The sequence below is a fragment of the Pseudomonas sp. BC42 genome (genome assembly GCF_021560055.1).
Lineage (GTDB): Bacteria > Pseudomonadota > Gammaproteobacteria > Pseudomonadales > Pseudomonadaceae > Aquipseudomonas.
Map to the genome: position 1 here is coordinate 6554620 of NZ_CP091067.1, position 230686 is coordinate 6785305.

At 63.7% G+C, this 230686-nt stretch carries 197 protein-coding genes, 3 tRNA genes, 4 rRNA genes and 1 pseudogene (2 of these 205 running past the window's edge); 83 read left to right on the forward strand and 122 right to left on the reverse strand.

Annotated elements, in window-relative coordinates:
• Window positions 1-1047 carry the start of a TonB-dependent receptor gene (locus tag L1O02_RS29615; protein WP_235759242.1) on the reverse strand. It extends 1212 nt beyond the left edge of the window, so only the first 1047 of its 2259 coding nucleotides appear in the window; the start codon lies at window positions 1045-1047; the stop codon falls past the left edge of the window.
• Window positions 1048-1252: 205 nt separating this feature from the next.
• Between L1O02_RS29615 and L1O02_RS29620 the strand changes: the two genes are divergently transcribed.
• A complete protein-coding gene (locus L1O02_RS29620) occupies window positions 1253-2299 on the forward strand; it encodes a LacI family DNA-binding transcriptional regulator (RefSeq protein ID WP_060837022.1) in 1047 nt (348 codons plus the stop codon).
• A gap of 2 nt (window positions 2300-2301) precedes the next feature.
• Here the strand turns inward: L1O02_RS29620 and L1O02_RS29625 are convergent, their stop codons facing one another.
• Together L1O02_RS29625 and L1O02_RS29630 are read right to left on the reverse strand one after the other, a co-directional pair.
• Window positions 2302-2703 (reverse strand): type II toxin-antitoxin system HicB family antitoxin, encoded by a 402-nt coding sequence (locus tag L1O02_RS29625; RefSeq protein WP_060841863.1) that lies wholly within the window; start codon window positions 2701-2703, stop codon window positions 2302-2304.
• A gap of 29 nt (window positions 2704-2732) precedes the next feature.
• Entirely contained in the window at window positions 2733-2915 is a 183-nt protein-coding gene (locus L1O02_RS29630) for a type II toxin-antitoxin system HicA family toxin (protein ID WP_060837021.1), read from the reverse strand.
• A gap of 261 nt (window positions 2916-3176) precedes the next feature.
• Here L1O02_RS29630 and L1O02_RS29635 point away from each other — a divergent pair, with 261 nt between their 5' ends.
• Window positions 3177-3434 carry a hypothetical protein gene (locus L1O02_RS29635; RefSeq protein ID WP_060837020.1) on the forward strand — a complete coding sequence of 86 codons (258 nt, stop codon included), beginning with the start codon at window positions 3177-3179 and terminating at the stop codon, window positions 3432-3434.
• A gap of 9 nt (window positions 3435-3443) precedes the next feature.
• Here L1O02_RS29635 and betT read toward each other — a convergent pair whose 3' ends face one another.
• Complete coding sequence (betT, locus tag L1O02_RS29640; protein WP_162492852.1) at window positions 3444-5405, reverse strand: choline transporter BetT; 1962 nt, start codon at window positions 5403-5405, stop codon at window positions 3444-3446.
• Between the two features lie 498 nt (window positions 5406-5903).
• Window positions 5904-6830, reverse strand: a complete 927-nt coding sequence (gene epsC / locus L1O02_RS29645; protein WP_041115170.1) for a serine O-acetyltransferase EpsC — start codon at window positions 6828-6830, stop codon at window positions 5904-5906.
• A gap of 189 nt (window positions 6831-7019) precedes the next feature.
• Between epsC and L1O02_RS29650 the strand changes: the two genes are divergently transcribed.
• The 12 genes from L1O02_RS29650 to L1O02_RS29705 all read left to right on the forward strand — a co-directional run bounded on the left by L1O02_RS29650 (window position 7020) and on the right by L1O02_RS29705 (window position 19103).
• A complete protein-coding gene (locus tag L1O02_RS29650) occupies window positions 7020-8015 on the forward strand; it encodes a D-cysteine desulfhydrase (RefSeq protein WP_108545830.1) in 996 nt (331 codons plus the stop codon).
• A gap of 635 nt (window positions 8016-8650) precedes the next feature.
• Complete coding sequence (tcyJ, locus tag L1O02_RS29655) at window positions 8651-9448, forward strand: cystine ABC transporter substrate-binding protein (RefSeq protein ID WP_060837017.1); 798 nt, start codon at window positions 8651-8653, stop codon at window positions 9446-9448.
• Complete coding sequence (tcyL, locus tag L1O02_RS29660) at window positions 9448-10113, forward strand: cystine ABC transporter permease (RefSeq protein ID WP_060837016.1); 666 nt, start codon at window positions 9448-9450, stop codon at window positions 10111-10113. Before tcyJ ends, tcyL begins: the two co-directional genes overlap by 1 nt.
• 4 nt (window positions 10114-10117) lie before the next feature.
• Window positions 10118-10870: an L-cystine ABC transporter ATP-binding protein TcyN gene (gene tcyN, locus L1O02_RS29665; protein ID WP_060837015.1), complete on the forward strand. Its 753-nt coding sequence runs from the start codon at window positions 10118-10120 to the stop codon at window positions 10868-10870.
• A 55-nt stretch (window positions 10871-10925) separates the two neighbouring features.
• Entirely contained in the window at window positions 10926-11312 is a 387-nt protein-coding gene (locus tag L1O02_RS29670) for a DUF2750 domain-containing protein (RefSeq protein ID WP_060842165.1), read from the forward strand.
• Between the two features lie 373 nt (window positions 11313-11685).
• Window positions 11686-12927: an SfnB family sulfur acquisition oxidoreductase gene (locus L1O02_RS29675; RefSeq protein WP_060837013.1), complete on the forward strand. Its 1242-nt coding sequence runs from the start codon at window positions 11686-11688 to the stop codon at window positions 12925-12927.
• Window positions 12928-12966: 39 nt separating this feature from the next.
• Window positions 12967-14166: an SfnB family sulfur acquisition oxidoreductase gene (locus L1O02_RS29680; protein WP_060837012.1), complete on the forward strand. Its 1200-nt coding sequence runs from the start codon at window positions 12967-12969 to the stop codon at window positions 14164-14166.
• The gene (locus L1O02_RS29685) at window positions 14166-15533 is read left to right on the forward strand and encodes an LLM class flavin-dependent oxidoreductase (protein ID WP_060837011.1); all 1368 of its coding nucleotides are present in this window, start codon (window positions 14166-14168) and stop codon (window positions 15531-15533) included. Before L1O02_RS29680 ends, L1O02_RS29685 begins: the two co-directional genes overlap by 1 nt.
• A 209-nt stretch (window positions 15534-15742) precedes the next feature.
• On the forward strand, window positions 15743-16552 hold the full coding sequence (locus L1O02_RS29690; protein WP_060837010.1) for a MetQ/NlpA family ABC transporter substrate-binding protein: 810 nt from the start codon (window positions 15743-15745) through the stop codon (window positions 16550-16552).
• A gap of 1 nt (window position 16553) precedes the next feature.
• Window positions 16554-17678, forward strand: a complete 1125-nt coding sequence (locus L1O02_RS29695) for an ATP-binding cassette domain-containing protein (protein ID WP_060837009.1) — start codon at window positions 16554-16556, stop codon at window positions 17676-17678.
• The gene (locus L1O02_RS29700; protein WP_047300926.1) at window positions 17668-18312 is read left to right on the forward strand and encodes a methionine ABC transporter permease; all 645 of its coding nucleotides are present in this window, start codon (window positions 17668-17670) and stop codon (window positions 18310-18312) included. The genes L1O02_RS29695 and L1O02_RS29700 overlap by 11 nt, the downstream gene beginning before the upstream one ends.
• Window positions 18313-18476: 164 nt before the next feature.
• Entirely contained in the window at window positions 18477-19103 is a 627-nt protein-coding gene (locus tag L1O02_RS29705; RefSeq protein WP_108545827.1) for a class I SAM-dependent methyltransferase, read from the forward strand.
• An 848-nt stretch (window positions 19104-19951) separates the two neighbouring features.
• On the opposite strand, the gene L1O02_RS29710 is transcribed toward L1O02_RS29705, so the two are convergent.
• From L1O02_RS29710 to L1O02_RS29720, 3 genes are read right to left on the reverse strand one after another with little or no spacing between them, the layout of a single operon-like run.
• Window positions 19952-23032, reverse strand: a complete 3081-nt coding sequence (locus tag L1O02_RS29710; RefSeq protein WP_235759244.1) for an efflux RND transporter permease subunit — start codon at window positions 23030-23032, stop codon at window positions 19952-19954.
• Window positions 23029-24099 carry an efflux RND transporter periplasmic adaptor subunit gene (locus L1O02_RS29715; protein WP_108545825.1) on the reverse strand — a complete coding sequence of 357 codons (1071 nt, stop codon included), beginning with the start codon at window positions 24097-24099 and terminating at the stop codon, window positions 23029-23031. The genes L1O02_RS29710 and L1O02_RS29715 overlap by 4 nt, the downstream gene beginning before the upstream one ends.
• On the reverse strand, window positions 24096-25190 hold the full coding sequence (locus tag L1O02_RS29720) for an efflux RND transporter periplasmic adaptor subunit (RefSeq protein WP_060837004.1): 1095 nt from the start codon (window positions 25188-25190) through the stop codon (window positions 24096-24098). The genes L1O02_RS29715 and L1O02_RS29720 overlap by 4 nt, the downstream gene beginning before the upstream one ends.
• A 179-nt stretch (window positions 25191-25369) precedes the next feature.
• Between L1O02_RS29720 and L1O02_RS29725 the strand changes: the two genes are divergently transcribed.
• The gene (locus L1O02_RS29725) at window positions 25370-26530 is read left to right on the forward strand and encodes an AAA family ATPase (protein ID WP_108545824.1); all 1161 of its coding nucleotides are present in this window, start codon (window positions 25370-25372) and stop codon (window positions 26528-26530) included.
• Between the two features lie 345 nt (window positions 26531-26875).
• On the opposite strand, the gene L1O02_RS29730 is transcribed toward L1O02_RS29725, so the two are convergent.
• The 12 genes from L1O02_RS29730 to L1O02_RS29785 form a co-directional block, all read right to left on the reverse strand.
• Entirely contained in the window at window positions 26876-27760 is an 885-nt protein-coding gene (locus tag L1O02_RS29730; RefSeq protein WP_108545823.1) for a transporter substrate-binding domain-containing protein, read from the reverse strand.
• Window positions 27757-28539 (reverse strand): amino acid ABC transporter ATP-binding protein, encoded by a 783-nt coding sequence (locus L1O02_RS29735; protein ID WP_108545822.1) that lies wholly within the window; start codon window positions 28537-28539, stop codon window positions 27757-27759. Before L1O02_RS29735 ends, L1O02_RS29730 begins: the two co-directional genes overlap by 4 nt.
• Window positions 28536-29195: an amino acid ABC transporter permease gene (locus L1O02_RS29740; protein ID WP_011058612.1), complete on the reverse strand. Its 660-nt coding sequence runs from the start codon at window positions 29193-29195 to the stop codon at window positions 28536-28538. Before L1O02_RS29740 ends, L1O02_RS29735 begins: the two co-directional genes overlap by 4 nt.
• Window positions 29176-29841, reverse strand: a complete 666-nt coding sequence (locus tag L1O02_RS29745) for an amino acid ABC transporter permease (RefSeq protein ID WP_060837000.1) — start codon at window positions 29839-29841, stop codon at window positions 29176-29178. Before L1O02_RS29745 ends, L1O02_RS29740 begins: the two co-directional genes overlap by 20 nt.
• Window positions 29842-30365: 524 nt before the next feature.
• Complete coding sequence (locus tag L1O02_RS29750; protein WP_060836999.1) at window positions 30366-31148, reverse strand: MetQ/NlpA family ABC transporter substrate-binding protein; 783 nt, start codon at window positions 31146-31148, stop codon at window positions 30366-30368.
• A 304-nt stretch (window positions 31149-31452) separates the two neighbouring features.
• Window positions 31453-32373: a sigma 54-interacting transcriptional regulator gene (locus L1O02_RS29755; protein ID WP_060836998.1), complete on the reverse strand. Its 921-nt coding sequence runs from the start codon at window positions 32371-32373 to the stop codon at window positions 31453-31455.
• A gap of 58 nt (window positions 32374-32431) precedes the next feature.
• Window positions 32432-33013 carry an alpha/beta hydrolase gene (locus L1O02_RS29760; protein ID WP_060836997.1) on the reverse strand — a complete coding sequence of 194 codons (582 nt, stop codon included), beginning with the start codon at window positions 33011-33013 and terminating at the stop codon, window positions 32432-32434.
• A 466-nt stretch (window positions 33014-33479) separates the two neighbouring features.
• Window positions 33480-33881, reverse strand: a complete 402-nt coding sequence (locus L1O02_RS29765; RefSeq protein WP_011058607.1) for a biopolymer transporter ExbD — start codon at window positions 33879-33881, stop codon at window positions 33480-33482.
• Window position 33882: 1 nt separating this feature from the next.
• Window positions 33883-34608, reverse strand: a complete 726-nt coding sequence (locus L1O02_RS29770) for a MotA/TolQ/ExbB proton channel family protein (protein WP_235759246.1) — start codon at window positions 34606-34608, stop codon at window positions 33883-33885.
• Between the two features lie 55 nt (window positions 34609-34663).
• On the reverse strand, window positions 34664-35479 hold the full coding sequence (locus L1O02_RS29775) for an energy transducer TonB (protein ID WP_060836995.1): 816 nt from the start codon (window positions 35477-35479) through the stop codon (window positions 34664-34666).
• 417 nt (window positions 35480-35896) lie between these two features.
• Window positions 35897-36220 (reverse strand): hypothetical protein, encoded by a 324-nt coding sequence (locus tag L1O02_RS29780; protein WP_016963092.1) that lies wholly within the window; start codon window positions 36218-36220, stop codon window positions 35897-35899.
• 179 nt (window positions 36221-36399) lie between these two features.
• Window positions 36400-37272, reverse strand: a complete 873-nt coding sequence (locus L1O02_RS29785) for a LysR substrate-binding domain-containing protein (RefSeq protein WP_108545820.1) — start codon at window positions 37270-37272, stop codon at window positions 36400-36402.
• Between the two features lie 108 nt (window positions 37273-37380).
• Between L1O02_RS29785 and L1O02_RS29790 the strand changes: the two genes are divergently transcribed.
• Genes L1O02_RS29790 through L1O02_RS29800 form a run of 3 tightly spaced genes read left to right on the forward strand, consistent with a single transcriptional unit; the run spans window position 37381 to window position 39721 of the window.
• A complete protein-coding gene (locus L1O02_RS29790; protein ID WP_235759248.1) occupies window positions 37381-38043 on the forward strand; it encodes an ankyrin repeat domain-containing protein in 663 nt (220 codons plus the stop codon).
• A 24-nt stretch (window positions 38044-38067) separates the two neighbouring features.
• Window positions 38068-38529: a nucleoside deaminase gene (locus tag L1O02_RS29795; RefSeq protein ID WP_235759250.1), complete on the forward strand. Its 462-nt coding sequence runs from the start codon at window positions 38068-38070 to the stop codon at window positions 38527-38529.
• Window positions 38516-39721: a CynX/NimT family MFS transporter gene (locus tag L1O02_RS29800; RefSeq protein ID WP_235759252.1), complete on the forward strand. Its 1206-nt coding sequence runs from the start codon at window positions 38516-38518 to the stop codon at window positions 39719-39721. The genes L1O02_RS29795 and L1O02_RS29800 overlap by 14 nt, the downstream gene beginning before the upstream one ends.
• Window positions 39722-39770: 49 nt before the next feature.
• Here L1O02_RS29800 and L1O02_RS29805 read toward each other — a convergent pair whose 3' ends face one another.
• Window positions 39771-40031, reverse strand: coding sequence for a hypothetical protein (locus L1O02_RS29805; protein WP_060836990.1), 261 nt, complete (start codon window positions 40029-40031; stop codon window positions 39771-39773).
• A 260-nt stretch (window positions 40032-40291) separates the two neighbouring features.
• Here L1O02_RS29805 and L1O02_RS29810 point away from each other — a divergent pair, with 260 nt between their 5' ends.
• The gene (locus L1O02_RS29810) at window positions 40292-40768 is read left to right on the forward strand and encodes a DUF6392 family protein (protein WP_235759254.1); all 477 of its coding nucleotides are present in this window, start codon (window positions 40292-40294) and stop codon (window positions 40766-40768) included.
• Window positions 40769-40947: 179 nt separating this feature from the next.
• Here L1O02_RS29810 and L1O02_RS29815 read toward each other — a convergent pair.
• Together L1O02_RS29815 and L1O02_RS29820 are read right to left on the reverse strand one after the other, a co-directional pair.
• Window positions 40948-42143, reverse strand: a pseudogene (locus L1O02_RS29815) (type II toxin-antitoxin system HipA family toxin).
• Window positions 42143-42394: a helix-turn-helix domain-containing protein gene (locus L1O02_RS29820; RefSeq protein WP_016963101.1), complete on the reverse strand. Its 252-nt coding sequence runs from the start codon at window positions 42392-42394 to the stop codon at window positions 42143-42145. The pseudogene L1O02_RS29815 and the gene L1O02_RS29820 overlap by 1 nt, the downstream one beginning before the upstream one ends.
• Before the next feature lie 304 nt (window positions 42395-42698).
• Between L1O02_RS29820 and L1O02_RS29825 the strand changes: the two genes are divergently transcribed.
• From L1O02_RS29825 to L1O02_RS29845, 5 genes are all read left to right on the forward strand, one after another.
• The gene (locus tag L1O02_RS29825) at window positions 42699-43277 is read left to right on the forward strand and encodes a hypothetical protein (protein ID WP_060836987.1); all 579 of its coding nucleotides are present in this window, start codon (window positions 42699-42701) and stop codon (window positions 43275-43277) included.
• 9 nt (window positions 43278-43286) lie between these two features.
• Window positions 43287-43502: a helix-turn-helix transcriptional regulator gene (locus L1O02_RS29830; RefSeq protein ID WP_016963103.1), complete on the forward strand. Its 216-nt coding sequence runs from the start codon at window positions 43287-43289 to the stop codon at window positions 43500-43502.
• Window positions 43503-43577: 75 nt separating this feature from the next.
• On the forward strand, window positions 43578-44243 hold the full coding sequence (locus L1O02_RS29835; RefSeq protein WP_060836986.1) for a hypothetical protein: 666 nt from the start codon (window positions 43578-43580) through the stop codon (window positions 44241-44243).
• Between the two features lie 105 nt (window positions 44244-44348).
• Window positions 44349-44777: an SMI1/KNR4 family protein gene (locus tag L1O02_RS29840; RefSeq protein ID WP_235759256.1), complete on the forward strand. Its 429-nt coding sequence runs from the start codon at window positions 44349-44351 to the stop codon at window positions 44775-44777.
• Window positions 44774-45115, forward strand: coding sequence for a hypothetical protein (locus L1O02_RS29845; RefSeq protein WP_235759258.1), 342 nt, complete (start codon window positions 44774-44776; stop codon window positions 45113-45115). Before L1O02_RS29840 ends, L1O02_RS29845 begins: the two co-directional genes overlap by 4 nt.
• A gap of 104 nt (window positions 45116-45219) precedes the next feature.
• Here L1O02_RS29845 and L1O02_RS29850 read toward each other — a convergent pair whose 3' ends face one another.
• The gene (locus L1O02_RS29850) at window positions 45220-46569 is read right to left on the reverse strand and encodes an aryl-sulfate sulfotransferase (RefSeq protein ID WP_235759260.1); all 1350 of its coding nucleotides are present in this window, start codon (window positions 46567-46569) and stop codon (window positions 45220-45222) included.
• A 66-nt stretch (window positions 46570-46635) separates the two neighbouring features.
• Window positions 46636-49008, reverse strand: coding sequence for a TonB-dependent receptor (locus L1O02_RS29855; RefSeq protein WP_235759262.1), 2373 nt, complete (start codon window positions 49006-49008; stop codon window positions 46636-46638).
• A gap of 154 nt (window positions 49009-49162) precedes the next feature.
• Here L1O02_RS29855 and L1O02_RS29860 point away from each other — a divergent pair, with 154 nt between their 5' ends.
• The gene (locus L1O02_RS29860; RefSeq protein WP_060836983.1) at window positions 49163-50107 is read left to right on the forward strand and encodes a LysR family transcriptional regulator; all 945 of its coding nucleotides are present in this window, start codon (window positions 49163-49165) and stop codon (window positions 50105-50107) included.
• A 274-nt stretch (window positions 50108-50381) separates the two neighbouring features.
• Window positions 50382-51998: an alkaline phosphatase family protein gene (locus tag L1O02_RS29865; protein ID WP_235759264.1), complete on the forward strand. Its 1617-nt coding sequence runs from the start codon at window positions 50382-50384 to the stop codon at window positions 51996-51998.
• Between the two features lie 592 nt (window positions 51999-52590).
• On the opposite strand, the gene L1O02_RS29870 is transcribed toward L1O02_RS29865, so the two are convergent.
• Window positions 52591-53496 (reverse strand): TauD/TfdA family dioxygenase, encoded by a 906-nt coding sequence (locus tag L1O02_RS29870; protein WP_235759266.1) that lies wholly within the window; start codon window positions 53494-53496, stop codon window positions 52591-52593.
• A gap of 182 nt (window positions 53497-53678) precedes the next feature.
• Here L1O02_RS29870 and L1O02_RS29875 point away from each other — a divergent pair, with 182 nt between their 5' ends.
• The gene (locus L1O02_RS29875; RefSeq protein ID WP_060842142.1) at window positions 53679-54599 is read left to right on the forward strand and encodes a LysR family transcriptional regulator; all 921 of its coding nucleotides are present in this window, start codon (window positions 53679-53681) and stop codon (window positions 54597-54599) included.
• A gap of 268 nt (window positions 54600-54867) precedes the next feature.
• On the opposite strand, the gene L1O02_RS29880 is transcribed toward L1O02_RS29875, so the two are convergent.
• Entirely contained in the window at window positions 54868-55890 is a 1023-nt protein-coding gene (locus L1O02_RS29880; RefSeq protein WP_060836980.1) for an ABC transporter substrate-binding protein, read from the reverse strand.
• Window positions 55891-56277: 387 nt separating this feature from the next.
• Here L1O02_RS29880 and L1O02_RS29885 point away from each other — a divergent pair, with 387 nt between their 5' ends.
• The 3 genes from L1O02_RS29885 to L1O02_RS29895 are packed head-to-tail and all read left to right on the forward strand — an operon-like array spanning window position 56278 to window position 60310.
• Window positions 56278-57873, forward strand: a complete 1596-nt coding sequence (locus tag L1O02_RS29885; RefSeq protein ID WP_060836979.1) for an ABC transporter permease subunit — start codon at window positions 56278-56280, stop codon at window positions 57871-57873.
• Complete coding sequence (locus L1O02_RS29890) at window positions 57870-58685, forward strand: ABC transporter ATP-binding protein (protein WP_235759268.1); 816 nt, start codon at window positions 57870-57872, stop codon at window positions 58683-58685. Before L1O02_RS29885 ends, L1O02_RS29890 begins: the two co-directional genes overlap by 4 nt.
• A gap of 14 nt (window positions 58686-58699) precedes the next feature.
• A complete protein-coding gene (locus L1O02_RS29895; protein ID WP_235759270.1) occupies window positions 58700-60310 on the forward strand; it encodes an arylsulfatase in 1611 nt (536 codons plus the stop codon).
• Between the two features lie 274 nt (window positions 60311-60584).
• On the opposite strand, the gene L1O02_RS29900 is transcribed toward L1O02_RS29895, so the two are convergent.
• Together L1O02_RS29900 and L1O02_RS29905 are read right to left on the reverse strand one after the other, a co-directional pair.
• Window positions 60585-61031, reverse strand: a complete 447-nt coding sequence (locus L1O02_RS29900) for a hypothetical protein (RefSeq protein WP_235759272.1) — start codon at window positions 61029-61031, stop codon at window positions 60585-60587.
• A 113-nt stretch (window positions 61032-61144) separates the two neighbouring features.
• Window positions 61145-62218, reverse strand: a complete 1074-nt coding sequence (locus L1O02_RS29905; RefSeq protein ID WP_235759274.1) for a fatty acid desaturase — start codon at window positions 62216-62218, stop codon at window positions 61145-61147.
• Window positions 62219-62317: 99 nt separating this feature from the next.
• Between L1O02_RS29905 and L1O02_RS29910 the strand changes: the two genes are divergently transcribed.
• Entirely contained in the window at window positions 62318-63322 is a 1005-nt protein-coding gene (locus tag L1O02_RS29910; protein WP_060836975.1) for an AraC family transcriptional regulator, read from the forward strand.
• 124 nt (window positions 63323-63446) lie between these two features.
• On the opposite strand, the gene L1O02_RS29915 is transcribed toward L1O02_RS29910, so the two are convergent.
• Window positions 63447-64835, reverse strand: a complete 1389-nt coding sequence (locus L1O02_RS29915; protein ID WP_235759276.1) for a heavy metal sensor histidine kinase — start codon at window positions 64833-64835, stop codon at window positions 63447-63449.
• Window positions 64822-65502 carry a heavy metal response regulator transcription factor gene (locus L1O02_RS29920; RefSeq protein ID WP_060836973.1) on the reverse strand — a complete coding sequence of 227 codons (681 nt, stop codon included), beginning with the start codon at window positions 65500-65502 and terminating at the stop codon, window positions 64822-64824. Before L1O02_RS29920 ends, L1O02_RS29915 begins: the two co-directional genes overlap by 14 nt.
• 136 nt (window positions 65503-65638) lie before the next feature.
• Between L1O02_RS29920 and L1O02_RS29925 the strand changes: the two genes are divergently transcribed.
• Both L1O02_RS29925 and uraH read left to right on the forward strand, forming a co-directional pair.
• Window positions 65639-66127 carry a heme-binding protein gene (locus tag L1O02_RS29925; protein WP_041115124.1) on the forward strand — a complete coding sequence of 163 codons (489 nt, stop codon included), beginning with the start codon at window positions 65639-65641 and terminating at the stop codon, window positions 66125-66127.
• 98 nt (window positions 66128-66225) lie between these two features.
• On the forward strand, window positions 66226-66636 hold the full coding sequence (uraH, locus tag L1O02_RS29930; RefSeq protein WP_235759277.1) for a hydroxyisourate hydrolase: 411 nt from the start codon (window positions 66226-66228) through the stop codon (window positions 66634-66636).
• A 495-nt stretch (window positions 66637-67131) separates the two neighbouring features.
• On the opposite strand, the gene L1O02_RS29935 is transcribed toward uraH, so the two are convergent.
• The gene (locus L1O02_RS29935; protein WP_060836970.1) at window positions 67132-67821 is read right to left on the reverse strand and encodes a Crp/Fnr family transcriptional regulator; all 690 of its coding nucleotides are present in this window, start codon (window positions 67819-67821) and stop codon (window positions 67132-67134) included.
• A 102-nt stretch (window positions 67822-67923) separates the two neighbouring features.
• On the opposite strand from L1O02_RS29935, the gene L1O02_RS29940 reads away from it, so the two are divergent.
• Window positions 67924-68448, forward strand: coding sequence for an Mpo1-like protein (locus L1O02_RS29940; protein WP_235759279.1), 525 nt, complete (start codon window positions 67924-67926; stop codon window positions 68446-68448).
• A 44-nt stretch (window positions 68449-68492) separates the two neighbouring features.
• On the opposite strand, the gene L1O02_RS29945 is transcribed toward L1O02_RS29940, so the two are convergent.
• The 9 genes from L1O02_RS29945 to dibA form a co-directional block, all read right to left on the reverse strand.
• Window positions 68493-70730 carry a GMC family oxidoreductase gene (locus L1O02_RS29945; protein ID WP_235759281.1) on the reverse strand — a complete coding sequence of 746 codons (2238 nt, stop codon included), beginning with the start codon at window positions 70728-70730 and terminating at the stop codon, window positions 68493-68495.
• Window positions 70727-71239: a sorbitol dehydrogenase gene (locus tag L1O02_RS29950; RefSeq protein ID WP_060836967.1), complete on the reverse strand. Its 513-nt coding sequence runs from the start codon at window positions 71237-71239 to the stop codon at window positions 70727-70729. The genes L1O02_RS29945 and L1O02_RS29950 overlap by 4 nt, the downstream gene beginning before the upstream one ends.
• Complete coding sequence (locus L1O02_RS29955; RefSeq protein ID WP_181321632.1) at window positions 71236-72543, reverse strand: cytochrome C; 1308 nt, start codon at window positions 72541-72543, stop codon at window positions 71236-71238. The genes L1O02_RS29950 and L1O02_RS29955 overlap by 4 nt, the downstream gene beginning before the upstream one ends.
• 624 nt (window positions 72544-73167) lie before the next feature.
• Complete coding sequence (locus tag L1O02_RS29960) at window positions 73168-74157, reverse strand: sulfate ABC transporter ATP-binding protein (protein WP_060836965.1); 990 nt, start codon at window positions 74155-74157, stop codon at window positions 73168-73170.
• Between the two features lie 3 nt (window positions 74158-74160).
• Window positions 74161-75030 (reverse strand): sulfate ABC transporter permease subunit CysW, encoded by an 870-nt coding sequence (cysW, locus tag L1O02_RS29965; RefSeq protein WP_060836964.1) that lies wholly within the window; start codon window positions 75028-75030, stop codon window positions 74161-74163.
• 13 nt (window positions 75031-75043) lie between these two features.
• A complete protein-coding gene (gene cysT, locus L1O02_RS29970; protein ID WP_060836963.1) occupies window positions 75044-75862 on the reverse strand; it encodes a sulfate ABC transporter permease subunit CysT in 819 nt (272 codons plus the stop codon).
• A gap of 149 nt (window positions 75863-76011) precedes the next feature.
• Window positions 76012-77022 carry a sulfate ABC transporter substrate-binding protein gene (locus tag L1O02_RS29975; protein WP_060836962.1) on the reverse strand — a complete coding sequence of 337 codons (1011 nt, stop codon included), beginning with the start codon at window positions 77020-77022 and terminating at the stop codon, window positions 76012-76014.
• A 171-nt stretch (window positions 77023-77193) separates the two neighbouring features.
• Window positions 77194-77376 carry a sulfur starvation response protein OscA gene (gene oscA / locus L1O02_RS29980; RefSeq protein ID WP_016965985.1) on the reverse strand — a complete coding sequence of 61 codons (183 nt, stop codon included), beginning with the start codon at window positions 77374-77376 and terminating at the stop codon, window positions 77194-77196.
• Between the two features lie 504 nt (window positions 77377-77880).
• Window positions 77881-79800: a phosphodiesterase DibA gene (dibA, locus tag L1O02_RS29985; protein ID WP_060836961.1), complete on the reverse strand. Its 1920-nt coding sequence runs from the start codon at window positions 79798-79800 to the stop codon at window positions 77881-77883.
• A gap of 146 nt (window positions 79801-79946) precedes the next feature.
• Between dibA and desA the strand changes: the two genes are divergently transcribed.
• Together desA and L1O02_RS29995 are read left to right on the forward strand one after the other, a co-directional pair.
• Entirely contained in the window at window positions 79947-81131 is a 1185-nt protein-coding gene (desA, locus tag L1O02_RS29990) for a delta-9 fatty acid desaturase DesA (RefSeq protein WP_060836960.1), read from the forward strand.
• A 187-nt stretch (window positions 81132-81318) separates the two neighbouring features.
• On the forward strand, window positions 81319-82311 hold the full coding sequence (locus L1O02_RS29995) for a sensor domain-containing diguanylate cyclase (RefSeq protein WP_060836959.1): 993 nt from the start codon (window positions 81319-81321) through the stop codon (window positions 82309-82311).
• A gap of 105 nt (window positions 82312-82416) precedes the next feature.
• Here the strand turns inward: L1O02_RS29995 and L1O02_RS30000 are convergent, their stop codons facing one another.
• The 9 genes from L1O02_RS30000 to L1O02_RS30040 form a co-directional block, all read right to left on the reverse strand.
• The gene (locus tag L1O02_RS30000; protein WP_060836958.1) at window positions 82417-83631 is read right to left on the reverse strand and encodes an HDOD domain-containing protein; all 1215 of its coding nucleotides are present in this window, start codon (window positions 83629-83631) and stop codon (window positions 82417-82419) included.
• Window positions 83632-83771: 140 nt separating this feature from the next.
• Window positions 83772-85049, reverse strand: coding sequence for a 4-aminobutyrate--2-oxoglutarate transaminase (gabT, locus tag L1O02_RS30005; RefSeq protein WP_047283408.1), 1278 nt, complete (start codon window positions 85047-85049; stop codon window positions 83772-83774).
• Between the two features lie 177 nt (window positions 85050-85226).
• Entirely contained in the window at window positions 85227-86669 is a 1443-nt protein-coding gene (gene gabD / locus L1O02_RS30010; RefSeq protein WP_060836957.1) for an NADP-dependent succinate-semialdehyde dehydrogenase, read from the reverse strand.
• Between the two features lie 377 nt (window positions 86670-87046).
• A complete protein-coding gene (locus L1O02_RS30015) occupies window positions 87047-87361 on the reverse strand; it encodes a RebB family R body protein (RefSeq protein WP_060836956.1) in 315 nt (104 codons plus the stop codon).
• Window positions 87362-87416: 55 nt separating this feature from the next.
• On the reverse strand, window positions 87417-87731 hold the full coding sequence (locus L1O02_RS30020) for a RebB family R body protein (protein WP_025128569.1): 315 nt from the start codon (window positions 87729-87731) through the stop codon (window positions 87417-87419).
• Window positions 87732-87844: 113 nt separating this feature from the next.
• Window positions 87845-88366, reverse strand: coding sequence for a hypothetical protein (locus L1O02_RS30025; protein WP_231978995.1), 522 nt, complete (start codon window positions 88364-88366; stop codon window positions 87845-87847).
• A 170-nt stretch (window positions 88367-88536) separates the two neighbouring features.
• Window positions 88537-89178, reverse strand: a complete 642-nt coding sequence (locus L1O02_RS30030; RefSeq protein WP_235759283.1) for a hypothetical protein — start codon at window positions 89176-89178, stop codon at window positions 88537-88539.
• A gap of 24 nt (window positions 89179-89202) precedes the next feature.
• A complete protein-coding gene (locus tag L1O02_RS30035; protein WP_011058560.1) occupies window positions 89203-89430 on the reverse strand; it encodes a RebB family R body protein in 228 nt (75 codons plus the stop codon).
• Window positions 89431-89549: 119 nt separating this feature from the next.
• Entirely contained in the window at window positions 89550-90092 is a 543-nt protein-coding gene (locus L1O02_RS30040) for a sigma-70 family RNA polymerase sigma factor (protein WP_082729158.1), read from the reverse strand.
• Between the two features lie 188 nt (window positions 90093-90280).
• On the opposite strand from L1O02_RS30040, the gene L1O02_RS30045 reads away from it, so the two are divergent.
• The 3 genes from L1O02_RS30045 (at window position 90281) to L1O02_RS30055 (ending at window position 91824) form a co-directional block, all read left to right on the forward strand.
• Window positions 90281-90357 (forward strand) — tRNA-Arg (locus L1O02_RS30045).
• 167 nt (window positions 90358-90524) lie between these two features.
• Window positions 90525-91376: a hypothetical protein gene (locus L1O02_RS30050; protein WP_235759285.1), complete on the forward strand. Its 852-nt coding sequence runs from the start codon at window positions 90525-90527 to the stop codon at window positions 91374-91376.
• Window positions 91360-91824, forward strand: a complete 465-nt coding sequence (locus L1O02_RS30055) for a hypothetical protein (RefSeq protein WP_235759287.1) — start codon at window positions 91360-91362, stop codon at window positions 91822-91824. Before L1O02_RS30050 ends, L1O02_RS30055 begins: the two co-directional genes overlap by 17 nt.
• 18 nt (window positions 91825-91842) lie before the next feature.
• Here L1O02_RS30055 and L1O02_RS30060 read toward each other — a convergent pair whose 3' ends face one another.
• The 7 genes from L1O02_RS30060 to L1O02_RS30090 all read right to left on the reverse strand — a co-directional run bounded on the left by L1O02_RS30060 (window position 91843) and on the right by L1O02_RS30090 (window position 96564).
• Window positions 91843-92031, reverse strand: a complete 189-nt coding sequence (locus tag L1O02_RS30060) for a hypothetical protein (RefSeq protein WP_060836951.1) — start codon at window positions 92029-92031, stop codon at window positions 91843-91845.
• A gap of 72 nt (window positions 92032-92103) precedes the next feature.
• Window positions 92104-92772, reverse strand: a complete 669-nt coding sequence (locus tag L1O02_RS30065; RefSeq protein WP_060836950.1) for a hypothetical protein — start codon at window positions 92770-92772, stop codon at window positions 92104-92106.
• Window positions 92769-93350, reverse strand: a complete 582-nt coding sequence (locus tag L1O02_RS30070; protein WP_235759290.1) for an RNA polymerase sigma factor — start codon at window positions 93348-93350, stop codon at window positions 92769-92771. Before L1O02_RS30070 ends, L1O02_RS30065 begins: the two co-directional genes overlap by 4 nt.
• A 37-nt stretch (window positions 93351-93387) precedes the next feature.
• Window positions 93388-95157 carry a VWA domain-containing protein gene (locus tag L1O02_RS30075; RefSeq protein ID WP_235759292.1) on the reverse strand — a complete coding sequence of 590 codons (1770 nt, stop codon included), beginning with the start codon at window positions 95155-95157 and terminating at the stop codon, window positions 93388-93390.
• 89 nt (window positions 95158-95246) lie between these two features.
• On the reverse strand, window positions 95247-95807 hold the full coding sequence (locus tag L1O02_RS30080) for a YbhB/YbcL family Raf kinase inhibitor-like protein (protein WP_060836947.1): 561 nt from the start codon (window positions 95805-95807) through the stop codon (window positions 95247-95249).
• Window positions 95808-96029: 222 nt separating this feature from the next.
• Complete coding sequence (locus L1O02_RS30085) at window positions 96030-96308, reverse strand: BrnA antitoxin family protein (RefSeq protein ID WP_235759294.1); 279 nt, start codon at window positions 96306-96308, stop codon at window positions 96030-96032.
• The gene (locus L1O02_RS30090) at window positions 96286-96564 is read right to left on the reverse strand and encodes a BrnT family toxin (RefSeq protein ID WP_102882683.1); all 279 of its coding nucleotides are present in this window, start codon (window positions 96562-96564) and stop codon (window positions 96286-96288) included. Before L1O02_RS30090 ends, L1O02_RS30085 begins: the two co-directional genes overlap by 23 nt.
• A gap of 420 nt (window positions 96565-96984) precedes the next feature.
• Here L1O02_RS30090 and L1O02_RS30095 point away from each other — a divergent pair, with 420 nt between their 5' ends.
• Window positions 96985-97254, forward strand: a complete 270-nt coding sequence (locus tag L1O02_RS30095; RefSeq protein WP_235759296.1) for a hypothetical protein — start codon at window positions 96985-96987, stop codon at window positions 97252-97254.
• Between the two features lie 48 nt (window positions 97255-97302).
• Window positions 97303-97896 (forward strand): DUF4291 domain-containing protein, encoded by a 594-nt coding sequence (locus tag L1O02_RS30100; protein ID WP_235759298.1) that lies wholly within the window; start codon window positions 97303-97305, stop codon window positions 97894-97896.
• An 88-nt stretch (window positions 97897-97984) separates the two neighbouring features.
• On the opposite strand, the gene pgaD is transcribed toward L1O02_RS30100, so the two are convergent.
• The 11 genes from pgaD to L1O02_RS30155 all read right to left on the reverse strand — a co-directional run bounded on the left by pgaD (window position 97985) and on the right by L1O02_RS30155 (window position 112188).
• A complete protein-coding gene (gene pgaD / locus L1O02_RS30105; protein ID WP_060836943.1) occupies window positions 97985-98491 on the reverse strand; it encodes a poly-beta-1,6-N-acetyl-D-glucosamine biosynthesis protein PgaD in 507 nt (168 codons plus the stop codon).
• Window positions 98491-99840, reverse strand: a complete 1350-nt coding sequence (pgaC, locus tag L1O02_RS30110; RefSeq protein WP_060836942.1) for a poly-beta-1,6-N-acetyl-D-glucosamine synthase — start codon at window positions 99838-99840, stop codon at window positions 98491-98493. Before pgaC ends, pgaD begins: the two co-directional genes overlap by 1 nt.
• A 3-nt stretch (window positions 99841-99843) precedes the next feature.
• Complete coding sequence (gene pgaB / locus L1O02_RS30115; protein WP_060841857.1) at window positions 99844-101841, reverse strand: poly-beta-1,6-N-acetyl-D-glucosamine N-deacetylase PgaB; 1998 nt, start codon at window positions 101839-101841, stop codon at window positions 99844-99846.
• 14 nt (window positions 101842-101855) lie between these two features.
• Window positions 101856-104342: a poly-beta-1,6 N-acetyl-D-glucosamine export porin PgaA gene (gene pgaA, locus L1O02_RS30120; RefSeq protein ID WP_108545795.1), complete on the reverse strand. Its 2487-nt coding sequence runs from the start codon at window positions 104340-104342 to the stop codon at window positions 101856-101858.
• Window positions 104343-104646: 304 nt separating this feature from the next.
• On the reverse strand, window positions 104647-106149 hold the full coding sequence (locus L1O02_RS30125; protein WP_108545794.1) for a YdgA family protein: 1503 nt from the start codon (window positions 106147-106149) through the stop codon (window positions 104647-104649).
• A gap of 260 nt (window positions 106150-106409) precedes the next feature.
• Window positions 106410-107045 (reverse strand): hypothetical protein, encoded by a 636-nt coding sequence (locus L1O02_RS30130; protein ID WP_060836939.1) that lies wholly within the window; start codon window positions 107043-107045, stop codon window positions 106410-106412.
• 92 nt (window positions 107046-107137) lie between these two features.
• Window positions 107138-108586 (reverse strand): TolC family protein, encoded by a 1449-nt coding sequence (locus L1O02_RS30135; RefSeq protein ID WP_108545793.1) that lies wholly within the window; start codon window positions 108584-108586, stop codon window positions 107138-107140.
• Window positions 108583-109473: an HlyD family secretion protein gene (locus L1O02_RS30140; RefSeq protein ID WP_060836937.1), complete on the reverse strand. Its 891-nt coding sequence runs from the start codon at window positions 109471-109473 to the stop codon at window positions 108583-108585. Before L1O02_RS30140 ends, L1O02_RS30135 begins: the two co-directional genes overlap by 4 nt.
• Complete coding sequence (locus L1O02_RS30145; protein ID WP_011058538.1) at window positions 109470-109679, reverse strand: DUF1656 domain-containing protein; 210 nt, start codon at window positions 109677-109679, stop codon at window positions 109470-109472. The genes L1O02_RS30140 and L1O02_RS30145 overlap by 4 nt, the downstream gene beginning before the upstream one ends.
• Entirely contained in the window at window positions 109676-111763 is a 2088-nt protein-coding gene (locus L1O02_RS30150; protein ID WP_060842110.1) for an FUSC family protein, read from the reverse strand. Before L1O02_RS30150 ends, L1O02_RS30145 begins: the two co-directional genes overlap by 4 nt.
• The gene (locus L1O02_RS30155; protein WP_060836935.1) at window positions 111760-112188 is read right to left on the reverse strand and encodes a MarR family transcriptional regulator; all 429 of its coding nucleotides are present in this window, start codon (window positions 112186-112188) and stop codon (window positions 111760-111762) included. Before L1O02_RS30155 ends, L1O02_RS30150 begins: the two co-directional genes overlap by 4 nt.
• A 197-nt stretch (window positions 112189-112385) precedes the next feature.
• Between L1O02_RS30155 and L1O02_RS30160 the strand changes: the two genes are divergently transcribed.
• Entirely contained in the window at window positions 112386-112664 is a 279-nt protein-coding gene (locus L1O02_RS30160; RefSeq protein ID WP_108545791.1) for an antitoxin of toxin-antitoxin stability system, read from the forward strand.
• The gene (locus tag L1O02_RS30165) at window positions 112661-112942 is read left to right on the forward strand and encodes a type II toxin-antitoxin system RelE/ParE family toxin (RefSeq protein ID WP_108545790.1); all 282 of its coding nucleotides are present in this window, start codon (window positions 112661-112663) and stop codon (window positions 112940-112942) included. Before L1O02_RS30160 ends, L1O02_RS30165 begins: the two co-directional genes overlap by 4 nt.
• Here the strand turns inward: L1O02_RS30165 and L1O02_RS30170 are convergent.
• The 3 genes from L1O02_RS30170 to L1O02_RS30180 all read right to left on the reverse strand — a co-directional run bounded on the left by L1O02_RS30170 (window position 112939) and on the right by L1O02_RS30180 (window position 115380).
• The gene (locus L1O02_RS30170) at window positions 112939-113184 is read right to left on the reverse strand and encodes a DUF2789 domain-containing protein (RefSeq protein ID WP_108545789.1); all 246 of its coding nucleotides are present in this window, start codon (window positions 113182-113184) and stop codon (window positions 112939-112941) included. The two genes, L1O02_RS30165 and L1O02_RS30170, sit on opposite strands and share 4 nt — an antisense overlap.
• 14 nt (window positions 113185-113198) lie before the next feature.
• Window positions 113199-113660, reverse strand: a complete 462-nt coding sequence (locus tag L1O02_RS30175) for a YbaK/EbsC family protein (RefSeq protein WP_108545788.1) — start codon at window positions 113658-113660, stop codon at window positions 113199-113201.
• A gap of 109 nt (window positions 113661-113769) precedes the next feature.
• Entirely contained in the window at window positions 113770-115380 is a 1611-nt protein-coding gene (locus L1O02_RS30180) for a glycosyltransferase family 39 protein (protein WP_060836933.1), read from the reverse strand.
• Window positions 115381-115711: 331 nt separating this feature from the next.
• Between L1O02_RS30180 and L1O02_RS30185 the strand changes: the two genes are divergently transcribed.
• From L1O02_RS30185 to L1O02_RS30195, 3 genes are all read left to right on the forward strand, one after another.
• The gene (locus L1O02_RS30185; protein ID WP_108545787.1) at window positions 115712-117910 is read left to right on the forward strand and encodes an outer membrane assembly lipoprotein YfiO; all 2199 of its coding nucleotides are present in this window, start codon (window positions 115712-115714) and stop codon (window positions 117908-117910) included.
• On the forward strand, window positions 117880-118647 hold the full coding sequence (locus L1O02_RS30190; protein WP_108545786.1) for a DUF3142 domain-containing protein: 768 nt from the start codon (window positions 117880-117882) through the stop codon (window positions 118645-118647). The genes L1O02_RS30185 and L1O02_RS30190 overlap by 31 nt, the downstream gene beginning before the upstream one ends.
• A gap of 262 nt (window positions 118648-118909) precedes the next feature.
• Complete coding sequence (locus tag L1O02_RS30195; protein WP_060842105.1) at window positions 118910-119599, forward strand: NYN domain-containing protein; 690 nt, start codon at window positions 118910-118912, stop codon at window positions 119597-119599.
• An 18-nt stretch (window positions 119600-119617) separates the two neighbouring features.
• Here the strand turns inward: L1O02_RS30195 and L1O02_RS30200 are convergent, their stop codons facing one another.
• The 14 genes from L1O02_RS30200 to L1O02_RS30265 form a co-directional block, all read right to left on the reverse strand.
• Window positions 119618-122083: a TonB-dependent siderophore receptor gene (locus L1O02_RS30200; protein ID WP_108545785.1), complete on the reverse strand. Its 2466-nt coding sequence runs from the start codon at window positions 122081-122083 to the stop codon at window positions 119618-119620.
• A 93-nt stretch (window positions 122084-122176) separates the two neighbouring features.
• Window positions 122177-123130, reverse strand: a complete 954-nt coding sequence (locus L1O02_RS30205; protein WP_108545784.1) for a FecR domain-containing protein — start codon at window positions 123128-123130, stop codon at window positions 122177-122179.
• Window positions 123127-123636, reverse strand: a complete 510-nt coding sequence (locus tag L1O02_RS30210) for a sigma-70 family RNA polymerase sigma factor (protein ID WP_060836927.1) — start codon at window positions 123634-123636, stop codon at window positions 123127-123129. The genes L1O02_RS30205 and L1O02_RS30210 overlap by 4 nt, the downstream gene beginning before the upstream one ends.
• Before the next feature lie 70 nt (window positions 123637-123706).
• The gene (locus L1O02_RS30215; protein ID WP_235759300.1) at window positions 123707-125317 is read right to left on the reverse strand and encodes an efflux transporter outer membrane subunit; all 1611 of its coding nucleotides are present in this window, start codon (window positions 125315-125317) and stop codon (window positions 123707-123709) included.
• Window positions 125314-126384, reverse strand: coding sequence for an HlyD family secretion protein (locus L1O02_RS30220; protein WP_060836925.1), 1071 nt, complete (start codon window positions 126382-126384; stop codon window positions 125314-125316). The genes L1O02_RS30215 and L1O02_RS30220 overlap by 4 nt, the downstream gene beginning before the upstream one ends.
• A 14-nt stretch (window positions 126385-126398) precedes the next feature.
• Window positions 126399-127943 (reverse strand): MFS transporter, encoded by a 1545-nt coding sequence (locus tag L1O02_RS30225; protein ID WP_235759302.1) that lies wholly within the window; start codon window positions 127941-127943, stop codon window positions 126399-126401.
• A 175-nt stretch (window positions 127944-128118) separates the two neighbouring features.
• Window positions 128119-129045, reverse strand: coding sequence for a LysR family transcriptional regulator (locus tag L1O02_RS30230; RefSeq protein WP_060836923.1), 927 nt, complete (start codon window positions 129043-129045; stop codon window positions 128119-128121).
• A 216-nt stretch (window positions 129046-129261) separates the two neighbouring features.
• Window positions 129262-130128: an ABC transporter permease gene (locus L1O02_RS30235; protein WP_060836922.1), complete on the reverse strand. Its 867-nt coding sequence runs from the start codon at window positions 130126-130128 to the stop codon at window positions 129262-129264.
• 33 nt (window positions 130129-130161) lie between these two features.
• Entirely contained in the window at window positions 130162-131022 is an 861-nt protein-coding gene (locus L1O02_RS30240; protein ID WP_060836921.1) for an ABC transporter ATP-binding protein, read from the reverse strand.
• A 5-nt stretch (window positions 131023-131027) separates the two neighbouring features.
• The gene (locus L1O02_RS30245; RefSeq protein ID WP_235760275.1) at window positions 131028-132053 is read right to left on the reverse strand and encodes an ABC transporter substrate-binding protein; all 1026 of its coding nucleotides are present in this window, start codon (window positions 132051-132053) and stop codon (window positions 131028-131030) included.
• A 38-nt stretch (window positions 132054-132091) separates the two neighbouring features.
• Window positions 132092-132979, reverse strand: a complete 888-nt coding sequence (locus L1O02_RS30250) for a TauD/TfdA family dioxygenase (RefSeq protein ID WP_060836919.1) — start codon at window positions 132977-132979, stop codon at window positions 132092-132094.
• Between the two features lie 327 nt (window positions 132980-133306).
• The gene (locus L1O02_RS30255) at window positions 133307-134674 is read right to left on the reverse strand and encodes an HlyD family type I secretion periplasmic adaptor subunit (RefSeq protein ID WP_060836918.1); all 1368 of its coding nucleotides are present in this window, start codon (window positions 134672-134674) and stop codon (window positions 133307-133309) included.
• Window positions 134664-136820 (reverse strand): type I secretion system permease/ATPase, encoded by a 2157-nt coding sequence (locus L1O02_RS30260; RefSeq protein WP_060836917.1) that lies wholly within the window; start codon window positions 136818-136820, stop codon window positions 134664-134666. Before L1O02_RS30260 ends, L1O02_RS30255 begins: the two co-directional genes overlap by 11 nt.
• A 37-nt stretch (window positions 136821-136857) precedes the next feature.
• Entirely contained in the window at window positions 136858-138210 is a 1353-nt protein-coding gene (locus tag L1O02_RS30265) for a TolC family outer membrane protein (RefSeq protein ID WP_060836916.1), read from the reverse strand.
• A gap of 363 nt (window positions 138211-138573) precedes the next feature.
• On the opposite strand from L1O02_RS30265, the gene L1O02_RS30270 reads away from it, so the two are divergent.
• Together L1O02_RS30270 and L1O02_RS30275 are read left to right on the forward strand one after the other, a co-directional pair.
• Window positions 138574-153333 carry a retention module-containing protein gene (locus tag L1O02_RS30270; RefSeq protein WP_235759304.1) on the forward strand — a complete coding sequence of 4920 codons (14760 nt, stop codon included), beginning with the start codon at window positions 138574-138576 and terminating at the stop codon, window positions 153331-153333.
• A 161-nt stretch (window positions 153334-153494) separates the two neighbouring features.
• Window positions 153495-153833, forward strand: coding sequence for a hypothetical protein (locus tag L1O02_RS30275; RefSeq protein ID WP_016962584.1), 339 nt, complete (start codon window positions 153495-153497; stop codon window positions 153831-153833).
• A 58-nt stretch (window positions 153834-153891) separates the two neighbouring features.
• Here the strand turns inward: L1O02_RS30275 and lapD are convergent, their stop codons facing one another.
• Together lapD and lapG are read right to left on the reverse strand one after the other, a co-directional pair.
• Window positions 153892-155838, reverse strand: a complete 1947-nt coding sequence (gene lapD, locus L1O02_RS30280) for a cyclic di-GMP receptor LapD (RefSeq protein ID WP_060842095.1) — start codon at window positions 155836-155838, stop codon at window positions 153892-153894.
• A 14-nt stretch (window positions 155839-155852) separates the two neighbouring features.
• Window positions 155853-156545, reverse strand: a complete 693-nt coding sequence (gene lapG / locus L1O02_RS30285) for a cysteine protease LapG (protein ID WP_060836914.1) — start codon at window positions 156543-156545, stop codon at window positions 155853-155855.
• A 299-nt stretch (window positions 156546-156844) separates the two neighbouring features.
• Between lapG and L1O02_RS30290 the strand changes: the two genes are divergently transcribed.
• The gene (locus tag L1O02_RS30290) at window positions 156845-157609 is read left to right on the forward strand and encodes an alpha/beta fold hydrolase (RefSeq protein WP_060836913.1); all 765 of its coding nucleotides are present in this window, start codon (window positions 156845-156847) and stop codon (window positions 157607-157609) included.
• Window positions 157610-157678: 69 nt separating this feature from the next.
• On the opposite strand, the gene L1O02_RS30295 is transcribed toward L1O02_RS30290, so the two are convergent.
• The 9 genes from L1O02_RS30295 to L1O02_RS30335 all read right to left on the reverse strand — a co-directional run bounded on the left by L1O02_RS30295 (window position 157679) and on the right by L1O02_RS30335 (window position 168400).
• Window positions 157679-159559 (reverse strand): methyl-accepting chemotaxis protein, encoded by a 1881-nt coding sequence (locus L1O02_RS30295; protein WP_016962588.1) that lies wholly within the window; start codon window positions 159557-159559, stop codon window positions 157679-157681.
• Window positions 159560-159920: 361 nt separating this feature from the next.
• Window positions 159921-160036, reverse strand: a 5S ribosomal RNA gene (rrf, locus tag L1O02_RS30300).
• A gap of 112 nt (window positions 160037-160148) precedes the next feature.
• Window positions 160149-160264, reverse strand: a 5S ribosomal RNA gene (rrf, locus tag L1O02_RS30305).
• Between the two features lie 138 nt (window positions 160265-160402).
• Window positions 160403-163294 (reverse strand): 23S ribosomal RNA (locus L1O02_RS30310).
• 221 nt (window positions 163295-163515) lie between these two features.
• A tRNA-Ala gene (locus tag L1O02_RS30315) sits at window positions 163516-163591 on the reverse strand.
• 10 nt (window positions 163592-163601) lie between these two features.
• Window positions 163602-163678: transfer RNA gene (locus L1O02_RS30320), tRNA-Ile, on the reverse strand.
• A 123-nt stretch (window positions 163679-163801) separates the two neighbouring features.
• Window positions 163802-165340: ribosomal RNA gene (locus L1O02_RS30325) — 16S ribosomal RNA — on the reverse strand.
• The 16S, 23S and 5S rRNA genes sit together here with 2 tRNA genes alongside, the layout of an rRNA operon.
• A gap of 644 nt (window positions 165341-165984) precedes the next feature.
• Window positions 165985-167205, reverse strand: coding sequence for a CaiB/BaiF CoA-transferase family protein (locus L1O02_RS30330; RefSeq protein ID WP_108544913.1), 1221 nt, complete (start codon window positions 167203-167205; stop codon window positions 165985-165987).
• A 13-nt stretch (window positions 167206-167218) separates the two neighbouring features.
• Entirely contained in the window at window positions 167219-168400 is a 1182-nt protein-coding gene (locus tag L1O02_RS30335) for an acyl-CoA dehydrogenase (protein ID WP_016963707.1), read from the reverse strand.
• 158 nt (window positions 168401-168558) lie between these two features.
• On the opposite strand from L1O02_RS30335, the gene L1O02_RS30340 reads away from it, so the two are divergent.
• The 11 genes from L1O02_RS30340 to L1O02_RS30390 all read left to right on the forward strand — a co-directional run bounded on the left by L1O02_RS30340 (window position 168559) and on the right by L1O02_RS30390 (window position 178706).
• Window positions 168559-169458 (forward strand): LysR family transcriptional regulator, encoded by a 900-nt coding sequence (locus L1O02_RS30340; protein WP_060836910.1) that lies wholly within the window; start codon window positions 168559-168561, stop codon window positions 169456-169458.
• Window positions 169459-169909: 451 nt separating this feature from the next.
• Window positions 169910-171031 carry a Re/Si-specific NAD(P)(+) transhydrogenase subunit alpha gene (locus tag L1O02_RS30345; protein WP_108544914.1) on the forward strand — a complete coding sequence of 374 codons (1122 nt, stop codon included), beginning with the start codon at window positions 169910-169912 and terminating at the stop codon, window positions 171029-171031.
• A gap of 15 nt (window positions 171032-171046) precedes the next feature.
• Window positions 171047-171370 carry an NAD(P) transhydrogenase subunit alpha gene (locus L1O02_RS30350; RefSeq protein WP_005783507.1) on the forward strand — a complete coding sequence of 108 codons (324 nt, stop codon included), beginning with the start codon at window positions 171047-171049 and terminating at the stop codon, window positions 171368-171370.
• Window positions 171370-172806: an NAD(P)(+) transhydrogenase (Re/Si-specific) subunit beta gene (locus L1O02_RS30355; protein WP_016963710.1), complete on the forward strand. Its 1437-nt coding sequence runs from the start codon at window positions 171370-171372 to the stop codon at window positions 172804-172806. Before L1O02_RS30350 ends, L1O02_RS30355 begins: the two co-directional genes overlap by 1 nt.
• 179 nt (window positions 172807-172985) lie before the next feature.
• Window positions 172986-174479, forward strand: a complete 1494-nt coding sequence (locus tag L1O02_RS30360) for an acetyl-CoA hydrolase/transferase family protein (RefSeq protein WP_060836908.1) — start codon at window positions 172986-172988, stop codon at window positions 174477-174479.
• A gap of 319 nt (window positions 174480-174798) precedes the next feature.
• A complete protein-coding gene (locus L1O02_RS30365; protein WP_003220409.1) occupies window positions 174799-175014 on the forward strand; it encodes a DUF1127 domain-containing protein in 216 nt (71 codons plus the stop codon).
• Window positions 175015-175296: 282 nt separating this feature from the next.
• Complete coding sequence (locus L1O02_RS30370) at window positions 175297-175506, forward strand: DUF1127 domain-containing protein (protein ID WP_060836907.1); 210 nt, start codon at window positions 175297-175299, stop codon at window positions 175504-175506.
• A gap of 167 nt (window positions 175507-175673) precedes the next feature.
• Window positions 175674-175991, forward strand: a complete 318-nt coding sequence (locus L1O02_RS30375; RefSeq protein ID WP_060842091.1) for a DUF2388 domain-containing protein — start codon at window positions 175674-175676, stop codon at window positions 175989-175991.
• 100 nt (window positions 175992-176091) lie between these two features.
• The gene (locus tag L1O02_RS30380) at window positions 176092-176400 is read left to right on the forward strand and encodes a DUF2388 domain-containing protein (RefSeq protein ID WP_060836905.1); all 309 of its coding nucleotides are present in this window, start codon (window positions 176092-176094) and stop codon (window positions 176398-176400) included.
• A 27-nt stretch (window positions 176401-176427) separates the two neighbouring features.
• Complete coding sequence (locus L1O02_RS30385) at window positions 176428-176748, forward strand: DUF2388 domain-containing protein (protein ID WP_016963715.1); 321 nt, start codon at window positions 176428-176430, stop codon at window positions 176746-176748.
• Window positions 176745-178706: a DUF4105 domain-containing protein gene (locus L1O02_RS30390; protein ID WP_108544916.1), complete on the forward strand. Its 1962-nt coding sequence runs from the start codon at window positions 176745-176747 to the stop codon at window positions 178704-178706. The genes L1O02_RS30385 and L1O02_RS30390 overlap by 4 nt, the downstream gene beginning before the upstream one ends.
• A 101-nt stretch (window positions 178707-178807) precedes the next feature.
• Here the strand turns inward: L1O02_RS30390 and L1O02_RS30395 are convergent, their stop codons facing one another.
• Entirely contained in the window at window positions 178808-179209 is a 402-nt protein-coding gene (locus L1O02_RS30395; protein WP_108544917.1) for a GFA family protein, read from the reverse strand.
• Between the two features lie 319 nt (window positions 179210-179528).
• Here L1O02_RS30395 and L1O02_RS30400 point away from each other — a divergent pair, with 319 nt between their 5' ends.
• The 9 genes from L1O02_RS30400 (at window position 179529) to L1O02_RS30440 (ending at window position 189760) form a co-directional block, all read left to right on the forward strand.
• The gene (locus tag L1O02_RS30400; protein ID WP_060836902.1) at window positions 179529-180836 is read left to right on the forward strand and encodes a CitMHS family transporter; all 1308 of its coding nucleotides are present in this window, start codon (window positions 179529-179531) and stop codon (window positions 180834-180836) included.
• Window positions 180837-180903: 67 nt separating this feature from the next.
• Window positions 180904-181671: a TerC family protein gene (locus tag L1O02_RS30405; RefSeq protein ID WP_060836901.1), complete on the forward strand. Its 768-nt coding sequence runs from the start codon at window positions 180904-180906 to the stop codon at window positions 181669-181671.
• A gap of 216 nt (window positions 181672-181887) precedes the next feature.
• The gene (locus L1O02_RS30410) at window positions 181888-183546 is read left to right on the forward strand and encodes a Na/Pi cotransporter family protein (RefSeq protein WP_108544918.1); all 1659 of its coding nucleotides are present in this window, start codon (window positions 181888-181890) and stop codon (window positions 183544-183546) included.
• Between the two features lie 56 nt (window positions 183547-183602).
• Window positions 183603-184997: an insulinase family protein gene (locus tag L1O02_RS30415; RefSeq protein ID WP_108544919.1), complete on the forward strand. Its 1395-nt coding sequence runs from the start codon at window positions 183603-183605 to the stop codon at window positions 184995-184997.
• A 150-nt stretch (window positions 184998-185147) separates the two neighbouring features.
• Window positions 185148-186191, forward strand: coding sequence for a DUF5924 family protein (locus L1O02_RS30420; RefSeq protein ID WP_060842087.1), 1044 nt, complete (start codon window positions 185148-185150; stop codon window positions 186189-186191).
• A gap of 54 nt (window positions 186192-186245) precedes the next feature.
• The gene (locus L1O02_RS30425; protein ID WP_060842086.1) at window positions 186246-187394 is read left to right on the forward strand and encodes an ABC transporter permease; all 1149 of its coding nucleotides are present in this window, start codon (window positions 186246-186248) and stop codon (window positions 187392-187394) included.
• A complete protein-coding gene (locus L1O02_RS30430) occupies window positions 187391-188194 on the forward strand; it encodes an ATP-binding cassette domain-containing protein (protein ID WP_060836896.1) in 804 nt (267 codons plus the stop codon). The genes L1O02_RS30425 and L1O02_RS30430 overlap by 4 nt, the downstream gene beginning before the upstream one ends.
• Window position 188195: 1 nt before the next feature.
• Entirely contained in the window at window positions 188196-189134 is a 939-nt protein-coding gene (locus L1O02_RS30435; RefSeq protein ID WP_060836895.1) for an MlaD family protein, read from the forward strand.
• Entirely contained in the window at window positions 189131-189760 is a 630-nt protein-coding gene (locus L1O02_RS30440) for an ABC-type transport auxiliary lipoprotein family protein (protein ID WP_060842084.1), read from the forward strand. The genes L1O02_RS30435 and L1O02_RS30440 overlap by 4 nt, the downstream gene beginning before the upstream one ends.
• 72 nt (window positions 189761-189832) lie before the next feature.
• On the opposite strand, the gene L1O02_RS30445 is transcribed toward L1O02_RS30440, so the two are convergent.
• The 5 genes from L1O02_RS30445 to L1O02_RS30465 form a co-directional block, all read right to left on the reverse strand.
• Window positions 189833-191062, reverse strand: a complete 1230-nt coding sequence (locus tag L1O02_RS30445) for a spore maturation protein (protein WP_060842083.1) — start codon at window positions 191060-191062, stop codon at window positions 189833-189835.
• A gap of 176 nt (window positions 191063-191238) precedes the next feature.
• Window positions 191239-192570 (reverse strand): glutamate/aspartate:proton symporter GltP, encoded by a 1332-nt coding sequence (gene gltP / locus L1O02_RS30450; RefSeq protein ID WP_060836892.1) that lies wholly within the window; start codon window positions 192568-192570, stop codon window positions 191239-191241.
• A gap of 744 nt (window positions 192571-193314) precedes the next feature.
• Window positions 193315-193782, reverse strand: coding sequence for an inhibitor of vertebrate lysozyme family protein (locus tag L1O02_RS30455; RefSeq protein ID WP_108544921.1), 468 nt, complete (start codon window positions 193780-193782; stop codon window positions 193315-193317).
• Between the two features lie 2 nt (window positions 193783-193784).
• The gene (locus L1O02_RS30460; protein WP_003170804.1) at window positions 193785-193949 is read right to left on the reverse strand and encodes a DUF1328 domain-containing protein; all 165 of its coding nucleotides are present in this window, start codon (window positions 193947-193949) and stop codon (window positions 193785-193787) included.
• 81 nt (window positions 193950-194030) lie between these two features.
• Complete coding sequence (locus L1O02_RS30465; protein WP_060836890.1) at window positions 194031-194315, reverse strand: hypothetical protein; 285 nt, start codon at window positions 194313-194315, stop codon at window positions 194031-194033.
• Window positions 194316-194755: 440 nt separating this feature from the next.
• Between L1O02_RS30465 and algB the strand changes: the two genes are divergently transcribed.
• Both algB and L1O02_RS30475 read left to right on the forward strand, forming a co-directional pair.
• Window positions 194756-196102: a sigma-54-dependent response regulator transcription factor AlgB gene (gene algB, locus L1O02_RS30470; RefSeq protein WP_016963951.1), complete on the forward strand. Its 1347-nt coding sequence runs from the start codon at window positions 194756-194758 to the stop codon at window positions 196100-196102.
• A 10-nt stretch (window positions 196103-196112) separates the two neighbouring features.
• Window positions 196113-197897 carry an ATP-binding protein gene (locus tag L1O02_RS30475; protein WP_060836889.1) on the forward strand — a complete coding sequence of 595 codons (1785 nt, stop codon included), beginning with the start codon at window positions 196113-196115 and terminating at the stop codon, window positions 197895-197897.
• Between the two features lie 4 nt (window positions 197898-197901).
• Here L1O02_RS30475 and L1O02_RS30480 read toward each other — a convergent pair whose 3' ends face one another.
• The 7 genes from L1O02_RS30480 to L1O02_RS30510 all read right to left on the reverse strand — a co-directional run bounded on the left by L1O02_RS30480 (window position 197902) and on the right by L1O02_RS30510 (window position 205337).
• Window positions 197902-199521, reverse strand: coding sequence for an EAL domain-containing protein (locus L1O02_RS30480; RefSeq protein ID WP_060836888.1), 1620 nt, complete (start codon window positions 199519-199521; stop codon window positions 197902-197904).
• 75 nt (window positions 199522-199596) lie between these two features.
• Window positions 199597-200376 (reverse strand): N-acetylmuramoyl-L-alanine amidase, encoded by a 780-nt coding sequence (locus L1O02_RS30485; RefSeq protein ID WP_060836887.1) that lies wholly within the window; start codon window positions 200374-200376, stop codon window positions 199597-199599.
• A gap of 103 nt (window positions 200377-200479) precedes the next feature.
• Window positions 200480-202687 (reverse strand): GGDEF domain-containing protein, encoded by a 2208-nt coding sequence (locus L1O02_RS30490; protein WP_060836886.1) that lies wholly within the window; start codon window positions 202685-202687, stop codon window positions 200480-200482.
• Window positions 202684-203562 (reverse strand): endonuclease/exonuclease/phosphatase family protein, encoded by an 879-nt coding sequence (locus tag L1O02_RS30495; protein WP_060836885.1) that lies wholly within the window; start codon window positions 203560-203562, stop codon window positions 202684-202686. Before L1O02_RS30495 ends, L1O02_RS30490 begins: the two co-directional genes overlap by 4 nt.
• A gap of 8 nt (window positions 203563-203570) precedes the next feature.
• Window positions 203571-204200 (reverse strand): thiol:disulfide interchange protein DsbA/DsbL, encoded by a 630-nt coding sequence (locus L1O02_RS30500; RefSeq protein ID WP_016963942.1) that lies wholly within the window; start codon window positions 204198-204200, stop codon window positions 203571-203573.
• 195 nt (window positions 204201-204395) lie between these two features.
• A complete protein-coding gene (locus tag L1O02_RS30505) occupies window positions 204396-205001 on the reverse strand; it encodes a c-type cytochrome (protein WP_016963940.1) in 606 nt (201 codons plus the stop codon).
• Between the two features lie 45 nt (window positions 205002-205046).
• The gene (locus tag L1O02_RS30510) at window positions 205047-205337 is read right to left on the reverse strand and encodes a c-type cytochrome (protein ID WP_016963939.1); all 291 of its coding nucleotides are present in this window, start codon (window positions 205335-205337) and stop codon (window positions 205047-205049) included.
• 193 nt (window positions 205338-205530) lie between these two features.
• Between L1O02_RS30510 and yihA the strand changes: the two genes are divergently transcribed.
• Window positions 205531-206172 (forward strand): ribosome biogenesis GTP-binding protein YihA/YsxC, encoded by a 642-nt coding sequence (gene yihA / locus L1O02_RS30515; RefSeq protein WP_060836883.1) that lies wholly within the window; start codon window positions 205531-205533, stop codon window positions 206170-206172.
• A gap of 411 nt (window positions 206173-206583) precedes the next feature.
• Here yihA and polA read toward each other — a convergent pair whose 3' ends face one another.
• Entirely contained in the window at window positions 206584-209376 is a 2793-nt protein-coding gene (gene polA, locus L1O02_RS30520) for a DNA polymerase I (protein WP_108544923.1), read from the reverse strand.
• A gap of 74 nt (window positions 209377-209450) precedes the next feature.
• Between polA and L1O02_RS30525 the strand changes: the two genes are divergently transcribed.
• Both L1O02_RS30525 and L1O02_RS30530 read left to right on the forward strand, forming a co-directional pair.
• Window positions 209451-209738 (forward strand): DUF2782 domain-containing protein, encoded by a 288-nt coding sequence (locus L1O02_RS30525; protein WP_047306771.1) that lies wholly within the window; start codon window positions 209451-209453, stop codon window positions 209736-209738.
• A gap of 65 nt (window positions 209739-209803) precedes the next feature.
• Entirely contained in the window at window positions 209804-210754 is a 951-nt protein-coding gene (locus tag L1O02_RS30530; protein ID WP_060842080.1) for a homoserine kinase, read from the forward strand.
• 85 nt (window positions 210755-210839) lie between these two features.
• Here the strand turns inward: L1O02_RS30530 and L1O02_RS30535 are convergent, their stop codons facing one another.
• Complete coding sequence (locus L1O02_RS30535) at window positions 210840-211760, reverse strand: zinc ABC transporter substrate-binding protein (RefSeq protein ID WP_235759306.1); 921 nt, start codon at window positions 211758-211760, stop codon at window positions 210840-210842.
• Between the two features lie 66 nt (window positions 211761-211826).
• Here L1O02_RS30535 and zur point away from each other — a divergent pair, with 66 nt between their 5' ends.
• From zur to L1O02_RS30555, 4 genes are read left to right on the forward strand one after another with little or no spacing between them, the layout of a single operon-like run.
• The gene (gene zur, locus L1O02_RS30540) at window positions 211827-212309 is read left to right on the forward strand and encodes a zinc uptake transcriptional repressor Zur (protein WP_060836879.1); all 483 of its coding nucleotides are present in this window, start codon (window positions 211827-211829) and stop codon (window positions 212307-212309) included.
• Window positions 212309-213094 carry a zinc ABC transporter ATP-binding protein ZnuC gene (znuC, locus tag L1O02_RS30545; protein ID WP_060836878.1) on the forward strand — a complete coding sequence of 262 codons (786 nt, stop codon included), beginning with the start codon at window positions 212309-212311 and terminating at the stop codon, window positions 213092-213094. Before zur ends, znuC begins: the two co-directional genes overlap by 1 nt.
• Window positions 213087-213875: a zinc ABC transporter permease subunit ZnuB gene (znuB, locus tag L1O02_RS30550; protein WP_060836877.1), complete on the forward strand. Its 789-nt coding sequence runs from the start codon at window positions 213087-213089 to the stop codon at window positions 213873-213875. Before znuC ends, znuB begins: the two co-directional genes overlap by 8 nt.
• A gap of 37 nt (window positions 213876-213912) precedes the next feature.
• On the forward strand, window positions 213913-214632 hold the full coding sequence (locus L1O02_RS30555; protein WP_235759308.1) for a PA5502 family lipoprotein: 720 nt from the start codon (window positions 213913-213915) through the stop codon (window positions 214630-214632).
• A 56-nt stretch (window positions 214633-214688) separates the two neighbouring features.
• Here L1O02_RS30555 and katE read toward each other — a convergent pair whose 3' ends face one another.
• Window positions 214689-216827, reverse strand: coding sequence for a catalase HPII (katE, locus tag L1O02_RS30560; protein ID WP_235759310.1), 2139 nt, complete (start codon window positions 216825-216827; stop codon window positions 214689-214691).
• A gap of 269 nt (window positions 216828-217096) precedes the next feature.
• Here katE and L1O02_RS30565 point away from each other — a divergent pair, with 269 nt between their 5' ends.
• From L1O02_RS30565 to L1O02_RS30575, 3 genes are all read left to right on the forward strand, one after another.
• Window positions 217097-218104, forward strand: coding sequence for a methionine ABC transporter ATP-binding protein (locus tag L1O02_RS30565; protein ID WP_060842075.1), 1008 nt, complete (start codon window positions 217097-217099; stop codon window positions 218102-218104).
• Window positions 218104-218778, forward strand: coding sequence for a methionine ABC transporter permease (locus tag L1O02_RS30570; protein WP_060836873.1), 675 nt, complete (start codon window positions 218104-218106; stop codon window positions 218776-218778). The genes L1O02_RS30565 and L1O02_RS30570 overlap by 1 nt, the downstream gene beginning before the upstream one ends.
• 63 nt (window positions 218779-218841) lie before the next feature.
• The gene (locus tag L1O02_RS30575) at window positions 218842-219615 is read left to right on the forward strand and encodes a MetQ/NlpA family ABC transporter substrate-binding protein (RefSeq protein WP_060836872.1); all 774 of its coding nucleotides are present in this window, start codon (window positions 218842-218844) and stop codon (window positions 219613-219615) included.
• Window positions 219616-219834: 219 nt separating this feature from the next.
• Here L1O02_RS30575 and L1O02_RS30580 read toward each other — a convergent pair whose 3' ends face one another.
• The 5 genes from L1O02_RS30580 to L1O02_RS30600 are packed head-to-tail and all read right to left on the reverse strand — an operon-like array spanning window position 219835 to window position 223743.
• Window positions 219835-220470 (reverse strand): SCO family protein, encoded by a 636-nt coding sequence (locus tag L1O02_RS30580; protein ID WP_060836871.1) that lies wholly within the window; start codon window positions 220468-220470, stop codon window positions 219835-219837.
• Entirely contained in the window at window positions 220467-221369 is a 903-nt protein-coding gene (cyoE, locus tag L1O02_RS30585; protein WP_060836870.1) for a heme o synthase, read from the reverse strand. The genes L1O02_RS30580 and cyoE overlap by 4 nt, the downstream gene beginning before the upstream one ends.
• The gene (locus L1O02_RS30590; RefSeq protein WP_060842074.1) at window positions 221357-222436 is read right to left on the reverse strand and encodes a COX15/CtaA family protein; all 1080 of its coding nucleotides are present in this window, start codon (window positions 222434-222436) and stop codon (window positions 221357-221359) included. Before L1O02_RS30590 ends, cyoE begins: the two co-directional genes overlap by 13 nt.
• 10 nt (window positions 222437-222446) lie before the next feature.
• On the reverse strand, window positions 222447-223037 hold the full coding sequence (locus tag L1O02_RS30595; protein ID WP_060836868.1) for a hypothetical protein: 591 nt from the start codon (window positions 223035-223037) through the stop codon (window positions 222447-222449).
• Window positions 223003-223743, reverse strand: coding sequence for an SURF1 family protein (locus L1O02_RS30600; protein ID WP_108544928.1), 741 nt, complete (start codon window positions 223741-223743; stop codon window positions 223003-223005). The genes L1O02_RS30595 and L1O02_RS30600 overlap by 35 nt, the downstream gene beginning before the upstream one ends.
• A gap of 70 nt (window positions 223744-223813) precedes the next feature.
• Between L1O02_RS30600 and L1O02_RS30605 the strand changes: the two genes are divergently transcribed.
• On the forward strand, window positions 223814-224017 hold the full coding sequence (locus L1O02_RS30605) for a twin transmembrane helix small protein (protein ID WP_060836867.1): 204 nt from the start codon (window positions 223814-223816) through the stop codon (window positions 224015-224017).
• 25 nt (window positions 224018-224042) lie between these two features.
• Here the strand turns inward: L1O02_RS30605 and L1O02_RS30610 are convergent, their stop codons facing one another.
• The 4 genes from L1O02_RS30610 to coxB form a co-directional block, all read right to left on the reverse strand.
• Window positions 224043-224930, reverse strand: coding sequence for a cytochrome c oxidase subunit 3 (locus L1O02_RS30610; RefSeq protein WP_060836866.1), 888 nt, complete (start codon window positions 224928-224930; stop codon window positions 224043-224045).
• 33 nt (window positions 224931-224963) lie between these two features.
• On the reverse strand, window positions 224964-225521 hold the full coding sequence (locus tag L1O02_RS30615; protein ID WP_060836865.1) for a cytochrome c oxidase assembly protein: 558 nt from the start codon (window positions 225519-225521) through the stop codon (window positions 224964-224966).
• A gap of 111 nt (window positions 225522-225632) precedes the next feature.
• Window positions 225633-227228 (reverse strand): cytochrome c oxidase subunit I, encoded by a 1596-nt coding sequence (ctaD, locus tag L1O02_RS30620; RefSeq protein WP_060836864.1) that lies wholly within the window; start codon window positions 227226-227228, stop codon window positions 225633-225635.
• A gap of 82 nt (window positions 227229-227310) precedes the next feature.
• A complete protein-coding gene (gene coxB, locus L1O02_RS30625) occupies window positions 227311-228438 on the reverse strand; it encodes a cytochrome c oxidase subunit II (protein WP_060836863.1) in 1128 nt (375 codons plus the stop codon).
• A gap of 370 nt (window positions 228439-228808) precedes the next feature.
• Between coxB and L1O02_RS30630 the strand changes: the two genes are divergently transcribed.
• A complete protein-coding gene (locus tag L1O02_RS30630) occupies window positions 228809-229459 on the forward strand; it encodes a hypothetical protein (protein WP_103740832.1) in 651 nt (216 codons plus the stop codon).
• A gap of 65 nt (window positions 229460-229524) precedes the next feature.
• Here the strand turns inward: L1O02_RS30630 and L1O02_RS30635 are convergent, their stop codons facing one another.
• On the reverse strand, window positions 229525-230686 hold the 3' portion of the coding sequence (locus L1O02_RS30635) for a SulP family inorganic anion transporter (RefSeq protein WP_235759312.1). 374 nt of this gene lie beyond the right edge of the window; 1162 of the gene's 1536 nt are visible here — the last part of the coding sequence; the start codon falls outside the window, past its right edge; its stop codon occupies window positions 229525-229527.

Here is a 230686-nt window from a genome sequence, read left to right on the forward strand (position 1 = left end):
GTACTGGGTGTTGTTCCAGCCGCGCCAGGCGGTGATCGAGGTCAGGGTGTAGTCGCCGAGGTTCCAGTCCAGCTGGCCGGACAGGCCCTTGTTGATGTCCTGCACATGGGTGCGGGTATCGGTGTTGATATCGCGGTTGTCGCTGCTGGCCCGGACCGGGCCCAGGGCATTGGCGAAGGCCGGGGTCAGGGCCTTGCTGACCACGCCATTGGGCGCGTCGTCATGGGACTGCATGTAGTCCGCCGCCAGGGTGAACTTGAGGTCGGCGCTGGGGGTGAATTCCAGCTTGCCGCGCACGCCCTTGCGGTTGTAGCCGTTGACCTCCTGGCCGTTGTGGCGGTTGTCCACATTGCCGTCGTAACTGCCGAACAAGGTGGTGACAGACCCCTTGAGGACATCGGGAACCAGACTGCCGCCAATGCCGAAGCGGGTACGACTTTCATTGCCGCTGTAATAGGACTGGTCGATGTAGCCGTGGGTCTCGGCGGAAGGCGCCTTGGTCACGATATTCAGCACCCCGGCCGAAGCGTTCTTGCCGAACAGCGTGCCCTGGGGCCCGCGCAGCACCTCGATGCGCTCCAGGTCCAGCAGGTCCAGGGTGGCCTGGCCGGGACGCCCGTAGACCACACCGTCGATCACCGTCGCGACCGTCGGCTCCACCCCCGGCGAAGTGGAAATGGTGCCCACGCCGCGGATGAACAGTGAGGTGTCCTTGTTCGAGGCCCCGGTGCGGAAGTTCAGCGACGGCACCTGCTGCACGATGCTCGCCACGCCGTTGCGGTTGTCGCGCTCCAACTGCTCGCCATCCACCACCGACACCGCCACCGGGACCTTCTGCAGCGACTCTTCGCGGCGGGTGGCGGTGACCGTCACCGACTTCAGGGTCGGCTCCTGATCCTGCGCCGTGGCCGCGCTTTCACTGGCCAGGGCCGCTGGCAACGGCAATGCCGCCAGGCCCGCCAACAGCCAGCCCAGATGCGGGCGCGAGGCCGTGGTGCCACGGATCGAATGCGCGAGTCGGTGTTGCTCCCCATGAAATATCTGCATGCTGCACCTGCTGAAAAATGCCCCGAACCGCTGCCGATCTGCGCCGGCAGCGCCTGAAATCTGTCTTGGGCATTCGCTCGAGCGAGTAGCAGACATGACGCTTTGTTAGCGCTAACATCGCCAGTATCGACACGCTCCGCATAGAGCGTCCAATACTGAAAAATTACTTTTATATGCCTTTTGGTTCAGTCCAAGGAGCGCGCTCATGACCACTGACCCAGCACCTGGCCGCAAGCGCCGCGGCGCCGGCCGCGTGACCCTGAACACCGTAGCGCGCCAGGCCGGGGTCTCGGCGATCACCGTGTCGCGCTACTTCAACCAGCCCGAGAGCGTCTCCGCCGAACGTCGGGAACGCATCGCCGCCGTGGTGGCCGAACTCGGCTACGTGCCCAATCTGGTGGCCGGCGGCTTGGCCTCGGCCCGGGGCAGAATCGTCGCCATGGTCATCCCGAACATTTCCGGACCGATCTTCGCCCAGACCATCCAGGGCTTCAGCGACACCCTCAGCCGCCACGGCTATCAGCTGCTGCTGGCCTCCAGCTACTTCGACGAGAAACAGGAAGAGAGCGCGGTACGGGCCTTTCTCGGCTGGTCACCGGCAGCCCTGGTGCTGACCAGCCACTTCCACAGCCCGGGCACGGAAAAGATGCTCGCCGAAGCCGAGATCCCGCTGATCGAAACCTGGGATTACCAGCCCCAGCGCCAGCCCATGCAGATCGGCTTCAGCCACTTTCAAGTGGGGGTCAGCGCGGTTCGCCACCTGCACGCCAAGGGCTACCGGCGCATCGCCTTCGTGCAGAACAGCGCCCCCGGCGACTACAGCGCGCTGGAGCGCCGCGATGGCTATCTCGCCACCCTGAAAGAGCTGGAGTTGCCACCCCGGGTGTTTGCCCCGGATCCCGACCGTCCTCCCTTCGAAGCCGGCAAGCAGGCCATGGAGGCCCTGATGAGCGCCTCACCGCGCCCCGACGCCATCATCTTCGCCAACGACAACCTGGCCGCCGGCGGCCTGCTGGCGGGGCAACGCGCCGGGCTGAAGATTCCAGAGGACTGCGCAGTGCTGGGCTTTGGCGACTACCCCTTTGCCCAGATGCTGCTGCCGAGCCTGAGCACTATCCAGCCACCGGCGCTGGAGATCGGCGTACTGGCCGCGACCCGGGTCCTGGAAAGCCTTGGGGTGCTGCCGACCCGCACGCCGGTGCAGCGCCTGAACCTGCTGCAATGCCGAGTGATCGAGCGCGAAAGCACCTAGCCTCAGGCCGACAGTTCGCGCAGCGCCGCGGCGGCCAGGAACCCGGAACGCGAGTTGTAGCGCTGGTCACGCTTGACCGTCTGATCGATGCGCTCCAGCAGGTGTTCCGGCAGGGTGGCATTGAAGCGCACCGACTTGCCGAAATACGGCGTCACGTCGAACTCCACCACGCCCCATACACCCCCGGCGTAGTCGGGGTTGTCCAGGTGCTCATCGATCTCGTGCACCTGCGGCAGAGGCTCGCCATCGGCCACCAGCCCTGCGTAATGCAGGGACAACGCCTCCTTCACGTTCTCGAACGCCAGGGACACCGTGTGACCAGCGGAGTAACAGCCCGGCACATCCGGAACGATCACCCCGTATTCAGAGTCGGCATCCTTGTGCAGAACCACCGGGAATTTCATGTCGTTGGACTCCTCATGCAGTAACGGGCTCATTTCAAGCCCGCCTGTTTCAAGATGCTGTTGAGCGTGCCCCTGGGCAGTTCCGCATCCGGATGCTTGAAAGTGACGCGCCCTGGTTTCCAGGGATGCTTGTACTGATGGTGACTGCCCTTCACGGCAATCAGGTACCAACCATCCGCCTCAATCTTGCCGATCATCTCCCGACTGCGCATAACCCTGCCCTGTGGATACCGAACCATCAGGCACCTTATCCAATCCAGCACGCAGCGATACACACTATACACACTTGGTTAATCAATACGCTGATAGCCCAATGCCTGCTCATGAGCACGGGAGACGGCTGGCCGACCAAGAACCCCGTCTCCTTGCATCAGATGGTCTGGTTTGCCGCCTATGCTCCATGGACAGGTCGACAAACACCCCGTGCCGGCCAGCGCGACATCGTCCGACCGCTCCTGCAGGAGACGCTTTCCATGCACACCACCATCATCATCACCTTCGGCCTGATTCTGCTGGCGCTGCTGCTGTTCATCGGCGAGCGGCTGGGCTTTTCCCGATCGATATTGGGCTTTGGATTTACCGGGTTGTGGCTGGCGTTGACGGTGATCAACGGCGCGGTGGGGATGGTTACCGCCCATCAGCCCCTGAGGTCGGAACTGATGGTCGGCAGCCTGGTGTTTGCCGTGCCGGTGCTGGCCCTGGTGCTCTACCTGCTGTTCACCAGGGCCTGAGCGCCTGGCTCAGCGCACCAGATGCAGGAACTGCATGTGGCGTTCGTACTGGTCGAGGATGTCGTTGATGATCTGCTCCTTGCTGTAGCCCATCAGATCGTAATCCTGACTGCCCTCGGCCAGATGCACCTCGGCCCGGTAGTAGCGGCGGTTGCGCAGCTCTTTGGGGCCCATGCCGCCACGGGCGAAGGACGGGGTGAAGTAGCCGCGCATCTGCACCTGGTAGATGAACGGGTGCTGGTCGCCATGACCGATTTCCAGGCTCACGCTGTCGTTGGCCGGGTCGGGCTGGGTCACCACGTTCAGGCCCTTCTCGGCGAACACCGCGGTCACCTCTTCGATGGCCGGGCGCACCGTCTGGTCGAGGAAGCGATACACCTCATCCCGGGACGGGAAGTGCACCGCCTGGCTCAGGCGCTGGCGCCAGCCACCCTTGCCGCGCCGCGAAGGCGCCACCGGGGCCAGGGAGTGCAGTTGGGCAATGCGCCGCTGCGACTCCAGGTAGAACGCCTTGTGCAGCCCCCACATCATCAGCAGCAGGATCAGCGAGAACGGCAGCGAGGTCAGCACCACCGCCGACTTCAGCGAGTCGATGCTGCCAGCGAACAACAGCGCGCTGGTGACCAGCGCGGTCATCGCGCCCCAGAACACCCGCAGCCATTTCGGCCCGTCCTCGTCGGCGTTGCCGCCCTTGGCCGACAGGGTCGAGAGCACCACGGTGCCGGAGTCCGCCGAGGTGACGAAGAACACGAAGCTGATGAACACCGTGACCGCGATCACGGTCTTGCTCCAGGGGTAGGTTTCCAGCAGCAGGTAGAGGGTCATCGACGGGTTGTCGATGGCCGACAGGCCCAGGGCGCTCATGCCGTGGTTGAGCACCTGGTCGATGGCGCTGTTACCGAAGATCGACATCCACGCCAGGGTGAAGCCCAGGGGAATCAGCAGCACGCCGAAGACGAATTCGCGAATGGTCCGGCCGCGGGAGATCCGCGCAATGAACAGCCCCACGAACGGCGACCAGGCAATCCACCAGGCCCAGTAGAACACCGTCCAGCCGCCCAGCCAGTCGCTGGGCTTGTTGTAGGCGTAGACGTCGAAACTCTTGGTCGGCAACGCGCCCAAATAGTCCCCGAGGTTCTGGATCAGGGTGTTGAGCAGGTGCTGGGTCGGACCGGCGAACAGCACGAACAGCAGCAGCGCCACCGCCAGCAGCATGTTGATGTCGGACATCACCCGCACGCCCTTGTCGACTCCCGACACCGCGACAATGATCGCCGCGCCCATCATCAGGGTGATCAGGCCAACCTGAATCCACTGGGTGTGAGCGATGCCGAACAGGTAGTCGAGGCCGGAGTTCAGGTGCAGCACGCCAAAGCCCATGTCGGCGCCCAGGCCGAACACCGTGGCGATGATGCCGAAGCCGTCCACCGCATAGCCGATGGGGCCGTTGATGCGCTTGCCGATCAGCGGGTACAGCGCCGAACGCAGGGCCAGCGGCAGGTTATGCCGGTAGGCGAAGTAGGCCAGGGCCATGCCGACGAAGGCGAACACCCCCCAGCCGTGCAGGCCCCAGTGCAGGAACAGCAACTGCATGCCCTGGCGCGCCGCCTCGGCGGTGCCGGCCTCGCCCTGGGGCGGTTGCAGCATGTGGGTCAGGGGTTCGGAAACGCAGAAGAAGAACAGGGTGATGCTGATCCCGGCGGCGAACAGCATGCCGGCCCAGGACAGGTAACTGAACTCGGGTTCGTCGTGGTCGGCACCGAGCTTGATCTTGCCGTAGCCGGACAAGGCGGTGACCACCACGAAGACCAGGTACAGGGTCATCGCCAGCATGTAGTACCAGCCGACCGTATTGGCCGCCCAGTTTTGCGCCGCCAGGAGCCAGGCGCCGGCCTGTTCCGGCATGGAAATCACCACCACGCCGAAGATCAGGATAAAGCTCGCGGCGAAGTAGAACACCGGAGGGTTCATGCGAATCAGAGTATTCGCGGAGCTGGATGGCGCACTCATGAACGGTGCACCTCGAAGGGATGAAACACGGCTGAAATGTACGGACTCAGCAAAGGCAAGCCTCCTGTTGTGAGCGGGCAGCGAACCACCGGTTTAACTTGAACGAGCGTTCAAGTTAAACATGGATAGGCGGTCGAGGACTAATCGCAGGGCTCAGCGGTACTGTTCAGTACGCTAGCTCAGGGAAGGGTATGACGGATGGCGAACGGAATCGTTCAGCAGAAAAAACGCTGCCAGCTGTGTGTGGCGGTTGATCGTCAAGCAAGGTCCTGCGGACCTTTTCCCAGCCTCGCAGGCTCGGCAGCGGCTACAAGAAGCCGGTGCGGCGGGAGGCATGAACGCCTCTGTAGCCGCTGCCGCAGGCTGCGAACGAGCCGCAGGCTCACCGGCGATCGCACCACCGCCGAGGCCCCTGCGGTGCCTAGCGCAGCCTGCGGCAGCGGCTACAGAAGGCCAGTCCTACTTTTGCGAGCCGTCGTCGTGCTGCAGGTTGGCCTGGGTCAGGTTGCAACCGGCCGGCACGCTGCGGGTCAGCCAGACGTTGCCGCCAATGGTCGAACCCTTGCCGATGGTGATGCGCCCGAGAATGGTCGCGCCGGCGTAGATCACCACGTCGTCCTCGACGATCGGGTGGCGCGGGTGGCCCTTCTGCAACTGGCCGTCTTCGTCCGCCGGGAAGCGCTTGGCCCCCAGGGTCACCGCCTGGTAGATGCGCACCCGCTCACCGATGATCGCAGTCTCGCCGATCACCACACCCGTGCCGTGGTCGATGAAGAAGCTGCGGCCGATCTGCGCCCCGGGGTGAATGTCGATGCCGGTGGCCGAGTGGGCGATTTCCGAGCTGATCCGCGCCAGCAACGGCAGGCCGGCACGGTACAGATGGTGCGCCAGGCGGTGGTGAATCACCGCCAGGATGCCCGGGTAGCACAGCAGCACTTCATCGACGCTGCGGGCCGCCGGGTCACCGTGGTAGGCGGCCAGCACGTCGGTGTCCAGCAACACCCGCAGGCCCGGCAGGGCCAGGGCGAAATCCTGGATCAGGCGAATCGCCCGGGCGTTGACTTCGGCGTCCGCCTCGCCGTTCTGCCGGGCCACGTAACGCAGCTCCAGGCGCGCCTGGGCCAGCAACGCATTGAGCGCCGCGTCCAGGGTGTGGCCGACGTAAAAGTCCTCACTCTCTTCGCGCAGGTCCACCGGCCCCAGTCGCATGGGGAACAGGGCGCCGCACAGGGCCTCGAGGATCTCCGCCATGGCCGCTCGCGACGGCAGTTCACGCCCGCCCTGCTCGCCGCTGACCCGACCGTTGCGGGTACGCCACTGATCACGGGCATCGCGCAGTTGGCCAACGATGGTCTGCAATTGCCAATGGCTGGAACGCTCGCTCACGATAAGACTCCTTACTCGGGCGGCCGGACAATCGGGCCGCGCAAACGGCGATCACTTTACGCCCCGCCAGGGCGAGGTTTAAGAACTAATTGTTCGGTTTACAGCACTTTTTCGCATAAGCGATTGGCGGTTGCCCGGGCAAATAACGCTGCCTATAGTCCTTGCACCTTCCCTGTTCCGTGCGGCCTCATGATCAAACAACAGCTTGCCCGCTTTCCCCGTCTCGACCTGCTCGGGCACACCACCGCCCTGGAAAAACTCGAACGCCTGTCGGCCTGGATCGGGCGCGATATCTACGTCAAGCGCGACGACACCACGCCCCTGGCCATGGGCGGCAACAAGCTGCGCAAGCTCGAATACCTGGCCGCCGATGCCCTGGCCCAGGGCGCCGATACCCTGATCACCGCCGGGGCCATCCAGTCCAACCATGTGCGCCAGACCGCGGCCCTGGCCGCCAAGCTGGGGCTGGGTTGCGTGGCCCTGCTGGAAAACCCCATCGGCACCGAAGACCCCAGCTACCTGGGCAACGGCAACCGCCTGCTGCTGGAGCTGTTCGACGCCAAGGTCGAGTTGGTGGAAAACCTCGACCAGGCCGACGAACAATTGCAAGCCCTGGCCGCGCGCCTGCGCAGCAACGGCAAGAAACCCTACCTGGTGCCCATTGGCGGCTCCAACGCCCTGGGCGCCCTGGGTTACGTGCGCGCCGGCCTGGAGCTGGCGCAGCAGATCGAAGACAGCGGCCTGGACTTCGCCGCGGTGGTCCTGGCCTCCGGCAGCGCCGGTACCCACAGTGGCCTGGCCCTGGCCTTGAGCGAAGTGCTGCCGCAGTTGCCGGTGATCGGCGTGACCGTCTCGCGCAGCGACGAGGATCAGCGGCCCAAGGTCCAGGGCCTGGCCGAACGCACCGCCGAGCTGCTGGGGGTGAATCTGCCGGCGGCGTTCAACGTGCAACTGTGGGACGAATACTTCGCCCCCCGTTACGGCGAACCCAATGCCGGCACCCTGGCCGCGGTCAAGTTGCTGGCCAGCCAGGAAGGCCTGTTGCTGGACCCGGTGTACACCGGTAAAGCCATGGCAGGCCTGCTGGACGGCGTCGGTCGCCAGCGTTTCAACGAGGGCCCGATCATCTTCCTGCACACCGGTGGCGCCCCGGCGCTGTTCGCCTACCCCGGCGCCTTCGCGTAGAAGGTGAAGTTTTGTGTAGGAGCCAGCTTGCCGGCGAAGAGGCCCGCAAGCCTTGCGCCGACCTCGACGGCGCCTTCGCTGGCAAGCCAGCACCTGCTGGATGAATGCCGTGAAGTTGTGCGTAAGAGCCGGCTTGCCGGCGAAGAGGCCCGCAAGCCTTGCACCGCCCTTGACGGCGCCTTCGCTGGCAAGCCAGCACCTGCGGGGTGAATGCCGTGAAGTTTTGTGTAGGAGCCGGCTTGCCGGCGAAGAGGCCCTTAAGCCTTGCGCCGCCCTCGACGGCGCCTTCGCTGGCAAGCCAGCACCTGCGGGGTGAATGCCGTGAAGTTGTGCGTAGGAGCCGGCTTGCCGGCGAAGAGGCCCGTAAGCCTTGCGCCGCCCTCGACGGCGCCTTCGCTGGCAAGCCAGCTCCTACGAGGAAGGAGACTGCTCGCGGACAACCAAACCAAAAAGAATAACAAGATGAATTTATATTATTTTTAAACCTATAAAAGTCACCTTATAGTCGCGCCGCAGGCCGATTTGCCAAAAGACGCATACGCTGCATTAAGGCAGGATAAGGCGTCACTCTCGGCTCACCGATTGGCCTGCATCTCCCACCCGCATCGTGCATAAGAAAATCACAGGGGCTTGTCATGAATCTTTCCGTACTGCGTCGCAATCTGCTGATTGGCACACTGGGCCTGGCCCTCGGTGCCGGACTGATGGGGCAAGCGGTTGCCGGCGAGCAACTGCAGAAGATCAAGGATGCAGGCGTGATCAACGTCGGCCTGGAAGGCACCTACCCACCGTTCAGCTTCGTCGATGAAAACGGCAAGCTGGCCGGCTTCGAAGTGGAATTCTCCGAAGCCCTGGCGAACAAGCTCGGGGTCAAGGTCAAGCTGCAGCCGACCAAGTGGGACGGCATTCTCGCGGCCCTGGAATCCAAGCGCCTGGACGCGGTGATCAACCAGGTGACCATCTCCGAGGAGCGCAAGAAAAAGTACGACTTCTCCACCCCCTACACCGTCTCCGGGATCCAGGCCCTGACCCAGAAAAAGGATGAAGGCAAGTTCAAGACGGCCGCCGACCTGGGTGGCCACAAGGTCGGCGTGGGCCTGGGCACCAACTACGAGCAATGGCTCAAGGACAACGTCCCCAACGCCATCATCAAGACCTACGACGATGATCCGACCAAGTACCAGGACCTGCGCGTAGGCCGTATCGACGCCATTCTGGTGGACCGCCTGGCGGCCTTCGAGCTGATCAAGAAAACCAAGGACACCCTGGTGGTTTCCGGCGAACCCTTCTCCCGCCAGGAAGCCGGTGTGGCCCTGCGCAAGGGCGAACCCGAACTGCTGGCCGCGGTGAACAAGGCGATCGAGGAACTGCGGGCCGACGGCACGCTGAAAAAGCTCTCGGAAAAATACTTCAACGCTGACGTCACCCAATAATGGAAGCAGGCCTGCAACTGGCGCTGGATTCAGCGCCATTTCTCCTCAAGGGCGCGTATTACACGGTCATCCTCAGCCTCGGCGGCATGTTCTTCGGGCTGCTGCTGGGCTTTGGCCTGGCCTTGATGCGCCTGTCGCGCCTGACCCTGGTGAGCTGGATTGCCCGGGTCTACGTGTCGTTCTTTCGCGGCACGCCGCTGCTGGTGCAGCTGTTCGTGATCTATTACGGCCTGCCGCAACTGGGGCTGGAACTGGACCCGTTGCCCGCCGCGCTGATCGGCTTCTCCCTGAACATGGCGGCCTACGCCTGTGAAATCCTCCGGGCCGCCATCGGTTCCATCGAGCGCGGTCAATGGGAAGCCGCCGCCAGCATCGGCATGACCCGGGCCCAGACCCTGCGCCGGGCGATCCTGCCGCAAGCCATGCGCACGGCCCTGCCGCCGCTGGGCAACAGCTTCATTTCCCTGGTCAAGGACACCGCCCTGGCTGCCACCATCCAGGTGCCGGAACTGTTCCGCCAGGCGCAGCTGATCACCGCCCGTACCTTCGAAATCTTCACCATGTATCTTGCCGCCGCGCTGATCTACTGGGTTCTGGCCAGCGTGCTCGCGCACCTGCAGAACCGCCTGGAGCAGCGGGTCAATCGGCACGACCAGGAGTCCTGAAGCCATGATCGTGGTGGAAAAACTGACCAAGCAGTTCAAGGGCCAGACGGTGCTCGATGGCATCGACCTGCAGGTCAAGGAAGGCGAAGTGATTGCCATCATCGGCCCCAGTGGCTCGGGCAAGACCACCTTCCTGCGCTGCCTGAACTTTCTTGAAGAACCGACCAGCGGACGCATCCGCATCGGCGACATCGCCATCGACAGCAACATCCCCCTGAACCAGCAACAAAGCCGGATCCGCCAGTTGCGCCAGCAAGTGGGTTTCGTGTTCCAGAACTTCAACCTGTTCCCCCACCGCACCGCCCTGGAGAACGTCATCGAAGGCCCGCTGGTGGTGAAGAAGACCCCACGGGAACAGGCCGTTGCCCTGGGTCGTGCGCTGCTGGCCAAGGTCGGCCTGGCGGGCAAGGAAGACAGCTACCCGAGGCGCCTGTCCGGTGGCCAGCAGCAACGGGTGGCGATCGCCCGGGCCCTGGCCATGGAACCGCGAGTGATCCTGTTCGACGAGCCGACTTCGGCCCTGGACCCGGAACTGGTGGGCGAAGTCCTGGCCACCATCCGCAGCCTGGCCGAAGAGAAACGCACCATGATCATCGTCACCCACGAAATGGGCTTCGCCCGGGACGTGGCCAATCGGGTGATCTTCTTCGACAAGGGGGTGATCGTCGAACAGGGCGAAGCCAAGGCGCTGTTCGCCAACCCCCAGCACGAGCGCACCCGCCAGTTCCTCAGCAAGTTTCTCCACCCCGGCACATGAAGCTTGAAACTCCCCTAGCCGGCTGCCCGCTCCCCTTCCAGGCCATGGAGGCCTGATGCTGGCGCCGCAGAAAATCCATAACCTGCTCCGGCTCTCGCCCCAGGCGCGGTGTGACTACTTGATTCGCAAGGTGGCGGATTTCCAGGTCATCTGGGGGCTGTTCGCTGACGGCTGGGCCACCGCCGGCTCCGCCCAGGCCAGCGCCATCGCCATCGCCTTCTGGCCAGAGGCGGAGTTCGCCGCCTGGTGCGCCCACGGCCCATGGCACGGCTTTGAACCCAAGCCCATTGAGCTGGGCCATTTCCTCTCCCACTGGCTGCCTGGCATGCAGCGCGACGCCAGGCTCTGCCTGGTGTTTGCGGATGCGGACGGACAAGGCCTGTTGCTGCCCCCCGAGTCACTGCTGCAATCGCTCACCCACGAGCTGGATCAGTACCAGTAACGCCTGCGGCGGCGCCTGAACGCTCAGCGCCGATCGCCTCACTTCGCGTGCTTGCATCCCCCTGCCCGTGTTCTTTTGCACCGACGAAAAATGCTCGCCGGCGTCTGCCGCACACCGCGCCAGCCCGCAGCCACTGGGCCGCAACCGGCCATCCTGCCGTATACGTAAAGCCCTTCTATTCATATTCCTAAAAGTTAGTTTATTTAATTTTTATACGCGCTTAGGGTATATGCACCGGACCACCGGACATTCTTGATTCTGATTTCGCCGCATGACGCGGCCTATCCAAAAGATGTGAGGTAGGTATGGTCCGGAACACAATCACCCCAGTGCAGATCGCCAGGGCATTGCGTGCAGCCAAGGAGTGGCGCTGATGTCCAGTCTGATCGAAGCCCAGGTCCAGAGTGACCTGGATATTGCTCCCCTTTTGCTGCCCGCTCGGGTACTGCGCAACGACGCCGAAGCCCTGCAAGCCGCCCATGAACTGGCCGACGCGGCCCGCCAGCAGGCAGCCCAACGCGACCGCCAGCGCAAGCTGCCCTGGGCGCAGATCGAACAATTCACCCGCAGCGGCCTGGGCAGCATTGCCGTGCCCCGCGCCTACGGCGGGCCACAGGTGTCGTTCGTCACCCTGGCCGAGGTCTTCGCGATCATTTCCGCGGCCGACCCGGCCCTGGGGCAGATCCCGCAGAACCAGTTCGGCCTCCTCGGCCTGATCCTCGGCTGCGGCAGCGAGCGGCAGAAGAAACAGCTGCTGCAAAGCGTCCTGGAAGGCTGGCGCATCGGCAATGCCGGCCCGGAACGCGGCACCAAGAACACCCTGGAACTCAAGGCGCGGATCACCAGGGATGGCGACGGCCATGTGATCAACGGCCAGAAGTTCTACTCCACCGGCGCCCTGTTCGCCCACTGGGTGGCGGTCAAGGCGCTGAACGAGGAAGGTCGTCAGGTGCTGGCCTTCGTCCGCCGTGGCACCCCAGGCTTGCGCATCGTCGACGACTGGTCGGGCTTCGGCCAGCGCACCACCGCCAGCGGCACCATCCTGCTCAACGATGTGCGGGTCGAGTCCGAGCTGGTGCTGGACAACTGGCGGATCAACGAGTCGCCGAATATCCAGGGCGCGGTGTCGCAACTGATCCAGGCCGCCATCGATGCCGGCATCGCCCGGGAAGCCGTGGCCGACGCTATCCGCTTCGTGCGTGAACGGGCCCGCCCGTGGATCGACGCCAACGTCGAGCGCGCCAGCGACGACCTGTATGTGATCGCCGACATCGGCAAGCTGCAGATCGAACTCCACGCCGCCGAGGCCCTGCTGCGCAAGGCCGGGCAAGTGCTGGACCAGGTCAGCGCGGCGCCGATCACCGCCGAGTCCGCCGCCCGCGCCTCCATCGCCGTGGCCGAAGCCAAGGTACTGACCACCGAGATCTCGCTGCTGGCCAGCGAAAAGCTTTTCGAGCTGGCCGGCAGCCGCGCCACCCTCGCCGAATTCAACCTCGACCGCCACTGGCGCAATGCCCGGGTGCACACCCTGCACGACCCGGTGCGCTGGAAGTACCACGCCGTCGGCGCCTACCACCTGAACGGCACGCTGCCGGCCCGGCATTCCTGGATTTAACCGCCCAGAACGCTTTTGACCAGATCTCTGGAGAAACACATGTCTCTTGCTCAACACGTCGCGGTCATCACCAGCGACGAACAAGCCCTGATTGTCGCCAGCGACCTGGCGGAAGACTTCAAGCGCGACAGTGCCCTGCGCGACCGTGAACGGCGCCTGCCCCATCCCGAGCTGGAAGCCTTCAGCCGCTCCGGCCTGTGGGGCATCAGCGTGCCCAAGGAATACGGCGGCGCCGGAGTGTCCAACGTCACCCTGGCCAAGGTCATCGCCCTGATCGCCGAGGCCGACGCCTCCCTGGGGCAGATCCCGCAGAACCATTTTTACGCCCTGGAAGTGCTGCGGGTGAACGGCAGCGAGCCGCAGAAACAACGGCTGTACGCCGAGGTCCTGGCCGGCCGCCGCTTCGGCAACGCCCTGGCCGAGCTGGGCACCAAGACCGCCCATGACCGCACCACCCGCCTGAGCCGCGACAGCAGCGGCCAGGGCTACCGCATCGACGGGCGCAAGTTCTACGCCACTGGCGCCATCTACGCCCAGCGCATTCCCACCTCGGTGGTGGATGAGCAAGGCGTGCAACAACTGGCCTTCGTCCCCGCCGACGCCCAGGGCCTGAGCGTGATCGACGACTGGAGCGGCTTCGGCCAGCGCACCACCGGCAGCGGCTCGGTGCTGTTTGAAAACGTTGCGGTGGACGAGGCCGACGTGGTGCCGTTCCAGAGCGCCTTCGAACGCCCGACCCCGGTCGGTCCCCTGGCACAGATCCTCCACGCCGCCATCGACACCGGCATCGCCCGCGCCGCCTACGAAGACGCCCTGCGCTTCGTGCGCACCAAGACCCGGCCGTGGATCGACTCCGGCACCGACAAGGCCACCGACGACCCGCTGACCCTCAAGAGCTTCGGCCAGCTGAGCATCCGCCTGCACGCCACCGAAGCCCTGCTGGAGCGCGCCGGGGAATTCCTCGACCGGGCCCAGGCCGAGACCAACGCCGACACCGTGGCCGCCGCCTCCATCGCCGTGGCCGAGGTCCGCGCCCTGAGCACGGAAATCTCCCTGGCCGCCGGCAGCACCCTGTTCGAACTGGCGGGCAGCCAGGCGACCCTGGCCGAGCACGGCCTGGACCGCCACTGGCGCAACGCCCGGGTGCACACCCTGCACGACCCGGTGCGCTGGAAGTACCACGCGGTGGGCAACTACTACCTCAACCAGCAGAACCCGCCACTGCGGGGGACCATCTGATGGCCGCTGCCGAAACCGCCAAGAAGAAGATCCTGCTCAACGCCTTCAACATGAACTGCGTCGGGCACATCAACCACGGCCTGTGGACCCACCCGCGGGACAACTCGACCCAGTACAAGACCCTCGAGTACTGGACCGAACTGGCCCAGCTGCTGGAGCGCGGGCTGTTCGACGGGCTGTTCATCGCCGACATCGTCGGGGTCTACGACGTCTACCAGAACTCGGTGGACGTGACCCTCAAGGAGTCGATCCAGCTGCCGGTCAACGACCCGCTGCTGCTGGTTTCGGCCATGGCGGCAGTGACCAAGAACCTGGGCTTCGGCCTCACCGCCAACCTCACCTACGAGGCGCCCTACCTGTTCGCCCGGCGCCTTTCCACCCTCGACCACCTGAGCCGTGGCCGGGTCGGCTGGAACATCGTCACCGGCTACCTGGACAGCGCCGCCCAGGCCATGGGCCTGAAGCAGCAGATCGAGCACGACCGTCGCTACGACCAGGCCGATGAGTACCTGGAGGTGCTGTACAAGCTCTGGGAAGGCAGCTGGGAAGACGACGCGGTGCTTGATGACCGCGAGCAGCGCGTCTATGCCCAGCCGGACAAGGTGCACAAGGTCGAGCACCAGGGCGAGTTCTATCAGGTCAGCGGTTATCACCTGTGCGAGCCGTCACCGCAGCGCACCCCGGTGCTGTTCCAGGCCGGCAGCTCGGATCGCGGCCTGCTGTTCGCCGGGCGCCACGCCGAGTGCGTGTTCATCAGTGGGCAGAACAAGGCGGCGACCAGGGCCCAGGTGGACAAGGTCCGCGCCAGCGCCGTGGCCGCCGGGCGCAATCCCGAGGACATCAAGGTGTTCATGGGCCTCAACGTGATCGTTGGCCAGACCGAGGAACTGGCCTGGCAGAAGCACGCCGAGTACCGCCGCTACGCCAGCGCCGAGGCCGGGGTGGCGCATTTTTCCGCGTCCACCGCGATCGACTTTTCCCAATACGAGATCGACGAACCTATCCAGTACGTGAAGAGCAACGCCATCCAGTCGGCCACCAAGCACCTGCAGAACAACGACTGGACCCGGCGCAAGCTGCTGGAGCAGCACGCCCTGGGCGGCCGCTACTTCACCGTGGTCGGCTCGCCGCAGCAGGTGGCCGACGAACTGGAATCCTGGATCGCCGAAACCGGCCTGGACGGCTTCAACCTGACCCGCATCGTCACCCCGGAAAGCTACGTCGACTTCATCGATCTGGTGATCCCCGAACTGCAACGACGCGGCTCCTACAAGACCGCCTACGACGAGGGCACCCTGCGGGAAAAACTGTTTCACGAAGGCCGCAAACTACCCGAACGACACACCGGCGCGGCCTACCGCCGCTGACCACCCTGTGGCGAGGGAGCTTGCTCCCGCTGGCTTGCGCAGCAAGCCCAAACCCGGACGGCGCGGTATGCCTGCAACACCGCGCCGCCTGGATCTGGGGCCGCTTTGCGGCCCAACGGGAGCAAGCGCCCTCACCACAGACAGCGGTCTCGCCATACACCCACGCAATGGCTCAACCCACACATTCGGATTGACTGGAAGTAACCACCATGAAAACCAAGCTCCTGCGCCACCCGGTCAAAGCCCTGGCCCTCGCCCTCGGCCTATTCAGCAGCGCCGTGTTCGCCGCCGACGCACCGCTCAAGGTCGGCACCACCGCCGCCTTCGCCATTCCCCTGGAGGCCGCCGTGGAAGAGGCCGGCAAGCAGGGCCTGAAGGTGCAGCTGGTGGAGTTCACCGACTGGATCGCGCCCAACGTCAGCCTGGCCGCCGGCGACATCGACGTGAACTACTTCCAGCACATCCCCTTCCTGGAAAACGCCAAGGCCGCCGCCGGTTTCGATCTGGTGCCCTTCGCCCCGGGGATCATCAACAACGTCGGCCTGTACTCGAAGAAATACACAAGCTTCGCCGAGCTGCCCGAAGGCGCCAGCGTGGCCATCGCCAACGACCCGATCAACAGCGGACGCGGCCTGCAACTGCTGGCCAAGGCCGGGCTGATCACCCTCAAGCCGGGCGTGGGCTACAAGGCCACCGAAGACGACATCGTCAGCAACCCGAAGAAGATCAAGATCCTCCAGGTCGAAGCCGTGCAACTGGTGCGCGCCTATGACGACGCCGACCTGGTCCAGGGCTACCCGGCCTACATCCGTCTGGCCAAGACCTTCGACGCCGGCTCGGCGCTGCTGTTCGACGGCCTGGACCACAAGGAATACGTGATCCAGTTCGTGATCCAGCCCAAGAGCAAGAACGACCCGCGGCTGATCAAGTTCGTCGATATCTACCAGCACTCGCCTGCCGTTCGCGCCGCCCTGGATAAAGCCCACGGCAAGCTCTACCAAGCCGGCTGGGAAGGTTGAGATGAGTGTCGCGACGCTGCAGCGCAAGCTGCCGGAACCTGCGCCAAAGAGCGCCGAGCAGACCGAGCTGCACCCCGAGCTGAACCGCGCCCAGGTGCGCTTCATCGGCCTGGGCAAGACCTACCAGGGCCAGCAGGGCCCGGTGCAGGCCCTGCACGGCATCGACCTTTCGATCCAGCGCGGCGAGGTGTTCGGCATCATCGGCCGCAGCGGCGCCGGCAAATCGTCGCTGATCCGCACCATCAACCGCCTGGAGCAACCCAGCAGCGGCCGGGTGCTGATCGATCAGGTGGACATCGGCGATTTCGACGAAGACCGGCTGGTGGCCCTGCGCCGACGCATCGGCATGATCTTCCAGCACTTCAACCTGATGTCGGCCAAGACCGTGTGGCACAACGTCGAGCTGCCGCTGAAGGTGGCCGGGGTGCCCAAGGCCGAGCGCCAGCGCAAGGTCCGCGAACTGCTGGAACTGGTGGGCCTCAAGGACAAGCACCAGGCCTACCCGGCGCAACTGTCCGGCGGCCAGAAGCAGCGGGTGGGCATCGCCCGGGCCCTGGTCCACGATCCCGAGATCCTGCTGTGCGACGAAGCCACCTCGGCCCTGGACCCGGAAACCACCCAGTCGATCCTCGCCCTGCTCAAAGAGATCAACCAGCGCCTGGGCCTGACCATCATCCTCATCACCCACGAGATGGCGGTGATCCGCGAGATCTGCGACCGGGTGGTGGTGCTGGAGCACGGGCGCATCGTCGAGCAGGGGCCGGTCTGGGAAGTCTTCGGCCACCCGCAACACGAGGTCAGCAAGACCCTGCTGGCGCCCCTGCAGCACGGCCTGCCGCCCGAGCTGCAAAGCCGTTTGCGCAGTCATGCGCAATCGTCCGAGGCCGCCGTGGTGCTGAGCCTGCGCTTTACCGGCAGCCAGACTGAGGAGCCGGACCTGGCGGCGCTGTTCGGCGCCCTGGGTGGCCGCGTGCGCCTGCTGCAAGGTGGCGTCGAACGCATCCAGGGCCACGCCCTGGGGCACCTGCTGCTGGCCGTCCAGGGCTCGTCCCTGGGGGCGGCGGAACTGCGTCAACGTGCCGGGCAATGGGCACAGCAAGTGGAGGTACTGGGCTATGTGGTTTGATCGCTTGTTGCAGGGCGTCCTCGACACCCTGCTGATGGTCGGCGTGTCCTCGCTGATCGCCCTGCTGGCGGGGATTCCCCTGGCGGTGATCCTGGTCACCAGCGGCAAGGGCGGGATCTACGAGGCGCCAAACCTGAACCGGGCCCTCGGGGCTTTCGTGAACCTGTTCCGCTCGATCCCGTTCCTGATCCTGATGGTGGCGCTGATCCCCTTTACCCGGCTGATCGTCGGCACCACCTACGGCGTGTGGGCGGCGGTGGTGCCGCTGACCATCGCCGCCACGCCGTTCTTTGCGCGCATCGCCGAAGTGAGCCTGCGGGAAGTCGATCACGGCCTGATCGAAGCGGCCCAGGCCATGGGCTGCCGACGCTGGCACATCGTCTGGCACGTGCTGCTGCCGGAAGCGCTGCCGGGCATCGTCGGCGGCTTCACCATCACCCTGGTGACCATGATCAACTCCTCGGCCATGGCCGGGGCGATTGGCGCGGGCGGGCTGGGAGACATTGCCTACCGCTACGGTTACCAGCGTTTCGACAGCCAGATCATGCTCACGGTGATCGTGCTGCTGGTGATCCTGGTGGCGGCGATCCAGCTGGGCGGCGACCGACTGGCGCGAGTGCTGAACAAGCGCTAGTGGCACCCCGTGTAGCCGCTGCCGCAGGCTGCGACAAGGTCCGCAGGACCTTTCGAGGCCCTCAAGAGCGGCGTCTCCTGCGGAGCCGTTCGCAGCCTGCGGCAGCGGCTACAGGGTGCATGGGGTATATTCGGGCCATTCCTCTTCACGCCATGCAGCCCGCCATGAAACTTGCTCCAGACGACCTAGACACCATCACCGCCACCACCCTCGGCCACTACCAGCAGGTGGCCGAAGACTTTCGTGAAGGCACCCGCCACCACGACGTCAGCCAGAACATCGACGCGCTGCTGCGGCATATCCAGGGCCCGGCGCCCTTCACCGTGCTGGATTTTGGCTGCGGTCCGGGGCGCGATCTGCAGACCTTCACCCGCCTGGGCCATGTCGCCATCGGCCTCGACGGTTGCGAGCGTTTCGCCCAGATGGCCCGGGACGACAGCGGCTGCGAGGTCTGGCAGCAGGACTTTCTCAAGCTTGACCTGCCCGCGGAGCACTTCGACGGCATCTTCGCCAACGCGGTGCTGTTTCACATTCCCCGCCAGGAACTGCCGCGGGTGCTCAAGCAACTGCATGCCAGCCTCAAGGACGGTGGCGTGCTGTTCAGCTCCAACCCGCGCGGCGACAACCAGGAAGGCTGGAACGGCCCGCGCTATGGCGCCTACCACGACCTCGCGGCCTGGCAGGCGCTGCTGACCGAGGCAGGCTTTGTCGAGCTGGAGCATTACTACCGCCCCGCCGGCCTGCCCCGGGAACAGCAACCCTGGCTGGCCAGCGTCTGGCGCAAGGCCTGAGCCCTCCGCCCCACTCCCCCCGTAGGCGCCGGCTTGCCGGCGAAGGCGGTTCCGGATCAGCCGCCCGCCTCCCGGGCCTCTTCGCTGGCAAGCCAGCTCCTACATGGCCGTGGGCTGCCTACGTCATTCGCACTACCGCCAACCTCGTAGGAGCCGGCTTGCCGGCGAAAGCAATTCCGGATCAGCCGCCCGCCTCCCGGGCCCCTACGCTGGCAAGCCAGCTCCTACATGGCCGTGGGCTGCCGACGTCATTCACACTACCGCCAACCTCGTAGGAGCCGGCTTGCCGGCGAAGGCGGTTCCGGATCAGCCACCCCCTCCCGGGCCCCTACGCTGGCAAGCCAGCTCCTACATGGCCGTGGGCTGCCGACGTCATTCACACTACCGCCAACCTCGTAGGAGCCGGCTTGCCGGCGAAAGCGATTCCGGATCAGCCGCCCGTCTCCCGGGCCCCTTCGCTGGCAAGCCAGCTCCTACATGGCCGTGGGCTGCCGACGTCATTCGCACTACCGCCAACCTCGCAGGAGCCGGCTTGCCGGCGAAGGCGATCCCGGATCAGGCTCCCGCCTCCCGGGCCCCTTCGCTGGCAAGCCAGCTCCTACATGGCCGTGGGCTGCCGACGCCATTCGCACTACCGCCAACCTCGTAGGAGCCGGCTTGCCGGCGAAAGCGCTTGCGGATCAAGCGCCCGCCTCCCGGGCCTCTTCGCTGGCAAGCCAGCTCCTACATGGCAGTGGCCTGCCGACACCATTTGTACTACCGCCAACCTCGTAGGAGCCGGCTTGCCGGCGAAAGCGGTTCCGGATCAGGCGCCCGCCTCCCGGGCCCCTTCGCTGGCAAGCCAGCGCCTACATGGCTGTGGGGCGGGGGGTGTCTTGGCTCGGTTCCTTGATCTTGTACCAGGCCACGTACAGCGCCGGGAGGAACAGCAGGGTCAGCAAGGTGGCGACGATGATGCCGCCGATCATGGCGTAGGCCATCGGCCCCCAGAACACTTCCCGGGCAATCGGGATCATCCCCAGGCTGGCCGCCGCGGCGGTCAGCAGGATCGGCCGGCGCCGGTGGTGGGTGGCTTCCAGCACCGCGTCCCAGGGGTGATAGCCCTCGCGCTCGTAATCATCGATCTGGGTCACCAGGATCACCGAGTTGCGGATGATGATGCCGATCAGCGCGAGGATACCGAGGATCGCCACAAAGCCCATGGGCGTGCCGGTGGGCACCAGGGCCAGGACCACGCCGATCAGTCCCAGGGGCGCCACGCTGGCCACCAGGAACAGCTTCTGCACGCTGTGCAGCTGGATCATCAGGAAGGTCGCCATGAGGAACAGCATCAGCGGCACCACCTTGGCGATCGGGCCCTGGGCCTTGCCGCTTTCCTCCACGGTGCCGCCGGTGGCCACCGAGTAGCCGGCCGGCAGGCTGGCGGCGAAGCGGTCGATCGTCGGTTTCAGCTGCTTGACCAGGTCGGTGGGCTGGATCGCGTCGCGCACCGCGGCCTTGATGGTGATGGTCGGCTTGCGGTCGCGACGCCATACCAGCGGCTGCTCCAGCTCGTAGCCCACGGTGGCGAAGGCCAGCAACGGAATCGACGTGCCGCTGGGGGTGACGATCTGCAGGTTCTGCAGGGTTTCCGGGGAGCCGCGTTCATTGTCGTCGGCGCGGCCGACCACGTTGATCAGGTAGATGTCGTCATGCACCTGGGTCACGGTGGAGCCGCTGACGATGCTGTTCATCAGCCGCGCCACATCCTCCGAGGACAGCCCAAGCTGGCGCGCCTTGTCCTGGGCGATGTCGATGCGCAGCACTTTGCCGGGCTCCTTCCAGTCGTAGATGATCTCGCCGATGTGCGGGTTCTGGTCCAGTTCGGTGGCCAGGTCTATGGCGTGCTTGCGCACCTGATCGATGTCCTTGCCGCTGACCCGGTACTGGATCGGCCGCCCCACCGGCGGGCCCATTTCCAGGGCTTGTACGTAACTGCCGATGCCGACGAAGTCTTCGCGCAGGCGCTTGCGCAAACGCTCGGTCAGGGCCGTGCGCTGCTCCAGGCCCTTGCTGACGATCACCAGCTGGGCGTAGTAGGGGTTCTGCAGTTGCTGGTCCAGGGGCAGGTAGAAACGGATCGCGCCTTCACCGATGTAGGTGCTCCAGCGCTCGATGTCCGGGTCGTCCTTGAGGGTCGCTTCCAGGCGGTCCACGGCCATGCGGGTCTCGTTGATCGAGGCGTTCTGCGGCAGGTTGAGGTCCACCAGGATTTCCGGCCGGTCGGAAGACGGGAAGAACTGGTTCTGCACGAAGCGCATGCCGAACACCGAGGCGGCGAACAACAGCACGGTGATGCCGATCGCCCACCAGCGGTTGCGCATGGCCCACAGCAGGCCGCCATTGAAGGCCCGGCCGACGCGGCCCGGCTCCTCGGAGTGGGGTTTGACGTTGCTGCTGAGGATATGCAGGCCGATCACCGGGGCGAACAGCACCGCGACGATCCACGACACCAGCATGGCCACGGCGATCACCGCGAACAGGGTGAAGGTGTACTCACCGGCGGAGCTGGCGTTGAGGCCGATGGGCACGAAGCCGGCCACGGTGACCAGGGTCCCGGTGAGCATCGGGAAGGCGGTGGAGGTGTAGGCGAAGGTCGCCGCCTGCTCCTTGCTCTCGCCCTTTTCCAGGCGCGTGACCATCATTTCCACGGTGATCATGGCGTCGTCCACCAACAGCCCCAGGGCGATGATCAAGGCCCCCAGGGAGATCCGCTGCATGGTGATGCCGCTGTACTCCATGAACACGAAGACCATGGCCAGCACCAGCGGGATCGAGCAGGCCACCACCAGCCCGGCGCGCACCCCGAGGCTGATGAAGCTCACCACCAGGACGATGATCACCGCCTCGAACAGGGCACTGGTGAAGCCGCCCACCGCCTCCTGCACCACCTCGGCCTGGTCGGACACCTTGTGCACGCCGATGCCGATCGGCAGGTCGGCGGTCAGCTCATCCATGCGCGCATGCAGGGCCTTGCCGAAGTCCTGGATGTTGCCGCCCTTCTTCATGGCAATCGCCAGGCCGATGGCCGGCTGGCCGTTGAAGCGGAACAGCGGCGTGGAAGGGTCGACGTAGCCGCGGCTGATGTCGGCGATGTCGGCCAGGCGATAGAAGCGGTCATTGAGCCGCAGGTTGACCGTGGCCAGGTCCTTCTCCGAGGCGAACTGCCCGGAAGTGCGCACCGAGATCCGCTCCGGCCCGGCCTCGATCACCCCGGCCGGGGTCACCGCGTTCTGCGCTTGCAGGCTTTGCAGGACCTGGCGCTGGTCGATGCCCAGGGCCGCCAGCTTGCGCGTGGAAAAGTTCAGGTAGATGACTTCGTCCTGCTCGCCGACCATCTCCACCTTGCCCAGGTTCGGCACTTCGCGGATCTCGGCGCGTACCTGCTCCACGTAGTCACGCAACTGGCGCATGCTCAGGCCGTCGGCAGTAAAGGCATAGATCGAGCCGAACACATCGCCGAATTCATCGTTGAAGCCCGGGCCCTGCAGCCCCTGGGGAAAGTCGCCGCGGATGTCGTTGATCTTCTTGCGCACCTGGTACCAGATCTCGGGAATGTCCTTGGCACTGGTGGTGTCGCGCAGGTAGACGAACACCGTCGACTCGCCGGGGCGGGTGTAGCTTTTCACATAGTCCAGCGAATCCAGTTCTTCGAGTTTTTTCTCGATGCGGTCGGTGACCTGCTTCAGGGTTTCTTCCTGGGTCGCGCCGGGCCAGCGGGTCTGGATGACCATGGTCTTGATGGTGAAGGACGGGTCTTCCTCGCGCCCCAGGTTCAGGTAGGAAAACACCCCCATCAGCAACGCGACGAACATCAGGTACCAGACGAAGGACTGATGCCTGATCGCCCATTCGGAGAGGTTGAAGCTTCCTTTGCTGGCAGGGGTCATTGCGCGCGATCCTCGTCGATTTTGACTTTCTGCCCCGGCTTGAGGCTGTTGACCCCGGCACTGACCACCCGCTCGCCGGGCTTGACGCCCTGGCCGATCAGCGCCGAATCGCTGTCGCGGCTGAGCACCCTGACCTCACGCGGGGCGACGGTCTGGCTTTGCGGATCGATGACCCAGATCCGGGTCTGGCCCGCCACCTCTTGCAGGGCGCTCAGGGGCAGCTCGGTACGCGGTTCGATGGCCGAGCTCAGGGTCACGCTGATGGCGGTGCCCAGGCGGAAGGCCTCGGGGGTGTCCTTGAGGGTCAGGCGTGCGCGACGGGTGCGGGTCGCGCTCTGGGCCTGGGGCTCGATCTCGCGCACCGTGGCGGTGGTGCTGATGCTCGGATCCAGTTGCGCCGCGACCTTGAATTCCACGTCCGCCGGCAGCTGGTCCACCAGGGTCGCCGGCAGGTCGATCACCGCTTCCTTGATCTCCGGCCGGGCCAGGGTCACCACCTGCTGGCCGGCCGTCACCACCTGCCCGGCCTCGGCGTTCCAGGCCGTGACCACGCCGCCGTGATCGCTGCGCAGCTGGCTGTAGTTGAGCTGATCCTGGGCCTGGCGCAGCGCGGCCTTGGCCTGATCCAGGGCGGCGCCGGTGGTCTTCAGGTCGGTCTGGGCGATATCCAGTTGCGCCTGGGCGCCGACGCCGCGATCGAACAGCTCCTGCTGGCGTCGGGCATTGGCCTGGGCGTTGATCCACTGCGCCTCGACCTTGGCCAGGTCGCCCTGGGCGGCCCGCAGCTGGTTCTGCTGGTCGGTGGGATCGAGGGTCGCCAGCAGGTCACCGGGGCCGACTTCGGCGCCGACATCGACAGCACGGTTGGCGATGCGCCCCGGCACCCGGAAGCCCAGGTTGGTTTCATAACGGGCCTGGATGTTGCCGGCAAAGCGCCCCAGGCTTTCCTCGGACTGCGACACCACCCGGATCGACAGCACCGGACGCACCGGCTCCGGCGCCGGTTCTTCCCTGGAGCAGCCCGGCAGCAGGGCGGCGGCGCACAACAGTGGCAGCAGGCGCTTCATGGCTGCGCTCCCTGATCGTTGTGGCTGGCGGCAATCTCCACCTTCATCCCCGGATGCAACAACTGCCCGCCCGCCACCACCACTTTTTCGCCGCCCTTGAGGCCATCACTGATGATCACCTTGCCGGTCAGGTAACGCCCGACCTTGACGCTGTGCAGCGAGGTCTTGCCGTCTTCGCCCACCAGCCACACCGCCGGTTCGCTGAGGTTCTTGGTCAACGCCGACCAGGGCAGCACCACGCTGGCCTTGCCGTTGGCCCGGGCCGTGGCACTGACCACCGACCCCAGGTCCATGCCCGCCGGCAATGCATCGAGTACCACCTTGACCTGCACCGTGCCGCTCTGGGCCGAAACCACCGGGGTCACTTCGCGGACCTTGCCGGTGGTGGTGACCTTGGGGTTGTCCAGCAGGCTGATGTGGATGGTTTCCTGGCCCGGCGGCTCCATCAACAGCGACTCGTAGACGTTGAACACCGCGTCGCGCTCGCCATCCCGGGCCAGGCTGAAGATCGGCATGGTGGCCTGCACCACCTGGCCGACCTCGGCCTGGCGCGCGGTGATCACCCCCGGGGCCTCGGCCACCAGCTCGGTGTAGCCCAACTGTTCGCGGGCATTGGCCAGTTGCGCCTGGGCCGCGCTCAAGGCGCTCTGGCTGCTGCGCAGGGCGGCCTGGGCCGAGTCGTATTCGCTCTGGCTGGTGTAGCCCTTGGGCAAGAGTTTCTGCTGGCGGACAAAGGCCGCACCGGCCTGCTTGACCCGGGCCTGCTCGGCGAACACCGAGGCGGCGGCGGAGTCGACCTGGGTCTGCAGGTCCTTGGGGTCGAGCCGGGCCAGCACCTGCCGGGCAGACACCCGGTCGCCGACATCCACCAGGCGCTGGATGATCTTGCCGCCCACACGGAACGACAACTCGGTCTGCACCCGGGCCTGAATGTCGCCGGTGAGGGTCACCGAAGGCGCAAAATCGCTGCTCTGCACCGACTGGATCCGCACCCGCGGGTGCTCCTTCTCGGTCGGTTTTTCCGCCCCGCAGCCACCGAGCAGAGCCAGCAGCCCCAGCCCCACCATCCACTTCGAATTGAGACCGGTCATGCAGACTCCTTGTGCGTGTTCGTAGCGCCCGTGACGTTACGACTGTGAGCTTAGAACAGGGTTCAACCCTTGCACGGGGCTCCTGAAACACAGGGTCCTGGTGGCCGCAGAGGCGGCGGCGAACCAGCCGCCCTTCGACAAATGAGGCACACTGCGCGCCACGCAACAGGAGACTCGACATGCTCAAGACCCTGGCGGTGGCCAATTACCGCTCCATCAACAAACTGGTGATGCCCTTGGGGAGGCTGAACCTGATCACCGGCGCCAACGGCAGCGGCAAGTCCAACCTGTATCGCGCCCTGCGCCTGCTGGCGGAGACGGCCCAGGGCGGGGTGGTCAACGCCCTGGCCAAGGAAGGCGGATTGGACTCGACCTTCTGGGCCGGGCCGGAACAGATCAGCCGGCGCATGCGCAACGGCGAAGTGCCGATCGAGGCCGGCGTGCGCTCCTCCAGCAAGCGCCTGCGCCTGGGCTTTGCCGGCGAAGACTTCAGCTACGCGATCGCCCTGGGCCTGCCAGAACCCAGCCACTCGGTGTTTGCCCTGGACCCGCAGATCAAGAAGGAATGCATCTGGTCCGGGCCGTTCTACCGCCCCGCCAGCCTGCTGGTGGACCGCGCCGGCCCGTTGATCCGTGCGCGTCAGGGACGCAGCTGGGACGTGCTGAGCCAGCACACGCCGGATTTCGACAGCCTGTTCGACCAGGTGGGCAGCCTGCGCGCCTCGCCAGAGGTGCTACAGATGCGCGAGTTCATCCGGCGCTGGCGCTTCTACGATCACTTTCGCAGCGACAGCGAAGCCCCGGTGCGCCAGCCGCAACTGGGCACCCGCACGCCGGTGCTGCATCACGATGGCCGCGACCTGGCGGCGGCGTTGCAGACCATTCGCGAGATCGGCGACCCCGAGGCGCTGCAGGCGGCCATCAGCGACGCCTTCCCCGGCGCGCGGCTGAACATCGCCCCGCTGCAGGGTGGACGCTTCGCCATCGAGTTCTATCAGGAGGGGTTGTTGCGGCCGCTGTCGGCGGCGGAACTGTCGGACGGCACCTTGCGCTACCTGTTGCTGGTCGCCGCCCTGCTGACCCCGCGCCCGCCGAGCCTGATGGTGCTCAACGAACCGGAAACCAGCCTGCACCCGGACCTGCTGCCGGCGTTGGCGCGCTTGATCATTCGCGCCTCGCAGCAGTGCCAGGTGTGGGTGGTGTCCCACGCCCGGCGCCTGATCGCGGCTCTGCAGGAAGACCCCGAATGCAACTGCATCGTGCTGGAAAAAGAGCTGGGCCAGACCGGCATCGTCGGCCAGCGCATGCTCGACGAACCGGCCTGGTACTGGCCCGACTGAACCCTCCCCGCCGGCCCCGATTGCCATGCCCCCCGTAGGAGCCAGCTTGCTGGCGAAGAGGCCCACAAGCCCTGCATCGCCCTCACGGACGTCTTCGCTGGCAAGCCAGCTCCTACAAGGCTCAAACGCAATACGCCCCCCGTAGGAGCCAGCTTGCTGGCGAAGAGGCCCTCAGCCCCGCACCGCCCTCACGGACGCCTTCGCTGGCAAGCCAGCTCCTACAAGGCTCATGCGCAATACACCCTCTGTAGGAGCCAGCTTGCTGGCGAAGAGGCCCTCAAGCCCTGCATCGCCCTCAAGGACGCCTTCGCTGGCAAGCCAGCTCCTACACGGAGGAAGGAGGGGTCAACCCTGCCATTTGCCGCCTTCGACGATCACGCTCTCAGGCGGGGTGTCGTCGCTCAGCTCCTTGCGCACGTACTGGTCATACAGCTTGAGCAGGTATTTCTCTTCGCCCAGCTTGGCCAGTTCGGCATTCACCCAGTCCCGCAGTTCGAGGTTGCCCTTCTTCACCGCCGGGGCAATCGGCGCCTGCTCGCCCAGGGTCTGCGGCAATACGCGGTAGCCCGGGTTCTGCTTGGACCAGCTGAACAGAATCAGGTTGTCCTGGGCATAGGCGTCGCCACGGCCATTGGCCAGGGCCTGCAGGGACTCGGTGTTCTTCTCGAACTTGAGCAGTTTCCAGTCCGGGTGGTTCTGGGTCAGCCAGATGTCTGCGGTGGTGCCGGTGGTGACGATGGTGGTGCGGCTTGCCAGGTCATCCAGGCTCTTCACCGGGCTGCCTTCAGGCACCAGGGCCTGCACCGCCACCTTGAGGTTGGGGTTGGTGAATTCCACCGCCTGCTTGCGCTCCGGGGTCACGGTCATGTTGGCCAGGATCAGGTCGACCTTGTCGCTCTGCAGGAAGGGAATGCGGCTGGCCGGTTCCACGGCGACGAACTCCACCTTGTTCTCGTCCCCCAACAGGTCCTTGGCGAACTGGCGGCCGATGTCGGTATCGAAGCCCACATAGCGCCCGGTTTCATCGACGAAACCGAACGGCGGCTTGTCGGTGAACACACCGACGATCAGCTTGTCCCGAGCCTTGATCTTGTCCAGGTAACCGGCCGCCGGCGCGGCGCTGGCGGCAGTGGCCGCCGGCTTGGGCGCATCATTGGATTTATCGCAGCCGGCCAGCAGGGCCAGACCGAGCAGCGGCAGTAACAACAGCGAAGACTTGGCAGTTTTCATAAGAGCTCCAGTTCCTTTTTGGGGGCTTTCTTGGGCAGTGCTTCAACGAACGAGAACTTCTCCAGGAACTGCTGCGCGCGTGCGCTCTGCGGGTTCGTGAAGAAAGCCTCGGGGGTGTTCTGTTCCACGATGCGCCCGCCGTCCATGAACACGATGCGGTCGGCCACGGCCCGGGCGAAGGCCATTTCATGGGTAACGATCAACAGGGTCATGCCGTCCCGGGCCAGGCCCTGGATCACCTGCAGCACTTCCTTGACCATCTCCGGGTCCAGCGCCGCGGTGACCTCGTCGAACAGCATCACCTGGGGGTTCATGCACAGCGAGCGGACGATGGCGATGCGTTGCTGCTGGCCGCCGGACAACTGCCGGGGATAGGCCTCGCGCTTGTCCAGCAGGCCCACCCGCTCCAGCAACGCTTCGGCCTGGGCCCGGGCCTCCCGGGGCTCGCGCTTTTGCACCTTGAGCGGCCCCAGGAGGATGTTGTCCAGCACGTTCATGTGGGGGAACAGGTGATAGCTCTGGAACACCATGCCGATCTCCTGGCGCACCTGGCGCCAGTCGGTAGCGGGGCTCAGCAGCTCGCGCCCGGCAAAGCGCAGGTGCCCGCTGTGGGCCGTTTCCAGGCCGTTGAGGCAACGCAGCAGGGTGCTCTTGCCGCAGCCGCTGGGACCGAGGATGACGATCACCTCCCCCGCCGCCACGCGCAGGTCGACCTCCTTGAGCACCTGCTGCGGGCCGAAGAACTTGTTGAAACCCTGGAACTCGATCAATGCGCTCATGCTTGCGTCCAGCGCCGCTCCAGCACGCGGGAGGCGGCCGACAGCGGGTAGCAGATAAAGAAGAAAAACAGGAACAGGACGCCGTAGATCAGCACCGACTCGTAGGTGCGCTCGATGATCTGCTGGCCGACCTTGATCACGTCCACCACGCCGATCAGCACCGCCAGGGAGCTGGTCTTGATGATTCGCGTGTAGACGTTGATGGTTGGCGGCGTCATGCGCTTCAGCGCCTGGGGCAGCAAGACGTAGCCGTATAGCTGGGCACCGGAGAGGCCGATGGACAGGCCCGCTTCACGCTGGCCCCGGGGCAGGGATTGCAGGGCGCCGCGCACCACCTCGCCAACCTCGCTGGCGCCCCACAGTGACAGCACCAGCACCGCACAGGTGAAGCTGGGAATGCTGAGGCCGAAGAAGATCGGAAAGCCGAAGAACAGCAGGTACAGCCAGACCAGCACCGGAATCGCCCGGAACAGCTCCAGGTAGATCCGCAGCGGCACGTCCAGCACCTTGCGCTGCAGGCTGCGCAGCACGCCGTAGAGCACCCCGCCCAGGGTGCTGAAGGCAATGCTCAACAGCGAAATCGACAAAGTCTGTGCAGCGCCCCGGGCCAGTTGCGGCAGGGACACCAGCAACAGCTCAAGACCCGAACTGGCCATGTTGCAACCTCCTTTCCAGACGGCTGAGCAACAGCGACAGCGGCAGAAACAGCAGCACGCAGATCAGGGTCAGCACCGCGAGCATTTCGTAGGTCTTGTAGTACAGGGCGATGTAGCTCTTGGTGGTGTAGAGAATCTCCGGCACCGCCACCGCCGAGACCACGGTGGTTTCCTTGAGCAGGAAAATGAAATTGGCGAACAGCGACGGCAGGCTGAGGATCCCGGCCTGGGGCAGGATCACGTAGCGCAGCAGTTGCCATTGCGACAGGCCGATGCTGCGCCCCGATTCCAGCTGCGCCTGGGGCACGGCTTCGACCCCGGCGCGCAGTACTTCGGTGAGGTAGGCGCCGCCAAGGAAGGTCATGGTGATGATCGCCGCGGTAAAGCCGGAGACCTTGATCCCCAGGGCCGGCAAGGCGAAGTAGACGAAGAACAGCTGGATCAGCAGCGGTGTGTTGCGCGCCAGTTCCACGTACAGGCCGATCAGCCGGTGCAGGTAAGGGGTGCGAAACACCAGGACAGTGGCGTTGATCAGGGCCACCAGCAAAGACGTGCCGATGGCGATCAGGCCGACCTGCAGGGTCACCCCCACGGCTTTGAGAAAGGCCGGCAGGGTGCTGAGGATAAACGCGTAATCGAGGGTCATGAATCATCCTGGACGCCGCTGGGGTACAGCGGCGGTGGTGCAGTCCGTGGGGCAGTGGGTAACCGCCCGGCTGCCGCGACTTTATAGCTATAAAAAGCAGAATTTAAATACCGTTACGGCATATTGATATCACCCAAAAACCTAACCCGCGGATTTGCCGGGCTGGCGCCGAGCTACTACCTTTTCTGCCCTTGAGCCTGACCAGGACAATCACCATGGCCAACGCGAAGACCCCGCAACCGCTGGATCCCCATGAGCTGGTGAAATGGCTGACGGCCTTGCGCCGAGCCCTTCAAGCCACTGGCAATAGCGCTCCACTGCAGGAGCCGGCGGGTGCAGGCCTCGGCTTGCCAGCGAAGGCGTCCATCAGCTTTGCACCCGGCCTGAGGGCCTCCTCGCCGGCAAGCACAACGCCGCCCGGCCGGCGCCTGCGGCTTTTGCCGGCGCAATAAAAAACGCCGACGCTGTGCCAGCCGTCGGCGTTCAAACCTTGAAGGGGTTTATCGCATCAGTAGCCTAGTTCATCAGAACGCCGGCAATACCGCGCCGTTGTACTTCTTCTCGATGAAGGCTTTCACCTCGGGGCTGGTCAGGGCCTTGGCCAGCTTCTGGATCGCCGCGCTGTCCTTGTTGTCCGGACGCGCCACCAGGTAGTTCACGTAGGGCGAATCGGCGCCTTCGATCACCAGCGCATCCTTGGCCGGGTTCAGGCCGGCTTCCAGGGCGTAGTTGGTGTTGATCATGTCCAGGTCAACCTGATCCAGGACCCGCGGCAGCATGGCCGACTCCAGTTCCTTGAACTTGAAGTTGTGCGGGTTCTTGGCGATGTCCTTGGGCGTGGACACGGCGTTCTTCGGATCCTTGAGCTCGATCAGCCCGGCCTTCTGCAGCAGGATCAGGGCCCGGCCACTGTTGCTGCCTTCGTTGGGGATGGCGATGGTGGCGCCGTCTTTCAGCTCGGCCAGGGACTTGACCTTCTTCGAGTAGCCGCCGAAGGGTTCGACGTGCACACCGATCACGGTTTCCAGGTGCGTGCCCTTGCCTTCGTTGAAGTTCTTCAGGTACGGCAGGGTCTGGAAGTAGTTGGCGTCCAGGCGCTTCTGATCGACCTGCACGTTGGGTTGCACGTAGTCGGTGAAGACCTTGATCTCCAGGTCCACGCCTTCCTTGGCCAGGGTTGGCTTGATCAGCTCGAGAATCTCGGCGTGGGGCACCGGAGTCGCGGCAACCACCAGCTTTTCGGCGGCCTGGGCAATACCGGCGCTCAGGGCTGCCGCCAGTGCGGTGAACAACAGAACTTTTTTCATGCGATGTCCTTAGGTGTCGGGATCGACGACGGCGTCAAATGAGGTGCGTATCAGGGTGCCAGTGATGTGCCACTGCTGGCGTGAAGCGGACAATACCGAGATTTTTTATTCCCGAACAATATCTTTTATTCACGTTCATATTCCATTTTGTTCATACATCCCGCCCCACCTCCGCGCCCTGTAGCCGCTGCCGCAGGCTGCGAACGACGACGCAGTCGGCGCCAGGGGCATCGGGGCACTCCAGCAGGATCCTGGTGAACGGCTTTGCGTCTGCTGCGCAGCCGGTCGCAGCCTGCGGCAGCGGCTACACCGCCAGCAGGCGCTTGAGGGCCTGGCGGTCCGCGTCTGAACCGCTCTCGGCGATCTGCCGCAGCAGTTGCTCGATCTGCTCCAGCGGCGAGGGCGTCGGCGGCAGGTTGAGGTGCTCGGGAAGAATTTCCTCGCCGCTGCTGACCAGCAGCGCAAAGTGAATGACGTTCTCCAGCTCCCGGGTATTGCCCGGCCAGCTGTGGCGCTCCAGGGCCTGCTGCGCAGCTTCGCTGATCAGCGGCACCGGCAGGTCCAGGCGCTGGCTGTAAATGCCCAGGAAGTACTCGGCCAGGGACTCGATGTCCCCCACCCGCTCGCGCAGCGCCGGCAGTTCCAACTGGCCCTCGCTGAGGTAGCGATACAGGCGCTCATGGAATTTGCCCGCCGCCACCGCCTGGGCCAGGTCGATGCTGGTGGCCGCCACCAGGCGCACGTCCACCGGGCTCGGCTGTTGGGCTCCGACCCGGGTCACTTCGTGGTTTTCCAGGGCCGCCAGCAACTTGGTCTGGATCGGCAGCGGCAGGTCGCCGATCTCGTCCAGGTACAGGGTTCCGCCATTGGCCGAGCCGAACCAGCCGGCGCGGCTGCTGGCCGAGCCGCTGAAACTGCCGGCGGCATAGCCGAACAGTTCGGCGTCGGCGTAGGTCGGGCTGATGGCGCCGCAGTTGACCGAGACGAACAGGCCGCTGCGGTCGCTGGCGCGGTGGATGTGCCGGGCCAGCAGTTCCTTGCCGGTGCCGGTTTCCCCGCGGATCAGCACCGACACCGCACGCGGTGCCAGTTGCTCCAGCTCTTCACGCAGTTGCCGCGAACGCGGGTCGACGAACACCAGCGCCTTGGCGCGGATGCTCAGGGGGCTTTTTTCCGCATCGGGAAAGGTCAGCAACGGCTGGCCGAAAGGGGTGTGAGAACTCATGGCAGACTCCCGCCCCAGGCCGCCTGGGGACGGGGGCGCTTAAACAGGAAAAGGACGATCAGGCACGACGCAGCGCGTGCTGCTCCATGCGGTTCTGCAGGCGGTAGAGATAGGCAAAGCCCTGCTCCCAGCGCTGGTGGCCGGACTTGACGTTGATATGCCCGGCGCCGGCCAGGATCCCGGCTTCGGCGCCCCAGTCACGGGCCAGTTCCAGGGCTCGCGGGGCACTCACGGCGCTGTCGTTGTCCGAGCTGACCACCTGGCTGGGGAACGGCAGCAGGTCCCGGGGAATCGGCGCGAAATTGCGCAGCGCCGGGGCGCAGGCCGGACGCTCGACGTCCGCCGGCGCCACCAGCAGCGCGCCGCGTACCTGGCGCAGGGCCGCCAAGGGCGCGCGAGCGGCCCAGTGGGCCACGGTGATGCAGCCCAGGCTGTGGGCAATCAGGATCACCGGGGTGTCGTCGGCGGCGATGGCTTCGGCCAGGGCCGCCACCCAGTCTTCGCGACGCGGCGTCAGCCAATCGGCCTGCTCCACCCGCGCACTGTTGGGCAGGCTGTTCTGCCAATGGGTTTGCCAATGATCTTCTGGCGATCCTTGCCAGCCCGGCACAATCAAGTAGCGAATGGATTCGTTGCGCATGGGGAACTCTCCTGCTGCGTGTCTGTTCCCGAACGAGTATAGGGAGGGGATTTATATTCGTTAAGGAATAAGAAGCTATTTATTAATACCTTAAATGAATATCAAACATCCCCGCTCTCCGTAGGAGCCAGCTTGCCGGCGAAAGGGCCATCAGCTCTTGCGCAACCTTGAGGACGCCTTCGCTGGCAAGCCAGCTCCTACAGTTGGCGCAATTGCGGAGGTGTTCTTGTAGGAGCCGGCTTGCCGGCGAAAGGGCCTGCGGGCCTTGTGTCGCTCTGGCGGGCGCCTTCGCTGGCAAGCCAGCTCCTACAGTTGGCACGATTGCGCGGGTGTTCTTGCCGGCGAAGGGGGTAACGGGAGGGCGATTTCGGTGGAGGGCTTTGCGGGGGGCATTTTCGCCAGGCAAAAAAAAGGCCGCACCCTGCCAAGGAGACGGCCTGAAAAGTCGTGGCTTTGTTGCTCGGTGTCAGCGCGCGGTAATCACTGAAAGCTTGGTGATGCCCGCCCGCTCGATGGAGGCCATGGCCCGGGCCACTTCTCCGTAATTGACGCCATCGTCGGCCTGCAGCTGCACCCGCACTTGCGGGTCCTTGGCCTTGGCCGCCTGCAAGTTGGTTTCCAGCAGGTCGGGCTGGATCTCGTCCTTGTTGATAAAGAGTTTGCCGGCGCCGTCGATGCTCACCACCAGCGGGTCCTTCTGCTCCACCGGGGCCACGGCCTCGGTCTTGGGCAGGTTGATCGGGATGGCGTTGGTCAGCAGCGGCGCGGTGACGATGAACACCACCAGCAGCACCAGCATCACGTCCACCAGCGGGGTGACGTTGATCTCGCTCAGCACCTCATCGCTGTCTTGAGTGGAGAAGGCCATGTCAGGACGCCTCCTTGACTTTCTGCTGGCTGCCCTGGGCCGCAGCCTTGTGCACGCTCGGGTGGATCAGCACACGGAACGAGTTCTTCTGCGCCAGGCTGTAGAAGTCGTGGGCAAAGTCGTCCAGGTCCGCAGCCGTGAGCTTCAGGCGCCGCAGGAAGTAGTTGTAGACCAGCACCGCGGGCACCGCGACGGCGATCCCCACACCGGTGGCCACCAGCGCCGCGCCGATCGGCCCGGCCACGGTTTCCAGGCTGGCAGAGCCCGCCGCGCTGATTCCTTTCAGGGCTTCCATGATCCCCCACACGGTGCCGAACAGACCGATAAAGGGCGAGGTGCTGCCGATACTGGCGACCACCGCCAGGCCGGTTTCCAGGGAGCGGCGCTCACGCACGATCTGCTGGCGCAGGGCGCGTTCGAGACGGTCCTGGTGGTTGATCGCCTGGCTCAGGTCCGCCGCATGGGGCGCGTCACCGACCTGGATCGCCGCATAGCCGGCCTGGGCCACCCGGGCCGCCGCGCCGGGCTGGGTTTCACTCAGGGGAGCGGCGGAATCGAGGCTGGAGGCGGCCCAGAGCTGATTGTGAAACTTGCGATCCTGGGACTTGAGGCGGGCGAACTGCACGCCCTTGACCAGGGCCAGGCCCCAGGTGGCGACGGAGAAGACCACCAACAGCCAGATCACCGCGCTTTCGATGGATTCCAGTGGAGATGCCAGTAACGTCATGATGTGTTCCCTCTGTGTAAGCGTTTAGCGCGCGTTATTTGATCGGCCTTGCGGCTCAATGAATCTTGAAGTCGATGGGTACGCTGACCCAGCCGTCCTGGGCCACGTCGCCCTGCTTGGCCGGAACGAAACTCCAGCGCTTGACCGCAGCCAGGGCCGCATCGTCGAGCTGCTGGCGACCGCTGCTCTTCTGGATCTGGATCTCTCCGGGCTTGCCGCTGGCCAATACATGCACCCGCAGCAGCACCGTGCCTTCCCAACCCCGGCGCTGGGCCAGGGACGGGTATTCCGGCGCCGGGTTCTTCAGGTACGCGGCGCTGGCCGAAGCCGGGGTCACGGGGGCCGGGGCCGGTGGCGCGGGCGCTGCCGGGGCGGCTACCGGCGCCGCAGGTTGCGGCGGCGCCGGGGTCTGCTGCACCGGCTTGGGCGCGGGTTTCGGCTCGGGCTTGGGCACCGGCTTGGGCTTGGGTTTGGGCACCGGCTTGGGCGGTGGCGGCTTGACCGCCAGCTCGTCCTCCACCGGCGGTGGTGGCTCCACCACTGGCTGTACCGGCACAGGCGGAGGCGGCTCCACTACAGGCGGCGCCGGGTGCGAGAACTCGATGGTCATGGGCGGGATTTCCGGCGGCACGATGGGCAGCACCGGGGTCGGTTTCTGGCTCAGCCAGTAGATCACTGCACCGTGCAATACCAGAGCCGCGACGCCCAGGAGAATCGCCTCACGACGGCGCAATACCCCCTTGGGCGTGCGTTGCAGACGCAATTGGCCCAGCGGCGAGCGGTGAGGCCGGCCGAGGTCGACCAACTCGCCGCTCGGTGCCTGGCGCCACAGCACCTCGTGTGCACTGGCGGCGGTCTGGACATTGCCCATGGATTCACTCCCTACGATCTTTTGAATAACCCGGCAGCGGCGTTTGAACACCCCCCACGCAACGCTGCCGGGGACTCAATGATCAGTGCCCCATGCTTATCTCTTAAAGTAATCTTTCAAGTTATAGATAGATCGAAACGGAATATTGAATTCACCCTGAACAGCTCAGGCCCCGTGATTCAAGGGCTGTAGCCAAGAGGGAAAAACGCCATGCCTTGCAGGCATTGAAAATATTCCCGCAAAGCATCGAAGCAGGCCTGTTAGTGCAAAAAAAAATAGAACCCCATTGCACTCGAAACCAACTTCAGCGCCCATGTACTTAATTAACTTTACAAGCGGACACGACAAAGCCGCTGAACCGGCACGCCACCTTATATAAGGCAGCGCGTATTCAGCGGCTGATTATTATCGAGTTTGTTATTGCTTGACGAACTCACCGCTCAGGCCGACCACATCGCCGCTGAAGTTGCTACGGGCACCGGAGGCGCGCAACCGGGAATAGTTGTGGTCGGGTGAAAACAGCGCCCAGGCCTGGTAGCCGTAGCCATCGTTGTAGCCGGATACATTGATGATGGTCGGCTGCCCGGTGCTGTTCTGGAAGTGGTAATGCCCGGCGACGCTGTACTTGACCCCGGCCTGGGTCAACTCACCGCTGAACGAACCGTTGGAGTCGTTGCCGTCGGTCACGACCAGACGGGCGTCAGCGTTGGAGTTTACATAGGTTCCATTGATGCTCGACATAATGCGGGTTTCCTTATGCGGTTGAATGTTTCGTCCAATGAAGCAAGTTCCTCCTGGAACTCACAAACCCAGCATGGTCGGCGTTTATAACTCTGTCCAAAACAAACTTTCGCAACAACTAATTAAATAGCTATAGCCTGCAATCGGCTCTCTATAAGTTATGACCGAAACAAAAGCACTTATAACTTCCCGGTGTTTTCAACTTGCGGCTTGACGCTGGCCACGGCCCTCAACTGCTCTTGTAATGCCTTGCCGGCCCGACTCAAGCCACTGCCGGCATACAGCGCCAGGCGCACGCCCTGGATATCCGGCAGGCCGCTGGCGGCGTCGAGTATCCGGTGGCCCTTGCCCAGCACCCGCACCGGCAACAGGCTGATGCCCAGCCCCGCCGCCACCGCCGAACAGACGCTGGCCAGGCTGGCGCTGGAATAGGCGATGCGCCACGGCCAGCCGCCGACCTCCAGGTGGTGAAGCATTTCCTGGCGATACAACCCGCCCACCGGAAACGCCACCAGCGGCAGCGGATCGCGGCCCAAGGTTGGCTGGCGCAGGCTGTCGACCCAGCACAAAGGCTCGGGCCAGGACTCCAGGCAGTCGTCGCTGTGGCCCATCTGCTTGACCAGCAACAGATCGAACTCGCCACGGCGGAACTGGCGCAGCAACTCAGGTCCCAGACCGCTGGTGACCTCCAGGCGCACCGCCGGATAGTCCAGGCCAAAGCGCGAGAGCAAGGGCATCAGGCGCTCGGCGGCAAAGTCTTCCGGCACGCCCAGGCGCAGCACCTCTTCGCCGCGCTGGTTGACCAGCACATCACAGGCCTCTTCATGCAGCGCCAGGATGCGCCGGGCATAAGCCAGCAGGCGCTCGCCCTCCACCGTGGCCACCACCCGGCGCTGGTCGCGGTCGAGCAACTGGCAGCCCAGGCTCTCTTCCAGGCGCCGCACCTGCTGGCTCACCGTGGACTGGGTCAGGTGCAGGCGCTCGGCGGCGCGGGTGAAGTTCTGGCTGTCGGCCACCGCGACAAAACTGCGAAGCAACACGGGATCCAGCATCGCGATCTACCATCCTCAATGCCACTGATTGGCATGGTTATATTTAATTTCAGAATACCCAGGGCCATCACCATACTCGCCTTTCATTGGCAGGAACGGGAGGTTCTGATGCAACTCAAGCGCTTTCTGAAATGCGGCCTGATCGCCACCGGTCTGCTCACGGCGGGGCTGGTCATGGCCAGCGATGGCTCGTTGCTGGAGGCGGTGCGCCAGGGTCAGCTGCAACAGGTGCAACGGTTGCTTGAACAGGGCGCAGCACCCGACGCCCGGGGCCTGGACGGCAGCAGTCCGCTGCTGCTGGCCACCCGCGACAACCGCATCGACATCGCCCGCGCGCTGATCGAAGCCGGGGCCGACGTCAACCGCAAGAACCTGATCCAGGACAGCCCCTACCTGCTGGCCGGCGCCAGCGGCCACAACGAAATCCTCAAGCTGACCCTGGCCCACGGCGCCGACCTCAAGAGCACCAACCGCTACGGCGGCACCGCGCTGATCCCGGCCTGCGAACGCGGGCATGTGGAAACCGTGCGCCTGCTGATCGCAGCCGGCGTCGAGCTGGACCACGTCAACCACCTGGGCTGGACCTGCCTGATGGAAGCCATCGTGCTGTCCGACGGCGGTCCGGCGCACCAGCAGATCGTCGCCCAACTGATTGCCGCCGGCGCCGACCTGAACCTGCCGGACCGCGCCGGCCTCAGCCCTTTGCAACAGGCCGAACGCCGTGGCCAGCGGGCCATCGCCAAGCTGCTGCGCGAGGCCGGCGCCACCTGAAGCCCCCCTTTTTAGGAACCTTGCATGCACGACGATCAACACTACCTGCAACGGGCCGTTGAACTGGCCCGGCACAATGTCCAGCAGGGCGGCCGCCCGTTCGGCGCACTGCTGGTGCGCAACGGCCGGGTGCTGGCCGAGGCGGTGAATGAAATCCACCTCAGCCAGGACCCCACCGCCCACGCCGAAATGCTCGCCATCCGCGCCGCCAGCCGGCAACTGGGCCCGCGCCTGGACGACTGCGTGATCTACGCCAGCGGCCAACCCTGCCCCATGTGCCTGGCCGCCATGTACCTGTGCGGTGTGTCCCGCGCGGTGTTCGCTGCCAGCAATGAACAGGCGCAGCCGTTCGGCCTGTCCACCGCGGCCATTTACCAGCAACTGGGCAAGCCCCTGGAAGCTCAGCGCCTGCCGCTGCTGCACCTGCCCCAGGCGGCCATGACCGCCCTCTACCAGGACTGGCAGGCGCGCCATGCAGCGAACTGAATCGGCCTTCAAGACCTTCGCCGGCTGGGCGCTGCTGGTGTGCCTGGGCCTGAACCTGCGACCGATCCTCAGCTCGGTCAGCCCGTTGCTCAACGAGATTCGCGGCGCCACCGGCATGAGCTTCCAGAGCAGCGCCTGGCTCACCAGCCTGCCGGTGATCTGCATGGGCCTGGTGGCCTTGCTCGGTGTACGCATCGAAGCCCGACTCGGCGAACGCCGTGGTGTGTCCCTGGGTTTGCTGCTGGTGTTGCTGGCCTGCCTGGTGCGGCTGTTCTTCGGCCAGGCCGCGGCCTTGCTCGCCACCGCCCTGCTCGGCGGCGCCGGCGTGGCCTTGATCCAGGCCCTGGTGCCGGCGCTGATCAAGCGCCAGTTCCAACAGCGGGTGGCCCTGGCCATGGGCGTCTACTCGGCCTCGCTGATGGGCGGTGGCGGCATCGCCGCCCTGCTCAGCCCGCAGCTGGCCAGCCACTTCGCCAATTGGCAGGTGGGGCTTGGCGTCTGGGTGCTGCCGGCCATGGCCGCCCTGCTGCTGTGGCTGTGCCTGCCCCTGGGCGCCGACCGCCGCAACGGCGCCCAGCCCTCCGGGGCCGGGCTCTGGAACAACCGCCGCGCCTGGTTGCTGGCGTTGTATTTCGGCTTGGTGAACTGCGGCTACATGAGCATGGTGGCCTGGCTGCCGGCCTACTACCTGCAGCTGGGTTGGAGTGCTACCCAGAGCGGCTCGCTGCTGGCCTTCATGACGATTTTCCAAGTCACCGCCGCCCTGCTGATGCCGGCCCTGGCCCAGCGCAGCAGCGACCGCCGCCCACTGCTGGGCATCAGCCTCGCGGCCCAGGCAGCAGGTTTTCTCGGGCTGGTGCTGTGGCCTTTGCAAAGCCCGCACCTGTGGGTGGCGCTGATCGGCTTCGGCCTGGGAGCCTGCTTTGCCCTGAGCCTGATCCTGACCCTGGATCACCGCCGTGATCCCCGGGAAGCCGGGCAACTGGCGGCCTTTGTCCAGGGCGTGGGTTTTCTGCTCAACGCCGTCTCGCCGTGGCTGAGCGGCTGGCTGCGGCAAGTCACCGGTAGCTTTGCCAGCGCCTGGTGGGTGCTGATCGTGGGTGTCCTGGCGATGCTGCTGTTGACGCGAATTTTCAGCCCAGCCAGTTATCAGGCCAGGGTCACTATCGGCACTGTCGCGCCAGCGACCTGAGCGCGACCGTCAATCGATGCCGCCTGGCGGACAAGCGTCAAGGTACGGATCAGCCCTCGATCCGCCACTGCAATGCATCCAGCACATCGCAGCCGTCCTGCAGCAGCAGGTGAGCGGCATTGGCCACATGGCTCAGGTCTTGATCGGCAACACCCTTGATGCTCAGGCAGTTGAGACTGTGCATCAGATCGCGAGTGGCCTTGATCCGCTGCACAGCGCAGCCATAGAGATCGGCCGGAGGGGCGGCAGGGTTGAGGTAGAGCACCGGGGTGGGGGTGAGATTGCTTTGTAGCGGGGTGAACTCGGACATGGATAACACTCCTTAGCCGAACGCGACCATCATGAAAATCAGGAACTGCCCCAACGTCTGATGGGCAGTTGATGCGTCCATCATTTGTTTTCGACCGGCTAAGATCGGCCACCGATGCGTCGGTGACAGGCCGGACTATAGGCAGGAGGTCCTGGCGGAACAATCGCCGAAGTATTGCCATTCCCTTCCATCGACCCCGGCGCCACGTAGAATCCCTTCGCGACAATCAGCACGCACTCAATCAAGGACACGAAGCCCCCATGGACGCCGCAACGATCAGCCGCCTGGTACAGGGCATGGGCCTCACCTACGAAGAGCTGGTCGCCCAAGGCGAAAGCATCGAGCGCCCGACGGGCAAGCTCTACGACGAATTCGAATGGCTGACCGTGATCGTCGAACCCGGCCTGATGCTGGACTTCCGGGAAGACAGCCTGGCCCTGGAAAAGGTCCTGATCGAACTCATGCCCCTTGAACAGGGGCGCTCGTTCTACAGCGGCGAACTGCCCGCCCCGTTCTCACGCAGCATGACCCGCACCGACATTCACGACCTGCTGGGCACGCCCCTGCGCTCGGGGGAACGCACGCCATCAGCCGATGGGCAACGCACGCTCAACGCCTGGGAGAGCTACCGCCTGGCGGAGCACCTGCATCCCGGTGCGCGGGTTGGATTCGTCTATAGCGTCGATGGGCGAATCAAGGTCCTGTCGTTCGACTTGCTGGAGCCAAAGCGCGACTGATTCGACCGCACCACGTAGCTCTTTAGGATTCGCGGCGATCCGCCAGGCGTCAGAGGACCGGCGCGAGAGCGCCAAGCAAGGCCCTGCGGTCCTTTTCGCAGCCTCGCAGGCTCGGCAGCGGCTACAGGAAACGTGGCGGCCGGTAGGCCGCCGCAACGCACGGCCCGACAACACAGGCACTAGCCAAAGGTTTTCATAAACGGCTCGGCACAGTGCCGGATCGCCCGACGACATGCGGTGCCCGTTCGCCCCATTCGGCCGATCGGCTCAACACCCGCTCCAGTGCGTCCAACTGCCCACGAATGACCTCTTGCGGACGAGCCACATCACAGACCTTGGCGAACTCCAGCAACCCCTGCCGCGAAGCAAACAGGGACTTGTTGCCCAGCAGATCCAGGGCCAGCACGTCCTGCGGGATGTAGGCCGTGGTGTTGACGATGTCGTAGGCCGGCGCTAGCCGTGCATCGCGCTGGCCAGGATCGGAATACAACAACCCGAAGTTCTTCAGGTGGGCATCGCCATTCCCCACCATGCAGCTCAGGCTGACCATGGCAAACAACTGCGCCAGTGAACCCGGCACCTGCTCAGGCGGGCAGAACAGGCGAACGGCCTTGGCAATGGCCGAATAGCTCTTGCTGTATTTCTGCTCCGCACCCAGCCCCATCAACGCCGCCATGTCTTCAAACCCCAGGCAACCGAGCTGCTCGTCCCGGTCGAAGCGGCGCATGACAAACAGTTTGGCGTTATCAGAGAGGTAGAACTCGGGCACCGCCATCCCCGCCTCCCTGGCCACCGACATGCACAGGAACTCGTTGATCGCCAACCCCGGAAACTCATCCCGGCCGCTCTTGATGATCAACTCTGAGGTGTTCGAGGTAAAACGCTGCGACGCGGCGTCATGCCGCTCCGGCACCATGACCTTGGGCTGCACGCCGGATATCCCGGCACGCAGGATGTAGCGGTCCACCAGGTCGGCAAAGATGTCCTCGGCGCCATCCCACGCGAGGATTTCTTCAAGTTTTTCCCCAGGAAACTGCTGTCGCTGCAACAGCCCATCGACTTCGGGCGAGCTCACCGCGACCCGCCCGATCGGCGCGCTGCTGCCGGACAGCGCCAGCAGTAACATCGGGTCGACCTTCACCACCTTGGCCAGGCGGTTGCGCAGTTGCTCCAGCACATAGCCTTCGGGCAGGTTCATCTGAAAGATCGGGTGCAACTCCCGATAACGGTATTCATCCAGCCGCACAGGCATCAGCAGACTGATTGCCGCCTGTGCCCGAGCATCATCGTGATAGCGAAACAGATAATCGCCAGCGCCACGGTGGATTTTCCCGCTCTCACCGGCCGGGGTGGCTACCTGCAGCACCGTGGCCATCAGTCGAACACTCCCTGGATCTCGTCCAATGTGGGCATCGCGGCAGGCACCAGGGTGAATTCACAGTCCAGGGCTCCCAGCACCCGCGCATAGGCCGCCATGCCCACCGACAAGTCGCCCCGCTCGATGGCGATGACCTTCTGCCGGGTCACGCCGGCCAAGGCGGCCAGGCTGGCTTGGGTCAGGCCACGGTGCAGACGACGCTGGCGAACCTGCTCGCCAAGGCGCGCGGTGATAAGAAGGTAGTCCATGTTCTGTATACGTAACAAAATTGATTGAATGTAACGTATACCTAACATGGCGAAAAATCAAAGGGACACTGTGGGGGCTCACACTCCGTGGCGGCGGGTGAAAGGCTTCGATAGTGGATATGTACTCCCTGACTGTCGCAAGCACAGGTTTTACGGCCGCTACGCGCCCGAGCGGGAGCAAGCTCCCTCGCCACAACATCATTCCAGGCGGCTAGACGAGAACAATTCTAGAGAAATAAATTATTGTAATTCGATAATTATTTATCAATAATCAGCCACCCCCAAGTTTTGCAAGGAATAACGCATGCACTCCCAAATCAACGGCTCGGCCCAATACCGCTTGCGACGGGTCGGCCTGCTGGCCGCGATCCTGGCCTGGGTCATGGGTGTCGTCGAGGTCGGTGGCAATGCCGGAATGTGGATCTACAACAAGGACCAGGTCCTGGGCGCCCTGCTCAGCGTCTTCGCCGACCACTCGCCCCGCCTGCTGGAAGCCGACTTCAAACTCTCCTCCGCAAGCTTCACCCTGCTGGTGATTCTCGACTTCCTGCCCCTGCTGCTGTCGAGCTTCGCCCTGTACCTGACCGGGGTGTTCTTCCTGCGCCTGTCGCGCGGCGAAACCTGGAGCGATCGCAACATCCGCATCCTCTGGCGCGTGGGCATGTTGTGGATCGTCGCCCCGGCGACGTTCCCGATGATGGAAACCCTGCAAGGCCTGGCCCTGTCCCTCGACCTGCCGCCCGGCCAGCGCATCCTGCAGATCTCCGCGGGCTTCTCGTCCTACGCCGCCTACGAGGTGGTCAAAGGAATCTTGCTCTGCTCGTTTTCCATTATCATGCGCGACGCCAAAGTCCTCAGTGATGAGCACAGTCACTACATATAGAACAATGAGATGACCATTATCGTTCGGCTTGACGTTGTCATGGCTAAAAACAAGATTCGCTCCAAAGAGTTGGCCGCCATCCTGGGCATTACCGAGGCGAATCTGTCGTTGCTGAAAAATGGCAAGGTCAAGGGGATGAAAATCGAGACCCTGGACAAACTCTGCGCTGCACTCGACTGCCAACCCGGCGACCTGCTGGAGTATCAGGCCAGCGAGCCTGCGTAACCCCCCGCGTTTGTTCGAACCGAGTCTCGATCGTTAAAGCCTTATCCATTCCTCACGTTGCACATTGGCTTATTCATGACTCGCTACCTGCTCTGCCCGCTGTTTCTGTTCGTCCTGCTTTTGACCGGCTGCGCCAACAAACTCGAAGTGGCGATCGACGCCACCCCGGCCCAAGACTATTACTTCGACCCCAAGGCTCCAGTGCTGGTGACCGTCAACAGCGCCAAGGACGCCCAGGGCCTCAAGGCCAGTTACTACCTGCGCGACATGGTCGCCGCCCTGCACGGCATGGGTTTCACCCAGGTCTACACCGAGTCGTCGTTGCCGAAAAACCACCCGCCGTTTCGCATGAACATTGCCCTGGACGTGGGCAGTAAAAAGACCAGCTACCGCTACACCGCCACCGACTACGGCCAGGTGCCCAGCAGCACTAAAACCACGTGCATGCCCGGCAAGAACCAACAGACCGTGTGCACCAGCACCCCAACGATGTCCTACCGTGCCATCGGCTCCTCGGAGCGCACCGGCTACACCACCCTGTCGACCTTCAATATCAAGGCCAAGGACGAGCAGAGCCGGCGCACGGTGTTCCTGCTGCGGGCCTCGTCCTATAACGAGGACTGCCAGGACGCCAAGGTCGAGGATTTCCTGGTGCAGGAAAGCCTGGACAACCTGGACTTCCGTAACCGCGTGCAGCGCAAATACACGGTCACCCTGCCCGAAGGCCACAGCTGCAACTAAGCGCCTACCGCGCACCAAGCGACACGCTTACAATCGCCCCTCGCCGCCCGCCCGATTCCCCCTCGCGCGGGCACAACCCCCTCAACGACAAGGCGCAGGTCGAACATGCCCCTGGACTGGACTGCCTGGGAAATCGAACCCGGATCGGCGGTGAACGAACAGCTGATCGCCCAAGTGCAGCAACGCCTCGGCCTTGAGTTTCCGTCGCTGTACCTGGAGCTGGTGCAATACGCCGCGGCCGCTACCCCGGGGATCGGCACCTTCCGCTATGGCAACGCCTACACCTGCATCAGCGAGTTCTTCGAGTTCGGCCTGAGCAACCAACCCTGGAGCCTGCTCTGGTATGCCAGTCCGGGCCGCGTGCCGGGACTGCCCGCAGGCTGCCTGCCGATTGCCCGGGATGCCGGTGGCCTGCTGATCTGCCTGGACTTCAACAGCCCGAGCGTGGCGGTGGAAATCTTCGATCCCGACAGTGCCAGCCGCTACCCGGTGGCCGCCGACTTCAAGGCCTTTGTCGAACTGTGGCAGCCATGAGCGCACCGCAAAAATGGATAGTGGTGCCCACCAGCAAGGCCGCCATGCAGCGCCTGGATCTGGACCAGTGCCTGCCGGGCGACCTGGAGGAACTGGCGCTGTCCCCAGAGCAGTGGGCGCTACTGTCCCGCAGCGACCTGCTACCGCGTTTGAACCGCGCCCTGGGCAGCCTGATCGACGACTACGAAGACGCCTCGATCCAAGGCCAGGCCGCCCTGGCCACGGCGCTGTCGATCCTCACCCGGACCGCGACGGTGGAGGATGAACTTATCCACAGGCTCATCGCCCTGAATCGCCTGGCCCTGGAACGGGACACCGGCCTGTTCTTCTACTTCTGAAGTCCTCCCCAGAGCGGCTCCCGCGCCTCATTGGTGGCGAGGGCGCTTGCTCCCGCTAGGGCGCCAGCCCGACCCAAGCCGGGCCACGGCACGGCCTCACAAGCTCAGATCCCCGCGCTGGCACTGGCCTGCTTCAACCCCAACTCCGGCACGCTCACCGCGGTTTCCGAACGCGGTGTGCCCTGGGGCACCCAGTCGTAGCTCACCGGCAAGGCGCGGTACACCCAGTTGCTGACGGCCTCGCTGCCCGGGGCCTTGCCCAGGTAGGGGCTGACGTATTCCCAGACGATCTCGCCGCCAGCCGTGACCTGGAAGAAGCGTCCGTTCATGCCCTCATCGATCAGCGTGTTGCCGTTGGGCAAACGCCGCGCGCTGCTGATGAACGAGCTGTAGAAGGCCCAGCCCGGCTGCCGGGAACTGGCGGCGCTGTACTGCCAGACAATCTCGTTCCTGATCGGGTCGATCTCCAGCACCCGGGAGCCGGCAATCAGCCCCAAAGGCACCGAGGGGTAGCCGGCCGTGCCCTGGTTGTCGAACACCAGCAGGTGCCCGGCGCCCGGCAAGCCGGCAGGAATGATGTGGGCGTCATGCTGGCCGACAAACTGGTCCACCGGGCGCGGTACCTTGGCCGCGGTCTTCGGGTTGATCGGCGCCAGGTTCGGCCCCAGGCGCCAGACCACCTTGCCGCTGTGCTTGTCGAGGATGGCGATGAAGTTGGCGTTGCGTGAATCGATCAACAGGTTGTCCGGGGCGAAGCGTTTATCGCCGCCGTCAAACCACTGGTTGGGGCCCACCACGCTGAGGTTGTTGATGTGCAGGTAGTCCGGGTTGTCGCTGCCGTACACCAGCTTCAATTGCGCCGGAGTAAAGCCGAATTCCCTGAGGTGCTCGGAGGCCAGCCACTGCCATTTGACCTGGCCGTCGGGGCTGACCTCATAGATCGCATCGTCGATCACCTGGGGCACCTTGAACCCCGCCACCTTGTGCACCTTGTTGGCCAGCACCAGGGTGTTGCCGTTGCCCAGGCGGCGCTGGTCGTGGTGCTGCTGGGCGGCGCCGCCCGGGGCCTGGTCGCCCCATTGCCAGAGCACCTTACCGTTCCAGTCCAGCTCGCCGACGCTCTGGTTGCCCAGGCCATTGCCCGCCGAACCCAGGGGGCCGGGATCCTTGTCCTTGAGCTGCAACAGCACCCGGCCGCGCTCGCCGTTCACCAGCTGCGGGTCGATGATCGCCGAGGGGAAACCGGCTTGCGGCCAGTGCTTCACCTCGTTGCCGTTCATGTCGATCAGGTGCGTCTGTTTGTCGGCGCCGCTGAAGATCACGTACTGGTTATAGGCCCTGGCCGGATCGTAGCGGGTCACTCCGGTGGGGTAGACGCTGGGGGCGGCCTGCACCGCCGAAGCCAGCAGGTTGGCGGCAATCAGCCAGGGCAAAACGCTTTTGACACGCAGCATGACGAGCACTCCTGTTCAGGTCGAAGGGCGCCGGCAGACCCGGCGCGAGATACGTGAAGCCGGGTTTCAGAAGTCGTAGCGTCCGGTCACGCCCAGGGTTCGCGGGGTGCCCAGCAGGCCTTCGTAACCGCCGTTGCCGGCAGTCCAGAGGGTGGTGTAGTAGGTCTTGTCGAAGGCGTTCTTCAGCCACAGCGAGACGTCCCACTGGCCCTGTTCGTAGTTGCCGCGCAGGCCGGTGGACAGGTTGACCACGGCGTAGCTGGGGATCTGCCCGTAAGCGGAATCTTCCACGGTGCCCACGGCCTTGGAGCGGAAGGCGTAGCTGGCGGTGACGTACTCTTCCAGGCCGTTGTCCAGGTTCCACTTGTATTCGCCGTTGGCGTTGCCGATCCATTTCGAGGCGCCCACCACTTGGTGGCCGCTGAGGTCGCAGGAGGCCGGTGCTCCCGGGCGCAGGCTGACTTCCGGCGGGCACGGCGCATCCTTGTAGGACAGGTAGCGCACGTCGTTGTAGGAACCGTTGAGGTTCAGGGTCAGGCCGCGGATCGGCACCAGGGTGCTTTCCACTTCCACCCCGCGCGAGCGCACCGACCCGGCGTTGGTCAGGTACTGCACGCGGTTGGCATTGTCGTAGGCGTTGGTCTGGTAGCCGTTGACCTGGGTCCAGAACAGGTTGGCGTTGAGTTGCAGGCGGCGGTCCCACAGGGTGCTCTTGAACCCCAGCTCGGCGTTGTTGGCGCGCTCGGTGCCGATCAGCAGCGAGTCGGCCCCGGCGGTCGGCGCCGAGCCCACCGCCAGGTTGACCCCGCCGGACTTCTCGCCATGGGACAGGGTGGCGTAGCCCAGCAGGTCATCGGTGAAGCGGTAGCTGAGGTTGAGCAGGCCCGAAGGGCTGGTGCTGTACTGGTTGAGGTCGCCCGAATCATAGGCCCCGGCACGGCCACGACGGGCGTTGGCGGCGGCACCGGCCACCGCGGCGCCGCCCAGCGGCGCGTTGCGGCTGACCCAGGCGCTTTTTTCCTCGTAGGTGCCGCGCAGCCCGGCGGTGAAATCCAGGCGCTCGGTCAGGTGCCAGGTGCCCTGGGCGAACAGGGCGAAACTGTTGGTCTGGATATGCCCGTTGCCGATGCTGGTGACGTTGCTCAGGGCCCCGGCCGGGGTGCCGTTCCAGATGTCCGCCTTGGGCCCGTAATAGGCGAAGGATTTGTTGTCCAGGTCGGAGCCGAAGTAGTAGGCGCCCAGCACGTAGTCGAAGAAGCCGCCAGTGGGCGAGGCCAGGCGGAATTCCTGCGACCACTGTTTGTCTTCCACCGACACCCCGGCGTTGTAGCTGGCCGGCACGTTGAGGCCGTCGTCGTTGCGCGGGGTGAAGTTCCACCAGCGGTAGGAACTGACCGAGGTCAGGGTGAAATCGCTGGGCAGGGTCCAGTTGGCCTCAAGCGAAGTGCCGCCCTGGAACACCGTGACATGCTGGTCGTTGTCCAGGTTGACCTTGCGGTGCGAGCCGTTGACCAGGGTCGCCCCGGCCGCCGCCGCGCGGGACTCGTAGACGTTGGTGCCGTTGATGGTCGGCCCGGTGCTGTACAGCACCCGGGTGCCGGCGCTGGAATCCTCTTCGTTGTAGTCGCCGATCCAGCGCAGGTTGAAGCTGTCGTTGGGCTTGTACAGCAGTTGCCCGCGAAAGCCCTGGCGCGATCCGCCATTGAGGTCATGGCCGTCGAATTCGTTCTTGATGTCGCCGTCGCTGCGGGTGCGGTAGGCGGAAAAACGCCCGGCCAGCTCATCGGTCAGCGGCCCGGAAATCGTGCCCTTGGTCTGGAAGTAGCCGTCCTCGCCGAGGGAAGTTTCGATGCTGCGTTCCGGGGTGAAGCTCGGCGCCCGGGTGCTGATGTTGATCACCCCGGCGGTGGTGTTCTTGCCGAACAGGGTGCCCTGGGGACCGCGCAGCACTTCCAGCTGCTCGATGTCCATCAGGTCGAACACCGCCATCCCCGGCCTTCCCAGGTAGACGTTGTCGATGTACAGCCCGACGCTACCTTCCAGGCCATCGCTGGCCGGGTTGTTGCCCAGGCCGCGGATCGACACGCTGGACTGGCGCGCATGCATGTAGGCGACGTTGACGCTGGGCACCAGTTGCTGCAGATCCTGAATGCGGTACACCCGCTGGCTCTCCAGGGCCTGGCCGCCCACCACGCTCATGGGCGTGGGCACGTTCTGCGAGCTTTCCTCGCGGCGCCGGGCGGTCACGGTCACCGTCTGCAACTGGCCGTCATCGGCCTTGGCCTTGCTGGCGCTGCTCTTGGCCGGCACGGCATCCGGCGCCGGGGCGTCTTCGGCCCAGGTCGGCGTCCAGCTCGCGCTGCCGGCCAGCAACAGCGCCAGGGGCAGGCGCTTGAGCCGCCGGGGCGAGAGGGGTGAAGCGAGGGACAACGGGCTCATGGGCGGCTCCTGGTCAGAAAATATACAGCCTCGTATATTCCTTAAAGTTATTTATTTATGTTTTTACAAAGATTTACTGCATAAGAGATTGCCTTTATAAGGAGTCGACCTAATGCATAGCCAATGCATTTCCCCGATATTTTTTATGTGAAAAATGCATATCGACCTGCGCCAGCTCCGTCACTTCATCGCCCTCGCCGAACAGCGCAGCTTTGTCGCGGCCGCGGCGGCGGTGAACCTTTCGCAATCGGCCTTCAGCCGCAGCATCCAGGCCCTGGAACACAGCGTCGGCTGCCAGTTGGTGGATCGCGGGCGCAAGGACCTGGCCCCGACCAAGCAGGGCCAGTTACTGCTGGAACATGCGCGTCGGCTGGTCAGCGGGGCCCAGCAGATGGCCAACGAGATCAGCCAGTTCAATGGCCTGGAGGCGGGAGAGTTGCGCTTCGGCTGTGGCCCGGCGCCGGCCTCGGGCTTGATCCCCCGGGCCATCGGCAGCTTTATCGGGCGCTACCCCAAGGCCCGGGTGCAGTTCCAGGTGGATGACTGGCAAAGCCTGAGCAAGCGCCTGCTCAGCGAAGAGTTCGAATTCTTCGTGGCCGACACCCGCCACTTCGAGGCCGACCCGGATTACCTGACCCAGCGCCTGCGCCCGCGCAAATGGCATTTCTGCTGCCGCGCCGGGCATCCGTTGGCCCAGCGCGACAGCGTCAGCGCCAGCGAACTGATGAGCTACCCGCTGGCGGTGACCATCCGCCCGCCGAACCTGCGCAAGGTCATCGTCGACCTCTGCGGCAAGCCGGACTTCACGCCCAATGTGGAATGCGAAAACAGCTACAGCCTGCTGGGGGTAGTGCTGCGCTCGGACGCCATCGGCATCGTCGGCTCCTACAGCGACGCCTTGCACAACGCCAAGGGCGAACTGGTGTGCCTGAAGATCGACGGCCTGGCCGACGACCTGGAAGAGCTCTACACCCGCTACGGCATCGTCAGCCGCGCCGGCTACCGCCTCTCGCCCCTGGCGGCGGCGATGATCGAAGAGATCAAGGCCATCGACGAACAGGACGAAGCGCTGCCGTCTCTCGACAACCTCGCCGTCTGAGCCCCTGACTGGCGTCCTGCCCCGACACTCGCCCCCTGCACTTGCACCCGTAGCCGCTGCCGAGCCTGCGAGGCTGCGAACGAGGACGCAGTCCTCGCCCCGGCCATCCACGGCAAATCCCCGGCGGCCGCTGCGCGGCCGATCGCAGCCTGCGGCAGCGGCTACAAGGACCTGAGCGATGCACGCCCTGCATCGAAACTATTCGGCAAATGCGCTTGCCGGGAGGCCCCGCCGGAGGCGAAAAAACGCGCCTGTCTTCCCCTCGGTGAACCCCATGTCCAATACCCCTTCCCCCGTGCGCAACGTGCTCTACATCATGTGCGACCAGCTGCGCCGGGATTACCTCTCGTGCTACGGCCACCCGCACCTGCACACCCCGAACATCGATCGCCTGGCCGCCGCCGGGGTGCGCTTCAGCCGCGCCTACACCCAGGGCACCATCTGCGGCCCGTCGCGCATGTCGGCCTACACCGGGCGCTATGTCAGCAGCCATCAGGTGGCCTGGAACGCCGTGCCCCTGCCCCTGGAAGAGTTGACCCTGGGCGACTACCTGCGGCCCCACGGCATCCGCACCGCGCTGGTGGGCAAGACCCACGCCACGCCCAACCTCGACGCCTTGCAGCGCCTGGCCATCGACCCCGACAGCCCCCAGGCCGAGGCGCTCAACGAGGTCGGCTTCGAGCCCTACTTGCGTCACGACGGCATCTACCCCGACGACCCGATATTCGACGACAAGCGCGATGCCGCGCCCTACACCCATTACCTGCGCAACCTCGGCTACGACGGGCTCAACCCCTGGCACGACTGGGCCAACGCCGGGGCTGGCGAACAGGGGCAGATCCTCAGCGGCTGGAAAATGCGCAACGCCCACCTGCCGGCCCGGGTCGCCGAAGCCCATTCGGAAACCGTCTACACCACCGACCGCGCCATCGACTTCATCGGCGAACAGGGCGAGCAGCCCTGGTGCCTGCACCTGTCCTACATCAAGCCGCACTGGCCCTACATCGCGCCGGCTCCGTACCACGCCCTGTATGGCCCCGGGCAGATCATTCCGGCGGTGCGCGCCGCGCCCGGGCAGCTCAGCGACCACCCGGTCTACGCCGCCTTCCGCCAGCATGAAGAGAGCCTGAACTTTTCCCGGGATGAAGTCCGCCTGAACGTGGTGCCCACTTACATGGGCCTGATCAAACAGGTGGACGACCAGTTGGGCCGGCTGTTCGATTTCCTGCAGAGCAATGGCCGCTGGGACGACACCCTGATCGTCTTCACCAGCGACCACGGCGACTTCCTCGGCGACCACTACCTGGGGGAAAAGGAGTTCCTGCTGGAGCCGGCGGTGGGCGTGCCGCTGATTGTCCGCGACCCGCGGGCGGCGGCGGACAGCCGCCGTGGCAGCGTGGATGAGCGCCTGGTGGAAACCATCGACGCCCTGCCAACCTTCCTCGACGCCCTGGGCCTGCCGGGGGCCGAACACCGCCTGGAAGGCCGCTCGCTGATCCCGCTGCTGCACGGCGCGACACCGGACTGGCGCCGCTACGCCATCAGCGAATACGACTACGCCTTCCAGGCCCCGGCCCGGGAGCGCCTGGGCCAGCCCATCGACCGTTGCCGCATGACCATGGTGCGCAGCGAACGCTGGAAGTACCTGGCCTATGACGGCTTCCGCCCGCAGCTGTTCGACCTGCACAACGATCCCCAGGAACTGCATGACCTGGGGGCCGACCCGGCCTACGCCGCGGTGCGTGAAGAACACCTGGGGTACTTGCTGGAATGGCTGCGCGGCCTGAAACGCCGCACCACCATCAGCCATGAAGAGATCGATCTGCGTGGCCAGCGTTTTCGCTACGGCGAACCGGAAAGCGAAAAGCTGGTGCAGATCGGCGTGTGGTAACCCCCGGCAACCTTCCATCCCGTAGGAGCCGGCTTGCCGGCGAAGAGGCCCTCAAGTATTGCAGCGCTCTCAGAGGCGCTTTCGCTGGCAAGCCAGCTCCTACAGCAGGCAGGTCCATCGCGTGAATTCTCGTAGGAGCCGGCTTGCCGGCGAAGAGGCCCTTGAGCCTTGCAGCGCTCTCTGGGGCGCCTTCGCTGGCAAGCCAGCTCCTACAGTGGGCAGGTCCATCGCGTGAATTCTCGTAGAAACCGGCTTGCCGGCGAAGAGGCCCTCAAGTATTGCAGCGCTCTCAGAGGCGCCTTCGCTGGCAAGCCAGCTCCTACAGTGGGCAGGTGCATCGCGTGAATTCTCGTAGGAGCCGGCTTGCCGGCGAAGAGGCCCTTGAGCCTTGCAGCGCTCTCAGGGGCGCCTTCGCTGGCAAGCCAGCTCCTACAGTGGGCAGGTGCATCGCGTGAATTCTCGTAGGAGCCGGCTTGCCGGCGAAGAGGCCCTTGAGCCTTGCAGCGCTCTCTGGGGCGCCTTCGCTGGCAAGCCAGCTCCTACAGTGGGCAGGTGCATCGGGTAAATGCCCGTAGGGGCTTGAGGGGGCGGGTCAGAGGCCATTGATGGTCTGGCTGCGCTGGCCGTGGACGCCCACCGGGACGTCGCCCTTGAGGGTCACGCGGCGCACGATGCGGTCCTGGGTGCCGTAGTCGTCCACGGCGTAATGCTGGGTCGAGCGGTTGTCCCAGATCGCCACGTCACCGGCGCTCCAGCGCCAGCGCACGGTGTTTTCCAGGCGGGTCACGTGGCTTTGCAGCAGGTTGAACAGGTGCGCCGAATCGGCTTGGGAATAACCCTTGATGCGCTTGACGAAGTGCCCCAGCACCAGGCTCTTTTCGCCGCTTTCGGGGTGCACGCGGACGATCGGGTGTTCCGTCTCGAATACGGTGGAGGTGAACACTTTACGGTAGCGCTCCAGCTTCTCCGCCGAGACGTCGGGCTTGGCCCCGGCGTAGTCGTATTCGTTGCTGTGCACCGCCCAGAGTTTGTCCGCCAGCTCTCGCAGTTCCGCCGGGAGTTCGTTGTAGGCGGTGGCGGTGTTGGCCCACACCGTGTCGCCGCCTGCGGCCGGGGCCACCACCGAGCGCAGGATCGAGGCTTTCGGGTAGGCGTCGACGAAGGTCACGTCGGTGTGCCAGGAGTTGGCCCGCTGGCCCTCGGCGCCGTCCAGCTCCAGCAGGTAACGGGTGCCGTCGCGCACCGGCACGGTGGGGTGGGCCACCGGCTCGCCCAACAGGTGGGAGAAGGCTTCCTGGCTCTGGTCGTCGAGGTGGGTCTGGCCACGGAAGAAGATCACCTTGTACTGCACCAGCGCCTGCTGGATGGCGTCCACGGTGGCGGCATCAAGGTCGCCGGACAGTTGCACGCCACGGATCTCGGCGCCGATGCGACCGGCTACCGGGTAGATCTCAAGGGCATCAACAGCGGGTTTAACGGCTAAGGCGGCATTGCTCATCAGGTACACCCTCATCGACTGCTTACGGTTGGAACCGCCGCGAAACAACGCTCTATCTATATTCAATTTAGATCTAATAGATAACTACATGCTTCGTTGACGGAATAAGAGCTTGCATTTAAAACCTCAGCCTCACTCGTCGCAAATGCCTTCGAGCTATTTTTCGGATGCCGGGAAAGCATATGGATCTTCGCCAATTGCGTTACTTCATCGCCCTCAATGAACACCGCAGTTTTGTCCGCGCCGCCGACGCCATGGGCATCACCCAGCCGGCTTTCAGCCGCAGTATCCAGGGCCTGGAACAGGAGTTCGGCTGCGTGCTGGTGGACCGAGGCAACAAGGACCTGCGCCCCACCCCGGAAGGCCAGGTGGTGCTGCAGCACGCCTTGAGCCTGGTGCAGGGCGCGGCCTTGCTCAGCAGCGAAGTGACCCAGATGACCAAGCTCGACGCCGGTGAGGTGCGCTTCGGCTGCGGCCCGGCGCCGGCGGTGAAGCTGGTGCCCGACGCGGTGGCGCAGTTCAGCAGCGCCCACCCCAAGGTGCGCACCTGCTTTGCCGTGGATAACTGGGAGAAACTCAGCCGCAGCCTGAACCGCGAAGAGATCGAGTTCTTCATCGCCGACATCCGCCATTTCGAAGCCGATCCGAACTACCAGACCCAGGCGCTGACGCCCAAGCGCGGGGTGTTCTTCTGCCGCCCCGGGCACCCGCTGTTGGCCAAGGAAAGCCTGTCCACCAACGACATGTTCGACTACCCCCTGGCCACCACCCTGATTCCCCCGGGGATCCGCAAGCTTTTGGCCAACCTCAGCGGACGCATCGACTTTTCACCGACCATCGAGACTGAACACTTTCCGGCGCTGGTGAAGATCGTCCGCCAGTCCAACGCCATTGGCGTGGGCACCGCCGAGGCCTTCGCCGAAGACATCGAGCAGGGGTCGCTGGTGCTGCTGCACTGGCGCAACCTGCCGCAGAACATCGACAGCCTGAACGCCCGCTGCGGCATCGTCAGCCGCAGCGGTTTTCGCCTGTCGCCAGCGGCGCGCAAGTTGATCGAAGTGCTGGTGGCGGTCGACCAGCAAAGCCACGGCATCGCCGTCTAACCCTGTAGCCGCTGCCGCAGGCTGCGAACGACGACGCAGTCGGCGCAAGACGGCACCCGGTTCCACCAGATAAACCGCGTCGCCGGCCCCAGCGGCCCCCACGATGCCGAACGCAACCTTGTAGCCGCTGCCGCAGGCTGCGAACGACGACGCAGTCGGCGCAGTCGGCGCAAGACGGCACCCGGTTCTTCCAGATAAACCGCGTTGCCGGCCCCAGCGGCCCCTGCGGTGCCGGGCGCAGCCTGCGGCAGCGGCTACAGGGAGGAGGTTACAGGCCGGCGGCGGCGAGTTGCGGGGCGACCCAGGCCTCCACCTTGAACGGCTTGCGGATCAAGCGTTCCTTGGCCGCCAGGTCCACCGAGTCCTGCAGTTTGCCGAGGAACACCGGGTCCAGGGTAGAGGGGAAGATTTCACTCAGGCGCTGGTCCTTGAGGTCTTCCTGCAGGATCACCGGCGGGTAGCTGGCCAGGCCCGACACCAGTTGGATGTAGGCGTCCTTGTTGCTGTCCTGGGTCAGCCACTCTACGGCCTGCTGCTGGGCCTTGAGCAGTTTTTCCACGGCCTCGGGGTGCTCGTCGACAAACTTGCCGGCGCCCACCAGCACGCTCTGCACGCTGCCGGCGCCGCCCAGGTCCTTGGTGCTCAGGGGCAGTTCGGCCAGGCCCTTGCTGCGCAGGGCCGAGAGCCCGGTGCTGCCCCAGGAGGCGTCGATCTGCTTGGCCGCCAGGGCCGCCACCGCCGCGTTGAAGTCGAGGTTGACCACTTTCAGGTCCTTCTCGCTCAGGCCCCGGCTGGCCAGGGCCGCGTCGAACGACAGCTGGGTGGCGGTGCCCCGGAACACCGCCACGCGCTTGCCCTTGAGGTCTTCCAGGGTCTTGATCCCCGAGCCCGGCACCACCCCCAGGTAATGCTTGACCCCACGGGCCGAGGCGCTGAGCAAACGCGTATCCAGGCCGTTGGACTTGCCGATGATGGCCGCCAGGTCGCCGAGATAGGCCAGGTCCACCTGGCCGTTGGCGAAGGCTTCGTTGATCACCGGCCCGGCGCCCTTGAAGAAATTCCACTGGATCTGGATGCCCTGGTCGGCAAAGGCCTTTTCGAAGATCTGTTGCTGACGCAGCACGTCCACCACCCCGCCGCCACTGTGCTGGGTGCCGGCGCTGAGGTCGGGCACGGCGATGCGGATTTCCTTGAGTTCGGCGGCCTGGGCCAGCAGCGGCAGGCAACCCAGGAGCCCCGCCAGGGCCGGCGCGGCGAACAGGCTGATGACGCGTTTGAAGGGAAGGTTCATGGGTGCGGCTCCTGATGGCAAAGGCTGTGAGGAGCAGAAGGTAGGCACGGAATCGATCAACCTTTAAATACTATAAATTCACATTTTAATAACCATATTGAATAACCCAGCAGCCACGGGCGCCTCCGGGGACATGCATGAAATGCATGAAAAATATTCTTCAAATGCATTGGATGCGTGTCGGCCAACCAGCCTTAAATGGCTTCTCTTATCTCTTAATAGAATCGATAAGAATTTTAATAGACCACAAACGCATATCACGTAGGCGCCGGCTTGCCGGCGAACAGGCCCGCCAGCCCCGCATCGCCGGCAAGCGCCGATGCGCTGGCAAGCCTGCTCCTACAGCGTCGACCCATGCCATGCAGAACCCGACGACGGAGGTCATCCATGGCCCGTGTTTCCCTGCTCAGCCTGCCCCTGGCGGCACCGTCCACCGGACGCCCGGGCTGGCCCGCAATCCATCAGCGCCTGCTGCCCTGGCTGCTGCCCCTGAGCCTGTTCGTCCTGTGGTGGCTGGCCAGCCGCAACCTGTGGATGAGCGAACAGATCCTGCCGGCCCCGGCGCTGGTCTGGAGCAGCGCCCTGGAGCTGGGCCGCGGCGAGCTGTGGAGCCATCTGGCGATCAGCCTGCAACGGCTGTTCTGGGGCTTGCTGGCGGGCATCGCCGCCGGCGCCCTGCTGGGGGGCGCCCTGGGTTTCAGTCGGCGCCTGGAGCGTCTGGTGTACCCCTCCTTCGGCGCCCTGGCGCAAATTCCGACCCTGGCCTGGATTCCCTTGTTCATGGTGTTTTTCGGCATCGGCGAAGTGCTCAAGCTGGTGGTGCTGGTCAAGGCCGTGGTGGTGCCGGTGACCCTGCACACCCTGGTGGGCGTGCGCGATGCCCAGCCCCGGCTGCGGGAAGCCGCCGCGGTGCTGCGCCTGCCTCCGGCGCTGTTGGTGCGCCGCCTGGTGCTGCCCGCCGCGCTGCCGGCCTTCATGGCCGGGGTGCGCCTGGCCCTGGCCACCGGCTGGACCTCGCTGCTGGCGGTGGAACTGCTGGCCTCCAGCGAAGGCATCGGCTACCTGATGGTCTGGGCGCGCCAGCTGTTCATGCTGGACATCGTCTTCGTCTGCATCCTGGTGATCGGCGTGCTGGGGGTGTGCATGGACCGCGGCATCGGCTGGCTGGATCGCACCCTGGTGCACTGGCCGCACCCGGCCACCGCCGCCCTGCGCCGCGGTCCGCGCTATCAGGGCTGGCAGCGCCTGCAACCCTGGCTGCTGCCCCTGGCCTTGCTGGGCCTGTGGCAGCTGGCGAGCGCAAGGCAATGGGTGGACGCCAATATTCTGGTGAGCCCGCTGGTGGTGCTGGGCACCACCGTCGACGGCCTGCGGGACGGCAGCTTGCTCGGGGGCATGGGGCTGAGCCTGGGACGCGCCCTGGGCGGCCTGGCCCTGGGCGGCGGGCTGGGGCTGGTCCTGGGCTTGCTGCTGGGGCTGTCGCGCCTCGCTGAACGGCTGCTGGGACCGACCCTGGCCGCCATCCGCCAGATCGCTATTTTCGCCTGGGTGCCGCTGCTCACCGCCTGGTTCGGCCTGGGGGAACTGGCCAAATGGGTGTTCGTCGCCCTGGCCGCGTTCTTCCCGTTGTTCATCGCCACCCAGCGCAGCGTCGCCCAGCTCTCGCCGCAACTGGCGGAAGCCGCCCAGGTGCTGCGCCTGAACCTCTGGCAACGGCTGCGCCGACTGGTGCTGCCCGGGGCGGCGCCGGGCATCTTCGCCGGCCTGCGCATCAGCCTGATCTACGCCTGGATGGGCACCATCGGCGCGGAATACTTCATGCCGTCCAACGGCGGCATCGGCAGTCAGATGATCAGCGCCCAGCAACTGCTGCGCATGGACCTGATCATGGCCGGCATGCTCCTGGTGGGCCTGACCGGGGCCCTGCTCAATCGCCTGGGCCAACAACTCGAAACCCGCGCCACCCGCTGGAGACACGCATGAACGCACCCCTGGTCAGTTTCAATCACGTGGGCAAGACCTTCGCCGTCGCCGGTGGCGAGGTGGAGGCGATCCGCGAATTCAACCTGGACATCGCCGAGGGCGAGTTCGTCGCCATCGTCGGTTCCAGCGGCTGCGGCAAGTCCACCCTGCTGCGCTTGCTGATCGGCCTGGACACCGAGTTTCGCGGCGAGATCCGGGTCGACGGCCAGCGGATCAGCGGCATCGGCAGCGAACGCGGCATCGTGTTTCAGGAGCACCGCCTGTTTCCCTGGCTGACGGTGGCCGAGAACATCGGCCTGGGCCTGGTCAACGAACCCTTGAGCGCCGCCGAGCGCCAGCGGCGGATCGACGACTTCATCGAGCTGGTGGGGCTCAAGGACTTTACCCGGGCCTATCCCCACCAACTGTCCGGCGGCATGGCGCAGCGGGTGGCCATCGCTCGCGGGCTGGTGGCCAGCCCGCGCATCCTGCTGCTGGACGAGCCCTTCGGCGCCCTAGACGCCCTGACCCGCCAGCAGATGCAGGACGAGCTGCTGGCGATCCGCGAGCGGGCCAGGATCACCACGGTGCTGGTGACCCACGATGTCGAGGAAGCGATCTTCCTCGCCGACCGGGTGGTGGTGATGGAGCCGCGCCCGGGCCGCATCAAGCGCGTGGTCGAGGTGGCCCTGCCACACCCGCGCAAGCGCAGTGCTTTCGACTTCCACCAACTGCGCGAAGAACTGCTCCACGAACTGACCAGCGATGATCACTACCAGGCGCCGCAGCCGGTGCAGATCCGCGACCTGCCCTTGACCTTCATTGCTTGCTGAACAGGAGTGCCGCGATGCCGCAACGCCCCAACTTTCTGGTGATCCTGGCCGACGACCTGGGCTTCTCCGACCTCGGCGCCTTCGGTGGCGAGATCGCCACGCCGAACCTCGACGCCCTGGCCTTCAACGGCCTGCGCCTGACCGATTTCCACACCGCCCCGACCTGCTCGCCGACCCGCTCCATGCTGCTCACCGGCACCGACCACCACATTGCCGGGATCGGCACCATGGCCGAGGCCCTGACCCCCGAGCTGATCGGCAAGCCGGGCTACGAGGGTTACCTCAACGACCGCGTGGTGGCCCTGCCGGAGCTGCTGCGCGAAGCCGGCTACCAGACCCTGATGAGCGGCAAGTGGCACCTGGGGCTGACCGCCGAACGCGCGCCCCATGCCCGGGGCTTCGAACGTTCGTTCTCGCTGCTGCCGGGGGCGGCCAACCACTACGCCTTCGAACCGACCTACGACGAACGCACCCCCGGGCTGCTCAAATCCACCCCGGCGCTGTACATCGAGGACGACCGCTTCATCGATGAACTGCCGGCGGATTTCTATTCCTCCGACGCCTTCGGCGACAAGCTTTTGCAGTACCTGAAGGAGCGTGACCAGAGCCGGCCGTTCTTCGCCTACCTGCCGTTCTCGGCGCCCCACTGGCCGCTGCAGGCCCCCGAGGAAATCGTCGCCAAGTACCGCGGCCGCTATGACGCCGGCCCCGAGGTGCTGCGCCGCGAGCGCCTGGAAAAACTCAAGGCCCTGGGCCTGATCGATGCCGCGATAGAGCCCCATCCGCTGATCAACCTGAATGCCGAGTGGGATGCCCTGAGCGATGAACAGCGGCAGGTTTCGGCGCGGGCCATGGAGGTGTATGCAGCGATGGTCGAGCGCATGGACTGGAACATCGGCCGGGTGGTGGATTACCTGCGCCAGCAGGGCCAGCTGGACAACACCCTGATCCTGTTCATGTCCGACAACGGCGCCGAGGGCGCGCTGCTGGAGGCCTTCCCCAAGTTCGGGCCGGAGCTTTTGACCTACCTCAACCAGCACTACGACAACCGCCTGGAGAACATCGGCCGGGCCAACTCCTACGTCTGGTACGGCCCGGCCTGGGCCCAGGCGGCCACCGCGCCGTCGCGGCTGTTCAAGGCCTTCACCACCCAGGGCGGGATTCGCGTGCCGGCGCTGCTGCATTACCCGCAACTGCCGCTCAAGGGGCAGATCAGCCACGGCTTCGGCACGGTGATGGACATCACCCCGACCCTGCTCGACCTGGCCGGAGTGCGCCACCCCGGCAAGCGCTGGCGCGGGCGCGACGTGGCGCCGCTGCGGGGCAAGTCCTGGCTGGGCTTTCTCTCCGGCGAAACCGCCCAGGTGCATGACCAGCACACGGTGACCGGCTGGGAGCTGTTCGGCCGCCGGGCGATCCGCCAGGGCCAGTGGAAAGCGGTGTACATCCCCGGCCCCGTGGGCCCGGCGACCTGGCAGTTGTATGACCTGGGCCAGGACCCGGGGGAGATTCACGACCTGGCCCAGAGCCAACCGGACAAACTGCGCACCGTGCTGGAGGAATGGCAGCGCTACGTGGATGAAACCGGGGTGATCCTCAGCGAATCGCCGTTCCAGCCGGATTGAGCTTGCAGGAGCTGGCTATCAACCGGACCGTGCAAGAGCGGGCCTGTGTAGGAGCTGGCTCGCCAGCGAAAGCGTCCTCCAGAACAACACCAGTCTCCAGGGCCCTTTCGCCGTCAAGCCGGCTCCTACGCGGTGCGTTTGGGTTGTCGGCAAGTCCGGCATGACAGTGGGGATAAGGTGGCAAGACCGCCGCCTCGCTGCTCAACGGGCGGCGTGCCACAGAACCCGGTATCGATCCTCGGTGAATACACCGGGCTGCGCCATGGCGCTGGCCTCAGCCTCGGGTGATGCGGCAGGCCGGGGTTGTTGGCAGTTCCTTGACCACGACGTAATGCCCTGCCCGGTTTTTCTCGACCCGCAACCGCGAAGCGGCCAGGTAGCTACCGTGCAGGTTCTGGTCGACAAAACAGATGGTGATGCCCTGCTTCCCCTGCTCCATCACCCTGACGCTGTAGACCCAGCTTTGTTCTTCGTCCGTCGCGTTGTAGGTGCCATCGGCGCCTGCGGCCCTCTCGTAGATCCGATAGGGCGTCTGGCCCAGCGTGGTGCCGTCCGGGTAGTGCCGCGGCCTTAAGGAATTGCGAAAACCGTTCACTTCCAGATGCTTCAAGATACTCAGCGCCAGCGCCTCGTCGGGGCCCTGCGCCACCGGGTCGGCCAGCGACAGACCGCCCACACTCATCAAGGCAACGGCGATCAATCGCCTTACCGCACTGTTCATACTGTCTCCCTGTCGTTGCCCCTTCGCGGATTCCGGGCGTTTCCCGGCGCCGCGTGACCTTGGCTTAACGTCATCGGTCCTTGGATATTTAACCAGAAAGACAGTCCGCCCCCTCAAGCCCGGGCGTTACGCGCAGGTTGCGTCGCCACCTGCTCCACGGGATGAAAGCGGTTGGCCCGGGCAAAGGTGCCGAAATCGTTGAAGCGCACGCCCATCTCGGCCATCACTTTATGCGCCACCGGCGCCGTCAGCTGGCGGATGTAGAAGGGTTCCTTGACCACGAAATGGTGGATGCCGTGGGTGCTGCCGAAGTTGCAGCAGAAGGCCTGCAGCGGCCACATCCACCAGGGGTTGAGCACCTGGGTCTGCTGGATCACGTTGCCCGGTTCGATATCGCCGTAGTAGTGCATGTTGGAGCTGACGAAGTGCAGGCAGAAGGTGCGCAGCACGTTGGGGCCGATGATCACCACCACGGCGATATCGATGCCGTGCATCAGCGCCAGGGTGTCCGGTGACCACTGGATCGGGCTGCCGAGCCACGCGGCGATGCCATTGGCCCCATGAAAACCGAGGAACAGGTACCAGGCGCCCCAGTGCAGCAAGGCCAGGGGCGCGTAGACGGCCAGGGTGCGGCCGAGGATGTGCAGCTTGCGCCTGGCCCCCGGTGCCCGCAGCAGGCGGATGAAGGCCGCCATCATGTTGTCCCCCACCATCAGCAGGCGGGCGATGCCCCAGGGTTCGCCGTTGGTGATGGCGCGCTCTTCGATATCGCTCTCGCTGCCGGACACCTTGTGGTGATTGAGGTGCAGATGACGCCGCACCCAGGGGTTGATGGTGCTCGGCCGCGCCAGCCAGACCAGCGCCAGCATCAGGTTGTGGGGCAGGCGCTGCTTGCGAAAGTACATGCTGTGGATCAGGTCGTGTTCCAGCTCGTGGGTCAGGGACGCGAAGAACGCGTTGAGCAGCAGGCACGCCCACCAGGCCAGGTAGCCACCGACATAGAGCGCCGCTGACCCCAGCATCCCGGACAGGGCGACTATCAGGATCCCCGCGCCCAGGGCGTCCTGGTGCCGCAGCAAGGGGAAGCGCCGGCGCAGTTCATCGCCCCGGGCCAGGACCACCTGGCGAATGTGCGCCGCTCGCTGTTGTGCGTTCATCCGCTCGGGGCTTGCAGAAATACCCTGCATGATTCCATCCTCTGGTCAGTGATGTGTGCATCCTGCCCCGAGCCCCGGCTCCGGGCGCTAGCCGTAAACGCCAACCTGTTGACCGGACGCGCCAATCGCATGACCGAAGCCACCTCCCTCGCCAGCTGGACCCGCGCCTTGCGCAAGCAACTGGACGCCCTCGACCTCGACAGCGACGCGCTGTGCCGCGAGGCCGGCCTCGACCCGCAATGGATGGACGACCCCAACGCCCGCTACCCGCTGTCGGCCACCACCCGCCTGTGGCATCTGGCGGTGCAGGCCAGCGGCGATCCGGCCATTGGCCTGCGGGTGTCGCGCTTTGTCAGCCCCACCACCTTCCATGCCCTGGGCTACGCCCTGGTGGCCAGCGGCAGCCTGCGGGAAGTGTTCGAGCGCATCGTGCGTTATCACCAGGTGGTCAGCGACGCCCTGGAACTGGCCCTGACCCGCGAGCCGGACCGCTACCGCTTCTTCCTCAAGGTGCCCGAAGGCGCGCCGCGGCCGGCCATCGAGGCGATCGACGCCTTTGCCGCGATCTACGTGCGCACCTGCCGCAACCGCCTGGGCCGCGACTACGCGCCGCTGGCCGTGCATTTGCGGCGCCCGGCCCCGGCGGACCCGAGCCAGTGGCACAAGGTGTTCCGCTGCCCGGTGCACTTTGCCGCGGCCGACGATTGCCTGGAATTCGGCCTGCACGATTTCGACAGCCACCTGGACGACGCCAACCCGGAACTGGCCGAACACAACGAAGCGGTGCTCAAGCGCACCCTGCTGCAACTGCGGCCCCTGACCTGGGAGCGCAAGGTGCGCGGGGTGATCGAAGCCCAATTGCCGGAAGGCGAGCCCTCCGCGGAACGGGTGGCCCAGGCCCTGCACCTGAGCCTGCGCAGCCTGCAACGGCACCTGGCGGATGAAGGCACGCGCTTCGACACCCTGCTCAACGAATGCCGGGAGAACCTCGCCCTGCTGCACCTGCGGGACCTGGAATGTTCCCTGAGCGAGATCAGCTACCTGCTGGGTTTTGCCGATGCCAGCAGCTTCAGCCGGGCCTTCAAACGCTGGACCGGGATGACCCCGGGGCAGTTTCGCGACGGTTTGCGCTGACCCCCTGCAGCCTTGTAGCCGCTGCTGAGCCTGCGAAGCTGCGAACGAGCGCAACGCGGGCGCAAATACTGCAGACCGCTGAAGGCCTCGCGGCCTTGTCGCAGCCTCGCAGGCTCGGCAGCGGCTACAGGAGGGGAAAGCCCAGTTCGAATACCGTGCCTCGGTCATCGCTCGCCACCCGCACCTGACCGCCATGCAGCAGCATGATCGAGCGCACGATGGCCAGCCCCAGGCCGCCGGAGTCCCCCGGTTCGGCGCGGGAGGGGTCGACCCGGTAGAAGCGGTCGAACAGCCGGGGCAGGTGTTCAGGGGCAATCGCCGGGCCCTGGTTGTGCACCTGCAGCCAGCACCAGCCCGCTTCGTCGCGGCGCTGCAGGCGGATCAGCGAACCCGCGTCAGCGTGGCGCACGGCGTTGGCCAGGAGGTTGCCCAGGGCCCGTTGCAGCAGTTGCTGGTCGGCCTGCAGCTCACCGAAAAAGCCGTTTTCCAGACGGATCTGCCGGTCATCGGCCAGGGCCTCGAAGTAGTCGCACAACTGCGCGCCGACACCCGAGAGTGACAGCAGCTGGCGGTCCAGCGCCGCATCGGCCTGTTCGGCCCGGGCCAGGAACAGCAGGTTCTCGGCCATGCGTCCCAGGCGCTCGAACTCCTCCATGTTGGAGGCCAGCACTTCCTGGTACTCCGCGGCGCTGCGCGGCTGGTTCAGGGCCAGGCCGTTGCTGCCCAGGAGGTTGTGCAACGGCGTGCGGATTTCATGGGCCAGGTCGGCGGAGAACTGCGACAAGCGCTGAAAGCTCTCTTCCAGGCGCGCCAGCATGGCGTTCAAGGCTTGCACCGGCTCGTGGAATTCGGCGGGAATGCCGGTGGTCTGCAGGCGCCGGTCGAGGCTGCGCAGATCGATCTCGCGCACCGACTCGCTGAGCTGGCGCAGGGGCTGCAAGCCCCGGCGCAACAGCAGCAGGCCCAGGGCGAAGGCCAGCAAGGCCCCCAGGCCTACCGCCAGGTACAGGCGCAGGCGATAGCTGGCGAGCATCTGCTCGCGCTCGCTGAGGATCTTTCCGGCAATCACCGTCAGGGCCTCGCCCTTGGGGCTGCTGGCCTGCCCCGCCAGCAGCGCCACCGGGACGTGGTCGCTGCCCGGCCAGAGCAGGATGTCGCCGCGTTGCGGGCGCCGCTCCTGGGCGATCGGCAGCAACTCGGGCAAGCGCTGTTGCCGGGGGTTGATGCCGATCACCGTCGAGCCATCGGCCCGCAGCACCAGCAGCAGGCTGTCCTGGTTGCCCAGCATGTTCTGGTACAGCCGGGGCCGGGCTTGCAGGGCGTCCAGGCTGTCGCTGTCCTGGAGCAGGGCCCGCACCTGCTCCAGGCGCCCGAGCAGGGCGAGGTCGTCGCGGTAGGCGATTTCCCCGGCCAGGGAGCGGTAGAGAAACACCCCGATCACGCTGAGCACCAGGGCGCAGACCGCGGCAAAGGCCAGGGCCAGCCGCCAGGCGATGGAACTAGAGCGTTTCATCCGGGGCTTCCAGCTGGTAGCCGACGCCACGCACGGTGTGGATCAGCTTGGGCATGTAGGGATCGTCGACCTTGGCCCGCAACCGGCGCACCGCCACTTCCACCATGTTGGTGTCGCTGTCGAAATTCAGGTTCCACACCTGGGAAGCGATCAGGGTCCGCGACAGCACTTCGCCCTGGCGGCTGGCCAACAGGTGCAGCAGGGCGAACTCCTTGTTGGTCAGGGCGATGCGCTGGCCACCGCGGCTGACCCGACGGCGCAGCACGTCGATCTCAAGGTCGGCGATGCTGAAGGACTCGGCCTCGCGCAGCGGCCCACGGCGCAGCAGGGTGCGCACCCGGGCCAGCAGTTCGGCGAAGGCGAAGGGCTTGAGCAGGTAGTCGTCGGCACCCAGTTCCAGGCCGCGCACCCGGTCTTCGATGGCGTCCTTGGCGGTGAGGAACAGCACCGGGGTGGCGCCGCGCTGGCGGATCAGTTGCAGCAACTGCCAACCATTGAGGCCCGGGAGCATCACGTCGAGGATGATCAGGTCATATTCCTGCTGCTCGATGAAATAGCGCCCGTCCAGGCCGTTCAGGGCCACGTCCACGGCGAATCCGGACTCTCCCAGGCCCTTGGCAAGGAAATTCGCGGTCTTGGCTTCGTCTTCAACTACCAGCAAACGCATGGCGCACCTCGGAAATGATCGGCACAGGCTAGGCGCCCGGCGCGCGCTTGCCCATTACAAACTTGTAATCCAACTGACGAGGTTCTGACGAGGAGCGCTGGCTAAGGTGGCGGCCTGTCTTTGCGGAGCCTTCCCCATGATGTGCAAAACCCTTCTTCTAAGTCTTGGCCTGGGCCTTGCCGGCAGCGCCCTGGCGGCCCCGGACCTGCCCCGTCACGCCGAGCTGGACCTGGCCACCGCCCGTCAGTTGGCAGACGCCAGCCTGGCCCAGTGCACGGCCGTGGTGTCGGTGCTGGACCGTGGCGGCAACCTGCTGGTGACCTTGCGCAGTGATGGCGTCGGCCCGCACAACACCGTCGCCAGCCAGCGCAAGGCCTATACCGCGCTGTCCACCAAGACCCCGAGCCGGCTGTTCGCCGAACGGGCGCGCAATAACCCCGAGGCGGCCAATCTCAACACCTTGCCGGAGCTGCTGTTGCTCGGCGGCGGCATTCCATTGTTTGCCGATAACCAGCTGGTGGGCGCGATGGGCATTGCCGGTGCGGGCGGCGCGGCGCAGGACGAGGCGTGCGCGTTACAGGCGGCACAGCGGGTGGGGTTGGCGGCCGAGGCCGGACGTCAGTGAACGGGAGAGCCGCGCCCGCGTTGCGCTAATGCGCAACCTCGTGGGCTCGGCAGCGGCTACAGAGTCTGTTGTTTGTTCAATCGAGAAAGGAGTGAGACATGAACTTTTTGCGTAATGGCCTGGCCGCTATCGGCTTCTGCGGCCTGTCGAGCCTGGCCCTGGCGGCGGGCAATCCCTTGAGCGTGCATGTGCTGAACCTGGAAAACGGTTTGCCCTCGCCGGGGGTCAAGGTGACCCTGGAGCAGCATGTGGGCCAGGACTGGAAAGCCTTGTCCAGCGGCGTCACCAACGAGCAGGGGCGGATCAGCGAGCTGTTTCCCGCAGGCCAGGCGCTGACGGCGGGTGAATACCGGGTAGTGTTCAAGACCGGCGAATACTTCAAGCAGGCCAAGCGCGACACCTTCTTTCCGGAGATTCCGGTGATCTTCGAGGTCAAGCAGACCGAGCAGCATTACCACATTCCGTTGTTGCTCAGCCCTTATGGATTCTCGACCTATCGTGGTTCGTAGAAGCGGACTGCTGGCGAGGGCGGTCTTGAGGGCCCCTTCGCTGGCAAGCCAGCTCCTACGGTCGGCAGAGAAATCGCGCGGGATTTTGTAGGAGCCGGCTTGCCGGCGAAAGCGGTCTTGAGGGCCTCTTCGCTGGCAAGCCAGCTCCTACGGTCGGCAGAGAAATCGCGTGGGATTTTGTAGGCGCCGGCTTGCCGGCGAAAGCGGTCTTGCGGGCCCCTTCGCTGGCAAGCCAGCTCCTACGGTCGGCAGAGAAATCGCGCGGGACTTTGTAGGAGCCGGCTTGCCGGCGAAAGCGGTCTTGAGGGCCTCTTCGCTGGCAAGCCAGCTCCTACGGTCGGCAGAGAAATCGCGCGGGACTTTGTAGGCGCCGGCTTGCCGGCGAAAGCGGTCTTGAGGGCCTCTTCGCTGGCAAGCCAGCTCCTACGGTCGGCAGAGAAATCGCGTGGGACTTTGTAGGAGCCGGCTTGCCGGCGAAAGCGGTCTTGAGGGCCCCTACGCGGGGCCGGCGAGGGCGCGCAGGCGGTCGGTGTCGAGGATTTCGATCTCGCCGTAGCTCAGGCGCAGGATGCCCTGGCTCTGCAGGTCCTTGAGGATCTGGTTGGTGGTCTGGCGCGAGAGCGAGAGCATCAGCGCCAGTTGCTCCTGGGGCAGTTGCAGCAGGTTGCGGCGCTGGGTCACTTCGCCGTAGCCGGCAGCGATCGCCAGCAGGCGGCTGGCCACACGGGCCGGCGCCGGCATCAGGCTCAGCTGCTCCAGGTTGATAAAGGCCAGGCGCAGTTTGTGGCTCATCAACAGGGCAAACTGACGCCAGTACTGCGGCTGTTGCTCCAGCAGTTGCAACAAGCTCGACTGCGGCACCTGGAGCAAGGTGCAGGCACCCTCAGCGTAGGCATCGTGGGTTCGCGGCTGGCCGTCGAACAGGCAGATCTCGCCGAACCAGTGGGGCGCCTGCATCAGGCTGAGCAAGGCTTCCTTGCCCTGTTCGCTGACCGCGCCCACCCGCACCGTTCCTTCCAGCACCGCATACAAACCGCAGGGTGGATCACCCCGCAGGAACAGGCATTGCCCCGGCGCCAATCGGCGCAGGCGGGCACCGGCGAGCAAACTATTCTGTAAGGAATCCGGCAGGTGGCTGAACCACTGGCCGGTCATCAGGCATTCACGCCACTGCTGCATGTCCATGAACAGGTCTTTTCCTCAAGGCATCGGCGTGATTGTCGCCTAGCTGACAGTGCCGTGATTGGCGGCCGGGCATGATCGGGCCACCCTAACGGAGGAACAACAATGAAAAGCCTCGTTGATCATCTCAGTCAATACGCCGCCTACCACCGCGACCCGCGCAACATTGCCAGCCACTTTATCGGCATTCCCATGATCGTACTGGCGGTGGCGGTGCTGCTGTCCCGTCCCACCTGGCCACTGGCGGGGATGGTGGTGTCGCCGGCCGTGCTGCTGGCCCTGGCCTCGGCCGTGTTCTACCTGCGCCTGGAGTTGCGCCTGGGCGTGTTGATGAGTGTGCTGATGGGTCTGTCGGTCTGGGCCGGGCAGGCGCTGGCAGCGCAAAGCACCGGGCTCTGGTTGAGCTGCGGCCTGGGATTGTTCGTGATCGGTTGGGTGATCCAGTTCATCGGCCATTACTACGAGGGCCGCAAGCCGGCCTTTGTCGATGATCTTTCCGGGCTGATTGTCGGCCCGCTGTTCGTGGTGGCCGAGCTGGCGTTCCTGCTGGGGCTGCGCCATGACTTGAAGCAGGCGATCGAGCAGCGCTCGGGCCCCGTGGCCCTGCGCCAGAAAAAAGCCATGATCTGAAGTCCCCGGCCGGGCGTGCCGACTGCACGCCCGGCCAGGATGGGTCACAAGCCGCCAAACTCCACTCGCACCGTCAGTGCGCCCTGGTTGTCCTGCAGGCCGACACCATAACGTCCGTCCAGGTCGTCATTGATGCACAGCTGCAACTCTCCTCGCTGGCCCGCCGGTATCTGCGCCAGATCGCCGATCAGAAAGGGCGTGCCAGCGCTCCCGACGCGGCCGATCAGCGCCCCCTCATTGGCCCCAGGCAAGGTATAGCCGGACTTGGCGATGTAGGCCGGATTGCCCCGGCCGTCCACCATGCCCCCCGCCGGGCTGGCAGACCAGTGCCCGCTGACGTAGCACACCCGCTGCGCACTGATCCCATTGAGTTGCACCCCGGTGCCTTGCCAGGGCTGATTGGCCTGGACCGTCACGGTACTGGCCTTGAGCTCGTTGGCGAGCACATCGGCGGCCTGGAACGCCAGCGCGGCGATGGTCAGGCTCGGGTTGGAGGTGCCGCTGGTGGGAAACACCCCGTCTCCCACCAGGAACAGATTGCGGTGATCCCAACTGCGTTGATGCTTGTCCACCACCGAGTTCCTGGGATTGGCCCCCATGCGGTAAGTCCCCATCAGGTGTCCGGCGCCCTGGAAGCTGTAGGGCTCGCCGTCGTAGACGAAGAACCCGGGGTTGGTCTTGGGGTCCGGCTTGAGGTCCGTGAGCTCGGTGGCCCCCAGCAGCTCGGTAATGATGTAGGTGGCGGCCTGCCGGGCCTGCTTGAAACCCTCCTTGGTGTAGTCCGACAGGTTGTAGTGAATCTCCGGACGGGGGATGCCCAAACGGTCCTTGTACTCGGTGGAGGGAACTATGTAGCAGTCGGCCCGATCCGGGTCCTGCTCCACCTGTTCCACCAGAAAAGCGATGCGGAACTGGCGGATCAGGCGGTCGTTGAGGGCACGGATCAAATCACCGCCATACAGCGCCAGGGGCGGTTGCTTGTCCCCCGGCAACGGGTTGGTGTGGCTGTTGTTCTGGCCGTCGATCAGGTCGCACACCGTGGTGTAGGGATCGCCGATCGGCCAGTTCAGGCCCTCGTTGCCGATCTCGATGCGCCAAGCCGCCCGGCGGCTGCGAAAGGCCCCATCGCGCAGGCTCTCGATGCCCGCCGTGGACACCGGCCCACGATAAGGGAACACCGTCTGCCCCGGCGGCATCAGCCCCCAGGCCAGGTAGATCGGGTGGTCCGACAGGCTGCGACCGACCTGACCACTGCTGTTGGCCACGCCCTGGGGTGCCTCGGGACAGGCTGAGTTGAGCAACAGCTTGGGGGTCTCGATGGCGTGGGCAGCGATCACATAGTGCTGCCCGAGGGCCACGCCATTGGCGGTGGGCGGGCCGTCCCCCAGCTGGTACTGGATGAACTCGATACCGCTGATGCTGGACTTGCCATCGACCCTGACCTTGCTCGCCACACTCTTGTACAGCACCCGGACATTGCCGGTCTCCAGCGCCTTGTTCAGGGTCACCGTGGCATCGTATTTGGCCTGGATCGGGCAGATCGGCGTGCAGTTGGTATTGCCCGCACAGACCCGGCGCCCGGCGTAAGGCTCGGAGTTGCGCCCGGCCGGCGTCGGGCTCACCAGCAGCGGCATGCCGGCGAACGAATGGCCCTTGAGCGCCTTGACGAAACGCTCGTCCACCAGGGACAGCGGAATGCTGTGCATGGGGAATTGATAATCCTCGGGAAAGGTCATGCCCAGGTAGTCCTGGTCACCCACATCCGCCGCCACGCCGATCTCCGCCTCGGCGCGGCAGTAGGCGCTTTGCAGATCCTGGTAGCCGATGGGCCAGTCGACCCCGACGCCGTACAGCGACTTGAGGCGAAAGTCATTGGGCAGCATGCGCAGGCAGGTGGCGACCCAGTGCCAGGTGGTGCCGCCGCCCACGCGCTCATAGGTGCTGGTGAAGGCCAGCGGGCCTTTCTGCACCAGATAGCTGGTCTGCGGGTTCTGCCAGCCGTTGATCAGGTCGGCAATGGTCGGCCGTGGCGCATTCTGCTGGGCCGGCTGCAGTTCCGGATAAAGCTGCGGCTGCAGGTTGCTGGCCGGAGGATAGGGCGACTCCGGGGTCTTCAGGGTGGCGTTGTAGAAGCGCTCCATGTATTGCGTGCGATTGGCCGGAATGCTCGGCCCGGACTCCAGCACCAGGACCTTGATCCCGGCCAGACCCAGTTGATAGGCAATGATGCTACCGGCCAGGCCGGCGCCGACTATCACCACATCCGCTTGTTCTGTGCTCATGACGAAGCTCCTTGCTGCCCCTTGGCGGGTACACCGGTAAAGGCCTCCAGGCTCGGCGGCGTCTCGTTCCAGTAGCCGAAATGAAACTGGCTGTAGCCCATGGGATGAGCCTGGGCGACCTTCCAGGCCCAGCTTTGCTGGTACGCCAGGTCGGACACGACCCACTGTTGCCCGGCCTTGAAGCTGCTGGCGTCATAAGGCTGGTACCAGACCCCCAGCAGCCACATTTTCATGATCGAACGACAGGCCTTGGCTGCAGGTGTGGCCGCTGGCTGGCCGTTGTCCATCAGCAGCGCCCGGGCGATCTGTTCCGGGCTCTGCTGGTCAGCCACCAGGCTGGCGTACTGGCTCAGCAGGTCATTGAGTTGGGCCTCGGTCAGCTTCGGGCGGATATAGGCCAGAAACTGGCTGGGCAGGTCGATGGGGTCGATCGACGGCGCCAGCAAGGCCTTGCCGATCCCCAGCAACGCCGTGGACAGGCCGACAAAGTTCTCACGCTCGGTGCTCATGGTTTGCTCCCTGCGGCGCCAGTGGATTGGGCACGCTCCAACAGATAGGTGAAGTCGGCGAAAGTGGTGCGGGGGTTCTGGGTGACCCGGGTCGTCGCGTTGTTGTGGCAGTCCATGCAACTGGAGGACGCCTGGGGCACCGTGCCCTGGATAAAGGTTTCCAGGGTGGCGTTGGCGAGGAAGGTCGGGGCCGGGCTGCCCAGGGGGTTGGTCGGCGACGGCGTCTCGCAGTCCGTGGCCGGATCGGCGGGCCATTGGGTGTCGATCATCTGGTAGTTGGCCCAGACACTCTGAGGGTTGGCCGTGCGCAGCAGCGCCTGGTAGGTGCTGTTCAGTGCCTTGGCGGCCTCGGTCAGCGGGATCTCACGGACAATTTGCGACGGCGTGGCCTTGACCGCCGGGTTCCAGGGCCGGGGCGGTGGCTCGTTGACCTTGGCCGTGCTGGCAGCGTTGTAGAACAGGTACGGACCTTTGCGCTGCTCCGGTGGGGTGGTTTTTTCCGGCACATTGTCCACGTGTTCGAAGGTCGACCAGACCCACTGCGGCGCCAGTGCGGTCTTGTGCACGATGTGCAGGCCCACCAGCCCCACCGACTCCGCCTTGCACGACTCTTCCACGATGGGCCCATGGGTCGGGTCGCTGTTGCCGGGGGTATAGACCAGGGCGTCCACCGTATGGAAGCGGCTGCGCTGGTCGTTGCCGTCCAGCACCTTCCACGAGGCCTTGACCATGATTGCGCCGAGTTTCTGGTGGGGATTGGAGCTGCAACTGAAGGCCACGCGGTTGTTCGGGCTGGCGGCGAAATACGCCTGCTGGCCCTGGACGCTGTACAGGCCCTTGTCGACGATATCGTTGAACATCGGCCGGTTGACCACGATTTCGTTGCGGGTGTAGGTGCCGCTCTGGTCCACCAGCGGGCCGCTCTGGAACGGCTGGATGAACTCATCGAGGACACCCGCGACCTTGCCCATCTGTTGCAGCAGGCGCCCGGATTTGAGCCCTTCACAGGGCTTGGGAAGAATCGCCGGGGCATCCCAGGCCAAAGGCTTCTCGCCCTTGGCCCGGAAGATCTGATAGCTCTCTTTCCAGCCTTCCCAGACGGTGGGGCCGTCCTCCTTGCCGATGGGCCCGATGCCGGGACTGCCGTCGTCCTGGGCCGGCCAGTTGAGGGCGATGAAGGTCTGCCAGGACAGCACGTCAAAATCCCGCTGCAGGCTTTCCAGGGTTGGTGTCGGGGGGGCGGTCACTGCGACGTCGTAGGGTATGTGCGAGGACAGGTCAGGGGGCGCGAGCGCCAGGGCCATAGGGCTGAGCAGTGCACCGCATAGTGCACAACCGAACCTCGGACCGGGCCGATGGAGTTCCTTTTTCATGCTTGTCTCCTTGGCATCAGGCTGGCCAGGAGACAGAACGCCGGTCCTTCAAGGACTCTTCAATTGCGCCCTCCTGGCACCATTTCCAGAGTAGATAAGGAATGTTGCGGCCAGGGGACGGGCCATAGATCGAATCGAGCTAGCAGCAATAGCCGAACGCCATCACCCACCCTCGATACGCGACATCCTCTGCGTAGGAGCCGGCTTGCCGGCGAAGAGGCCTTCAAGCCGGGTGCAAACCTGGAGGACGCTTTCGCTGGCAAGCCAGCTCCTACAGGACGCGAGGTTGAGGAGAAATACTGCGGCCAACAATCAAGCCACCGTAGGAGCCGGCTTGCCGGCGAAGGGGCCTTCGAGCCAGGTGCAAACCTGGAGGACGCTTTCGCTGGCAAGCCAGTTCCTACAGGACGCGAGGTTGAGGAGAAATACTGCGGCCAACAATCAAGCCACCGTAGGAGCCGGCTTGCCGGCGAAGGGGCCTTCGAGCCAGGTGCAAACCTGGAGGACGCTTTCGCTGGCAAGCCAGCTCCTACAGCAGGCCTGAGGTCGGCGGGGTCAGAGGCTGGTGTGCTTCTGCCAGACCTTGGGCTTGAAGAACAGGGTCTCGCCACGGGCCAGGCCGATCAGGCTGTCGTGGTCCTTCACCACTTCGGCTTCGATCAGCTCGCTCTGCCCTTCCACCTTGAGGGTCACCCGGGTGGTGGCGCCCAGGGGACGGATGTCGCGCACTTCGGCGGCGTGATGGTCTTCCAGTTCCGAACGCGACAGCGACACTTCGTGGGGACGGAACAGCACGTGCTGGTCCTCGCCCAGGTGCAGGCGGTTGGAGTCGCCGAGGAAGTGGTAGACGAAGTCGCTGGCCGGGTTCTCGTAGACCTCGCCCGGGGAGCCGATCTGCTCGATCACGCCCTTGTTCATCACCACGATGCGGTCGGCCACTTCCATGGCTTCTTCCTGGTCGTGGGTGACGAACACCGAGGTCAGGTTGATGTCTTCGTGCAGCCGCGCCAGCCAGCGCCGCAGCTCCTTGCGCACCTTGGCGTCGAGGGCGCCGAAGGGTTCGTCCAACAGCAGCACCTTGGGCTCCACCGCCAGGGCGCGGGCCAGGGCGATACGCTGGCGCTGGCCGCCGGACAGCTGCTCCGGGTAGCGGTCGGCGAGCCAGTCCAGCTGCACCATGTTCAGCAGCTCATGGACCTTCTCGGCGATCTTGCTCTCGCTGGGGCGCTGGTGCTTGGGCTTCATGCGCAGGCCGAAGGCGACGTTGTCGAACACGCTCATGTGGCGGAACAGGGCGTAGTGCTGGAACACGAAACCGACGTTGCGATCGCGCACGTCGTGGCCGGAAACGTCCTCGCCGTGGAACACGATGCTACCGTCGTCCGGTGTTTCCAGACCGGCGATGATCCGCAGCAGGGTGGTCTTGCCACAGCCGGACGGGCCCAGCAGGGCCACCAGCTCGCCGCTCTGGATATCCAGGTTGATGCTGTTGAGGGCCTTGAAGGCGTTGAAGTTCTTGCTGACGTTACGGACTTCGATCGACATGAGTTATTCCTCCGCGGCGCTGGCGCGCAGGCGGTTGATTCGGGATTCGCTCCACTGCTTGAGCAGCAGGATGAACAGCGCAAGGATCAGCAACAGGCTGGCGACGGCAAACGCGGCGACGTGGTTGTACTCGTTGTAGAGGATTTCCACGTGCAGCGGCAGGGTGTTGGTGACCCCGCGAATGTGCCCGGATACCACCGACACCGCGCCGAATTCGCCCATGGCCCGGGCGGTACAGAGCACCACGCCGTAGATCAGGCCCCATTTGATGTTGGGCACGGTGACGTGCCAGAACATCTGCCAGCCGTTGGCCCCCAGCAACCTGGCGGCCTCCTCTTCCTGGGTGCCCTGCTCCTGCATCAGCGGAATCAGCTCCCGGGCGACGAAGGGCACGGTGACGAAGATGGTCGCCAGGACGATGCCCGGCAAGGCGAAGACGATCTGGATGTCGTGAGCCGAAAGCCACGGGCCGAACAGGCCCTGGGCGCCGAACATCAGCACATAGACCAGGCCGGCGATCACCGGCGATACCGAGAACGGCAGGTCGATCAGGGTCACCAGGATGCTCTTGCCGCGGAACGAGTACTTGCTCACGCACCAGGCGGCGCTGACCCCGAACACCAGGTTCAGGGGCACCGAGATCAGCACCGCGATCACCGTGAGTTTGAGCGCCGACAGCGCGTCAGGCTCGAAGATCGCCTCGAAGAAGGCGCCGATGCCCAGCTTCAGGCCCTGGGACACCACGATGAACAGCGGCAACAGCAGGAACAGGGCGAAGATCAGCCAGCCCAGGCCAATCAACACCCGCCGCGAGGTGGCGCTGCCACGGCGGGCGGCGTTGGCCGACGAGGCGGCGATAGACGATTGAGACATGGATCGCGCCTCCTTATGGACGTTCGATGCGCCGCTGCAGCAGGTTGATCAGCAGCAACAGGACAAAGGAAACCACCAGCATCAATACGCCGATGGAGGTGGCGCCGGTGTAATCGTACTGGTCGAGCTTGACCATGATCAGCAACGGCAGGATCTCGGTTTTCATCGGCATGTTGCCGGCGATGAAGATCACCGAACCGTACTCGCCGACGCCCCGGGCGAAGGCCAGGGCAAAGCCGGTGAGCCAGGCCGGCAGCAAGGCCGGCACCAGGATATGGCGGAACACCTGCCAGGGCTTGGCGCCAAGGCAGGCGGCGGCCTCTTCCACCTCTCGGGGGATGTCCGCCAGCACAGGCTGCACCGTGCGCACCACGAACGGCAGGGTGACGAAGGTCAGCGCCAGGGTGATGCCCAGGGGCGTGTAGGCGATCTTGAAGCCCAGGTCGGTGGCGAACTGGCCCACCAGGCCGGTGGGCGCGTAGAGCGCCGTCAGGGCGATGCCGGCCACGGCGGTGGGCAGGGCGAACGGCAAGTCGATCATGGCGTCGATAATCTTGCGCCCGGGGAAGGTGTAGCGCACCAGGACCCAGGCCAGCAGGGTGCCGATGACGCCGTTGATGATGGCCGCGTACAACGCGGTGCCGAAACTCAGCTGGAGTGCGGCGAGCACTCGGGGCGCCGAAACGATTGCCCAGAACTGTTCCCAGGTGAGTTGCGCGGCATGCACGAACATCGCCGCCAGGGGAATGAGCACAATCAGGCTGAGGTACACCAAGGTGTAGCCCAGCGTCAGCCCGAAGCCGGGTATGACGGGGGAGATACGACGCGACATAAAAGTCCTTGGTTAACGGAACGGATACGCAAAGCCCGCAACCAAATGCGGGCTCTACCTGGTAGGAGCCGGCTTGCCGGCGAAGGGGCCTGCAGCCTGGTGTGGCCCTTGAGGGCGCCTTCGCTGGCAAGCCAGCTCCTACAACAGGCTTATTGGGCCGTGTAGATCTGGTCGAACACGCCACCGTCATTGAAGAATTTCGGTTGGGCAGTTTTCCAGCCGCCGAAGTCCTTGTCGATAGTCACCAGGTCCAGTTTGGGGAACTGCTGGGCGTATTTGGCGGCGACGTCCTTGTCCCGCGGACGGTAGAAGTTCTTCGCGGCGATTTCCTGGCCGGCCGGGCTGTACAGGTGCTTGAGGTAGGCCTCGGCGATCTCGGTGTTGCCTTTCTTCTCGGCGTTCTTGTCCACCACCGCCACTGGAGGCTCGGCGAGGATCGACAGCGAAGGCACGACGATGTCGAACTTGTCGGCGCCGCCTTCTTCCTTGAGGGCCAGGAAGGCTTCGTTTTCCCAGGCCAGCAGCACGTCGCCCTGACCGTTGTTGACGAAGGTGATGGTCGAGCCGCGGGCACCGGTGTCCAGCACCGGTACGTGCTTGAACAGCTCCTTGACGTATTCCTGGGCCTTGGCCTCACTACCGCCGGCCTTCAGCCCATAGGCCCAGGCAGCGAGGAAGTTCCAGCGCGCGCCGCCGGAGGTTTTCGGGTTGGGGGTGATCACCGAGACGTCTTTCTTGATCAGGTCGCCCCAGTCCTTGATGCCCTTGGGATTGCCCTTGCGCACCAGGAACACGATGGTCGAAGTGTAGGGCGTGCTGGCGTCGGGCAGGCGTTTTTGCCAGTCCGCCGGCAGGGTCTTGCCGAGCTTGGCGATTTCGTCGATGTCACCGGCCAGGGCCAGGGTCACCACGTCGGCGCGCAGGCCGTCGATCACCGCCCGGCCCTGTTTGCCGGAGCCTCCGTGGGATTGCTGGATCTTCACGTTGTCGCCGGGATGCGATTGCTTCCAGAAGCTGGTGAACTCGGCGTTGTAGTCCTGATACAGCTCGCGGGTCGGGTCGTAGGACACGTTGAGCAGCTCGTAATCCTTGGCAACGGCGGAACCGGCAAAAACGGCACTGGCGAGGGCGGCCAGGGCATAACGGCGAATCGACGACATGGTGGAGCTCCCGAAATTTTTTAAAGTGCTGGCATTTTTCTTATGGCGAATCAGGCCCGCATTCGTGGGTGAACGCTGGGGTTCAGACTGGGGGTCATGGATGACGCCCTCCGGTTGTCCAGTCGGGCCTCTCGATGGCGAGAGGGTGATGCGGTATTGCGCGAGGCGGCTTTAGCCGGGCTTGTGGCCAGGCTGTTGCAGGCGGAATTTTTCCTTGCGTTCGATCTGCACGACCTGGGCGTTGTGCACGGTGATTTCCACCGCGCCAAAGCGCAGGTCGCGCAGGGCGCTTTGAATTTCACGCAAGATGGTTGCTTCGTCCTGGCCGTCAACGCTACGTAGAGATGCGCTCATGGTGCTGCTCCTGAGTGAGATGTGCCTGGCAGTGGCGGCACTGCTTGCGGCGTGGGAGCAATAGTAGATAGGCGCGGATATTCTTAAAAATACTGTTTAAGAATGTTTATATAACCAGAAAATATTATTCGACCTGACAGCAGCTTAGCCCCTGTAGCCGCTGCCGAGCCTGCGAGGCTGCGACAAGGCCTTCAGGCCTTCAGCGGTCAACAACATTTGCGCCCGCGTTGCGGTCGTTCGCAGCTTCGTAGGCTCAGCAGCGGCTACAAGGGTTGGTGGAGGCCGTTTGGTCGGCGCGCGCGTCCGGGCAGAGCCTGGGAGCTCCCCTGGCCATGGCGCATTCGATCCTGTAGCCGCTGCCGAGCTTTCGCGAGGCTGCGACAAGGCCCGCAGGGCCTTGCCTGGCGATCTATAGACGAACCCTTGGCGTCCTGACATCGCCGCGACCGCTGCGTCGGAGTGCCGCCCAACTCGTTCGCAGCCTGCGGCAGCGGCTACAGGGGATCAGCGGATGGCGGGAGCATTGCTCCAGTCGAGCTGCTCCGCCGGCATCGGCCGGCCGAACCAGTAGCCCTGCCCCAGGTCGCAGCCGTGTTCGAGCAAGAAGCGCGCCTGCTCGGCCTGTTCGATGCCTTCGGCATGCACCTGCATGCCCATGCTCTGGGCCAGGGCGATGATCACCCGGGAGATAGCCGCATCGTCTTCATCGAACGGCAGGCCGGCGACAAAGCCCTGGTCGATCTTGAGTTTCTGCACCGGCAGACGCTTGAGCCGCAGCAGGGACGAATAGCCAGTGCCGAAGTCGTCGATGGCCAGGCGAATGCCCAGCTCGCGCAGCCGGTGCATCTGTTCCAGGGCCACTTCCGGGTCATCCATCACCGCGCTCTCGGTGACTTCCAGCTCCAGGTAGGCCGGGTCCAGGCCGGTGTCGTGCAGCACCTGGGCCACCTGCTGGTACAGCTCGCTGCGGGCGAACAGCCGGGTCGAGACGTTCACCGCGATGAACGACAGCGTCACCCCATCGGCCTGCCACTGGCACATCTGCCGGCAGGCCTGCTGCATGACCCAGGCATCGATCTCGGCAATCATCCCGGTGCGCTCGGCGATGGGGATGAACTCCGCCGGGGACACCAGGCCACGCTGGGGATGCTCCCAGCGCACCAGGGCCTCGACGCCGATCAGGTGGCTGGTTTCAAGATCGTGCACCGGCTGGTAGTAGACCCGCAGTTCCTGCTGCTCCAGGGCCCGGCGCAGCTCGAAGGCGATTTCGACCCGTTGCTGGGCATGGGCGGTGAGTTCTTCGGTGTACAGGGCATAGCCGTTGCGTCCGGCACTCTTGGCCTTGAACAGCGCCGCGTCGGCGTTGCGCAGCAGCTGGCTGGCGCTCAGGGCATCGCTGGGAAACAGGCTGATGCCGATGCTGGCGTTGATCACCACCTGCTGCTCGCCCAGCAAAAAAGGCTCCTTGAGGCCGTCGATGATGCGCTGGGCCAGGGCGGCGGCCTGCACCAGCTGCGGGCAGCTTTCGGCCAGTACCGCGAACTCGTCGCCCCCCAGTCGTGCCAGGGTGATGCCCTGCCCGGACAGGTCCCCCAGGCGCTCGGCCACCGCCTTGAGCAACTGGTCGCCGACGTTGTGGCCAAGGCTGTCGTTGATCATCTTGAAGTGATCGAGGTCGATCATCAGCATGGCGCAGCCGCGCTTGTGGACCTGCGCCGAGGCCAGGGCCTGTTCGGCACGGTCGGTGAACAGCAGGCGGTTGGGCAGGTCGGTCAGCGGATCGTGGTGGGCCAGGTGCGCCAGTTCGTGCTCGGAATCCTTGATCGCGCTGATGTCGGAGAACACCGCGACATAGTGGGTGAGCTCGCCCTGTTCATCACGGATCGCGCGAATGCTCTGCCACTGCGGGTAGATCTCGCCGCTCTTGCGCCGATTCCAGATCTCGCCGCTCCACTCTCCGGTTTTCTCCAGCGAGTCGAACATCGCCTTGTAGAAGTCCGCCGAATGATGGCCGGACTTGAACAGGCTCGGCTGACGCCCCAGCACCTCTTCGCTCTGGTAGCCGGTGATCTCGATGAAGGCGCGATTGACGTGGACGATCTGGCCCTGGGTGTCGCTGACCAGTACCCCTTCGCGGGTGCAGTCGAACACCGCCGCCGCCTGGCGCAGGCGCTCGCGATCCTTCTGTTGATGGCGCAACCAGCGATCGGCCCCCATGACTCGCAACAGGCGGGCCCGGGCAAAGAAAATCAGCACCGCGCTGACCAGTGCCCAGGCGTAGCCACTGACCTGGTGCCAGTGCGCCTGATCGGTGAATCCATCGAAGAAACTGCTCAGTAAATAACCACTGAACTGCAGCCAGATCAGGGACAGCAGCAGATAGAGCAGCGCGGCACGCAAGCCATTGCGATAAGAAACCGACATAAGTCCGTCTATTTCCACACGAAAAGTTCGGGATTATAGAGGAAGAAACATGCCGCCACTCTTATCTGAAAGGGCGACTGGTTTTCTCAGTGAGCTTGGTGATAATGCCTGAGCTGTTTTTTTCTTTATCGAGGGCCTTATCGCCTATGTGGTACGAAGGTTTACTTGGCTTGTCCGCCTGGCAACTGGTGGCAGTCACCCTGTTGATGACCCACGTGACCATTGTCGCGGTCACCATTTATCTGCATCGCTATTCCGCACACCGTTCCCTGGAACTCAACGCCGGCCTGAAACACTTCTTCCGCTTCTGGCTGTGGCTGACCACGGCGCAGAACACCCGCGAGTGGACCGCCATCCACCGCAAGCACCACGCCAAATGCGAAACCGTCGACGACCCCCACAGCCCGGTGATCAAGGGCCTGTCCACCGTGCTGCGCAAGGGCGCCGAGCTGTATCGCGAAGAGGCGAAAAACCCGGAAACCCTGCGCATCTATGGCAAGAACTGCCCGGAAGACTGGATCGAGCGCAACCTCTACAGCCGCTACAAGCTGGGTGGTATCGCGCTGATGGCGGTCATCGACCTGCTGCTGTTCGGCACCATCGGCATCACCATCTGGGCGATCCAGATGATGTGGATTCCGTTCTGGGCCGCCGGCGTGATCAACGGCCTGGGCCATGCCGTGGGCTACCGCAACTTCGAATGCCGTGACGCCGCCACCAACCTCGTGCCCTGGGGCATCATCGTCGGCGGTGAAGAGCTGCACAACAACCATCACACCTACCCCAACTCGGCCAAGCTCTCGGTGAAGAAGTGGGAGTTCGACATGGGCTGGGCCTGGATCAAGCTGTTCAGCCTGCTGGGGCTGGCCAAGGTCCAGCGGGTGGCGCCGATCGCCCATCGGGTCGAAGGCAAGGGGCACCTGGACATGGACACCGCCATGGCCATCCTCAACAACCGGTTCCAGATCATGGCCCAGTACCGCAAGCTGGTGATCGGCCCGCTGGTGAAACAGGAACTGGCCAAGGTCGATCACTCGGTGCGCCACCAGTTCCACCGCGCCAAGCGCCTGCTGTCCCGAGAGACCAGCCTGCTGGAAGACCGCCACCACCTGCGAATCCAGAACATGCTGGAACACAGCCAGGCCTTGAAGGTGATCTACGAAAAACGCCTGGCCCTGCAGCAGATCTGGGTCAAGACCAGCGCCAACGGCCACGACATGCTGGCGGCGATCAAGGACTGGGTGCACGAGGCCGAAGCCAGCGGCATCCAGTCCCTGCGGGACTTTGCCCATCAGTTGAAAACCTACTCTCTGCGGCCCACCGCAGCCTGAGCCGGAGCCCCTCGCCCGCGGCGGGCGAGGGGCGCCTGCGACCGTCCGGCGGGCTCGCCAAGTATCGCCGCAATGGCTGGGAACTTAGCGTCCGATCCCCTATCTCAAGCAACACTTCGCCACCCAGGCGGGCTTGGTCGTAGCCGCTGTTCAATACCGCGCGGCAGACCTCTTGAGATCTGTGCCGATGGTCAATAAGAATTCACACACTCCATCTTCGCTTGTGCAGTGGCCCGAAGCCGCGCAAACCCTACTGGCCCTGATGCACGCCCAGGGCGAGGTCGCGCGCCTGACCGAGCGCGAGCAGCTGTTCAGCTCCCTGCTGGTCAGCGTCAACGCGGTGCTCTGGGCCTATGACTGGGACAGCCGCCAGGTGCTGTACGTCAGCCCGGCCTATGAACGCATATTCGGACGCCCTGCCGGACTGCTGCTGGCGGACAGCAAGCAGTGGCGCGACAGCATCTACCCCGACGATCTGGAATACGCCGAGCGCAGCCTGGCCCAGGTGCTGGAAAAGGGCGCGGTGGAAGACCGCGAGTACCGCATCATCGACGCCAATGGCCAGGTGCGCTGGCTCAGCGACAAATGCTTCATCAACCGCAACGCCGAACCCGGGCAACGGCTGATCGTGGTGGGCATTGCCGAAGACATCACCGAGAAGAAGCAGCTGGAAGCCGAACTGCAACGCCTGGCGACCACCGACGTGCTGACCCAGAGCAGCAACCGCCGGCACTTCTTCGAATGCGCCCATCGCGAGTTCGAGCAGGCGCGCCTGCACGGCTTGCCCCTGGTCTTTCTGTTGCTGGACATCGATGACTTCAAGGTGATCAACGACACCTACGGTCACCCCGAAGGCGACATCGTGCTGCAACGCATTGCCGAAAGCGGGCGTGCCGCCTTGCGCCGCGGCGATCTGTTCGGGCGCATCGGTGGCGAAGAGTTCGCGGCGGTGTTTCCCGGCTGCGCCACGGACATGGCCCACAAGGTCGCCGAACGCCTGCAGCGAGAGATTCAGCGGCAGACCTTCAGCTGCCAGGGCCAGACCTTCAACATCACCATCAGCCAGGGCCTGAGCAGCCGGCGCCGCGAAGATGAAAGCCTCGACAGCCTGTTCGCCCGCGCCGACGCGGCGATGTACCAGGCCAAGCGCCAGGGCAAGAACCGCATCGTCAGCGGGTAATCACCCGCGCCCCCGCTCGTTGGAGCGGGCTTGCCAGCCAAGACACTCCCACGGCTTGCCCAAGGCCCGGGGCCTCTTCGCCGCCAAGCCGGCTCCAATGTCGGGTCAGCCTTTGCGCAGGCGGGTCAGCTCCGGCAAGCCGATTTTCAGCAGGCGCGCGGTCTTGCTGCGGGCCAGTTCCTCGATCCCCTCATGCTCGGTCAAGCGCGCCAGCTGCGCCGCCAGGTTCATCACCAGCGCCTCGCGGGAGTACACCCCACCGCCCAACTGATAGCTCGAGGCAATCAGATCCCGCAGTTCCAGGGGCATGCGCCAGCGGGTGCGCAGGGCCGAACCGTAGGCCGCGCCAAAACGCTCCAGGGCATCGCCGATCTCTTCCTGATCGTCGAGCTCGCCCCCGGCCTGTTTCCACTCCTGCAGACAGCGCAGCAGCGCCAGATCCCCCAGGCGATGCAATAGCCCGGCGCAATAGCAGCGCTCCTGGTCCAAATCCAGCAAGCGCGCCAGGGTGCGGCCGTATTCCGCGGTGTGCAGCGACAGCTCCCAGTAACGCTCGGCGTAGTCGGCCAGGGCCGGGTCGCTCAGGCGCGCGCTGCGCTTGAGGGTCAGCCCGAGAATCAGGTTCATGCTCTGCCCGGTGCCCAGCCGGTGCAGGGCCTGGGACAGGGTCTGCACGCCGTCGCCGTGGTGCTGCGCGGCGCTGTTGGCGGCCGCGATCAGCACCGCGGTGACCTGCGGGTCCGTGCGCAGCTCCTCCTCCAACAGCTTGAGGTCCAGACCTTCAGGATTGAGGCTGCGCTTGACCGCCAACTGCACGTCGGTCAGCAACGGTGCGCCGTCGGCGATCTCGCGCCGGCGTTCGAGAAAAGTCCACAGGCTCATGCCCGGGGCCAGGGCCGGCACCTCGCAGGAGACTTCCTGGCCGGCGTCCAGCAGCAACCCCTGCAGGCGCTGGGTCAGGCCTTCCATGTTCAAGGGTTTGGTCAGGTAGGCGGTGGGCGCCAGGGGCAGGGCCTCGCGCACGCTGGCACTGTCGTTGCGAGCGCTGAGCAGAATGAACGGCTGCAGCGGGTTGCGCTTGCGTTGGCGCACGGAGCGCAGCAAGGCGAGACCATCCACCCCGGGCAACTCCCAGTCGGCAATGATCAGGTCGTAAGGTTTTTCGCTCAACAGCTCCAAGGCTTCCTGACCGTCGGCACACAGGTCCACACGCGCATCACAGCGCACGTTGAGCAGCACTTGCTTGAGCAAATCGCGGGACCAGGGGTCGGCCTCGGCAATCAGCACACGAGGTACAGCGGGTAAATCAACAGCGGTCATGCAGCACGCTCCCTAGGCAATCCTTTGCACCTTAGTCAATGCGCGGGCTTCCATACAGCGCAAATCCCCCACGGACCGCCCGGGGACGAAAAAAAACCCGCCGAAGCGGGTTTTTTTGTCGATCAGGTCACAGCAACCACTCAGAGTTCAGCGAAGCACTCTTCCATGATGGCCAGGCCTTTATCCAGCTGCTCGTCTGGCGAGGTCAGCGGCACCAGCACCCGCAGCACGTTGCCGTAGGTGCCACAGGACAGCAGGATCAGCCCCTTGTCGCGAGCCTTGGCCACGACCTGGGCCACGGCAGCGGCGTTCGGCTTGTGGCTGTCGCCGTTTTCGAACAGTTCCACCGCGATCATCGCGCCCAGGGCACGCACTTCGCCGATCACCGGGTACTTGGCCTGGATGGCCTTGAGACCGGTCACCAGACGCTCGCCCACCGCCTTGCAGCGATCCAGCAGGTGCTCTTCCTCGAACACTTCCATCACCGCCAGGGCAGCTGCACAGGCGATCGGGCTACCGGCGTAGGTGCCGCCCAGGCCGCCTGGAGCGATGGCGTCCATGTATTCGGCCTTGCCGCAGACACCGGCCAGCGGGAAGCCGCCAGCGATGGATTTGGCGAAGGTGGTCAGGTCGGCGGCAACGCCCATCTGTTCCATGGCGAAGAAGGTGCCGGTACGGCCAGCGCCGGTCTGCACTTCGTCGGCGATCAACAGGATGCCGTGCTGGTCGCACAGGGCGCGCAGGCGCTTCATGAACTCTTTGGGCGCGACGTAGAAACCGCCTTCGCCCTGCACTGGCTCGATGATGATCGCGGCGATGTCACGGGGCTCGGCGTCGTTCTTGAAGATGCGCTCGATGCTGGCGATGGAGTCGTCGATGCTCACGCCATGCAGTTCGTTGGGGTACAGCGCGCGGAAGATGCCGCCTGGCATCAGGCCCATGCCGGCCGAGTAAGGCACGACCTTGCCGGTCAGGCCCAGGGTCATCATGGTGCGGCCGTGGTAGGCGCCGGTGAAGGCGATCACGCCGGCGCGGCCAGTGGCGGCACGGGCGATCTTCACGGCGTTTTCCACGGCTTCGGAACCGGTGGTCACCAGCAGGGTTTTCTTGGCGAAGTCACCCGGGACCTTGGCGTTGATCTTTTCGCACAGTTCCACATAGGGCTCGTAGGCCAGCACCTGGAAGCAGGTGTGGGTCAGCTTGTTCAGCTGCTCGGTCACCGCGGCGATGACTTTCGGGTGCACGTGACCGGTGTTCAGTACCGCGATACCGCCGGCGAAGTCGATGAACTCGCGGCCTTCAACGTCGGTGACGGTGGCGTTCTTCGCGCTGTCGGCGAAGATCGGGTGAATCTGGCCAACACCGCGCGGTACAGCGGCTTCACGGCGTTTCATCAGGGATGCGTTGGTCTTGCTCATAGTGTCCTCATTCACCGCGGCTACAGCGGTGTGATTCAAGGGTTGCGGGGCGGGGAAGCGGCTGCGACAGCATGCGTTGATCGACTGTCGGAGCCTTCCCGGGCCACCTTGAAAAGTGCGTTTTTTTAAGCGGCGCAGGGGGACAGCGCTCTCGTGCCCCCGGCGCTTGAAACCGGATCAGATACCCAGGCAGAGGTATTTGATTTCCAGGTAATCCTCGATCCCGTACTTGGAACCTTCGCGGCCCAGGCCCGAGGCCTTGATGCCGCCGAACGGCGCCACTTCGTTGGAGATCAGGCCGGTGTTGACCCCGACCATGCCGTATTCCAGGGCCTCGGCCACACGGAACACACGACCCAGGTCGCGGGCATAGAAGTACGACGCCAGGCCGAATTCGGTGTCGTTGGACATGGCGATGACTTCGGCTTCGTCTTTGAAGCGGAACAGCGGTGCCAGCGGGCCGAAGGTTTCTTCCTTGGCCACGGCCGCGTCTTTGGGCACGTTGACCAGGATGGTCGGCTCGAAGAAGTTGCCTTCCATCGGCTTGCCGCCGGCCAGCAGGGTCGCGCCTTTTTTCAGGGCGTCGGCGATGTGTTCCTGGACCTTGGCCACGGCTTTTTCGTCGATCAGCGGGCCGGTGGTGGTGCCTTCTTCCAGGCCGTTACCGATCTTCAGCTTGGCCACGGCCACTTTCAGCTTCTCGGCGAAGGCGTCGTACACCGAATCCTGGATGTACAGGCGGTTGGCGCAGACGCAGGTCTGACCGTTGTTGCGGTACTTGGAGATGATCGCGCCTTCGACGGCCTTATCCAGGTCGGCGTCGTCGAACACGATGAACGGCGCGTTGCCGCCCAGCTCCAGGGAGACTTTCTTGATGTCCTTGGCGCATTCGGCCATCAGCTGGCGACCGATTTCGGTGGAGCCGGTGAACGACAGCTTGCGCACGATCGGGTTGCTGGTCAGCTCGCCGCCGATGTCGCCGGCGCTGCCGGTCACCACGCTCAGCACGCCTTTGGGGATCCCGGCGCGGTGCGCCAGCTCTACCAGGGCCAGGGCCGAGAACGGGGTTTGCGAAGCGGGCTTGATGACCATGGTGCAACCGGCGGCCAGGGCCGGGCCGGCTTTACGGGTGATCATCGCTGCCGGGAAGTTCCACGGGGTGATGGCCGCGGTCACGCCGATCGGCTGCTTGATCACGATCAGGCGCTTGTCCGGCTGGTGGCCGGGGATCACGTCGCCGTAGATGCGCTTGGCTTCTTCGGCGAACCATTCGATGAAGGAGGCGGCGTAGGCGATTTCGCCCTTGGCTTCGGCCAGCGGCTTGCCCTGCTCCAGGGTCATCAGGCGACCCAGGTCGTCCTGGTTTTCGATCAGCAGTTCATACCAGCGGCGCAGCTTGGTGGCGCGCTCCTTGGCGGTCAGGGCACGCCAGGCCGGCAGGGCCTTGTCGGCGGCTTCGATGGCGCGGCGGGTTTCGGCGGCGCCCATCTTGGGTACGGTACCGAGGATTTCACCGGTAGCGGGGTTGTTGACCTTGATCGTCTGGCCGTTGTCCGCGTCGACCCAAGCTCCATCGATGAAGGCTTGTTGGCGGAACAACTGGGCGTCTTTGAGCTGCATGTCGGCTTCCTTAACAGCACCGCGCATACGCGGGGCGAATTGTGATTGTAAAAAAGGCGCCCTGTCAGACACGGACCGCGCTGGCGCGTCCGAAAGCCGGGACAAAGCTGCCGTCAGGAAAATCGTTCACTGGGTAAAAGCACGAAAATGTCGCACACAAGGATAGACGTGCGCTTGGGCACCCAGGCAAGAGCGTTTGAAATCTCAAACGAATCCTAGGGTCAACAGGGGTAAAGGACAATAGGCTGTTCGAAAAAAAGAACGTAAAGGCGCCTAGCGGTAAAAAATCCGCCTCAACCTCCCATGCCGCCGGGCAAAAGACAACGCCCCCGCGGCCTGCAGACCGCGGGGGCGTTGGCATGACGCCTGGAGGAGGGTCAGCCGCTGAACGACTTGAGCACCGTCAGCAGGCTGGTGAGGTTGTCGGCCACACCGCCCTGGGCGACCTTCTCGGTGGCCGCCGCACCGGCGGTGGTGTCGACGCTGTAGATCTGCATCACGCCCTGGTTGGTCGCGGCCTGCGCCAGGGTGTTTTGCTGTTGCTGTGCCGACACCGAGTTCTGGAACAGGATGGCCACGGACTGACCCATGGACTGGTATACGGTGCCCATCGCCATGGCCGGCGCTTCGGCAACCACCTTGACGTTGGTCTGGGTCACGGCATCGGTGATTTGCGGACTGACTGTGCTCATAAAAACTCCATTTTTTCAGCAGGAAAGTTCAACGGGAACTCAGACGTTCAACCACTCAGCCCTGGAAGGACTTGAGCACCGTCAGCAGGCTGGTGAGGTTGTCGGATACGCCGCCCTGGGCAACCTTCTCGGTGGCCGCGGCGCCGGCGGTGGTGTCGACGCTGTAGATCTGCATCACGCCCTGGTTGGTCGCGGCCTGGGCCAGGGTGTTTTGCTGCTGCTGCGCCGACACCGAGTTCTGGAACAGGATCGCGGTGGCCTGGGCCATGGATTGGTAGATGGTGCCCATCGCCATGGCCGGCGCTTCGGCGACGACTTTGACGTTGGTCTGGGTGACGGCATCGGTGATTTGTTCGTTTACAAGTGGCATGGCTCAACTTCCTTTGTTAGGCACACGGAGCATTCCGTGTCTTTGAGTGAACGTGGCAGCCGTTTTGCTGTGAACCGTGTTGCCCGGGACCCTCGGCTTATTTCAGGGGGGACTCATTGCCCGGCAGCGGCGAGCACCTGCTTGAGGGTGTCCTCGACTTTCTGCGACAACTCGGCCATGCGCGCCTCGACGGCGGCTTTCACCTCCTGCTGCACCAGGGCGCTGATCGTTGCCTTGAGGGCTGGATCGTCGGCAGGGGCAGGAGCTGGGGCGGGTGCCGCGGCCTTGTCCGCACTCGGCGCCGCTGCCGGTTCCGCTGCGCCAGTCGGCGCTGGAGTGGCGGCCGCGGACTGGTGCTCGGCCGCCGCCAGCAGCTGACGCAGCACCAGCTCGCGCGCCTGGGGATCAGCCTTGCCGGCACCGGCCCCCGCCAACTGCTCGATGATCTTGCGCGTGCGCTGTTCATCGGCCTGTATCAGCTCGGCAGCCCGCAGCCGCGCCTGATCAACGCTCTGTTGCGCAGACCTGGACATGTCCAGCGGCTTGTCCTGGGCAAACGCCTCCAGTACCTGGCGCTCGACCTGGGTCAATGGACGCCTCAGATATTTCTCGGCAAAGAGAAGTATCGTCGCCATCGGGGTTGGCTCTTCATTCGCCATTGCTTGCTCCTTTCTCGATGAATGGCGTTGAAGGGCTGGGCACCGGGTCCGTCGAACTTCAACGCCTGGGGTGAACAGAGCGGCCGGCGAACGCCGGCGCCTCTTGCACGACAACCCCGGGCGCCTTGCGCGCCCGAGGGTCGCACTCAGGAGGACGAGGATCGATTGGCCAGAACGTCGCTGTACTTGGTGATGCTTTCATCGATCTTGTCGATGGCCATGCTCGCCGCATCGGCTTCCATGGCACCGGCCGCCGCCGCGACGGCCGCGGCGGCACCCACCAGCAGATCCGTGACCAGGGCGCCCAGGGCATCCTCGGCGGCGCCTTTCACGTTCTCTTTGACGATGTTCTCGGTCATCTGCTTGAGCAGTACCGACTGCGCCGCCAGGGCCAGCTTGCTGACCCCGTCGAAATACCCCGCCGCGGACTGCGCCACCAGGCCGGCGGCCTGGCTGATCATCATGTCCGGCGCCGCGGCGATCTGCGCCGGGGCATAACTGAAGGTCTGGGCATTGGTGAACTGCACCGCCTGGACAATCTGGCTGTTGAGTGCATCGGTGCTGTCGGTGCCAGGGGTGCCGGCCTGCTTGAGCAACTGCGCGTTCATCGTCTCCATCACCGAAGGTTGCGCGGCAGCGGCGGGCGGCGCTGCAGGCGCAGGGTCGGCCGCCGCGGTCTTGCGGGGTGCCGCCCGAGGCTCGGCCGCCTCCGGACTGGGGCCGGCCGCCGCGCTCGCGGTGTCATCGGCCGCGGCCGCGGGTGGGGTTTTCTTCTTGAACCATGCCATGACGATTCTCCCGGGCTGTCAGCCCTACTCGCCGATCGCCATGATCAACGCCACGGCCTTGGACACCACCGCGTTGGAGATCTGATTCAGCGCCTGCTGGCTGTTGACCGCGTTCTGCAACGACAGGCCCGCCGAGTGGCTGGCCACCTGGTACAGCGAGGCGATGGCCTGGGCCGGAGCCTCGGCCACCACCTTGACGTTGGTCTGGGTGACGGCGTCGGTGATCTGCGAATTGACCATTGGATCGGGCATACATCTCTCCTTAGATGGAATGGCCCACCGCAGAAGGCGGCGGCACCGGCTACAGCATCGAAAACAGGCTCACTGAACAAGAACGTCCCGACGCGCCCGCTGTGAATCCTGCCACCCCCTCAACGCAGGGCCTCACGCAACAATTGCACGTGCTTGCGCGCCAGGGGCTGGTTCATCCCCAGCTCGGCGGCAATGTTCGGGTAGGGCAGATCGTCGACAAACTTTAGTTCAAACAAGCGGCGTTTTTTAAGGGGCAATTGCGCCACCCGCCGACTGAGCAGGGCCAGGGTTTCCAGCAGCTCCACCTGCTCCAGCACCGACATCTGCGGCGCCTCCAGCTGCTGCAGCGGGTCGTCCTCGAAATCGGCGAAATCCACGAACAGCCGCTGCTCCCGCGCCCGCCGCCGACAGCTGTCGACAAACACATGGTCCAGCACCAGGAACAGAAAGCCCTGGGGGTCGCGAATCCGCTCCGGCGAACGGCGAAAGAACAGCAGCGCCTTGATCGCCGTGGCCGCCAGCCACTCCTGGGCGCCATCGGCGTTGCCCCGCGCCAACTGCCGGGCACGACGCTGCAACCCGGGCAACACCGCCTTCCAGCTCGCCTCGAACAGATGATCCGCCAAGGCTGACGGCAGGCCCTCTTGCATCGAACAGTTCATCTCCCGCACCTCCCTGTGCCCCGTGACTGCACGGATATGGCTGCAGGTTGCGCTGGGCCGAACGACCGATGCAGCGGGAAAAACTGCCGCTACGGCCCGGGTTGCCTCGGGTAGCGACGGACAACCGCACGCCAATGAAAACCGGCGTGGACGCCCCGAGTCGACATAGGTATGATGTCGCCCGCACTGCACTCGTAGCTCAGCTGGATAGAGTACTGCCCTCCGAAGGCAGGGGTCGTGGGTTCGAATCCCGCCGAGTGCGCCATCTTTAGCGAAAAAGCCCCTGGCCTGATGGCCTGGGGCTTTTTTGTTTGCGGCTTCCACGTTCCCGGCGACAGCCTTGATCGATTACCCGAACCAGGGCGATGCCGGGCGGCTGTCCTGGCGGGGCGCAACTTGCTACATTCGCCTCCCCCCGGACAGGAGGTCCCCATGCTCTGCCATCCGCTGTGCAACCAGCCCTTCAAGCCAGAACTCCGTGATTGGGTCAGCTGTTTCATGGGCTATGACATGCCCCCGGAGCGGGATGCCGAACTGAGCCGCTTCAACCCCAACGATCCCGAAGACCGCGAATACCTGATCCGTCATTACGCGTTGCGGCGCGACTACCCCCAGCAGAACTTCCGTCATCGGTACCGGCTGGTGCAGGTCCTGGAAGCGGCCCTGGATGACCCGGACCACGATTTCGAACAGGTCTGGAAACCGGTCGAGGATGACGACGAATACGTTCAATGGCCCAACCGTTGGCCGGCGGTGATCGACGACAGCCGGGACTTCTTCCAGCGCCTGCTGGTCGCGGCCCGGGAGCTGTGGCACGAAGATCTGACCCGCGCCCGGTTACCTTCACTGGCAGAGTGCCGGGCGATCCCGGAGCGGGATCGGGGCACCCGCGACTGGCTGTTCAACATCGACAACGCCGAGGCCTGGCGAGCGGTCTTCAATGAGGCGGCCACGCCCTATGACTTCAATACCCAGGGCCCGGTGTTTCAAGGCGAGCAACTGAGCCTGCAACTGTATGGCGACCTGGGGCGTCTGTCCGTGCCTTGCAACTGGCCGGCGAGCCAGGCCCCGACCCACTGCCGCCTGCTGCTCAAGGTGCAGGGCATCAGCGAACTGGCGCTCAGCGGTACGCGCTTCGACGGGCGTATGCGCACCCAACTCACCTGCCTCAACCCCGGTTATCACCTGCGTCTGGAAATCGGCTTCGACTGCGTGATCGAATGCGTGGCGCTGTCCGTGAACATCAGCGACGTCGAAGGAATACGCGATGAAAAGCAATTTTGAAGTGGCCCTGGAGCGTCAGGAAATACCCCAGTTCTTTCGCGGCCAGGGCCAGTACCTGACCCGGGATGGCGATTGGGACGAGCATCTGTACTGCATCAACTGGCCGGGGATCTTCGCTTACCTGCGGGACCACGCCGACGGCGCAGAGCAACTGAGCAGCGCCTTCGAGCTCTACGCCTACAGCGTTGTGGAAACCATCGAGGATTGCTTCGGCCTGCGGGAAAACCTGTTCTGTTACTACTCGACTCGGACCGGCTGGGCGCCCGAGAGCGTCGATCTGCTTGCGCAATTGCCGGAGCCTTGCCGGCGACGCATCGTGCAGCGTTTGAGGTGGTATCGCTGGCAGGTGGAAAATCACGCCCGGCTGCTGCCGGAACGGGCCCGACGCATGACCGCGGACGGTGCCTGCGCCGAGTTCATCGACCTGCCGGCCTTGCCCTACAACTGAATCCGGCGGCCGCCTGAGTTATTCATCCTCGGCGGCTTCGGCGTCCTGCGGCGCTAGCGCGGCATCGTCCTGCGCCTCGGGGTCGGCGCCCTCTTCGGCCTCTTCCAGGCCAAAGTCCTTGCGACTTTCCTTGATGGCCTGACGGATATCCGCGCCCTTGATCGGGCAGTTCAACATTGCCGCTATACGGTCGATGCGGGGTGCCATGACCGGCCTCTCACTTTCTGGAAACTGCGCAGATAGTGCGCGCTTTCCCCGGCGACAGCCAACCCCCGCGCTTTATTGACGACGCAAGGCTTGCAGGCGCGCGTCCAGATCCTCCTGTGGATACTGTTCATGCAGCTGCAGCAGCAGCTCGGCCGCCTCGCGGCTCTGGCCGCCTTCCCACAGGCGCAAGACCGCCTGAAGCTGCTTATCCAGCCGCTTGATGGTCCGCGGCTCGGCCGGGGCCGACATGCGTTGGGCCAACTTGCTCGACTCAGCCCTGGGCTTGGCCATCGCAGGTGGCGCTGCGTCGCTTAGCGCTTCCCGCTCTGGCGCCGCGGCAAAACTGCCCACAGGGGCTGCCGCAGTCATGGGCTCAGGGACACTCAAAGCCCCGGCCAGCTCGGCGGAGCGTGGCGCCGCCTGACGCGCCATGGGCGCCGCTGGGACTGGAGCGGGCGCGGGAACAAAGGCCTGCTCTTGTGGATAGTGCTCCGGGGAAGGCCGCAGCAAGCCAATGACCAGGGCCACGCCAAACAGGCTGGCAAAGGCCAGTTGATAGCGCGGCCGCTGGCAGGCGCGCATCCAGCGCTGCCAAAGACTCGGCTTGGGCGCAGGGGCTTCGCGGCGCGCAGTGGCCAGGATCAGGGCATCCAGATGGGCCGGTGGCTCCTGGGCGCCGTGTTGGCGGATGTGCGCCAGCATCTGCTCTTCAGGGGACGGGGTCTGTCGGGCGTCAGTCATGTGAGTACCTCCTCGGCCAGGAGCCGACGCAATTTTTTCAGCGCATAACGGAAACGGCTTTTCACCGTTTCCAGGGGCGCCTGGGTCAGGCTGGCGATTTCTGGCAGTTCCAGGTCGCCGCGGGCCCGCAGCAGGAACACTTCGCGCTGGTCTTCGGGCAAGTCCTGCAAGGCGGCTTCGATACGCTGCTGGTCGCGGCACAGGCTCAGTTGCTGTTCGGGGCCGGGAGCCTGGTCGGTTTCGCCATGCAGTTGTTCGTCGTAGCTGTCGTGCAGCGGGTTGCGCTGGCCGTGCTTGCGCCAGTGGTCGATCAGGCGGTTGCGCGCGATCTGATACAGCCAGGTACGAAAGCTGGCCCGGCCCTGGGGTTGGCTGGCGCTGCGGATCAGGCTGAGCCAGGTGTCCTGGTAGACCTCTTCCGCCAGCTCGGCCTTGCCGCACAGGCCCAGCACAAAGCCGTACAGACCCTGGCGGTGGCGCTGGTACAGCACCTCGAAAGCCGTCGGATCTCCGGCGCGATAACGTGCCAGCAGCGCTTCATCGCTGCTGGCATCGGTGGACATTTGGGGAGCAGACATGGGGCGGATGAACTCCTGTTCACTGCTCGTGATGTGGCTATTCAAGGCGGCTCTGCACCTGGCTCATGTCCACGGGCTGCGCCTCGGCCTGGGGCGCATTTCCCGCCTGGGTTTTCGGCGCCTGAGTTTGCAGGCTTTGCGCCAGTTCCACCAGTTGCACGAATTCGCCCCGCAGCCCGTAAGGATCCTCGCCCTTGGCGCCGCGGGCCAGCTTGGCGGTGTCGCTCAGGCTGAAGTTGCCGGTGTAGCGGCCGTCCTTGAGTTGCTGGGAGAACGCCGCCACCGCAGCGGCGAAGCGCAAGTCCGGGCTGGCGGCGGAAAGGCTGGCCGGCTGCTGCGCGCTGATCGGCCGTTCGATCAAGCGACTGCTGCCCCCTTGCGGCGCCTTGTAGCGCACCCGCAGCATCGCCAACTCGCCCTGCTTACCGCTCTGTTGCGGCGCCTTGGCCGGTGTATAACGCAGTGGCTCCAGCCAGCCCTTCTCCCCCGCCGGGACGATTTCATACAACGCGGTCACCGTATGCCCAGCGCCGATTTCCCCGGCGTCGACCTTGTCGTTGCTGAAGTCTTCACGCTTGAGGGCACGGTTCTCATAACCCAGCAGGCGGTATTCGCTGACCTGGGCCGGGTTGAACTCCACCTGCAGCTTCACGTCCTTGGCCACCACCGCCAGGGTCGAGCTGAGCTGGTCCACCAGCACCTTGCGCGCTTCGCGCAGGTTGTCGATGTAGGCGTAGTTGCCGTCACCGGCATCGGCCAGTTGCTCCATCAGGTGCTCGTTGTAGTTATCCACACCAAAACCCAGGGTGGTCAGGGACACGCCGCTCTTGCGCTTCTCGGCGGCCATGGCCTTGAGGCTGTCGAAGTCGCTGATGCCGACGTTGAAGTCGCCGTCGGTGGCCAGCAGGATGCGGTTGATGCCCTGGTCGATAAAACCTTGCTGGGCCATCTGGTAGGCCAGCTGGATGCCCGAGGCACCGGCCGTGGAACCGCCGGCGGTGAGCTGGTCGATGGCCGTGCGAATCTTCGCCTTGTCGCGTCCGGAGGTGGGCTCCAGCACCACTCGCGATTCGCCGGCGTAGACCACCAGCGACACCCGATCCTGATCCCGCAGTTGATCCACCAGCAGCTTGAGGGTGCTTTTCACCAGGGGCAGGCCTTCGCGGCGGTCCATGGAGCCGGAGACGTCCACCAGGAACACCAGGTTGGCCGGGGCCAACTCTGCCACTGCACGGTCCGAAGCCTTGATGCCGATGCGCAGCAAGCGGGTGTGGGGATTCCACGGCGAGGGCGCCAGCTCGGTGGTCACGCCGAAGGGCGAACCGTCGGTGGGCAGGGCGTAATCGTAGGGGAAGTAGTTGACCAGCTCCTCAAGGCGCACCGCGCCTTCCGGCGGCAGGCTGCCCTGGTTGAGCAGACGGCGAACATTGGCATAGGCGCCGGTATCGACGTCAGCGCTGAAAGTGGACACCGGCGCTTCGGCAACGCTGTGGATCGGGTTGTCCGCCAGCTTCTGATACTGCTCCCGGGCCTCGTCACGGTAGCCGGCCATACTCGAATCGCGGGCGGCCATCGGCGCCGGCATGGGCGCGGACAAGCCGACCGGACGCACATTGCGCTTGATCATCGCGGCATCGGCGCGCTGCACCTCGTACTGTATTTCGGGCTCGGCCTGCAGCGCGCCCTGGGGCGAAGCCCCGGCGGCGGATTCAGGCTTGGACGATACACCGCAACCGGCCACCGCCAGCAGCAAGCCGGCGGCGAAACCCTGGGCGGCCGGACGAAGAAAATGCAGGGGAAGGGACATGGGGGCTGACCTCGGGAAGAAATGATCCATTCCCCCCTTCAGACGAAGCCCCTGGGCGATTCGGGTTAAGCCCCGAAAAAAAATTTCACTTAGCGCGAATAGCGGCGCACCACGCTGCTATTGCGCAACACGTGACCGTTGATCTTCTCCAGCAACTGGGCGCGGGTCAGCCCGGCGGGCAGCACGTCGGGCGCCAGGTCCAGGGCAAAGATCTGGATGATGTAGTGATGAGCGCTATCGCCCACCGGCGGGCACGGGCCCATGTAGAAAGTGCCATTGCGGCTGTTGAGCCCGGCCAGTCCTTCCAGGGTCGGCTTGGTGCCGGCGCCGGCCGGCAACTGGCGGGTGGTCGGCTTGATCCCGTAATGCACCCAGTGGTCCACGCCCTGGCCCTTGGCGCCGTCCGGATCGTGCATGACGATGGCGTAGCTCAAGGTGCCCTCGGGCCCGGCGGTCCAGCTCAAGGCCGGAGAATTGTTATGCCCGCCACAGCCCTTGGCATCGCTGGCATTGCCGGTGGTGAACAGCCGGTCATCCGAGACCCCGGGAATGTTCAGGGTAAAACGCTCCTGGGCCTGCACGGGAAACTGCAGGCACAGCAGCACGGCACCAGCGGCCAGCCAAGTATTGCGGGAGGCAAAGCGAGACATACGAAAGCACCTTTTTGCGGATGAGATCGGGGTGAGCCAAAAGACTATAGCCTGCACGACAGAGCGCGCCGCTTCGTGCACGGCGCGGTGCAGATTGAGCTTGAGGACAGGGGTAGTTGTAAATGGATATTTCAGACAATCATCGCGATGGCGACCACCCTCCACGGCCGGCAAGAAAGAGCGGCGGGCCATCCGCCCGCCACCGGAAATGATGCGCAGACCTCAATCCCGATGGGCCTGCATGTACTGACGCAGCAATTGGTTGATCCGCGTCTGGTAACCCGCGCCCTGGCCCTTGAACCACTCCAGCACATCGGCGTCCAGGCGAATGGTCACGGCCTTCTTGCCCGGCAGGTGCACCTCGGCGCGGCGAAAGAAATCGTCATCCAGCTCGGGGATATCAGAAGTATCGATGCCCTGGTCATCGGTTTTCGCCAGGCGCTCCCAATCCGTTTTCGATCCGTCAGTTTTCGATCCGTCAGTTTTCGATCCGTTGGACATAATATTTAGCCTCCCGCTTAGTGGCTTTGCGCGCCGAGATGATGCGCACCGCATGACCCCGCCGCTCGGTATGAACCACCACGCCCACCAGCGTCCTGATCCAACCGAGGCTGACCCAGCGCTCCTCGCCGTAGTCCAGGCGCTCATCGCGCAAGGACAGCACCGGACGCTGGAACATCAGCACCGCATCGTTGAAATCGATGCCGTGCTTGAGCAGGTTGGCGTGGTTCTTGGCCTCGTCCCATTCAAAGTACATGAGCATTTCCGTATTTACAAATGTACATACAGGCTAGCCGAGCGTTCGCCAAAAGCGCCCTGGGTAAACACCTGGAAATACAGTCGCAAGCGGGATGGATGTGTACGGAAAAACCCCTACAGCGTTCTCGGAAAAGACTTCGCCGTACTTGCCTTGCACCGCTGGAAGCCGGCGGCTTATAGTCCGGCCGTCGCCCAGATGGCGATCCAGGTTTGGCGACCTGGCAATAGAGAATGCAAACAACCTGCTTGCAGGTTTTTTTGCGCCCGCATGATTGCTCTATGGCGGTTGTGCGTGGGAGACCTTCGGGTCTGTCGGTTTTCTCTATTGCCGGCTCGCCAACCTGCGCACAACTGCCACCTATTGTTTGGCGACGGTAAGTGGACAGCCGCTCAACTAACGGAATAGAGAGAACTGATCATGAACCGCTACATGCCGATCACCGGCCACGACTGCCTGATTCCTTCCCTGCTGATCGACACCCAGGCGCCCATCGATGTGCTGCACGACGCCGCAGCCTTTCGCATCCGCGCCGCGACCCAACTGCTGGAGCACTTCGCCGCCGAGACCCTGCGCAGCGAACCGCTGGTTTTGCAGGAACTGACCCTGGTGTGCAGCATCCTGCTGCGCGATGGCTGTGATCTGCTGGATGTGACATCACGGCGCCTGCAACCGCAGGCCATGCTCTAAACACCCCCGGGCGGCTTCCCGGCCGCCCGCTTTTCATAAGGAAATGCCATGCATAAACCCCCGACAGAACTCCCCCAGCGCCAGATCCGCGCGCTCTACGACGCCGACACCATCCGCGTCTACCAGGCCTATTCCGACAGCATCGCCGACGCCGCCCTGGCCCACGGCACCTTCGTCTCCCCACCCTTCAAGATGGAGCGCATGACCTGGATAAAGCCGTCTTTCCTGTGGATGATGTACCGCGCCGGCTGGGGCTACAAAGACGCCGGACAGACCCGCATCCTGGCCATCGACATCAGCCGCGAAGGCTTTGAATGGGCCCTGGCCAACGGCTGCCTGAGCCATGCCGACGAGTCCATGAGCAAGGAAGAGTGGTTGAAGTTGAAAGACCAGTCACCGGTACGGATCCAGTGGGACCCGGAGCGCGACCTGTACCTGCGGCCCCAGGAACACCGCGCGATCCAGATCGGCCTGAGCAAGGAGGCCGTGCAGCTGTACGTGAACCAGTGGATCAAGCGCATCACCGATGTCACGCCCCTGGCTCACGAGATTCATCGACTGATTGAGGGTGGGGATCTGGAGAAGGCTTGCAGCCTGCTTCCTGAGGAGCGGGAGTACCCCATCATGGTCGAGCGGCTCTGACCCTCCGGCAACATCGGGTCGTGAGCCGAGCTCTCCAGTGCCGCACCTTCACAATTCTCGCCAGATCGAGTCCAGAACAAGGATCTGCCTACTTCTCCCTCTCCTCCGAATGCAGATGAATCACCCGCGGCGGCGGTTCCACCACCAGTGGAGGGTGCTGCTGATCCTCGGGGCGGATACGGTAGAACTGCGTGGTGACATGGGTGATGCCCCCCTCTTCATCGTTGTGCACGGTCATGATCCCGGGCTGGCGCATCTGGGCGAAGGTTTCGTCGCTGAGCTTGAAGCTGTCACTCAAGCGCTTGTCGTCCACCACCGGTGCCGGCAGCCGTGGCGGGTAGTTGCGGTTGCGACGCTGGCGGTAACGGGCCCAGGAAATCAGCAGCAGGGCATTGAGCACCGCCACCCAGGCGTAGAACTGCAAGGTGGTCAGGGCGCCGAGCATGCCGGATTCGAAACGCGGCCCCTCATGGGTGTCCAGCAGGGGGATGAGCCCGCGGATCAGCAGGTACAGCAGGCCGACCCAGGCCAGTACGGTGAGGACAACGTCGACGACCACCATGAACGGTCGCTGGCGGGTTCGAATGATTTTCATCAGCGCGCCTCCTCTTCGTCATCGATGGGTTTGATACCCCGGTCCGGGCTGACCCAGCGCGCCCGTTTCTGATGCTCGCCAAACAGCACCTTGGGAAAGCTCACCAGGGTGGTGAGCAGGCTGATGAACCAGAACACCAACGGATACCAGACCACCCAGAACATGGTCTTCCACAGGTCCTTCTCATAACGCCGGTCGATCAGGATGCTCACCGCGAACTGGGCCAGGCACACCATCGCCAGCACCAGGCCGGTGAAGGCCGGCGGCAAAATAGAGTGCACCGCGATGGCCTCGGGCATGACGATGAACTTGCCCAGCACCCAGAAAATCATCGACAGCAGGAACGTGAAGGCCCAGCCGGTGGACAGGCAGTAGTCGAACAGCAGGGTCCACAGGTAGCGGTGGCGCCACTCCCAGATGCCACGGATGTTCTTGAACAGCACCTCGGCGCCACCCTGGGCCCAGCGCAGCCGCTGCTTCCACAAGCCGCGCAAGGTCTCCGGCATGAGGATCCAGCACAACGCCCGGGGCTCGTAGAACACGTACCAGTGGTCCAGTTGCAGCTTCCAGCTGATGTCGATGTCTTCGGTGACCATGTCCGGGCTCCAGTAGCCCACCCGGTGCAAGGCCGTGCGACGGAAGGCGACGATCACCCCGGAGACGGTGAAGACTTTGCCGAACACCCGCTGGGTGCGCTTGATCAGGCCGATGATCGAGGAGAATTCACCCACCTGAACCCGGCCCACCAGGGTCGAGCGGGTGCGGATCCGCGGGTTGCCGGTGACCGCGCCCAGGCGCGGGTTGTCCAGCATTGGCGCCACCAGGTAAGCGGCGGTATTGGGCGCCAGCAAGGCGTCGCCATCGATGCACACCAGGTACTCACTGCGTGCCGCCACCGCCCCCATGCGCAGGGCCACGGCCTTGCCCTGGTTCTGCGCCAGGTGCAGCACCCGCAGGCGGGGGTCCTGGGCTGCGATCGCGTCGAGGACCTCGGCGGTGTTGTCCTTGGAGCCATCGTTGATGGCGATCACTTCGATGTTCGGGTAGTGCTGCGCCAGCGCCGCGTGAAGGGTGTCGGCGACGTTGTCCCCTTCGTTGTAGCAGGGGATGAGGATGCTGATCAGCGGCTCCCCGGCCAGCGGCGGCGGCAAGGTGTCATCGGACCAGGGCCAGTGGCGCTCCCAGTGCAGCCAGAAATACAGGCCGCCGGCGATCCACAGCGCCGACATGAACAGCGGGTAGTAGAAGACGAAGTCCATGAGGAATTCGCCAGTCACCAGGAAGATCAGCCCCAGGGGCACTCCGAGGACCAGCGCCAGCACCACCAGGGCGAATATACGATCCATCATGATTCAGGGGCTCCATTTGTTGGAGAGCGCGGGCCGCAGGGTTTTCAGGTCCGGTGAGTTCTCGAGGAAGTTGTCCGGGTAGTAACCGAAGTGGGTCGCCCCTCGGCGCTTGAGCCGGCCCATCCAGTCCGCCATCTGCTGGGCCGACAGCTCGCTGGCGGGCTTCTGCCGCCAGTCCCGGGCCTGGAGCTCGAACACCGTGCGCTGCAGGGCACCGGGTCGGGCCCGCACCTGATCCACCAGGGCCTCCAGCCAGGGCCCGGACTGCTTCAGGCTCTGTCCTTCCATCAGGGGCATGGCCATGGGCGCGGTCCAGTCGTAGTTGACCAGGAAGTCGTCGAGGTTCTGGGCGAACCAGGCTTCGCTCTGCGGATTGACGATCGGTTCGGCAAACAGGTTGCGCGCGGTCTGCACCTGGGGCCCGCGGATCGCCCGGACCTTGGCCGTCAGCTCATGGGTGAAGTCGATCAGGTAGCGGCTCTTGAAACGGGTCCAGCGCTGCAGGGTCGCCGGATCGTCGCGCAGGCCGGCGATGGAATCCGGCAGCCCCTGGGCGGCATAGGCGCGCAAGGCCGCGGGGCTGGCGTCTTCGAAGTCCGAAAGCACGGCGTCGTCGTGGAACAGGATGCCGTCGACCGAGGTCAGCCGCGCCAGGTCTTCATACAGGTCGCCAATCAGGCGCCGCACGCTCGGGTCGAAGGGCGACAGCCGCTGGTACTGCTTGGGATCGACGCCGGTCTGGCCGCTGGCCGGGTCCCAGCGCGTGACGCGGGGCAGGTGGGCATCCAGGGCAAAGCTGAGCACCGGCATCCAGGCGTAGACCTTGACGTGGGCCCGGGTGCGCAGTTGCCAGGCGACCCGGTCGAACAGGTCGGCGCGCATCGGCAGGTGGCGGTTGGGGAAGTACAGCGACTGCACCAGGCCATCCCCCTTGGGATCGGCAAACGCCTGGAGGAACACGGTATTGACCCCCAGGTCGGCCATGCGCTGCACCAGCCTGCCGAGGTTGATTTCCTGCTGCTTGGGATCCGGGTCGTAGACATTGTCCAGGTCCACGTGCGCCACCCGCATCGGGGCGCTGGCCTCGGTGCCGACGATGCTGTTGGAGAAGTGCATGCCGTCCGGGTCGGAAACCACCAGGAAGCGCGGGCTGCTCATCAGGTTGTCGAGGGTATCCAGACCGTCGTCCAGGGTCAGGGCCATCTTGAAGCCCTGGCTGTCGACCACTTGCAGGGTGGAGCCGTCGGCCGTGCCATAAGGCCAGACCCAGATCCGCGGGCGATAGCCGGCCACCGCCAGGATCTTGTCCGAGATGCTGGTCACGTCGTGGCGCATCCGCGCCTGGAAATCCGCCTCGCTTTCATAGCGACCGGTGGCGGCGTCATAGCGTCGGGTGGCCGCCGCCGGCTGCAGGTTGCCCTGGGGGTTGGCGAGAATGCCCAGGTGGCTGTGGTCGGTATGGGCGGCAATTTCCACCAGCCCGGAGCGCGAGATCTCGCGCACCTGGGCCCAGGTCAGGAACTGCGAACGGGGCCGCAGCTCGCCGGCGAAATCCACCGGCTGATTGGCCGGGGTGTCGATCCACACGCCCACCGGCGCCAGCACCGCGGGCCAGCGATAGCTGCGCAGCACCGGCAGCACGCGGGTGTAGAAGCTCGAATAACCGTCGTCGAAGGTCAGCAGGATGGCCTTGGCCGGCAGTTCCGGCCCCCCTTTGCGCGCCGCCAGGATCTGGTCCACGGTCACCGGCCGGTAGCCGTTCTCCCGCAGCCAGGCCAGTTGCTCGATCATCCGCTCGGTGCGCACCGCCACCACCCGCTGGTCCGGGTCGCGATCCTCGATGTCGTGGTAGGCAATGCCCAGCACGTGGTTTTTCGGCCACGGCGCCTCGCTGTGAGGCAAGGGGCGCTGCGCCGGGGCGACAAACTCCGCCGCGGGCTGGGAACAGGCGCTGAGAACCAGGACTCCCAGCAGGAGGATGCAACGGTTGATCAGGCGCATCATCACGCTCGTCTCTAGAAACGATAGGTAAGGTCGACCGCCAGACGCAGATCGGTTTCCCGATCGCCGTCGTAGGGCCGGTTGATCACGCTCAAGACGCCAGCGATATCGAACACGTCATTCCAGCTGTAGCGCTGGCCGTAGCTGAGCAGCCCCACCGCGCCGGTGGCATAGCCGCGTTCACTGTAAGTCCCGGCACCGGCCTGGAACTGCTGGCTCCAGGCGGTTTGATAGCGGTGATAGAGCACGTGGTTGACGGTGACCGTGGGCAGCACGCTGAGATCCGCCTCGGGGTTGTAGTAGGGCGTGTCTTGCAGGGTGTTGTGGCTGGCGCCCACTTCCAGGCCGAGGTCGACCTGCACCTTGGGTGAGCGGTAGACCCCTTCACGGCCGGTGAGCAGCGCTTCGAAACGGTTGTTGCCGTCGCTGAAATGCGACGGGCTGAGGGACAGTTTCCATTCCCGGCTTTCATTGGCCCGCCAGCGCAGGAAAGCGCTGCCGCCATTGGCGCTGATGTCACTGTTCAACGCCCGCAGCGGGGTGTTGGCCGAGAGGTAGTCGAGGCTGCCGCCGTATTGCCAGTGATCGTCGATGTCACGGGCCAGGGACACCCGGGCACCGGTCTTGTCGCCATAGCCGTAGGAGTGGTTGGAGACTTCGGCTTCCAGGGTCATGTCACGGGTTCGCCGCTCCACCCCCAGGACCTGCCAGCGGTGGTGGCCGATGCCTTCGGGAAAATCGCCCATGGCGTAGCCGATCCCGCCGAACAGGCGCCAGTCCTCGGCAATCGGCGGCGTATAAAGCCGGCTTTCGATGCCGAAATCCCGGCTCCCGGCCACTGCGCCGGCACCGCTGCTGCCGCCGCCGTAGCTCTTGCCGCCGTAGGTCGAGACGCGCAACTCGGCCATGTCATGCACTTCGCGCTCGCGGGCCAGGCGCTGCACCTGGCGGCTTTCCGGGAAGCGCTCGAGCACATCGTCGGTCAAGGCATCCAGTTGCCGCCATTCCTGCAGTTCCAGGGCGGTGTGCCCCTGGGACACTTCCAGGCTGACATCGCGGGGGGCCACGCTTTCGGTTTCCTTGAGCAGGCTTTCCGAGCGCCGCGGCCAGTCCCGCACCCGGTACAGGTCGGCCTGGGCCAGACGCACACTGATATTGCCCGGGGCCTGCTCGGCCAGGGCCTCCAGCCGTTGTTCGGTGCCCGGCAGGTCCGCCCCCGAAACACCGGCAGCACCGGCCTGGGCCGCCAGCAGTTGCGCATCGACCCAATCGTCATTGGGGTCGCCGACGGTTTGTCCGGTGAGCTGAATCCGCCGTGGCGTGCTGTCGGCCAGGTCATTGGCGAGCTTCAGCGCCTCTTCCGGCTGTTCGCTCTCCAGCAGCGCGTAGTACAGGGCGGTGGTGTCTTCCAGACGGTACGTGGCATCGCCATCCGGGGCCGACAGTACGCGCCGATACAGATCCGCGGCCATTTCCGGCTGGCGCTGGTCGAGGTAGGAAGCCGCCACCCAGCGCAGAGCATAGAGGGGAATGGCCACACCGGCAGCGGTGAGCTGCTCATATTCGCTGATCACCTCTGCGGTACGCGCCCGAGACTTGAGCGCCCCCAACCGGTCGATGCGCCAGCGGGTCAGGTCTTCCTGAGCCTGAGGGTCATGCTCCCAGGCCGCGAACAGGGCGTCATAGTCGGCCAGGGCGCGGTCGGCCACCACAAACCGTTCCTTTTCGCCACGGCTGGCCAGCTCCGACAGGCGCACCCGCTCGGCCGCCAGATCGGCCTGGATCCGCCGCTGAATGACCGGATCGATCAGCCCCGGATGCTGCCGGGCCAGGCGCAGGGCCGGCTCCGGCAAGCGCGCCCGTTGCAGGGCGTAGATGTATTCACGCAGGACCTCGGGCTTGTCGCCGGCGCGAACAAAGGCCTGGTCGTACTCGGCCAGGGCGTCGTAGGGCTGATTGGCCCGGGTCAGTGCATAGCCCAGCGCCAGGCGCCGCGACGGATCATCGGGCTTGGCCGCCACCAGAGCCCGGGTCCGGGCCACCGCCTCCGCCGGCTGGTTGGCGTCGGCCTGGGTCAGGGCCAGGCCCAGTTGCAGGTCGGCATTCTGCGGCTCGCGCTCCAGGGCCTGGCGATAAAGCCGGGTGGCGTTGTCAAACTGCTTGAGGTTGCGATAGGCCCGGGCCGTGGCCGTCAGCGCCTGCAGCGGCAGCACGCGGTTGCGTCCCTGGGTTTCATAGACCTTCACCACCTCGGCGTCGAACCCGGCCCAGCTGGCGATCTGCAAGTGATCACTGACCAGTCCGTTGTTCAAGGCACTGTCCGGCACCTGCCGCAGATGGTCGAGTGCCGGGGCATAACTGCCGGCCCGGGCCTGGATGATCAACTGGTCATAGGCGGCATCGGCCCAGGCTCCCCCGGACCAGAGCAGTTGGCTGCACAGCGCCAGGCCAAAAAGCGGGCGCAGACCACAACGGCGAGCGGGATGAGCAATATGTGGCATTTCGTCAGCATCCTTACATAGCAAGCCGGAGCTCAACCCGCTCGCCCTTGCAGACGTCAGGTAGCGGGAATGCATGACCCGGCATAGCTTTCCGGGAAATTCTTCCACGAAGGGTAGTCGAGAATTTGAATCCCCATCTTTATTCAGAATCAGTTTTCAAGACCTGTGCAGGCACCGCGTCAGAGCGGTCGGCGTTCGCCCGTCACCGCCCAGGTGCTGCAGACAGCACAACGCCCGGGCTGCGTCACACAGCACCGGGCGTCGAGGGGGATTCAGGGGCGGGCAAAGCGCCCCTTTTAATGGCTTATTGCAGGGCGCCAGCACCGCCCATCTTGCTCATGACAAAGCCCACGAACTGTTCAACGCTCATCTTCTGGCCGTTGAAATTCACCTCGTTGTTGGCGTAGTGCAGCGCTGATACCACGTTATTGCCTTCCAGCTTGGCCAGTTGAGTGGCCAGGGCCATGGCGCTGAGCATTTCCGCGGTGGCCGCGCTCTGCTCGGCAATCTGCTTGGCATCGGTCAGGCCTTCAGCCTGGGCCTGCAAGGCCGCCACGTCCGCCACCATCGGCTTGGACAGCGACAGCTTGGCGTCCAGTTGGCTGACCAGTTGCTTGCCCAGCTCGGCCGGCGGCAGCTCCAGGCTCTGCGGCTTGGCCAGATCCAGGCTCAGGCTGAAACGGCTTTCACCACCGGCGGTCTTGAATGCCAGGCTTTCCAGGGCGATCTGCGGCTTGGCTTCCAGGACCTTGTTCACCGCCGCACGTACCTTGACCTCTTGAGCTTCGCTCATTTGCAGTTCCGGCGCCGGCTCGCCCTCGGCAGTGGCCGCGGTGGCAGCCTGCTGATACGGCTGCAGCACGGTCTGGTAGATCTGGAGCAGATCGAGCATGCCCTGGCTGTCGAGGTTCTTCATGCTCCAGAGCATCTCGGCCGAACCCACGGTCTTGCCGTCGAAGGCGATTTCGCCCACTCGGTAATCCGCGCGGCCCGCTAACGTGCTGCCGGTTTCTTCGCTGGAGGTCTTCTGTTCGAAGTTCTTCAGGGTCAGCACCGACTGCTTGTCACCGAAGGTGGCCTTGGTGCTGGTGAGCTCCAGGGTGTTCTGGCCCAGGTAGTAGTCGAAGCTGCTCTTTTGCAGGTTGCTGGCCAGGGTCAGGCCGTTGATTTCCAGTTTGAGCGGTGCCTTATCCGACGAGCTGAGGAACAGGCTCAGGCTGTCCATGTAGCCGTCGACCTTGGCTTTCTGGCGGTTTTCGCTGACGCTGAAGGTGGCGTTCAGGCCGGAGAACTTGAGGTTGTTCAGCTCATCCCGGGCCAGCTCCATCGGAGCGAAATCCACAGTGCCCTCGGCGGACAGGTCATAGCCAACATTGACCACGCCCTTGAACGGTGCAGCACCCTTGGTGGCGGCAAACAACTTGTCGGTCTGGGCATTATTTTCCAGTTGGAAATGACTGGACGCCATGACGGGCAGCCACTTGAGACGGATCAGGCGCGAGAACGGCAGCGGGCCGTGTTCGATGTGGTCGGCGATCATCAGTTCCAGATCGCCACCGAACACTTCACCCTGGCCCTTGAGGCGGTAGCGGGCGTTGCTGCTGAATACGCCACGCTCCAGGGACACCAGTTCCAGGGTAGCGGTGGCGTCGTAGCCGATCAGCGCCGTCTGCAGCTCCTTGTTGCTCTCGATCACCTGCTGCTGCAGGACCCCTTCCAGCTTGGTGCCGGTGTACCAGGCGCCGCCGGCACTGATGGCACCTACTGCGACGACGATTCCTAACAGTACGCCTGCTGATTTATTCATGTCTGACCCGATCAATATCCGTTGTTTGAAGGTGTGCTGGTCTTCCCTGAACCCATGACGGGTCGCGGCTCGACTCCGCGTAAAAACGGCGCAGATTACCACTGGCGGCCAAAGCTAAACCAGCAGCAAGCTACAAGCCTCAAGTTGCAAGCTAGCGGCAGCAGGCGGCTTGAGGCTTGAGGCTTGAGGCTTGAGGCTTGAGGCTTGCAGCTTGCAGCTTGCAGCTTGCAGCTTGCAGCTTGCAGCTTGCAGCTTGCAGCTCAGGAGTATTGGACTTCCAGGGCATCGAGTTGATGGTCGAAGCTTTTGAGGCGCGCGCTCCAGGTGTAGACCAGGACCTCGAAATCCCGGTCGATCACCGTGCTGTTGCCCCGGGACTCGCCCCGGGGGTCGCAGAAGTCCAGCTGATAGCGTTCCCGGGCCATGGCGGTGGCGACGTCCGACAGCTCGCGGGCGTTGCTCAGCCAGTGGTGGCCGTCGTCGGCCTGCTTGTCGAGCAGCATGCACTGCTTCTTAAGGGCTTCCAGGCTCTTTTCCAGCGGGGTGCCGGTCAGTTCGCCCATGACTTCGGCGAAGGTGCGCCCCGGTTGCCAGTAGCTGCCCCAGAAATAGCGGTCGAACACGGTTTCGACCCGGCGCAGGGCAACCTTGGTGTCCCAGATCACCACCAGGGTCTTGCTCTGTTCGAGCTGTCGTTTCCTGATTTTCTGATTCTGCCAGGAGGCCCAGGCCACCACGCCAATGGCCAGCACCGCGATCAGCGCACTGGCGCTGTCGAGAAAGACCATGGCCTTGTCGATCTGATGGGCCAGCATGATGCCGTAGAAGTAGGTGGCAGAGAGCAGCACCAGCGCACAGAGCGCGCACCAGAAGCCCGGAGCATAAGGGTTTTTCATTATTGGAATCCCCATGACCATCACATGCTTTGATCGGTTGCAAAACCCGTTGCACCACAGGCTTTGCAACTGTTCAAAGCATAGCAACGGCCTCAGGGTTTGATCGGTGGCGAAGCTTGCGTTCGTCCGCTTTCCCAGCCGCCACCCAGGGCCAGGAACAGATCGATCTGGCTCATTGCCACCTGGGTGTTGGCCGCCGCCAGTTGCGCGCGCATATCGGTGTAGGTGCGGGTGGCTTGCAGGTCGGCGAGGAAGGACACGCGTCCGGCCTGGAAGAAGCGGTGGGTCTGGTCCGCCGCCTGTTGCGCCGACTGCTCGGCATCTGCCAGGGCCTCGCGGCGTTGCAGTTGCGCGCTGTACTGGGCCAGGCCGGTCTGGGTTTCACGAATGGCGTTGAGCACCACGCCGTCGAAATGCGCCAGGGCGCCCTGGCTCGCGGCCTCGGCCTCATGAATGCGCTCGCGGGCGCCGTTGGCCGGCACCGTCCAGCTGATCAGCGGGCCGAAGCCCCAGCGGTTGGTGGACGGCTTGCCGAGGTTGTCGAGGATGCCCACGGTGCCGACCGTCGCGCCAATGCTGATGTCCGGGTACAGGGCCCCGGTGGCCACGCCGATGCGCGCGGTGGCGGCGGCCAGCTGGCGCTCGGCCTGGCGTACGTCGGGACGGCGCTTGAGCAGTGCCGCGCCGTCACCCACCGGCAACAGTTGGGCGATGTGCGGTAACTCGGCGCACGTACCGGTGCCAGCGGGCAATTGATCCACCGGCCTGGCCAGCAGCATCGACAGGCGAAACAGCCCCGACTGGCGCGCGGCTTCATAGCGCGGCAGCTCGGCGCGCAGGGATTTGAACTGGGTCTGGGAGCGGGTGACCTGGGTTTCGTCGCCGCGCCCGGCATCGCGCAGGCGCTGGGTCAGTTCGGTGCTCTGGGCTTGCAGGCTCAGGGAGTGCTCGGCGATTTCCCGCTCTTCGTTGGCCGCGCAGACCTGGGTGTAGGCCCGCACCACATCCGCCACCAGGGTGATGCGCGCGGTATCGGCCGCGGCCTGGGTCGCGTCGGCATTGGCCTGGGCCGCCTCGATGCCGCGCTGCAGGGTGCCGAACAGGTCGAATTGGTAAGAGGTGCTGATGGACAGGTTGCCGACGTTGGCCACCGGTACTTTTTCCGGCAGCAGGAAGGCCTCGCCGGATTCCTGCAGGCGCTCGACCCCGGCCTTGGCCCCACCGCTCCAGCCGCCGGCGGCCTGGGCTTCATCTACCTGGGCCCGGGCGCGGGCCAGGTTGGCCGCGGCTACCCGCAAGTCGGTATTGGACGCCAGGGCCTGCTGTACCAGCTGGTCCAGGCGCGGGTCCTGGTACAGCCGCCACCAGTCGGCGGGCACCGGTGCCGACACCACGTTGGCGTCCTTGGCGCTCAACTCGCCCTGCAAGTCCTGGCGTTGCAGCGCCGCGTCCTTGGGCAGCCGGTAATCCGGCCCGACCATCTGGCAGGCCGAGAGCAGCAGGCCGAGCCCGGCCAGGGCCAAACATGCGCCCGGCTTCATTGCCCGGGCTCCCGCTTGGCCTGGTCGTCGAGGATCGACACCGTGGCGGTGCGCCCGGCGATCATGCGGAAGTCCGCCGGCACGTCATCAAAGGCGATCCGCACCGGAATCCGTTGCGCCAGGCGCACCCAGCTGAAGGCCGGGTTGACGTTGGGCAGCAGGTTGGAGCCGCTGCTGCGATCACGGTCCTCGATCCCGGCGACGATGCTTTCCACATGCCCGCGCAGCCGCGCGCGGTCGCCGATCACGCGGATATCCACCGCCTGGCCGACATGGATGCCGTCGAGCTTGGTTTCTTCGAAGTAACCATCGATATGAAAGGAATTGCTGTCCACCACCGACAGCACCGGGCGCCCGGCGGTGACGAACTCCTGGGTGCGCGGCGCGCGGTCGTTGACGTAGCCGTCCACCGGGCTGCGCACCACCGAGCGGTCGAGGTTGAGCTGGGCGCTGTCCACCGCCACCTGGGCCTCGGCCAGGGCCGACTGGGCACGGGCCTCGCGGGACTGGCTTTCTTCCAGTTGCTCGCGCGGCACCAGGTTGCCCAGGCCGCGGTTGCGCTTGGCCTCGCGCTGGGCCTGGGCCAGGGTTTCCTGACGGTCGGCCAGGGCCGCCCTGGCTTGGCGCAGGGCCAGCTTGAAGCGGTCCTGGTCGATGCTGAACAGCACCTGGCCGCGCTTGACCAGCTGGTTGTCGCGCACCTCCACCTGCTGGATCAGCCCGGACACGTCCGGGGCGATTTGCACGATATCGGCGCGGATGTGCCCGTCCCGGGTCCAGGGCGCGAACATGTAGTACATCACCATGCGCCAGACCACCACGACCGCGAAGGTCACCACCAGTAACGTCAGGACCACACGGCCAATGGTCAATAAGGGTTTTTTCATGTCATCAGGTATCGACTCAGAGAGTCCACCGCGCCCAGCAGCAGCGCGTAGAGACCCACGTTGAACAGCGCCCGGTGCCAGACCAGACGATAAAAGTGCAAGCGCGTCAGCACCCCGTGCACCAGCAGGTACAAGCCATAAGTGATGCCCATCAGCACCAGCAGCGTGGGCAGGAACACCCCGCTGATATCCAGATCACCGATCACAAGGGCGCTCCATCAATGCCATGGGGAAGGGGGTGTTCAAGCTCGCCGGTGGCGACGAATTCCACCCCCGGCAGCAGTGCCAGACGCAGGCCGCTGAGGGCGTGCAACAGGTGCAGGCGGGTTTCGTCGTCGCCTTGCAGGCCCTGGCTGCCCAAGGCCCGGCGGGTGCGATCGAGGGTCATCAGCAGGCCGCCGGGGGCCGGCAGGCGTTCGCCGGCCTTGAGGCAGGCCTTGAAGTAGTCGCCGACCTCGGCCACCACCTGGCCCAGCAGGGCCTGGGCCACGCCCCGCACCCGCGGCGCGTAGGCCAGCAGGTCCAGCACGTTGAGCGCCACGCGCAACTCGCGCAGCGCGGCGCCGGTGTCCTGGCCGGTGATGGCCAGGCGCGGCAGGTGCTGCATCAGCCGGTCGAGCATCTGCGCGGCCATGTGCCGGTGCTCGGCCAGGGTTGCAGGCTCGGAAAGGCTGACAATGTCGCGCCAGCTGAAGCGGGTCAGGCGCTTGGCCGCCAGCTCCGAGCCGAACGGTCGGGCGATCAGGGTCCAGACAAAGGCGAATAGCAGGCCCATGGGCCCGGCCAGGTTGGAGTTGGCAAAGCTCAGGAAATCCGCGTCGTAGGCGCCCTGGATACTGATGAAGGACGAGGTGTTGACGATGGTCAGGAGCATGCCCAGGTAGAAGCGCGGCTGTACCGTCAGGGTGCCGACGCAGATAAAGGGCACGGCGAAGGCCAGCACCAGCATCGGAAAATCGTGCAGGTTGGGCAGGATCAGGAACAGGTAGAGGCTGGCGAACAGCACCGACATCGCGGTCCAGAAGAAGAACCGGTAGATCTGCGGCGCCGGGTCGTCCATGGAGGCGAAGAAGCTGCAGGCCACCGCCGCGAGAATCACCGCGCTGCCGCCGTCGGTCCAGCCCAGGAGGATCCACAGTACCGAGGCGACGATGATCGCGAGCACCGTCGAGCCCGCCGAATACAGCATCAGCCCGCGGTCGAGAAACGGCGTCAGGCGGCCCAGGCGCCAATGCCGGTAGACCGCGCGCCAGGTGTCCTGGCTTTCGCACTGGATGGCGTGCTGCAGGCTGCGGCAGTCCTGCCAGAGGTCGATCCACTCACCGAGGCGATACAGGGCATTGGAAAACAGCAGCTGGCGTCGATCGTCCAGCGCTTCAGCGCTGGGCTGCAGGGCTTCGAGCTCGCTGCGCAGGGCCTGCCAGTGTTCCACCGAGGCATCCCGGGCGGTGCCTTGCAGCCAGGCTTCGGCCTTGGCCAGCACAGGGGCAAATTGCGCCACCAGCTCCGGGGTCCGCCGCTCCAGGGCATACAGGGCGTCATCCAGGGCGTCCACCACTGGCAGCAGGTGGATCATCCGACCGCGCAGCTCCTTGGTGTTGCGCACCGTCTGCGGCCGGGCGCCTTCGTGGGGCAACTGGCCAATCATCAGCTCCAGGGTGTTGAAGGTGCCCACCATCGATGTGCGCAGGGCGCTGACCTCTTCGGGCTGGACGTTGCGGGCCAGGAAGCGCTGGCTGTAGAGCGCGGCATCGGCGAACCACTTGCCGGCGGAATCGACGAACACCGGGGCCAGCCGCCGGGGCCAGAACAGGCTGCCGATGACCGCGGCGCAAATGATGCCAAGGAAGATTTCCTCGGTGCGCGCCTCGGCCACGTCCCACACCGCCAGAGGGTTGTCCACCACCGGCAGGGCGATCAGCGGCAGGGTGTAGCCGGCCAGCATCAGCGCGTAGTTGTTGGCGGTGCGCAGGTGCATGGACAGAAACAACAGGATCCCGGTCCACAGGGCAATGATCAGCACCAGCACATAGGGGCTCTGCACGAACATCGGCACCAGCAGCACCGCCGCCGCCGCGCCGAGAAAGGTCCCGATTGCCCGGTACAGCGCCTTGGAACTGGTGGGGCCGACAAAGGGGCTGGAGACGATGTACACCGTGGCCATGGCCCAATAGGGACGGGGCATCTGCATCAGCATGGCGATGTATAGGGCGATCATCGATGCCGCGAAGGTGCGGACACCGTAGAACCAGTCCCGCGCGGGGGGCATGCCGGTAAAGAAGCCTTTCAAGAGGACAGCACCGGCACATGGCTGGCGGACTCGAAGGCGCGGATCACCCGCAGCGCCGCTTCCAGGTCGCTGCTGCTGATGCCTTCCAGAACGTCATGGCGCAGCCGCACCAGCTCGCTTTCCACCGCCTGCACCAGCTCGCGGCCGCTGTCGGTCAGGCTCAGGCACTTGGCCCGACGATCGTTGGGGTCTTCACTGCGGCACACGTAGCCGGCGCTGCACAGTTGATCCAACAGGCGCACCAGCGATGGGCTTTCCATCCCTGCGGCCTGGGCCACGGTGACTTGGCGCACGCCCTCGCCGAGGCGCCCGATCATCAGCAGGGGCACCGCACAGGCTTCGGAAATGCCGAAATTGACCAGGGTGCTCTGGCAGATCCGCCGCCAATGCCGGGACGCGACCACCATGCCACTGCTGATGTTCATGTGGAGTGATTCAAGGGAGTTGGGCACAAGACTGTTCGCACACTGTTAGTTTGCTAACTATCAATATGGCATCGACGAATAAATCCAGTCAAGTTTTGTAACAAATACCTCGATCAAGCCCTGGATCCAGCACCTTCAAAACAGGAAAAGTACTGAAAAGGTATATACTTTTTCAGTACTTTTTGAGGAGAACGCTCATGCCCAAGCACGCCATCTTTACGATGAAACTGGAAACTGAATTGCGGGATCAGTTTATGGCGGAGGCACTGGCCGCACATCGCCCGGCCTCACAGATCGTGCGTGAGTTGATGCGCGAATTTGTGCAGAAACAGCACGAATCCCGGGAATACGAGGCGTTCCTGCAACAGAAAGTCCAACTGGCTCGAGCCTCCTTAGACGCTCAACGCGGGCACAGCCATGAAGAGGTCGAGGCAGAGTTCGCAACCAGACGCGCTCGGGCATCGAGGCTGGAATGAAGGTTGTCTGGGTTCCAGAAGCCCTACAGGACCGCATGGATATCTGGGATTACCTGCATGCGCTCAACCCGAGGGCTGCGGTTGAAATGGACAGGCGCTTCAGCGAATGCGTCAACCATCTGATCCTCAACCCGCAGATCGGCTCAGCAGGGCTGGTGGCCGGAACCCGCGAACTGATCCCCCACCCGAGCTATCGCCTGGTCTATCAGATAAGCCAGGACCGAGCCTGGATCCTGGCCCTGGTTCACACCGCTCGCCAATGGCCGCCACCGACCTAACCCCCGCGCCCCTTCCTCAACAACACATCCAACTGATCCACCACCTCCGCCCAGTCCGCATCATCGAGCACTTCCGTGCGCAGAAAGTCCGCCTGGCTCTTGCTCCAGAAGAACGCGTCCGCCAGGTGCAACTCCGGCTTCAGCGGCGAATGAGTGGCGATGAAACGATCAATACTCTCCGGGTCATCGGCCAGCCCCAACTGCTTGAACAGCGCCTGCAGGTTGTGGGTCGGTGCTTCCATGGTCAGGCTCCTGATCAGTGCGAGACTTCGCAGACTTCAGCGTGGGGCACCAGCTTCAGGTACTGGGCCATGCTCATGTGCACCAGATTGTGGTGGTTGCCGGCTTCCAGATAGATGTCTTTCTGCCGGGTCAGCAGCGGGTCGATCACCACGTCCAGCCCATAGGACTCGCCCAGGGCCGGCACCGCGCCGCGCTCGCAATCGTTGAACAGATGGGCCAGGGTGCTTTCCCGGGTGATCTGCCATTCGCCGCTGCTGCGCACCTTGCCGAGGTCCAGGTGACGGCTGGCCGGCAACACCGCCATCAGGTAGTGGCCGTGGTGATCGTCGAGAATCACCGACTTGGCCACCCGCTCCGCCGGCACCCCCGCCACCCGCGCCGTTTCCAGGCTGCTGGCGGAATGGGGATGGGTCACCAGATCAAACTCGCAAGCGGCCTGTTCCAGGCTGCGCTGCACGGTTCTTGCCATACGCATGATGCACCTCGGTGCCCCGCGAACGGGGACAGGACTGTGACTCCTGATGCAAGTCTAGGTCGCACGGCGCAACTCAATGCCCCGAACTTCCGAACGGCACCCTGCGCGCTCATTGCCCGGTGCAGGGCACACCCGTTGCCGGGCCACAGAGGACAAACAGCCGCGCCCGGGTACCGCCCGCGGCGAACTGACTGACTTTGCGCCACCCCGGCGGCAACGGCGCGAACTCTTCGGCCGGATCGTCCGACCCCACCAGCCAATAGCGCCCGCTGCCCACCGGCAAACGGCTCAACTGGTCCAGGTAGACCTGGTCCGGCTGGTCGATCAGGGTGCCAAAGCCGTAGGCGTTCGGCCTGCTGGAGGCGCCTCCCGGCAGCGGCGGCGTATAGAGCATCGGCTGGGCATCGGTGCGGTTGTAGTAGAGGTAGCTCAGGTACCAAAGCATGTCGCTGATCACGATGCGGTCACCGGCCACGTAGTGCCGGTTGACGTAGTCGACCATCACGCTGACCTGGTCGTTGGCGTCGACATCGATGTTGTTTTTCAGCCCTACCGCTTCCAGCCCGACAAACCCCACCAACAGCGCCAGCGCCACCAGCCGGGCCGATTTCAGCCAGCGATCGACGAGTACCGCGATGATCATCGGCACCCCCAGGGCATAGGCAGTGAGGTAGCGCTCGATAAACACCGGGGAGGCGAACGACACCGCAAACACCAGCAACAACGGCAGCAGGGTGAAACTCGCCAGCAGCCCGCCAAAGCGTACCGGCGCCCACTTACGCCAGGCCGGCACGCTGCAGAGCGCCAGCAACAGCAGCGGCATGCCCACGAACAGCGCCCCGGGCAGGTTGTCGCCCTCGTCCTGGATCAGCAATTGCCAGACCATCGCCGGCAGCGACGTCCACGTCACCGGAGGTTCCCAGCCGACATCGCCGTTGGCCTTCAATTCGTCCATATGCCGCAGCAGGTCCAGCAACTCCGGCACCCAGGGCAGGTACAGCAGCACGATCGCCGCATTCGCCAGCCACCAGGCCGGCCGGACGATCAGACGCCTGTCGCCCTCGCCGCGCACGCCCGACAGCGCCAGGTACAGCCAGTGCGCCAGCACGCAGAAGGCCGTGAAGTAATGGGTGTAGAAGGCCAGGGTCATCAGCAACGCGTAGCTGACCAGATAGCCCCGGCGCGAGGGTTGGCGCAGCCAGTACACCAGGGCCAGGGTCGCCCCCAACAGCAACAGGCCCAGCAGCGCATACATGCGCACTTCCTGGCTGTAGCGCACGGCCGTGGGCAGCAGCGCCAGCAGCACACCGGCGAGAATCGCCGCGCGGCGGGTCGCCAGGAGCGCCACCAGCCAGACGCCCAGCCCTACGGTGACGATCCCCGGCAGCGCGCTGAAGGTGCGAATGGAAAAGATCCCGTCGCCAAACAGTTCGATCCAGCCGCGCAACAGCATGAAATACAGCGGGGGATGCACGTCGCGGGCCGCATGCACCCAGATATCGCTCAGCGAATACTGACTGAGCACCAGGCTGGAGCCTTCATCGCCCCAGATGGCCGCCGCGGTCAGGTCATAAAAGCGAACGGCCGCCGCCAGCAGCAATACCGGCAGCAACCAGTACTCAAGCACCCGGCGCATCAGCCGTTGCACGCCCTGCTCCTGAGGCACGACGGCCTGCTCTTGCAAACGCCCGATCAACTCCGGCGCTCTGCGAAAATCCATTCCTTGCTCCCCATAAATTCGCATGATCTGGTCGCTAAAACCCCGACAGCATCGTCCTTTGCCTGGAAAACCGCAAAGCTCAGACACGCGGGCAAAAAGCCGCTCATCGAATGTCTTGTGCGACTCCTGACGATTGCCCTCGGGCACCGCGCTCCGGGGTCAGGCCCGGCCCTCCCCGGCAATGGATGAACATAGACCGGAGGACAGCAAAGTCGCGTCACAGAACGGCAGATTTTCTAACCAGCAACGTAGGTGCCAGCCGGCGCCTTCTGTATGATTTTCGCCACACTCGGAACCTGCCCTCCCGGCTTTTCTGAATTAAGGACAATTCATGCGCAAGCTTCTGCTCTCGTCATTGACCCTGGCCCTCGCGGCGCTCTGCGCCGGCCAGGCCCAGGCCAGTTCGGATGACACCTGCTCACCGACCTGGAAGCTGTACGCCAACCAACTGGACGGTTGCAGCAATCTGCCCTTTCTCAGCCCGGGCAACGACAGCCGGGTCAACCTGCGGCTGCTGCTGGCCGACCAGGGCAGTCTGCCTCTGACTCCCAGGGCCTTGGCCCAGGATGAACTGGGCATGGGCTACGGTCCCGTACCCTTCATGCACTATCGCCTGTACCCGGCGGCCCCTGAACTCGACCCCGACACGGGCAACCCACCCAAGCCCGGCCCCTCGCCCGCCACCGAGCAGCTCGACAGCCTGCTGGAGGCCGTGGGCCTGCGTCGCGACAGCAAGGAAACCGCCGGGGACGGCTTTCTCTCCGGAGAAGGCAGCCGCTGCCGCAGCAACTCGGACGCCAGCGCCCTGGCCTTTGTCGAGCAGCTCAACCAGGCGCCACTGAGCCCGGAAGAACGCCAGGCCCTGGCCGAAGCCCGGGTGCAACTGCTGGCCAGCTGCAGCTGGAACGCCAGCGAAATGAGCAAGCTGCTGCCAGGCAACCTGAACTCGGCGGCGGCCAAGGCGTTCGCCAGCTACCTGCAGGCCGCCGCCGACTTCTACAGCGGCCGCTTCAGCGAAGCCGGCAACGGTTTTGCCGCGCTCAAGGACAATCCCCAGCCCTGGCTGGCCGAAACCGCGGCCTACATGAGCCCGCGCACCACCCTCAACCTGGCCCAGCAGAACGCCTTCGATGAATGGAGCATGGTCAATCTGGAGCATGTGGACAAAGCCGTCCTGCAACAGGCCGGCGCCGGTTTCGAGGCCTACCTGAAGGCTTATCCACAGGGCCGTTACGCCGTGTCCGCCAAAGGCCTGATCCGGCGTGTGCACTGGCTGACGGGCGACACCCCGGCCCTGGCCGACGACTACGCCTGGCAACTGACCCAGGCGCCGGGCACCCCGCGCAACATGCGTCTGGACGACCTGGTGGAAGAAGTCGACTACAAACTGCTGAGCCTGCCCGAAGACAACTTCAAGGCCCCGCTGCTGCTGGCGGTCAAGGACCTGATGCACATGCGCGGCGCCACGCCGGCGGCATTGACCCGCGACACCCTGCAACAGCAAAAAGCCCTGTTCGAAGGGCAACCGGCACTGTTCGATTATCTGCAGGCCGCCTTCAGCCTGTATGTCGAGCAGCAACCGGCCACGGCGCTCAAGCAACTGCCCAGCCAGTTGCCAGCGCACCTGGACTACCTGAGCTTCAGCCAGCAGACCCTGCGTGGCCTGGCAATGCAGGCCCAACAGGACTGGAAAGGCGCCGAGGCGCTGTGGCTGCAATTGCTGCCCCTGGCCCAGCAACCGCTGCAACGCGAACAGCTGGAACTGGCCCTGGCCTACACCTACGAGCGCAGCGGCCAACTGGACAAGGTGTTCGCCGCCGACTCGCCGATCAAGACCGCCCAGGTGCGCGCCATTCTCCTGCGCCAGGTGGCCTCGCCCAAACTGCTGCGCCAACAGGCGCAGAAGGCCGACTCGGCAGAAGAGCGCAACGCCGCGCGCTTTATCCTGCTGTACAAGGACCTGACCCGCGGCCAGTACGCGGCCTTCGGCCAGGACTACGAGCAACTGCCGCCCACCCTGCCCGACGCCAGTCTTCCCGCCAGCCTGGGCTACATCTACCTCAGTACCACGCCATTGCAGGATTTCCACTGGAATGGCGCACAGCCCGAAGCGCAAACCCCCGACTACCGGTGCCCGAGCCTGGTGGAGACGGCCGCCCTCCTGCAGCGTGATCCCAAGGCTCCGGCCGGGCTGATCTGCCTCGGCGAGTTCATGCGCTTCAGCGGCTTCGACCGCATGCCCCTGGACACCCCGCCACCGGCCCAGAACCTGGGCGGCACCCCGGATGCGTTCCCGGGCAAGCCGTTCTCGCGGCTCGACGGCTATCAGGTGGTGATCAACAACCCCAAGGCCAGCCGTGACGACCGGGCCTACGCCTTGTACCGGGCCATCAACTGCTACGCCTCCTCGGGCCACAACAACTGTGGCGGCGCCGGCGTCGAACCGGCCGTGCGCAAGGCCTGGTTCCGTCAGTTGAAGACCAAGCTGGGGGATACCCAATGGAGCCAGTCATTGCGCTACTACTGGTGAGAATGAAGTCCCTGGGTTACGGCCTGCTGCCGCTCTGGCTGTGGTGGGCCACCCCGGCGGCCGGCGCGGCGCCAGTGCAGGCCGCCGACCACGACGCCTTCTGGCTGTGGAGCGGGGTCAAGACCCAGCCAGTGCTGGCCCGGGCCAAGACCCTGTACATCCTCCAGGGCCAGATCAGCCGCTCGCGGCGCCATCCGGCCAGCGGCGTCCAGCTCATCGCCCAAGGCCTGCCGGTGTCGCGCCTGCCCCAGGAACAGGTGTGGGTGGTATACCGCGCCCACACCCTGGCCTGGAGCGAACCGGTGTATCGCCAGCTGTTCGGCCAGTTGCAGCGCTGGCAGGCCACGGGCAGCCCGGTGGTGGGCATCCAGATCGACTTTGACAGCAGCACCCGCGACCTCGAACGCTACGGTAATTTCCTCCGTGACCTGCGCCAGCGCCTGCCCGCGCACTACCGCCTGAGCATCACCGGCCTGATGGACTGGGGCAGCAACGCCGACCCGCAAGCCATCGGCCAGCTCAAGGGCGTGGTGGACGAAGTGGTGGTGCAGACCTACCAGGGCCGCCGCAGCATCCCCAACTACGCCAGCTACCTGCCGCGCCTGGACCGCATGGGCCTACCCTACAAGGTCGGCCTGATCCAGGGCGGCGACTGGCAGGAACCCCAGGCCCTGCGCGACAGCCCCTGGTTCAGGGGCTATGTGGTGTTCTTGCAGAATCCTCAGCCTGAGCCCTGAGTCCGGCGCAATAAGTGCTCACAGTAATACCCGTCGATACCCTTGATCCTCGGAGCCTGCTGGGGCAAAACGGTCCCTGCGGAGTTGATGCACCAGGCAGCCATTTGCCATTCCTCGCTCGTCGGACAAGGATTGACCCCCACGAGTACAGGCACTAGGCTCGACCTCACAACTCAACCCCGTACGCAGAGATTAAGTTCGCTGGCCGTTGGGGTGAAAAAACCGGCCCAGGCCGGTTTTTTCGTTTCCAGGGAATGGAATAGTGCGCACGGCTTTCTTTGTCGACGGCTACAACCTGTTCTACGGGTTGCTGGCTGACACCCCATTCAAGTGGCTCGACCTGCCCGGGTTGCTGACCCATATCGTGCAGATCGAGAACCCCGCCAGCCGACTGGTCTCGGTGGACTACTTCACCTCTTCGGTCAAACCCCGGCTGGCCACCCGCGGCCGAGCCTCCAAGGAAGCACAAGACACCTACTTGCGGGCCTTGAAAGCGCGTCAGGTCAATGTGCACCTGGGTCGCCACCAGCTTGAACCGGCCAAAGCCCCGCGCTTCATCGATAAAGCCGTGGGAGCTTCGCGCCAAGACACGGTGGACATCTGGAAACTCGAGGAAAAGGAAACCGATGTCCACCTGGCAATCAGCATGTATCGCCTCGCGGCCCGACAGCTTCTGCATCCTCCAGGCGAGCGCATCGAGCAACTGGTACTGGTCTCGGGGGATACCGACATGACACCGGCGCTGCGGGCCATTCGCGAAGACTTTCCGGACGTGACCCTTGGCGTGATCCTGCCTCACCGGCCACAGTACCCGCGTCCGCAACCCGGCTCCCTGAAAGCGCAGGCCCACTGGATGCGCCGGGTCGTCACCGCCGAGGAACTGCAAAAACACCAGTTCCCCGAACGAGTCGCGACCCGCAAGGCGCCCGCAATCAAACCGGACTATTGGTGAGCCCCGACGACAACGGGCTTACCAGTCATAGGTCAAGCTCGACACCAGGGTCCGCCCCTCACCGTAGTAGCAGTCCCAGATGCTGGTGCAGTTGGCGACGTAGGTCTTGTCGGTGAGGTTCTTCACGTTCAGCGCCAGCTTCACGCCCTTCCATTGCAGCGGTGATTTTTCCAGGTCGTAGCTCAGGCTGGCGTCGTACACGGTGTAGGACGGGATCTGGAAGGCGCCGTCGTAATCGGTGCCATAACTGCCCTTGACGTAGCGGGTGCCGACGCCTGCGCCCAGGCCCGCCAGCGGCGTGTCGCCAAGGATCGTGTAGTTGAGCCACAGCGAGGCGGTCAGCGGCGGCATGCCGGCAGGGTGACGCCCTTCGCGCCCGTCGTTGTCCTTGGTGTACTTGATGTCGTTGCGCGACGCCGAGGCAATCACGTCCAGCGATTCACCCAGGCTGGCCTTGGCTTCCAGCTCAATCCCCCGGGAGCGCACCGCGCCGCTCTGGACGCTGTGCGCGGGACTGGTCAGGTCGGGGGTCAGGATATTCTCCTGGTCCAGCTGGTAGGCCGACACCTGGACGAAACTCTCCTGGCCCGGTGGCTGGAACTTCACCCCGACTTCGTACTGCTTGCCCGTGGATGGCTTGAAAGCGCTGCCGCCGAGACTGGTGCCACTCAAGGGCAGGAAGGATTCCGAATAGCTGACAAAGGGCGCCAGCCCGTTGTCGAACAGGTACACCAGCCCGCCGCGCCCAGTGAAGGACTGGCTCTTGGCGTTGGTATGCCCCCCATTGAGCGGCGTCTTGTTATCGGTTTCCGCCCAGTCGTTGCGACCGCCGAGCACCAGTACCCACTGCTCGTACTTGATCTGGTCCTGCACGTACAGGCCGGTCTGGATGACGGTGTTGTCCCACTGGTAGGGGTTGCCGAAATTCAGCGACTGACCGTAAGTCGGGGTGAACATGTCGAGGATCGGCGGGTTGAAGTCGTACTTGCCGTCGAATTTTGAATTGAAGTGGTAGTAGTCCAGCCCCACCAGCAGGGTATGGCTGAACGGCCCGGTGTCGAATTCGGCCTGGGCGATGCTGTCCACGCCGTAGACCTTGTTGTGCTGCTTCCAGTCGACCCCGTAGCGGCTCATGTAGCGCTGGTCGTCGAGCCCGGTCTTGGGATTGCTGACGAACTTGTAGCCGTGCAGCGGCGCGCGGTAGCGGTCATCGACATCGGCGTAGCGGGCGTTCTGCTTCAGGGTCCAGACATCGTTCAAGCGATGGGACAACTCGTAGCCGAGGACGAACTGGTCGCGGTCGTAGGCATTGACCCCGGGCTCGCCGAGGAACAGGTCGCGGTCGATCTTGCCATTAGGGTTGGCGAACACCGTGCCCACGCTGGGCAGGCCCTGGGCCTCGGGTACGTCGTTGTCTTTCTGGAACTGGGCGAACAGTGTCAGTTGGGTGTCGTCATCGGGCCGCCAGGTCAGGCTCGGGGCGATGAACTGGCGCTGACGCTGGACGTAGTCGATGGCGTCCTGGCTGTCGCTGGCCAGCCCGGTCAGGCGATAGAGGAACTGCCCCTGCTCATCCAGCGGCCCGCCCAGGTCCAGGGCGATGCTCTTGTGGTCATAGCTGCCGGCTTCCAGCACCAGCTGATGCAAAGGGGTTTCGGTGGGCCGCTTGCTGACCATGTTGACGATCCCGCCCGGCTGGTTCTGCCCATAGAGCACCGAGGCCGGGCCCTTGAGCACTTCGATGCGCTCCAGGGCATAGGGCTCGATCTGCAGGGCACCGCCAGTGCTGCCGCCGCCGTAGGGCAGATGCAGGCCATCGAGGTACATCGGCGTCGGGGAAAACCCCCGGGAGGTGGGCTCGTCGAAAATCTTCACCCGATCGGAAAAACCGCCGCCTGTCATGCCCGGGGTATAGAGCAGCGCCTCGGTCACGCTCTGGGCGCCACGGGCCTTGATTTCCTTGGCGCCGATCACGTTGATGGTCTGCGGAATCTCCACCAGCGCCGAGTCGGTCTTGCTCCCGGTGGCGCTGCGCTTGGCGACGATTCCCGGCACCGCGCCCCAGGCATGCTCATCAACTTGGGTGACGCCGATCCGGGTCGGTGCCAGTTGCAGGGCGCCGTCCTGGGGCAGAGGTTGCAGGCCCCAGCTGCCCCCCCTTTGCACCGCCTGCAGGCCACTGCCGGCGAGCAGGGTCTGCAGGCCCTGCGCCACTTCGTAGCGTCCCTGCAGGCCGGCGCTGTGCTTGCCGGCGGTCAGGCTCGCATCCACCGACAGGAGAATCCCCGCGGCACCGGCAAAACGGTTCAGGACCTGGTCCAGACTGCCGGCGGCAATCTGGTAGTCCCGTGCCTGGTGGTGGCTGTCGCCGGCGGCCTGGGCAATGCCCGGGCACACCGGAGCCATGGCCAGCAGCGCGACAAGGGCGTGGCGGCGGGCGGAGGTGCCCAGGGTCAAAATGGATGCTGTGGTCGGGTAAGGCATTCCTGAACTCCCCATGAGAATGCGTCTTGATCGGCTTTCATGGAGTATCCCGAACAGCTCGGCAGAACCGACAACGGCCCGGCAGATTTTTATTTACTCGCGTGGCTTGAGGGTCACCCAGTAGCGCGTCACCGCGTGCGCCCGCACCGGCAACGCATGCTCCAGGGCCGCGAGCACCGCGTCGCTGTCCGCCAGGGGAAAGACGCCGGTGAGCAACAGGCACGCCACCTGCTCGTCGCAGCGCAGCACCCCTGGTCGATAGCGCGCCAGCTCGGAGATGAACTGCCCCAGGGGCTGGCGCTCGGCAATCAGCCGGCCCTCGCTCCAGCTGCTGGCATTGACCTCGGCCACTTGCCGGGGGGCAACCCGATCAGCGCTGAACCACAGGCGCTCGCCGGCATTGAGGTGCAGGGCCTGGGCCTGCCGCGGGCTGACGCGCAACGCGCCCTGGTAAAGATCGACCCGGGTGCCACCCTCCAGCTCGCGCACGGCAAAGCGCGTACCCAGGGCCTGGATGTCGCCGGCAGCGGTTTCAACGATCAGCGGCCGCGACGAGTCATGCCCGCTGGTCAGCAGGATCTCGCCCTGGATCAGGCGAATCCGCCGTTCGCTGGCGGTGAACAGCACATCGACGGCGCTGGCACTGTTGAGGTCCAGGCGACTGCCGTCGCTCAGGGTCAGATGACGTACCTGCCCGGTGGCGCTGCGCTCCCCGGCAAAAGTCGCGCGCCAGGGCTGGCTGCCTTGCAGCAGATAGCCACTGCCACCGGCCACCAGCAACAAGCCGAGCAGCTTCAACGCCGCCCGGCGCTGCAGGTCCGGGGCCTTGGCCAGCAGCACATGGGCGCCCTGCTCCGGTACGCCTTGCAAGGTCTGTTGCAGGTGCTGCAAGCGTTGCCAGGCCCGCAGGTGCTCGGGATCGGCCTGTTGCCAGGCCTCGAAGGCCGCGCGCTGCTGCGGGCTCAGTTCGCCGCCCCAATGCAACATCAGCCACTCGCTGGCCTGCTCGACGACGCTGGGGGCAATGGGGGCCTGATGGGGTTTCATTCTGCGTAAAGCACCTGATAGCAGGCCTGGATCGCGCGGGTCATGTACTTCTGCACCGAACTGACGGACACCTCCAGGCGCTCGGCGATCTGCGCATAACCCAAGCCTTCGAACTGCGACATGACAAAGGCCTGGCGCACCTTGTCCGGCATGCGATCGAGCATGGTGTCGATCTGCATCAGGGTTTCCAGGATCAGCGCGCGGCTTTCCAGGGAAGGGGTCTGCGGCTCCGGCAGGTGGGCGATGCTGTCCAGGTAGGCGCGCTCGATGCGTGCCCGGCGCCACTGGTCGATCACCAGATTGCGCGCGATCTGCGCCAGGTAACTGCGGCTTTCCTGCTGCCCGGGAAAGCGCCCCGACAGCAACAGGCGCAGAAAGGTGTCCTGCGCCACATCCGCCGCATGCTCGCGATCGCCCAGGCGCTTGCGCAGCCAGCCCTGCAACCAGCCGTGGTGATCCTGATACAGACGATGGAGCTGGGTGTTGCCGTCAGTGGTGGCTGGCATGAATCAAACTGCACACATGATTGAGAGCAATTATCATTACACTTTTTTCTCAATCCAGGCAAAACGCCTTTCAATGCCGCTGGCTGGCGACCTGCAACGGGTACACCGACTCCCAGCCACCGCCCAGCGCCTTGTACAGCCCGACCATGGCCAGGGACACCGCGGCGGAGCTTTCCACCCACTGCTCCTGGGTGGCCAGCAAGGCGCCCTGCACGGTCAGAACGTTGACGAAATCCACTACACCCTCGACGTACTGCTGCTGCGCGGTACGCAAAGCGATCTGGTTCTGCCGCACCGCCTCGGCCAGGCTGTCGCGCCGCAACTGACTGGCGTTGTAACGGGTCAGCTGATCGTCGATTTCATGCCAGGCCCGCAGCACGGTCTGCTGGTAAGCCAGGGCCGCTTCCTGCTGCTGGGCCTCGCGCAGCTGGAGCATGCCCCGCAGGCGACCACCGTCGAACAGCGGCAGGCTGAACTGCGGGCCGATGCCGAACTGGCGCGAGCCCCAGGTGCCGAAATCCGCCAATTGCAGGGCCTGGGAGCCGACGTTGCCGGACAGGGTAATGCGCGGATAGAAGTCGCCCTTGGCCACGCCGATGCTGGCCGTGGCCGCGTGCAGCCGGGCCTCGGCCTGACGGATATCCGGGCGCCGCTCGGCCAGTTGCGAAGGCAGGCCGATCGCCACACGAGACGGCGGTTGCGGCACGGGAGCGGCACTGGCCAGCTGCTGATGCAGGGCCTGGGGCGGCTCCCCCAGCAGGAGGCTCAGGGCATTGATCAACTGCGCCTGGCGCTGTTGCAGCGAAGGCCGTTGCGCCTCGATGGTGGCCACCTGGGCGGCGGCCTCGGCGACGTCGAGGTCGGTGGCCACGCCGTCGGCCAGACGCAATTGCGAGAGCTTCAGGCTGTGTCGGGCGACCTCCAGGTTCTGCTCGGTGACTGCCAGGATGTTCTGTACGCCCCGCAATTGGATGTAGTCCTGGGCGGTTTCCGCCAGCACCGACAGCAGCACCCCACGGCGATCGTTTTCCGCCACCTCCAGGGTCGCGTCGGCAGCCTCGGTTTCACGCCGTACCCGGCCCCACACATCCAGCTCCCAGGCCGCGGAGAAACCCGCTTCCCAGAGATTGAACGCCGACTTGCCGTTGTTCCCCGACGGGTCGTTCAGGCCTTCGGCGCTGTTGCGTTTGCGTGCGTAGCCGCCATTGGCCGAGGTGCTCGGGTAGCGCTCGGCGCTGATCACCTGACGCGCCGCCCGGCTCTGCTGCAAACGGCTGCTGGCCAGTTGCAGGTCGAGGTTGTCGCTCAGGGCCCGACGACTCAGGGCCGAGAGTTGCGGGTCGTTGAACACTTCCCACCAGCGCTCCTGCATGGGGCTGTCCACCGCCCGGCTGGCGGCGCCTGGCGCAGGCACCGACCAGGCCTGGACCTGGGTCGCCTGGGGCCGCTGGAAATCCGGGCCGACGTTGCAGGCGGCCAGTGCCAGCGCACTGAATGTCAGCAATGCACGGCCCCCGTGGCGAGAGAGATTGCTCCCGCTCGAGTGCGCAGCACTCGCAAAACCGCCTTCGCCAGTGGCGGGGACAAGGGTGTCGGAGGGTTCCGGGGTTGCTGCGCACCTCAGCGGGAGCAAGCTCCCTCGCCACGCAGAGCGTCTGTGCTTGCGGCGTAGGCTACTCATCGCTGAGTCACCTCGCGGGCGCTGGTGGCCGAGCTGCGGGTGTCCACGCTGGCCTCCACCGACATGCCGACCCGCAGGCGCTCGGCCATGGGCTGGTTAGGCTCCAGGACAATCTTCACCGGAATGCGCTGCACCACCTTGGTGAAGTTGCCGGTGGCGTTGTCCGGTTTCACCGCGGCGAAGGTCACACCGGTGGCCGGTGCCAGGCTCTCGATCCGGCCGCGCAGGGTCTCGTCACCCAGGCTGTCGACCCGCACCTCCACCGTTTGCCCGGGATGCATGGCGGTGAGCTGGGTTTCCTGGAAGTTGGCCAGCACATAGGCCTGCTGCAAGGGCACCACGGCGAGGATCTTGCTGCCCGGAGTGACATAGGCGCCGACCCGTACCGCGCGCTCGCCGACCATGCCGTCCACCGGTGCCACGATACGTGTGTAGGACAGCTCGTAGCTGGCCATTTCCAGGGCCGCCTGGGCCCGTTTCAGGCCACCTTCGGCGGCGTCGCGCTGGGCGGTGAGGATCTCCACCTGCTTGCGCTCGGCCGCCAGTGCCGCGGTGGCGGTGGCCAAGCGGGCACTGGCCTGGTCGATGCGGGTCTTGGCTTGCTGGGCGTTCTGCACCGTGCCGGCGCCGACCCCGGCCAGGTGGTTGTAGCGGTTCAGCTCATGCTCGGCAAAGGCGCGCTCGGCCTGGGCCGCGCTCAAGGCCGCCTGGGCCTGGGCAATCACCGAGCTCTGCCGATCCAGGGTCGCTCGGGCGTTCTGCAACTGGGCCTTGGCCACCAGGGTTTCGGCATCCGCTGCCTGGGCCGCGGCCCGCAGGTCGCGGTCATCGATCAGCGCCAGCAGTTGCCCGGCCTTGACCTGCTGGTTGTCCTCCACCAGCACCTCCTTGATGAACCCGGCCACCCGTGGTGCCACCAGGGTGTAGTCGGCGGCGATGAAGGCATCGTTGGTGCTCTGCGCGCTGGAGCGGCCAAACAGGCCCGGCGCGGCCACATAGGCCAGCGCGCCGAGGGCGGCCACCGTCACCACGGCGATGGCGATTTTGTCTTTGCTCTGGAGTGTCATAAAAACCTTCTCGTTCAAGTGGCTGCCCGCGGTGGATAGATCCGCGTCGGCATCCAGAAAATCAGCAGGATCAGCGCAGCGGCTACTCCCGCCATGCAGAAATAGAGATCGGCGGACGTCAGCACCACGGCTTGCTGGTGCAGGCGCTGGGCCAGCCCGGCCAGCCGGTCGTCCACCAGGGGCGAGTTGCCCAGGCTGTCCACCAGCATCGTCGAGTGAAAATGCAGGCGGTGGGTGGTCAGCACATCCAGCACCCCGGTAGCGATCACCGCCGCCAGGCCTTTCACGGTGTTGAACCAGGCCGAGGCAAAGGGACCTTCCAGCGGGGTGATGCTGCCGGTGGAAAGCATCAGCAACGGCAGCACCGCCATGGGCTGGCCGAAGATCTGCAGCAGTTGCAGCACATAGAAGTCGTCACGAATCCAGGCCGCGGTCAGGTGCGTGCCGCCCAGGCAGGACAGCACCAGCATGCCCAGGCCGATCCCCAGCACCCAGCGGCAATCCACCCAGCGCAAGTTGCACAGGGCCGCCACCAGGGGCAGGGCCAGCAGTTGCGGCAGGGCCATCACCAGCATCACCGGCGCCGTCTGCAACGGGCGATAGCCCTGGACCTGGGTCAGGTAGGCCGAGGGGATGATGATCACCGCGGTCAGCACCACCAGCACCCCGGCCAGGGTCAGCAAGGCGAAGGACAGGTTGCGGATGCCGAGCATCTGCAGCTTGAAGAACGGGATCGGCTGCGACCATTCGTTGATCATGAACAGCACCAGCAACACCAACCCACCGACCAGCAGCACACTGATCAGCGGCGAGTGGAACCAGTCCAGGCGATTGCCCTGAAGAATGCCGATCACCAGCATGCAGATCGCCGGGAAGCCCAGCAGCAGGCCCCGCCAGTTGAACTGTTTGAAACGCTCCAGGCGAAGCGGATCCTGAGGCAGGCCGTAGGCCACCGCCGCCATGGCCAGCAGGCAGGGCGCCACCACCTGCCAGAAGGCCCACTGCCACCCCACGTACTCGGTCCAGAGTGCCGCCAGGGGCGTGCCCAGGCTGGGGCCGAAGGTGGCGGTCAGGGCGTAGCCGGCCAGGCCGTAGAGCTTGACGTTGGCCGGCAGGAAGCGCAGGGCCACGGTCATCAGCATCGGCGGCAGCGCGCCCCCGGCCAGGCCTTGCAGGGTGCGCAACAGCAACAGGCTCTGGTAGTTGGGGGCGACGGGGCACAGCACCCCCAGCAGGGTGAACAGCGCAATGGCACACAGGGTGAAACGGCGCAGGGAAAAGGTCACCGAACACCAGGGCGCGAAGGCCATGGCCGCCACCGAAGTGGCGGTGTAACAGGCCACCAGCCAAGTGCCTTCGTCGAAGCCGATGAACAGTGCACCGCGAATATCCGCCAGGGCGATCTTGGTCACCATCTCGTTGAGACCGCTGACCAGCACCGCCAGTAGCACACCTACCAGGCCGATGATGATCCGCGGCCCGAACACCGGCGGCGCAATGGCTGCCGGCTTACTGGCGGCTTCAACCGAAGCAGGCGCAGCGACAGCGAGGGAACTCATGGAAATACTGCTCCAGACAAGAAAACCAGAGCAGTTTATGAACAGCCAATGCTGACGAAAACTGACTTATCGACAGTTTATAAGTGCGTCAAACGCAACAATTAACCCTATTGACCGTAGGAGCTGGCTTGCCAGCGAAGGGGCCCTCAAGATCGCTTCGCCGGCAAGCCGGCGCCTACAAGGTGGCAGGCTGGGCTTCCTGCCAGGTGGCCTGGCAGGAACTGCGCAGGGTTTCACGGAACCATTTGTGCGCCGGGTCCTTGTCGTAGCGCGGGTGCCAGGCCTGGGTCAGGACCAGGGTCGGCAGAGAAATCGGCAGCACGAACGAGCGCAGGCGCAAGCCCAGGCGCGAGACACTGAGCAGGGTTTCCTGGGGCACCGGCAGGATCAGGTCCGAATCCGGCAGCATGAACATGGCCGCATGAAAGCTCGGGGCAATCAGCGACACCCGGCGCTCAAGACCCTGCTCCGCCAGGGCCGCGTCGATCGGTCCGCGGGCAATGCCGCGGCGCGACATGCTGATATGGGGGAACGCGGCAAAGCGCTCGGCGGTGATCTCTTCGTCGAGCAACGGATGATCTTCCCGCACCAGGCCGACAAAGGCGGTGGTGAACAGGTTCTGCACCTTCACTTCCGGGGTCAGCGGCCGGGTGTTGCTGATTCGCAGATCGATCCGCCCTTCCCGCAGGGCCTCATCGTCGCCGTCGCCTTCGGGCACGAAGCGCAGCTCGCACAACGGTGCCTGACGCTCCAGCGTGTCGATCAGGCGCCCGCCGTAGACGCCGATGAAAAAGTCGTTGGCGCGCACGTTGAAGCGCCGGCGCAACGTCAACAGGTCGACCTGATCCGCCGAGCGAAACAGCAGCGCCGCCTGCTCCACCAGATCACGCACCTGGCTGCGCAGCTCCAGCGCCTTGGGGGTGGGCACCAGGCCACGCCCGGCGCGCACCAGCACCGGATCGCCGAGGGCGTCGCGGATTCGTGTCAGGGTCCGGCTCATGGCCGCCGGGCTGAGGTTCATGCGCCGCGCGGCGCCGACCACGCTGCCCTCGTCGAGCAGGGCATCGAGGGCCACCAGAAGGTTCATGTCCGGAAGTTGCATGCTGAGCACTCATGGCCGATCAAGATTGATCTGCACGCAATGCTAGCAGGCTCGCCGTCCAGAAAAATGCGGGAGATCAATCCTGCCCCGTAAACCCACTACCCGCGTAGGAGCCGGCTTGCCGGCGAATGGGCCTTCAAACCTTGCATCGCCCTTGAGGACGCCTTCGCTGGCAAGCCCGCTCCTACAGTCGAGGGGGCTGGCGCACGAGGCCGCTCAGCGTTGCATGCCCCAGCGTTTCACCGTGATCCGCTCCAGGGTGTCGAAGATCAGGTTTTCCACCAGCAGGCCGATGAGGATCACCACCGCCAGCCCGGCAAAGACCTTGTCGGTGTACAGCTCGTTGCGGTTCTGGAAGATGTACCAGCCCAGGCCGCCCTTGCCGCTGGTGGCGCCGAACACCAGTTCGGCGGCGATCAGGGTGCGCCAGGCGAAGGCCCAGCCGATCTTCAGCCCGGCCAGGATCGACGGCAGCGCCGCCGGGATCAGGATGAACAGCACCAGGCGCAGGCCCTTGAGGCCGTAGTTGCGCCCGGCCATGCGCAGGGTTTCCGAGACGCCGAGAAACCCGGCGTAGGTGTTCAAGGCCAGGGCCCAGAGCACCGAATGCACCAGCACGAAGATCAGGCTGTTCTGCCCCAGGCCGAACCACAGCAGCGCCAGGGGCAGCAGGGCAATGGCCGGCAACGGGTTGAACATCGAGGTCAGGGTGCTCAGCAGGTCGCGGCCGAACTGGGTCGACACCGCCAGGGTGGTCAGGGCAAAGGCCAGGACAATGCCGATCAGGTAGCCCTTGAGCAGCACCACCAGGGAAATGCCCACCTTGCCCAGCAATTCGCCGCTGAGCAGGCCCTGGTATAGGGCGCTGGCGGTTTGCACAAAGCTGGGCAGCAGCAGGTCGTTGTTCTGGTAGCGGGCCACGGCCTCCCACAGCAGCGCCAAAAGGATCAGGATCAGGCCCTTGCGCAGCCAGCCCTGTTGCCAGAGACGCTGGCCCAGGGGCAGCTCTCGCTCCAGCGGGACTTGCAGCAAGGGTTGCAGGACAACTTCGTATTCTTCGCGCACGGGGGATGACTGGCTCATCGGGCGTTCCTCGTTGAACGGTGGCCTGACGGCTCAATAGGCGATACGGATATCGGCGAAATCCAGTTCGGTTTCGGTGTCAGGCCCCTGGCCTTCATCGAACAGCAAGCGATGAATACGCTGTGCCGTCTGCTGGAAAGCCACGCCGCCAAGGCTTTGCAGGTCGTACTGGTGGCTGTGGACCTCCGCCCTCACCCGCCCCGGATGGGGCGACAGCAAAAGAATGCGATTGCCCACCACCAGCGCCTCCTCGATGGAGTGGGTGACGAACAGCAAGGTGAAGCGCACCTCCTCCCAGAGCAGCAGCAACTCCTCCTGCATCTTGCGCCGGGTCAGGGCGTCGAGGGCAGCGAAGGGCTCGTCCATCAGCAAGATCTTCGGTTGCATGGCCAGGGCCCGGGCGATTGCCACGCGGGCCTTCATGCCACCGGACAGCGTGTGCGGGTAGGCATCGGCAAAAGCTGCCAGCCCGACTTTTTCCAGGTAATGCAGAGCGCGCTCCTCGGCTTCGCGACGACCGAGGGTGTTGGACGCCAGCAGGGGAAACATCACGTTCTGCTTCACGGTTTTCCAGGGTGGCAGTTGATCGAACTCCTGAAACACCACGATGCGGTCCGGCCCGGGCTGGCTAACGCGCTGGCCTTGCAGGCGAATCTCCCCCTCGCAGGGCTGGATGAATCCGGCCACCGCCTTGAGCAGGGTCGACTTGCCGCAGCCCGAAGGCCCCAGCAGGACAAAACGATCAGCCGGATCAATTTCGAAACTCACCTGGTGGGTGGCCCGCACCACGCGCTGCGGGGTGCGGTATTCCAGGCTGACTTGATCCACCGCCAACAGCGCTTCGGCGATGGCCGTGGGATTGCTGGCCGTGTGGCCTGGCAAGGGGGCGTTCATGGCTGTCAGCTCCCTTGCAGCGGTTTGGCGTCCTGGAAGAAGTAGTCCTTCCACGATTCCGGCTTGTTCTTGATGGCGCCCACCCGGTACAGGAACTCCGCCAGCGGGTAGGTGTTTTTCGGCGTCACGCTGAATTCAAACTGCGGGTTGTCGATGATCTTCAGCAGCGCGGCGCGATCGATCTTGGCCTTGGTCACTCGGATGTAAGTGTCGGCGGCCGCGCCCTTGTCGTTCTGGGCGAACTCGGCCGCCTCGGCCAGGGCCTCGACGAAGGTCTTGTAGGTTTTCGGGTTGTCGTTGCGGAATTTCTCGGTGGCGAACAGCACCGTCGGCGAGTTCGGGCCCAGCAGGTCGTAGGTGTTGAGCACCACATGCACGTTGGGGTTCTCCAGGGCCTGATCCTGGAACGGCGGGTTGGAGAAGTGCCCGGTCAGCTCGGTACCGCCGGCAATCAGCGCGGCAGTGGCATCCGGGTGAGGCACGGCGATGGTGTACTTATCCAGGCGATTGAATTCCTGGTCGCCCCATTGCTTGGCGGCGGCGTACTGCAGGAAGCGCGACTGCACCGAGACACCCACCGCCGGCACCGCGATGCGGTCCTTCTCGGTGAAGTCGGCGATGGTCTTGACCTTGGGGTTGTTGCTCACCAGGTAGTAGGGAAAGTTACCGAGGGAGGCCACGGCCTTGACGTTCTGCCGACCGTGGGTGCGATCCCAGATGGTCAACAGCGGGCCGACGCCGGCTCCGGCAATGTCGATGGAGCCCGACAGCAAGGCGTCGTTGACCGCTGCACCGCCGGACAGCTGGGTCCAGTCGACCTTGATGTCGATGCCCTCTTGCTTGCCGTGCTTTTCAATCAGGTGCTGATCGCGCACTACGTTGAGCAGCAAATAGACGATGCCGAACTGTTCGGCGATGCGGATCTCGCCCTCGGCATGGGCCGCCGTAGGGGCGACCAGGCTGCCGGCCAGCAGGCTGAAACCCAGGCCGATGGCCGTGGCCAGTTGACCGAGGCGGGGAATGAAGGGAATGGATAAGGACATGGTGTTTCTCCTGCCGAGCCGGCCGATCAGTAAGGGGCGTCGCCCTGGATGGTGGTGCGATACAGCTTGCGGCGCAGGTGACTCGGGCAGCCGGCGGCCAGGTGGATCAGCGAGCGGTTGTCCCAGAACACCAGGTCATGGGGCTGCCATTGGTGGCGGTAGACGTTGTCCGGCAGCACGCTATGGGCGTACAGCTCGGCCAGCACCTGGGCGCTTTCGTCCTCCGGCAGGCCGATGATGCGGGTGGTGAAGCCTTCGCTGACGAACAGTGCCTTGCGGCCGTTTTCCGGGTGGGTGCGGACAATCGGGTGCACCACTTCGGCGACCTGGGCCAGTTGCTCCGGGGTCAGGGTCGGGCGCCAGTTGCCCTCGAACTTGGTTTCGCTGTAGCGCGCCGTGTAGGAATGCGCGGCACTGCGACCCTCCACTGCCTTGCGCAGTGCCTCGGGCAGCTTGTCCCAGGCCTGGTGCATGTCGGCGAACAGGGTGTCGCCGCCTTCGGCCGGCAGTTCCTGGGCGTGCAGCATCGAGCCCAGGCTCGGCAGTTCCTTGTAGGACAGGTCCGAGTGCCAGAACTTGCCGGCATCCCCCAGGCCGATGGACTGGCCGTTCTCGATGATGTTGGAAACGATGAGGATTTCCGGGTGCCCGGCCAGCAGGAACTGCTTGAGCACATGGATCTGCAGCTCGCCGAAACGGCGGCTGAAGGCGATCTGTTGTTCGGGGCTGATGCGCTGGTCGCGGAACACCACCACGTGATGATCCAGGTGGGCGCGGTGGATGCGGGCGAAGTCCTGGTCGTTGAGCGGCCGGGACAGGTCCAGGCCGATGATCTCGGCGCCGACGGCGCCGTTGAAAGGACGGATTTCGAAGGCTTGTGCGGCAACGGCGGCGGCACTGGCTGATGCAGACATGACTTAAAACTCCCGCGCAGGCGCGCCCAAGGCGCGCGCGTCGATCAGAAACTCACGGAGATCCCGTGTGGGTTCATTTCGTGCGGCGCGCCGATTGGTCGGCAGGTACGCAGGGAGTTGACTTTATAGATATAAGAAAACGAATTTAAATACCGTTAGTGAATAACGATATGTTGATTCGACTGGCGCGATGCCTGGGGACGCGGCGCTGTCGACGGCTCGATGAGACGAACTGCAGGAGCCGGTTTGCTGGCGAAGGCGCTCTCACGGGCCCCTTCGCTGGCAAGCCAGCTTCTACAAGGCTGGCAAGGTCGCCTTTTACGCGGATCAGCGCTCGTGCAGGGCTTCGGCGCGGGCGCGGATGATCGGCTTGAGCAGGTAGCTGAGGATGCTTTTCTTGCCGGTGATGATGTCCACCGAGGCCACCATCCCGGGGATGATCAGCAGCGGTTTCTCGTCGGTGCCCAGATGGCTGCGGTCGGTGCGCAGCTTGATCATGTAGTAGGTGGTCTTCTTGTCTTCGTCGGTGATGGTGTCGGCGCCGATCTGCTCCAGACGGGCCTTGAGGCCGCCATAGATGGTGTAGTCATAGGCGCTGAACTTGACGATCGCTTCCTGCCCCGGGTGCAGGAACGCGATGTCCTGGGGACGGATCTTGGCTTCCACCAGCAGGGTGTCGTTCAGCGGCACGATTTCCACCATGTCGCTGCCCGGCTGGATCACCCCGCCAATGGTGTTGACCATCAGCTGCTTGACGATACCGCGCACCGGCGAGGTCACCAGGGTCCGGCTGACCCGGTCTTCCAGGGCCTTGCCGGTGGCGCTGGCCTTGTTCAGTTCGGTGCGCGCCTCGTTGAGCTGGGTCAGGGCCTCGCTGCGGAACTTGCCGCGGGTTTCATCGATCTTGCGCTGCACTTCCTTGATCGCCGACTCGGCGCGGGGAATGGCCAGGGTGGTGGCGTCCAGCTGGCCACGGGTTTCCACTTCAGCGCGCTTGAGCCGCAGCACTTCCACCGGCGACACCGCGCCCTGGGCCACCAGGGGCTCGGACATGGCGATTTCCTGGCGCTGCAGGCCCAGTTGCTGGCGGTATTGGGCCTGCTTGGAGGTGAACTCACGCAATTCCTGCTGCTTCTGGATCAATTGCTCCTGAAGGCCGCCAATCTCGTCGTGCAATTGCTGGCGACGGCTCTGGTACAGGGACTTTTCGCTGGCCGCCTGGCCGGGCGCGTCCTTGACCGCGTCCGCGGGGAAGTTCAGTTCGCGCTCATCCACCTCGGCGCTCAGGCGCTCGACCCGCAGCAGCATGGACAGGCGCACGGTCTCGGTTTCACCGACGTTGGACTGGAAGCGCGTGTCGTCCAGGCGAATCAGCGGCGCACCGGCCTCCACCACCTGACCTTCCTTGACGTACAGCTCGGAGACGATCCCGCCCTCCAGGTTCTGGATCTTCTGCACCTTGGACGACGGAATGGCCTTGCCCTCGCCCTTGGTCACTTCGTCGATCACCGCGAAGTTGGCCCACAGCACCAGGAACAGGAAGAAGGCGATGATGCCCCAGATGGTCAGGCGAATGACCCGAGGCGCGTCCTCGATCAGGGCCTTGTTGACTTCGGGCAGCGGCTGCCCCTTGAGGGAATCGCCGCCTTTGAAATAGCGGCGGATCGCGTCCTTGAATCCCGACTTAAGCAACACTGATCTGCCCCTTCTTCAACGCTTCCATCACCACCGCTTTCGGGCCATCGGCCAGGATCTGTCCACGGTCCACCACCAACAGCCGGTCCACCAGCGACAGCAGCGACGCCCGGTGAGTGACCAGGACCACGGTCTTGTTCTGCACCACCGATTCCAGGCGCTGCTTCAGGCGCTCTTCACCGGTGTTGTCCATGGCGCTGGTGGGCTCGTCGAGCAGCAGGATCTGTGGATTGAGCAACAGGGCACGGGCCAGGGCGACGTTCTGGCGCTGGCCGCCGGAGAGGTTCTGCCCGCGCTCGCCGACCTGCAGTTCATAGCCTTGCGGATGCAGCCGGGCGAATTCATGCACCCCTGCCAGTTCGGAGGCTTGCAGCACCAGTTCGTCTTCGACGTAACGGGCACCGGAGGTCAGGTTGTCACGCAAGGTGCCGGCCAGCAGTTGGATGTCCTGGGGCACGTAGCCAATGTTGTGGCGCAGTTCGCTGACGTCGATCTGGCGGATGTCCACACCATCGACCAGCAAGGCCCCGGAGTCCGGCTGGTAGAGCCCCACCAGCAGCTTGGCCAGGGAACTCTTGCCTGAGCCGCTGCGGCCGATGATGCCGACCTTCTCGCCCGGCTTGATCACCAGGTTGATGTTCTTCAGCGCCGGGTTCTGCTGCCCCGGGTAGGTGAAATTCAGCAGCCGGCATTCGATGGCGCCCTGCAGCACGCTGCGGCTCAGGGGGCGCTCGTCGAAATTGCGCTCCTGGGGCAGTTCCATCATCTGGTCCACCGAGGTCATGGTGACGCGCGCCTGCTGGTAACGGGTCAGCAAGCCGGACAGCGAGGCCAGCGGGCTCAGGGCCCGGCCGCTGAGCATGTAGCAGGCGATCAGGCCGCCCATGCTGAGGTTGCCGTCGATGATCTGGTACACACCGAAGATGATCATGGTCACCCCGGCCAGTTGCTGGATCAGCAGGGTGATGTTCATCGCCAGGCTGGAGAGCATCTTCACCCGCAGCTCCAGGCGGCTGAGGGTGCCGATGGTCTGCTCCCACTGGTACTGACGCTCGCTTTCGGCGTTGTTGACCTTCACCGCGTCCAGCCCGGCGAGGGTTTCGATCAGGCTCGACTGGCGCTCGGCGCCCAGGGCCATGGTTTTTTCCATGGTCGCCACCAGGGGCTTCTGCAAGGCGTAGCCGATGCCCAGGGCGATCGGGAAGGCCAGCACCGGGATCCACACCAGGTGGCCGCCGAGGATGGCGATCACCAGGAAGATCAGCAGGGTGAAGGGCAGGTCGATGAGGCTGGTGAGGGTCAGGGACGCGAGGAAGTCCCGCAGGCTCTGAAACTCATGGATGTTCTGGGCGAAGCTGCCGACCCGGGCCGGGCGGTACTTCATGGCCATGCCGACGATGCGCTCGAACAAGGTGGCGGAAATGATCAGGTCGGTCTTCTTCCCCGCCAGATCCAGGCACAGGCTGCGCAGGCTCTTGAGGATCAGGTCGAAGATATAGGCACCCATGATGCCGATGGACAGCACCCACAGGGTCGACGTGGCCTGGTTGGGCACCACCCGGTCATAGACGTTCATCACGAACAGCGGCGCGGCCATGGCGATGATGTTGATCAACAGGCTGGCGGCGATGGCGTCGGCATACAGCCAGCGCGAGCGCTTGAGGGTGTCGCGGAACCAGGAGCGGGCCCGGGGAATCAGCGAACCGTGATTGACGTCGAACTTGTGCTGGGGCTGGGCGAAGAACACCTGCCCGCTGTAGTCGTCGGCCACCAGCTGGCGATCGACGCAGACTTCGCCGCCATCGCTTTCGCTGAGCAGCAGGCGCGCCTGGTCTTCACCTTGCCAGCCCAGGAGCACGGCGCTGCGACCGTTCTTGAGCAACAACAGGGCGGGCATGGCGATGGTCGGAATCTGCTCGAGCTTGCGGCGCAGCACGCGCCCCTGCAACCCGGCCCGAGCTGCCGCGCGGGGCAGCAACTCGGCGCTCAGGCGCTGTGACGGCAATGGCAGACCGGTGGTCAGCATGGCCGCACTGGCGGGCTTCTGATGCAGGAAGCAGAGGGTCAGCAATCCATCCAGCAAGGGGTCGTCATGCATACCGCGTGGATCATGACTAAATTGCGCTCGACTGGCTTCTGATTCCACGCTGGACACTCTTGGCTGGCTGTTGGATGAAAATAGCTCAATTCATCCCAGGCAGCTGGACCTTGGGCTTCGCATCGTTCTGCACGACGGAAGCCATAGGTGCGACCACTCCCTGGCTCTTGAGCAACTCGCCCATGGTCGCCTTGATTCGATACTGAGTAAATAACTGAATGTTCTTGATCTCGGCCAAACGCCGGGACGCGGTGAACAGTTCGTTTTCACTGTCGAGCAAGTCCAGCAGGGTACGTTCGCCCAGGCTGAACTGCTTCTGGTAGGCGGTGCGCACTGCCGTGCTGCGATCAACGTATTGCTGGGCAATCGGCACCTGGGCGTTGGCGTTGTTCAAGGCGTTCCAGGCCAGGCCCAGTTCCTCGTTCAAGACCCGCAAGGCGTTGTTGCGGATATCCAGGGCCTGATTCGACTGGTAGGCCTTGGACTCAAGGTCGGCCTTGTTGCTGCCACCGGCGAACAGGTTGAAGCGCATGCGCAACATGGCCTGCCATTCATTGTTGTGGCCGTTCTGACCGTCCAGATCGTTGTCGGCTGTGCGTCCCAGCTCGGCATCGAAACGTGGGTAGAACGCCGACTTGGCGGCGTCGTACTGCTTCTCGGCAGCCACGATGTCGGATTCCGCGGAGCGCAGGATCGGGCTGTTTTCCAGCATCTGGCGCCGGGCTTCATCAAGGTTGGCCGGCATCATTGCCATGAAGCTGGCAGGACGCTCCAGCTGATCCGGCATCTGCCCTACCGCACTCAGGTAGTTGGTCTGGGCGTCGGCCAGGTTGGTCTGCTCGGTGATCAGGTTGTTGCGGGCCTGGGCCATACGCGCTTCGGCCTGATCGAGGTCGGCGCCGCTGCCCACGCCACGCTGGGTGCGCAGCTTGATCTGGTCGTAGATGCGTTCGTGGTTGCGCAGGTTGTCTTCCGCCAACTGCACGAATTGACGGCGGGTCAGCACGTCCAGGTACACCTGGGCCACAGTCAGCGCGGTGCGCTCGGAGGTGCCGAGCAGGGAATAGGCCCGGGAATTGACGGTGGCTTGTTGACGCCCGACTTCGCTGGACGTGGCAAAACCGTCAAAAACCATCTGTTGGAGACGTAAACTTGACTCTCCGCGATTCAAGGTTTCCCAGTGATTGCTGCCAGTACCCGCGCGAGTACTGGGGTTATCGGTGCCCTCGCGACCGTAGCCGGCGAGCATGTCGACCCGTGGCAGATAGCCACCTTTGGCGGCTTTGAGCTGATAGTCAGCGGCTAGACGGCTGTTGACCCCGGCTTGAATTTCCGGGTGCACATCCAGTGCTTTCTGCATGGCTTCGGGGAGTGTTTGTGCCTGCACGAAACTCGCGGCTAAGGCGAACGGCAGGGCCTTTAACAGGTGAAAACGCATGATAGAAATTTCCCTCGGACAGCTTGTCCAGAAACACGTCAAAACGTGGCGCCACATCGAATGATTACAACCATTAATGACCGTCCGTCGGAAAGTTCAAACTAAGAACTGGTTCACATACTTCAAGTCAGGTTACTGCACGAATATCAATGTGACATTAATTCGGCGATTGTTTAGGATGGCACCCATAAGGTCAATAGTTTGGCATAAAGTTAATCTCGAAAAAAACTAGCCAAATTATTGACGGCTATACTGTCAATTACCCGTTTTCAATTACACAGCAATGTGCCTCCTGACTGAGTTGCGGCCCGCGCCCAAGCCGGTACATGGAAGTCGACTAAGCGGTACATCGGAGAGTCCCCAATGAGCAGTGTTGTTGCCATCGTCAAAAGCATTGTCGGTCAGGTTTTCGTAGTTTCCCCGGAAGGAATCCGGCGCGTACTCATCGAAGGCGACCGCCTGTTCGTGGGTGACCAGGTCGATACCGGTCCGGCCGGTGCGGTCACCCTGGAATTGACCGACGGGCGCACACTCGATCTTGGCCGTGACACTCAGTGGAGCGGCGCCGCGCCGGATTCCGGCACCGACCTGGCCCAGGCAAGCGCACAAGCCGCCCCCTCGGTGGCAGAACTGCAGCAGGCGATCGCCGCCGGCGCCGACCCGACCACCGATCTGGAAGCCACTGCCGCTGGCCCGACCGCTGCCGGCACCGGAGGCGCCGCGGGCGGCGGCCACAGCTTCGTCCAGCTGGAAGAAACCGCAGGCCGGGTAGACCCGACCATCGGCTTCCCGACCGCCGGCCTGGGTCAAGCCACTTCGGCCGTGGACAACAACCTTGGCGGACTGACCAACAACGGCCTGGCCACCACCAATGGCAGCGGCAGTGATTCGCTGCGTCCGGCAACCCTGACCCTGGGCGCCACTCCGACCATCACCGAGGCCGGTGGCGTGCTGGTGTACACCGCCACCCTGACCCAGGCTCCGCTGACCGACCTGACCGTGACCCTGTCCAATGGCGCGGTCATCGTGATCAGCGCTGGCCAGACCACTGGCAGCGTGCAAGTCCCTCTGGCGCCCCAGGACAACGTCTACATCGATCCCGGCCAGATCAGTGTGAGCGTCACCGGCACCACCGGCGGCAGCGGCCTGCTGGTTACGGTTGACCCCACTCCGGCGGTGACTCAGATCACCGACACCATCGACACCACCACCGTCACCCTGACCGCCGATGCCAGCGTCTCCGAAGGCGGGCAGATCACCTACACCGCCAACCTGACCAATCCGGCGCAGACACCAGTGACCATCACCCTGTCCAACGGCGCGGTGATCACCATTGAAGCGGGCAAGTCCAGCGGCTCGGTCGACGTAGCGGCCCCGGCCAATGACGTCTACAAGAACGGCAGCACCATCGAAGTCGGCATAACCAAAGCCGAAGGCGGCAACTTCGAGAACCTGCAGCCAAGCACCGATAAAGCCGTCACCACGGTCACCGACACCATCGACGACACCGGCCTGAGCCTGTCGGCCACCAGCACCGTGGCCGAGGGCGGTTCCATCGTCTATACCGCGACCCTGACCAATCCGGCCGGTACGCCGCTGACCGTCACCCTGTCCAATGGCGCGGTGATCACCATCGCCGCAGGCGCTACTTCCGGTACCGCTACCGTCGCGGCTCCAGCTGATGACGTTTACAAGGATGCCGGCAAGGTCGAAGTCACCATCACCAAGACAGAGGGTGGCAACTTCGAGAACCTGGTCACCGATCCAGCTCCTGCGGTTACCGATGTTACTGACACTATCGATACGTCGACTGTCAGCCTGACTGCCACGCCGAGCGTGGCCGAAGGCGGCATTGTCGTTTACACCGCTTCGGTGTCTGCACCAGTCACCGGCTCCCCGGTCGTAGTGACCCTGTCCAATGGCCAAACCATCACCATTCCTGTCGGTGAATCCTCCGGCACCGTCAACTTCACCGCGCCTAACGATGCACTGGCTGGCGGTAGTTCCCTGAGCACCACCATTACCAAGGCTGACGGTGGTAACTACGAAAAGCTGGAGATCAACGACAAGCCAGCTGAAACCTCGGTTACCGATACACCAGACACCACCACTCTGAGCGTAACGGCCACCGATACCGTGGCTGAGGGCGGTTCCATTGTTTACACCGCTACGCTGACCAACGCTGCTGGCACTCCGGTCACCGTGACCCTGAGCAACGGTGCGGTGATTACTATCGCTGCCGGCGCCACTTCGGGCACTGCGACCGTCGCGGCTCCAGCTGATGACGTCTATAAAGACGCCGGCAAGGTTGAAGTCACCATCACCAAGGCTGAAGGTGGCAACTTCGAGAACCTGGAGACCAACCCTGCTCCAGCCGTGACTGACGTCACTGACACCATCGACACGTCGACTGTCAGCCTGACCGCTACGCCGAGCGTCGCTGAAGGCGGCATTGTCGTTTACACCGCCTCCGTGTCCGCACCAGTCACCGGTTCGCCAGTTGTGGTGACCTTGTCCAACGGACAGACCATCACCATTCCAGTCGGCGAATCCTCCGGCACTGTGAACTTCACCGCGCCTAACGATGCTCTGGCTGGCGGTAGCTCCTTGAGCACCACCATTACCAAAACAGACGGTGGTAACTACGAGAAGCTGGAGATCAATGACAAGCCAGCCGAAACCAGCGTTACCGATACGCCGGACACCACCACTCTGAGCGTAACGGCCACCGATACCGTGGCAGAGGGCGGGTCGATTGTTTACACCGCTACGCTGACCAATGCCGCTGGCACTCCTGTCAACGTGACCCTGTCCAACGGTGCAGTCATCACCATTGAAGCCGGTAAAACCACTGGATCCGTCACCGTTGCTGCACCTGCTGATGACGTCTATAAAGACGCCGGCAAGGTCGAAGTCACCATCACCAAAGCCGACGGTGGCAACTTCGAGAACCTGGAGACCAACCCTGCTCCAGCTGTGACTGACGTCACTGACACCATCGATACCAGCACCGTTTCGTTGACAGCCACACCGAGCGTCGCCGAAGGCGGCATCGTCGTATATACCGCGTCTGTGTCTGCGCCAGTGACTGGTTCGCCAGTTGTGGTGACCCTGTCCAATGGCCAGACCATCACCATCCCGGTTGGCGAGTCTTCCGGCACCGTGAACTTCACCGCGCCAAACGATGCACTGGCTGGTGGTAGCTCACTGAGTACCACCATCACCAAAGCGGACGGCGGTAACTACGAGAAGCTGGAGATCAACGACAAGCCGGCTGAAACCTCGGTTACTGATACACCAGACACCACCACTCTGAGCGTAACGGCCACCGATACCGTGGCAGAGGGCGGGTCGATTGTTTACACCGCGACGCTGACCAATGCCGCTGGCACTCCTGTCACCGTGACATTGAGCAACGGTGCGGTAATCACCATCGCTGCCGGCGCCACTTCGGGCACTGCTACCGTCGCGGCTCCAGCTGATGACGTCTATAAAGACGCCGGCAAGGTCGAAGTCACCATCACCAAAGCCGATGGCGGCAACTTCGAGAACCTGGTCACCAATCCAGCTCCAGCCGTGACTGACGTCACTGACACCATCGATACGTCGACTGTCAGCCTGACCGCTACGCCGAGCGTCGCCGAAGGCGGCATCGTGGTTTACACCGCTTCGGTCTCGGCACCTGTGACCGGTTCGCCAGTTGTGGTGACCCTGTCCAACGGACAGACCATCACCATCCCGGTTGGCGAGTCTTCCGGCACCGTGAATTTCACTGCACCCAACGATGCCCTGGCTGGCGGTAGCTCCCTGAGCACCACCATTACCAAAGCGGACGGCGGTAACTACGAGAAGCTGGAGATCAACGACAAGCCAGCTGAGACCTCGGTTACTGATACACCAGACACCACCACTCTGAGCGTAACGGCCACCGATACCGTGGCCGAGGGTGGCTCGATTGTTTACACCGCCACACTGACCAACGCTGCCGGCACTCCGGTCAACGTGACCCTGTCCAACGGTGCAGTCATCACCATTGAAGCCGGTAAAACCACTGGATCCGTCACCGTTGCTGCACCTGCTGATGACGTCTACAAGGACGCCGGCAAGGTTGAAGTCACCATCACCAAAGCCGACGGTGGCAACTTCGAGAACCTGGTCACCAATCCAGCTCCAGCCGTGACTGACGTCACTGACACCATCGATACGTCGACTGTCAGCCTGACTGCCACCCCGAGCGTGGCCGAAGGCGGCATTGTCGTTTACACCGCTTCGGTGTCTGCACCAGTCACCGGCTCCCCGGTCGTAGTGACCCTGTCCAATGGCCAAACCATCACCATTCCTGTCGGTGAATCCTCCGGCACGGTGAACTTCACCGCGCCAAATGATGCCCTGGCTGGCGGTAGCTCACTGAGCACCACCATTACCAAAGCAGACGGCGGTAATTACGAGAAGCTGGAGATCAACGACAAGCCAGCTGAAACCTCGGTTACCGATACACCAGACACCACCACTCTGAGCGTAACGGCCACCGATACCGTGGCCGAGGGTGGCTCGATTGTTTACACCGCGACGCTGACCAATGCTGCCGGCACTCCGGTCAACGTGACCCTGTCCAACGGTGCAGTCATCACCATTGAAGCCGGTAAAACCACTGGATCCGTCACCGTTGCTGCACCTGCTGATGATGTCTACAAGGACGCCGGCAAAATTGAAGTCACCATCACCAAAGCCGATGGCGGCAACTTCGAGAACCTGGAGACCAATCCAGCTCCAGCCGTGACAGACGTCACTGACACCATCGATACGTCGACTGTCAGCCTGACTGCCACACCGAGCGTGACCGAAGGCGGCATTGTCGTTTACACCGCTTCGGTATCTGCACCTGTGACCGGTTCGCCTGTCGTAGTGACCCTGGCCAACGGTCAGACCATCACCATCCCGGTGGGTGAATCTTCCGGGACGGTCAATGTCACGGCGCCTAACGATGCCCTGGCTGGCGGCAGCTCCTTGAGCACCACCATCACCAAGGTAGAAGGCGGCAATTACGAGAAGCTGGAGTTCAGCGATAAGCCCGCTGAAACCAGCGTGACCGATACCGTAGACACCACCAACCTCAGCCTTGGCGCCACTGGCTCCGTGGCCGAAGGCGGCCAGATCACTTACACCGCAACCCTGACCAACGCTGCCGGCACGCCGGTCACCGTGACCCTGAGCAACGGTGCAGTGATCACTATTGAAGCAGGCAAGACCACTGGCACCGTCACCGTCGCAGCACCCGCCGATGACGTGTACAAGGACGCCGGCAAAGTTGAAGCCACCATCACCAAGGCTGAAGGCGGCAACTTCGAAAACCTGGTCACCAACCCTGCTCCAGCCGTGACTGACGTCACCGACACCATCGACAACTCCACCGTCACGCTGAAAGCCACGCCTTCGGCGGCCGAAGGTGGCAACGTCACTTACACCGCGACTGTCACCGCTCCGGTGACCGGATCGCCGGTAGTCGTGACCCTGGCCAATGGTGAAAAAATCACCATCCCGGTCGGTGAAACCACGGGCTCGGTGAGCATCAGCGCACCAAATGATGTGCTGGTTGGCCATACACCGCTGACCAACTCCATCACCGATGTCAGCGGCGGCAACTACGAGAACCTGGTGGCCGACAAGACTCCGGTCAGCACCACAGTGACCGACACCGTCGACACCACCAATCTGTCCTTGGCGGCTACACCTTCGGTAGCGGAAGGCGGTTCGATCGTTTACACCGCGACCCTGAGCAATGCTGCCGGGACTCCGGTCACCGTAACGCTGAGCAACGGCGCAGTGATCACCATCGCCGCCGGGGCAACCAGCGGTACCGTGACCGTGGCTGCGCCAGCTGATGACGTGTACAAGGACGCCGGCAAAGTCGAAGCCACCATCACCAAGGCTGACGGTGGCAATTTCGAAAACCTGGTGCCAAGCACGACTCCAGCCGTCACTGACGTCACCGACACCATCGACACCAGCACCGTTTCGTTGACGGCCACACCGAGCGTCGCCGAAGGCGGCATCGTCGTGTACACCGCTTCGGTCTCGGCACCTGTGACTGGTTCGCCGGTTGTGGTGACCTTGTCCAACGGTCAAACCATCACCATTCCGGTTGGCGAGTCTTCCGGCACTGTGAACTTCACCGCGCCAAACGACGCCCTGGCTGGCGGTAGCTCGCTGAGCACCACCATTACCAAAGCGGACGGTGGTAACTACGAGAAGCTGGAAATCAACGACAAGCCGGCTGAAACCTCGGTTACTGATACACCAGACACCACCACTCTGAGCCTCACTGCCACCGATTCCGTGGCCGAGGGTGGCTCCATCGTCTACACCGCCACCTTGAGCAACGCCGCTGGTACTCCGGTCACCGTGACCCTGAGCAACGGTGCGGTAATCACCATCGCCGCGGGCGCTACTTCCGGTACCGCTACCGTCGCAGCCCCAGCCGATGACGTCTACAAAGACGCCGGCAAGGTCGAAGCCACCATCACTAAAGCTGAAGGCGGCAACTTCGAACACCTGGAGACCAATCCGACTCCAGCCGTCACTGACGTCACTGACACTATCGATACGTCGACTGTCAGCCTGACCGCTACGCCGAGCGTCGCCGAAGGCGGCATCGTGGTTTACACCGCTTCGGTCTCGGCACCTGTGACCGGTTCGCCAGTTGTGGTGACCCTGTCCAACGGACAGACCATCACCATCCCGGTTGGCGAGTCTTCCGGCACCGTGAATTTCACTGCACCCAACGATGCCCTGGCTGGCGGTAGCTCCCTGAGCACCACCATTACCAAAGCGGACGGCGGTAACTACGAGAAGCTGGAGATCAATGACAAGCCAGCTGAAACCTCGGTTACCGATACACCAGACACCACCACTCTGAGCGTAACGGCCACCGATACCGTGGCTGAAGGCGGTTCCATTGTTTACACCGCTACGCTGACCAACGCTGCTGGCACTCCGGTCACCGTAACTCTGAGCAACGGTGCGGTGATTACTATCGCTGCAGGTGCTACCTCGGGTACGGCCACCGTCGCGGCCCCGGCCGATGACGTCTATAAGGACGCCGGCAAGGTTGAAGTCACCATCACCAAAGCCGACGGTGGCAACTTCGAGAACCTGGTCACCAATCCAGCTCCAGCGGTTACCGATGTCACCGACACTATCGATACCAGCACCGTTTCGTTGACGGCCACGCCGAGCGTGGCTGAAGGCGGCATCGTGGTTTACACCGCTTCGGTATCTGCACCTGTGACCGGTTCGCCAGTTGTGGTGACCTTGTCCAACGGACAGACCATCACCATTCCTGTCGGTGAATCCTCCGGCACGGTGAATTTCACCGCGCCAAATGATGCTCTGGCTGGCGGTAGCTCCCTGAGCACCACCATCACCAAGGCTGACGGTGGCAACTACGAGAAGCTGGAGATCAACGACAAGCCGGCTGAAACCTCGGTTACTGATACACCAGACACCACCACTCTGAGCCTCACTGCCACCGATTCCGTGGCCGAGGGTGGCTCGATTGTTTACACCGCGACCCTGAGCAATGCTGCTGGTACTCCGGTCACCGTGACCCTGAGCAACGGTGCGGTAATTACTATCGCTGCCGGCGCCACTTCCGGCACTGCTACCGTCGCGGCTCCGGCCGATGACGTCTACAAGGACGCCGGCAAAGTCGAAGCCACCATTACCAAGGCAGAGGGCGGCAACTTCGAACACCTGGAGACCAATCCGACTCCAGCCATCACGGACGTCACGGATACCATCGATACCTCCACCGTGTCGCTGAAAGCCACGCCTTCGGCGGCCGAAGGCGGCAATGTCACCTACACCGCTACCGTCACCGCTCCAGTGACTGGCTCGCCGGTCGTGGTGACCCTGGCCAATGGTGAAAAAATCACCATCCCTGTTGGTGAAACCACGGGCTCGGTGAGCATCAGCGCACCGAACGATGTGCTGGTTGGCCACACACCGCTGACCAACTCCATCACCGATGTCAGCGGCGGCAACTACGAAAACCTGGTGGCCGATAAGACCCCGGTCAGCACCACCGTGACCGATACCGTCGACACCACAAACCTCAGCCTCAGTGCCACACCTTCGGTAGCCGAGGGTGGCTCGATTGTTTACACCGCCACGCTGAGCAATGCCGCAGGTACACCGGTCACCGTGACCTTGAGCAACGGTGCGGTAATTACCATTGCAGCGGGCGCCACTTCAGGTACCGCTACCGTCGCAGCCCCAGCTGATGACGTGTACAAGGACGCCGGCAAGGTCGAAGCGACCATCACCAAGGCTGAAGGTGGCAACTTCGAGAAGCTGGTACCAAGCACCACGCCAGCAGTGACTGACGTCACCGACACCATCGACAACTCCACCGTTACGCTGAAGGCCACACCTTCGGCGGCCGAAGGCGGCAACGTCACCTACACCGCTACCGTCACCGCTCCAGTGACCGGCTCGCCAGTCGTGGTGACCCTGGCCAATGGTGAAAAAATCACCATTCCAGTGGGTGAAACCACCGGCTCGGTAAGCATCACTGCGCCTAACGATGTGCTGGTCGGTCATACCCCACTGACCAACTCCATCACCAATGTCAGCGGCGGCAACTACGAGAACCTGGTGGCCGACAAGACCCCGGTCAGCACCACCGTGACCGATACCGTCGACACCACAAACCTCAGCCTCAGCGCCACCGGCACTGTCGCCGAAGGTGGCCAGATCACCTACACAGCGACCCTGAGCAATGCTGCCGGTACGCCAGTGACCGTGACCTTGTCCAACGGGGCAGTAATTACCATTGCCGCAGGCGCCACTTCCGGGAAGGTGACCGTCGCCGCGCCAGCCGATGACGTGTACAAGGACGCAGGCAAGGTCGAAGCCACCATCACCAAGGCCGAAGGCGGCAACTTCGAGAAGCTGGTACCAAGCACCACGCCAGCCGTCACGGATGTCACCGACACCATCGACAACTCCACCGTCACGCTGAAGGCCACGCCTTCGGCGGCCGAAGGTGGCAACGTCACCTACACCGCTACCGTCACCGCTCCAGTGACTGGCTCGCCGGTCGTGGTGACCCTGGCCAATGGTGAAAAAATCACCATCCCTGTTGGTGAAACCACGGGCTCGGTGAGCATCAGCGCACCAAACGATGTGCTGGTCGGCCACACACCGCTGACCAACTCCATCACCGATGTCAGCGGTGGCAACTACGAGAACCTGGTGGCCGACAAGACCCCGGTCAGCACCACCGTGACCGATACCATCGACACCACCAATCTGTCCTTGGCGGCTACACCTTCGGTAGCGGAAGGCGGTTCGATCGTTTACACCGCGACCCTCACTAACGCCGCTGGCACGCCGGTGACCGTAACGCTGAGCAACGGCGCGGTAATCACCATCGCCGCCGGGGCAACCAGCGGTACCGTGACCGTGGCAGCGCCAGCTGATGACGTGTACAAGGACGCCGGCAAGGTCGAAGCGACCATCACCAAGGCTGAAGGCGGCAACTTCGAGAAGCTGGTACCAAGCACTACGCCAGCAGTGACTGACGTCACCGACACCATCGACAACTCCACCGTCACGCTGAAGGCCACGCCTTCGGCGGCCGAAGGCGGCAACGTTACCTACACCGCTACCGTCACCGCACCAGTGACTGGCTCGCCAGTCGTGGTGACCCTGGCCAATGGTGAAAAAATCACCATTCCAGTGGGTGAAACCACCGGTTCGGTAAGCATCACTGCGCCTAACGATGTGCTGGTCGGTCATACCCCATTGACCAACTCCATCACCAATGTCAGCGGCGGCAACTACGAGAACCTGGTGGCCGACAAGACCCCGGTCAGCACCACCGTGACCGACACCGTCGACACCACCAATCTGTCCTTGGCGGCTACACCTTCGGTAGCGGAAGGCGGTTCGATCGTTTACACCGCGACCCTGAGCAATGCTGCCGGGACTCCGGTCACCGTAACGCTGAGCAACGGCGCGGTGATCACCATCGCCGCCGGGGCAACCAGCGGTACCGTGACCGTGGCTGCGCCAGCTGATGATGTGTACAAGGACGCCGGCAAAGTCGAAGCCACCATCACCAAGGCCGAAGGCGGCAACTTCGAAAAACTGGTGCCAAGCACCACGCCAGCAGTGACTGACGTCACCGACACCATCGACAACTCCACCGTCACGCTGAAGGCCACGCCTTCGGCGGCCGAAGGTGGCAACGTCACCTACACCGCGACTGTCACAGCTCCAGTGACCGGCTCGCCGGTAATCGTGACCCTAGCCAATGGCGAGAAGATCACCATCCCGGTCGGTGAAACCACCGGCTCGGTAAGCATCACTGCGCCTAACGATGTGCTGGTCGGTCATACCCCACTGACCAACTCCATCACCAATGTCAGCGGCGGCAACTACGAGAACCTGGTGGCGGATAAATCGCCAGTCAGCACCACCGTGACCGATACCGTTGACACCACCAATCTGTCCCTGGCGGCTACACCTTCGGTAGCGGAAGGCGGTTCGATCGTTTACACCGCGACCCTCACTAACGCTGCTGGCACGCCGGTGACCGTAACGCTGAGCAACGGCGCAGTGATCACCATCGCTGCCGGTGCTACTTCGGGCACCGCTACCGTCGCGGCTCCGGCTGATGACGTCTATAAAGACGCCGGCAAGGTCGAAGCCACCATCACCAAGGCTGAAGGCGGCAACTTCGAGAAGCTGGTACCAAGCACCACGCCAGCCGTCACGGATGTCACCGACACCATCGACAACTCCACCGTCACGCTGAAGGCCACGCCTTCGGCGGCCGAAGGCGGCAATGTCACCTACACCGCTACCGTCACCGCTCCAGTGACTGGCTCGCCGGTCGTGGTGACCCTGGCCAATGGTGAAAAAATCACCATCCCGGTCGGTGAAACCACCGGCTCGGTAAGCATCACTGCGCCTAACGATGTACTGGTCGGTCACACCCCGCTGACCAACTCCATCACCAATGTCAGCGGCGGCAACTACGAGAACCTGGTGGCGGATAAATCGCCAGTCAGCACCACCGTGACCGACACCGTCGACACCACCAGCGTCAGCCTCAGCGCCACCGGCACCGTGGCCGAAGGCGGCTCGATCATCTACACCGCCACCCTGACCAACGCCGCCGGTACGCCGGTCACCGTGACCCTGTCCAATGGTGCGGTGATCAACATCGCCGCCGGCAAAACCACCGGTACCGTCACCGTCGCGGCACCGGCAGACGACGTCTATATCGACGCCGGCAAGGTCAATGCCTCGATCACCAGCGCCACCGGAGGCAACTTCGAGAAACTGGTGCCGGACACCACCCCAGCGGTAACCAACGTGACCGACACCGTGGATACCACCTCGGTGGGCATCACCGGCAGCACCTCGGTCACTGAAGGCCAGACCGCCAGCTACACCGTGAGCCTGACCCACCCGGCACAGACCGAAGTCACCCTGAAGATCAGCTACAGCGGCACCGCCACCGACGGCTCGGACTTCAGCGGCGTGTACACCGTGAAGATTCCGGCCGGCGCCAGCAGCGCCACCTTCAACGTCGCCACCATTGACGACAAGATCACCGAAGGGACGGAAAACTTCGTGGTCAAGATCGACTCGGCCACCGGTGGCAACTTCGAGAACCTGGTGGTGGGCAGCAACAACAGCGTCACCACCTCGATCATCGACAACGATGCTCCACCGGTCATCGACCTGGACGCCAACAACTCCAGCGGCGCCACCGGGGCCGACTACAAGGTCACCTTCACCGAAGGCACCGCGGGCCCTGGCGTGTCGATCGCCGACACCGACCTGAGCATCACCGATCCGGACAGCACCATGCTCACCGGCGCGACCATCGTGCTGACCAACCGTCAGCCAGGGGACTCGCTGAACCTGGGCAACAGCGTCAACGGCATCAACATCAATGCCAACAGCAAGGACGGTTCGATCACCCTGACCCTGTCGGGCAACGCGACGCTGGCCGACTACATGCAGCAGATCAAGAACATCACCTTCACCAACAACAGTGAAGATCCGAGCACCACGCCACGGACCATCACCGTGACCGTGACCGACGGTGGCAACTACTCCAACGTCGCCACCACCACGGTCAACGTGGTGGCGGTCAACGACGCGCCAACCGCCACCGGCGGCGCCGTGACCGGCAGCGAAGACACCCCGCTGGCCCTGACCTGGTCGAACTTCGGCGTCAGCGACGTCGACAGCCCGGCGTCCAGCCTGGGAGTGAAGATCACCCAGCTGCCAAGTGACGGCAAACTGCAGTACCTGGACGGTTCGACCTGGAAGGACGTGGCCAACAACCAGACCATCAGCAAGGCCGATATCGATGCCGGCAAGCTGCGCTTCACCCCGGACGCCAACGAATCCGGCACCAACGGCTACGGCGGCAGCGGCGTGGGCAACCAACAGGCCGATTACGCCCAGATCAAATTCCAGCCAACCGATGGCCAGGCCCTCGGCAGCACCGGTACGGTCACGGTCGACATCACCCCTGTGGCCGATGCGCCGACCCTGAGCGTGGCCGGCAACAACGTGAACTCGGTGGGCCTGCTCAAGGAAGTCTGGACCGGCCTCAGCGGCCTGGGCACCGACGGCAGCGGCGCGTCCGCCAGCACCCTGAAATCGGTGATCGACGCCGCCGGCACGCCAAACAGCAGCAGCCTGGCGACCAATGTCCAGTCCGACGGCAACATCACCCCGGGCACTGCGTCGAAGACCTCCGGCCTGATCTACCTGGAAGCCGGCAAGTCCTACACCTTCTCCGGCACCGGCGACGACAGCCTGTTGGTGACCATCGGCGGCAAGAACGTGGCCAGCACTACCTGGGGCGCGGGCGGTAACCTCAACGGTACCTTCACCCCGACCACCAGCGGCTACTACACCATCGATATCTACCACCACAACCAGAGCGGCCCGGGCAGCTACGACGTCAACCTGTCGGTCAACGGCGCAACGGCGGTGGACCTGAGCAATGCCGGTGTGCCGCTGTACACCGGCGTCACTGACCTGACCAACGCCGGGGTTTCGGTGTCCGACCTGCACGGCACCAACGGCGAGGGTTACTACGACGGCTACAAGCTCAACGAAGGCGGCGAAGGCGGCAGCGTGCATCTGTCGAAGATCAGCACCGGGCTGACCGATACCGACGGTTCGGAAACCCTGAGCGTGAAGATCAGCGGCATTCCTGCAGGCTCCGTGCTCAGCGATGGTGCCGGGCATACCTTCACCGCCACCGCGAGCTCCGGCGAAGCCAACGTCACCGGCTGGAACCTGGGCAACCTGACCGTCACGCCGCCGCCTTACTACAACGGCTCGTTCAACCTCAACGTGACCTCGACCTCCACCGAGTCCCTGGGCGGTTCTGCCAGCTCCACGGCGCAGATCCCGGTCAAGGTCTACCCGGCCACCTACAACGCCGTGGTCGCCACCTCCGGCGACGATACCGTCACCGGCACCGACGGCAACGACATCGTGGTCGCCGACATCGGCGGCCTGACCGTGGTCCCGGGCACCAACTACAACATCGCCTTCATGGTGGACAGCTCGGGCAGCATGGGCAGCTCCATCGCCGCGGCCAAGAACTCCCTGACCGCCGTCTTCAATACCCTGAAGAACAGCATCGGCGGCGCCGGCTCGGGCACCGTGAACATCTTCCTGGCCGACTTCGACTCCCAGGTCAACAAGTCGGTATCGGTGAACCTCAACGATCCGAACGCCCTGGCCCAGCTCAAGGCCGTGCTGGATTCGATGAGCTCCGGCGGTGGTACCAACTACGAAGACGTGTTCAAGACCACGGCCAACTTCTTCCAGAGCAGCCTGGCCACCAGCAACACCAATGCCACCAACCTGACCTACTTCATCACCGACGGTAAGCCGACCTACTACCAGACCGGCGAGCAGACCAACCCGACGCTGTACGGCAACGTGCGCCTCGACGATGTGGTGACCACCAGCAACTACAAACTGGGGGACACCTTCAGCACCTACATCGACAACACCCACGCCCTGACCGTGAACGCCAACGGCACCGTGGTCCTGCAGACCTACAGCAGCAACTGGTGGGGCAGCGGCTGGAACAGCGCGACCCTGGGCACCCTGCACGCCCAGGGCGACGGCACCTATGAGCTGTCCACCCTGGCCGGTAATGGCAGCACCACCAACTCGGCCAGCATCAACAACTCCAATGAGGGCTTCGTACTGCTGAGCAAGCTGTCCCAGGTGGAAGCCATCGGCCTGAACAACGACGTCAGCCTCAACGACCTGAAGCCTTACGACAGCGACGGCAAGCCGCAGACCAACATCGACCCGAACGACCTGGCCAACTCGATCATCGGCCACACCGAAGCCACCATGCCCGGCGCCGACACCGTCAGCGGCGGCAACGGCAACGACATCCTGTTCGGCGACCTGGTGAGCTTCAACGGCGTCGCCGGCGAGGGCTACCAGGCCATGCAGGCCTACGTGGCCAAGCAGACCGGGGTCGATGTGAGCCAGGTCAGCACCAGCAACGTGCACCAGTACATCACCGAGCACTACACCGAGTTCGATGTGTCTGGCAGCCATGACGGCAACGACACCCTGCTGGGTGGCGATGGCAATGACATTCTCTTCGGCCAGGGCGGCAACGACTTCCTGGACGGTGGCCGGGGCAATGACATCCTGCTGGGTGGCACCGGTAACGACACCCTCATCGGTGGCAAGGGCAATGACATCCTGATTGGCGGTTCGGGGGCCGATACCTTCGTCTGGAAGGCCGGCGATACCGGCAACGACGTGATCAAGGACTTCAAGGCCAGCGAAGGTGACCGTATCGACCTGCGGGATCTGCTGCAGGGCGAGAGCGCCAGCACCATCGACAACTTCCTCAAGATCACCACCGTGGACGGGGTCTCGACCCTGCAGGTCAGCTCCGAAGGCAAGCTCAACGCGGCCGGAGGCCTGGCCAACGCCGACGTGACGATCAAGCTGGAAGGCAACAACTGGTCCAACGCCAACATCAATTCGTTGATCGCCGGTAGCGACCCGACCATCAAGATCGATCACAACAACAGCTGATGGGCTCCCGGCAGCCACCCCTTGCGGGTGGTTGCCGGCTGTTGGCGGACAACCTGCGCCGTGACGATTGTCGCGCCGCACCGCATACTCACGCGCTGGATGTGGCGTTGGCCTATGTCGCCGAGCGCCGGACGCCGAATAAAAAGCCTGAGGGATTTGCCATGTTCTACGTGCAACGCGATGCGCAAGGTCAGCTGATTCGCGTGGAAGCCGCCGCTTACGCCGAGGCTACCGAGACGCTGCCTGCCGATCACCTCGAGATCCAGACCTGGTTCGCCAACGAAGCGGTTGAGGTCAGTCTCAAGCAGCTCAAGCAGAGCGACCTGGAGATGATCCGGGTGCTGGACGACCTGATTCAGGTGCTGACCAGCAAGGGCGTGATTCGCGTCACCGATCTGCCGGCGGCGGCCCAGGCCAAGCTGATGGATCGGACCCAGGCGCGGGTGGCGCTGGGTGGCTTGAGCCGGTTGATCAACGATGATGAAACCGGATTGATCTGAAACGCTGCGCCGGCCAGCCGGCTCCTACTGCAGGAGCCGGCTGGCCGGCGAGGCGCGTTCAACTCCAGGGCGCCGGTTCGCCGAACAGTTGCCCTTGCACGCCGTACAAGCCCATCTCGCGAATCACTCGCAGCTCGCCTTCCGTTTCGACCCGCTCGGCAATCAGCGGCAGGTCGATGCTGTGGGCTGCGCGCTGGATGGCTTCGATGAACAGGCGCTTGTCGCTTTCCTGGTCGATGTTGCGGATGTAGCTGCCGTCGATCTTCAGATAGGCCAGGCCCAGGCGGGCCAGGTTGCCGATCATGCTGAAGCGGCCACCAAAGCGCTGCAGGCTCAGGGAGAACCCCAACTCCCGCAGGCGCCGGGTCAGCTGTTCCAGCTGGACCTGCTCGGGCAGCTGTTCCTCGCCGATCTCCAGGGTCAGGCGCGGCCCGAGGTCGGAGTACTGGCGCAGGATATCCATGACCCGGTTCAAGGCCTGGGGATCTTCCAGGGTGGCCGCCGAAAGGTTCAGGGCCAGGCTGTCGCCATGTCCGGTCATCTGCTTGAGGACCTGCTCGAGCATCAGCACGTCCAGGCGCGAGGTCCAGCCAAAGCGTTCCAGCCACGGCAGGAAGCGGCCGGCGGGAATGGTCTGGCCCTGCTCGTCCAGCAGCCGCGAGAGCACCTTGTAATGCAGCACCCGCGCAGTGTCCTGGACCGCCACCACCGGCTGGAAGTACAGCTGGAAGCGTTGCTCCGACAGCGCCCGGTCCAACCAGGTATGCCAGGCATGGTGATCGTCCCCGACCTGGGAACCGGCGCCCTGGTCCAGGCAGGCCCAGTGGGTATCGCCCTGGCCTTCGGCCTGGGCCAGGGCCTGATCGCCGAGGCTGAGCACCGCTTGGGGCGAATCACCGTGGTTGAAGGCGGCCAGGCCGATGGAAGCCACCGCGGCAACATCGGTAGCGCCCGTGGCATGCAGGTTGCCCAGGGCGCTTTCCAGGCTCTGGGCCAGCTGGATGGCTTCATTGCGCACCAGCCCCGGCGCCAGTACGGCGAACTCGCCACCGCGGACCCGGGTCACCAGGTTGTGGGTCTCAGGGTACTTGTTGCATTCGCGCAGCAGTTGCTCACCCACCGCCTGCAGCAGTTGGTCGGTGCGCTGGCCCCCCAGGCGCTGATTCAGGCCGGCCAGATCCTTGACCCGCAACAGCAGCAGGTAACCGGAGCTCGCCTGCTCCGGGTTGCTGACGCGGGCATGCAGCTGCATTTCGAAATAACGTCGGTTGGCCAACCCGGTCAGGCTGTCCTGATACGACTCGATGCGCAGTTTTTCACTGCGTTCGGCCTGCTCCTGGAACAGCGCCTTGAGCTTCTCCACCATCTGGTTCATGGCCTGCACCACCCGCCGCAGTTCCGGGGTGCGAGGCAATTGCGGCAGGCTGAGGAATTCGCGCCGGGCAATGGCGTGGGACTGCTGGACCATGTAGTCCAGCGGCTTGAGCTGGCGCCGCAGCAACAGGGCACCGAGCACCGCGCTCACCGCGCCGCAGATCAGCAGCCAGCCCAGGCTGCCCAGGGCGCTCTGCCAGAGCTTGGCCACCGCGAACATCGGGTGGCTGAGCACTTCGACCCGTGCCGCCTGCTCCCAGCCACGGCTGACGATGGCGTCGCCGCCGGCCGGCTCCAGGCCGATGAGCTTGACGAACCACTGGGGCACATTGCCGACCTCGGGAATGCCGCTGCGCTCGACGATGGTCTTGTCGGTGGCCAGGTCCACTACCCGGATGCTGGCGTAGTAGCCGCTGTCGAAGATCGAGCTGACCATCAGCTCGACCATCGCCGGGTCATCGATGTTCGGTGTCAACGACAAGGCCAGGGCCGTGGCCGCATCCTGGGCATGGGAGCGCAGTTGATTGACATACTGGGTACGCGAACTTTCCAGGCTGACCATGAAGCTGCCGCTGAAGGCGACCACCAGGAACACACAGATTGCGATCAACAGCTGTTTGAACAAAGACATCTGAGCTCGTGCTCCTAGTTAGTCGTCTCGACCGGAAAACCTTCGGCCTGCATTTTTTTCAACACGTCCTGCCAACGGGACAGGCGCTTGGTGTCCCCGACCCGCTTGTTGCCCTTGGCGCCCGGCAGCCACAAGCCTTCGGCATTGAAGGAATACACCGGCAACAGGTCGGTCCGCTCGCTGGCCGGGCGGATCGTGTCCTCCAGGCTGTCGAGCACCAGCGGCATGGCGTCCGCAGTGGAATAGTAGGTCAGGACCATGTGCGCGCGATTCTGGCGCAATGCCTTGACGTAGGTGATGCGCAGTTTGTCACTGGACACCCCGAGGTGGCGGAGGCTGAAGTATTTGGCGATCGCGTAGTCCTCACAATCGCCGGCGCCCTTCCACAGGCCCTGGATCGGGGTTTCCCAGTAGTCCACCTGGCCCCACAGATCGATGTCTTCCACGTAGCGCATGTTCTTGTTGAAGAACAGGTTGACCACTTTCAACTGCTCGCGCTCGGGGACCTGCTTTTGCGTCGCCAGCAGGTGCTGCCAGGCATCGATACGTTGCTGGCCTTCGCCCAGGGGACCGTAGAGCGCCGTGGCACGCCGACTGATCAGGGAAAAATCCCAGTCGGCGTGCAGGCTGCCCAGCAGCGCGCCGGCCAGCAGCAATGCCGAGCAGAACCAGCGCAGGGTCCGAGAAAGAGCTAAACGTGCCGCCAATGCGATGAGTCCATGGGAGCTGTCGTAAATCGGCTGATGGTGAAGGCTGGCCCGGCAAAAGACAATGGCACCTTACAATCACTGGCCGCCGGGGAAGGGCCTGCACGGTTCATTCACAGAATAGCCTCAAGCCATGTTTGCACCCTGTGCGACAGCCGACGAATTTCCCCCTGTCACTACGTGCATTCAGCCGCGCCAGCCACTATGTTAGAAACCATTCGGACAGGACGTCCCCCGTCGAACAGCCTCTTGTCTGCACCAGGAAGCGACCCACGGGCCACCTCGCTTAAGGAAAAGCTGTGTACACCGACACCCGACAATGGACGCTGGTGATCAATTCAGGGCAGGCCACCCGAATTCGCCTGATCTGCTTTCCACAGGCCGGGGCGGCTGCGGAGCAGTTGCGGGTATGGTCCAACAGCCTGGCCGATCATATCGAGCTGGTGCTGATCAACCTGCCCGGGCACGGGCCGCGTCGTGACGAGGCGCCCTGCGACAACTGGCCGAGCCTGCTGAAAGACATGTTCACAGCCCTCGATCCCTGGCTCGGCGAACCCCACGCGCTGTTCGGCCACGGTCTGGGCGCATTGCTGGCTTACGAGACCTGCAAGTACGCGCAAGAGCGCTTCCCCCAGCAGACGCGCCACCTGTTCGTTTCCGGCTGCCGCAGCCCCGACAGTCCGCCTCGCCGCCCCTTGCTGCACTCACTGCCCATCGAGGCGTTTCGCGAGGCCATCCTGACCCTGGGAGCCAGCCCGCTGGAGATGCCACGGGGGCAGAGCGACCTGCAATCCTACGAACGCTTGCTGCGCAATGACCTGAAGCTCTTCGAAACCTGGTACGACACCTCGAGCGGCTGCCTCGATATCCCGCTGACGGCCTTCTACGGCAGCGAGGACCCTCTGGCGACGGCCAACCATATGCTCAACTGGCGCGAATTCACCGAGCGTGAATTCGAACTGATCGAAGTGGTCGGCAACCACTTCTTCATCAAGTCCCAACGCCAGCGCCTGCTGCAGGTGATCAATACTCACCTGGGCCTGCTGGGTGAACACCGGATCTGAACCGCGCCTATGAAAAAGCCCGCCCTGCATTGATGCAGAAGCGGGCTTGAGGAAAGGACCGGAGAGGGCTCAGATCTTGAAGCTGTCCACCAGTTGCTTCAGGCGGCTGGCCTGCTGCGACAGCGCATCGCAGTCCTTCAGGGTTTCATTGAGGTTGGCGACGCCCTGCTGGTTGAGCAGGTTGATCTGGTTGATGTCGACGTTGAGGGTCTCCACCACTGCCGTCTGCTCCTCGGTTGCCGCTGCCACCGACTGGTTCATGCCGTCGATCTCGCCAATCCGCTGGGTCACGCTGATCAGCCGGGCACCGGCCTGGTTGGCCACCTCGACGCTCTCTTCACTGGAAAGCTGGCTGGCGTTCATGGTCGATACCGCTTCGCGCGAACCGATCTGCAGGGAAGTGATCATCTTGTGGATCTCTTCCGCCGATTCCTGGGTTCTGTGGGCCAGGTTGCGCACCTCATCGGCGACCACGGCGAAGCCGCGACCGGCTTCACCGGCACGGGCCGCTTCAATGGCAGCGTTGAGGGCCAGCAGGTTGGTCTGCTGGGAGATGCCCTTGATCACGTCGAGAATGTGCCCGATGTTGTCGGTGCTGGCGTTCAGGGTTTCGATCTGGGTGCAGGACAGGCTGATCTTCTGCGACAGCTCGGTCATGGCCTGGATGGTCTGCTCCACGACTTGGCGACCGTCATCGGCCTGCTCGCTGGCGCCGCTGGCGTGTTGCGACGCATCAGCGGCATTGCGGGCGATTTCCTGGGTGGCGGCCCCCAGTTCGTTGATCGCCGCTGCCACGCTGTTGGTGCGGGCGCTCTGCTCGTCGGAACCGATGATCGACGCGTTGGACGAGGCCATCACCCGTTGCGACAGGTCATGTACCTGGCGGGTAGCGGAGGACACTTCGGAAATCGAGGCGTGAATCCGTTCCACGAACTGGTTGAAGGAGCTGCCTAGCTCACCAAATTCGTCCTTGCTTTCCACCACCAGGCGGCGGGTCAGGTCACCCTCGCCCTGGGCAATGTCCTGCATCGCACGGCCCATGGTGATCAGTGGACGCATCAGGACCTGGATCAGCAGGGTCAGCAGTACCGCAATCACCGCCACGGCGATAAACATGGCGATCAAGGCAGATGTGCGGAACTGGCTCAGCGGCGCGTAGGCCTTGGCCTTGTCGATGGACAGACCGATGTACCATTCGGCATTCGGCAGGCCGGTCACCGGGGTGAAGGACAGAATGCGTTCCTGTTTGTTCAGGACCACTTCCTGGTTGCCACTGGCGATACGCACGTTGGCACCGGGGTAGATGTCCTTGAGGTTCTTCATCACCTGGTCCTTGTCCGGGCTGACGATCACCTGACCATCAGCGCTGACCAGAAAGGCATGGCCCAGGCCACCGAAGTCCACGGAGTTGATGATCTTCACCAGGGTTTCCAGGCTCAGGTCGCCACCGACCACGCCCAGCAGTTCGCCTTGCTTTTTCACCGGCATGGCGATGGTCACCACCAGGCCACCGACCGCCGCCATGTAGGGCGGAGTCAGCATGGTCTTGTCGGCGGTTACGGCCTGTTTGTACCAGGGCCGTTGGCGCGGATCGTAGCCATCGGGCATTTTCGCGTCGGGACGCTGGGTGAAGGTGCCGTTGGCCTGGCCAACGTAGGTGAACTGGAAGTTCGAGGTAAAGGCCGGCTGGTCCACCAGGCCCGGGAAGTCTGCGTTATGGCCTTGGTGAGCAACGTTCTGCGCCAGGTTCTCGAGCACCAGGATGCGCCCGCTCATCCAGTTCTGCACGCTGCTGGAGGTGAGCTCACCGGCCTGCTGAATGGATGATTCGAGATTCTGTCGGATAGTGTTTCGTTGCAGGTAGTCGTTGTACAAAGTGAACAACGCAAAAGCCAGAACCACTACGCCGGAGGCGGCCAAAAGGATTTTATGGCTGAACTTGAGATTCATTTCATGGGACTTCTTATGCCGAAAATGGGGATGCGTCCGTATAGCAACATTCCATGTAACAGTGCAGGCGACGAGCCGCTCTACTTTGGTGCACGCATGTCTTATCAGTCTTTCGGCAAGAACACCCGAACCCTTAGAGATTTATCCGAATTACTCGCCTAAATTTGCCGAATCCCGCCGAACGGTGTTCCAGAGCCTTAGCCAAGCCTTTTCAGCGGCGCGTCAGCAAGCAAAACGATGGAGACCTTGGGCCATGGATAGGACAGCGACGGTGCTCAGCATGGCGGATCGTTGCTCAGGACTTTATCGAGCACAAAAACAAAACCCCAATTGCTTGCGCAATTGGGGTTTCGGAATTTGATCTTGACGATGACCTACTCTCACATGGGGAAACCCCACACTACCATCGGCGATGCATCGTTTCACTTCTGAGTTCGGGATGGGATCAGGTGGTTCCAACGCTCTATGGTCGTCAAGAAATTCTGTGGCCGATCCGTTGGACTCAACGTCGAACGTGTCAGCAAAATCAGTCGTTTCTACAAATAGACAAAACCCCAACTGCTTTCGCAATTGGGGTTTCGGAATTTAATCTTGACGATGACCTACTCTCACATGGGGAAACCCCACACTACCATCGGCGATGCATCGTTTCACTTCTGAGTTCGGGATGGGATCAGGTGGTTCCAACGCTCTATGGTCGTCAAGAAATTCGGTAGCCAGTCCGTTGCTTGTGCAACGTGCCAGCGAATGGGTATGTAATAGGCTTGTGTGTTTGCAAACTTTCGGTTCGTTTCGTCTTCACACACCGCAACTCGCTTCTTAAGCAAATTGCTTGGGTGTTATATGGTCAAGCCTCACGGGCAATTAGTATTGGTTAGCTCAACGCCTCACAGCGCTTACACACCCAACCTATCAACGTCGTAGTCTTCGACGGCCCTTTAGGGGATTCAAGATCCCAGTGAGATCTCATCTTGAGGCAAGTTTCCCGCTTAGATGCTTTCAGCGGTTATCTTTTCCGAACATAGCTACCCGGCAATGCCACTGGCGTGACAACCGGAACACCAGAGGTTCGTCCACTCCGGTCCTCTCGTACTAGGAGCAGCCCCTCTCAAATCTCAAACGTCCACGGCAGATAGGGACCGAACTGTCTCACGACGTTCTAAACCCAGCTCGCGTACCACTTTAAATGGCGAACAGCCATACCCTTGGGACCGGCTTCAGCCCCAGGATGTGATGAGCCGACATCGAGGTGCCAAACACCGCCGTCGATATGAACTCTTGGGCGGTATCAGCCTGTTATCCCCGGAGTACCTTTTATCCGTTGAGCGATGGCCCTTCCATACAGAACCACCGGATCACTAAGACCTACTTTCGTACCTGCTCGACGTGTCTGTCTCGCAGTCAAGCGCGCTTTTGCCTTTATACTCTACGACCGATTTCCGACCGGTCTGAGCGCACCTTCGTACTCCTCCGTTACTCTTTAGGAGGAGACCGCCCCAGTCAAACTACCCACCATACACTGTCCTCGATCCGGATAACGGACCTGAGTTAGAACCTCAAAGTTGCCAGGGTGGTATTTCAAGGATGGCTCCACGCAAACTGGCGTTCACGCTTCAAAGCCTCCCACCTATCCTACACAAGCAAATTCAAAGTCCAGTGCAAAGCTATAGTAAAGGTTCACGGGGTCTTTCCGTCTAGCCGCGGATACACTGCATCTTCACAGCGATTTCAATTTCACTGAGTCTCGGGTGGAGACAGCGCCGCCATCGTTACGCCATTCGTGCAGGTCGGAACTTACCCGACAAGGAATTTCGCTACCTTAGGACCGTTATAGTTACGGCCGCCGTTTACCGGGGCTTCGATCAAGAGCTTCGCGTTAGCTAACCCCATCAATTAACCTTCCGGCACCGGGCAGGCGTCACACCCTATACGTCCACTTTCGTGTTTGCAGAGTGCTGTGTTTTTAATAAACAGTCGCAGCGGCCTGGTATCTTCGACCGGCATGAGCTTACGGAGCAAGTCCTTCACCCTCACCGGCGCACCTTCTCCCGAAGTTACGGTGCCATTTTGCCTAGTTCCTTCACCCGAGTTCTCTCAAGCGCCTTGGTATTCTCTACCCAACCACCTGTGTCGGTTTGGGGTACGGTTCCTAGTTATCTGAAGCTTAGAAGCTTTTCTTGGAAGCATGGCATCAACCACTTCGTCACCTAAAAGGTAACTCGTCATCAGCTCTCGGCCTTAGAACCCCGGATTTACCTAAGATTCCAGCCTACCACCTTAAACTTGGACAACCAACGCCAAGCTGGCCTAGCCTTCTCCGTCCCTCCATCGCAATAACTAGAAGTACAGGAATATTAACCTGTTTTCCATCGACTACGCTTTTCAGCCTCGCCTTAGGGACCGACTAACCCTGCGTCGATTAACGTTGCGCAGGAAACCTTGGTCTTTCGGCGTGGGTGTTTTTCACACCCATTGTCGTTACTCATGTCAGCATTCGCACTTCTGATACCTCCAGCAAGCTTCTCAACTCACCTTCACAGGCTTACAGAACGCTCCTCTACCGCATCACTTACGTGATACCCGTAGCTTCGGTGTATGGTTTGAGCCCCGTTACATCTTCCGCGCAGGCCGACTCGACTAGTGAGCTATTACGCTTTCTTTAAAGGGTGGCTGCTTCTAAGCCAACCTCCTAGCTGTCTAAGCCTTCCCACATCGTTTCCCACTTAACCATAACTTTGGGACCTTAGCTGACGGTCTGGGTTGTTTCCCTTTTCACGACGGACGTTAGCACCCGCCGTGTGTCTCCCATGCTCGGCACTTGTAGGTATTCGGAGTTTGCATCGGTTTGGTAAGTCGGGATGACCCCCTAGCCGAAACAGTGCTCTACCCCCTACAGTGATACATGAGGCGCTACCTAAATAGCTTTCGAGGAGAACCAGCTATCTCCGAGCTTGATTAGCCTTTCACTCCGATCCACAGGTCATCCGCTAACTTTTCAACGGTAGTCGGTTCGGTCCTCCAGTCAGTGTTACCTAACCTTCAACCTGCCCATGGATAGATCGCCCGGTTTCGGGTCTATTCCCAGCGACTAGACGCCCTATTAAGACTCGCTTTCGCTACGCCTCCCCTATTCGGTTAAGCTCGCCACTGAAAATAAGTCGCTGACCCATTATACAAAAGGTACGCAGTCACAGAACAAAGTCTGCTCCCACTGCTTGTACGCATACGGTTTCAGGATCTATTTCACTCCCCTCTCCGGGGTTCTTTTCGCCTTTCCCTCACGGTACTAGTTCACTATCGGTCAGTCAGTAGTATTTAGCCTTGGAGGATGGTCCCCCCATATTCAGACAAGGTTTCTCGTGCCCCGTCCTACTCGATTTCATGACTAAGAGATTTTCGCGTACAGGGCTATCACCCACTATGGCCGCACTTTCCAGAGCGTTCCGCTAATCTCAAAGCCACTTAAGGGCTAGTCCCCGTTCGCTCGCCACTACTAAGGGAATCTCGGTTGATTTCTTTTCCTCAGGGTACTTAGATGTTTCAGTTCCCCTGGTTCGCCTCTTGCACCTATGTATTCAGTACAAGATAACCATCTTATGATGGCTGGGTTCCCCCATTCAGAGATCTCCGGATCAAAGTCTGTTTGCCGACTCCCCGAAGCTTATCGCAGGCTACCACGTCTTTCATCGCCTCTGACTGCCAAGGCATCCACCGTATGCGCTTCTTCACTTGACCATATAACCCCAAGCAATCTGGTTATACTATGAAGACGACATTCGCCGAAAATTTGCAATTTAACTCACAAATTTTACCTTAGCCTGATCCGTTACCAGTGAAAGTAACGTTCAGTCTATCTTTCTATCACATACCCAAATTTTTAAAGAACGATCTAATCAAAAGACTAGAAATCAACATTCAATGTGAATGCTCATTTCTAAGCTTTCAGAAGCAGTTTATGGTGGAGCCAAGCGGGATCGAACCGCTGACCTCCTGCGTGCAAGGCAGGCGCTCTCCCAGCTGAGCTATGGCCCCATAACAAAATTGGTGGGTCTGGGCAGATTCGAACTGCCGACCTCACCCTTATCAGGGGTGCGCTCTAACCAACTGAGCTACAGACCCAATTTCGAGCTTGTAACTGTTAGCTTGGAGCTATCAGCTTGGAGCTTAAAGCTGCTTCTATCGTCTTCTTCAATGAATCAAGCAATTCGTGTGGGAGCTTATGAAGCAGCTGATGTCGTCGATTAAGGAGGTGATCCAGCCGCAGGTTCCCCTACGGCTACCTTGTTACGACTTCACCCCAGTCATGAATCACACCGTGGTAACCGTCCCCCCGAAGGTTAGACTAGCTACTTCTGGTGCAACCCACTCCCATGGTGTGACGGGCGGTGTGTACAAGGCCCGGGAACGTATTCACCGCGACATTCTGATTCGCGATTACTAGCGATTCCGACTTCACGCAGTCGAGTTGCAGACTGCGATCCGGACTACGATCGGTTTTATGGGATTAGCTCCACCTCGCGGCTTGGCAACCCTTTGTACCGACCATTGTAGCACGTGTGTAGCCCAGGCCGTAAGGGCCATGATGACTTGACGTCATCCCCACCTTCCTCCGGTTTGTCACCGGCAGTCTCCTTAGAGTGCCCACCATAACGTGCTGGTAACTAAGGACAAGGGTTGCGCTCGTTACGGGACTTAACCCAACATCTCACGACACGAGCTGACGACAGCCATGCAGCACCTGTCTCAATGTTCCCGAAGGCACCAATCCATCTCTGGAAAGTTCATTGGATGTCAAGGCCTGGTAAGGTTCTTCGCGTTGCTTCGAATTAAACCACATGCTCCACCGCTTGTGCGGGCCCCCGTCAATTCATTTGAGTTTTAACCTTGCGGCCGTACTCCCCAGGCGGTCAACTTAATGCGTTAGCTGCGCCACTAAGAGCTCAAGGCTCCCAACGGCTAGTTGACATCGTTTACGGCGTGGACTACCAGGGTATCTAATCCTGTTTGCTCCCCACGCTTTCGCACCTCAGTGTCAGTATCAGTCCAGGTGGTCGCCTTCGCCACTGGTGTTCCTTCCTATATCTACGCATTTCACCGCTACACAGGAAATTCCACCACCCTCTACCATACTCTAGCTTGCCAGTTTTGGATGCAGTTCCCAGGTTGAGCCCGGGGCTTTCACATCCAACTTAACAAACCACCTACGCGCGCTTTACGCCCAGTAATTCCGATTAACGCTTGCACCCTCTGTATTACCGCGGCTGCTGGCACAGAGTTAGCCGGTGCTTATTCTGTCGGTAACGTCAAAATACTCACGTATTAGGTAAGTACCCTTCCTCCCAACTTAAAGTGCTTTACAATCCGAAGACCTTCTTCACACACGCGGCATGGCTGGATCAGGCTTTCGCCCATTGTCCAATATTCCCCACTGCTGCCTCCCGTAGGAGTCTGGACCGTGTCTCAGTTCCAGTGTGACTGATCATCCTCTCAGACCAGTTACGGATCGTAGCCTTGGTGAGCCATTACCTCACCAACTAGCTAATCCGACCTAGGCTCATCTGATAGCGTGAGGTCCGAAGATCCCCCACTTTCTCCCGTAGGACGTATGCGGTATTAGCGCCCGTTTCCGGACGTTATCCCCCACTACCAGGCAGATTCCTAGGCATTACTCACCCGTCCGCCGCTCGCCACCAGGTACAAGTACCCGTGCTGCCGCTCGACTTGCATGTGTTAGGCCTGCCGCCAGCGTTCAATCTGAGCCATGATCAAACTCTTCAGTTCAAACATCTTTGGGTTTTGAGAAAACCCTAAACTTGGCTCAGCAATCGTTGGTTACATCTTTGATTTCTCGCGGAGCAACTTGTGATGCTGATAATCTTTTTGACTATCAGTCTGACTCCACAAGCACCCACACGAATTGCTTGATTCAGTTGTTAAAGAGCGGTTGGTTAAGACCTTTCGTCTCAACCGAGGCGCGCATTCTACAGCAGCCTCATTTGCTGTCAAGTGATTTTTTAAGAAGTTTTTGAAGATTTCCTCAACAACTTCAACCACTTGCGCTTTCGATCTCTCGTTAGCGGGAGGCGAATTCTACAGCGTTACACGCTGCTGTCAACACCTCTTTTTAACCGCTTTCGACCGAGACGATCGAATCGTTAACAAGGCGAAAACACACTGCCTTACTAACTGCTTCTGGCTTCGATGAACTGAAGCGTAACCGCTGCCGAAAACCGCGTAACTCGTTGAATTTCAAGGAGTTTTCCGTTTCGACTGCACCGGAAGTGGGGCGAATTATAGACCTGTAGAATCTGCCGTCAACCTTTAATTTGAATTTTCTATGAATAAGAGCAGACAACCCCAGAAGAGCCGCTTTGGCAGGCGATGCACAGATACGGCCGCACGCCTCTCTATATAGAAGAGAAGGCCTACAACACCCCCGACCGCCTCAATGCCTCAACGGCCTCGCCCTTCATTCCCAAAACCTGCTGCAGAACCTGCGCCGTGTGCTCACCCAATAGAGGAGGGGCATGGCGATACTCCACCGGCGTCTCGGAAAGACGAATCGGACTGGCCACCTGAGGCACAATTCCCGCCAACGCATGAGGCAACTCCAACGCCAGCCGCCGTGACACCACCTGCGGATCGGCAAACACCTGAGCCAGGTCATTGATCGGCCCACAGGGCACACCTGCCTGCTCCAACTGACTCACCCACTCGGCAGTGGTCTTGAACACCGTCGCCTGACGAATCAGCGGAATCAACACAGCCCGGTTGGCCACCCGCAGCTTATTAGTGGCAAACCGAGGATCGTCCGCCCACTGGGGCTGGCCTGCGACCTCGGCAAACTTGCGAAACTGCCCGTCATTCCCCACGGTGAGAATGAAATCACCATCTGCGGTCGGAAAATCCTGATAGGGAACTATGTTCGGGTGAGCGTTCCCCAAGCGCTTCGGAGCAATCCCCGTCGTCAGGTAGTTCATCGCCTGGTTGGCCAGACATGCAACCTGCACATCCAATAGCGCCATATCAATGTGCTGCCCGGCGCCGCCCTGATCCCGATGAGCCAAGGCAGCCAGAATCGCCACCGTCGAATACAGCCCCGTCAGGATGTCGGTCAAGGCCACCCCCACCTTCACCGGCCCGGCCCCGTCATCCCCTTCAGGCCTACCGGTCAGGCTCATCAATCCGCCCAGCCCCTGGATCATGAAGTCATAGCCGGCACGCTTGGCATAAGGCCCCGTCTGCCCAAACCCGGTGATCGAACAATAGATCAAGCGCGGATTGATCGCCTTGAGCGACTCATAGTCCAGGCCATAGGCCGCCAGTCCACCCACCTTGAAGTTCTCGATGACGATATCCGACTTGGCCGCCAGCTCACGCACCAACTGCTGGCCCTCAGGGCGGGTGAAATCTATGGTCACCGACTGCTTGTTACGGTTGGCCGACAGGTAATAAGCGGCCTCCGTAGTGTTCTCGCCATCAGCATCCTTCAGGAAGGGCGGCCCCCAGGCGCGCGTATCGTCACCATTGCCCGGACGTTCGACCTTGATGACTTCGGCCCCCAGGTCCGCCAGGATCTGCCCGGACCAGGGCCCGGCCAATACCCGCGATAAATCCAGTACCCGCAGATGCGATAACGCGCCCATGGTCGCTCTCCTATTAATAGAACGCCTGGATGCCGGTTTGCGCGCGCCCCAGAATCAGCGCATGAACGTCATGGGTGCCTTCGTAAGTGTTGACCACTTCCAGGTTCACCAGGTGCCGGGCGATGCCGAACTCATCAGAGATGCCATTGCCACCCAACATGTCACGAGCCATACGGGCGATGTCCAGGGACTTGCCGCAAGAGTTGCGCTTCATGATCGAAGTGATTTCCACTGCCGCCGTTCCTTCATCCTTCATCCGCCCCAGACGCAGGCACCCCTGAAGGGCGAGGGTGATCTCGGTCTGCATGTCCGCCAGCTTTTTCTGGATCAGTTGAGTCGCCGCCAGGGGCCGACCGAACTGCTGGCGATCCAGCGTGTATTGCCGCGCGGTATGCCAGCAGAACTCCGCCGCACCCAAAGCACCCCAGGAGATGCCGTAACGGGCCGAGTTCAAGCAAGTGAATGGGCCTTTGAGACCGCGCACGTCCGGGAAGATGTTCTCTTCCGGCACGAACACGTTGTCCATGACGATTTCCCCAGTGATCGACGCACGCAGCCCCACCTTGCCATGAATGGCCGGTGCGCTCAGGCCTTTCCAACCCTTCTCCAGAACGAAACCGCGGATATCGCCGGCGTCATCCTTGGCCCAGACCACAAACACATCCGCGATCGGACTGTTGGTGATCCACATCTTGCTGCCGGTCAGGCTGTAGCCCCCATCCACTTTGCGTGCACGAGAAATCATCGCACCCGGGTCGGAACCATGGTTCGGCTCGGTCAGACCAAAGCAACCAATCCACTCGCCGGACGCCAGCTTCGGCAGGTACTTCTGTTTTTGCGCCTCGGTCCCGAACTCATTGATCGGCACCATCACCAGGGACGACTGCACACTCATCATCGAGCGATAGCCGGAATCGACGCGCTCCACTTCCCGTGCGATCAGGCCGTAGCACACATAGTTCAGGCCGCTGCCGCCGTACTGCTCGGGAATGGTCGCCCCCAACAGGCCGACTTCACCCATTTCACGGAAAATGGCCGGATCGGTCTGCTCATGGCGGAAAGCTTCCAACACCCGAGGCGCCAGCTTGTCCTGAGCGAACTGCTCGGCGCTGTCGCGGACCATGCGCTCTTCTTCGGTGAGTTGCTGGTCCAGCAGAAGGGGATCGATCCAGTTGAAGCTTGCTTTGCCGCCCATGAGTGAATCCTCGTGAAGTAGGTCAACTATCGTGGGCAGATCCTAGGCCTGACAGGAGCTCGCGGGCAAACGAGGATTTCGCAAGTTGTTGTGCTAATTTCTCACTCCGTAATGGCCAAAATTACCTTTTACAGCGTCTATTAGTGAGATTGCCGTACATGCGCAGGAAGATCCCCAGCACCGCCGCCCTGATCAGCTTCGAGGCCGCCGCCCGCCACGAAAGCTTCACCAAGGCGGCGCAGGAGCTTTCCCTGACCCAGGGCGCCGTCTGCCGACAGATCGCCAGCCTGGAAGAGTTTCTCGGCGTGGAGCTGTTCCGACGCTCGCGGCGGGGCGTCAAACTCACCGAAGCCGGGCTTTCCTACAGCCGCCGGGTAGCGACACAACTGGATGCGGTGGAACGCGACACGCTCTCCGTGATGGGGCAGCAGGGCGCCAATGTCATCGAGCTGGCGGTGGTCCCGACCTTCGGCACCCAGTGGCTGCTGCCGCGCCTCAAGGATTTCCAGCAGCAACACCCCGAAGTCACCGTCAACCTGACCAACCGCACGCGCCCCTTCCTGTTTGCCGACACGCCTTTTGACGCCGCCATCTACTTTGGTGATGCCGATTGGTCCGGCACCCAGTCCCATCGCCTGATGGGCGAGCACCCGGTACCGGTGTGCAGCCCGGCCCTACTGGCTGATCGGCAGCAACTGAGCGCCGCAGCCATCGCCGAGCTGCCCCTGCTGCAACAGACCACCCGACCCTATGCCTGGCGCCAATGGTTCAACTCACAGCAGTTGAACGTCCCCCGCGACATGACAGGCCCACGCTACGAGCTATTCTCCATGCTCGCCCAGGCAGCCATGCACGATATGGGTATCGCGCTGATTCCAGCCTTCCTGATCCAGCGCGAACTGGCGGAAAAACGTCTGGTCATTGCCAACCCGCAAGCTCTGACCAGCATCAAGGCGTATTACCTGATGATTCCCGAGCGCAAGGTGGAATCCGCCTCTTTACGGGCATTTCGCGATTGGCTGGTGAATCAGGCACACAGCTACAACCTAGAAGGGTAGGGGCCTCCAGCGATTAGCTGACCCCGTAGTCAGAAAAACAAAAGCCCTACAGATATAAGTATTTGTCGCATTTCAACAGACTGTACCGACACCTCGGACAATAGTCCTAAAAGCGCCTAACCACGCGGCCTGTAGGGTTTATTTGACAGCAATGTAAGACTATTCACACAGCGGATGAGAAAAATCTTATTTAGACGATAAAAGCCTTGAAAGGCACGGCTTACAAGGGTTTAACCCCACCCCTTGCGACATTCGGTCACGGGGTGACTTGTAGTTAATTTTCCGTCACTAGTCAGAATCCCTTGAAGGCCTCAAAGTTCGCCTGCAAAATGCCGCGCCCCGCTGCGATTTCAGCGGGATCGTGCTGATCGGCCGCCCCAGTCGCACCCTCCGCAGTGCGCTGGCCTTCTAAGAAAGATCGAAAGCAATAAGATCAAGCAGGAGATTTGACGTGCACATTGGTGTTCCTCTCGAAACCCAGACGGGTGAAACACGGGTTGCTGCAACCCCGGAAACCATCAAGAAGCTGATCGGCCAGGGTCATAAAGTCACTGTGCAAAGCGGCGCGGGCATCAATGCCAGCGTGGTCGACAGTGCCTATGAAGCGGCAGGAGCCACCATTGGCAGCGCCAACGATGCCTTTGGCGCCGAACTGATTCTCAAGGTCGTCGCACCCAGCGACAGCGAACTGGCCCTGATCAAGAGCGGCACCGTGCTGGTGGGCATGCTCAATCCGTTCAGCAATGAAACCATCACCAAGCTGGCCGAACGCGGCATTACCGCCTTCGCCCTGGAAGCGGCGCCACGTACCTCTCGGGCCCAGAGCCTGGACGTGCTGTCGTCCCAGGCCAACATCGCCGGTTACAAGGCCGTGCTGCTGGCCGCCCACTACTACCCGCGCTTCATGCCGATGCTGATGACCGCCGCCGGCACCGTCAAAGCGGCCCGCGTGCTGATTCTCGGCGCCGGCGTGGCGGGGCTGCAGGCCATCGCCACGGCCAAGCGCCTGGGGGCAGTGATCGAGGCTTCGGACGTGCGTCCCGCGGTGAAAGAGCAGATCGAATCCTTGGGCGCCAAGTTCGTCGACGTGCCTTACGAAACCGATGAGGAGCGCGAATGCGCCGTCGGCGTCGGCGGTTATGCCCGCCCCATGCCCGCCAGCTGGATGCAGCGCCAGGCCCTGGCAGTGCACGAGCGCGCCAAGCAGGCGGATATCGTCATTACCACCGCACTGATTCCAGGCCGCAAGGCGCCGACCTTGCTCAGCGCCGACACCGTGGCCCAGATGAAGCCCGGCTCGGTGGTCATCGACCTGGCAGCCGCCCAGGGTGGCAACTGCCCGCTGACCGTGGCGGACCAGGTGGTGGTGGAAAACGGCGTGACCATCGTTGGCCCGACCAACCTGGCCGGCGCCGTCGCTGCTGACGCCTCGGCGCTGTACGCCCGCAACCTGCTGGACTTCCTGAAGCTTGTCTTCACCAAAGAAGGGCAGTTCGAAGTCAACCTAGAAGACGACATCGTCGCCGCGTGCCTGATGTGCCGCGACGGCCAAGTCATCCGCAAAAACGCCTAAGCAGGGATTCAGACGATGGAAGAGCTTATCTCCCCCGGTATCTACAACCTGATCATCTTCGTGCTGGCGATCTATGTCGGTTACCACGTGGTCTGGAACGTGACACCCGCACTGCACACGCCACTGATGGCGGTGACCAACGCCATTTCCGCGATCGTCATCGTCGGCGCCATGCTGGCTGCCGCCCTGACCGTGACCCCGCTGGGCAAGACCATGGGCACCCTGGCCGTAGCCCTGGCCGCGGTCAACGTGTTCGGTGGCTTCCTGGTGACCCGTCGCATGTTGGAAATGTTTAAGAAGAAAGCGCCCAAAGCCGTGAAAGAAGAGGTGCAGAAATAATGAGCATGAACCTGGTAACAACCCTCTATCTGATCGCCTCGGTGTGCTTTATCCAGGCGCTCAAGGGGCTTTCGCACCCGACCACATCCCGACGCGGCAACCTGTTCGGCATGCTGGGCATGGCCCTGGCGGTCCTGACCACCATCGGCCTCATCTATAAGCTGGGCGCGGAACTGGCGACCGCCGGTATCGGCTACGTCATCGTCGGCCTGCTGATCGGCGGCACCGCCGGTTCGATCATGGCCAAACGCGTCGAGATGACCAAGATGCCGGAACTGGTGGCCTTCATGCACAGCATGATCGGCCTGGCCGCGGTGTTCATTGCCATTGCTGCCGTGGTCGAGCCCCAGTCCCTGGGCATCGTCAAACACCTGGGCGACGCGATCCCCGCCGGTAACCGCCTGGAGCTGTTCCTCGGTGCTGCCATCGGTGCCATTACCTTCTCCGGTTCGGTGATCGCCTTCGGCAAGCTTTCGGGCAAGTACAAGTTCCGCCTGTTCCAGGGCGCACCGGTACAGTTCGCCGGCCAGCACAAGCTCAATCTGGTGCTGGGCCTGGCCACCCTCGGCCTGGGCGTGACCTTCATGGCCACCGGCAACCTCGGCGCCTTTGCCCTGATGCTGGCGCTGGCCTTCGTCATGGGCGTGCTGATCATCATCCCGATCGGCGGCGCCGACATGCCGGTGGTGGTGTCGATGCTCAACAGCTACTCGGGCTGGGCAGCAGCAGGGATCGGTTTCTCCCTGAACAACTCGATGCTGATCATCGCCGGCTCCCTGGTGGGCTCCAGCGGCGCGATCCTCTCGTACATCATGTGCAAGGCGATGAACCGTTCGTTCTTCAACGTGCTGCTCGGCGGTTTCGGCAACAGTGCCGACGCTGGCGGCCCGGCCGGGGCTCAAGAGGCCCGCCCGGTGAAATCCGGCTCGGCGGACGATGCGACGTTCCTGCTGACCAACGCCGACACCGTGATCATCGTTCCCGGTTACGGCCTGGCCGTGGCCCGGGCCCAGCACGCGTTGAAAGAGCTGACCGAGAAGCTGACCCACCGTGGCGTCACCGTGAAGTACGCGATCCACCCGGTGGCAGGGCGCATGCCCGGGCACATGAACGTACTGCTGGCCGAGGCCGAGGTGCCTTACGACCAGGTGTTCGAGATGGAAGACATCAACTCCGAGTTCGGCCAGGCCGATGTGGTGCTGGTACTGGGCGCCAACGACGTGGTCAACCCGGCGGCGAAGAACGATCCGAAGTCGCCCATCGCCGGCATGCCGATCCTCGAAGCCTTCAAGGCCAAGACCATCATCGTCAACAAGCGTTCCATGGCCAGCGGCTATGCCGGCCTGGACAACGAACTGTTCTACCTGGACAAGACCATGATGGTCTTCGGTGACGCGAAGAAGGTCATCGAAGACATGGTCAAAGCCGTCGAGTAAAGCTGCTGTAGCGCAATACCCAAAACCTCAGCCTTTAGTAGGCTGGGGTTTTTTATTGACCTCATGAAGCCGACAGAAGGCTCTAGATCAGGACCTTTCATTCGACCTTTGTCGCGCGGTGTTTTTTTTTGAAATCACTAGACTGCGCTTCTTGCTTCCGTTGCCCGAGATAACAATCCATGTACCGTGATCGTATCCGCTTGCCTTCGTTGTTGGATAAGGTGATGAGCGCCGCCGACGCTGCCGCTCTGATTGAGGACGGCATGACCGTCGGCATGAGCGGCTTCACCCGCGCCGGTGAAGCCAAGGCCGTGCCCCATGCCCTGGCCGAACGGGCCAAGGTGACCCCGCTGAAAATCAGCCTGATGACCGGCGCCAGCCTGGGCAACGACCTGGACAAGCAACTCACCGAGGCCGGAGTCCTGGCCCGGCGCATGCCGTTCCAGGTCGACAGCACCCTGCGCAAGGCGATCAACGCCGGCGAAGTGATGTTCATCGACCAGCACCTGTCGGAAACCGTCGAGCAGCTGCGCAACCAGCAGCTCAAGCTGCCGGACATCGCGGTGATCGAGGCCGTGGCCATCACCGAACAGGGCCATATCGTGCCCACCACCTCGGTGGGCAACTCCGCCAGTTTCGCGATCTTCGCCAAGCAGGTGATCGTCGAGATCAACCTGGCGCACAACCCGAACCTGGAAGGCCTGCACGACATCTATATCCCGACCTATCGTCCGACCCGTACACCTATTCCCCTGGTGAAGGTCGACGATCGCATCGGCAGCACGGCGATTCCGATCCCGGCGGAAAAGATCGTCGCCATCGTCATCACCAACCAGTCCGACTCGCCATCCACCGTCTCCACCCCGGATAGCGAAACCCAGGGCATCGCCAATCACCTGATCGACTTCCTCAAGCAGGAAGTCGATGCCGGGCGCATGAGCAACAAGCTCGGCCCGCTGCAGGCCGGTATCGGCAACATTGCCAACGCGGTGATGTGCGGCCTGATCGAGTCGCCGTTCGAGAACCTGACCATGTACTCCGAAGTGCTGCAGGACTCGACCTTCGACCTGATCGACGCCGGCAAGCTGAGCTTCGCCTCCGGCAGCTCCATCACCCTGTCGAGCCGGCGCAACGCCGATGTATTCGGCAACCTGGAGCGCTACAAGGACAAGCTGGTGCTGCGCCCACAAGAGATCTCCAACCATCCGGAAGTGGTGCGCCGCCTGGGCATCATTGGCATCAACACCGCGCTGGAGTTCGACATCTACGGCAACGTCAACTCCACCCACGTCTGCGGCACGCGGATGATGAACGGCATCGGCGGCTCCGGCGACTTCGCCCGCAACGCGCACCTGGCGATCTTCGTCACCAAGTCGATTGCCAAGGGCGGGGCGATTTCCAGCGTGGTGCCGATGGTCAGCCACGTGGACCACACCGAGCATGACGTCGACATCCTGGTCACCGAGATCGGCCTGGCCGACCTGCGCGGCCTGGCGCCACGTGAACGGGCCCGGGTGATCATCGACAACTGCGTGCATCCGTCCTACCGCGAAGCGTTGAACGACTACTTCACCAAGGCCTGCGCCCTGGGCGGCCACACGCCACACATCCTGCGCGATGCCCTGAGCTGGCACATCAACCTGGAAGAAACCGGGAAAATGCTCGCCGAGTGATTGATACAGTTGGCAGCTGACGCAAACACCGTTTCGTCAGCTGGCAGACCACCCGCCAATGATCGTCAAAAACTGTACTGCTGTACCGGTATTTTCCCCGCCTAAAACCGCCACCTCATCACTCAAAAGCGCACAAATGCACCAAAAAGGTGCTGACAGGTACAGTTGCGCCTTTTCGGAACAGTACAGCCCCTATAAACAGTTAACTGGTCCCTCACAATACAGGTGAACTGTATCTACAGAGTCTTGCACCGGAAGAGGATCATGGGCACCAGTTAAACCACTACCTGATCCCGCCACAAGCGGAAGGATGTCAACCATGGAACGTACACTCAGTTCCGAACTGTTCTTCGAAGACAAAGCTGCAAAAACCCAGGCTTCCCTGCCTCTGCGCGTTATCGCCAACCTGATGCTGTGGCAGCGCCGCATCTCCAGCCGCCACCAACTGGCTCGCCTGGATTCGCGTCTGCTGGCCGATGCCGGGATCAGCGAAGCACAACGCTACGAAGAGCTGAGCAAGCCGTTCTGGCGCTAACTCAGCGTCGCTGGCTCTGACCCACCGGGTCCACCGCCAGCACCCCGAATTGCACACACAAGACCCGTCGCGGGAAACCGCGACGGGTCTTGTCGTTCTGGCCTGGAAAAAATGGTTCGCAACACAAATACAGCCAAGTTGATTGCGACAGGTACAGTTTTATCAAACATAACAATTAACCAGTACAATTTTGCCCTGGTGTATCTGTATGACTGCCCTCCAACCGTCGCACCATGACGCTGCAGCAAGCCCATCGCTCGGCTGCTCAAGGAGGAAAGCACCATGGACTCATGCTCCGGCAAACCCGACACCGACCTTCCGGCCACCTCATGCAGCACAGCCTTCAAGCGCTGGATCACGGCCCTCGCCAGCATGATGGAGCGGGCCCGCACCCGCCGGTTGCTGGCACAGATGGACGAACGACAACTGTCGGACAGCGGCATCAGCCATGGCGACAGGGCAGCAGAACTGCACAAGCCCTTTTGGCGCTAAGGCCCTACACCACGCTGTGCGAACGCAACAGCTCAGCCTAATATCTGCAGCGACGTAGCGATTTTTACCTAAGCTGCGTCAGAATAATCAGACACAGCACCTCGCAGTGGCTGCCCGGCGTCTCACTCAGCGCCCTTAATCTGTCTGTCCATTCACAGGAGTTCCCCATGTCCCGTCTTCGCCTGCTCGGCGCTGCCGCATTGCTGACCCTGGCCGCCAATGCCAACGCCACCAGCCTGATCGTGACCACCGACGCCATCGTCGGCGCGCTCAAGGCCACCACCGACGCCACCTCCGACGCCACCTCCTCCCTGCGCGACAACAAGATCGTACGTGCCGCTCGGGATGACGCCGCCAGCTTCGTCGCCACCGACGGCGCCATTCGTGGAGTGAAACTGGAAAGCGCCTTCGACCACATTCGCCAACAGGCCCCCCAACTGCAGGCCACTGACGCCCAGCTGGCCCAGGCCATCCTGGCGATCTGAACGAAGATTTCAGGTGCGCCTACGCACCTGAAACCCTCTGCGCTGGCCCTGTCCGGACCATTGCGCTAGCCTTGGCGCTGTTTTTCAGCTGTCGAGACTCATGGGTTTGTTCCGAATTTCGCTTTTTGCTCCAGTATTCATCGCCGTCTGTTGGGCCGGCTCGGTGCAGGCATTCGACCTGACCACCCAAAGCTCGGTCGTCACCGTTTACGCCACAAGCCAGGTGACCTCGGCGCCCTTCGACCATAAACTGCTGCTCGCCGCCCAAGACGACGCCGCCGCCTTCGTGGCAACCGACGGCCAACTGCGTGGCGCGCGCCTGGAGTCCGCCCTGAGCTATCTGCGGCACCACCGGGCAAAACTTCATGCCAGCGACCTTGAACTGGCGCAGGCAATTCTCGTCCAATAGTCACCCCTGTTATTCCGGAGTCGTTCCATGCGTAGCCCGCTGATTGCCGCCACCCTTGGCCTGCTGTTGTTGGCCGACGTGGCCCAGGCACACACCCTGGTGGCCACCAGTAACATCATCGTCCGTGCCTCCGGCCGCACGATCGATTTCACCTCGGACACCACCACCTCGATCCGCGACTCCAAAGTCGTGCGTGAAGCCCATGACGATGCCGCCAGCTTCGTCGCCAGCAATGGCGATATCCGTGGCGCCCAATTGGAAGCGGCATTCACGGCCCTGCGCACCCAGTTGCCGGAAGCCCGCGACGCCAGCGATCAGGTCCTCGCCGAAGCCATCCTCGCTCTGTGAAACCCGTCCTCGCCTGGCTGCTGGCCGGGACCCTGGCGCTGCTCTGCGGCACCGCCCAGGCCGACCTGCAATTGCGCCTCAAGACCGATGGCTTGAGCCCCGCGCAACAACACGCCAGCCAGGCGCTGCTGGATGAAGCGATGCAGGCACTGCCGCCGCGCTTCATCCAGCAACTGGACCGCACCATCGACGTCGGCTGGACCGACCAGATGCCCGACAACGCCTATGGCGAGGCATCCCTGGTATCGGCACTGGACCTCAATCGCGCCCTCTTGCCAAGCCTGACCGACGGCTCCGCCGCTACCCAGAAGACCAGCCGCCCCCACGGCACCGTGCGCCGGGAAATGCTTGCCACGGTGCTCCACGAACTGACCCACATTTACGATCGCGCGCGTCTATGGCCCAGTGCCGAACGCAGCCTGATCCAGCGCTGTACCCGCAAGAACAGCACCTCCGGTCCGATCGGCCTGCCGGATGAGTGCCGCGGCCAGAACGACCGGCGCTTCACCCTCAGCGATGACCCGCGCCTGCTGGACCTGGCCGGCTGGCCGCAATATGTCGGGCGTCGCGGAGAACGGGAGCAGCACAACCGCCAGATCGCCCGCAGCCCGGACCTCTACGAGATCACCAACCCGAAGGAATTCGTCGCGGTGAACATGGAGTACTTCCTCCTCGACCCGAGCTACGCCTGCCGCCGCCCGGCGCTGTACCGCTACTACCAGGAACATTTCGGCTGGGCCCCGGCCGCCAAGGACCACTGCGCCCAGTCCTTCGCCTTTCTCAACGCCGGCAACGACTTCGCCAAGACGCCGCTGGGCAAGGTGGACCCGGAACGGGTCTACGCCGTGGACTATCTGCTGGCCGAAGCCAACCAGAACTGGGTCAGTCGCTGGGGCCACAGCATGCTGCGCCTGGTGATCTGCGCCCCGGGCCGTCCCCGTGGGCCGGATTGCCGCCTCGACCTGGACCAGCACCTGGTGCTGTCCTACCGCGCCTTTGTCGGCGATGTGCAGCTGTCCAGCTGGGACGGCCTGGTGGGCAAGTACCCGTCGCGACTGTTTGTCCTGCCGCTGTCGCAAGTCATCGACGAATACACCAAGACCGAACTGCGCAGCCTGGCCTCGGTGCCCTTGAAACTGTCGCGCAGCGAGATCGAGGAAGTGGTGGAGCACGCCGCGGAAATGCACTGGAGCTACGACGGCAACTATTACTTCCTGTCCAACAACTGCGCAGTGGAAAGCCTCAAGCTGCTGCGCAGCGGCAGCAATAACAAGCAACTGATCGGCCTCGACAGCATCATGCCCAACGGCCTGCTGGAAGTGCTCAAGGGCAGGGGACTGGCGGACACCAGCGTGCTCGACGACCCACGCGAGGCACTGCGCCTGGGCTATCGCTTCGACTCCTTCCGCGACCGCTATCAGGCGATGTTCGAGGTGATCAGGAAGCACTTGCCGATCAAGCAGGCCAGCGTCGAAGACTGGCTGTCGCTGAGCGCCGAGGAGCGCCGGCGCTGGTTCGACCAAGCCGACTTGCGCACCAGCGCTGCCTTGCTGCTGCTGGAGCAGGCCAGCTATCGCCGGCAACTGCTGCTGGCCCAGGACGAGGTCAAGCAGCGCTACCTGGGCGCTCGCGAGCTGAAGAACGGCGGCATGGAAAAGGCCAACAAGACCTTGCAGGAAATTCTCGCCAACAGCGGCTTCCTCAGCCGCCCGGCGGAACTGCTGGGCAGCAGCGGCTATGGCTTGCCGCAACCCGGTGAATGGCAACGCCTGGAGTCCGAAAGCAGCGAGCGGCAAAAGCAGCTGCAATCCTTGACCGGTGAACTGGACAAGGAAGTGCGAGCCCTGCTGGAGCCGGAGCGGGCCGCTGAGATTGCCGCCAACGAGGCCAACCTGAAGCAGGTGGGCGAGCATCTGCGGGCTCTGCACAAGGCGGCGGGCGGGCTGGAACTGCCGTAGCCACAGGCGGCGAAAGGGCCCAAGGCTCCGGCCTGGAAGCCTCCTGCCAAGCCATCGGCGGCCTTGAGAACCGCGCTAACGCTGCGCGCCTGCGGCAGGGCCTACAGGGTTTCTTGCGGCTCTTGCGGCAGGTGCTGGTCCAGGTGCAGCCAGGGCAGGCGGCTGTCGGTCCAGATGTGCCGGTCCGCCGGCGCCAGCTCCGGGTGGTCCAGGGTGGCGATGGTGACATCGATGCTGTCCGGGCTCAGGTGGGTGACCAACGCCAGGTGAGCCCCACAGTTGCTGCAGAAATAGCGCGCGCAACTTGCAGAAGAGTCGTAGCGGGCGGGAACCCCCTCCAGCCAGGTGAAAGCCGAGGCGGGCAGGGTGATCCAGGTGGTCACCAGGCCGCCACTGGTCCGGCGGCAGATCGAGCAATGGCAGTGGGCGATATCCCGCAGCGGCCCGCTGAACTGGTAGCGCAGCCGCCCGCAGTGGCAGCCTCCGGTGTGCAACTCACTCATGTGCATCCCTCCTGTGGGCCAATGCCCGTCACTGTATGCCACTGGTCGCCTGGCGGAACATCCAGCCTTTCCTTTCAACGGCGAAAGCTGGCTGAAAGCTTCCCCGATTAGCATCGCCTCCACTACCGGCAACAGACCGGTTGGCCACAGCGGGCGTTTCTCGCGCTCCCGGCCCTATTAACAACAACAATGGTGATTCTGATGTCCGCTCGTACCCGCCTGTTCGCTACAACTCCTCCCGTACGCCTCGTGCTTGCCGTTCTGCGCTGATCCCACCCGGTTCGCCATTCCCTAGCCGCGCTACGCCTGGAGTATTCCCATGCTGACTTTCCTTGGCTTTGCCATGGTCATCACGTTCATGTTCCTGATCATGACCAAGCGCCTGTCGGCGCTGATCGCGCTGATCATCGTGCCTATTCTGTTCGCCCTGTTCGGCGGTTTCGCGCCGAAAATCGGCCCGATGATGCTCGAAGGCATCACCAAGCTGGCGCCCACCGGCGTGATGCTGATGTTCGCCATTCTGTATTTCGCCCTGATGATCGACTCCGGGCTGTTCGACCCGGCGGTGCGCAAGATCCTCAAGCTGGTCAAGGGCGACCCGCTGAAGGTTTCGGTGGGTACTGCGGTGCTGGCCCTGGTGGTGTCCCTGGACGGTGACGGCGCCACCACCTACATGATCTGCGTGGCCGCCATGCTGCCGCTGTACAGCCGCATCGGCATGAGCCCGCGGATCATGGCCGGGCTGATCATTCTCGCCGGCGGCGTGATGAACATGACTCCCTGGGGCGGCCCCACCGCTCGGGCCGCCAGCGCCCTGCACGTGGACCCCTCGGACATCTTCGTGCCCATGATCCCGGCGATGCTCGCCGGCGTGGTGGCGATCCTGCTGATCGCCTACCTGTACGGCAAGCGTGAGCGGGCACGCCTGGGCGAACTGCACCTGGCGGGCGACGAGATCGACCACAGCGAAATCAGCGTGTCGCAGTACCCGGATGCGCGCCGGCCGAAGCTGATCTGGTTCAACGGCGCCCTGACCTTCGCCCTGATGTGCGCACTGATCGCCGGCCTGTTGCCGCTGCCGGTGCTGTTCATGGTGGCCTTCAGCATCGCCATGATCGTCAACTACCCCTGCCTGCAGCAGCAGAAGGACCGGGTCGCGGCCCACGCCGGCAGCGTGCTGGCGGTGGTCGGGCTGATCTTCGCGGCGGGCATCTTCACCGGCATCCTGTCGGGCACCGGCATGGTCGACGCCATGTCCAAGAGCCTGCTGGCGGTGATCCCGGACGCCCTGGGGCCGTACCTCGCGGTGATCACCGCGCTGGTGAGCATGCCGTTCACCTTCTTCATGTCCAACGATGCCTTCTACTACGGCGTGCTGCCGGTGCTGGCCGAAGCCGCCAGCCACTACGGCATCACCGCGGTGGAAATGGCCCGGGCGTCAATCGTCGGCCAACCGGTGCACCTGCTCAGCCCGCTGGTACCCTCGACCTACCTGCTGGTGGCCCTGGCCGGCATCGAGTTTGGCGACCATCAACGCTTCACCCTCAAGTGGGCAGTGCTGGTCTGCCTGTGCATAATGTTCGCCGCTTTGCTGATGGGGATCTTTCCGCTGTTCAGCACGCTTTAAAGGCAATGATTCCCCGCCCGGGCCGGCGTCACGGCCCGGGCCATAACACTCGCGCAAAGGACTACACATGGAATGGCTGACCAACCCGGAAATCTGGGTTGCCTTCTTCACCCTGACCGCCCTGGAAATCGTCCTGGGCATCGACAACATCATCATGATCTCGATCCTGGTCAGCCGCATGCCCAAGCACATGCAGCCGCGCACCCGGATCTTCGGCCTGGCGCTGGCCATGGTCACGCGCATTCTGTTGCTGCTGTCGATCACCTGGGTCATGCGCCTCACGGCCGACCTGTTCGTGGTCTTCGGCCAGGGCATTTCCGGGCGTGACCTGATCCTGTTCTTCGGCGGCCTGTTCCTGCTGTGGAAAAGCTCCCAGGAGATGTACCACGCCCTGGAAGGCGAGGACGAAACCCTGGATGAGCCCAAAGGCAAGGGCGGCAACTTCTTCTACACCATCATCCAGATCGCGATCATCGACATCGTCTTCTCCCTGGACTCGGTGATCACCGCAGTGGGCATGGTCTCCCACGTACCGGTGATGGTGGCGGCGATCATTGTCGCGGTGCTGGTGATGATGCTGGCCGCCGGGACCATCAGCGAGTTCATCGACAAGCACCCGTCGCTGAAGATGCTCGCGCTGTCGTTCCTGCTGGTGGTGGGTACGGTTCTGATCGCCGAGGCCTTCGACGTGCACGTGCCAAAAGGCTACGTCTACTTCGCCATGGCCTTCTCCCTGGCGGTGGAAGCCATCAACATCAAGATGCGCACCGCCATCGCGAAGAAGAAAAAACAGCAGGATCCGGTGAAACTGCGCAAGGACGTTCCCGGTCAATAACCGCGAATGCGCGTCAGGAACAAGGGGCTTTCGAGCCCCTTTTTCACGTCTGCAGCCGGTTGTTTTCATGACAGTTTTGTTTCAAACACCGCTTGAGCTATGCGATGCTGGCGCCCTGTGCGTTAGCCAACTACAGCTTAAATACATAACGTAGAACCTCGCGCAACAATGTCCACTGGCCCCGCTTGGGGCTCTTCACCCCAGGGGGGCCCTCTCATGCTGACCCTGCTCAATCTGCTTTCCGCCGTGGCCCTGCTGATCTGGGGCACGCACATCGTCCGTACCGGCATCCTGCGGGTCTACGGTTCCAACCTGCGCCATGTGATCGGCCAGAACATGGCCCGACGACCGCTGGCCTTCGTCGCCGGCATCCTGGTGACGGCCATGGTCCAGAGCAGCAACGCCACGGCAATGCTGGTGACCTCCTTTGTCGGCCAGGGCCTGATGGCCCTGACCCCGGCGCTGGCGACCATGCTCGGCGCCGATGTCGGCACCGCGCTGATGGCCCGGGTGCTGACCTTCGACCTGTCGTGGCTGTCGCCGCTGCTGATCTTCCTCGGGGTGATCTTCTTCCTCTCGCGCAAGCAGACCCGTGCCGGGCAGCTGGGCCGGGTCGGCATCGGCCTGGGCCTGATCATCCTGGCCCTGCAACTGATCGTCGAAGCCGCCGCACCGATTACCCACGCCCAGGGGGTGAAGGTGCTGTTCGCCTCGCTGACCGGCGACATCCTTCTGGATGCCCTGATGGGCGCGGTCTTCGCCATGGTGTCCTACTCCAGCCTGGCGGCGGTGTTGCTCACCGCCACCCTGGCCGGGGCCGGCGTCATCAGCCTGCCGGTGGCCATCGGCCTGGTGATCGGCGCCAACATCGGCAGCGGGGTGCTGGCCTTCCTCGGCACCAGCATGCAAAACGCCGCCGGCCGCCAGGTGGCCCTGGGCAGCCTGCTGTACAAACTGATCGGCCTGCTGCTGATCATCCCGGTGCTCGACCCCCTGGCCCACTGGATGGACAGCCTGGACTTCAGCCCCCAGGAAGTGGTGATCGGCTTCCACCTGCTGTACAACACCGCGCGTTGCCTGTTGCTGCTGCCCAGTGTCAGCCCCATGGCCCGGCTCTGCACCTGGCTGCTGCCGGAACGACCCCAGGACAATGGCCGCGCGCGCCCACGGCACCTGGACCCGGCCGCCCTGGCCACCCCGAGCCTGGCCCTGGCCAACGCCGCCCGGGAGACCCTGCGCATCGGCGATCTGATCGACAACATGCTGGAAGCCATGCGTGATGTGCTGCGGGGCAAACAGACCGCCATCACCCAGGAGTTGCGTGCCCTGAGCGATGATGTCGAAGCGCTGTACAGCGCCATCAAGCTGTACCTGGCGCAGATGCCCCGGGAGGACCTGAGCGAGCAGGACAGTCGGCGCTGGGCGGAAATCATCGAACTGGCGATCAACCTCAAGCTGGCCAGCGACCTGATCGAACGCATGCTGCGCAAGGTCCAGCAGCAAAAGACCTCGCAACGCCGATCCTTCTCCGACGTCGGCCTGGAAGAACTGACCGGGCTGCATGGCCAACTGATTGCCAACCTGCGCCTGGGACTTTCGGTGTTCCTCAGCGCCGACCCGGAAAGCGCCCGGCAACTGCTGCGGGAGAAACGCCGCTTCCGCGCCCAGGAACGGCGCCTGGCCCACGCCCACGTCAGCCGCCTGCAGCGCAAGATCGTGCAAAGCATCGAAACCAGCTCCCTGCACCTGGAACTGATCGCCGACATGAAGCGTCTCAACTCGCTGTTCTGCAGCAGCGCCTACGTGGTCCTGGAAACCTCGGACACCGGAGCCCTGCAAGTCGAAGACATGGCTGACATCACCCATTCACCCTGAACGTCCAGAGTTACATGCAGTCTCTAAAACTTACGCACGCCGTAAGGAAGCTTGTTATGCGTTGTCTGTTATTCGCCTGCCTGCTGCTGGGCAGCGCACAAGGTTGGGCCCTGGATCGTTTCCAGGTCGAAGGCTACACCCTGCCCAACGGCCTGCAGCTGCTGCTCAAGCCCGGTAGCGAACGCGGCCACATGGCGATCCGCCTGGTGGTGGGGGTCGGCCTGGACGATTTCGCCTGTGCCGACAAGGAACTGCCGCACCTGCTGGAACACCTGCTGTTCAGCGGCATCGACGCCAGCGGTGAAGGCGGCCTGGAAGAGCGCATGCAAGCCCTGGGCGGCGAATGGAATGCCTACACCAGCAATGCCGACACCACTTTCGTCATCGAGGCCCCGGCGAGAAACCAGCGCAAGGTCCTCGACCTGCTGCTGTCACTGCTGACCCGCACCCGCCTTGACGACAACGCCGTGGCCGCCGCCAAACAGGTGGTGGAGCGCGAAGACGGTGGCCATTACTCGCACCTGCAGCGCTGGCTCGACCGCCAGGACCTGGGCCACAAGGCCGGCAACCAGCTGGCGGTGGAGCTGGGGCTCAAATGTGCCGAGCGCGCCGAGGTCGGGCACCTGACCCTGGCCCGCCTGGAGCAGGTGCGCCGGGACTGGTACGCCCCCAACAACATGACCCTGATCGTGGTCGGCGAACTCGACCGCCTGCTGCCGGCCTATCTGCAGCGCACCTACGGTGCCCTGGTTCCGGTGGAGCCCAGCGAGCACCCCGATTTGCCGCAGATCCAGCGCACGGCCGCCGCCGAGCGCGACCTGATCCATGGCTGGGTCGGGCAGAGCGCACAGCTGCACTGGCTGTTTCCCGAACCCCTGCTGGAACAGCAACACGACGAGACGTTCGACCTGCTCAAGGACTACCTGGACTGGGCGCTGTACCGTCAGCTGCGCCTGGAGCACGAACTGTCCTACGGCCCCTGGAGCGATCGGGAAGTCTTCGGTGGGGTAGGGTTTCTCAGCCTCAACGCCGACCTGGAGCGTGATGCGCTGCCCCAGGCCCGGCACGTGGTCGAACAGCTCAAGGCGAGCCTGCTCAAGGACGGCCTCGACCCGGCCACCTTCGAACGCCTGAAACAGGCCGCCATCGACCGCCAGGCCTGGGCAGTGCAAGGCAACAGCGCCCTGGCGGACTACTACTGGAGCGCCCTGGGAGACTTCGACAACGGCCGTTTCAGCGACCCGGCCAAGCGCCTGCGGGCAGTCAGCCTGGACCAGGCCAATCGGGCCCTGAAGCAACTGCTGCAACAGCCGGGCTACCTGCGCATCGAAAAGCCGCTGCTGGGCGATGAACAACTGCTGTGGCTGGGCGCCGGCCTGCTGGGCCTGATCCTCTGCGCCAGCCTCGGCACCTGCCTGTGGCACCGTCGGCGCCCCGCCAGTCGGCTGTAGCAGGAGCACAGGCATTGGCCCCGCAGCTTGCATCCGACGGCGGAGCGGGGCCGCGTTGCAGGCTCCAGCCCGCGCAAGCTCCCTCGCCACGGGCAGCGGCCAACGGTATCCTGTCGCGGTTTTTCCCTGCCCAGACTGTGACCCCGCCCGATGCCTAACCTGACCCTCTATATTCAGCGCGTTCTGGAACTGATCAAGCGCTACCCGGGGGTCATTGCGCTCGGCGGTTTCATCTCCGGAGTCGGCAGCTTCATCCTGGTGGACCGACAGCAGAGCCTGGCCTCGTGGATCGCCGTGATCCTGCTGGTGAGCTGGGTCTGGCTGATGCTGGAAAACAGCCTGACCCAACTGTTCACCAAGGTCTTCAAGCGCGAGATCCCCCAGCCGCTGCTGCGTTACGCCACGCAGATGATCCATCAGGAAAGCCTGTTCTTCGTCCTGCCGTTCTTCTTCATCACCACCAGCTGGAACAGCGGCCAACTGGTGTTCACCGGCTTGCTGGGGGCGGCGGCACTGATCTCCATCACCGACCCGCTGTACTACAAATGGCTGGCCCCGCGGCGCTGGCTGTTCCTCGCCCTGCACACCCTGACGCTGTTCGCCGCACTGCTCACCGCGCTGCCGTTGATCCTGCACCTGACCACGGCCCAGAGCTTCAAGCTGGCCCTGGGCATCGCCATGCTCCTGTCCTTCCCCAGCCTGGCGTCGATCCTGCCGATCCGCAGCCTGCGCAGTGCCCTGGCGGTGCTGTGCATCACCCTGGCCATCGGCAGCACCGGCTGGCTGCTGCGCTCCTGGGTGCCGCCGGCCACCCTGTGGCTGACCGAGGACGCCATCAGCACCCAGCTTCAGGACCGCACGCCGGGAGACAGCCTGGAACAGGTCAGCAGCCGCCAGGTGCGCAGCGACGGCTTGTACGCCTACACCGCGATCAACGCTCCCCGGGGCCTGGACGAGCGCATCTATCACGTCTGGCAGTTCAACGGCAACGAAGTGGACCGCATCGCCCTGGATATCCACGGCGGGCGCAAGGAGGGCTACCGCGCCTGGTCCCACAAGCAGAATTTCCCGGCCAACCCGACGGGCAACTGGCAGGTGCGGGTCATCACCGAGGACGGGCAGGTGATTGGTGTGCTGCGTTTCGAGATCACCGATCCAGATCAAGATGCGGCCAAGAGCGGCGAGGCAAAGTAACGGCGATCGTGCTATTACGTAGCACTGCGCAATCGCCACGCAAGCTCGGAGCTTATGAATACCCGCATGACGCCCGGCACCGCTCAACTGGACAACGCCCACTCTCCGGCGCAACTGCGCATCGGCGGCGACTGGACGCTGGCCCACTACAGCGACCTCAAGCGTCTCTGCCAGAGCCTCGACGGCCACTACGACAGCAGCACCCACATCGACCTCAACGGCCTGGGAGCCCTGGACACCGCCGGCGCCTCGCTGCTGGTGGAGCTGCTGGGCGCCGAGCGCCTGGGCCAGTCCGCCGAACACCCGGGCTGCACCCTGTCCAGCGCCGACCGCGCGCTGCTGCACACGGTCTACAGCTCGCTCAACGATTTCTGTGTGCCGGTCAGGGAGCCGGAGATTTCCGTCAGCGTGCAATTGCTCTCGCGCATCGGCAGCGCGGTCTACACCGTCTGGCAGGACACCCTGAAAGCCCTCGGCTTCATCGGCCTGATCCTAGAAACCCTGGCCCGCGGCCTGCTGCGCCCCAAACGCTGGCGCATCACCCCGGTGGTGGCGCATATCGAACAGACCGGCCTCGACGCCGCCCCCATCGTCGCCTTGCTGACCTTCCTGGTGGGCGCGGTGGTGGCCTTTCTCGGGGCCACGGTGCTGGCCAATTTCGGCGCCAGCATCTTCACCGTGGACCTGGTGGCGTTTTCCTTTCTGCGGGAGTTCGGCGTCCTGCTCACCGCGATTCTCATGGCCGGACGCACCGCCAGCGCCTTCACCGCACAGATCGGCTCGATGAAGGCCAACGAAGAGATCGATGCGATCCGTACCCTGGGCCTGGACCCGATGGAGCTGCTGGTACTGCCCCGGGTCCTGGCATTGCTGGTGGCGCTGCCGATGCTGACCTTCCTGGCGATGCTCTCGGGGATCATTGGCGGCGCCGTGGTCTGTGCCCTGTCCCTGGATATCTCGCCGGCGATGTTCCTTTCCCTGCTGCATTCGGACATCGGTGTTAAGCACTTCCTGCTGGGCCTGGTGAAAGCGCCGATCTTCGCCTTCCTGATCGCCGCCATCGGTTGCCTGGAGGGTTTCAAGGTCAGCGGCAGCGCCGAGTCGGTGGGGGCCCACACCACCTCCAGCGTGGTGCAGTCGATCTTCGTGGTGATCGTCATCGACGCCGTGGCCGCGCTGTTCTTCATGGAGATGGGCTGGTGAGCCGGGCACCGCGGGCACCTGCCGAGGCAGTGATCGAGGTCCGGGGCCTGTGCAATCGCTTCGGCAAGCAGAGCGTGCACGAGAACCTCGACCTGGACGTGTACAAGGGCGAGATTCTTGGCGTGGTCGGCGGCTCGGGCAGCGGCAAGTCGGTGCTGCTGCGCAGCATCGTCGGCCTGCGCCAACCCAGCGAAGGTTCGGTACGGGTGTTTGGCCAGGACCTGCCGAGCCTGCCGGAACAACAACGCTCGTTGATCGAACGGCGCTTTGGCGTGCTGTTCCAGAAGGGCGCGCTGTTCACCTCGCTGACAGTGACCGAGAACGTCGCCCTGCCACTGATCGAACATGCCGGGCTGTCTCGCGCCGACGCCGAGCACCTGGCGGCGGTCAAGCTGGCACTGGCCGGGCTGCCGCTGTCGGCGGCGGACAAATACCCGGCCTCACTCTCCGGCGGCATGATCAAGCGTGCGGCCCTGGCCCGCGCCCTGGCCCTGGACCCGGACATCCTGTTTCTCGACGAACCCACCGCCGGCCTCGACCCGGTGGGGGCCGCCGCCTTCGACCAGTTGATCCTGACCCTGCGCGATGCCCTGGGCCTGAGCGTGTTCCTGGTCACCCACGACCTGGACACGCTCTACACCATCACCGACCGAGTGGCGGTGCTGGCGCAGAAAAAGGTGCTGGTGGCGGACGCCATCGACGTGGTCGCCGAAACCCCGGACGAGTGGATCCACCAGTACTTCCATGGCCCTCGCGGCCGCGCGGCCTACCAGGCCGCTACACAGACCAACGAGGGATGACATGGAAACCCGAGCCCATCATGTACTGATCGGCCTGTTCACCGTGATCGTGGTGGCCGGCGCCCTGCTGTTCGGCCTGTGGCTGGCCAAGTCCAGCGTCGACAGCGCCTTCCAGGACTACGAGATCGTCTTCAACGAGGCGGTCAGCGGCCTGTCCAAGGGCAGTGCCGTGCAATACAGCGGGATCAAGGTCGGCGATGTGGTCAACCTGCGCCTGGACCCCAAGGACCCGCGCCGGGTGCTGGCGCAGATCCGCCTGGGCAGTGAAACCCCGATCAAGGAAGACACCCAGGCCAAGCTGGCCCTGACCGGCATCACCGGCACCTCGATCATCCAGCTCAGCGGCGGCACGCCGCAAAGCCCGCCCCTCAAGGGCAAGGACGGCCACCTGCCAACCATCATCGCCTCGCCATCGCCCATTGCCCGCCTGCTGAACAACAGCAACGACCTGATGACCGGGGTCAACCTGCTGCTGCACAACGCCAACCGCATGTTCTCCCCGGACAACGTGGAACGGGTCAGCAGCACCCTGGACAACCTGCAGAAAACCTCGGCGAGCATCGCCGGGCAACGTGATGACCTGCGCCAGCTGATGCAGCAGCTGGGCACCATCAGCAAGCAGACCAGCGCCATGCTGGAACAAACCACCGCGCTGATGCGCAACGCCAACGGCCTGCTCAGCGACCAGGGCAAACAGATGGTTGGCAGCGCCGCACAGGCCATGCGCAACCTGGAGCAGAGCAGCGCCACCCTGAACACCTTGCTGAGCAACAATCAGGACTCGCTGAACAACGGCATGCAGGGCCTCAACGGCCTGGCGCCAGCGGTACGCGAACTGCGCGAGACCCTGGGCTCGCTGCGAAGCATCACCCGCCGCCTGGAAGCCAACCCCGGCGGTTACTTGCTGGGTAACGAGAAGAACAAGGAGTTCACGCCATGAAGCGTGCCGATCGCCTGTTTGCCCCCCTGGCCCTGAGTGCCGTACTGGCCCTGACCAGCGCCTGCTCGATCCTGCCCAAGGGCGAGCCGCTGGACATCTATCGGCTACCAGTGGGCCAGGCCGCTGCCACGGCCCCGAGCCAGGCCCTGCCGTGGTCCTTGCAGCTGCTCAAGCCCCAGGCCAGCGATGCGCTGAACAGCGCGCGGATCGCGGTGATTCCCCAGGGCAATCTGATCAGCAGCTACAAGGCCTCGCGCTGGAGCGACCCGGCACCGATCCTGCTGCGCAACCGCCTGCTGGACGGCTTCCAGCGCGATGGCCGGGTGCAGCTGTTGAGTACCGATGACAGCAACCTGCAGACCGACCTGGCCCTGGGCGGCGACCTGCAAGCCTTCCAGACCGAATACCAGGGCAGTGCCGCCCAGGTGGTGATCCGCCTGGATGCGCGGCTGATTCGTGGCAATGACCAGAAGATCCTCGCCAGTCGACGTTTTGAAGTGCGCCAGCCGCTGACTGAAACCGCGGTGCCGGCGGTGGTGACGGGATTTGGCCAGGCCGGCGATGCGCTGACCCGCCAGGTGGTGGATTGGGCGGTGGGGCAGGGCAATCGGGCGCTCAAGCATTGAGCGCCCATTCGCCGGCAAGCCGGCTCCTACGGGTGGTGTAGGAGCCGGCTTGCCGGCGAAGACTCGGTCAACTCAGCCAAAGAACCAGTAGCAAACCGCAATCGCCGCCACCACGCCGGCGAACTCCGCCAGCAAGGCACAGCCCACGGCGTGCCGCACCCGCTGGATGCCCACCGCGCCGAAGTAGACCGCCAGCACATAGAAGGTGGTTTCGGTGCTGCCCTGGATGGTCGCCGCCACCAGGGCCGGGAAGCTGTCCACGCCCTGGGTCTTCATGGTTTCGATCAGCATGGCCCGGGCGGCACTGCCGGAGAACGGCTTGACCATGGCGGTGGGCAGGGCATCGACGAAGCGCGTGTCCCAACCGGCCCAGGCCACCAGGTGGCGGATGCCGTCGAGGCCGAAATCCAGGGCCCCGGAAGCCCGCAGCACGCCGATGGCGCAGAGCATCGCCACCAGGTACGGCAAGAGGTTCTTGGCCACCTCGAAGCCTTCCTTGGCGCCTTCGACAAAGGCCTCGTAGACCTTGACCTTGCGCAGCGCGCCAATCACCAGGAACAGCATGATCAGACCAAACAGCGTGAGGTTGCCGAGGATCGACGACAACGACGCCAGGGCCGTGGCCGAGAGGGTCGCCAGCAAGGCCATGAAGGCGCCCAGGGCCAGGGCCCCAGGGATCAGGTAGGCCAGCACCACCGGGTCCCACAGACGCAGGCGCTGCATCACCGCCACCGACAGCAGGCCCACCAGGGTCGAGGCACTGGTAGCCAGGAGGATCGGCAGGAACACCAGGGTCGGGTCCGCCGCGCCTTGCTGGGCGCGGTACATGAAGATGGTCACCGGCAGCAGGGTCAGGGACGAGGCGTTGAGCACCAGGAACAGGATCTGCGCATTGCTGGCGGTGGTGGCGCTGGGATTGAGCTCCTGCAAGGCACGCATGGCCTTGAGGCCGATGGGCGTGGCGGCGTTGTCCAGGCCCAGGCCGTTGGCGGCGAAGTTCAGGGTGATCAGGCCCAGGGCCGGGTGACCGGGCGGCACCTCCGGCATCAGGCGCTTGAACAGCGGACCCAGGACCTTGGCCAGCCATTCGACGATGCCGGCCTTCTCGGCGATCCGCAGAAAGCCCAGCCACAGGGTCAGGGTGCCGAACAGCAGCACCATCACCTCCACCGACAGCTTGGCCATGGCGAAGATGCTTTCCACCATGGCGGCGAAAATCCCGGCATTGCCGCCCACCAGCCACTGGGCCAGGGCCGACACGGTCGCCACGACAAAGAAGCCAAGCCACAGGCCATTGAGCATCGGTCATACCCCTCGAAAGATGCGGCGAATGATAGCGGGGCGGGCAGAAACGACAAACCCCGGATTAACCGGGGTCTGTCATCTGTAGGAGCGGGCTTGCCGGCGAAGGCGAGCCTCAGGCATGTGCAGGGCTTGGGGCCTCTTCGCTGGCAAGCCAGCTCCTACGCAGTAGGCGCTTAGCCCTTGGTGATTTCGCCGGCAGGCAGCTTCTCTTTGCTGCGCCAGTGCGGCAGGGAGTTCCAGTAGCGCTGGCCCTTGGCGTCGTCGTACATGCCTTCCCAACGAGCGATGACCAGTACCGCCAGGGCGTTGCCGATCACGTTCAGGGCGGTACGCGCCATGTCCATCACACGGTCGACACCGGCGATGAAGGCCAGGCCTTCCAGCGGAATGCCCACGCTGCCCAGGGTGGCCAGCAGCACCACGAAGGACACGCCCGGAACCCCGGCAATGCCTTTGGAGGTGACCATCAGGGTCAGCACCAGCAGCAATTGCTGGCTGATGGACAGGTCGATGCCGTACAGCTGGGCGATGAAGATGGCCGCGATGCTCTGGTACAGGGTCGAACCGTCTAGGTTGAAGGAGTAGCCGGTCGGCACCACGAAGCTGCAGATGGCTTTCGGCGCGCCGTAGGCTTCCATCTTCTCGATGACCCGCGGCAGCACGGTTTCCGAGCTGGCGGTGGAGTAGGCGAGCACCAGCTCATCCTTGAAGATGCGCATCAGCTTGAGCACCGAGAAGCCGAACAGGCGGGCGATCAGGCCGAGGATCACGAAGGCGAAGAAGGCGATGGCCACATAGACCAGGATCACCAGCTTGGCCAACGGCAGCAGGGAAGCGAAGCCGAAGTTGGCAACGGTCACCGAAATCAGCGCGAATACGCCGATGGGGGCGTAGTTCATGATCATGTGGGTGACTTTGAACATGCTCTCGGAGACGCCCTGGAACATCTTCACCAGCGGCTCGCGCAGATCGGACTGCAGGCTCGACAGGCCCAGGCCGAACAGCACCGAGAAGAAAATGATCGGCAGCATCTCGCCGCGGGCCATGGCCGCGAAGATGTTCGACGGAATCAGGTTGAGGATGGTCTCGATGAACGCGTGTTCATGCTGCACTTCGGCGGCGGTGGCCTGGTACTTGGAGATGTCCACGGTGCCCAGGGTGCTCATGTCGATGCCTGCGCCCGGATGGAACAGGTTGGCCAGCAGCAGGCCGACGACGATGGCGATGGTGGTGACGATTTCGAAGTAGATGATGGTCTTCAGACCGATGCGGCCAAGTTTCTTGGCGTCACCGACCCCGGCAATGCCGACGATCAGGGAGGAGATGACGATCGGGATCACGATCATCTTGATCAAGCGGATAAAGATATCGCCCGCAGGTTGCAGGACGTTGCTGACCCACCAGGCTTTTTCAGCACTGAAATGATTGAGTAGCGCGCCAATCGCAATCCCAAGGACCAGACCGATGAGGATCTGCCAGGCGAGGCTTAATTTTGCCTTCTTCATATCATTACCCTTACTTCAGTTGGACTCGGGCTGATGCGCGAACTGGAACGCTCAATGGCGGAAAAGTTTGTGCATCGGCCCCCGTATAAGGTCATCCCGAGCGAGCATTTACAGCTCTGTGCGGGCGAAAAAAGGCGCAACTATTCCGATGCAAGGGGGGAACGTCTAATGCCGTAAACGCCTACCCTATGCCGAATCGGCATGAGTTTTTCCAAATAAAACGAACGTCCCAACCGGTTCGAATACGACATTTCGGCAGGCATAAATGCCGTGAAACAGCCATTTCAGGCGGCGTGCAGGCATGTCGGAGAGGTCAGGAAAAGGTCGTAAAAAACATGGGAATGTTCTGATTCGGTCGCCTGGAAACGCTGCGATTATTCCGCAAAGTTTCTCGATATACGGTCGCAGAGAAACACCCGGAAACGTTTGATCGGGGTCAAAGGAAGATTTTTTTCGGGATACGCTTCGGCGCAGATGTAGCAACAGCTCTAGAACAGGACTTTGCTCATTCAAGCACGCCGCAAGCTCTTCAAGTCGATGACGACTTGGGAGCTTGCGCCGCCGCTCTTTCCTGACCCGGCCCTTGCGGAGGCACTCCCTGTACCCCTAGGTCACTCCGATCATGCAAGCATCAGAACATCCCGGCCCCTTGGTCATGCACGCGCCTTCCTCGGGCGGTGCAAAGTCGAAAGCGCCTGGGAGGCCCTTTCGCCTATCTGTTATGCAATATCGGCAATACCGGACTCAGTACCAGTTCGGATCTTTGCGCAATTGCTCTTGCAGCAAAGCCTGCATGCCGTCGTCCGGCTTACCGAGGAAACGGTAACTGGCATGCCGCGTCGGCGACTTGTCCGCGGGCAAGCCGGCCGGCACTTCGACCCACAGGGCGTAGGCATGCTTCTTGTTGAAGCTGAAGGCGACGACCAGCCGCTGGTTCTGACAGCTCTGCGCGGTTTCACACAGCGGTCCGACCAGGTACTGGTCGCCCCCTTCGGTCACTGCATTCATCTGTCGCGGCGCATCGCCCGACAGGTTCATCACCCATTCGGGCAGACGCTCCTCTTTTTGCACGACCTTCTGCCAGGTTTCACGAAACTGCGGATCGGAACCCAGCAGCTGGTTGGCACGGGCCTGGCCATCATTGGCGGCCACCGCCAGGGCGCTGGCGCCCAGCAACAGCGCGGCGGCCAAGGTCTTCAACGAGGGGCTCATGGTCAGCCTCGGCCACGACGGCCAAAGAAGAACGAAGCGATGAACATCACCAGGAACACCACAAAGAGAATCTTGGCGATACCCGTGGCGGTGCCCGCGATACCACCGAAGCCCAGTACCGCAGCGACAATGGCAATGATCAGGAATGTGATTGCCCAGCTCAGCATGATGATTCTCCTTACTCTTCTATTAGTGATGGTGCCGGTGGAGCCGCCGGACGCCGCCTAAGGCGGGCCGACCCTTGGTGCCTAGAACACCCAGCGTTCCTGACGTGGCGCCTCAAGCGCCGGCTGCGCCTGATCGACGGCCATCAGTTGCACGGGTGTCGCATCGTTGAGCTGGCTGCTCACCGAGCTGAAATGGGTCTGGGTGAAGTGATGGGCCGGCACCCGCGGAGCGGGCGCCTGACTGTCCTGCCAGCGCTGGTACTGTTGCCCGGCGATCAGAGTGACCAGCAACGCCAGACTGGCGAACAGACCTTGCTGAAGGTGCAGTGGCGCAATACGCAATTGGGCAAGACGTTGGCGATTCATCCTGAAACTCCTCCCACACTGGTGGTGATGTTGTTATGGAAGCCATGGCTCGTGCTTCGCTGATAGGAGGGTTATTGCAGTCTGCATGCCAGCTTTCGCCAAGGAATAAATATCAATAAAATCAATAACTTAATGCCATTCAAAAGTACCACTCCACACGCATCCTGCACGATGCACGCTGGCCGACCGTGCGAAATGCACGATCGGCGCGGACCGCCTGGAGGGCTTTTTGATATGAGGGGGAACTTTGCCGAGCGGCGGACGGCCTGATACAGACCCGGCCCATGCCCAGCAGCTGTAAAAGCCATTGAGTTTCAGTCGGTTAGCCATTTCGGCCGGAGATATCTAACCTGCATGCCGTGGAATGGATCAGAATCAACCTTGCAACTTGCCCGATTTATCCGGGACTAAATAAGATCATTCATAAAGGAGCCTGCGAAATGGAGTCAGCGCCGGAGAATCAAGGCCGCATCCTTCTGGTGGATGACGAATCCGCAATCCTTCGCACCTTCCGTTACTGCCTGGAAGACGAGGGCTACACCGTGGCCACCGCCAACAGCGCAGCCCAGGCCGATGCACTGCTGCAACGCCAGGTGTTCGACCTGTGCTTCCTCGACCTGCGCCTGGGCGAAGACAACGGCCTGGACGTGCTGGCGCAGATGCGCACCCAGGCGCCCTGGATGCGGGTGGTGATCGTCACCGCCCACTCCGCCGTGGATACCGCGGTGGATGCGATCCAGGCCGGTGCCGCCGATTACCTGGTCAAGCCCTGCAGCCCTGATCAACTGCGCCTGGCCACCGCCAAGCAACTGGAAGTGCGCCAGCTCTCGGCGCGCCTGGAAGCCCTGGAAGGTGAAGTACGCAAGCCCAAGGACGGCCTGGACTCCCACAGCCCGGCCATGAAAGTGGTGCTGGAAACCGCGCGCCAGGTGGCCGGCACCGACGCCAATATTCTGATTCTCGGTGAATCGGGCACCGGCAAGGGCGAGCTGGCACGGGCCATCCACGGCTGGAGCAAGCGGGCGAAGAAGTCCTGCGTGACCATCAACTGCCCGTCCCTGACCGCCGAACTGATGGAAAGCGAACTGTTCGGCCACAGCCGCGGGGCGTTCACCGGGGCCAGCGAAAGCACCCTGGGCCGGGTCAATCAGGCCGACGGCGGCACCCTGTTCCTCGATGAGATCGGCGACTTTCCCCTGACCCTGCAGCCCAAGCTGCTGCGCTTCATCCAGGACAAGGAATACGAACGCGTCGGTGACCCGGTGACCCGCCGGGCCGATGTGCGGATTCTTGCGGCCACCAACCTCAACCTGGAGGACATGGTGCGCGACGGACGCTTTCGCGAAGACCTGCTGTACCGCCTGAACGTGATCACCCTGCACCTGCCGCCCCTGCGCGAACGCAGCGAAGACATCCTGACCCTGGCCGATCGCTTTCTCGCACGCTTCGTCAAGGAGTATTCGCGACCAGCCCGGGGCTTTTGCGACGAGGCCCGGGAAGCCCTGCTCAACTATCGCTGGCCGGGCAACATCCGCGAGCTGCGCAACGTGGTGGAGCGGGCGAGCATCATCTGTCCCCAGGAACGGGTGGAGATCATCCACCTGGGCATGGCCGAACAACCCACCAACAATGCCCCGCGGATCGGTGCAGCGCTGAGCCTGGACGAGCTGGAAAAGGCCCATATCGGCGCGGTCCTGGCCACCAGCGACACCCTGGACCAAGCGGCCAAGACCCTGGGCATCGACGCCTCGACCCTGTACCGCAAACGCAAACAGTACAACCTGTGAGCGCTCCCCCATGAAGTTAGCGATGAAACTGCGAACCCGGCTGTTTCTGAGCATCTCGGCCCTGATCACCGTCGCCCTGCTGGGGCTGGTGCTCGGGCTGGTCAGCGTGATGCAGATGGCCAATACCCAGGAGTCGCTGATCCGCAACAACTTCATCACCCTCGACCTGGGGCTCAAGCTGCGCCAGACCCTGGGCGACCAGTTGATCATCATGCTCAGCAAGGAGCCCGACCGCGCCGCCCTGGAAACCTCCCGGGAGCACTACCTGGCATTGCTCGACCAGGGCATCGCCCAGGAACAGCAGAACCAGGGCAGCCAGCACTTTCAGCAGGCCCGCGATGACTACCTGAGTTTCTTCCAGGCCTTCGAACGCATCAGCGGCGCCCCCGGAATCAGCGACAACCAAGCGCTGACCGAGCGCTTCAATGCCTTGCGCAACGGCCTGATCAACGAACACAAGAGTGCCCTGGACAACATCAGCCAGGTGGAACGCCAGGCCCGTGACCGCGCCCTGCTGGTGGCCGGCCTGCTGGGCCTGGTGGCCCTGGCGGTGCTGATCATCGGCTTTATCACCGCCCATGCCATTGCCCGGCGTTTTGGCGGCCCCATCGAGGCCCTGGCCAAGGCCGCGGACAAAATTGGCCAAGGCAATTTCGACGTCACCCTGCCCATCTCCGCGGCCGCGGAAATGAACCTGCTGACCCGGCGCTTCGGCATCATGGCCGAGGCCCTGCGCCAGCATCAGGCAACCAATGTCGACGAACTGCTGGCCGGCCAGCAGCGCCTGCAGGCGGTGCTCGACAGCATCGACGACGGTCTGCTGATGATCGACCGCCAAGGCCGCCTGGAGCACCTCAATCCGGTGGCCCAGCGCCAGTTGGGCTGGGATCAGGAGCGCCTCGGCCAAGGCCTGGGCAGCGCCCTGCAACGCCCGGAGCTGGACGAACAGCTGCAGCTGGTGCTGCGCGGCGGCACCCTGGAGCGGGCCCCGGAAGACCTGGATGTGGAAGTCGACGGCGAGTCCCGTCTGCTGACCTACAGCCTGACCCCGGTGAGCCACACCCAGGGTCATATTCTCGGGGCGGTGATGGTGCTCCACGACGTCACCGAACAGCGTGCCTTCGAGCGGGTGCGCAGTGAATTCGTGCTGCGCGCCTCTCACGAGCTGCGCACCCCGGTCACCGGCATGCACATGGCGTTCGGCCTGCTCCAGGAACGCCTGCACTTTGCCGAAGAGTCCCGGGAAACCGACCTGCTCAATACAGTCAACGAAGAAATGCAGCGCCTGATGCAGTTGATCAATGATCTGCTGAACTTCTCGCGCTACCAGAACGGCCTGCAGAAGCTCACCCTCGCTCCCTGTTCCCTTGAAGAGCTGCTGGAGCAGGCTCTGGAGCGCTTTCGCGAACAGGCACAGCGCCAGGACATCGACCTGTTGCTGGACCTCCAGGCGCCGCTGCCGCGCCTGCACGCCGACCGGCCGCAGCTGGAACGGGTCCTGGACAACCTGATCGACAATGCCTTGCGCCATACCGCCAGCGGCGGCCAGATCCGCCTGCAGGCCCGGCGCCATGGCGAGCGGGTCATCATCAGCGTCGAGGACAATGGCGAGGGCATTGCCTACGGCCAGCAGGGACGGATCTTCGAGCCCTTCGTCCAGGTCGGGCGCAAGAAAGGCGGCGCCGGGCTCGGGCTGGCGCTGTGCAAGGAAATCGTCCAGCTCCACGGCGGCCGCATGGGGGTCTACTCAAGGCCCGGACAAGGCACCCAGTTCTACCTGGCCTTGCCCCTGTAGGGCATCAGGCTTCGTCGTCCAGGCGCCGGGGCACCAGGCGCCGCCCCCGGGTAATCAGCTCGGTGAACTGCAACGCGCTCAGGGCGTGGGCGAACAGCCAGCCCTGACCGTAGCTCACGCCTTCGCTGTTGAGCAGCGATGCCTGGTCTTCGAACTCGATGCCCTCGGCGATCACCTTGAGCTTCAGGGCATGGGCCATGCGGATGATGTGGGGCGCCACGCCACTGCTGGCGGCGTCATGCCCCAGGGCGTCGATGAACGCCTTGTCGATCTTCAGGCAATCCACCGGCAGGCTTTGCAGGTAGGCCAGGCTGCAGTAGCCGGTGCCGAAATCATCGATCAGCACTTGATGCCCCACGTCCCGTAGCGCCTGCAGGTTGTCCCGCGCCACCACCACATCGATCAGGCCGCGCTCGGTGACCTCGAAGGCGATCTGCCGCGCGGCCACCTTGTGCAAGGCCAGGAGCCGCGCCATGACCTGGCCGATGCGCGGCACCATGACATCGCAGGCCGCCAGGTTGACCGAGATGTACAACTGCGGATTGGCCCGCAGCACGTGCCCCAGTTGTTCCAGCAGGCGCTGCAGGACAAAGTCGGTGATCTGGCGGATCTGCCCGGTGTTTTCCGCCAGCGGAATGAACAGGTCGGGGCTGGTCAGGGTGCCATCCGGACGGCGCCAGCGCAGCAAGGCTTCGGCCCCGACGCAGACCCGGCTGCTGAGGTCGAAGATCGGCTGGTACAGCACCTGCAACTCGCCACGGCGCAGAGCGCCTTGCAGCTCCGCCCCGAGGGATTGGCGCTGACGCGCCAGCTGATACACCAGCCCGCCGATACACAGCGCCAGCAACAGGCTGATCGGCAACAGCCACCACCAGCCATCGAGCATTTCCGCCTGCATGCTGGCCCGGGGCGTGATCAGCACCAACTGGTACTCGGGATTCTGGGTCGGCATGCGATAGATCAGCAGGTCCGGGGTGACCTGCAGCGGCCCGTCGCGACCGGCGCGCCAAGGTTCCACCGGCGGCCAGGCACGGGCCTGGCCCAGTACCGGAATCGCCCGGGCACCATGCTCCACCACCACCATCAGGCTGCCACCGGCCGGCAGGTCCACCACATCGGTCAGGTGCCCGCGGGAAGTGGCCACGCGAAAATCGCCCCGGCCCAGCATTAGCGCGGCCAGGTTTTCATTGGGCTGGGCAGAGGTGTTGAGCCAGTAGCTGTAGGTCGGCCCGCGGATATCCGGAGCCCTGAGCGAGGGCATCAGGCTCTGGCGCGGCGAGTTGGAGCAGCTCTGGGTGGCGTCCATGTAGGCCGCTTCATAAATGAAGCGGTAGTTGAAGCTGACCTGCTGCAGGGCGCTGATCAGCTCGGCGCTGCACTCGCGCAGCGGCTGGGCTTCGAGCTCGTCCAGTCCTTCACGCAGTTGCCCGAACAGTTGTTCCAGACGCTCCAGGAAGCGCTTGCCCTGGGCATTCATCTGTTCGCTTTCCCGTTGCTGGACCTGATGCATGGCCACCCCGGCACTGCCGAGCACCAGCAGCGCCGCGCTCAGCGCAGCCGCCAGCGTCGCCAACAACCAGGGGCGATGGAACCAGGTGCGCAGGGGCTCACGAGGGACGGGCATCGTGGAGGATCCGAGGGATACCAATGAGTTATAGCAACTGATTGGGTAATCGGCCCGGACCGTCCGGCGGCGTCATTATTTTGTCTGATTGAGGACCTGGAGCATCGCAGCACTTTCGGCATCCGGAATGCCATCGAAACGGCTCGGGCGATAATGCATCTGGAAAGCCGCCAGCACGTGCCGGGTGGCCTGATCCAGCTCGCCGGTCTGCGGGGTGGCGTAGCCCAGCTGGGCCAGTTGCTGCTGGAACCAGCCGATGCTCGGCAGGCTCACCGCGAAGTACGCCTGCTGACGGGCCACCGCCTGGGCATTGGGCCACAGGCCGAGGCCGGCGTCGGCCAGGCGTTTCCAGGGGAACAGCGGTCCCGGGTCGAGCTTGCGCGATGGCGCGATGTCGCTATGACCGATGATGTGACGCGGGGAGATGTTGTTGCGCTTGCTGATGTCTTTGAGCAGCACGATCAGATTCTGGATCTGCGCTTCGCTGTAGGGATACCAGAGCCGTCCGTTGGGGCCATCGCGAAAGCCCGGGTTGACGATCTCAATGCCGATCGAGCTGGAGTTGAGCCAGGTACGCCCCTGCCACTGGCTTTCGCCGGCGTGCCAGGCGCGATATTGCTCGTCCACCAGTTTGTAGATGGTGGCCGACTTGTCGTCGCCGATCAGGTAGTGGCTGCTGACCTGGCCGCGCGTCAGCAGGGCCAGGGAACGCTCCAGGGACGCGGAGGTGTAGTGAACGATGATGAACTGAGCCCGCTGATCGTAATTCACCGAGGGGTGGCTGGTGTCGATACGCGGACCGCTGGCGCAGCCGGCCAGGAGCAGGAGCGAGAAGGCAAGAGCAAGGCGTTTCATGGCAGAAGGCAATACGCTGAAGACAAAGAATGCAACAGTGTAACGTACTGCCCCCGCCACCATGGGCAAAAACCGTGGCTTGAGACAGGAATCGGCCTGCGCCTCAGCCTGCCTCCACCCGGTTGCGACCGGCGTCCTTGGCCCGATACAGCGCCTGATCGGCTCGTTTGATCACCAGTTCGCTGCGATCACCGGGCTTGAACGCACTGAGGCCGACGGACACGGTGATGGTCACCCGCTCTCCCTTGAAATGAAACGGGCAAGCCTCAATCGCCGCCCGCAGCGCTTCCACGATTCGCGCACCAACCGGCCAGGGGGTATTGGGCAGCAGCAGGACGAACTCCTCGCCACCGAAGCGAGCGATGAAATCGCTGCCCCGCAGACGCTTGCGCAGCACGTTGGCGATGATCTTCAACACCTTGTCCCCGGCCAGATGACCGTAGTTGTCGTTGATCCGCTTGAAGTGATCGAGGTCGAGCATGGCCAGCAGCAGGCTGTTGCCATGTTGCTGCCATTGGCCGATCTCGTGCTCCAGGCGCTCGCTCCAGGCCGCGCGGTTGGGCAAGCCGGTCAAGGGGTCGATCAGCGCCTTCTGCCGCTGTTCTTCAAGGTGTTCACGGTAGCCCTGGGCTTCCTGCTCCATGCTCGATACGCGTTCTGCCAGGCTTTGCAGGCGGGCGGCCACTTCCTTCTCGCGCTCGTCGCGCTGCTTCTGGTGCTGATCCATGGTGCCCAGCAGACCTTCCAGATGACTTTCCAGCACCTGCTTGAGGTCATCCAGGTCCGCCGCTTCCTGCACACTGCTTTGCAGGCCATCGACCTGTTGGCGGATCTGCGAGTCCATGGCCCGCGCCGCCGAGCTGCTGTCGGCATGGCCGTCGCTGGCCGCCTGCAGATTGCTCTGGAAGGCTTCCAGACGCTCGTTGAGCTGTTTGAGGTAGGCCTCGAACTCGTGTTGGCCCGAGTCGGTGATCGCCAGCATCAATACCGCCAGATCATCGAGGATCGGCAGCAATTCATACCAGTTCAACCCATGCTGCAGACGATCGCGCATGGCTTCCGCCTGGGGTCGATGGCGCTCCGGCAGGCTCAGGTCGTCGAGCAGCCCCAGCAGGGTGTGCTCGATATGCTTGGCCACCGAGCTATAGGACGGCTCGGGGGAGTCCGGCAGGGCGTAGAGCACATCGTGCTCGGACTGCTCCGGATCGATGGCGGCCAGGGCCTCGGCCATGACCGGCGGCAAGGGCAGGCTGTCGAGCAGCACCGCCGGGGAAACCGCAGGCAGAGGCAGCAACTCATCGGGGTTGGGCGCAGCCGGCTCGCTCTGAGGCTCGCTGGGAGCCTCTGCCGGCGACTCGGCGAGCGCGACCGGAGCGGCGTCGACGGATGCCGGAGCCTGATCTGCCAGTTCGAGCGCAACGGGCGCTTGCATCTCGACCTGGGGCGCCGGCTCCTGCGGCTGTTCCTGCGCCAGGACAGGGGGCACGAATGCCACCACCGAAGGCGCGGCCGAGGCGCCGACAGCTTCGGCCTCAATCCTGGCCGGCGCGTCGGATGCAGGCTCCGCAAGCACGAGCGCCTCGGGTTCGGCCGGGGCGGGGGCCACGGCCAAGGGTGCCGGAGGAATGGCGGCGACTTCCGGCAAGTCCGTGGTCGGGGTCTGGTAGTGCTCGCGAGCCACTGCCTCTGGTTCTGCAACTGCCTCGGCCGGAGGAGGGGATTGCACGCTCGCAGCGGGAACAGGCGCCGCGGGCGGGGCCGTTTCGGCCTGGGGCGCTTCACCGGCGTCTCGTCCCCCGAAGAGGCGCTGCAGCAGACTCGGGCGACCTGGCTCGGCCGGGGTTTCCAGCTGGCTCAGGGCCTTGCCCTGAAGGCTGCTGAGCTCCCCCAGCAACAGGGGAATCTCCCGCGCCTGGCCGACCCGCCCATCCAACTGCTTGGCGAAGGCCTTCAACGGGCGGCTGACTTCCCGGGGCAAGGGCAGGGACTGCAATTGGGTCACCAGCGCCGTCAAGGCGCTGCTCATCTGTTCGATCCTGGTTTCACGCCGTTGCTCGGAATCCAGCACGGCCTTTTCCAGGCGCGGCAACAGGGCCGCAAGCCCCGCATCCATGTCGTCGGTGCGCACCACCTCGCGCATTTCCTTCATGCACTGGTCGACCGCGCGGTCGGTGCCTTCCGCCGCCAGGGTGCTGCGCACCAGGCCGCGACGCAGCAAGTCCAGGCGAGCGGCCCAACGGCGCTCAAGCTTTTCCTGCTGTTCGATACTTTTGAGGTACTTCTCTTTCCAGCGCTGGGCGTCGTCGCTCATTCATCGGTTCCGCGAGGTGCAGGACTCAACGCGGGCAATGCATCGGCCGTGAGCGAACCCGGCAGACGAATCTCTACCGCGACCGGCAGGTGATCGGATATGGGTTGGGCCAGGACTTCGACTCGCTCCAGGGTCAGGCTGGGGCTGAGCAGGATATGGTCCAGGCAGCGTTGCGGACGCCAGCTGGGGAAGGTCGCCTGCAGTTGCGGCGCCAACAGGCTGAGGTCGCGTAAAGGGGAGTGCTCCAGCAGATCGCTGGCGTGGGTGTTCATATCCCCCATCAGCACCTGATGTTTGTAGCCGCCGATCAACTCGCGGATATACGCCAGTTGCCGGGTTCGGACCCGGGCACCCAATGCCAGGTGCATCATCACCACCACCAGCGCTTCGGGGCCTTCACCAAAACGCAGGAGGATCGCTCCGCGCCCCTTGGGGCCGGGCAGCGGATGGTCTTCAATGGCCCAGGGACGCAAGCGGCTGAGCACGCCGTTGCTGTGCTGTGCCAGGCGTCCAAGGTTGCGATTGAGCTGTTGATACCAGTAGGGGAAGGCGCCCAGCTGAGCCAGGTGCTCCACTTGATTGACGTAGCCCGAACGCAGGCTGCCGCCATCGGCTTCCTGCAGGGCTACCAGGTCGAAGTCCCCCAGCAGGTTGCCGATCTTCTGCAGGTTTTCGGCACGCCCGTTGTGAGGTAGCAGGTGCTGCCAGCCACGCGTCAGGTAATGGCGATAGCGCTCGGTACTGATACCGACCTGGATATTGAAACTGAGCAAACGCAGGCGACTGTCCGCTGGCAGGCCGGTCGACGCCAAATGGTGTTCGTTGACCTGCGGATCATGCAGGCCAACGATGCGTTCCGAGCCCCAGCGCGGCATGGCGGCGCTTACTTGGCTGCGCGCTCTTTGGCGATCAGCTGGTCGGCCACGCTCAGCGCGCCTTCAGGACCACCGGCGGTGCCCAGGTCGAAACGGTACTTGCCGTTGACCACCATGGTCGGTACGCCGGTGATCTGATAGGCCTGGGCCTTCTTCTTGGCGTCCTCGACCTTGCCTTTGACGGCGAAGGAGTTGTAGGTGCTCAGGAACTTGTCCTTGTCGACGCCTTCGGCGGCCAGGAACTCGGCCATTTCCTCGGGAGTGGCGAGCTTCTTGCCGTTGTGGATAGCTTCGAATACGGCTTTGTGAACCTTGTGCTCGACGCCCATGGCTTCCAGGGTGATGAACAGTTGGCCATGAACGTTCCAGATGCCACCAAACATGGCTGGAATGCGCACGAAGTTGACGTCGGCAGGGAGTTTCTCAACCCAGGGATTGATGGTCGGCTCGAAGGCATAGCAGTGTGGGCAGCCATACCAGAACAGCTCTACGACCTCGATCTTGCCAGGCACGGCAACCGGAACGGCGCTGCTCAGCTCGACGTAGGTTTTACCGGCTTCAAGCGGCTCGGCAGCTTGAGCGGTCACGCCAAACAGGCTGGCGGTGACGAGAGCGGCGCTGAGAATCAGATTACGCATGCTTTACTCCTGGACAATTTTGGCGCCTCGCGCGACCTGAATTCAGACAGATCATGGCGGGCTTGAGTTCGCTAGTGTAGCGGCAGACGCCATAAAAAAGGGCGGCCTGAGCCACCCTTTATGCTTGCACCGTCAGATTAATCGATCATTAACGTTGCCGCGGCTCAACACCCTCGGCAACTTGATCGAGCCGGCTTAGTGCAGGCCCTGAATATAGCTGGACACCGCCTCGATGTCTTTGTTGCTCAACTTGGCGGCGATGCTGCGCATGACCATGGTGTCGCCGTCGTTGGTACGGTTGCCTTCGCGGAAGTCGGTCAGTTGCTTGGCCACATACTGTGCGTGCTGGCCACCCAGATGCGGGAAACCGGCCGCTGCGTTACCCGCGCCATTTGGCGAGTGGCAGCCGGTGCAGGCAGGCATGCCCTGGTCGAGCTTGCCACCACGGAAGAGCTCTTCGCCGCGGGCCACGACTTTGGGATCGGCGGCACCGACGCTGCCTTTCTGGCTGGCGAAGTAAGCGGCGATGTCAGCCAGGTCCTGATCGCTCAGGTTGGTCAACAGGCCGGTCATCTCCAGCACTTGGCGCTTGCCGGACTTGATATCGTGCAGCTGCTTGTCCAGGTACTTTTCCCCCTGGCCGGCCAGCTTGGGAAAGTTTGGCGCCATGCTGTTCCCATCAGGACCGTGGCATGCGCCACAGACTGCGGCTTTCGCCTGACCGGCAGCAGCGTCGCCTGCGGCATGGGCTACACCTGTGATGCCCAAGGTCAACAGCAGACTCACGAGTAATTTGTTCATCAGCTAATCCAACTACGGCTAAGGGTTAAGAGTTATGGGCCGGGATCACTCGCTCATCCAGTGGATGATGGCTCGGTAATCCTCGGCACTGCAGTCCATGCACAAACCACGCGGCGGCATCGCCTTGAAACCCTGGGTCACGTGTTGCACCAGCGTCTCCATACCTTGCGCCAACCTCGGCGCCCAAGCTTCCTGGTCGCCCTTGCGGGGCGCCGTGGGTAGTTGGCCGGAATGACAAGCCCCACAAACACGGTTGTACACAGCTTCCGGATCCTGTGTAGCCTGAGCGCTGTAAAGCGGCATCAAGACACCGGCAGCTAGCAGCCATTTCGTCATAAAACGACCTTTTCAGGGTTGAGAGCGTGCTGCGTTCTAGTGCGCAGTCAAGGTTTATCGCTCTCGTGAACTTCATCCTACGCTGGGACAAAGCGCACACAAAATCTGCGGCATTATATACTGGCGCTACTGAAACGGAAACGACACCGCTCGCCGCGTCCACTCTCGGCATCGCCCCTATCTCGGAAATCCCATGCAACTCAAGAACCCCATCCTCGGTCTGTGCCAACAGGCTACGTTCATGCTCAGCGCCGCCAAGGTCGACCAATGCCCGGACGATGACGGCTTTGAAGTGGCCTTCGCCGGGCGTTCCAACGCCGGTAAGTCCAGCGCCCTGAACACCCTGACCCATGCCAGCCTGGCACGCACCTCGAAAACCCCGGGGCGCACGCAGTTGTTGAACTTCTTCAAGCTAGACGACGATCGCCGTCTGGTCGACCTGCCGGGCTACGGCTACGCCAAAGTGCCGATCCCCTTGAAGCAGCACTGGCAGCGCCACCTGGAAGCCTATCTGGGCAGCCGCGAGAGCCTCAAAGGCCTGATCCTGATGATGGACATCCGGCATCCCATGACCGATTTCGACCTGCTGATGCTGGATTGGGCCGTGGCCAGCGGCATGCCGATGCACATCCTGCTGACCAAGGCCGACAAGCTGACCTACGGCGCGGCCAAGAACACCTTGCTCAAGGTCCAATCGCAGATCCGCAAGGGCTGGGGCGAAGCGGTCACCATCCAACTGTTCTCGGCCCCCAAGCGCATGGGCCTGGAAGAGGCTTACACCGTACTGGCGGGCTGGATGGAACTGGCCGACAAAGGCGCTGAAACCGAGGCCTGAGCGGTGGATAAAAATTGTCTGCGCGGTGATCAGGCAAGGCAAAAAGCGGCGGGAAAGCGGAGTTTAGGGGCCTAAATGAGCATTTCCCGCCGCTTTTTAACGCAGCATGGGCGCCGCGCAGGCAATTTTCAGGCAAAAAAAACCCCGGACTTCGTATGGGGAGGGGGAAGTTCGGGGTTCAAGTTCTAGACCGCTAGGGCGGGGTCCAGATATCTGCCAACACTTAACACAACATAGGAGCATCGAAGGGCTTCACCAGCCATTCAGTAACTCTGAGTGGGCTTTCACTGGATTAGTTCCAGCGGGTTGCAAAAACTATTGGCAATAAGCGATGAAATTTTCCGTGCTAATAGCCAGTCGCCAGTTTTTGCCGCGACACTATGCCGCGGCAAAAAGCACTGAAAAGTACCCTTAATGGGCCTCATCCCAGTTATTTCCCACCCCGACTTCCACCAATAACGGCACATCCAGGGTCGCGGCACCGCTCATGTAGCCACGAATCTCGTCGCGCACCTGGTCCACCAGGTCCTCGCGCACTTCCAGCACCAGTTCGTCGTGCACCTGAAGGATGACCCGGGCATCCAGCTGCGAAGACTCCAGCCAGTTGTCCACCGCCACCATGGCTTTCTTGATGATGTCCGCCGCCGTGCCCTGCATCGGCGCGTTGATCGCCGTACGCTCGGCGCCGGCTCGCTCCTGCGGCTTGTTGGAGTTGATCTCCGGCAGGTACAGCCGACGACCGAAGATGGTCTCGACATAGCCCTGATCCGCCGCCTGGGCGCGGGTTCGATCCATGTATTGGCGAACCCCCGGATAGCGGGCGAAATAGGTATCGATATAGGCCTTGGCCGTTTTGGTATCGACCCCTATGTCCTTGCCCAGCTTCTGCGCGCCCATGCCGTAGATCAGGCCGAAGTTGATGGCCTTGGCGCTGCGACGCTGATCGGACGTCACATCCTTGAGCTCCACCTTGAACACTTCGGCCGCAGTGGCGGTGTGCACATCCAGGTTGTTGCGGAAGGCATTGAGCAGGCCTTCGTCCCGGGACAGGTGAGCCATGATCCGCAGCTCGATCTGCGAATAGTCCGCCGCCAGCAGCTTGTAGCCGGGCGGGGCGATAAAGGCCTGGCGAATGCGCCGGCCCTCGGCGGTGCGCACGGGAATGTTCTGCAGGTTCGGATCGCTGGAGGACAACCGGCCGGTGGAAGCCACCGCCTGGTGATAAGACGTGTGGATGCGCCCGGTACGCGGATTGATCTGCTCGGGCAGACGATCGGTGTAGGTGCTCTTCAGCTTGCTCATGGAGCGGTACTGCATCAGCACCCGCGGCAACGGATAGTCGTCCTCGGCGAGCTTGGCCAGCACCTCTTCAGCCGTGGAAGGCTGGCCCTTGGCGGTCTTTTTCAGCACCGGCAGGCCAAGCTTGTCGTAGAGGATGCTGCCCAATTGCTTGGGCGAGCCCAGGTTGAACTCCTCACCGGCGATCTCGAAGGCTTCGCGCTCCAGGGCCACCATCTTGTCCCCCAGCTCGATGCTCTGCACGCCCAGGAGCTTGTCATCCACCAGTGCGCCCTGGCGCTCGATGCGTGCCAGGACCGGCACCAGCGGCATCTCGATATCGGTGAGGACGCTGGCCAGACTCGGGATAGCGGTCAGTTTTTCGAAGAGCGTCTGATGCAGACGCAGGGTGATATCGGCGTCTTCAGCGGCGTAGGGACCGGCCTGCTCGAGCGGAATCTGATCGAAAGTCAGCTGCTTGGCACCCTTGCCGGCAATGTCCTGGAAGCTCACGGTGGTGTGGTCCAGGTACTTCAGCGCCAGGCTGTCCATGTCATGGCGGGTGGCGGTGGAGTTGAGCACGTAGGACTCAAGCATGGTGTCGAAGGCGATGCCGCGCACAGTGATGCCATTGGCCTGATCGCCGCCAATCGCGCAATTGGCCAGGATGTTCATGTCGAACTTGGCGTGCTGACCGACCTTGAGCAGCTTGGGGTCCTCCAGCAACGGCTTCAGGGCCAGCAACACGGTGTCGCGGTCCAGTTGCTCCGGCACGCCCATGTAGGAGTGGGTCAACGGGATGTAGGCCGCTTCCCCGGCCTTGACCGCAAACGACAGCCCCACCAGTTGCGCCTGCTGGGCATCGATGCCGGTGGTCTCGGTATCGAAGGCAATCAGCTTGGCGTTCTTCAGTTTTTCCAGCCAGACGGCAAAACGCTCCTGGTCGAGGATGGTTTCGTACTGCAGCTCAAGCGCTGGCTGTTCGGCAGCCGGCGGCTGCGGCGCAGCGGCCGGTGCCGGCTCGGCCCCACTGAGCTCGACGCGCTTGGCGTCGCGCTGCAACTCGTCAAGCCAGCTCTTGAATTCCAGCAGGCTGTAGAGCTCCACCAGCTTCTCGCGATCCGGCTCGCCCAGGTGCAGGTCGTCGAGCCCGATATCCAGCGGCACGTCCACCTTGATGGTTGCCAACTGATAGGACAGGAAGGCCATTTCCTTGTGCTCTTCGAGCTTGGCCGGCAGGGTCTTGGCCCCGCGAATCGGCAGGGTCGGCACGATATCGAGCTGCTCGTACAACTCCTTGAGCCCGCCGTTGACCCCTACCAGCAGCCCGGAAGCCGTCTTCGGACCGATACCCGGCACCCCAGGGATGTTGTCGGAAGAGTCGCCCATCAATGCCAGGTAATCGATGATCTGCTCGGGAGCGACACCGAATTTCTCCTTCACGCCTTCCACATCCATGCTGCTACCAGACATGGTGTTGACCAGCGTAATGTGCCCATCCACCAACTGGGCCATGTCCTTGTCACCGGTGGAGATCACCACCGGACGATCCGCCGCCGCGCTGCTGCGGGCCAGGGTGCCGATCACGTCGTCGGCCTCGACCCCTTCCACACACAGCAACGGGAAACCCAGGGCGATCACACTGGCGTGCAAGGGCTCGATCTGCACCCGCATATCGTCGGGCATGCTCGGACGGTTGGCCTTGTAATGGGCATACATGTCGTCGCGGAAGGTCCCGCCCTTGGCGTCGAAGACCACGGCGAACGGGCTGTCCGGGTACTGCTTGCGCAGACTCTTGAGCATGTTCAGCACGCCCTTGACCGCGCCCGTGGGCAGGCCTTTGGAAGTGGTCAGCGGTGGCAACGCATGAAACGCGCGGTACAGATAAGAAGAACCGTCCACCAGGACGAGGGGGGCTTGGCTCATGAGCGGGATCAACCTTTTCGGCGGGTCCGGCGCTAGAATAGCGGGACCGTTGACGACAAAGGGACAAGGTTATCATGCGCACACTAAATCGCTTGCTGCTGGCCGGCTTGATTGCAATCGCTCCAATGGCCGTGATCGCCGCAGAAGATGCGCCGTCAGCGGACCCGCAAGTCACCATTCGCACGGAAGGCGACAAGACCATCCAGGAATACCGGCAAAATGGCTTTCTGTACGCCATCAAGGTCACGCCCAAGGGCGGCAAGCCCTATTTCCTGGTGCGCGCTGATGGCTCCGACGGTAACTTCATCCGTTCGGATCAGCCGGATATGCTGATCCCTGCGTGGAAAATCTTTGAGTGGTAAGCCACTCCGACTTCAACTCAATGGCGCTGGCTGAATAGCGGCGCCCGTACTGGCAGTTTTTAACCATGTCTGTGTTCACCCCCCTGGCTCGGCCCGAGCTGGAAACCTTTCTCGCCCCGTATGGGCTCGGCCGCCTGCTTGACTTCCAGGGGATCGCCGCTGGTAGCGAAAACACCAACTTCTTCATCAGCCTGGAACAGGGCGAATTCGTCCTGACCCTGGTGGAACGCGGCCCGGTCCAGGAAATGCCGTTCTTCATCGAGCTGCTGGACGTGCTGCACCAAGCCAACCTGCCGGTGCCCTACGCCCTGCGCACCACCGATGGCGTCGCCCTGCGGGAGCTGGCGGGCAAGCCGGCGCTGCTGCAACCGCGGCTGGCGGGCAAGCACATCAAGGAAGCCAACGCCCAGCATTGCGCCCAGGTCGGTGAGTTGCTCGGCCACCTGCACGTGGCCACCAAGGACAACATGATCAAGCGCAAGACCGATCGTGGCCTGGACTGGATGCAGGAAGAGGGCGCACAACTGCTGTCGCACCTGGATGCTGCCGCTCAAGACCTGCTGCAGCGGGCGCTGGATGAAATCGTCGCACAGAAGACCCGGATCCTCGCCCTGCCCAGGGCCAACATCCACGCCGATCTGTTCCGCGACAACGCCATGTTCGAAGGCACCCACCTGACCGGCCTGATCGACTTCTACAACGCCTGCTCGGGACCGATGCTCTACGACGTGGCCATTGCCCTGAACGACTGGTGCTCCGACGCCGAAGGCGTGATCGACGGCCAGCGCGCCCGGGCCCTGCTCGGCGCCTACGCCAGCTTGCGGCCCTTCACTGCGGCAGAGGCCGAGCTCTGGCCGACCATGCTGCGGGTCGCCTGCGTGCGCTTCTGGCTGTCACGGCTGATTGCCGCCGAGAGCTTCGCCGGACAGGACGTGCTGATTCACGATCCGATGGAGTTCCAGCAGCGCCTGGCACAGCGGCAACGGATCAACATCGCGCTGCCGTTCGCCCTGTAAAACGCTTCGCGGGCAAGCCCGCTCCTACAGAGCGCACCTGTAGGAGCGGGCTTGCCCGCGAAAGACACCCCGCAACAATCCCTGCTTAAAGCTGCTCCAGACAGCCCGCCAGATCGTTCCCCAATTTCTCCAGCACCTGCTCATAGCCCTGAGCGGTCGCGGGCGTGTACCCGCCCAGCGCATCCAGCTCCGCCAGCGTCACCGGCAGCCCGGCCACCAGGGTTTCCGCCAACCGCGGACGCAGAGGCGGCTCGCTGAACACACAGGTCTTGCCCACTTGCTGCAACCGCGCGCGCATGGCGGCGACATGCTGGGCCCCCGGCTGGACTTCCGCGGCAACGCTGAAGACTCCGGTGTGCTTGAGGCCATAGGCGTCTTCGAAGTAGTCGAAGGCTTCGTGGAAGACGAAGTAAGGCTTGCCGGCGATGCCTGCCAGACGGGTTTTCAAGCGGGCGTCCAGGGCATCCAGGCGCTCATTGAAGGCTTTCAGGTTGCTCTGGTAGCGAGCGGCATTGGCCGGGTCGGCGGCGCTCAGGTCGGCGGCCATGCGGCTGGCGATCACCCGAGCATTGACCGGCGACAGCCACAGGTGCGCATCCAGGGTGCCAGGGCGGTGGTCATGGTCATGTTCGTCGGCATCTTCGGCGTTAGAATGGCTATCTTCGGCGAAATGGCGAAGTTTCATGCCCGGCAGGTCCTGCACCGCCACCGATGGCAGGCTGCGGCCCTTCAGCACCCGCGGCAGGAAACCTTCCATGTCCGGGCCGATCCAGTACAGCAGGTCGACGCTTTGCACCTTGCGCACGTCCGAAGGGCGCAGCGCATAGTTGTGCGGCGAGGCTCCCGGCGGCAACAGCACTTCGGGCACCGCCACGCCGTCCTGCACCGCCGCGGCAATCAGTTGCAAGGGTTTGATGCTGGTGAGGACCCGGACTTCGGCCTGGGCCGAGCCGATCGCGAACAGGCTGAAGGTAAAAGCGACAAAAAGGCGAAAAAGTCTGGACACGATGGACACTCGAAGAGGCGAGAACGGGTAACATAATAACGTCTCTCACAAACCTCGTCGCCGCTCATGCCTAAAACACCCCTCGCCAGCCGTCCCCACGACCACTCTCACTGCGTGCACAGCGCACTGTCTGAGGCCGACGCTCTGTGCGCACGGCAAGGCCTGCGCCTGACCGCCCTGCGCCGGCGGGTGCTGGAGCTGGTGTGGCAAAGCCACAAGCCCCTGGGGGCCTACGACATCCTGGCCGTGCTCAGCGAGCAGGACGGCCGCCGCGCCGCGCCGCCAACGGTGTACCGGGCGCTGGATTTCCTCCTGGAAAACGGCCTGGTGCACCGCATTGCCTCGCTCAACGCCTTCGTCGGCTGCAACCACCCGGAGCACGCGCACCAGGGTCAGTTCCTGATCTGCCGCGAGTGCCACGCAGCCATCGAGCTGGAACAGAAATCCATCAGCGACGCCATCATCACCAGCGCCCGCGACGTCGGCTTCGTGGTCGAGGGCCAGACCGTCGAAGTGGTCGGGCTCTGCTCGGGCTGCCAGGGGGCTTGATGAGCACAGCGTTGATCCGCCTCGAGCAGGTCGGGGTGACCTTTGCCGGGCAGAGCGTGCTGGACAACATCCAGCTCAGCGTCGAGCCGGGGCAGATCGTGACCCTGATCGGCCCCAATGGCGCCGGCAAGACCACCCTGGTGCGCGCCGTTCTCGGCCTGCTCAAGCCCGATACCGGCAGTGTCTGGCGCAAACCGCGGCTGCGGGTGGGCTACATGCCGCAGAAACTCCACGTCGACCCGACCCTGCCGCTGTCGGTGCTGCGCTTTCTGCGCCTGGTGCCGGGGGTGGATCGCAACCGAGCGCTGGCGGCCCTCAAGGAAGTCGGCGCCGAACAGGTGATCGACAGCCCGGTGCAAAGCATTTCCGGCGGCGAGATGCAGCGCGTGCTGCTGGCCCGGGCTCTGCTGCGCGAGCCCGAACTGCTGGTGCTCGACGAACCGGTGCAAGGCGTCGATGTGGCCGGCCAGGCCGAGCTCTACAGCCTGATCACCCGCCTGCGGGACCGTCACGGTTGCGGCGTGTTGATGGTCTCCCACGACCTGCACCTGGTAATGAGTACCACCGACCAGGTGGTCTGCCTCAACCGCCACGTCTGCTGCTCCGGGCACCCCGAGCAGGTCAGCGGCGACCCGGCCTTCGTCGAGCTGTTCGGCAAGAACGCGCCGAGCCTGGCGATCTACCACCATCACCACGATCACGCCCATGACCTGCATGGCTCCGTGGTCACCCAGCCCGCCGCGGGCCACGTCCATGTCCACGGAGAAAACTGCAAGCATGGCTGATTTTCTGCTCTACGCCCTGCTCGCAGGTCTGGCTCTGGCGGTGGTCGCCGGGCCCTTGGGCTCGTTCGTGGTCTGGCGGCGCATGGCCTACTTTGGCGACACCCTGTCCCACGCCGCGCTGCTGGGGGTGGCCCTGGGTTTCCTGCTGGATGTCAGCCCGGCGGTAGCGGTCACCGTAGGCTGCCTGCTGCTGGCGGTGCTGCTGGTGACCCTGCAACAACGCCAGCCCCTGGCATCCGACACGCTGCTGGGGATTCTTGCTCCCAGCACCCTGTCCCTGGGCCTGGTGGTACTAAGCTTCATGCATGAAGTGCGAATCGACCTGATGGCCTACCTGTTCGGTGACCTGCTGGCGATCAGCCCCGGCGACCTGGCGTGGATTCTCGGCGGCAGCGCGGCGGTGCTCCTGCTGCTGGTTGCCCTGTGGCGCCCTCTGCTGGCAATCACCGTGCACGAGGAACTGGCCAGGGTCGAAGGCCTGCCCGTGGCATCGCTGCGCCTGGCGCTGATGCTGCTGATCGCCGTGGTCATTGCGGTGGCGATGAAGATTGTCGGGGTGTTGCTGATTACCTCGTTGCTGATCATCCCGGCCGCTGCGGCACAGCGTCACGCCCGCTCGCCGGAGCAGATGGCCCTGGGCGCGAGCCTGCTGGGCATGCTCGCGGTCTGTGGCGGACTGGCGCTGTCCTGGTTCAAGGACACCCCGGCCGGACCGTCGATCGTGGTGGTGGCCGCCGCACTGTTTCTGCTGAGTTTTGTTCTGCCCCGTCGAGGGGTGTAGACTTGCTCGCTTTTTGCGCAATTAGAGAGTCGCAGGAATGAAGCCGTTCGCCTCCCGTTATCTGCTCCTTGTCGCATTCTCCCTGCTGCTGGGGGCCTGCCAAAGCACGCCACCGGCGACCACCGAGGTCCCCGATGCGCGGGCCACGGCCATCGCGCAGCTGGAACAAAACATTGCCAGCAACGAGCTGGCGACAGCGGAAGATCAGCTCAGTGCATTGCAGGCACAAACCCCTGACGACCCGCAGCTGGTGCAATACCAGCGGCAGATTGCCGAGGCCTACCTGCAACGCAGCCAGATCGTCCTGCAAAAGGGTGACGTGAATGCCGCCGCCACCGCCCTGAGCCGGGCCCGGGCGCTGATGCCCAAGGCACCGGCGCTGACCGGAGGGGTCAACAACGCCATTGCCCATGCGCGCAAGGCCGAGCTGGAACAGGCCGAAGCCGCCTTGAAGGCCGCCGAGGCACGTCCAGCGGCCCGGCTGATCGATCCTTCCGCCCAGAGCAGCACCATTGCCCTGTATGTCACCGATATCCGCAAGCTGCGTAAGCAGCTCGATGCGCTGGCCGCCGACGTGGTGAATTACCAGTGCGATGTGCACATTCAGGTGCCGCGCACCGAGGACTACCCTTGGCTGTCGACCCTGCTGAGCAAGCGGGTGAAGAAGCTCGATCCGGACTTCGAACAGAAAATCAGCAGACAGATCGTGCGCCATGTCCCGGCGCAAATGGTCTTGAGCCCACGCAAGGCGCAGTAAAGCCTCAGTCGGCCAGCCGGTTCCCTACGGGAGCGGGCTGGCCGGCGAAAGCGTGTTCAGGCCGGGATCGCCTTGGCCCTTTCCTCCCGACTCCACACCCGATGCTGAGCCATGGCGGCAAAGAACGCCTTCGGCGCCTTGGCATCGCCCCCCACAATCAAACCGTCATCCGCCTCCAGCCTGAGCACGTCCAGCAACTCCCGGGCTTCGCCGTGCAAGGCGATGGCCTTGAGATGCTTGTAGGCCTCCAACAGGTAATGCAAAGCCACGCCATTGCCGCTCAGGGTCTTGATCGATTGCGCACCACCCGGCACGAACACCGCATCGAAAGCCACTGAAGGCAAGCCCTCCATGGAGGCATCCACCGCCAGGCGCTGGCCATCCGCGGTGGTCACCGGCGCCGAGGTCGGCCCCAGCAGCTTGGCGTGAGCACCCTGGGCCTTGAGGGCCTTCTTCAACCCTTCGATCGCCGCACCATCGACGCCGTTGGCCGCCAGAATCGCCACTTTCCGGGTTTTGATATCCCCCGACAGCAGGTTGGCCTGGCTCAGGGCCGGCGAGCGGGTCAATGCGGTCTTGCGCTCGGCCACCGTGGCCTGCTTCGGCGCCGCCAAGCCGAGGTTTTCCGCCACGCGCGCGGCCAGTTGCAGATCGATGTTGGCCAGGATCTCGTTGACCTGCCGCTCGCGGATCCACGGCCGCTCGACCTTGCCCAACTCGAAGCTGTAGGCCGCGATGATGTGTTCCTGCTCGTGCTTGCTCATGCTGTTGAAGAACAGCCGCGCCTGGGAGAAGTGATCACCAAACGACTCGCTGCGCTGGCGGATCTTGTGGGCATCGATGCGCTCGTTGTAGCTCTCGAAGCCACCGTCCTGGGCCGCCGGCGGGGTTTCTTTGGGCCAGCCGCCATCGATGGAGTTCGGCTCATAGGCTGCCCGGCCCTTGTCGATGGTGCTGCGGTGCATGGCGTCGCGCTGCCCGTTGTGCAGCGGGGTCAGCGGACGGTTGATCGGCAGTTCATGAAAGTTCGGCCCGCCCAGGCGACTGATCTGGGTATCGGTGTAGGAAAACAGCCGCCCTTGCAGCAGCGGGTCATTGGAGAAGTCGATCCCCGGCACGATGTGCCCCGGGCAGAAGGCGACCTGCTCGGTTTCGGCGAAGTAATTGTCGGGGTTGCGGTTGAGCACCATCTTGCCGAGGGGCGTGATCGGCACCAGCTCCTCGGGGATCAGTTTGGTGGGGTCGAGAATGTCGAAGTCGAAATTGTGTTCGTCCTCTTCGGCGATGATCTGCACGCCGAACTCCCACTCCGGGTAATCCCCGGTTTCGATGGCGTCCCACAGGTCGCGGCGATGAAAGTCGGTGTCCTTGCCCGCGAGCTTCTGCGCCTCGTCCCAGACCAGGGAACAGGTGCCCACCGCCGGCCGCCAGTGGAACTTGACGAAGCTTGCGCGCCCCTCGGCGTTGATCAGGCGAAAGGTGTGCACGCCAAAGCCCTGCATGCTGCGCAGGCTTTTCGGAATGGCCCGGTCGGACATGGCCCAGATCACCATGTGCGCCGACTCCGGCTGCAGGGAGACGAAGTCCCAGAAGGTGTCGTGGGCCGAGCCGCCGGTGGGGATTTCGTTGTGGGGCTCGGGCTTCACGGCATGCACGAAGTCGGGAAACTTGATCGCGTCCTGGATGAAGAACACCGGCATGTTGTTGCCCACCAGATCGAAGTTGCCCTCGTCGGTGAAGAACTTCACTGCAAACCCCCGGACATCGCGCACGGTATCGCCGGAGCCTCTTGGCCCCTGGACCGTGGAAAAGCGCACGAACACCGGGGTCTTCTTCTGCGGATCACGCAGGAAACCGGCCTTGGTCAGCGCCGAATGATTGTCGTAGCTCTGGAAGTAACCATGGGCACCGACGCCGCGGGCATGAACGATGCGCTCGGGGATCCGCTCATGGTCAAAGTGGGTGATCTTCTCCCGCATGATGAAGTCTTCCAGCAGCGAAGGCCCGCGGGCGCCCAGTTTCAGGCTGTTCTGGTTGTCGGCGACTTTCACCCCCTGATTGGTCCGCAAGGCCTGGCCGGTGGCATCGGAGCGGAACGGCTCCAGGCTCTGCAACTTGCGGTTGCTGTTGCCGCGGTCCAGGGTATCGGTCCCGGCCATCTGGCTTTTCGGGGCATTGGGCTTTTTCGTACTCATCAGGCAAGAACTCCTCGTTGGCGAAATCCCTGGCGCGCCGGGGCTTCGTGAACACAGGCCCACAGGCACGGTACCTGGGGCTTTCGAGTGGCTTAAGTAGTGACTGACGAGAAACGGCGAGCGTTCCTTTTTTATGACCTTTGATCGCGTTATCGCCAAATGGCAGGATGTTCGCGAAATAAATGCTAAGAACCTCTATACGGACAGGCTAAAATGCGCGCCCGGCTAACCGCTGATCCTTTTCTAACGCGCCCCACAAGGTTCGCTACGTGATCGAGTTTCAAAACGTCCATAAAACCTACCGGGTCGCCGGTAAGGATATTCCCGCCCTGCACCCGACCAGTCTTCGGGTCGAGAATGGCCAGGTGTTCGGCCTGATCGGTCATTCCGGGGCGGGCAAAAGTACCCTGCTGCGCCTGATCAACCGCCTGGAAAACCCCAGCGGCGGTCAGATCATCGTCGACGGCGAAGAGGTCACCGCGCTGAATGCCAACGGCCTGCGCCGCTTCCGCCAGCAGGTCGGGATGATCTTCCAGCACTTCAACCTGCTGTCGTCCAAGACCGTGGCCGACAACGTCGCGCTGCCCCTGACCCTGGCCGGCGAGCTGTCACGCAGCGACATCGAGCGTCGCGTCGCCGAGCTGCTGGATCGGGTCGGCCTGGCCGACCACGCCAAGAAATACCCGGCGCAGCTGTCCGGCGGCCAGAAGCAGCGCGTCGGCATCGCCCGCGCCCTGGCCACCAAGCCGAAGATCCTTTTGTGCGACGAAGCCACCAGCGCCCTCGATCCGCAGACCACCGCCTCGGTCCTGCAACTGCTGGCCGAGATCAACCGCGAGCTGAAGCTGACCATCGTCCTGATCACCCATGAGATGGACGTGATCCGTCGCGTCTGCGATCAGGTGGCGGTGATGGACGCCGGCCGCATCGTCGAACAGGGGCCGGTGGCCGAGGTGTTCCTGCACCCCAAGCACCCGACCACCAAGCGTTTCGTCCAGGAAGACGAGCAGATCGACGAGAACGAGCAGCGCGACGACTTCGCCCATGTGCCGGGGCGCATCGTGCGCCTGACCTTCCAGGGCGAGGCCACCTACGCGCCGTTGCTGGGCACCGTGGCCCGGGAGACCGGGGTCGACTACAGCATCCTCGCCGGACGCATCGACCGCATCAAAGACACCCCTTACGGGCAACTGACCCTGGCCATCACCGGCGGTGACATGGAAGCGGCCTTCGCCCGCTTCACCGCAGCGGATGTCCACATGGAGGTGCTGCGCTAATGAGCGGCTTACTGCATTACTTCGACAACGTTGACTGGGCCGATATCGGGGTGGCGACCAGCGACACCATGGTCATGCTCAGCACGTCCCTGTTCTTCACCGTACTGGTGGGCCTGCCGCTGGGCGTCCTGCTGTTCCTGTGCAGCCCAAAGCAGTTGCTGGAACAGAAAAATGTCTATTCGGTCCTGGGCTTCGTGGTCAACGCCATCCGCTCGCTGCCGTTCATCATCCTGCTGATCGTGATGATTCCCACCACCATCCTCATCACCGGCACCTCCCTGGGTGTGGCGGGGGCCATTCCGCCGCTGGTGGTGGGCGCCTCCACCTTCTTCGCCCGACTGGTGGAAACCGCGCTGCGTGAAGTGGATCGCGGCATCATCGAGGCCACCCAGGCCATGGGCGCCACCACCCGGCAGATCATCATGAACGCCCTGCTGCCCGAGGCTTGCCCGGGTATCATCGCGGCGATCACGGTCACCGCCATCGCCCTGGTCGGCTACACCGCCATGGCCGGTGTCGTGGGTGCCGGCGGCCTCGGCGATCTGGCTATCCGTTATGGCTACCAGCGCTTCCAGGACGATGTGATGGTGGTGACCGTGGTGCTGCTGATTGTATTGGTTCAGGTTCTGCAAACCGTCGGCGATAAGCTGGTGGTGCATTTTTCCCGCAAATAATTGCAAACGCCGGCCCTGGCCGGCAGGTGCCCGGGGTCGGGCGACTTACAAGGAGCTTGTTCGATGAAAAAACTACTCGTCGCTTTCGCAGCCGTTGCCGCGTTCTCCGCGCACGCCGCCGAAACCCTGACCGTGGCCGCCACACCGGTGCCCCACGCCGAGATCCTGGAGTTCGTCAAACCGGCCCTGGCCAAAGAAGGCGTGGACCTGAAGGTCAAGGTCTTCACCGACTACGTGCAGCCCAACGTGCAAGTGGCCGAGAAACGCCTGGACGCCAACTTCTTCCAGCACCAGCCGTACCTGGATGAGTTCAACAAGACCAAGGGCACCAAGCTGGTGAGCGTGGCCGGCGTGCACGTGGAGCCCCTGGGCGCCTACTCCAGCAAGTACAAGCAACTGTCCGAACTGCCGGGCGGCGCCACCGTGGTGATCCCCAACGACGCCACCAACGGCGGCCGCGCGCTGCTGCTGCTGGACAAGGCCGGCCTGATCAAGCTCAAGGATTCCAACAGCATCCTGGCCACCGTCAAGGACATCACCGAGAACCCCAAGGACCTGAAGTTCCGTGAACTGGAAGCCGCCACCATCCCGCGCGTGCTGACCCAGGTCGACCTGGCCCTGATCAACACCAACTACGCCCTGGAAGCCAAGCTGGACCCGTCCAAGGACGCCCTGGTGATCGAAGGCAAGGACTCGCCTTACGTGAACATCCTGGTGGCCCGTCCTGACGACAAGGACTCGGACGCCATGAAGAAACTGATCGCGGCCCTGCACAGCCCGCAAGTGAAGCAATTCATTATCGAGAAGTACAAAGGCGCGATCGTGCCGGCATTCTGATCGGTTGCAGAAACACAAACGGGGCGCCTTGGGGCGCCCCGTTTTGTTTGTAGCCGCTGCCGAAGGCTGCGATAAGGCGCGAAGCGCCTTCAGAGGGCCTCGAAGAGCACGCGTCCTCTTCGAGGCCGATCGCAGCCTGCGGCAGCGGCTACAGGGTTCAGCAGTTCAGCAGTTCAGCAGTTCAGCAGTTCAGCAGTTCAGCAGTTCAAGCATGCCGCGTCATTGGCGCTGCAACATCACCGGCAGCTGCGCCACCAGCTTCTGGTTGTTCAGCGGTGCGCGGATAAAGCCGCGCTGGCGGCCGTCCGGACCGATCACCGCCAGGTTGCCGCTGTGGTCCACGGTGTAGTTGGGCTTGCTGGTGTCCGCCGGAATGAACGGAATGCTCACGGCATTGGCCAGCTTCTGCAGGTCTTCCACCGAAGCGGCGGTCAGTCCCTTGAAGTCCTTGTCGAAGTAGCCCAGGTACTGCTTGAGCTGTTGCGGCGTATCGCGGTTGGGGTCGACGCTGACCAGGATCACCTGCAGCTTGTCCACCGCCTCCTTGGGCAGCTCGCTCTTGATCTGCCGCAGTTGCGCCAGGGTGGTGGGGCAGATGTCCGGGCAGAAGGTGTAGCCGAAAAACAGCAGCGACCATTTGCCCTTCAACTCATCGATCACCACGGGCTGGCCATCCTGGTCGAGCATCTTCACCGCCGGCAGCGTGCGGCTCTGGGGCAGGAGGATGATGCCGGCATCGATCAATGCGGTGGGATCACCCTGACCCTTGCCGGACAGTACTTTGTTGACGGTCAGCCCCAGGACCAGGGCCACCAGTGCAACGAGAATAAAGACGGTTTTCTGAGTTCGAGTCATAGGTTCAACAGTAGGTAGTGGTCTACGAGCAGGGCGATGAACAGCAGGAACAAGTAATAAATAGAGTACTTGAAGGTGTTGATCGCCGCGTGCGGCCGAGTGCCACGGTACAGCACCCAGGCCCATTGCAGGAAGCGCCCGCCCAGGACCAGGGCGCACACCAGGTACAGCACGCCGCTCATGTGAATGGCATAGGGCAGCAGGCTCACCGCCAGCAGGGCAAAGGTATAGAGCAGGATGTGCACCTTGGTGTAATGCTCGCCGTGAGTCACCGGCAACATCGGAATATCGGCCTTGGCGTACTCCTCCTTGCGATGGATCGCCAGGGCCCAGAAGTGCGGCGGGGTCCAGGCGAAGATGATCAGCACCAGCAACAGCGGTTCGGCGCTCAGGTGCCCGGTGGCGGCGACCCAGCCCAGCAGCGGCGGGGCCGCGCCGGCCAGCCCGCCGATCACGATGTTCTGCGGCGTCGCGCGCTTCAGAAAGCCGGTGTAGACCACCGCATAGCCCAGCAGGGAGGCCAGGGTCAGCCAGGCCGTCAGCGGATTGGTGAAGGCCAGCAGCAGGGCCTGCCCGGCCAGGGCCAGGCACAGGGCAAACGCCAGGGCGGCCCGGGGTGAAACCCGGCCTTCGGCCAGGGGCCGCTTGTGGGTCCGGGCCATCAGCGCATCGATGCGCCGGTCCACCACATGGTTCACCGCCGCCGCGCCACCTGCGCACAGGGCAATGCCCAGGTTGCCAAACACCAGCACCGTCCACGGCACCCCGGCGCGGGTGGCAAGGAACATGCCCACCAGGGAGGTGATGAGCATCAACACCACCACCTTGGGTTTGGTCAGCTCCAGATAATCACGCCAGATCGCCCGGGGCTGCTGACGTTCGCCAATCAGAGTCGCCATGGCATCTCTCCTTTGATGGTGATGGGACCGGCCACCTGTTTGCGCGGGCTCAGACGCCAGCCCAGGGGCAGGCGATCCCGGGCCTGCACCAGGCTGGTACGAGCGTGATAGTTGACCAGCACCAGGGTCAGCAGCAGCGCCGCGCCGCCGGCGTTGTGCGCCACCGCCACCGGCAGAGGCAGGTGGAACAGTACGTTGCTCAGGCCCAGGCTGATCTGCGCCCCCAGGGCCAGCAGCACCAGCCCGGCCAGACGGGTCATGCCGGTCTGCCGCAGTTGCCAGGCCAGCCCCAGCAACACCAGGGTCACCAACACCGCGCCGAGCCGGTGGGTCATGTGGATGGCGGTGCGGGCGTCACTGTCCAGTTGCCCGCCCAGGTAGTTGGGGCCGATGTGCTGGGTCAGGTGAAAGCCGTTGGCAAAGTCCATGTTCGGCCACCACTGGCCATGGCAGGTGGGCAGGTCGATACAGGCCACCGCCGCATAGTTGGAACTGACCCAGCCGCCCAGGGCGATCTGCCCGATCACCAGCACCAGCCCGGCCGTGGCCCAGTACTGCAGGCGCCGCGGCACGATCAGCGCCGGCAGCACACCGGACAGGCGCAAGGTCAGCAGGAACAGCAGGCTCAAGGTGGCAAAGCCCCCCAGCAGATGCGCGGTGACCACCTGGGGCCAGAGCTTGAGGGTCACCGTCCACATGCCGAAGGCCGCCTGGGCGAACACCACCGCCAGGAGGAACAGCGGCAGCTTCAGCGGCTGCCCGGGATGCCGGCGATGGCTCCAGGCGCGGGCCGCCAGCAGCACGATCAACAGCCCCAGGGTGCCGGCGAAGTAGCGGTGGATCATCTCGTTCCAGCCCTTGTGGGCCTCCACCGGGGTATCGGGAAAGTGCCGCTCGGCATGGGCCAGCTGCGCCTCGCTTTGCGGCACGCTGATAAAGCCGTAGCAGCCGGGCCAGTCCGGACAGCCCAGCCCGGCATGGGTCAGCCGGGTGTAGGCGCCGAGCAACACCACGATCAGGGCCAGCAAGGTGGCTAACAACGCGAGGCGAAATCCAGGTTTGGCCATGACGATGCCCTTATCCGATGTTCGACAGTTTCAGCAGATGGCGCAGGTCGTTGAGCAGGTCCTTGCCGTTGACCCGAGCGTCATAACGCAGCACCAGGTTGCTGTGGGGATCGACTATCCACAGCTGCGGCGCCTCCGGGTCGTGAACCCCCTTGGCGAAGGTCGCCAGGTCCAGGGGATAGCGTTGCAACTGCGGGTATTCACGCTGCAGCCTGGCGGCGTACTCGGCACTCAGCGGCTGGGCACTGGCCAGGGCATGGCTGGCCCGGGAAGCGTCGCGGCCCAGGGCCACCTGGATCTGCCGCGCCAGGTACACCAACTGCTGGCAGTCCGCCTCGCAAGCCTTGGGCGCGGTGACGAGGATCTGCCAGCGATCCTCCTCGGACTGCACGCCGATCTGCGCGCGGGTCTGGCCGTTGCCGATCAGCTCACCGTGGTAACTGCGGCTTTCCGGCACCCAGAACTGCAGCTTGTACATGCCGGTGGCGAGGATCATCGGACCGATCACCATCAGCAGGATCAGGATCAACTGCCAGCGGCCGCGGCGCCGGTTGGCTGCTGGAGCTTCAGAGATGTTGGGTGGATTCATGGCCGTTCCCATGGCGTTTCTCCCGTGCGTTGTGCCAGCCGAAATAGAGGTAGAGGGCAAACAGCGCCAGGGCCATGGCAAACCACTGCACGGCGTAGCCCTGGTGTTTTTCCGGTCCCATGGCCACCACCGGCCAAGCCGTCAGGTAGGCACCCGGACCGGACTCCTGGCGCACCTCGTGGTTGAAGCCACTGCGATCCAGCTCGGCCCAGAGTGCCTCCGGGGCCACGGCGGTGATCAGCCGCGGCCAGCGCGCAGCGGCCGGGTCGGCCTGCAGTTGGAACACCGCTCCCGGAGAAACGTAGACCCAGGCATCCAGGCTCAGGCTCTGCTCCGGGGTGCTGAAGACCGGTGGCGTGCGCCGGTCGGGCCAGGGCAGCCAGCCCCGATTGACCAGCAGCCAGCGCCCGCTGGTCTGGTCGAGGAAGGGTTGCAGCAACTCGACCCCGGCCTGGCCGTCGTGCAGGCGGTTGTCCAGCAGCAGGCTGTGCTCGGCATCGAAATGGCCGTACAGGCGCAGGCGGCGAAAGGCCGGATCCTCGGCGCCCAGCAACTCCAGCAGCGGCACCGGCGGGGCCACACGGCGCTCGGCGTAACTGGCCAGCAGCTGGCGTTTCTGCTCGCCGCGCCCCAGTTGCCAGAAGCCCAGGTAAACCAGCACCGGTAGCAGCAACAGCACCACCAGGGTCGGCACGACGCCGGGCCGGAAGCCTTTCATGACCGGCTCGCAAGCTTGAGAAATCCACTCGCTATACTGCTGTACATCGCGTTCCCCCCGGAGTCCCAGCATGCTCAAAGCAGCCATCGTCCTGATGCTGATTGCCACGGTGATCAGCCTGTTCAGCGGCCTGTTCTTTCTGGTCAAGGACGACAGCCAATCCAAGCGCCTGGTGACCGCCCTGAGTGTTCGGGTGTGCCTGGCCGCGATCACCCTGGGCTTGATCGCCTGGGGTTTCTTCAGCGGCCAGCTGGTTTCCCACGCGCCCTGGTAGGGCGCAGCAACTCCTGAACAGCGCCTCAGAGCACGTAGACGAAGACGAACAAGCCGATCCACACCACGTCGACGAAGTGCCAGTACCAACTGGCCGCCTCGAAGCCGAACTGATGCTCGGCGTCGAAATGCCCGCGCATGATGCGCATCAGCATTACGAACAGGATCAAGGTGCCGATGGTCACGTGGGCCCCGTGGAACCCGGTGAGCATGAAGAAGGTCGCGCCGTAGATCCCCGAGCCCAGGGTCAGCCCCAGTTCGTGATAGGCGTGGATGTATTCCTCGGCCTGGAAACCGAGGAAGGCGCAGCCCAGCAGCACGGTCAGCGCCAGCCAGATTTTCAGTGCACCGCGATGGCCTTTCTTCAGGGCATGGTGGGCGATGGTCACGGTGACGCTGGAACTGACCAGCAGCACGGTGTTGAGCAGCGGCAGGCCCCAGGGGCTGATGGTGGATTTGGGCGGTGGAAAGAGTTTCGGATCGGGGTTGTTGAGCAGCGGCCAGACGAACTCGAAGTTCGGCCAGAGCATATGGGCGATGCCCTTGTGCCCCTCACCACCGAGCCAGGGCCCGGACAGGTGCCGCACATAGAACAGCGCACCGAAGAAGGCCATGAAGAACATCACTTCGGAAAAGATGAACCAGCTCATGCCCCAGCGGAACGAGCGATCGAGCTGGGCGCTGTACAGCCCGGCGCGACTCTCCTTGACCACCGCGCCGAACCAGCCGAACAGCATGTAGGCCAGCAGCAGGCCGCCAACGAAAAAGATCAGTGGCCCATGGGATTCCGGGCGCGCCGCCTTCAGATCGTTGAACCAGGTCGCCAGGCCGAACACGGTGACGAACATGCCCACCGTCGCGATGATCGGCCACTTGCTCTGGGCCGGAACGTAATAGTGCTCATGAGTCGCCATGGGTCGTTCTCCTTATCGGGCACGCCAGATCGTCTATCCACCGGTCTTGGCGGCCACCGCCACCGGTGGATGACGCGCGGTGATATCGAACAGCGTGTAAGCCAGCGTCAGGTGCTTCACATCCTTGGGCATGTCGCGGTCAACGATGAAACGCACCGGCATCTCGATCTTCTCCCCGGGCTGCAGCACCTGCTGGGTAAAGCAGAAGCACTCGGTCTTGTGGAAGTACATGGCCGCGCTGCTGGGGGAAATGCTCGGGATGGCCTGAGCGCTCATCGGATGATCACTGGGGTTGCGGGCGATGAAGATCATCTCGTTCACTGCCCCCGGATGGACCACGATGTCATCGGCCTTGGGATAGAAATCCCAGACCATGTCGATGGCGTTGGTGGACAGGAACTGCACCCGCACCTGGCGCGACTCATCCACCTGCTGCCTCTGGTCCGCGTACTGCCCGCCGGTCTTGCCATTGATCCCCAGGGCCTTGCACATCACGTCGTAGATCGGCACCAGGGCAAAACCGAAGACGAACATCGCCGTCACCACCAGCAATAGGCGGGTCACCAGTTTCTTCAGCGAGATCTCGGCCATCTCAACCTCCTCCCGAACCTGTAGGAGCCGGCTTGCCGGCGAACCGGGCGACGCCTTCCAGCGCCTGGCCCGACGCCTTCGCGAGCCAGCTCGCTCCTACAACACGGCTGTTCATTTCACTTCCGGCGGGGTGACAAAGGTGTGGTAGGGCGCCGGCGAAGGGATGCTCCACTCCAGGCCCTCGGCGCCTTCCCACGGCTTGGCCGGGGCCGGTTTGCCACCGCGAATGCACTTGATGACGATGAACAGGAAGAAGATCTGCGTGGCGCCGAAAGTGAAGGCACCGATGGAGGACACCATGTTGAAGTCGGCGAACTGCAGGTTGTAGTCCGGAATCCGCCGCGGCATGCCCGCCAGCCCGACGAAGTGCATGGGGAAGAACGCCATGTTCATGCCGACGAAGGACAGCCAGAAGTGCAGCTTGCCCAGGGTTTCGTCGTACATGTGCCCGGTCCACTTGGGCAGCCAGTAATAGGCCGAGGCGAAGATCCCGAAGATCGCTCCCGGCACCAGCACGTAGTGGAAGTGCGCCACCACGAAGTAGGTGTCCTGGTACTGGAAGTCCGCTGGGGCGATGGCCAGCATCAGCCCGGAAAAACCGCCGATGGTGAACAGGATGACGAAGGCCACGGCGAACAGCATCGGCGTCTCGAAGGTCAGCGCGCCCTGCCACATGGTGCTCACCCAGTTGAACACCTTGACCCCGGTGGGCACGGCGATCAGCAGGGTGGCGTACATGAAGAACAGTTCGCCCACCAGGGGGATGCCGACCACGAACATGTGGTGGGCCCAGACGATGAACGACAGGAAGGCGATCGCCCCGGTGGCATAGACCATCGAGGTGTAGCCGAACAGCGGCTTGCGGCTGAAGGTCGGGATGATCGAGCTGACCGCGCCGAAGGCCGGCAGGATCATGATGTACACCTCGGGGTGGCCGAAAAACCAGAACACGTGCTGGAACAAGACCGGGTCGCCGCCGCCGGCGGCACTGAAGAAGCTAGTGCCGAAGTGGATGTCCATCAGCATCATGGTCACGCAACCGGCCAGCACCGGCATCACCGCAATCAGCAGGAAGGCGGTGATCAGCCAGGTCCAGACGAACAGCGGCATCTTCATCAGGGTCATGCCCGGGGCACGCAGGTTGAGGATGGTGGCGATCACGTTGATCGCGCCCATGATCGAGCTGATGCCCATCAGGTGAATGGCGAAGATGAAGAAGGTCACGCTTTCCGGGGCGTAGGTGGTGGACAGCGGGGCGTAGAAGGTCCAGCCGAAGTTCGGCCCGCCACCGGGCATGAACAGGGTCGAGACCAGCAGCAGGAAGGCCGCCGGCAACAACCAGAAGCTGAAGTTGTTCATCCGCGGCAGGGCCATGTCCGGGGCACCGATCATCAGCGGGATCATCCAGTTGGCCAGGCCGACGAAGGCCGGCATCACCGCACCGAAGACCATCACCAGGCCGTGCATGGTGGTCATCTGGTTGAAGAACGCCGGCTCGACGATCTGCAGCCCGGGCTGGAACAGTTCGGCGCGAATCACCATGGCGAACGAGCCGCCGAGGAGGAACATGCAGAAGCTGAACCACAGGTACAGGGTGCCGATGTCCTTGTGGTTGGTGGTCAGTACCCAGCGCATCAGGCCCTTGGCGGGACCATGGGCGTGGTCATCATGGCCGGCGTGGCCGTGGTCATCGATCACAGCACTCATGTCCTGTCTCCTGCGAGCGAATGGACGGGATGATCGGCAGCGACGTGCCGCGACCGCTTGCGCAAATACTCGATGTACCGGCTCATTTGCTTTCCGCCTGTTTCAGCGCCAGGACATCCTTGGGCGTCACCATGTCGCCCTTGTTGTTGCCCCAGGCGTTGCGTTCGTAGGTGACCACGGCGGCGATGTCGACTTCCGAGAGCTGCTTGCCGAACGCCGCCATGGCGGTGCCCGGCTTGCCGTGGAACACCAGGCTCAGGTGAGCCTCCTTGGGACCGGTGGCAATCTTCGAGCCCTTGAGCGCCGGGAACATCGGTGGCAGGCCCTGGCCCTCGGCCTGGTGACAGGCGACGCAGGTGGTGTGGTAGACCTTGTCGCCACGGGCCACCAGCTCGTCCAGGGTCCATTCCTTGCTGGTCAGCTCCTTGAGCTTGGCCGCCTCGGCCTTGCGTTCGCCGAGCCAGGTGTCGTAGTCGGCCTGACTCTTGACCTCGACCACGATCGGCATGAAGCCGTGGTCCTTGCCGCACAGCTCGGCGCACTGGCCGCGGTAGATGCCGGGCTTGTCGACCCGGGTCCAGGCCTCGTTGACGAAGCCGGGGATGGCGTCACGCTTGACCGCGAAGGCCGGCACCCACCAGGAGTGAATGACATCGGCGGCGGTCACCAGGAAGCGCACCTTGGCCCCCACCGGCAGCACCAGCGGCTGGTCGACTTCCAACAGGTAGTGCTCGCCCTTGGCGGTCTTGTTGTGGATCTGCTCGGCGGGAGTGGCCAGGTTGCTGAAGAACTCCACATCCTGGCCCAGGTACTTGTAGTGCCACTTCCACTGGTAGCCGGTGATCTGGATGTCCACGTCCGGCTCGCTGGTGTCGTACATCTTGATCAGCGTTGCCGTGGCAGGCACGGCCATGGCCACCAGGATCAGGAAGGGAATGATGGTCCAGAGGATTTCCACCGTGGTGCTTTCGTGGAAGCGGGCCGGGACCTGGCCGGTGGAGCGACGGTGCACGATCATCGACCAGAACATCGCGCCGAAGACGATCAGCCCGATCACCACACAGATCCAGAAGATGGTCATGTGCAGGTCGAATACCGCGTGGCTTATCTCGGTCGCACCAGGCGTCATATTCACCGTCCAGGCGGCTTGCGCCTGGCTGAATACCGACCACAACAGGAGGCCCATCCAGACATGTGGATGTCGCATCATTGCGGGTTCCCCTTATCGTTCTTGTTATCCCGGAGGCTCAACACCTGCGGCAAGGGAGCGGCTGCCTAGACTACGAACTTAAACCGGCCGGGGCCTCGCTGCGTTTGCAGTCGAGCGTCATCAGCTAACTTCATTCCTTGGCGAGTATAGACAGCGACTCTCACCTCGCAACGCGCTGGCGAAAATCACCTGAAACGCCGGAAAAGGCCTTTGCAGGCCACGGCGCGAAAGGGGTCGGGAGCAGGGGCGCACACAACGATATAACCGCGATGACTAAGCATGAAATAATTATGACAAATGCGTCTTAACCGCTTTTGTAAGCACGCTAACTTATGTGCTCCCTATTCATGTCCTTGTCCCTGGAGTTTTCATGAACACCGTCGCATTGCGCGAGCAGATCCAGCTGGCCCAGCAACACGAAGCCAGCACGGGCCTTCTGACCCGTCAGCTGGAAACGCAACTGCCTCACCTGCACCCCTCCATCCAGCTGCCCGAAGTCGACGCCAAGGGCGTCCTGACCCGTTTCGTCAGCGCCTACATCGACCAGGTTCCGGACCTGCTGGACGCCGCCAACGCGGTGGCCCGCGAAGCCGGCATCGAGTCGCAGATCAAGCCGGTACTGAAGATCGCCGAGCAATTCTTCCTCCAGCCGCCGGCCATCATGGACGGCCACGTCGGCCTCGACAGCCTGCTGGACGAAGCCTACCTGGCCCTGCGCCTGGTGGAGGAAGTCAACGACCTGTACATCAAGCATTTCGGCCGTCCGCTGATCCCCCTGGACATGACGGTCGCCAACCTCATCGCCCACCAACTGATCGGCGAAACCTTCGCCAACCAGCTGGATGAAGCGGTGCACCACGCCGTCGACGCCATGCTCAACGAAGAGAGCTTCGCCCTGGAATCGGTGGAAGCCTACCGCGACACACTCAACAGCCCGGACACCGAGGCCGCCTGGAAGCGCTGGCCCTGCCTGTCGCGCCAGCTGGGCGTGGAACTGGAACTGGACCAGCCCGCCGCCTGACCCCACTCCTCGCCAGCAAGGCTCGCTCCGGGCCTTGTGGCGAAGGGGCCAACCTCCTCGCCGACTCAACTGCGTACCGGCACCGCGCCCACGACACCGGCCGGGCTCAGCCGCCCCTCCAGACGCCGCCGCAAACCCCGCGCCTCGATCAACAGCTTCGAGCCCCTGGCGCTGTTGGCCCGTGCCCATTCCTCCAGCAACTCCAGACAGGCGTGATCGATATAGCTCAGGTGATTGAGCGGCACATGCACGGTGCTGCCCGGTGCAATCGTCGCCAGCACCCGCGTCAGGGCCGGGACCTTGAGAAAGGTCGCCGCGCCCACCAGGCGCAACTCCAGCTCGCCCTCGCGCTCCAGCCCGATCAGGCTGATCTTCAGGCGTGCAGCCTTGAACGCCAGCTTGGCCAGAGTCAGGGCAAAGCCGATCAGCACCCCGGTCAGCAGATCACTGAAGACAATCGCCAGGGCCGTCAGCGCGTAGGTGAACATCGGCATGCGCCCGTAACGCCCCAGGCCGCGAAAGGCCTTCAGGTCCACCAGCTTGCAGCCGGTATAGACCAGCACCCCGGCCAGGCTCGCCACCGGAATGCTCTGCAACACGCTGGACAGCAGCAACACGAAAGCCAGCAGCCACAGACCATGGAACACCGTCGAGAAACGGGTCTGGGCCCCGGCCTGGACGTTGGCCGAGCTGCGCACGATGACCCCGGTCATCGGCAGGGCGCCCAGCAGGCCGCAGAGCATGTTGCCCACGCCCTGGGCCGAGAGTTCCCGGTCGAAATCCGAACGCACCCCGCTGTGCATGCGATCCACGGCCGCCGCCGAGAGCAGGGTTTCGGCACTGGCGATGAAGGCCACGGCGAAGGCCGCCACCAGCAGGGTCGGGTCCGCCAGATCGAGCAGGTCGGCGGGGCGCAGCCAGTCGATGGCCTCGGCCAGGTTGGCAGGCACCTCGACCCGCTTCACCTCCAGGGCCAGGAGCAGGCTGGCCAGGGTCGTCAGTCCCACCCCCAACAAGGCACCGGGAATGAACCGCAGTGCCCGGGGCCGCCACCGGTCCCAGCCCCACATCAGCGCTATGGTCGACAGCCCCAGCAGGCCGGCCTGCCAGCCCAGGCTCGGCAAGGCCTGGGCCAGGGTCCGGGGCAAGCCGAGGAGGTTGTCCAGCCCCGAAGCCAGGGGCGCGGCATCGAACATCACATGCACCTGGGACAACACGATCAACACC

Coding starts and splice junctions, on each gene's coding strand:
- L1O02_RS29620 (WP_060837022.1), top strand. CDS start 1,253: ATGACCACTGACCCAGCACCTGGCCGCAAGCGCCGCGGCGCCGGCCGC.
- L1O02_RS29625 (WP_060841863.1), bottom strand. CDS start 2,703: ATGAAATTCCCGGTGGTTCTGCACAAGGATGCCGACTCTGAATACGGG.
- L1O02_RS29630 (WP_060837021.1), bottom strand. CDS start 2,915: ATGCGCAGTCGGGAGATGATCGGCAAGATTGAGGCGGATGGTTGGTAC.
- L1O02_RS29635 (WP_060837020.1), top strand. CDS start 3,177: ATGCACACCACCATCATCATCACCTTCGGCCTGATTCTGCTGGCGCTG.
- betT (WP_162492852.1), bottom strand. CDS start 5,405: ATGAACCCTCCGGTGTTCTACTTCGCCGCGAGCTTTATCCTGATCTTC.
- L1O02_RS29650 (WP_108545830.1), top strand. CDS start 7,020: ATGATCAAACAACAGCTTGCCCGCTTTCCCCGTCTCGACCTGCTCGGG.
- tcyJ (WP_060837017.1), top strand. CDS start 8,651: ATGAATCTTTCCGTACTGCGTCGCAATCTGCTGATTGGCACACTGGGC.
- tcyL (WP_060837016.1), top strand. CDS start 9,448: ATGGAAGCAGGCCTGCAACTGGCGCTGGATTCAGCGCCATTTCTCCTC.
- tcyN (WP_060837015.1), top strand. CDS start 10,118: ATGATCGTGGTGGAAAAACTGACCAAGCAGTTCAAGGGCCAGACGGTG.
- L1O02_RS29670 (WP_060842165.1), top strand. CDS start 10,926: ATGCTGGCGCCGCAGAAAATCCATAACCTGCTCCGGCTCTCGCCCCAG.
- L1O02_RS29675 (WP_060837013.1), top strand. CDS start 11,686: ATGTCCAGTCTGATCGAAGCCCAGGTCCAGAGTGACCTGGATATTGCT.
- L1O02_RS29680 (WP_060837012.1), top strand. CDS start 12,967: ATGTCTCTTGCTCAACACGTCGCGGTCATCACCAGCGACGAACAAGCC.
- L1O02_RS29685 (WP_060837011.1), top strand. CDS start 14,166: ATGGCCGCTGCCGAAACCGCCAAGAAGAAGATCCTGCTCAACGCCTTC.
- L1O02_RS29690 (WP_060837010.1), top strand. CDS start 15,743: ATGAAAACCAAGCTCCTGCGCCACCCGGTCAAAGCCCTGGCCCTCGCC.
- L1O02_RS29695 (WP_060837009.1), top strand. CDS start 16,554: ATGAGTGTCGCGACGCTGCAGCGCAAGCTGCCGGAACCTGCGCCAAAG.
- L1O02_RS29700 (WP_047300926.1), top strand. CDS start 17,668: ATGTGGTTTGATCGCTTGTTGCAGGGCGTCCTCGACACCCTGCTGATG.
- L1O02_RS29705 (WP_108545827.1), top strand. CDS start 18,477: ATGAAACTTGCTCCAGACGACCTAGACACCATCACCGCCACCACCCTC.
- L1O02_RS29710 (WP_235759244.1), bottom strand. CDS start 23,032: ATGACCCCTGCCAGCAAAGGAAGCTTCAACCTCTCCGAATGGGCGATC.
- L1O02_RS29715 (WP_108545825.1), bottom strand. CDS start 24,099: ATGAAGCGCCTGCTGCCACTGTTGTGCGCCGCCGCCCTGCTGCCGGGC.
- L1O02_RS29720 (WP_060837004.1), bottom strand. CDS start 25,190: ATGACCGGTCTCAATTCGAAGTGGATGGTGGGGCTGGGGCTGCTGGCT.
- L1O02_RS29725 (WP_108545824.1), top strand. CDS start 25,370: ATGCTCAAGACCCTGGCGGTGGCCAATTACCGCTCCATCAACAAACTG.
- L1O02_RS29730 (WP_108545823.1), bottom strand. CDS start 27,760: ATGAAAACTGCCAAGTCTTCGCTGTTGTTACTGCCGCTGCTCGGTCTG.
- L1O02_RS29735 (WP_108545822.1), bottom strand. CDS start 28,539: ATGAGCGCATTGATCGAGTTCCAGGGTTTCAACAAGTTCTTCGGCCCG.
- L1O02_RS29740 (WP_011058612.1), bottom strand. CDS start 29,195: ATGGCCAGTTCGGGTCTTGAGCTGTTGCTGGTGTCCCTGCCGCAACTG.
- L1O02_RS29745 (WP_060837000.1), bottom strand. CDS start 29,841: ATGACCCTCGATTACGCGTTTATCCTCAGCACCCTGCCGGCCTTTCTC.
- L1O02_RS29750 (WP_060836999.1), bottom strand. CDS start 31,148: ATGAAAAAAGTTCTGTTGTTCACCGCACTGGCGGCAGCCCTGAGCGCC.
- L1O02_RS29755 (WP_060836998.1), bottom strand. CDS start 32,373: ATGAGTTCTCACACCCCTTTCGGCCAGCCGTTGCTGACCTTTCCCGAT.
- L1O02_RS29760 (WP_060836997.1), bottom strand. CDS start 33,013: ATGCGCAACGAATCCATTCGCTACTTGATTGTGCCGGGCTGGCAAGGA.
- L1O02_RS29765 (WP_011058607.1), bottom strand. CDS start 33,881: ATGGCCTTCTCCACTCAAGACAGCGATGAGGTGCTGAGCGAGATCAAC.
- L1O02_RS29770 (WP_235759246.1), bottom strand. CDS start 34,608: ATGACGTTACTGGCATCTCCACTGGAATCCATCGAAAGCGCGGTGATC.
- L1O02_RS29775 (WP_060836995.1), bottom strand. CDS start 35,479: ATGGGCAATGTCCAGACCGCCGCCAGTGCACACGAGGTGCTGTGGCGC.
- L1O02_RS29780 (WP_016963092.1), bottom strand. CDS start 36,220: ATGTCGAGCATCAATGGAACCTATGTAAACTCCAACGCTGACGCCCGT.
- L1O02_RS29785 (WP_108545820.1), bottom strand. CDS start 37,272: ATGCTGGATCCCGTGTTGCTTCGCAGTTTTGTCGCGGTGGCCGACAGC.
- L1O02_RS29790 (WP_235759248.1), top strand. CDS start 37,381: ATGCAACTCAAGCGCTTTCTGAAATGCGGCCTGATCGCCACCGGTCTG.
- L1O02_RS29795 (WP_235759250.1), top strand. CDS start 38,068: ATGCACGACGATCAACACTACCTGCAACGGGCCGTTGAACTGGCCCGG.
- L1O02_RS29800 (WP_235759252.1), top strand. CDS start 38,516: ATGCAGCGAACTGAATCGGCCTTCAAGACCTTCGCCGGCTGGGCGCTG.
- L1O02_RS29805 (WP_060836990.1), bottom strand. CDS start 40,031: ATGTCCGAGTTCACCCCGCTACAAAGCAATCTCACCCCCACCCCGGTG.
- L1O02_RS29810 (WP_235759254.1), top strand. CDS start 40,292: ATGGACGCCGCAACGATCAGCCGCCTGGTACAGGGCATGGGCCTCACC.
- L1O02_RS29820 (WP_016963101.1), bottom strand. CDS start 42,394: ATGGACTACCTTCTTATCACCGCGCGCCTTGGCGAGCAGGTTCGCCAG.
- L1O02_RS29825 (WP_060836987.1), top strand. CDS start 42,699: ATGCACTCCCAAATCAACGGCTCGGCCCAATACCGCTTGCGACGGGTC.
- L1O02_RS29830 (WP_016963103.1), top strand. CDS start 43,287: ATGACCATTATCGTTCGGCTTGACGTTGTCATGGCTAAAAACAAGATT.
- L1O02_RS29835 (WP_060836986.1), top strand. CDS start 43,578: ATGACTCGCTACCTGCTCTGCCCGCTGTTTCTGTTCGTCCTGCTTTTG.
- L1O02_RS29840 (WP_235759256.1), top strand. CDS start 44,349: ATGCCCCTGGACTGGACTGCCTGGGAAATCGAACCCGGATCGGCGGTG.
- L1O02_RS29845 (WP_235759258.1), top strand. CDS start 44,774: ATGAGCGCACCGCAAAAATGGATAGTGGTGCCCACCAGCAAGGCCGCC.
- L1O02_RS29850 (WP_235759260.1), bottom strand. CDS start 46,569: ATGCTGCGTGTCAAAAGCGTTTTGCCCTGGCTGATTGCCGCCAACCTG.
- L1O02_RS29855 (WP_235759262.1), bottom strand. CDS start 49,008: ATGAGCCCGTTGTCCCTCGCTTCACCCCTCTCGCCCCGGCGGCTCAAG.
- L1O02_RS29860 (WP_060836983.1), top strand. CDS start 49,163: ATGCATATCGACCTGCGCCAGCTCCGTCACTTCATCGCCCTCGCCGAA.
- L1O02_RS29865 (WP_235759264.1), top strand. CDS start 50,382: ATGTCCAATACCCCTTCCCCCGTGCGCAACGTGCTCTACATCATGTGC.
- L1O02_RS29870 (WP_235759266.1), bottom strand. CDS start 53,496: ATGAGCAATGCCGCCTTAGCCGTTAAACCCGCTGTTGATGCCCTTGAG.
- L1O02_RS29875 (WP_060842142.1), top strand. CDS start 53,679: ATGGATCTTCGCCAATTGCGTTACTTCATCGCCCTCAATGAACACCGC.
- L1O02_RS29880 (WP_060836980.1), bottom strand. CDS start 55,890: ATGAACCTTCCCTTCAAACGCGTCATCAGCCTGTTCGCCGCGCCGGCC.
- L1O02_RS29885 (WP_060836979.1), top strand. CDS start 56,278: ATGGCCCGTGTTTCCCTGCTCAGCCTGCCCCTGGCGGCACCGTCCACC.
- L1O02_RS29890 (WP_235759268.1), top strand. CDS start 57,870: ATGAACGCACCCCTGGTCAGTTTCAATCACGTGGGCAAGACCTTCGCC.
- L1O02_RS29895 (WP_235759270.1), top strand. CDS start 58,700: ATGCCGCAACGCCCCAACTTTCTGGTGATCCTGGCCGACGACCTGGGC.
- L1O02_RS29900 (WP_235759272.1), bottom strand. CDS start 61,031: ATGAACAGTGCGGTAAGGCGATTGATCGCCGTTGCCTTGATGAGTGTG.
- L1O02_RS29905 (WP_235759274.1), bottom strand. CDS start 62,218: ATGCAGGGTATTTCTGCAAGCCCCGAGCGGATGAACGCACAACAGCGA.
- L1O02_RS29910 (WP_060836975.1), top strand. CDS start 62,318: ATGACCGAAGCCACCTCCCTCGCCAGCTGGACCCGCGCCTTGCGCAAG.
- L1O02_RS29915 (WP_235759276.1), bottom strand. CDS start 64,835: ATGAAACGCTCTAGTTCCATCGCCTGGCGGCTGGCCCTGGCCTTTGCC.
- L1O02_RS29920 (WP_060836973.1), bottom strand. CDS start 65,502: ATGCGTTTGCTGGTAGTTGAAGACGAAGCCAAGACCGCGAATTTCCTT.
- L1O02_RS29925 (WP_041115124.1), top strand. CDS start 65,639: ATGATGTGCAAAACCCTTCTTCTAAGTCTTGGCCTGGGCCTTGCCGGC.
- uraH (WP_235759277.1), top strand. CDS start 66,226: ATGAACTTTTTGCGTAATGGCCTGGCCGCTATCGGCTTCTGCGGCCTG.
- L1O02_RS29935 (WP_060836970.1), bottom strand. CDS start 67,821: ATGGACATGCAGCAGTGGCGTGAATGCCTGATGACCGGCCAGTGGTTC.
- L1O02_RS29940 (WP_235759279.1), top strand. CDS start 67,924: ATGAAAAGCCTCGTTGATCATCTCAGTCAATACGCCGCCTACCACCGC.
- L1O02_RS29945 (WP_235759281.1), bottom strand. CDS start 70,730: ATGAGCACAGAACAAGCGGATGTGGTGATAGTCGGCGCCGGCCTGGCC.
- L1O02_RS29950 (WP_060836967.1), bottom strand. CDS start 71,239: ATGAGCACCGAGCGTGAGAACTTTGTCGGCCTGTCCACGGCGTTGCTG.
- L1O02_RS29955 (WP_181321632.1), bottom strand. CDS start 72,543: ATGGCCCTGGCGCTCGCGCCCCCTGACCTGTCCTCGCACATACCCTAC.
- L1O02_RS29960 (WP_060836965.1), bottom strand. CDS start 74,157: ATGTCGATCGAAGTCCGTAACGTCAGCAAGAACTTCAACGCCTTCAAG.
- cysW (WP_060836964.1), bottom strand. CDS start 75,030: ATGTCTCAATCGTCTATCGCCGCCTCGTCGGCCAACGCCGCCCGCCGT.
- cysT (WP_060836963.1), bottom strand. CDS start 75,862: ATGTCGCGTCGTATCTCCCCCGTCATACCCGGCTTCGGGCTGACGCTG.
- L1O02_RS29975 (WP_060836962.1), bottom strand. CDS start 77,022: ATGTCGTCGATTCGCCGTTATGCCCTGGCCGCCCTCGCCAGTGCCGTT.
- oscA (WP_016965985.1), bottom strand. CDS start 77,376: ATGAGCGCATCTCTACGTAGCGTTGACGGCCAGGACGAAGCAACCATC.
- dibA (WP_060836961.1), bottom strand. CDS start 79,800: ATGTCGGTTTCTTATCGCAATGGCTTGCGTGCCGCGCTGCTCTATCTG.
- desA (WP_060836960.1), top strand. CDS start 79,947: ATGTGGTACGAAGGTTTACTTGGCTTGTCCGCCTGGCAACTGGTGGCA.
- L1O02_RS29995 (WP_060836959.1), top strand. CDS start 81,319: ATGGTCAATAAGAATTCACACACTCCATCTTCGCTTGTGCAGTGGCCC.
- L1O02_RS30000 (WP_060836958.1), bottom strand. CDS start 83,631: ATGACCGCTGTTGATTTACCCGCTGTACCTCGTGTGCTGATTGCCGAG.
- gabT (WP_047283408.1), bottom strand. CDS start 85,049: ATGAGCAAGACCAACGCATCCCTGATGAAACGCCGTGAAGCCGCTGTA.
- gabD (WP_060836957.1), bottom strand. CDS start 86,669: ATGCAGCTCAAAGACGCCCAGTTGTTCCGCCAACAAGCCTTCATCGAT.
- L1O02_RS30015 (WP_060836956.1), bottom strand. CDS start 87,361: ATGAGCACAGTCAGTCCGCAAATCACCGATGCCGTGACCCAGACCAAC.
- L1O02_RS30020 (WP_025128569.1), bottom strand. CDS start 87,731: ATGCCACTTGTAAACGAACAAATCACCGATGCCGTCACCCAGACCAAC.
- L1O02_RS30025 (WP_231978995.1), bottom strand. CDS start 88,366: ATGGCGACGATACTTCTCTTTGCCGAGAAATATCTGAGGCGTCCATTG.
- L1O02_RS30030 (WP_235759283.1), bottom strand. CDS start 89,178: ATGGCATGGTTCAAGAAGAAAACCCCACCCGCGGCCGCGGCCGATGAC.
- L1O02_RS30035 (WP_011058560.1), bottom strand. CDS start 89,430: ATGCCCGATCCAATGGTCAATTCGCAGATCACCGACGCCGTCACCCAG.
- L1O02_RS30040 (WP_082729158.1), bottom strand. CDS start 90,092: ATGAACTGTTCGATGCAAGAGGGCCTGCCGTCAGCCTTGGCGGATCAT.
- L1O02_RS30050 (WP_235759285.1), top strand. CDS start 90,525: ATGCTCTGCCATCCGCTGTGCAACCAGCCCTTCAAGCCAGAACTCCGT.
- L1O02_RS30055 (WP_235759287.1), top strand. CDS start 91,360: ATGAAAAGCAATTTTGAAGTGGCCCTGGAGCGTCAGGAAATACCCCAG.
- L1O02_RS30060 (WP_060836951.1), bottom strand. CDS start 92,031: ATGGCACCCCGCATCGACCGTATAGCGGCAATGTTGAACTGCCCGATC.
- L1O02_RS30065 (WP_060836950.1), bottom strand. CDS start 92,772: ATGACTGACGCCCGACAGACCCCGTCCCCTGAAGAGCAGATGCTGGCG.
- L1O02_RS30070 (WP_235759290.1), bottom strand. CDS start 93,350: ATGTCTGCTCCCCAAATGTCCACCGATGCCAGCAGCGATGAAGCGCTG.
- L1O02_RS30075 (WP_235759292.1), bottom strand. CDS start 95,157: ATGTCCCTTCCCCTGCATTTTCTTCGTCCGGCCGCCCAGGGTTTCGCC.
- L1O02_RS30080 (WP_060836947.1), bottom strand. CDS start 95,807: ATGTCTCGCTTTGCCTCCCGCAATACTTGGCTGGCCGCTGGTGCCGTG.
- L1O02_RS30085 (WP_235759294.1), bottom strand. CDS start 96,308: ATGTCCAACGGATCGAAAACTGACGGATCGAAAACTGACGGATCGAAA.
- L1O02_RS30090 (WP_102882683.1), bottom strand. CDS start 96,564: ATGTACTTTGAATGGGACGAGGCCAAGAACCACGCCAACCTGCTCAAG.
- L1O02_RS30095 (WP_235759296.1), top strand. CDS start 96,985: ATGAACCGCTACATGCCGATCACCGGCCACGACTGCCTGATTCCTTCC.
- L1O02_RS30100 (WP_235759298.1), top strand. CDS start 97,303: ATGCATAAACCCCCGACAGAACTCCCCCAGCGCCAGATCCGCGCGCTC.
- pgaD (WP_060836943.1), bottom strand. CDS start 98,491: ATGAAAATCATTCGAACCCGCCAGCGACCGTTCATGGTGGTCGTCGAC.
- pgaC (WP_060836942.1), bottom strand. CDS start 99,840: ATGATGGATCGTATATTCGCCCTGGTGGTGCTGGCGCTGGTCCTCGGA.
- pgaB (WP_060841857.1), bottom strand. CDS start 101,841: ATGCGCCTGATCAACCGTTGCATCCTCCTGCTGGGAGTCCTGGTTCTC.
- pgaA (WP_108545795.1), bottom strand. CDS start 104,342: ATGCCACATATTGCTCATCCCGCTCGCCGTTGTGGTCTGCGCCCGCTT.
- L1O02_RS30125 (WP_108545794.1), bottom strand. CDS start 106,149: ATGAATAAATCAGCAGGCGTACTGTTAGGAATCGTCGTCGCAGTAGGT.
- L1O02_RS30130 (WP_060836939.1), bottom strand. CDS start 107,045: ATGAAAAACCCTTATGCTCCGGGCTTCTGGTGCGCGCTCTGTGCGCTG.
- L1O02_RS30135 (WP_108545793.1), bottom strand. CDS start 108,586: ATGAAGCCGGGCGCATGTTTGGCCCTGGCCGGGCTCGGCCTGCTGCTC.
- L1O02_RS30140 (WP_060836937.1), bottom strand. CDS start 109,473: ATGAAAAAACCCTTATTGACCATTGGCCGTGTGGTCCTGACGTTACTG.
- L1O02_RS30155 (WP_060836935.1), bottom strand. CDS start 112,188: ATGAACATCAGCAGTGGCATGGTGGTCGCGTCCCGGCATTGGCGGCGG.
- L1O02_RS30160 (WP_108545791.1), top strand. CDS start 112,386: ATGCCCAAGCACGCCATCTTTACGATGAAACTGGAAACTGAATTGCGG.
- L1O02_RS30165 (WP_108545790.1), top strand. CDS start 112,661: ATGAAGGTTGTCTGGGTTCCAGAAGCCCTACAGGACCGCATGGATATC.
- L1O02_RS30170 (WP_108545789.1), bottom strand. CDS start 113,184: ATGGAAGCACCGACCCACAACCTGCAGGCGCTGTTCAAGCAGTTGGGG.
- L1O02_RS30175 (WP_108545788.1), bottom strand. CDS start 113,660: ATGCGTATGGCAAGAACCGTGCAGCGCAGCCTGGAACAGGCCGCTTGC.
- L1O02_RS30180 (WP_060836933.1), bottom strand. CDS start 115,380: ATGGATTTTCGCAGAGCGCCGGAGTTGATCGGGCGTTTGCAAGAGCAG.
- L1O02_RS30185 (WP_108545787.1), top strand. CDS start 115,712: ATGCGCAAGCTTCTGCTCTCGTCATTGACCCTGGCCCTCGCGGCGCTC.
- L1O02_RS30190 (WP_108545786.1), top strand. CDS start 117,880: ATGGAGCCAGTCATTGCGCTACTACTGGTGAGAATGAAGTCCCTGGGT.
- L1O02_RS30200 (WP_108545785.1), bottom strand. CDS start 122,083: ATGCCTTACCCGACCACAGCATCCATTTTGACCCTGGGCACCTCCGCC.
- L1O02_RS30205 (WP_108545784.1), bottom strand. CDS start 123,130: ATGAAACCCCATCAGGCCCCCATTGCCCCCAGCGTCGTCGAGCAGGCC.
- L1O02_RS30210 (WP_060836927.1), bottom strand. CDS start 123,636: ATGCCAGCCACCACTGACGGCAACACCCAGCTCCATCGTCTGTATCAG.
- L1O02_RS30215 (WP_235759300.1), bottom strand. CDS start 125,317: ATGAGTAGCCTACGCCGCAAGCACAGACGCTCTGCGTGGCGAGGGAGC.
- L1O02_RS30220 (WP_060836925.1), bottom strand. CDS start 126,384: ATGACACTCCAGAGCAAAGACAAAATCGCCATCGCCGTGGTGACGGTG.
- L1O02_RS30225 (WP_235759302.1), bottom strand. CDS start 127,943: ATGAGTTCCCTCGCTGTCGCTGCGCCTGCTTCGGTTGAAGCCGCCAGT.
- L1O02_RS30230 (WP_060836923.1), bottom strand. CDS start 129,045: ATGCAACTTCCGGACATGAACCTTCTGGTGGCCCTCGATGCCCTGCTC.
- L1O02_RS30235 (WP_060836922.1), bottom strand. CDS start 130,128: ATGAGCCAGTCATCCCCCGTGCGCGAAGAATACGAAGTTGTCCTGCAA.
- L1O02_RS30240 (WP_060836921.1), bottom strand. CDS start 131,022: ATGAACGCCCCCTTGCCAGGCCACACGGCCAGCAATCCCACGGCCATC.
- L1O02_RS30250 (WP_060836919.1), bottom strand. CDS start 132,979: ATGTCTGCATCAGCCAGTGCCGCCGCCGTTGCCGCACAAGCCTTCGAA.
- L1O02_RS30265 (WP_060836916.1), bottom strand. CDS start 138,210: ATGCGTTTTCACCTGTTAAAGGCCCTGCCGTTCGCCTTAGCCGCGAGT.
- L1O02_RS30270 (WP_235759304.1), top strand. CDS start 138,574: ATGAGCAGTGTTGTTGCCATCGTCAAAAGCATTGTCGGTCAGGTTTTC.
- L1O02_RS30275 (WP_016962584.1), top strand. CDS start 153,495: ATGTTCTACGTGCAACGCGATGCGCAAGGTCAGCTGATTCGCGTGGAA.
- lapD (WP_060842095.1), bottom strand. CDS start 155,838: ATGTCTTTGTTCAAACAGCTGTTGATCGCAATCTGTGTGTTCCTGGTG.
- L1O02_RS30295 (WP_016962588.1), bottom strand. CDS start 159,559: ATGAATCTCAAGTTCAGCCATAAAATCCTTTTGGCCGCCTCCGGCGTA.
- L1O02_RS30330 (WP_108544913.1), bottom strand. CDS start 167,205: ATGGGCGCGTTATCGCATCTGCGGGTACTGGATTTATCGCGGGTATTG.
- L1O02_RS30335 (WP_016963707.1), bottom strand. CDS start 168,400: ATGGGCGGCAAAGCAAGCTTCAACTGGATCGATCCCCTTCTGCTGGAC.
- L1O02_RS30340 (WP_060836910.1), top strand. CDS start 168,559: ATGCGCAGGAAGATCCCCAGCACCGCCGCCCTGATCAGCTTCGAGGCC.
- L1O02_RS30350 (WP_005783507.1), top strand. CDS start 171,047: ATGGAAGAGCTTATCTCCCCCGGTATCTACAACCTGATCATCTTCGTG.
- L1O02_RS30355 (WP_016963710.1), top strand. CDS start 171,370: ATGAGCATGAACCTGGTAACAACCCTCTATCTGATCGCCTCGGTGTGC.
- L1O02_RS30360 (WP_060836908.1), top strand. CDS start 172,986: ATGTACCGTGATCGTATCCGCTTGCCTTCGTTGTTGGATAAGGTGATG.
- L1O02_RS30365 (WP_003220409.1), top strand. CDS start 174,799: ATGGAACGTACACTCAGTTCCGAACTGTTCTTCGAAGACAAAGCTGCA.
- L1O02_RS30370 (WP_060836907.1), top strand. CDS start 175,297: ATGGACTCATGCTCCGGCAAACCCGACACCGACCTTCCGGCCACCTCA.
- L1O02_RS30375 (WP_060842091.1), top strand. CDS start 175,674: ATGTCCCGTCTTCGCCTGCTCGGCGCTGCCGCATTGCTGACCCTGGCC.
- L1O02_RS30380 (WP_060836905.1), top strand. CDS start 176,092: ATGGGTTTGTTCCGAATTTCGCTTTTTGCTCCAGTATTCATCGCCGTC.
- L1O02_RS30385 (WP_016963715.1), top strand. CDS start 176,428: ATGCGTAGCCCGCTGATTGCCGCCACCCTTGGCCTGCTGTTGTTGGCC.
- L1O02_RS30395 (WP_108544917.1), bottom strand. CDS start 179,209: ATGAGTGAGTTGCACACCGGAGGCTGCCACTGCGGGCGGCTGCGCTAC.
- L1O02_RS30400 (WP_060836902.1), top strand. CDS start 179,529: ATGCTGACTTTCCTTGGCTTTGCCATGGTCATCACGTTCATGTTCCTG.
- L1O02_RS30405 (WP_060836901.1), top strand. CDS start 180,904: ATGGAATGGCTGACCAACCCGGAAATCTGGGTTGCCTTCTTCACCCTG.
- L1O02_RS30410 (WP_108544918.1), top strand. CDS start 181,888: ATGCTGACCCTGCTCAATCTGCTTTCCGCCGTGGCCCTGCTGATCTGG.
- L1O02_RS30415 (WP_108544919.1), top strand. CDS start 183,603: ATGCGTTGTCTGTTATTCGCCTGCCTGCTGCTGGGCAGCGCACAAGGT.
- L1O02_RS30420 (WP_060842087.1), top strand. CDS start 185,148: ATGCCTAACCTGACCCTCTATATTCAGCGCGTTCTGGAACTGATCAAG.
- L1O02_RS30425 (WP_060842086.1), top strand. CDS start 186,246: ATGAATACCCGCATGACGCCCGGCACCGCTCAACTGGACAACGCCCAC.
- L1O02_RS30435 (WP_060836895.1), top strand. CDS start 188,196: ATGGAAACCCGAGCCCATCATGTACTGATCGGCCTGTTCACCGTGATC.
- L1O02_RS30440 (WP_060842084.1), top strand. CDS start 189,131: ATGAAGCGTGCCGATCGCCTGTTTGCCCCCCTGGCCCTGAGTGCCGTA.
- L1O02_RS30445 (WP_060842083.1), bottom strand. CDS start 191,062: ATGCTCAATGGCCTGTGGCTTGGCTTCTTTGTCGTGGCGACCGTGTCG.
- gltP (WP_060836892.1), bottom strand. CDS start 192,570: ATGAAGAAGGCAAAATTAAGCCTCGCCTGGCAGATCCTCATCGGTCTG.
- L1O02_RS30455 (WP_108544921.1), bottom strand. CDS start 193,782: ATGAGCCCCTCGTTGAAGACCTTGGCCGCCGCGCTGTTGCTGGGCGCC.
- L1O02_RS30460 (WP_003170804.1), bottom strand. CDS start 193,949: ATGCTGAGCTGGGCAATCACATTCCTGATCATTGCCATTGTCGCTGCG.
- L1O02_RS30465 (WP_060836890.1), bottom strand. CDS start 194,315: ATGAATCGCCAACGTCTTGCCCAATTGCGTATTGCGCCACTGCACCTT.
- algB (WP_016963951.1), top strand. CDS start 194,756: ATGGAGTCAGCGCCGGAGAATCAAGGCCGCATCCTTCTGGTGGATGAC.
- L1O02_RS30475 (WP_060836889.1), top strand. CDS start 196,113: ATGAAGTTAGCGATGAAACTGCGAACCCGGCTGTTTCTGAGCATCTCG.
- L1O02_RS30480 (WP_060836888.1), bottom strand. CDS start 199,521: ATGCCCGTCCCTCGTGAGCCCCTGCGCACCTGGTTCCATCGCCCCTGG.
- L1O02_RS30485 (WP_060836887.1), bottom strand. CDS start 200,376: ATGAAACGCCTTGCTCTTGCCTTCTCGCTCCTGCTCCTGGCCGGCTGC.
- L1O02_RS30490 (WP_060836886.1), bottom strand. CDS start 202,687: ATGAGCGACGACGCCCAGCGCTGGAAAGAGAAGTACCTCAAAAGTATC.
- L1O02_RS30495 (WP_060836885.1), bottom strand. CDS start 203,562: ATGCCGCGCTGGGGCTCGGAACGCATCGTTGGCCTGCATGATCCGCAG.
- L1O02_RS30500 (WP_016963942.1), bottom strand. CDS start 204,200: ATGCGTAATCTGATTCTCAGCGCCGCTCTCGTCACCGCCAGCCTGTTT.
- L1O02_RS30505 (WP_016963940.1), bottom strand. CDS start 205,001: ATGAACAAATTACTCGTGAGTCTGCTGTTGACCTTGGGCATCACAGGT.
- L1O02_RS30510 (WP_016963939.1), bottom strand. CDS start 205,337: ATGACGAAATGGCTGCTAGCTGCCGGTGTCTTGATGCCGCTTTACAGC.
- yihA (WP_060836883.1), top strand. CDS start 205,531: ATGCAACTCAAGAACCCCATCCTCGGTCTGTGCCAACAGGCTACGTTC.
- polA (WP_108544923.1), bottom strand. CDS start 209,376: ATGAGCCAAGCCCCCCTCGTCCTGGTGGACGGTTCTTCTTATCTGTAC.
- L1O02_RS30525 (WP_047306771.1), top strand. CDS start 209,451: ATGCGCACACTAAATCGCTTGCTGCTGGCCGGCTTGATTGCAATCGCT.
- L1O02_RS30530 (WP_060842080.1), top strand. CDS start 209,804: ATGTCTGTGTTCACCCCCCTGGCTCGGCCCGAGCTGGAAACCTTTCTC.
- zur (WP_060836879.1), top strand. CDS start 211,827: ATGCCTAAAACACCCCTCGCCAGCCGTCCCCACGACCACTCTCACTGC.
- znuC (WP_060836878.1), top strand. CDS start 212,309: ATGAGCACAGCGTTGATCCGCCTCGAGCAGGTCGGGGTGACCTTTGCC.
- znuB (WP_060836877.1), top strand. CDS start 213,087: ATGGCTGATTTTCTGCTCTACGCCCTGCTCGCAGGTCTGGCTCTGGCG.
- L1O02_RS30555 (WP_235759308.1), top strand. CDS start 213,913: ATGAAGCCGTTCGCCTCCCGTTATCTGCTCCTTGTCGCATTCTCCCTG.
- katE (WP_235759310.1), bottom strand. CDS start 216,827: ATGAGTACGAAAAAGCCCAATGCCCCGAAAAGCCAGATGGCCGGGACC.
- L1O02_RS30570 (WP_060836873.1), top strand. CDS start 218,104: ATGAGCGGCTTACTGCATTACTTCGACAACGTTGACTGGGCCGATATC.
- L1O02_RS30575 (WP_060836872.1), top strand. CDS start 218,842: ATGAAAAAACTACTCGTCGCTTTCGCAGCCGTTGCCGCGTTCTCCGCG.
- L1O02_RS30580 (WP_060836871.1), bottom strand. CDS start 220,470: ATGACTCGAACTCAGAAAACCGTCTTTATTCTCGTTGCACTGGTGGCC.
- cyoE (WP_060836870.1), bottom strand. CDS start 221,369: ATGGCGACTCTGATTGGCGAACGTCAGCAGCCCCGGGCGATCTGGCGT.
- L1O02_RS30590 (WP_060842074.1), bottom strand. CDS start 222,436: ATGGCCAAACCTGGATTTCGCCTCGCGTTGTTAGCCACCTTGCTGGCC.
- L1O02_RS30595 (WP_060836868.1), bottom strand. CDS start 223,037: ATGGGAACGGCCATGAATCCACCCAACATCTCTGAAGCTCCAGCAGCC.
- L1O02_RS30600 (WP_108544928.1), bottom strand. CDS start 223,743: ATGAAAGGCTTCCGGCCCGGCGTCGTGCCGACCCTGGTGGTGCTGTTG.
- L1O02_RS30605 (WP_060836867.1), top strand. CDS start 223,814: ATGCTCAAAGCAGCCATCGTCCTGATGCTGATTGCCACGGTGATCAGC.
- L1O02_RS30610 (WP_060836866.1), bottom strand. CDS start 224,930: ATGGCGACTCATGAGCACTATTACGTTCCGGCCCAGAGCAAGTGGCCG.
- L1O02_RS30615 (WP_060836865.1), bottom strand. CDS start 225,521: ATGGCCGAGATCTCGCTGAAGAAACTGGTGACCCGCCTATTGCTGGTG.
- ctaD (WP_060836864.1), bottom strand. CDS start 227,228: ATGAGTGCTGTGATCGATGACCACGGCCACGCCGGCCATGATGACCAC.
- coxB (WP_060836863.1), bottom strand. CDS start 228,438: ATGATGCGACATCCACATGTCTGGATGGGCCTCCTGTTGTGGTCGGTA.
- L1O02_RS30630 (WP_103740832.1), top strand. CDS start 228,809: ATGAACACCGTCGCATTGCGCGAGCAGATCCAGCTGGCCCAGCAACAC.